Raw genomic sequence first — 197,328 nt, forward strand, 5'->3', positions numbered from 1 at the left:
AATATATGGTTTTGGACCATCACCTACAATATAGTATTTCATTTCTTTTAATACAACCATAGCCTGTTTTACCATTGGATGGTCTGTACCAGGAACACCTGTGGTTCTTCCAAGTGTAAATCCAGAAGATAAAAATACAGCATCATAATTATCTTTTAATTCTTCAAGGGTGACATCTACTCCAACTTTTGTATTTAGCTTAAATTCAACTCCTAATGATTCAATATATTTCCAATCTTTTTCAAAAGATTCTAAAGGTAATCTATATGTAGGACCTCCATAATTTAATACACCACCAGGTCTCTTTTCTGCTTCAAATACGGTAACTTTATATCCCATTAATATCAAATAATAGGCTGCGGATAAACCTGCAGGACCTCCTCCAACTATGGCCACTTTCTTATCTAACTTTTTAATTATTTGTTGTTCATGTTTTAAAACTTCATGATACTCTTCAGCTGGTATTTGATCAACTATATATCTTTTTAACCATCTAATAGAGACTGCTTCGCCTCTATGGCCTATTGTACAGGCAGTTTCGCATCTGTGAGTACACATTTTACCACAAACTAAAGGTAATGGATTTGTTTTATATAACCATCTTAGACCTTCTTCTACATTATCATCATATACAGTTTTAATATAGTCAGGAATATCCATGTGAGCTGGACATGTTTTGGTACATATGCCACAATCAACACATCTTGCAGCTTCTTCAATTGCTTGTTGTTTTGAAAACCCTTTTACAACTTCAAGAAATGTTTTCTTTCTTGTTTCTGCATCAAGAATTTCCATAGGAACTCTTTCTAAATCAAGTAATTCAGAATCATCTGTTCTTTGATAAGCTTTTTCAACTTTAATATGATGAATACCATCTTCTTTGGGTAAGAAGAAAAATGAATTTGGATCACTTGATAAATGAACATATTCTTTTGACATATTTAATGAACCTGTAGTACATATATCAACGCATAATCCACAAAAAGTACATCTTCCGTAATCAAATGCAGGTCTTTCAGGTTTAGACCCTTCCTCATCAGGAAGTTCTGAAATTTTTATCATATTTATTGCTTCTGCAGGACAAATTTTTGAACATGTACCACAACCAATGCACTTTTCCCAATCATTTGTATGAAATCCTCTATAATTATCTGCAGCTTCCCTTGGATTCTTTATTATATCATCTAAAGGAATAGTAACAGGTTTTTTTGTTAAATATTTCCAGGCTTTTGCTGGAGAAAAAAAACTTTTATTTATTTCAGACATGCACTCACCTCCGGTGGTAATTCGCTCTAAGCGATTATATTTTTAATCAATTTAACTATCTATCAATTTCAGGAGCACATACCCCCATAGTATCCAACCAAATAGCTACATCATCAATTCTTGTTCCAGGTAAATATTTTTCTATGCCAAGAAGTCCTTGAGGATAAGAAGCACCTCTTACAGCGATTCTGTAAGGTTTTTCTTTTCCATCAGATACAATATAATACCCATATTCACCACGAGCACATTCAATATGTGAAAAAACCTGACCTTTTGGAACCCTCCATCTCAAAGCACTACCTCTTGAAAAACTAACTCTTACTTTACCCTCTTTAGGCATTTTATCCAGTACCTGTCTTAAAATTTTAATGCTTTGTTGAATTTCCTTATATTTTATGGTTAATCTTGTATATGCATCAGAATATGTTGCTGTTGGAACTTCAAATTCAACTTCATTATATCTTGCATAAGGATCTATTTTTCTAATATCATATGGTTTTCCAGATGATGATCTTAGCCCTATACCAGTTACTCCAAGTTCCCAACATACTTCTTCTGTTAAAATAATATTATCTTTTGTCCTTGCCTGAACCATAGGATTTTTAAGCAATAAATCATCATATTCTGGTAATCTTTTTTCAAGATAATCAAGAAAATTTTCAATTTTCTTTTCAATTCCATTCGGCAAATCCTTTCTTACTCCACCGGGAACAATATACATATGATAAATTCTTGCACCGGTTATTTCTTCAAAAATATCAAGAATTAAATCTCTATCTGCTATAGCCCAATTTGGACCAGTATATAAACCAGTAGGGCCACCTATTCCACCCATTGCCATTAAATGATTTGCTATTCTTGCTAATTCTAAAATAATCATTCTTATCCAATGTGCTCTTTCTGGAACTTCAACATTTGCCAGCGTTTCTACACCCATAGCATAAACCATTTCATTAATATCAGGTTCTGGAACACAAATTCTTGGTATTAAAGCAAGGTTATTCATCCATAATCGTCTTTCCATTAATTTTTCAAATCCTCGATGAAGCATTCCAGGTACAGGACGTGCTTTTTCTACAATATCGCCGTCAACATAAAGATGAACGCTAAAATTTCCATGCATACCTGGATGATTTGGACCTAAAAATAGTTTTACCTGTCGTTTCATTTTGCTTCACCTTCTTTCGGAATAAAATCCACTTTATATTCTCTAACATCAAATTTTCTTTTAGAATATGCTAAAGGATCAAAATCTTTTCTTAATGGTGGTATATCATCCCATAATTCGAGGAATAAAGGTTTATCAGCATTTTTATTTCCTTCAAATTCAACACCAAAAAATTCATGTACATCTCTTTCATAGAATTCAGCACCAGGGTAAATATTTACAATTGTTCTAAATTTAGGATTATTTCTATCTATTTTTGTTCTTACTTGTAATGTGATAGAATTTTCCCAATTCATCAATATATATACCAATTGAAATTTACTTTCTTTTATCCAATCAATACATGTAAGTAAAGTTAATTGTTTCCACCCCAGTGATTTTAAATAGGCTAATACAGAGTGCAATTCTTCATTTTTTAAATCAATAACAATTTGATTTTTTTTAATTATTTCTACATTTTCTGGATTGAATTTTGATTTTATATTTTCAATAATATTATTCATGGAATTCATCTTTCACATACACCTCCCCAAGGGCGCGAATCTGGTTATTTTTGTACCAGTCATAATATTTTTGATACCTTTTCCAGCCCAATGCTTCACCTTTTTTAATCATATCCATTAATTTTTTAAATCCACTCATTACTGCTTCGGGTCTTGGCATACATCCTGCAATGTATAAATCAACTGGTAGGTAATAATCCAATCTTGAAATTACTGCATATGAATCATAATAAACTCCACCATTTAATGTACATGAACCAAAACCAACTAAATATTTTGGATTTTGCATTTGCTCATAAGTATATATAACCCTTCTTAAAGTTTTTACACTCAAATAACCAGTAACCAATAATACATCTGCCTGTCTTGGTGTGGCCATTGGCGCCATACCAATTCTTTCCATATCAAATCTTGATGTCATTGTTGGAGGTAATTCCATGGCGCCACAACCAGTACAGTAATGCAACATCCAAATAGATTTGCTTCTAAAAATATTTCCAAATTTTTCCCAGAAAGTTAAAGTATCTCTACAATCTAATTCATTCACATCTATTTCATTAATTTTTTCGTTATCATTTAAAGCCATATGCTCACCCCCAAACCGGTGAATATTATAATTGCCGTTTGAATAAAAGCTAAAGCAAGAGGTACTTTATAATAGAATACTACTAATTGATCTATTTTAAATCTTGCAACAACAGTAGAGATTATTGTTGCTAACATATAAACAATAAAATATTTTATTAAAAATGTTACTATTGTTCCGCCACCTAAAAATAAATTTACAAATAATCCTATTTCGACAAATGTTGCAAATTCATGTTGCAATATAAGCATACCTAAATGTTTTCCACCATATTCTACTAAAGGACCTGATGCAATTTCTGCAGGAGCTATAGGAGTATCAAAAGGTTTTTTTCCTAGCATTCCCATTAAAGTAATAAAACCTACAATAGTACCTAATGGCATTCTAAACATATTCCAGCTTAATATTCCCATACCTTGTTGTGCTACAGCTATTGCTGAAATGGATGCGGTTTTATTTGCATAAATTATTCCAAATACAGCCATAATATAAGGTAATTCATATCCTAACATTTGAGTTAAAGCTCTCATAACCCCTATGCTTGCCCAAGGGTTTCCTGAACCAACTGCACTCATTGCCATTCCAAGAGAACCAACAGCTAACAAATAGACTATAACAAAAAAGTTATCCAAATTTTTGAATACAACCAAATCACCAGCAGGAACAAAAATTAATGTAGCAATTGTGCCACCTAAAGCCATCAATACGCCAAAATCATATATAAACCCATGAGAAATTGAACTCTTACTCCATGCTTTAAATATATCTATAAAATTTTGATACCATGGAGATCCAACTCTTCTATGAATTCTTGCAACTACTTTTCTCTGGATACCAGATAAAGTAATTTGCCAGAAAAAGGCTAATAGTAATAAAGCTAAACCTAAGAAAAAAGTATTCATATTTTATCACCCCACATAAATATAACAGTAATTACAATAGAAATCCAAAACACCGTAAATGTAGGATTTTCATTAAAGAACCACGTTTTTATTAAATATCCAAATTCTCGTGTTCTTAAAGCGATAACATCATAGAATTTTTCAACTGAAGGATGATTTTTATATAATCTTTCAAATGGGGCATAATAATTTGACGAGTAATGATATTTATCAGGATCATATATAAATTCACCACTTGTATAAGTATCCATTAAACCAACTGATTTTGATTTTGGTAATATAAAATATAATATTGTTGCAATAATAAAACCAATAGTAAATACTAAAGTAACTGTCCATGAATCCCACATTCCATTAGGAGTAAATATTTTAAATCCTTCAACACCAATAGCTTTTAAACCAACTGTTTCTTGAATTTTAGCGATATATTTTAACATTAATCCTGGATATACACCATATAATATAGTTAAACCTGAAATTATTAACATTGGTAATTGCATTAAAAATGGAACTTCTTTTACCTCTTCATGTTTTGGAGATAATTGACCAAGAAATGCACCAGCTAACGGTCTAAAAACATACATAAAAGACCCAACACTTCCAAAGAATGTTGCAAATGCTATAAACATATTCCCTTTTCTAATTAATCCTTGATATATCAACCACTTTGATGCAAATCCACTCATTGGAGGTATTCCTGCTAAAGAAATAATAGCAATTAAATATACTGCAAATGTAACAGGCATCTTCTTTATTAATCCGCCTAATTCCGATATTTTTGTTGTCCCCGTCCTATAAGCTATTGCGGCAAAAGATAAAAACATAGCAGCTGATGCCATTGCATGATTAAATACATGCATCATTCCACCTGCAAATCCTGTTTGATCAACCATTGCTAAACCTATTAAAATATAACCACTATTACTTACAGTGGAGTAAGCAATAAGTTTTTTTGCATCATCCTGTTTTATTGCCATTAATGTTCCGATAATAATACTGATGGCACCAAGTATCATTAATATATAATTTTCGTACGGATTATTCAATATATTTAAATGATTTGCAAATACTTTTGATGTTGGTAATACTGCTGTCATCAAAAAGGCTATAAATCCACCCATTTTTACAAGACCGCCTGATAATACAGGTGAAAATGTATGTGGTGCATTACCATGGGCAATAGGCAACCATGTATGGAATGGAAATATACCTAATTTTGTTAAACCAGCAATTACAATCAAGAAGAAGAAGAAAATTGCAAAATTAGGATCTTCTGTCATTTTTCGAATAACTGTATTTATTTCAAATGTTCCATATTTTACATTCAACATTAAAATAGCATATAACATTGTAAATGATCCTACAGTACTTATTCCATAATAAACAACGGAAGCTTTTCTAGATTTTCCAAGTGGGATAATAAACATTGATGACCAAACTACTAATTCCCAGAAAATAAATAATGTTAAAAAGTCTTTTGCATAAAATACACCAATCGTTCCGCCCAAAGACAGTACATAGAATAAGTTGTATGCAGCAGGGTGTATTAGTTTTTCCATCCAATATGGGTTAAAGAAAGCTACCATTGAATAAACAATTACCATCACTATCGAGAAAAACCATGCATAATTTGATGTAACTAAGTTCAAAGAATACATACCATAGTCAAATAGATTAAATATTTCGCTATTAGAATCTTTTAACATGTATATACTAAATAATGCTATTAATGAAACAATAACAGTTAACCATGCACCAGCTTTATCATTAAATTTGCTGATAGCGTATGTAATAAATGCACCTAATAGTATGAATAGAATTAAAGTATTTAAAGCCATTTCACATCCCTCCCGGTATATTGGAAAGGTAATTGCTTATACCCTGTGTTATAAATTCTGGATTGAAACTAATGTAAATTATGAATAATCCAACTGCAATCGCTAAAGCAGCATAAGCAAATGAATTTTCCAAAGAAAGTTTTGTTGTATATACATCTTTTGATTCTTTTCCTTCTTCTCCTGGATTCCATAATTTAACTAACATTCTAATGAAATAAATACCTTCAATTAAACTTGCAAATAAGATTAATGCAGGAATCCAGAAATTATTTAATTTGAATAGATTTGTTAATGTAAATATTTTTACATAAAAACCATAGAATAATGGCAATCCAACCAAAGAAAGTGCTGCTATTGAAAAACCTAATCCTATTAATTTATGTTTTTTGAATAATCCCTGCAGTTTTTCAATATTATCAGTACCAGTGTATACATACATTGCACCAGCAATTGTAAACATTAATAATTTAGCAAAAGCATTATTTGCAACCTGCATCATTGCTCCACCAGTAATACCTGTTAAGAACAATGTTGTTATTAACCCGGCTTGTCCTATACTAGAAAATGCGAGAATACTTCTTATATTTTTTTGTGAAAAAGCTGCAATTTCTCCAAATACAAAAGTTAACGCTGTAATTGTTAGTAATAATGTTTTCAATGTTCCATCTACTACAAATATATTTGTAAACATTCTTCCAAACATCATAATAGCAGCTGTTGCATATGCAGAAGCAAAAATTCCACCATTTAAATCATTAACATTTCCATATACCATTTTTACCCATCCGTTGAACGGCATTATTTTAGTTTCTACTGCAAATCCAGCAAATATAAATGTTACTGCTAATAATAATACGTTACTATTTACAAAGCTAATTTTTGAAGCCATATCAGCCATGTTTAATGTTCCAGTCGTTGCATAAAGAATAATAATTCCCAATAAATAAAGATTTGAACCAAGAGCTCCTAAAATTATGTAGTTAAAGGTTCCTTTAAAACTTTTTGTCATCGTTGACATTATATATGCTGAAATTGATGCAATTTCTAAAAATACGAATAAATTAAACAAATCTCCAGTTAACATCATTCCATTTAACGAAGCCAGTGAAACCAATAATACAGTTGAATATTTTTTTACTGAAGCTAATGATGTAATAACAGATAAGGCAAAAGCAATATTTAATATCATTAATCCAAATATCGAATATTGATCAACAACAAGATTTATACCAAATGGAGGTTTCCAACCACCAATGATAATATTACCTTCCTGAATAACAAGAGCTCCAAAAACATTAAATGCAACTGCAGCTAATAAAAGAGTTTTATCAGCTTTTTTGAAAATAACAGATAAAAAGGCAAATAGTAATGGGATTACTATTAATAAAACAGGATTAATCATTGCTTTCACTCCCCATCTCGTCCAATTCTAATGTTTCATATTTTTCATAAATTTTTCTTACAACTGTTAGTGCTAACGCTGTAACTCCAACACCTATAACAATAGCTGTAAGAACAAGAGCTTGAGGTAAAGGATCAACAAACAAATTATTATTTGTTTTTACACCATTAAATAGAATAGGAGCAATTCCATCTTTAACATATCCAATAGATATAATAAATAAATTTACTCCAACTTCCAAAACATTTAATGCCACAACAATTTTAATTAAGTTCTTTTGAGTTAAAAGACCATATATACCTATTAATATTAAACCTATAAATAAATATTGTATCATTTATTTCCCCTCCTCTGAGAGAAAATCTGAGATCAAGTTTGAAAGCTCAGATCCTACTTTTAATCCCACAAAAATGTAAATAATTGGAACTATACCTGCGCTGAATAATTCTCCGACTGTACCTGTAGGTAAGAAATTGTATAAGAAATATCCACCCAATGATATTCCTAAAAGACCGAATATTAAATATAAACTTCCAGCTGTTCCTTCTAGTACTTTAAATGCTTTTACTTTTGTTTTAAATTCATCATCAGATATGTAGAACAATAATACTGCCGAAGCAATCATAGAACCACCTGGAAATCCTCCACCTGGAGTTAAATGACCATGAATGAATATATAAACACCTGTTATTAAAATGATTCCTGAAATTATTCTTACTGCAGCTTTTAAAATAAAGTTTGGTGGTGTTTTAAATTTCATTCTTGTGTTACCGCTTAATAACAATCCAACACCTAAAGCAGAAACAAATAACACTGTAACTTCACCTAATGTATCAAATGACCTGTAATTTACAACAATTGAAGTTACCATATTAGCCGAACCGCTTTCTGCATCTTTTGTTTCCTTAAATTTTATTTCACCTGAATTTTCACTAACATTTTTATTTACAAAACTATTTGATACTCTTTCAGTTAAATTTACTTCACCAAATTTTGGAAATAATTTACCTTCACCTGTTGAATAAAGATTTGTAAAAATAAAAATTCCTAAAACCAATACTATTAATGCAGCAATAACCTTTTTCATCATTTTTTATCACCAACCTTTTTTATAGAAAAAAGGGTAAATATGAATATAGCTGTTACTAAACCTGAACCTATTACTGCCTCTGTAATAGCAACATCTGGAGCTTTCATAAATATAAAAGATACTACTGATAACATACTTAATATTGATAAATAAATTACAGAGTTAATTATTTTTTTTGATTCTATAGCTAAAAAAGCAAAAATTAATAATGTAATACCTACTAAAATTTCAATTATTTGCATTTTTATCACCTCTACTTTTGTAGAGTTCATCTAAATCATTTTTTATTAATTTAAATGGTTTTGCGCCATAAATATAAGAAGCCTTAGCTAAAACAGAACTACCAACTGGATTAGTAATTGTTAAAAAAACTACGATTAATAATGTTTTTATAAACCATTGTGGTTGGGCAATTCCAACACCTAAAACTAAAGAAAATGTTCCTAACGTAGTAGCTTTAGTTGCTGCTTGAAGCCTGTTATAAACATCAGGCATTCTGTATAACCCTAAGCCACCCAAAACATAAAAAAGAGCACCTATTATCATAAATACATATCCAATTATAGTCATTTTTTCCCCTCCAAATAACGGGCGATAATAACAGTTTCAAGAAAAGATAATGCCCCATAAACTAAAGCAATATCAAGATATAATTCACTCTTGAAAATATAGGATAAAAACACAATAGAACCTGTTATTATAACGTTTAATGTATCAACAGCAACAACCCTATCTGGTGTTGTGGGGCCCTGAATTAATCTTAAAATAGAGAAAAATGCACCAATAGCAATTAAAATTCCTATTAAACTATTCATTTATAAATCCCTCCCAAAATTTTCTCAAATTTTCCTGAGACATATTTTTGATATTCTTCGGGAGATTCGCCTTTAACATCGATCCAATGAATATAAATATAATCTTTATCAGCATCAACCGAAAGAGTACCTGGAGTTAATGTAATAGAATTTGCCAGCGTTAATTTTCCAACATTACCTTTCAATTTAGTTGGTACCTTCACGAATCCTGGATTTAATGGTAAAGATGGATTCAATACTCTTGCAGCAACATCAAAATTCGCTTTTATCATTTCCATAATAAAAACAGGAACATAGATAAAAACAAATACGAATAATTTTGGTACAATGGAAAAATTAAAAGAGTAATCAACTATGTTTGCTATAATTCCAGATAATACCAGAGAAACTAATAAACCCGTAAGAATTTCTGGAAGCGAAAATCCTGTTAAGGCTATCCAGATTATCCACAGGGTTAAAAAAGTTGAAATATACTTTTTCAAAATACTCCCTCCTTTTTAAAATTTGTGAAAAAAATCTTTAAATTTGATAAATTATTTTTGTTCACAAAATAGCCAAATTATGCTTTCTTTATTATATTATTAGCTTCTTTAAGTTCTTGTGAAATTATTCTTTTTACATCGGATAAAAGTTCCAAAACCAAAGTATGTTTTAATTTACAAAAAACTATATTTCCTTTTTTTTCTTTTGAAATAATTCCTGACTCTTCCAGAATTTTAAGGTGTTGAGAAATACTTGATTGACTAGTTTGAAGTTTTTCGCTAATTTCTAAAACAGATAATTTTTTTACATTCAAAAGTTTGATTATCCTTAGCCTTACAGGGTGAGATAGAGATTTAAAAATATTAGAAATTAATTTACATTCGTCCAATAATATCATCTCCCGTATAAAAATTAAAAGAAAAAGAATATTAGAAAATTCTAATATTATTATAATACAAAAAAACTTATTATAAAAATAAAGATTATCGAATATAAATAACAATAATCCAATATAAAACATATTATCTAGCTATAATCAAGAAAAAATGAAAAGAGCGCAAAAAGCGCTCTTTAATGGTTTTTTTACAATACTTTAAATACAGATAATTTTTATCTGTATTGTTTTTGTTATAAATTCCTGAAAATTAAAGGCATGACTTGCTTTTTTCTTGATACTATTCCATTTAAAAAAGCTATTTTATTATCGAATTTAATTTTAAATATTTTTTCCGCTAATTTGTATTGTCCTGCGGAAAAAATATAAGACCCTTCTTTAAGCACATCTGTTAATAAAAATAAAAATAAAACATAGTTTTTTTCTTTTGCATATTTTTCCATTGATTTAAGAATTTTTTCTTTTTCTAAAAGAATTTGATGGGGATCTATAACTTCAATTTGAGATACTGCAATTTTACCTCTTGATATTCGTGTTTCTTTTAAATCTAGGGTTAAAATATCTTTTTCCGAAAAACCTTTTAAATTTGTTTTAGCTTTATACATATTGATTCCATATTCAATTGGATCTATATTTAACATCTTAGAAATTTCTTCAACTGTTTGTTTATCTTCATATGTTGTAGTAGGAGATTTTAATATCATAGTATCTGATAATATGGCAGATAACATTAAACCGGCAATTTCAGATGGAGGGGAAATTTTATTTTTTTTATATAAGTCCCATATTATCGTATTGGTACTACCTACAGGTCTAATATGGGCAGTAATTGGAAGACCTGTTTCCAATCCTCCTAATCTATGATGATCTATAATTTCTAAAATTTCTGCTTCTTTTATTCCTTCTACAGTTTGAGATTTTTCTGAATGATCAACAAGAATTACCTTTTTATTTTTGGGTTTAATTAAATCATGTCTTGTTATTATTCCTTTTACTGTATCCTCATTATCTATAACTATCGCAACACCTTTTTTATCCTGCATCAATTCTTCTTCAAAATCTTGTAGCAATTCGTCTGGAAGTACTGTAAGCGGGTTTTTTTCCATTATTCTCTCAACATGAGTACTTAATCTTAATAATCTTCCTGTAATATATGTGGGATGAGGTGAAACAACAATTGGAGTATTTTGTTTTTTTGCCAGTTCAACTATATCTGAATCTGGAAAAAAATTTCCTGTTATTATCAAACAGCTTACTTTTTTTTCAAGAGCAATTTTTTGTACATCTTTTCTATTTCCTGTAATCAATACATCATCTTTTTTTACATAACGTTGTACTTCTTCAGCTGTCATTGCACCAATTGTTGGACACCCTTTTAATTTTTTATTTTCATCTCCAGTAATTAATTTTCCATTCATTGTTTTTATAATATCCTTTACTTTTGGAGGATTTTTTTCAAGTGTGAAATTTTGTATTTCATGTAAAAAATTTTTTGCTAATTCTCTTTCTGTTAAAAGTCCAATTAGTTTATTTTCTTTATCAACAATTGGAATACTTTTTATCTGATTATCAAGCATTTTATTTCCAACTTCATAAATAGTAGATTCCTTATAGGCTGATATAACCTCCTTTATCATAACATCTTTTGCCTGTATATATACATGTTTTAAGATTTTTGGTGGTTCAACATTAAAAAAATTCAAGACATATTTGCTTTCCGGATTAAGATTTCCAAGTCTATAAGGTATATATATATATTTATTATCGATCTTATTTTTTAAATAAGCGTAAGAAATAGAAGCAACAATACTATCTGTATCAGGTTTTTTATGTCCTATAACATATATATTTTCTTTCATTGTATCCCTCCGAATTATTAAAAATAACGAAGATATTATAACATAAACAATTATATTTTCAAATAATAAACCGGTATCTTAAGATACCGGTTTATTATTATTTTGATTTAAACTTTTCAATTTCCTCTTCTACTTCTTTAGCACCCTCATTATAAAATTTTTCTTCTTCAGGATCCAACTCTTTTAATAATCTTAAAAATTCTCCTGCATGAACTCTTTCTTCATTAGCGATATCAACCAATACTTCTTTTGCTAATTCATTATTTGTAGACTCAGCTAATTGCATATATAATTGTATTGCTTCATATTCTGCAGCAACCATATAGCGAATAGCTCTGACTAATTCTTCATCCGTTAATTTTCTACCACTTTTTAATCCTGAAAATGGATTTGCAAATTCCGGCATATTTCCCCCCCTTAATCATTTTCACCAAAAAGAATGGTGATAATTGCATTATTCGTTAAATTAATATGTTTTATTGCATCTGGTGTGTTATTTAATAATGATTCTAAATCATTTTTATCAATATTATTATTGGCATCTGTATATACCTTTAAAATATAATTTCCTTCAAGAAGATTTTCTATTTTGAAGTAATCGTTTTTTGGTTCTTGATCATTAGCAATATCATAACCTTTTATTTTATTACTTGAATCTAAAGCAAGTATTACAAATTCTCCACTCCACGGATGTAATTGACCATCTCCCCAATCATCTTTAAAATACCCTTCAATATAATATGTTTTTTCATTGTTTAAATCCATGCAACCATAAAGCAAAAATACTAAGAAAAAAATACCTATAAAAAAAAATGCTTTTTTCATTCTATCCCTCCTTAAATTCAAAAAAAAATGAAACATATATTAATATTATATCTCAGATTTCAAGCTAAGTCAACTTTTGAAACTTTTTTCTAAAAAGCAAAATAAAAAAGATGGCAAAAGCCATCTTAGAATATATTAATCTTAAAATATATCAATTATTAATAAATATAAATTTTTTATTTGGTGATGATTTTTAATATTTTCAAATATTTTATAATTATCAATATGTTCAAAATCATTGCCATCATGAAATACCAGTTTCCATTCTTCAGGATAAGCATATTTCCCGTTTTCAAATCTTTTTAAATTATCTTTTAATTGATTTAAAATATAATCATCTTCAGGAACTTTTCCTTCAAATCTTTTTATCATATTTTCTGACGCTTCTTTTAAACTTTTATACATAGAAATTAAATCATTTACTGTGTCTTCGAATAATTTTTTTTCATTTAAATAGTTAATACATGAAGAAACATTATGATTTCCATATCTTCTTGCATATTTTGAAGCTAAATTGTAAGCTTCTTCTTCATTATTTGCAATTAATATCAATCCATATGTATACATTTTGCACCTCCTAAATACAATAGAAAATTTAAATTTTTATAATAAAAGCGGGGAAAATCCCCGCTTTTATTATATCATAACCATTCTCTTTCAAAATATTCAGTATGTAATAAATGATGTGCTTTTTCACTATTTGGTTTTCCTAAAAATTCGTCATAAATTTTCTTTATAGAAGGATTTTCATGTGATTTTCTTATAGGTTTATCCTTATCTATTTTGTTAATAGCTTCAATTCTTCTTTTTATAACATTGAAATCTCCGTGATGATAAGGTTGTCCTCCACCTCCAACACAACCACCAGGACATGCCATTACTTCAATCAAATGAACCTCGACTTTTCCTTCCCTTATATCTTCCAACAATTTCCTTACATTTCCTAAGCCATGTGCAACACCAACTCTAATTATCTTTCCTTTAATATCGATTTCTGCAATTCTTACACCTTCGTAACCTCTCAATCCAACAAAGTCTACATCTTTTAATTCTTCACCTGTAATAAATTCATAAGCTGTTCTTAAAGCAGCTTCTGCAACACCACCAGTTCTACCAAAGATATCAGCTGCACCGGTTGATTCACCTAAAGGATTATCATATTCGCCATCTGGTAAATTATTAAAGTTTATACCTGATTCCCTGATCATATCTGCTAATTCTCTTGTAGTTATTACAAAATCAACATCCTGATATCCTGAATCTCTTAATTCATCTCTATTTGCTTCATATTTTTTAGCCAAACATGGCATTATTGATACTACAACAATATCTTCTGGATTGATTCCTGCTTTTTGGGCATAATATGTTTTTGCAACTGCTCCAAACATCTGTTGAGGAGATTTAGCGGTTGATGGCATTTCCAATAATTCAGGGAATTGATGTTCTAAAAATTTAACCCAACCAGGACAACAGCTTGTTAACATTGGCATGTATCCGCCATTTTCTAATCTTTGAATAAATTCAGTAGCTTCTTCCATTATTGTTAAATCAGCAGAAAAATTAGTGTCAAATACTTTATCAAAACCTAAAACTCTTAAAGCAGAAACTAATTTTCCAGTAGATATTGTACCTGGTTCATGACCAAATTCCTCAGCAATAGCAACTCTAACTGCTGGGGCTGTTTGAACAACAACATGTTTCTTTGGATCTTCTAAAACATCCCATACCTGATCAATATATGATCTTTCAACTAAAGCACCTGTCGGACATACGGCTACACATTGACCGCAGAATGTACAAGCAGTATTTTCGAGATTCCAGTCAAAGGTTGGTTTAACAACAGCATCAAAACCTCTGTTTACAGCAGATAGAACGCCGACAGTCTGGAATTCATTACACATAGTTTCACATCGTCTACACATTACACATTTATTTGGATCTCTGATTATTGCTGCTGAAATATCCTTTTTATGTAAAGACATTTTACCCATATATGGATTATTATGAATATTTAATTCAGCTGCTAAATCCTGTAATTCACATTCGCCATTTTTTGGACATTTTAAACAGTCTTGTGGATGGTCAGATAATAATAGTTGAAGTGCAGTTCTTCTTGCTTGTATAGCTCTCCTTGAATGAGTTTTTACAATCATACCTTCTGCAACTGGAGTAGCACATGCTGGAGCTAAATTTCGTCTTCCTTCTACTTCAACCATACATACCCTACATGAAGCAGGTTTGTTTTCAATTCCTATATCATCTAATTTCATATAACATAATGTCGGAACATATCCACCAACAGATTTAACAGCATCTAAAACTGTATAATTTTCAGGTACTTCAACTTCCTTACAATTTATAGTAATTTTTGGCATATTTTTTCCTCCTTCCTATATCTTTTCTATAGCGCCAAATCTACATGTTGCATAACAAGCGCCACATTTGATACATTTTTCCTGATCTATTTCATGAGGATTTTTAATAGACCCACTAATAGCTTCAACAGGACAAACTCTTGCACAAGCAGTACAACCGACACATTTTTCTTTATCTATAACATATGTAATTAAGTTTTTACATACACCAGCTGGACAGGTTTTATCAAGAACATGAGCTTCATATTCATCTTTAAAGTAATGAAGTGTTGATAAAATTGGATTTGGTGATGTTTGTCCTAAACCGCAAAGGGCAGAATCTTTAATTGTTTCTCCAAGAATTCTCATTCTTTCAAGATCTTCCATAGTAGCTCTTCCAGATGTGATTTTATCTAATACTTCTAATAATCTGACATTTCCAATTCTACATGGAGTACATTTTCCACATGATTCTTCCACTGAAAATTCTAGATAAAATTTTGCAACATCAGGCATACATGTATTTTCGTCCATAACAATCATTCCGCCTGATCCCATCATTGAGCCTAATGCTGTTAATGTATCAAAATCTATAGGCGTATCTAAATATGCTGCTGGAATACATCCTCCTGATGGCCCACCAGTTTGAACAGCTTTAAACTTTTTATTTTCTCTAATTCCACCACCTATATCAAATATAACTTCTCTTAAAGTAGTTCCCATAGGAACTTCTACAAGTCCAACATTATTTATTTTACCAGCTAATGCAAATACTTTAGTTCCTGGAGATTTTTCTGTACCTAAACTTCTAAACCATTTTGCCCCTTTTAATAATATTGGAGCTATATTGGCAAATGTTTCAACATTATTTATAATTGTAGGTTTTCCCCATAATCCTTTATTTGCAGGAAAAGGAGGTTTTGTTCTTGGTTCTCCTCTATATCCTTCAATAGAAGCTAATAAAGCTGTTTCTTCTCCACAAACAAAAGCTCCAGCCCCAAGTCTTATTTCTAAATCAAATGAAAAGTTTGTCCCAAATATATTTTCTCCTAATAATCCATAGTCTTTTGCCTGCTTTATAGCATTTTCTAATCGTTTAACAGCTAACGGATATTCAGCTCTTATATAAACATATCCCTGATTGGCGCCTATAGCATAAGCTGCAATAGCCATACCTTCGATAACTGAATGCGGATCTCCTTCAAGAACGGATCTATCCATAAATGCTCCAGGATCCCCTTCGTCGGCATTACATACAACATATTTAATATCTCCTTTAGCTTTTTGAGCAAATCCCCATTTCAAACCTGTCGGAAATCCGCCGCCGCCTCTACCTCTTAATCCTGATTCTCTAACTTCTTCAACAACTTTTTCAGGTGACATAGATAAAGCTTTAGCCAATGCCTGATATCCATCATTAGCTATATATTCATCTATATCATCAGGATCGATTAATCCTGCATTTCTTAAAGCAACTCTTATTTGTTTTTTATAAAATGGCATTTTCTTTGATTCATCTATTCTTTCATGTTCTGTTGGTTCAACATATAATAATCTTTCAACCTTTCTACCTTTTATAATATGTTCATTTACTAATTCTTCAGCATCTTCTGGGGTAACTCTTACATAGAAAGTATTATCAGGTAAAAATTTCACTATTGGTCCCTGTTCACAGAATCCAAAACATCCAGTTCTAACTATTTGAACATCATTTTCCAAGCCTTTTTCTTTAACTAATTTTTCTAAATTATCTTTTATTAACTCACTTTTGGAAGAGGTACAGCCTGTACCACCACATATCAAAACGTGATATTTATATGATGACATTTTTATTCCCTCCTTATTCATTAATTGATTTGTGAGTTTCCCCTATGATTGAGTCCTGCAATAATTCACCATTTAAAATATGTTTTTCTATCAATTCTTTAGCTCTATCACCAGTAATTTTTCCATATAATATAGGTTCTTTTCCTGGTTCGTTAACTTCTACTGTAGGTTCAGCATGACAGTATCCCATACATCCTGTCTGTATAACTCTTATATTATCCAAATTTTTTTCTTCAATAGTTTCAAGTAATTTTTCAAATGTTGTTTTAGCTCCTGCTGCAATTCCACATGTTCCCATTGCAACTTTAAGAGTTATAATGTCATCTTTATCAGCTATTTTTCTTAAAGATAATTTACTTTTAGCTTCTTCTTTTTGCTTTAATAAATCTTCTAAGCTTTTTATTTTTGGCATAGGATCCCCTCCTTATTTATCTCTATTTCTATATTCCTTTATTAATCTTTTTACATCTTTTGTTGTTAATCTTCCATGAACCTCATCACCAATCATTACTACTGGAGCTAGTCCACACGCGCCTACACACCTAACTGCATGGATACTAAATATACCATCTTCTGTGGTTTCATTTTCTATTATGCCAAGTTGTTTTTTAAACTCTTCAAGAATGTCACCCGAACCTCTAACATAACATGCAGTACCTAAGCATACATTAATAGGATATTTGCCTTTTGGTTTCATACTGAAAAAATTATAAAATGTTACAACACCATATACATCAGATGCGTGAACATCCAGTTTTTTTGCTATTATTTTTTGAATTTCAATCGGAAGATAACCAATTATTTCCTGAGCTTTGTGCAAAACATGAATTAAATAACTTCTTTTTGTTACTTTATCTTTGTTCTCGAGGTTTAATGAATCAATATATTCTTCTACTTCTCTAAATTTGTTCTCAAGTTCTACAGACATTGCATTCCCTCCTCGTTATGGATTTATTCTTATATACAAAAATTATATATATTAAATAAATAGATATTTTTTTCACAAATTATATAAAATATTCAATTTAGACAAATATTATCCAAATAAGATATTTTTTTCACAATTTCACAAAAAGAAAAACAAAAAAATTTAATGAAGAAATCTTCACATAGATTATATAATATTATGATTTAATTTGATATGTGAAATATAACGGATAGGAAAAGAAAGGATTAATTTTGTGTAAAAAAAGCTCAACTATACTACTTTTAATTTAATAAAAGATTAATATAAAACATTAAAAATATAAATAATTCACAAACTTTAAAACAAAAAAATTGGTTCTGTTATATAACCCATCATTATAATATCGAAATATTTAGAATCAATATAAACAGCTTCTTTACGTCGTCCTTCTTCAATAAAACCTAATTTTTTATATAAAGATATAGCTTTTATGTTATTTGAAAAAACTTCTAATTCGAGTCTATGTATATCGGGATTTTCTATACACCATGTTATATGATTGTTAATTAATGTTGTGGCTATACCCATATTTCTAAAACTTTCAAGTACACTAATTCCTAATTTAGCAGTTTTTTTTAATCTTTGTCTTTGAATATTCCAATAAATATCAGCATTACCTATTATTTTATCAGTAAATTTTGTAACTAATATTCTCAATCCAAACAATTTTTTTGATAAGCTGATGATTTCCTCAAAGTCTTTAACTGTTTTATTAAATTCGTTCAGTTGAGTTGCCAGTGTAGTTGAATTTGAAAAAACTTTTTCATAAAAATTAATTATTTTTTTTGAATCATTTTTTTGAGGATTTGTAATATAGATACCATGCGAATTTAATTTATAAATATAAAAATTTCTTATATCAATAGTGTTTTTGTTTGATAATAAAATTTTAAAATTTTTTTGATTAGAATATACGTTTATAACGTATGAGTTATTGACAAAGTAAGAAATATCTTTTAAAGTTTGAGTAATTAAATTTATATTTTCATTTTCAAAAAAAACAAAATCTACAACATTGTTTTTTAATATGTAAAATGCCAGAATCTTATTATATTCCTTTAAATAGCGGATTTTATATCCATTTTTATAAAAATTTACCAAATCCCATATAGTAAATGGAATTAAGGATTTTTTTGATAATTTTAAAATTGAATATATAAGACTATTATCTGGAAAAAAATTTTTGAAAGTTTTTTCTTTGCTTTTTTCATTTTCTATTTCTAAAACATATAAAGTTCCTATATTATTCATATAATAAAAATCACTTTCTACTTCGGAAAAGAAGTAAACATCTCTTTTAGGTATTTTAATTATGGAATCGAGTATCTCTATAAATTCTAATTTATCTTTTATTTTGAAAAACATATCTCCATATGAATTTTTATAAATTTTAATCCCCCCTGAATTGAAAGGCCTCTGCTATATCTTCAATTTTTATTTTATTGCTTCCTTTCAAATCGGCTATTGTTCGAGCAACCTTTAATATTCTATTAATTCCTCTACCGGTCATTTTAAATTTTTTCGCGCCAGTTTTTAAAAAACTTTCAACACTTTCATCGAGCTTAATAATTTTTTTTACTTCCTTTTGGGTAAGTTTTCCATTTAGTTTTCCCTGTCTTTTTATTTGTATATAACTTGCTTTTCTTACTCTTTCGCGTATAGTTGCTGAACTTTCTTCATTTATATTGCTGAAAATATCATCTATTTTAACACGTTCGATCTTTATTCTGATATCGATTCTATCATAAACTGGACCTGATATTTTTCTATTATAATTATTAATTTGGTTTAATGTGCATGTGCATTCGTGCTCTGGGTCACCATAATATCCACAAGGACATGGATTTTGTGCTGCGATTAACATAAATTTTGCGGGATATGTAGCAATTAATTTTGCTCTGGAAATCGTAACAATTCCATCTTCCATAGGTTGTCTGAGAGCTTCAATTACATCAGTTCTGAATTCAGGAAATTCATCTAAGAATAAAACACCATTATTTGCCAGGCTAACCTCTCCGGGTTTTGAATCGGCACCACCACCAATTATTGAAACAGCAGATGCAGAATGGTGTGGAGAGCGGAAAGGACGTTTTTTTATTACCTTATTTAGATAACCATATATAGAATAGATTTTTGTTGATTCTATTATTTCATCTTTTGTCATTTCAGGTAAAATAGTAGGAATTCTTCGTGCAATCATTGTTTTACCAGATCCTGGGCTTCCCTTCATTAATAAGTTATGAAATCCAGCTGCGGCTATTTCAGCTCCTCTTTTTGCAAAAAATTGCCCTTTTATTTCTGAAAAATCAAGTTGTTCATCATTCTTTTCATAATATGTATTTTTAGGAGAAGCTTTATAATTTTCAGATTTTTCTGGATCGAATATATGAATTATATCAGTTAATTTATTAATTATATAAACTGTATTTTTTTCTATAAACAAAGATTCTTCTTCATTTTCTTTTGGAATTATAAACCGGGCATTTTTATTTTTATGGGATATATCCAGTAACAATAATGTTATTCCTGGTATTCCTCTGATTTCACCGTTTAACCCAATTTCACCAAATATATAATAATTATCAATATTAAAATTTAATTGTTTTGAAGCCAATAATATAGATATCGCTATTGGCAAATCAAAATGTGTTCCGTGTTTTTTAATATTACTTGGTGCAAGATTTACGGTTACATTCCCGTTTGGGAATTTAAATCCTGAATTTCTTATAGCACTATATACTCTTTTTTGACTTTCTAAAATTGCTGTATTTGGCATGCCGACTATCTTAAAGATTTGTTGTGTTGCTTTTGAATTTATATCAACTTCCACAATAATAGGTTTTACTTCAAAACCTGAAACATATGCGCTATTCACTTTTGAGTATTTCACCCCATATCCCCCTTATACAAAAACTATAGTTATTTACTATGATAAAAATATTTTTCTATATTTTTTATTGTTTTATCGATATCCTCTTTTTTTATCCAGTAATGAGTAACAAACCTGTATATGTTTTCTTCTGGTGGATTTATTTTTATACCATTGTCTTTCATATATAATATAAACTCATTATCATTAAAATTCTTATTTATTTTAAAAAACACCATATTAATATCAACATCTTCGACAATATCAATAAAACCAAGTTTAGAAAGTTTATGAGCCAAATATTTAGCCTTTTCATGGTCTTCATTTAATCTAAAACGCATTTTATTTAAAGCAATTATTCCTGCAGCTGCTAATATTCCTGCCTGTCTTAGTCCACCGCCCATAATTTTTCTATTTCTTTTAGCATTTTTTATAAAATCATAACTTCCAACAAGTAAAGAGCCAACAGGAGCGCACAACCCCTTTGAAAGGCAGATGTTAATAGAATCTGCATATGAAGCTATTTTTTGCGGTTCAACGTTTAATGATATAGCAGCATTGAATAATCTTGCACCATCTAAATGTATAGGAATATTATATTTATCAGCTATTGTTTTTATTTTTTCGAAATTTTCTAACTGTATGGCTCTTCCATTAGAATGAGCATTTTCTAATGCAATTAATCCGGTTTTAGGAAAATGTATATCTTCAACCTTTCTTATACTTCTTTCTATTTCTTCTGGAGGAAGCATGCCTTTATTTGATTTAATTGTACGTAATTGAACACCTGCGATGATTGCAGCAGCTCCAGCTTCATGTTGAACAATATGACAATCGTCACCTAATATTACCTCATCACCTTTATTACAATGTGTGAATAAAGCTAATTGATTTCCAAATGTTCCACTTGGAACAAAAAGAGCTGCTTCTTTTCCTAATATATCAGCCGCCAATTCCTCTAACTTTTTTATGGTCGGATCTTCTTCATAAACATCGTCTCCAACTTCAGCCTCACACATAGCTTTCCTCATTTCTTCGGTAGGTAATGTGACAGTATCGCTTCTCAAATCAATAAAATCCATAATTCCACTCCTTTTTATTAAGTGCAAATAACTAAAAATCAAGTATTAAATATTTATTAATGGCTTTTTTTATTTTTTCGAAACTCTTTTCATCTTTGACCTCAATTGTATGAATATGAACGCCATCTGATAATTCCAATAATGGTGTTGCTTGTGTGGTTTTTAATAAACTCATAAATCTTATAATATCTTCTTCGTTTTTTACATCGATTCTTCCTTTAATTTCACCATAAAGAGGGTGTTCAACAATAACATCTATAATCTTTCCTCCTGCCTGTACAATAGCAAATAGTTCATTTTCAATTTCATCTGTTGAATGCTTTACAGCTATCATCTTTCTAATTCCTACTTCTTTTTCCAGAATATATCCATCTCTTGTAGCAATAATTTTATGTCCATCTGATTTTAATCTGGATATATATTGTATAATCATCTGACGGCTTATACCAATTTTTTCTGCTAATATTTTGCCTTTTACAGGATTTTCTGAATTCTCTAAAATTTTTAAAATCCTTTGTTTTTTATCCATCATCCACCTCATAAACATATAATAATTCTTTTTGTAAACCTTTTATAAATGTTTCAACAATTTTGGATTTTTCTTCTGCCAATATTTTAGCGGTTTTTGTATTCATTAAATGTTTGAGTTTAAGTATTTTTTCGTAAAAGTGTTCGATTCTTTCTTTTAAATCTCCGCCATTTTTATGCATGAAAACTCTTGTTATTCCTACGTATCCTAAAGCATCTAATCTATCAGCATCTTGTATAATTTTTGCTTCTAATGTTTCTGGAATATTTTTCTTTCTAAATCTGTGATGTTCTATACAATATGAAACTTTTCTATATTTTGGATACTTAATTTTTCTTAAAAAAATTTCAGCTCTTCTTGCACCCTCGAGCGCATGATCTTCTATTTTTCCGGATAATTCATCGTTTCTTGCTATATCATGAAGTAAAGCTGAAATAATAACAACTTCTATATCGGCATTTTCGTTTTTTGCTATAAATTCAGCATTTTTTGTAACTCTTAGTATATGACCTAAATCGTGTGTAGAATCAAAATTTTCATTTATAACATAATCATACACAAGATTAATAAAATTCTTTTTCATAGTTTCCCACCTTTTTTAGCTTTGATTTAGTATAACATTTTTTTGTATTTTTTGTCAATATATTGAATATACGATATGATATAATAAAGATAAATTGAGAAAATAGATAAAAATTCACTAAAGATATTATAGGGGGTATTTAAGTTAGGAAAAAGAATAATATGATAAGGAGTGAATTTAATTTAGAGAGAGTCATTCCAGGAAAAAAGCAAAAAATAAATCAAAGGAAAGAAAAGATTTGAATTTGCACAATTTAAAAATACTATGAAAGGGGGGAGAAACTATGAAAGTTAATATAAAAGAACTTGTAGAAGAAATGGATGCGCAATTCTCAGAAACAACCAAATATTATAACAAAAAAACAGGTGAATTTGTTACGATTGAAAACGACTTTCTTTCAAAAGCTGAGTATGATGATTATGATTATATCTATTCAAAAGCTCAAGATTGGGAAAAAGAAGAGTTGAAATTAGCAGATGCTATATTAACTTATCCAGAAATCTATATTCCAATACCCTCGCAATATGATATTTATGAATATAAGATTATGAGAAACTTTTCTATTTATATGGTTGATGATGAAACTTCTGAAATTTTATTAAATGCACTTAATGGTAGAGGAGCGTTTAGATTTTTTAAATATGAAATCTCCAGGCTTGGTTTAAGAGATAAGTATTATGAATACAAAATGGAAAAATTGAAAGAAATTGCTATAGAGTGGTGTGAAGAACATGGATTAGAATATTATGAGGAATAGCAGGAGGAATAATATGAAAAAAATAGAGATTATTGATATAAAACGTAATCATTTTGAAGAGTTAGGGGAAATTATTCTTCCCTATTATAAAAAAGACCCGATGAATTTTTTGTTTATAGGTCCATCTGGTGATTATGTAAAGCAAATTGCTGAAAGTGTTGCGAGGAAAGTTGATAAAACTATTAATAGAGATGCTTTTAGGGTTATAAATCAATATGCTGTTGAAATATTTAGAAAATATGAACCTTCATCCCTGTTTATAGACAGGGATTTTTTAAAATCATATATAGCAAAAGAAATGGAAGATTTAATAGAAAAAGAAAAAAATAATCCACAATTCAAAAATTATGTAAAAACCCTTTCAAAATCAAAACGCTCAATTGATTATCTCCTTGAAATTTTTGAAAGAAAATGGGAGATTTCAAGAATAGACGATGAAAATATTATTTCTTCAAATGAATTATATTCAGAAATAGATAAAGATGTAGATGGTGATAGCAATCTGTATAAGCTATATAAGCATCTTGAAGAAAAGCTGGAAGAAATACTCAATACAAAATTCGACAATTCTAAAAGTATAGATAAAAATTATGACCAGATTAGTATATATAAATGGTTCTATAATGAACTGCCTAAACTTGAAAAAACCTTGGGAAATACATTGTTCATAAGCGGTTTTTTTGATATACCACCTATTTTGACTAAAGTATTAAAAACAATGTTTAATATGTTTGACAATGTTATATTTTTTGCTTGGAATCCGATAGATGAAGAATCATTCAAAAGTCTTGAAAGAATATTATACTTTTTAAAAAATGAAGGTTTTGAAATAAATTATCATAAATCAGAATTAAAAGAATTATTCAAAGGTATATACATACAAAAAACAGTATTTAAAAATACTGTATTAGAAATAGAAAATGTAGCAAAAGAAATAAAAAGAAAAATAATATATGAAAATAATCAACCTCAGGATTTTGGAATAATTGTTCCTGATACACAAACTGCGAATGCATTTGCTGAATTTTTTGAAGAATTAAACGTTCCATATAGATTGAAAAATGATATTCCATTATCAGAAAGCGTTATAGTTTCAAAATTATTATTACCATTAAAGGCGAAATACTCAGGATATGAAGTAGAAGATTTGCTTGCATTAATAGAAGCAGGATACGGAGGAGAACGTTCGTTATCAATTGATGAAATTGAATCGTTATTAAAAGCTATTAATCTCTATTATGACTATCCAAAGTCTACGCTTAAATCAAGAAAGGAAAAGTGGTTAAATACAATTTCAAAATATCTAAAAGAGATAAAAGCAGAATTAAATATATCTGATGAAAAGGAAAGATTAGAAAAACAGGAAGAACAATTTAACGAATTATTGGAGTTAATGCACACACTTTTTAACCTGTTAGAGAAAATAGATATAAATGATTTTGAAATTACATATTACAGAGAACTTTTAAATATCTGGATAAATGAAAGAATTATAAACATAAAAAATATAGAAAAAGTGGAAAGTGAATTAAATGCATTATATAAATTTCATGAATTATTACTCACTCTTGAAAAAAATCTGAGTCGTTTAATAGACGGTGAAATTAAGCTTTCCAAATTTTATAACATACTTTCCAGTTTAATAGAAACGGAAAAATTTAGAATTTCTGAAAGATATTCAAATACAGTAGAAATATTCACATTAAATGATTCAAGATTTGTACATAAAAAATACAAGATATTTGTATCTTTTACTGACAGAAATTATCCATCAATCGCTGTAAATCCGTTATTATCACAAATCACACAAACAAATAATTATTCAAAAATTTCCGAATTGCAATTCAGAGAAAACCTTTATATTTCCATGCTTTTTTCTGATAATGTAATATTTACCTATCCAAAAGCGACATTATCAGGAGAAGAAATACTCTCTTCTCCATATGAAAAAGATTTTGAAAAATTATTTAAGGTTAAAGATTGGGATTTAAAAATAAAAGGTGAAGAAATTATTCCCGTAGACACATATGAAATTTTTTCTTTAGAACAGGCTGCATTATACTTTGCATATAATAATTTAAAATCTGATATAAAAGAGATAAATAGTGTAATTACAGAAATAGAAGATTTAAAAGTAAAAAGAGATAATTATAACTGGATGTTGAATGATGAAATAAATACTGGCGATATTAGCCATAATAAGATTTCAACATATGTAGACTGTCCATTTAAATATTATCTGAAATATATAGCAAATATAAAAGGTAATAAAGATTTTTCCATTTTCTATACAGGAAACTTAAAACATCGTATAATGAAAAGATTATTCGATAAATATCCGGCATATAATTCTATTTTTAGTCTTATTCAGAATGAGAAAATGTTATATAACGAAATAAAAGAAATTGCTATGGAAGAATGGGATAATTCCGGCGTAGAAGAATTAAGATCATATAAAATAGTAAAGGAAATAGAAATAGAAGATATAGCCAGTGAGATGGTTATAGTTGTGAAAAAATTAGTTGAGTCATATATATTCTTTGGTAGTAGTAGAGTCAAAAATAACCAGGATAAAAAAACAATATTATACAATAAAGTTTTGAAAAGCGAATATTCGGTTTCCGGAAGATATAAAGATTATAATTTTTTTGCTCGTATTGATAGGATAGATTTGCTTGAGGAAGATATAAGGTTTGGCATGGATAAAAAGAAAGAAGAATTAAAACCTGTGGAAAAAATAGAAAAAGAAGCATTATCTATAATAGATTATAAAAATAGCAAAAGTTTTCAAAGTGAACAATTGTTGTTTTACTATTATATATTATTAAATAATCCAGATTGGAAATCAAAAATAAAAGGAAAATCCATATTTTTAAGTTTTCTTCCAATGAAGGAAAAAGAACTGGGGAAAAAAGATAGCTTAAAATGGATGAAAATTGAAGATAACAATATATATATAAAATATCCCGGTAATTCAACGTCATATAGTAAAACTCCTCTAAAAGAATTTGAAAAATGGTTTGATGATGTAATAAAAGCTATTAAAAGTGCAGAGTTTTATCCTGCATTCATTGATGATAAAAATAAATTAAAATATAGATTCTTAGATTATTTAAGGATGAAAGAATATAATGTTCAAAACTCCAGTGAGAAATATTATACATGTGATGGTGGATATAATTCAAATGGTAAAGATAATAAATGTGAATATTATAGATTATGTAGTGTTTTAGGCTGGGGAAAATATATTAACCTAAAAACAAGAGAACATGTAAAATCTAAAAAGAACTCTAAATAATGAGGTGAAAAAATGTCTAAAATTTTAAATATAGATAAAATGAAAAAAAATGTTGATAAGAATTATTTTATTTCTGCTTCTGCCGGAACAGGAAAAACATACACAATAACTCAATATTATATAGCTATACTGGAAAAATACGAAAAGGAAAATAATCCGGATATTGTTCAGAATATTCTTGCAGTAACATTTACCAACAAAGCGGCGGGGGAAATGAAAGAAAGAATCCTCGAAGAAGTAGAAAAAAAATTAAACATAGAAGAAAACTATAAATACTGGCGTGAAATAAAAACAAACCTAAATCGCTCATGGATAATGACAATAGATAGTTTTTGTTCGAGAATATTAAAAGAAAATAATATCGCAATAGGAGTAGATCCGAATTTCACTATAATTAATGAATTAAAGATGAATATAGAAATTGAAAAATCGGTATATAACACATTAAAAATATTATTTACCATCTATGAAAATATTATGGATAATAAAAGACTTGATATAGATGAAATTACATTTTTTATTTCTCCAGAAAGACGTGAAACAGTAAAAATAATAATAAATGAAATTCTTCAAGACAAAAAGCGATTTATAATAGCTTTGAAATATATATTAAAGGAATTAAAACTTGATACATTTAAAAAAGTACTTTTAGATACATTAAAAAATTGGAGAACAGAAATGAAAATGAGTTCAATCCCGACATTCGAATTGCCAAATCCTGATTTTAATAAAGTATTATGGTTGTTTAAAAATGCTGTATTAATTGCTCAGGAAATATATAATCTATATACAGCAGATCAATTTCAATATGATTTTAAAGGTATACTTGGCAAAACATTGGAAGTTTTAGAAGATAAAAGGATAAAGGTTAAATATCAAAATAAATTCAAATATATTATCGTTGATGAATATCAGGACACGAACTTCCTTCAAAAAGCATTATTTGATAATATTCATACAGAAGAAAATTATATATTCTATGTTGGTGACAGGAAGCAATCAATATATAGATTCAGAGGAGCAGATGTCTCTGTTTTTGCTGTTACAGAAAATGATTTTGATGAAAATAGTAAATTTCAATTAAGGATTAATAGACGTTCGAATTCAGAAATAGTAGAATTTGCAAATGAATTTTCTGAAAAGATATTATTTAGTGAAGAAACTATAAAAAGTTATGAAAGTGTAAAAAGAGTGTATAACGATGTATATAATAATCTTTTATTTAGTAATAATAAGGATTTTTCCGAATATGAAAAAAAAGACGAAAATGATATTATTCCATCCATTTCGAAGAACAAAAATGATAAGCACAGAATAAAATATGTAATAAACACAGAAGACGAATATGAAACAATTGCGAAAACAGTGCAATCATTAATTGGTAAAAAAATGAAATTCAGAAAAAGAGAAAATGGGAAAATTATATTTGAAAAAAGAGAAATAAAATACAACGATATAGCTATATTATTAAGGGAATTAAAAAATTCAGAAGAGAAAATCAGAAAGGCATTTAAAAAGTACAATATACCGTTTTATATAATTGGAAGTAAATCATTTTATGATAAAACAGAGGTTCAAACTGTATTTTCCGCATTAAATGCTATTCAAAATCCAAATAATGACTTGAATTTAAGTGGTTATATAATGTCTTTAATGGGTGGTATGACTTTTGAGAGATTAAATGAATTTATAAAAATAAAAAATGCAAAAAAATATAATTCATTATACAAAACTATACAGGAAAATAAAGATAAACTTTTAGAAAGTGAAAAAAGAGCGTTTGAAGTACTGGAAAAATATGTGGAGTTAAAATATTATTTAAAGCCAACACAAATATTAAAAGGTGTTATAACAGAAAATAATTACCTTTCAAAATTAACATTATATACAGATTCCTACTATGCTATAGCAAATGTAAAAAAATTGATTGATGAAGCAGAACAATATAACACACTTGCAATATCTTTTGCTGAATTGATGAGACTCTTAAAAAAATCATCAGAAATCTCAGAAAGTGAAGCTGCTATCCTTGATGAAAAAGAAAATGTTGTAAAAGTATTGACTATTCACAAATCAAAAGGTCTTGAATTTCCTATTGTAATACTTGGTGGATTAGGAGGAAAAATAAATTTGAATTCAAGTGAGGAAACTGGAGAAAAAGTAAATACTTCTGACGAAAAAACAGAATTTTCCTTACCAAAAGATAATGTGAGATATTTTGTCCTAAAAAAGCTATTCTTAAAAACAGTAAAAAATGCTGATATACCTTTAACAGATAAAGAAAAAATAAATATTGAACTTGGAAAAGAATTTCCTAAAATGTTCGATATAAATAAATTTCTTGAAGACACTGAAATTTTAAGATTAATGTATGTTGCAATAACAAGACCAAAAGAAATGTTAATACCTATAATCGCTGCTACTAAAGATAAAAAAGATAATAATGAAATAAAAAATATTTCGGATTTATTCATGAAATTGCCATATAAAACAAGAGATATAATTATGGCAGAAGAGCTTGACATTAGTGAAATAGAGATTTCGCACAATGAAAAACAGGAAAAAGAAATAAAAATAGAAAAAAAGCAATTAAAAAATCTTATGGATTTTGCATATAAAAAATACATAGCGCCAACGTATATTATAAATGAATTAAAAAAAGAAGAAATTGCAGACGACCTAACAGAAGAAGGTTATATAAAAATTGAAACGGATGATTTACTGTCAAATGAAGATAAATTATTAAAAGGTTCAGAATTACATAATTTAATGGAGAGTATAAACAACTTTAATCAAATACAATATTTAATAAAAAATGGAGATTTGCCAGAAGCATTAAATAATGATACAATAAAAAGATTATTTTCCATTAAAAGATTTAAAACAGAATGGAGATTGGTAAAAAGATTGGAAATTGAAAATAAAGAATATATGATCTTTGGAGTACCTGATAGAGTTATTTTTGATGAAAAAAACAACATAGAAGTGTTGGATTATAAATATTCTGAATTAAATAATTTAGAAAAAATAGAAGATTATAAATTTCAATTACAATTTTATATGTATCTCTTAAAAGATTTTGGAAATCCCAAAAAAGGATATATTATAAGTCTAAAAAATGGGAATATAATTGAAGTTGAATATGATAAAAATTTTGAAAAAGAATTAAAAAAACAAATAAGCATGTTATAATTAAGAGTGTATGTTTACAAATCTATACTCTATGGGTGATTTATATGAATATACTTGAAGAAATCTTATTTAATTACCCACAGGAAAATGTTGATTTTGGAACAATAAAAAAAGATTTTAAAAATTATACAGGAAAAGAGTTAAATGAAAACAAAATGCTAAATCTAAAAATTTTAAAAGAATATAATAAAAACCATTTTCTCACTATTGGTGGTGCATTGTTAATTGGAAAAAATGATGTTGAAAAAATTTTGAATGTAAGAGAAAGAAGAGCACGTAGTATTTTAAAAGACTATGTGGAAAAAGGATACCTTAAAAGATATGGAAAAGGTAGAAATACTTATTATAAGCTTTAAAAAGGAAGTGATGAAATGAAAATATTACACACATCTGACTGGCATCTTGGCAGAAGACCTGTTGGTGGAATAGGTGAATATACAAACAAAAGATATGAAGATTACTTTAATGCAGCTGAATATATAGTGGATAAAGCTATAGAATTATCTGTTGACATATTTTTGATAAGTGGTGATTTATTTGATAAAAGCACATTATTACCTGATATATTATATAGAACAGAAAAAATTTTGGAAAAATTAAAAAACAATAATATTATTACATTGATAATAGAAGGAAACCACGATAAAATATATAATTCAGATGATTCATGGATCAATTATCTTGAAAATAAAAACCTTGTAAAAGTTCCAAAAATTTTTATTAATGAAGAAAAAATAATTTTTGAACCAATTAAAATCAAGGATATAAATTTCTATGGACTTGGTTATCCAGGTGCATTTATTGATAAATATCTACTAGATTTAAATGATCAATTAAATCCTGATGAAAAAAATATAATTATGGTACATACAGCTTTAGCAGGAGAATTTCTTCCAGGATGTATTTCTTCTGAAAATATAGATATTTTAAAAGACAAAGTATTATATATAGCAGGTGGTCACATTCATACATTCAAAACATATCCAAAAGATAATCCTTTTTTCTTTATTCCTGGTTGCCCTGAATATTGGGATTTAAATGAAAAAGGTAAAAAAGGTTTTATTATTTTTGATACAGAAACAAAAGAATATGAATTTTATCATTCTCTAAAAAGAAAAATATTAAGACGTGAAATAGAATACAATAACAACTTTGAAATAATAGAAAAATTTATTGAAGAATTGGAATTTGAAAAAGATGAAGAAATTATCATATTAAAAATAAAGAATAGTTCAAAATTTTCATTAGATACGGAAAAAATAGAAAAATTACTAAAAGAAAAAGGAGCATTGAAAGCTGTTGTGCAGATTGACCATGTTTATGAAAAATCAAACGAAGAATATTATGAAATTACTGATAAAAATGCTATAGAACGTAAAGTTGTTGAGAGCTGGGATAATATATTTTCTGCTGACAGTAAAAAAACAGTTAAATTTTTAGATAAATTAAAGAGTATGGAGCATGAAGGAATTAAAGGTGAAGAATTATTTGATGTGTTTGATAATTTTTTGAGTTCTTTTATTATTGAAGGTGATATAAATGAAAATAAAAAAAATTGAATTAAAAAACTTTAGAAATCATGAAAGTTTAAAATTAGAATTTGAAGATGGAATTAATCTTTTACTTGGAAAAAACGGCAGTGGAAAAAGTTCGGTTTTTGAGGCTTTAGGAATAGTATTATTCAATGTTGAACCACGAAATGGACAATTAAAAGATGCTGTAAAAAAAGGTAGCAAAGTTGCAGAAATATTTGTTGAATTTGTTGGAAATGATGGTGTTGAATATATTGTAGAAAGAAAAATTGGAAATCAATCTAAACATCTATTGAAAGATAAATATGGAAAAGTAAATATAAACAAAAGAGTACCTGAAAAAATTGGGGGATTAGCAGGTATAACAGGAAAAAATATAAAAGAAATATTTAAAGGTGTGATTAGTGCATATCAAAATGATATAGTAAATATTTTCTTATTAAATCCTTCTGACAGGAAAAAGTATTTTAATAAAATATTTGATACAGAAGTATATGAAAGTATCTTTAAGGATTTAAACGAAGTCGAAAGAAGATATAATCAAAATATAGAAAACCTAAAAAGTAAAATAGAAGTTTATAACGGTAGTTTAAAAGAATTTGAAAATATAGAGATTGATATTGAAAAAAATAGAAAATTATTAAATGAAAAAATTAAAGAAGAAGAAAAAAATAAAAATGAATATGACTTACTTAAAAATAAAAAAATTGAAATACAGCAAGAAATTGATGCACTAAAAACATTAGAACAACAGATTAAATTATTGGAAAATAATTTAGAAAGTTATAACAGTCAGAAAGAAAGTTTAAATTTGCAAATAAGTGAATCGAAAAATGCAAAAAAAATAGTCGAAGAATCAAAAGATAATTATTATAAATATCTTGAAATAAAAAAAACTCTGGATGAAAAAACAAAAAAAGAAAATTTCTTGAGAAATCAAGAAAAGGAAAAAAATCAATTAGAAAAGGATATATATTCTTTTAAGAATAATTTAAACACATTGGAAGAAAGAATCAAGAATATTCAAGAAAATATAAAAGAATTAAATCAATATATCGTTGAGTATAGCAAGGACTATGATGAAATTAAAAGTACTATAGATTCAAAGAAAGAGAAATTTCAAAAGGTTTTAGATGAATATAATAAACTAGAAAATCAAAAACAATTGTATCTACAATTATTAGAACAGAAAAAAGAATTTATTAGAAAAATTGAAGATTATAATAAACATATAGATGAAGAAGATGATTTAAAAAAACGTTTAAGAGAAAATATTTTAAAAATTGAAGAGTTGAACAAAAAAAAGGATGAATTAGATAAAAAAATACAGGAAAAAGAAAAGTTAAAAGAAGAATTGTTATATATAAACAAGGATATTGAAAATACAGAGCAGTCAAAAAAACAATTATCTGGCGGATTATGCCCAATTCTAAATGAAAAATGTAAAAACCTTGAGGAAAAAGAAGGTGGAACTAATTACTTTGAAATAAGGCTTATAGAGTATAAAAAAAAGAAAGGTATATTGGAAGATAAATTAGAAAAACTAAATACAATTGAAAATGAAAAAAAAGAAATTGAAGAAAAATTGAAAACTCTTGAAGTGAATAAACAAATGATTTTAAAACAATTAGATGAATTGAAAGATATAAAAAACAAAAAAGTTGAAATAGAAAAAGCGCTTAATGTATTAACGAAAAAGCATGGCGATATAAATAAAAAATCAAACGAAATAGATATTAATTACAAAAAGTATTTAGAGGAAAAAAGTGTATTAATCAATGAAATACAAAATTTGGAAAAACAAAAAATTAAATTAGAAAAACAATTGAAAGACGCTGAAAACAAGCTTAAAAATTTAGAAAAAATTTTAAAGAAAAATATTGAGTCAATTGATGAATTAAAACTTAAAATAAAAATGAATAATGAAAAATTAAGTAAATATATGGATTTAGAAAATAAAATTGATAAAATACAAGTTGATATCAAAAATTTAAAAAGTGAAATTGAAAAATTAGAACCATTCTACAATAATTATATAATCAACAAAAAAATTGCAGACAAACTGAATATGCTGAAAGAAAAATTGAAAAATCTAAATAGTGAAATTGAAAGTGAAACCAAAAAATTATTAGAACTCAAAAAAAGAATTGAAAAATATGAAAATTTAGAAAAATTAAATAGCGAAATAAAAAAAATAGAAGAAAAAATCTCAGAAAAACAAAAAATAATAATTGATTTAAATACCGAAATAGGAAAATTGGAAAATGAATTAAATAATTTGAGAAAAACATTGGAAAAAAGAAATGCGATTTTAAAAGAAAAAGAAAAATTGGATAACGAAATAAAAATTTATTTAAAAAAATTAGAATTGACGAAAGAGTTTAGAGATAAAATAAAAACAATGGGAAATTATGTAAGTAAAGAATTTACCAAAACAGTCTCAATAAAAGCAACTGAAAACTATATAAAAATGTCTGGAAAGAATGAAAAAATAATCTGGGATTCTGAAGACAATTATCAGGTGAAAATTCATGATGATATAAAAGGAGAAAGAAATTTTAGTATATTATCCGGTGGAGAGCAAGTAAGTGTTGCGATTTCAATAAGAGTAGCTCTTGCTAATTTTTTATCAAAAGCTAATATTTATTTACTTGATGAACCTACCATAAATCTTGATGAAGAAAGAAGAAATATGCTTGCAGAAAATCTTAAAAATATGTTAAATGAAATAGAACAGGCATTTATTGTAACTCATGATGGAACATTTACGGAAATGGCACAAAAAGTTATAAATTTTGAAAGTCCATCGAAATTTTAATAAAAATCCCGGAATTTTCGAATATTTATATTAAAAAGTGTTGTAAATGAGATATATAGAAAATTATAATAGTTTTTATAAGAAAAAAGTAAAGTAATGGAAGTTTTGAATATTATGATTTTCATTGAATTGGAGTGATAAAATGAATTTTTATATAGATAAACATTTTCAAATAATTTTAATTGATGCTTTTCTTGAAGAATCATATGTAATATATAAAAAATTTGATAAAATTCTATCTCTTGATGAAATTTCAAAAAAGATATATGATAAAATCATTTATTATGAATATTATAAATTATTAAATGAAATAGAAAAAGATGAGAAAATAAACTATTGTGATGCTAAAGAAAAATATGATGATAGTTTTATGAAACTATATATTCCCATTAGAAAAATAAGTAAAAAACATTATGAATTTATGAAAAATTTTAAAAAAAAATATTCGGAAATAAAGTTAAATTATTGTTTTAATGATTTTTGGAATGTATCGATGTTTGATTTTTATATAATTATAAAAAAATCTGAGATTGACTTTTTCCTTGAAAAATTTGAAGAAAAATTTTTAAATGATTATACTTTAAAACATATTCCTGTATTTTCTCCATTATATAAAGGGAAATATCCGATAATATCATCGTATAGTTTTTACAGAGCGCTTAGTAGATTAATTATTATGTTTTTTGAAAGTCGGACTCAACCAATAACTTTTAATAATTTTTATAAATATTTAAATAAAAATTATTTTGAAAGCAATATAAAAAAAGTTTTTGATTATTTTTATTTTGCAAATATAGATATTCTTAATATACCAATTTCAGATTTTCAAGAACCAAAATTAGTTAAAAATTTAAAATATCTTGATACAAAGAATATAATTTTAGATATATTAAATATTGAATATAAAAGAAATGAAGAATATTTAGAGCAGAAAAGAGAAGCTGAAAGACTTCATAAAGAAAATAGAAAATTTATAAATAGACTTATAAGTGATATAGAAAAAATTTTATTAAAATGGTTGGATCAAAATAAAAATAATTATAAAAAAAGAGTATATGTTTTTGAAAAAGATTATAGAGGATCAAAATATTTTGAAGGATATATAAATAAAATGGATAGATTTGATATAGAAATAATTTTAGATGATATAGATATGTTTGGAGATAAATATTTAAATTTTAGAAGAAGTAGACCTTTATTTTATTCAGATAAGATTTTTTTACCTATAGAATTATTTGATGATGTTAAAAAATTAATAAAAGAAGATTTTGAAAAATTTTAATAATTAGGAGGATAAGATGAATATAGATATAAATGTTCAAAAAAGTTTAATTGAATATGAGATGAAGAATATTTATGAAACCGTATATCTTGAAAATAAATATATTTTTGAAAAAAATGAATTATCAAATATGATATATGAATCTCTTAATCGCGTAAATGAAAAAAATAAAACAATAGAATATATTAGTACTGAAAAATACAAAAATAAAAATTCAAAAATATGGCACAATGAAGATTACTATTGGTATTATTTTGGTTTTAATGACGCAATAAATGAAACACGAAACATTATAAAAATATATATTCCAGTAAGAAAAAGTAAATTAGAGTATCATACCTTCTTTCAAGAACTTTATCACAAAAATAAAGAATTAAAATTTTTATATAAAATATCTAAGTTTAAAAGAAGAGAAAATTTAATACTATGGTGTTATAAAAATGATATAGATTTTATTTTAAACCAATTTGAAAATGCATTTGAAAAAGATTACTCTCAATCAAACATATCATTATTTACGCCATTATATAAAGGTAAGTATGGTATAACAAGAGAATTTTATCCAAGTTTTAATAAAATATTATCTGACGCTTTATTGGAATTTTTCTATATAGAACCTGAAACTATATCGTTTTCCAATTTTTTGTCTTTTATTGATAAAAATTTTGAAAAGAATAATTTTTTAATGATCAACTTTAAAGATTTATTATCTAAAAATAAAGAATTTAATATATTAACTATAGATAGGAATGACTTTATTGTTGAAAAAAACAGAAGTTTAGAAAGATTAAAAAATAACAATCATAGAAAATCTGTTGATTATAAGAGGAAGCTAATAGATTTTTTTAATTATGAAAGGGAAGTTATAAAAGAAAGTAGTCAATTTGTAGAAAAATACGAGAGAAGAGTATATTATGCATATGAAAAAATATCTGAAGTTTTCGTTAAAATAGAAAGTATATTAGAAACCTGGTTTTCTAAAAAAGCGGCTATAGATGAAACAGTAATAATATTTAAAAAAGCTCGGAAAGATTTTGAATATAACTTTTATTATGGAAAAATAGTAGAATTAGATAAAAAACTAAAAAAAATAAAAATTGAAACAAATATTGAAAATAAAACTGAAGAAATTACCTTTGATCTTAGTATTTATAGAATAAACAAGGAATTTTTTTTCATTCCTGAAAAAGAAATACAAAATATTGATTTAATATTTTAAATATTTAGTCTAAATAGAATGCAAATGTCAAGTAACTTTCTAATTCTTCCATATATGTATTTAAAAATATATCAAGATTATATTGATATACTCCTTCGTATAATTTTTTCCTTTAAACATCTGTCCTCCACGTTTTTTATATACTCTATGTATTTCTTCATAAGTTCGTTTATTTTTAGTTTTCCATCTTTTGTAAAGTATTTTAATAAGTTTTCATAAAAATTTATTATATCATAAAATCGTGATATTCCATTTTTGAAAGTTAAGAATTAAAGTTTGAGCATTTTTGTTTTTTAGATGGTCTATAATTAATATTTGTTTTTTTAGTTTAAAATATGACGTTATAAGAAGTTACGGTTAATTAATTCGTAATACTAAGTAAAGATAATTTATTTTAAAGTTTTTATATATTAAGCTTTGTTGTATAATGTTAATGAAAGTTTTTTCACAGGGGGGGATAATTTGAGAATTCAAGAGCATCCAATTTTAGAATTTAAAAGGAGAAAAAAAATTAAGTTTTATTTTGAAGATCAGGAATTATATGGTTATGAAGGAGATACTATTGCTGCGGCGCTGCACGCTTTAGGAATTTGGGAATACAGAGAGGGTTTGAAAACAAAAAGACCAAGAGGTTTGTTTTGTGCAATAGGACATTGTTCTTCATGTTTAATGGTTGTTGATGGTGTTCCAAATACGAGAATTTGTATTACACCATTAAAAGAAGGAATGGTAGTAAAAAAACAAAAACCAAAGGGTGATTTAATTGAGAGAGTATGATATTTTAGTTATAGGGGGAGGTCCAGCTGGGATAAATGCTGCCTTGAGTGCAAGTAGAAAGGGATTAAGGGTATTACTTGCAGAAGAAAAGGAATTTTTAGGGGGACAATTGATTAAACAAACACATAAATTTTTTGGTTCAAAGGATGAATACGCAGGAACAAGGGGTATTCAAATAGTAAGAGAATTTATTGAAAAGATTAATAACGATAAAAATATAGATTTAATGTTGTCGGCGATGGTAATGGGATATTATGAAGATGGAGTAGTAACGATATTAAAAGATGAAAGAATGTTTAAGATAAAACCCAAAAAAGTAATTGTTGCAACAGGTGCGTTTGAGAGGTCATTGCCATTTGAAAATAATGATTTACCAGGAATTTTTGGAGCTGGTGCGGTCCAAACACTTATGAATGTATATGGAATTTTGCCTGGAAAAGAAGTATTGATGGTTGGTTCTGGAAATATTGGTTTGATTGTTTCGTATCAACTGACACAGGCTGGAGTTAAGGTTAAAGGAATAGTTGAAATTTCAGAAAAAATTGGTGGATATCTTGTTCATGCTTCTAAAATTAGAAGGTTAGGAATTCCTATATATACATCATATACGATAATAAAGGCACTGGGAGGAAGGAAAGTTGAAGGTGCAATAATTGAAAATGTAAAAACACATGAGAAAAAAGAGATAAAATGTGATGTTGTATGCCTTGCAACTGGATTAAGTCCTTTAGGAGATATTTTAAATCAGATGGGTTGTGAGATGATGTATATTCCTGAGCTTGGCGGATTTGTTCCAGTCAGAGACGATAATTTAAAAACAACAATTGATAATATATTTGTCGCTGGTGACGTTGCTGGAATTGAAGAGGCTACTGCTGCAATGCTCGAAGGAGAACTTGCAGGTTTGTATGCTTCATATGAATTGACCGGTGAATTTGACAAAAGGATAAATGAGATAAAAAATAGATTGGCTGAATTACGAAAAACTTCCACAAAGATAGTTAGTGGTTTAAAAAAGTTAAATTTAAATGTAGATTTTATAATTGAAGAGCAGGAAGAATTAGACGAATTGCATAGAAATGGAATTCCAGAAAAAGAAAGAATAGAAAGTGTTTCAAATACTGAAAAGGCAAAATTTGCTGTAATAGAATGTTTTCAAAAGATTCCTTGTAATCCATGTGTAGTAAGTTGTCCTACGAATGCTATAAAAATGGATACTTTAAATGGACTACCAAAATTGGAATATGATTTGTGTACAGGATGTGGTAACTGTATAGGTGTTTGTCCTGGTTTGGCAATATTTGTTGTTGATAAGAAAAAATCGTCTGTTTTCTTGCCATATGAGATGTTACCATTACCGGAAAAAGGTGAAAAAGTAGATTTATTAAATAGGAAAGGAGAAAAAATTGCAGATGGAAAGGTTTTGTCTATCAGAAAATTAAAAGACAAAACAAATATAGTAGAAGTAGAAGTTCCAGAAGAATTGATTATGGAAGTAAGAAACATCGAGGTGATGAGATAATGGATGAAGACAAAATTATTGTATGTAGATGCGAAGATATTACTCTTAGAGAAATTAAAGATTTAATAAAACAAGGATTCACTACTGTTGAAGAAATAAAAAGAGTTTCAAGAGCTGGAATGGGGCCATGTCAGGGTAAAACTTGTGGTCCAATTATTGCAAGAGAAATTTCTAAATTTACTGGAAAACCAATAGAAGAAGTTTATAATCCACATAACAGACCACCATTTGGAGGTATTTTCTTTAAAGAGATTGTAGGTGGGAAATATGAAAAATAAGGCTTCTGTTGTTATTATTGGCGGAGGAGTAATAGGGGTATCCATAGCATATAATCTTGCTAAAGCTGGTTTGAAAGATGTAGTTTTACTTGAAAAGAAATACCTTGCATATGGAGCTACGGGAAGATGTGGGGCAGGAGTTAGACAACAATGGGGGACAAAACAAAACTGTATTTTATCCCGTGAAAGTGTGAAAATATTTGAAAATATAAATGATATACTTGAAACAGATATAAATATAGAATTTAAACAAAAAGGATATTTGCTTTTAGCATATACAGAAAAAGAGTGGAATCAATTTAAGAAAAATGTGAAGTTACAGAATTCTCTTGGTATAAATTCAAAACTTTTAACTCCACAAGAAGCTAAAGAGATAGTTCCATTTTTGAATACTGAAAAGTTGCTTGGGGCTGCATTCCATGACAAAGATGGACATGCCAATCCGTTTTTAACAACCATAGCTTATGCGCAAGCTGCAGAAAGATTAGGAGTTGAAATTAATAAAGGTGTAGAAGTAAAGGATATATATGTAAAAAATGGAAGAATTAAAGGTGTTTATACAGATAAAGGATTTATTGAAACAGAAAAAGTTGTAAATGCAGCTGGAGGCTGGTCTGGCGAAATAGGTAAGATGGTAGGTGTTGATTTACCTGTATATTCTGAGAGGCATGAAATACTCGCTACAGAACCTGTAAATGAAATACTTGGACCAATGGTTATGTCTTTTTCTTACAATATATACTGCCAGCAAACACCGAATGGTTCATTTGTGATGGGTGAGGGGCCAGAAAAAAGTGTAGAAAAAAACATTAAGAGCACATGGCAGTTTCTTGAAAGCATGGCTGAAAAAGTAACATGGCTACTTCCACCAACAAAAAATTTAAGAGTTGTACGTCAATGGGCGGGTTATTATAATATATCACCTGATCATCAACCAATAGTTGGTGATTGCAAAGAAATTGAAGGATTTTATATGGCAATAGGTTTTAGCGGACATGGATTTATGCTAGCACCAGCGGTGGGAATTTTAATGAAAGATATTATTTTGAGTAATAAGTTAACATGGGAAGTTATTCTTGATATTGGTAGATTTGAACGTAATGAAATTATTACTGAACCATCAGTAGTTTAAAAGGAGGGATAGAGGAATGTTTAACAGTATTTTTGTTATGGAAAGACCAAAAAATGAACCTATTTTATCTTATGAGCCAGGAACAAAAGAAAGGGAAGAATTAAAAGAAAAATTAAAAGAATTATCTTCAAAAGAAATTGAAATTCCTTTAATAATCGGAGGAAAGGAAATAAAAACTGGTAATTTAGGAAAATGTATAATGCCTCATAATCACAAGCATATATTAGCTCATTATCATATTGCTGGAGAAAAAGAAATAAAAATGGCTATTGAAAGTGCATTAAAAGCAAAAGCAGAATGGGAAAGTTATTCGTATATTGATAGAATTTCAATATTTTTAAAAGCCGCTGAATTATTATCTACCACATGGAGAAACACATTGAATGCTGCAGTAATGTTGGATCTTGGGAAAAATGTTTTCCAGGCAGAAATTGATGCAGTGTGTGAATTGATTGATTTCTTCAGATTTAATTCATATTATGCAACAAAAATTTATACAGAACAACCCCAATCTTCCAAAGGTATTCTTAATAGAATGGAATATAGAGCTTTAGATGGATTTATTTTTGCAGTTCCGCCATTTAATTTTGCGTCAATTTCTGGGAATTTACCAACAGCACCTGCAATAATGGGTAATGTTGTATTATGGAAACCTGCTTCATCTGCAGTTTATACTGCCTATTACATAATGAAATTATTACAAGAAGCCGGTTTACCAGATGGAGTTATTAATTTTATTCCAGGCCCAGGTGCTAAAGTTGGAGAAATAATCTTTTCAAATCCAAATTTTGGAGGAGTACATTTCACAGGATCTGTTAATACATTTAATTCAATGTGGGAAATGATAGGCAAGAATATTAGAAACTACAAATCGTATCCAAGAATTGTAGGGGAAACTGGAGGAAAAGATTTTGTAATCGCTCATCATACCGCAAATAGAAAAGCATTGATAACTGCATTGATAAGAGGTGCTTTTGAATATCAAGGACAAAAATGTTCAGCAGCTTCAAGGGCATATATTTCAAAAAGTGTTTGGGATGACATAAAAGATGAGTTAATAGAAACTACGATGAATTTAAAAATGGGTTCCCCAACAGATTTTTCAAATTTTGTTAATGCAGTAATTGATAAAGCAGCATTCAAAAAAATAACTGGTTATATTGAATATGCGCGGGAAAATGCAGAAATATTAGTTGGTGGAAAATATGATGATTCTATTGGTTATTTTATAGATCCTACAATTGTTTTAACAGATGATCCGCACTTCAAAACAATGGAAGAAGAAATATTTGGACCTGTATTGACAGTATATATATATGATGATGATAAATATGAAGATATTTTAAAACTTTGTGATAAAACATCACCCTATGGTTTAACAGGTTCTATTTTTGCACAGGATAGAAAAGCAATTCAAATGGCTGAAAGAATATTGGTACATGCTGCGGGTAATTTTTATATAAATGATAAACCTACAGGTGCTGTTGTTGACCAGCAGCCATTTGGAGGTTCAAGAGGTTCCGGAACAAATGATAAAGCAGGCAGTTATCTCAATCTTTTGCGATGGACATCCGCCAGATCAATTAAAGAAAACTTTAATCCACCAACAAATTATACTTATCCATTTATGAAATAAAACAAACCAGGGGAAACCCTGGTTTATAATTTATTAACAAAAAATTTTTTAAAAACATTTTTTGTATTTAGTATATACTGTTTTCAATAGCAAAAATTGGGAGAAATTCCATTTTTCTACTTTGAAATAATTTTCTGTAATTTATTTGATATATGATAAACCTTTTTTAAAAGTTTATCTATATAAAGTTTATTATTAAATTCGTTATAAACATAATTTTCTATATATAATAATAACCGAATTAATTTATTTATATCTTTATTATTATAATTTTTTTTTAGATTATCGTATACATTATCTAAAGCAGAAATTATAATAGCATATTTTATTACTTCATTATTTGAAATTGTGCATATATCACTAATTAACTTAATTTCAGGTATTATATTTTCTTTTACGCTAATAATTTTCTTTGCTTTCTTAATAAGCAAATTCTCATTATTTTTAAATTGTTTCAAATATTCTATTATTTTTATATAATCATATTCTAAGTTTTTAAAAAAAATATCATAATTAGACATTTTTCACACCTTTTCCATTAGTATATCAAGTTTTCTTTCAAAAATAATCAAATTATTTTTGAAAGAAAATAAAAGTGGAAATATTTTTATACCTTTATTATATGCTTCGAATAATTTTTTTGAAAATTCTGGATCCGTTTCATAATTAGGTGAAAAATATACTGCTTTTGAAAAAACTAAAAAATAAATATGACTTTCATAACCTTTTTCTTTAAGTTCTATTAGTTCGTTTAAATGTTTTAATCCGCGTTTTGTAGGTGCATCAGGAAACTTAGCAATATTATTTTCAGATAAAGTGCATCCTTTTATCTCTATCCATATTTTTTCATTTGCTAAAAAATCTATTCGGCTATTATTATATTTGATTTCTGGTTTTAAATTTTTATATTTTTTTCTTAATATATTTTCAGCAATATATCTATGATACATTGAATTTACCAAAACAAATTCCTTAGATTTTTTTGCAGCAATTAAATCATATTTTGTTTTTCTTGTATTGCTATCTACCTTTTTAACTAAAACATTGTTATTTTTATAAAGAAGTTCTTTTAATCTGCCAGGATCATGAATATGAACATCTTCTATTTTATCATTTATTAGAATTTTAGCTAAATATCTGTTAACTCTCTTAATAAAAATACCTTTCTGAGTATTTTTTATTTCCAATATTTTCATGTTATCACCTGATATAATTATATCATATTATTATTTAACTTTGAAATTTTGAGAAAAGAATAATATGATATAATGTGAAAGGGAATAAAATTTAAGGAGGGATTTCATGGCTGATATTATCGATTATAAAATTATTGGAGATGATATGCAACTTGTGGAAATTGAACTTGATCCAGGCGAGGGAGTTAGAGCTGAAGCTGGAGCTATGATGTATATGGATGATGGAATTGAAATGCAGACCAACACAGGAGGTGGCTTTTTTAAAGGATTAAAAAGAATGTTCGTTGGTGAAAGCTTTTTTATTACAAATTTTATTAATGTCGCTTATGGAAAAAAACATGTGGCATTTGGAGCGCCATATCCTGGGAAAGTTATTCCAATAGATTTAAAAAGATTTAATGGTGAATTTATATGTCAAAAAGATAGTTACTTGTGTTCTGCAGCTGGTATAGAAATAGAAATAGCATTTACTAAAAAAATTGGTGCAGGATTATTTGGTGGTGAAGGTTTTATTTTAGAAAGATTAGTTGGGGATGGAATGGCTTTTATTCATGCAGGCGGCATGATAATTGAGAAAAATCTTATGCCTGGAGAATCGTTAAGAGTTGATACAGGGTGTATTGTCGGCTTTTCTAATACAGTAGATTATGATATTCAATTTGTTGGAGGTTTTAAAAATGCCCTTTTTGGTGGAGAAGGAATGTTTTTAACAAGAGTAACAGGACCTGGAATTGTTTATTTACAAAGCCTTCCATTTTCCAGACTTGCTGATAGAATCTATTCTGCTGCAAGGTTTTCTAATAAAGGTGAAACGCGTGGAATCGATGGAATAGGAAGTAATTTATTGGGAGGTCTATTTGGTGGCGACACGAGATTTTAATAATAAAAAATGGAAGCTACAAAAGCTTCCATTTTAGTTTTATAATGAAGTATTTCTAAAAAATAATATAAATAAGTTTGAATTTTTGGACATCCTTGTAAGTATTTAATTTTTCTAATTATTATTTTTGTAATAATTTATAACTTCATTACTAATTTTATCATCTACCATTCCATAAATACTGAGGTCTTTTTTTATTCTATCTCGTATTTCTGTTGAAGAAATTTCTATTAAAGGTGAATTTAAAAATATGTGAGGCAAATTATAGTTGTCAAATTTTAACTTTTCTGAGTATCTTTTATATACAACTAATGTTACTTCTTTTAATAAATCTTTCCATTTATACCAGGTATGGAAATTAACCAGCGAATCTTCTCCTATTAACAAAAAAATTTCACCGTTATATTTTTCTTTTAAATATGTGACTGTTTGATAGGTATAAGAAGGCTTGGGTAATATTTCTTCTATATTGGAAATTATAAATCTTTTCTGTGGAAAAGTTTTTTTACACCAGGAAAATCTGATTTTAAAATCAGCAATGTCATTATTTTTTAATTTATGTGGTGGAATTACAGCAGGTATAATTAAAAACTTGTCTGGTTTCAAATAATCGTATGCATATTCTGCAATGATTCTATGACCAATATGTGGTGGATTATAACTCCCCCCAAAAATAACTATCATAAAAATCACTCCATATATTCAAATGCGAAATTTCCTAAATAAACTGTGTCTCCTTCTTTTACACCGATATTTTTCAATGTTTTTTCTAAACCACTTTTCTCAAGTATCTCTAAAATCTTAATTCTCGCATCTTTTTGTTCTATTGGATATTTTTTTAAGAGAATTTCCACTTCTTTTCCTGTAACTTCATATATTCCTTCATCCCATTTTATGATTTCAAACCTTACTTTTTTGGGAATTTCAATATCTACAGGTTTAATGTCTAATTTTAATTTTTCTGGAGCATTTTTTAAAGATTTTAATATTTCTTTCTGTCTATCTATTCTCATTTCTTTGATATTATTCCATATTTCATTTAATAATTTATCTACATTCTTTTTTGTAGCTGCAGAAATAGGTATTATCTTCTTACTTATCTCATTTTCTAATTTTTTAATTCTTTTATTTAATTCTTCATCATCTAATAAATCAGATTTATTTACTACTATAATCTCTAATTTTTTTGCCAATTCAGGAGAAAATTTTTCCAATTCTTTTCTTATAGTATAATAATCATCTTGAACTTTTCTACCTTCACTTTCTGAAATGTCTAACATATGAACCAAACAATAGCATCTTTCCACATGTTTTAAAAATCTATCTCCAAGGCCAATGCCTTCATGTGCTCCGGGGACTAATCCAGGTATATCCGCAACAACAAATGTATTTCCGTCACCCATGTCAACTACACCTAAGTTTGGTATTAAAGTAGTAAAATGATAGTTGGCTATTTTTGGTTTAGCATTTGATATTACAGATATTAAAGTTGATTTCCCCACATTTGGATAACCTATGATTCCAACATCCGCTAAAACTTTTAATTCTAACTTTAATATTTTTACTTCGCCTTCAACTCCTTTTTCAGCTATTGTAGGAGCCTGAATTTTTGAATTCATAAAATGAACGTTTCCTTTTCCTCCCTTTCCACCCCGCGCTACGACAACATATTGATTTGGATATTTTAAATCTGCAATTAATTCATTTGTTTCATAATTATATACTAATGTACCAACAGGAACTTCAATAATTAAATTTTTCCCGTTTCTACCATGCATTTTTTTTCCCTGCCCATTTTTTCCATTTTCAGCTCTAAACTTCTTTTTGAATCTAAAATCTGTTAATGTATTTTTTTCTATTTTCGATACAATAATTACATTTCCGCCATCACCGCCATCTCCACCATCCGGACCACCTTTTGGAATAAATTTTTCTCGCCTAAAACTGACGATTCCATCACCGCCTTTTCCTCCGAATACAGTAATAATCGCTTCATCAATAAATATATTTTCACTCATTTTATCGCCTCCGTTTTGATTTTTTAATATTTTCGGTGTATAATATAATCTATGGAGGTGAAAATATGGCTATCATAAATGTAACAAAAAACTCTTTTTTAGTTGCGGAAAGGATACATTCTATTATACCAGAAAAATTCGCTCATTATAAGAGATTAAAAAAAGAACATCAAAATACAACAAGTTTGGTTGATTTAACTTATGGAAAAAGTGTAAGATCAATAATATTTACAGATAGTGGCCATATGTTTTTATTGGCTCTTCCAGTGGGAAAAATATTTGAAAAAATAAGGAAGGTGAATTCACAATGAGTATGCCAATACCAGTTGTAGTTGAATCTACAGGAAGATATGAAAGAGCTTATGATATTTATTCAAGATTGTTAAAAGATAGAATCATATTTTTAGGATCAGATGTTAATGATTATGTTTCAAATTTAGTTGTCGCACAATTGCTTTTTTTAGAAGCACAAGACCCTGAAAAAGACATATATTTATATATTAACAGTCCAGGTGGTTCTGTAACTGCTGGTTTAGCGATGTATGATACAATGCAATATATAAAACCAGATGTTGCTACAATATGTATAGGGCAGGCAGCATCAATGGGAGCTGTATTATTGGCAGCTGGAGCAAAAGGAAAAAGGTTTGCCTTGCCTAATTCAAGAATCATGATCCATCAACCATGGGGTGGTGCTCAGGGAACGGCTAAAGATGTTGAAATTCAGGTTCAAGAATTATTAAGAATTAAAAAAATGCTAAATAATATATTAAGCGAACATACAGGTCAGGATTTAAAAACAATAGAAAAAGATACAGATAGAGATTATTTCATGTCCGCTGAAGAAGCTTTGAAATACGGTTTGATCGATAAAGTTATTAAAAGCAGAAAAGAAATAAAATAAAGTATCAGGGCGCAAATGCGCCCTGATACAATAATTTCATAATGAAACATCATTAGGGTGCGAAAGCACCCTAATGTAATGGGAAGGTGATATTATCAACAATTTAACTCCAATGATGAAACAATATCTGGAAATAAAAAACGAATATAAAGATTGTATTTTATTGTTTCGATTAGGAGATTTTTATGAAACTTTTTTTGACGATGCTAAAATTACCAGCGAAATTCTTCAAATAACTTTAACTCAGAGGAATGGCCATCCAATGGCAGGAATACCTTATCATGCTCTTGATAATTATTTAAAAAAGCTTCTTGAAAGTGGCTTGAAAGTAGCTGTATGTGAGCAAGTTGAAGATCCAGCCACTGCAAAAGGAATTGTAAAAAGAGAAGTAACAAAAATTTTAACTCCTGGTACTGTAGTGGAAGAAAATATGATAGATGAAAACAATAGATATTCTCTTTTAATATATTCGTTAAAAGGCGAAGAATATATATTTGTTGTTTTCGATTTTAGTACTGGAGAGTTGTATATAGATACATTCAATTATTCAGAAAATGAAATTTTGGATTTTATTTCTTCATATTCTTTTGTCCAGATTCTAATTTCTAAAAATCTAAAAACATTGAGAAATAAAATAAAAAACATTCAATCAAATATTTATATTGAAGAATTAGATGAATGGTATTTCAATAAAAATTTTGAAGATATAATAAAAGAAAGTTATGAAATTGTGAATATTGATGTTTTAAATTTGAATAAAAATGAATTATTATCATTAGGTGCTGTGTTTAAATATCTTGAAATTACTCAAAAACAAAAAATAACCCACTTTTCTTTTCCGAAACGATTTAAAAATACAAACAATATGGTTTTGGATTCCACTACAATATTGAATTTAGGGTTACTTCCAAATAAAGAAAATAAAGGAAAAACTTTGTATGATATTATTAAGCTTACAAAAACATCTATGGGAGCAAGAATGCTTCAACAATGGATTTCAAAACCTTTAATTGATAAAAATTTAATTGAAGAGAGATTAGAAATTGTTGAATTATTTAGAAATGATAAATTAATCATGGAAGAAATGAAAGAATATTTAAGTTCAATTAGAGATATAGAAAGAATATCTTCAAGGATTGCACTGTTAAGGGCTACTCCGAGGGATTTGGTTGCATTAAAAACATCTCTTGATGCTTTGCCTTATATTAATGAATTATTAACTATATTGGGATTAGAGACATTAGATGAATTTCATAATTTGAAAGAGTTATTGAATAAGGCAATAGTTGATGAACCGACAACGCAGGTTGGAACTGGAAAGGTTATAAGAAAAGGGTATAATGATGAATTGGATCAATATAAAGAGATTTTTGAAAATTCAAATTTGTATTTAAAAGAAATAGAATCAAAAGAAAAACAAAAAACAGGAATATCAAATTTGAAAGTTTCAAGAAATAAAATATATGGTTTTTATATTGAAGTTACAAAAGCAAATATTGATAAAATTCCGCAGTATTATATAAGAAAACAAACGTTAGTTAATTCTGAAAGGTTTATTACACAAGAACTAAGAGAATTAGAAGAAAAATATGCAATTGCTGAGAAAAAAATAGATGAGTTAGAAAAGAAAATATTTAATAATTTAATAGTTGAACTTCAAAAATATATTAAAGATTTAAAAAAACTTTCCAATAAAATATCTAAAATAGATATTTTAAGGGGATTTGCAGAAGTTTCAATAAAAAATAAATATATCAGACCAAAATTTAATGAAGAAAATTTTATAATTATTGATGGAAGGCATCCAGTTGTAGAACAATTTACTGATAATTTTATTCCTAATACAATAAATCTTACTAAAGAAAATAGATTTGTAATACTTACAGGACCAAATATGAGTGGTAAATCCACATATTTAAGACAAATCGGTATTATTTCTATAATGGCTCAAATAGGTTCTTATGTACCTGCAAGAAAAGCAGAAATACCTGTTTTAAAAAATATATTTACCAGAATAGGGGCAAAAGATGATGTTGTAAGTGGTAAATCCACATTTTTAGTGGAAATGTCAGAAGTATCAACAATATTGAATAATGCTGATGAGAATAGTTTAATTTTACTCGATGAGGTTGGAAGAGGGACAGGTACTATTGATGGAATAAGTGTGGCTTGGGCTACATCTGAATATATATATCAGGTATTAAAATCATATACAATTTTTGCTACACATTATATGGAATTAACAATGTTAAATGATTTTTATGATGGTATTATTAATAAAAGAGTAAAAGTTTTAGAAACTGAATCTGGTATAATCTTTTTACATAAAATCGAGGATGGGATTAGCGATAAAAGTTATGGTATAGAAGTGGCAAAGTTAGCAGGCCTTCCTGGAGAAGTTGTGGATAGAGCTAAGGAAATAATGGAAGAAATTTCAAATAAAACAGAATTTGAAAACAAATTAAAAAGCATGAAAAAAATAAAGCAAAAAAGATTCAAACGAAATGAAAATCAATTAAAACTTTTTTAATTCTATGATATAATATGAATATATAAATTTTAGAAAGGGGATTTCAGCATGTTTGAAAATAGAATAAAAAAATTAAGAGAAAAAATGTTGGAAAAAGGATTGGATGCTTTTTTGATAATAAATATCGAAAATTCTTCAAAACCAACATCTTATTATTTAACAGGATTCACAGGATCTTTTTCAGTAATTTTTATTACACATAACGATATAAAGTTTTCAACTGATGGTAGATATACTGAACAAGCAGAAAAACAAACAGGAATTAAACCTACTCTTTTTAAAAGTAAATTGTCAGAGGAATTAAATACTATTATTACAATTCCAAAGGGTTCAAAAATAGGATTTGAGTCAAACAAGGTATCTTCAAATATTTATATAAATATTTTAAAAAAGTTCGAAAATTATGAATTTGTACCAGCAGAGGATATAATAAATGAAATGAGAAGAATTAAAACTCAACAGGAAATTTCTTTTATTAAAGAAGCAGCAGTTATTGCTGAAAAAGCTTTGGAGGAAACTCTTGATACTTTTAAAATAGGTATGACAGAAAAGGAATTTGCTGCAAAATTAGAATATAATATGAAATTATACGGAGCTGATAACTATGCATTTGAAACAATAGTTGCATCAGGTTATAGAGGTGCTCTTCCACATGGTATTGCAAGTGAAAAACAAATAGAAAATGGAGAATTAATAGTTATAGATTTTGGTGCATATGCAAATGGGTATAATTCTGATATAACAAGAACAATAGCTGTTGGGAATATTTCTGAAAAACAAAAAGAAATTTATGAACTTGTGTTAAAAGCGCAAAAAGCAGCTATTGCAGCAGCAAAATCAGGAATGAAATATTCTGAATTGGATAAAGTAGCAAGAAATATTATTTCTGAAGGAGGATATGGAGAATACTTTACTCATAGTCTTGGTCATGGTTTGGGAATTGAAGTTCACGAAAATCCAAGAGTATCAAAAAATTCTGAAACTATATCTCAAGTAGGTGATGTTATTACTATTGAGCCAGGTATATATCTACCAGGGAAATTTGGCGTGAGAATAGAAGATAATATTGTAATAACAGAAGAAGGTTGTGAAACATTAACTTCTTTCGATAAAAATTTAATTATTTTATAATTTTAAGGGAGGTTATAAGAGTTATGGTAGTTGTAGGTGATTTAAAAAAAGGAATGATTATTGTTATGGATGGTGAATTATATAGAGTTTTGGGTATGCAAAAACATTTTACCGGAAGAGGTAGTGGTATAATAAAAACAAAATTAAAAAATTTAAAAACAGGATATGTTGTAGATAAAAATTTTAATTCCGGTGAAAAAGTTGAAGAAGCTGCTTTAGATTATAGACCTGCCGAATATTTATATCATGATGGAGATAATTATGTTTTTATGGATTTGAATACATATGAACAATATTTATTATCAGAAGAAGATGTTTCAGAAGCAAAAGATTATTTGATTGATAATTTAGAAGTAACTTTAACATTTTATGATGAAAAGCCAGTTGGAATAGTCTTGCCTACTGTAGTAATTTTAGAAGTAGTTGAAACTGAACCAAACTTTAAAGGTGACACAGCATCCGGTGGAGGAAAACCTGCAAAATTAGAAACGGGTTTGAAGACAACAGTTCCTTTTTTTGTTGAAGTTGGACAAAAAGTAAAAATAGATACGAGAACAGGAGATTATATAGAAAGAGCCTGAGAGGAGGGGAAGTATGGCCATTAATGAAAATAACCAATTTGGAGAGCTTTCGTTTACTGATGGAGCTTTAAAAGAATTGGCCATGAAATCTTATCAGTTGTATTTTAAAGAAAATGTTCCAGAAATTGAATTAAATGAAAAAGATATTGCTAAAATGATAAAAATTGTTGAAAATGATGATGAGACAATATCTGTATATATTAAAACTAAAGCAAAATACGGTGTTAGTATTATAGAATTTGCAAAAAATTTACAAAAATTTTTGAAATCAGAAGTAGAAAAAATGACAGAAGTTCCTGTAAGAAATGTGGATATAATCTTAGATGGTTTGATAGTAAGTCAAAATGAAGAAACTTTCGAAGAAGTGGAAAAGTATCCAGAATTTGAAGATGAAATTACTTCAGAAAATGAATTTGAAGAGGATGAAAATAATGGGAGTGTTGAAAATTGATATCAAAAAGAAGAAGAATTAGAGAAGCAGTCTTAGAAAGTACATTTCAAATTGATTTTAATGAAGAAATATCTTATGAAACAATAAAAAATTTATTGAGGGACCTTTTGAAAGATAAAAAGGTCCCTCAAAGCCTTATAGAGGAAGCGGAAATTTATTTAGAAAATATAATTAATAACAAAAATGATTATGATGAATTGATAAAAAAATATTTAGTTAATTGGGAATTTGATAGAGTTGCTTATATTGAAAAAGCAATTTTAAGATTGGCAATTTTTGAATTAAATAATAGAAAAGATATACCTCCAAAAGTTATTTTAGATGAAGCTGTGGAGTTAGCAAAAAAATACTCTAATGAAAAGAGTGCGAAATTTATTAATGGAATATTAGATAGACTCGCTAAGGAAGAATTTAAGAGATTGTAGAGGTGATTATATGAAAGAAAAACCATTATATCATTCAATAAAAAAAATGAATTATGAACAGCTAAATTCTTTTGCAAAAAGAATAAGAGAATACATATATAATACAGTAATTAAAAATACGGGTCATTTGTCTTCTAATCTGGGAGTTGTTGAATTAACACTGGCTTTATATAGAGTTTTTGATCCGAAAAAAGATATTATAATATGGGATACAAGTCATCAGGCATATATACATAAATTATTAACAGGAAGATGGAATAATTTTAAAACATTGAGACAAAAAAATGGAATTAGTGGTTTTACAAACATTTTTGAAAGTGAATATGATTATTTTGGTGCAGGGCATGCGGGAACATCAATAGCTGCAGCATTGGGCTATGAAATAGGCTTTAGAAAACAGGGAATTGAAAAAAATATTATAGCCATTTTTGGCGATGGCGCTATGACAAGTGGTATGATACTCGAATCGCTAAATCAATTAAAATCAGTAAACTCAAAAATAAAATTAATTTTGTTAAACAATGAAATGTCTATTTCCCCTAATGTTGGAGCTTTAGCTAAAATGCTTAATAAAATTAGAATATCAAATGATTATTTTACTTTTAAAGAAAAGCTTAAGGGTTCTCTGGAAAGTACCGAAGTAGGAATTGACATTGAACATGCTTTGAAAAGACTAAGAGATGGAATAAAACATACAGTTTATAATAGTGCTATAGGTGTTTTTGAAGATATGGGAATAAAGTATTATGGACCAGTGGACGGGCATAACATTAAAGAATTAGAAAAAAATTTAAAATTTATAAAAAACTATAAAGATGGGCCATGTATTTTACATTTGAAGACTATTAAAGGTAAAGGAATGGATTTTGCAGAAAAGAATCCAACAAAATTTCATGGAGTTAGTAATAAAAAAACAGAAAAGATTTCTTACTCAAAAGTAGTTGGAAACACATTAAAATATATTGCTAAAAATTATGAATTTGTAGCTTTTACTGCTGCAATGGAAGAAGGTACAGGACTTAATATATTAAAAGAAATATATCCAGAAAGAGTTATAGATTTAGGTATTACAGAACCTTCTATTGTTACTGCAGCTGGTGGGGTAAGATTGGCAGGTACATTTGCTATTGTTGATATTTATTCAACATTTATGCAAAGAGCTTTTGATTCAATAATACACGATATAGCATTGCAAAAAATTCCTGTTTTATTTTTACTGGATAGAGCAGGAATAGTTGGTGAAGATGGTCCCACACATCACGGAGTATTTGATATTTCATATTTAAGATTGATTCCAGATATTGAGATACTAACACCTTTAAATGCTCAGGATTTAGCAAATATGATATATACATCTTTAGAGAAAGACTTGAATATTCCCACATTTATACGATTTCCTCGTGGAGGTGAATTGCTAAACATAAATGAAATATTTGATAATTTAAAAATTGTAGATTATAGCTGGAAAATAATAAAAAAAGGAAATGAGAAAAATGTCATATTTGTAGTTGGGCAACTGATAGAAGAATATAAAGATTTATGGAATGAATTAAATGCAACTGTAATTGGTGTAAGAAGTATAAAAACATTGGATAAACACATTTTAGATATTTACCTAAAAAATACATCTAATGTAATTACTGTTGAAGAAAATAATATAAAAGGTGGATTTAATGAAGAAATAAAAACGTATATATTAGAAAACAAAATAAAATGCAATTTCCATGCATTTGGAATAAAAGATGAATTTGTACCCCAGGGAACAAGAAAAGAACTTTTAGAAGAATATGTATTAAATCCTGAAAAATTGAAAAAGATAATTTTATCTACAGAAAGGGTAAATTAACCAATTGAAAGGGGAGGGTAAAATGGCAAAAAATAAAATCTTACTTCTATTCTTAATATTGTTTAGTTTCTTTGGATTTTCTTTTAACCTTTTTACAATAGGAACTTATGGAATAACCTCATCATCAACATCTTTAGATATAAACACATGGGATGAAAACTTCAAAGATTTTAATTATTATTCTTTTAAAATTGCTATAATGTATCCAGCTGAAGATTCTCCAGAAATGCTTTTTGGACCTTATTTTGGATATATAATTTATGATAATCTTGATAAAACACAGATGAAAGATTTAAATGCCATAATAGAAAGTGCCGGATATGAATTTGGTATTGCAACATTATACAATACAGAATTTTTGTTTAACTCAAAATTTAATGTGTTAGCATTTGGTGGAGTTCATACAGAGGATCAATTTCAATCATTATCAACTTCTATTAGCATAAATCTGGGCATTTCATATAAAATATCAAGTTTTAATTTATCATTGTTTGCAGGATATGAATCAAGATATTTTTCAACGGATAATAAGATGGTCACAATAAATTATTTTCCCGTTTCTTTAGGTATGGAGGTGCTCTTTTAATTAATGAATCAAAAATCATATAACGATTTAGAAATAAATAAAATATTGGAAAAGATTTCGAGATATTCTTTTTCAAAATATGGAAAGAAATATATTTTAGAAAAATTTGAATATATAAAAGATTATAAATTGTTAGAAAAAGAATATATGATATTAAAAGAATATCAGGAATTTATTCTAAAATATGGAGAATTTGATTTAAGGGGAATTCCTGCAATTTATTTAGAAATAGAAAAAATTGAAAATAATATGTATTTAACACCTGTTGAATATAAAAAAATATCTAATTTTTTATCTCAAATATTAAATGTCAGAGATGAAAATAAGAAACTATTAAAAAGTTACAATGAATTAGATAAAATATTTAATTCTATTCCTGATACGAACAAAGTTATAAAATTAGTGGATAAATCTATAGATGAAGACGGAAATATTAAAGACACGGCGAGTGATAGGTTAAGACAGTTAAGAAAAAAAATCGATATAATAAAAAAAAATCTAAGCGCTGCTCTAAAAAGAACCATATCAAAATATCATAAATATGTATCTTTAGAACAACCAACGTTAAAAAACAATAGATATTGTATAGTAGTAAGGAGTGAATATAAAAATAAAATAGGTGGTACGATAATTGCGTATTCTGATACAGGGATTTCTGTTTATATTGAACCATATGAGATAGGAAAATTAAATTCAGAACTTCAGGATTTAATAGCGTTGGAAAAATCTGAAATCTCAAGGATATTGGGGAATATTTTTTTAGAAATTACAAAAAATATATATTCAATAAATAAAACTATTGAAATAGTTGAGTATATTGATGGTTTAACAGCTAAAATCAGATATGCAAAAGAGTATAATTATGTATTTTCATTACCTGATTATAAAAATAATACAATAGTACTTGATGGTATTAGACATCCATTAATAAAAAAAGATGAAGTTGTTCCTGTAAATCTGAAATTATCGAAAGATAAATGTGGAATGATAATTACAGGGCCTAATACGGGAGGAAAAACAGTAGTCTTAAAATCAATTGGAATTAGTGTGATTTTTTCTCACGCAGTTTTCCCAATTCCAGCATATAATGCAAAAATTCCATATTTTAACAATGTATATACAGATATTGGGGATGAGCAAAGCATTGAACAAACATTGAGCACATTTTCTGCTCATTTGAAAAATATAAAATATATTTTGGATAATAGCGACGAAAATTCGTTGATACTAATAGACGAACTTGGAACAGGAACAGATCCTATAGAAGGTTCTGCATTAGCATTAGCGATAATTGAAAAATTGATAGAACTTAAATCTACATTTTTTATAACTTCCCATTTATCAGCAGTAAAAATATTTTCAATAGAAAACGAAAATTTAATGTCTGCTTCAATGGGGTTCGACAAAGAAAACTTAATGCCCACTTATAAATTATTAGTCGGTGTTCCAGGAGCATCTCATGCTATTGATATTGCAGAGCGATTGGGATTACCAAATGATGTATTATTAAAGGCAAATAATTTTTTAAGCAAAGAACAGGTCTTTGATGATAAAATTATAGAAAACTTAACTCAAATATATGAAGAATTAGAAAAAGAAAAGGAAAAACATGAATTAAAACATAAAGAAGTTATAGAATTAAAACAGAATTTAGAAGAAAAAATGAAAATATTAAAGAAAAAAGAAATTGAAAAGATAGATGAAGACATAAAAAAATATAGAAATTATCTGAGAGAATTGAAAAAAGAAATAGATTATTACATTAGTATACTAAAAAAAGAAAAAAATATAAACCAACTGAGAGAATTGGGTAAAATGGTTGAAAATAAAAAAAGAGAAATAGAAAAAATAAAAATTAATGATAAAAAAAGAAAAAAAACAAATATACAAATTGGGGATATAGTGAATATTTCAGGTGAAAAGGCAAAAGTTATAAAAATAAAGGGTGACAAAATTATAATAAAATTCTTTGATAAGCCTTTTGAATTAAGTGTTTCTATGGATGAAATTAATATTGAAAAAGATGAGATAAAAAAAGAAAAGAAAATTGAAAAGGTATATATTGTTCATAATAAAAAGAATGAAATAGATATAAGAGGTATGACTGTAGAAGAAGCTATACCGGAAATAGAAAAATTTATTTCCGATATGATTTTGTCAAACTCTAATAATGGATATATAATTCATGGTAAGGGAACTGGAAAATTAGCAATGGGTATATGGAATTTTTTAAGAAAAAATAAAAAAATAAAATCATTTAGACTTGGTAATGATAAAGAAGGCGGAACTGGAGTTACATATATAGAGATAAAATAACAAATCCTCATTGGAGGTGTATTATGTTTGCACTGGATATAGGCACAAGATTTATTGTTGGATTAATATCAGAAATGAATGAAGATTCAGAAATTATAATAAAAGATATTGCAATAAAAGAGCATGAGAACCGTGCTATGCTTGATGGGCAAATTCATGATGTTACTAAAGTGTCAAAAGGTGTTGAGAAAGTAATAAATAAGCTTAAAGAAAAAAATAACGAAATAAAACATGTTGCTGTAGCCTTAGCAGGTAGATTTTTAGTTACAACTGTTGGAGAATATGAAAAAAACATATCTGAAAACAAATATATTGATTATAATACAGTAAAGACTTTAGAATTAGAAGCGGTAAAAAATGCAGTTGAAAATTTAGAAATTGAGAAAAATTTTTATTGTGTGGGATATTCTGTATTATATTATGAAATTGACGGAGAGTGGATAAAAAAATTAGAAGGTCAAAAAGGGAATGTTGCAAAAGTAAAAGTAATAGCAGCTTTTTTGCCGAAAAATGTTGTAGATGCTATGTTGGCTGTATTAGAACTTAATAATTTAGAACCTGTTCATATTACGCTTGAACCTATAGCAGCTATGAATTTAATTGTACCAGAAGATTTAAGAACACTAAATATAGCCATGATAGATGTTGGAGCAGGTACCAGCGATATAGCAATATCCAAAGATGGAACAATAATCGGTTATGGAATGGTACCAATGGCTGGAGATGAAATTTCAGAAGCAATTTCTAAAGAATTACTTGTCGACTTTAAAACTGCTGAACGATTGAAAAGAGCTCTGAATTCTGGCGATGATACTATATTAAAATATAAAGACATTTTAGATTTTGAGCACGAAATAACAAAAGATGAAATTATGGAAATTATAAATCCAACAATTGAAGAAATTACAGGTAAAATAGCAGAAAAAATTTTAGAATTAAATGGAAAACCTCCAATAGCTGTAATGGTAGTTGGAGGTGGAGGTAAAGTTCCAGGATTTGTAGAAAAATTATCTTTAAAATTAAATTTGTCAAAAAATAGAATAACTTTAAAAGACGTAAAAAATATAGATTATGTGAAATTTGAAAATGAAGATAAAACAATTGAAGGTAGTGAATTTATCACGCCAGTTGGAATAGCATATGTTGCACATAAAAATGAAGGGAATGTATTTGCAAGAGTTTTGGTTAACAATAAGCCTATTAATATGATGCTGGTTGGTGGAAATATTTCTGTAATACAGGTATTATTACAGGCGGGATTTGGAATAAATGATCTTGTAGGCAAGCCAGCTCCAGCAATATCTTATGAGATAAATGGTGAATTGAAATTTATTCCTGGTGAAAAAGGAAAAGAGGCAGAAATAAAAATAAATGGGATGAAAGCCGATTTAAAATCACCTATAAAACCGGGAGATATAATCGAAGTTGGCAAGCCTGAAAATGGAAAAATAAAAAAGGTATACTTTAAAGATATTATAAAAGCGTATAAAATATATATCGATGGAAAATTATATGAAATATATCCCAAAATCTATAGAGAAGATAAAGAAACAGATATTTCAGAGGAATTAAATGATGGGGATAAAATAGAAATAAAAAATCCTTTTGTAAAAGATTTAAATATAAAAACTACAGTAATAAAATTCTCAATTAACGATAATTCTTATGAAATACCAGCAGGAAAAATCATTTTAAGAAATGGAAATATATTGAATGATTATGATGAAATAAAAGATGGTGACAGATTAAACACAAAATTCATTGATTTACCAAATATTGCAGATTTTATTGATATTAAACCAGAAAAGTTTATTACAGTGGTTTTGAATGGGAATAATATAGAAATACCGATAGAAGAAATTATAGTAAAAGATAAAAACAATAAAATAGATATAAATAATAAAGTTTATAACGGTATGCATATTAAGGTAGAAAAAGTGGAAAAAGATATAAAATTATTAGACCTATTTTTACATATAGATTTAGATATAAGCAGTTTCACCAAATATAGAATATTTATAAATGATAAAGAAATATTCAGCTTTAATGAGAAAATAAACAATGGAGATAATATAAGGATGGAATTTGAATGATAAAGGGAATAGGCATAGATATAGTTGAGATTGATAGAATAACAGATGGTATTGAAAATAAGATATTAAGCGAAAAAGAATTAAAAATATTAAAGAAGTTTCAAGGCAGAAAAAGAAAAAAAGAGTTTATTGCAGGAAGATTTTCTATAAAAGAATCATTAATAAAAGCATGTGGGATTTTTATACCTTTTAAAAAAATAAGCATTCTTAATAATGAAAATGGAAAACCTTATATAGATAAAGAAACATTAAGATATATAGAAGAAATATTCGGTGAAATAAAAATACATATTTCAATATCTCACGAAAACAATTACGCAGTTTCAATGGTGATAATCGAAGAGGTGGAACGATGACATATTATGAAATAATAATAAAAATAATATTATCTTCAATATCTGGGGCCTTAATTGGATATAATAGAGAAAAAATAAATAGACCAGCTGGAATCAGAACTCATGCGCTGTTGTCTTTAGGTGCGAGCATATTGACAATTATATCGATAACATCATTTTATGACCCTATAGCAAAAGTTGGAGACCCAGGAAGAATTGCAGCTCAGATTGTTTCAGGAATAGGATTTTTAGGTGCAGGTACAATATTAAAGAATGGTAATAAAGTTAAAGGATTAACCACCGCTGCAACATTATGGGTATCTGCATCAATAGGTATGACATTTGGTGCAGGCGCATATTTCGTAGGGATTAGCGCTTTAATAATAACGCTAATTATTTTATATATAAACAAATTTTCAAAACATTTAAATATGGAAAGAACTATTGAAATAACTTTAAAAGATAAAAAAGATATTAAAGAAATATTGGATATATTCTCAAAACATAATAATATAATATTAAAAAATATCGACTTTTCACAAAAAGATGATGGGATATTATATTTTGTTCTGGAAAAACCAGGTTATATGGAAATATCCAAAATCCAAAAAGAATTGATGTATATAGAGAATATTGAAAATATAAATATAATTGATGATAATTAATGAAAGGTGGAAATAATTATTATGATATCAGAAGATATAAAAAAAGAGTATGAAGAACTAAAAAATAATATAGAAAAATATAATTATTACTACTATGTATTAAATAATCCTTTAATTTCTGATACCGATTATGATAAATTATTTAAAAAACTAATAACATTAGAAAAAAAATATCCGGAATTAAAAACACCAGATTCTCCAAGTTTTAGAGTTGGAGGTAAAATATTAAAACAATTTAACACTGTGCCACATACTGTTCCTATGCTGAGTTTGGATAACACATATAATGAAAAAGAAGTTATAGAATTTGATGAAAGAATAAAAAAACTTCTTAATCTTAAAAATGTTGAATATACATGCGAATTAAAAATAGATGGAATTTCAATATCGCTAAGGTATGAAAATGGAATCTTAATTCAGGGAATAACAAGGGGAAATGGAATAAATGGAGACGATGTAACAGAAAATATTAAAACAATTAGGAGCATACCTCTAAAATTAAAAGAACCCGTGACCATTGAGGTTCGCGGAGAGGTTTTTATGCCTAAAAAGGAGTTTTTAAGAATAAATGAAGAAAGAGAAAATGAAGGGCTGAACGTGTTTGCAAATCCGAGAAATGCAACTGCAGGTACTATTAAACTTCTTGATACATCTGAAGTTTCTAAACGACATCTTGATTCTTTTATTTATTATATATTAGAACCTGAAAAACATAATATAAAAACACAGATAGATGCCTTAACGTACTTAGAAAAATTGGGATTTAAAGTGAACAAAGAAACTAAGCTATCTAAAAATATATATGGAGTAATTGAATATTGGAAATACTGGACAGAAAATAAAAACAAATTAGAGTATGATGTGGATGGAACTGTTATAAAGGTTAACAATTTTGAATATCAAAAAAAATTAGGAAATACCGCACGTAGTCCAAGATGGGCAATAGCCTTTAAATTTCCAGCTGAACAGGCAATTACAAAAATCAAAGATATTATATTTCAAGTTGGAAGTACTGGCATAATTACTCCTGTGGCTATTTTTGAACCAGTATTTTTAGAAGGAACTACTGTTCAAAGAGCTAGTTTACACAATTTTGATTATATAAAAGAAAGAGATATTAGAATTAATGATTATGTAAAAATAGAAAAAGCTGGAGGAATAATTCCGCAAATAGTTACAGTTTTAACAACAAAAAGAACTGGAGAGGAAAAAGAGATTAAAATTCCTGAAAAATGTCCTGTTTGTGGTGGAAAAGTTGGGAAGATGAATTCTCAAGAAATAGCAGTAAGATGTTTAAACCCATTATGCAAAGCGAAATTAAAAAGAAATTTAGAAGTTTGGGTATCAAGAGATGCAATGAACATACAGGGTTTAGGACCAAAGTTAATTGATAGAATTGTTGAAGCAAAATTAGTAGAAAAGGTATCTGATTTATATAAGCTAGATCATTTTAAACTCGCCACATTGGGGCACGGTATAGGTCCAAAAATGATAAGCAAAATTTTACAACAAATTGAAAAATCTAAAAATAGAGGATTAGAGAAAGTTTTATATGCATTGGGGATTCCAAATGTTGGAAAGAAAATAGCCAAAGATCTTGCAATAAAATTCAAAAGTATTGATAATCTCATAAATGCTGAATACGATGAATTAATATCCATAGAGGGAATTGGGGAAGATATTGCTCAGCAAATATATGATTTTTTCAGAAACAAAAGAATAAAAGATATAATCGATGAATTAAAAGAATATGGGATTAAATTAACTCAAGAAAATGAGGGAATAGGTGATATTTTTAAAAATATGAATATTTGTGTAACTGGAGAATTAGAAAGAATGTCACGTAGAGAACTAAAAGAAGTTATTGAAAAGAATGGTGGTATATTTAAAGATACAGTAACCAAAAAACTTGATTTATTGGTAGTAGGAAAAAATGCAGGTAGCAAATTGGAAAAAGCAAAAAAATATGGTATTCGAATATTAACTGAAAAGGAATTTTTTGAACAATTTAAGATATAGGCATTAATAATAAAAGGAGCACAAGGTGCTCCTTTTATTAAAAAAATTCCAAAAGGGGAAGTTAATTTTTTGCTGCTAATATTTCAACAATATCTCCAACTGTCTTTATTTTCTCAAGTTCTGAATCTTCTATGGATATACCTAATTCATTTTCAAAGTCCATAGTTAAATCAACGAGTTCTAAAGAATCAAGATCGAGATCATCTGTTAAATTAGCATCTTCGGTTATTTTTTCTTTTTCGATGCTTAAACTTTCAGCCATAATATCAACAACTTTTTCAAATAATTCTTTCTTATCCATATTCTTTCCTCCTTAATTTTCAAATAATTCTTCTATAATATCTTTAACCTTTTGCATTTTATTGATTTTCGAAACGGAACCTCCACTAAAAACAAATCCATCATTGATATTTCCTATAGCTGCATTATACAAAGCTTTTGCAATACAATAAGGAGCATTTTTAAAATCACATGTTTTTATACAATGATATCTGCACTCATAAGGTTTCCTTTCTCCTTTTTCAACAGATTCAATAAACTCATTTCTAATAGCTCTGCCAGGCAATCCAACAGGGCTTTCAATAATAGCGATATCATTAGATTTTGCATTTATTATAGTTTCTTTGAATTTAATATCAGCGTCACACTCTTCTGTTGCTATAAATCTTGTACCCATTTGAATACCATCAGCTCCTAAATCTAACACTCTATTAACATCACTTTTTGAAAATAAACCACCTCCTGCTATTAAAGGAATATGTTTTCCAAACTTTTGTTCTATAGTTAATAAATAGTCTTTAATAATAGGGATATTTCTTTCAAGTTTGGAATCTTTCGAAAATATTTTTTCTTTTTTATAGCCAAGATGACCACCTGCTAATGGACCTTCTAAGACAAAAGCATCAGGCAAATAGTTATATCTAGACATCCACTTTTTTACTATTATTTGAGCTGCTTTTAAAGAAGATATAATAGGAACTAATTTAGTCTTACTATTATTCAAAAAAGATGGCAAATTTAAAGGTAGTCCCGCACCAGAAAAAATGATATCAATACCTTCATCGATAGCAGTTTTAACCATATCAGAATAATTAGTAAGTGCAACCATTATATTAACCCCAATAATGCCTTTTGTTTTTTTCTTAGCACTTCTAATATAATTTCTAAGACTTTCTATACTCGCTTCTTTATAGTTTTTTATATTAGAAAAAAAGCCTATTCCAGCAGTACCTATAACTCCAATTCCTCCAGCATTTGCAACTGCAGAAGCTAATCCATCAAGCGATATTCCAACAGCCATTCCTCCTTGAACAATTGGATATTTAGGTATAATATTTCCTATTTTCAACTTTCTTATAATAATATCACCTCGCTCATTTAAAATGACTCATGGTCATTAAAAGATAAAATAAAAAATATTATTCATCATTTTTTAAACTTTTTTCAATAAACATTACGTAATAATCCAGTATTTCTTCGGCTGGAAAATCTTCATCCCAATTTTCATATAACTTTTTTCTTAAATTGAACTGTTGAACAATACCGACAGTCTGTAACCACAATAACATAGATAATTTGTTTACATCAATATCTTTTCTTATAGAACCATCATCAATACCTTTTAGAATCAATAATTTTAAAATATCATAAATCTCTTCGCTTTTTTCATAAGTATTTATTATAATTATTTCGGAAGGGTCCAGAATAGCCTTTTCAGACTCATACTTGATAACAAAACTATAGTAATCAGGATATTCTCTATAAAACTGAATATATGCACGCCCCATATTTAAAATTTTATCCAATCCTGTATTTACAGCATTTATTTTATTTTTTATTAAATCTTCTAATATTAAAAGCCCTTCATATACTAAGGAAAAAAACAAATCTTTTTTACTGGAGAAATATAAATACAACGTACCTTTTGCCATTTTTGAATTTCTGGCAATTTCATTCATAGTTGTATTTTCATAACCTTTATTATAAAAAATCTCTTTAGCAGTTTGCATTATAATTCTTTTCTTCTCAAGAATTTTATCCTCATTATATTTTTTTCGTGTCATACAATTCTCCTGACTATTGGTCATTTTCTCTCGATGATTATAACATTTTTTTTTATTTTTGTCAATATTAAAAATATGCTAATTTATTTCTGTTGATATTAAATAAATATATATACGTTGTCCAAAAAGTAAAGCCGCTCAAACCTTAATTGCTAATCTTCAAAAATAGCATATTTTCGCCGGTCGTATCAGACTCACATCCATGTTCGGCTTCACTCAATTTTGCATCCGTGCAAAATTGTCCGGCTTCATATGCTATTTTTTCAGGCAATTTTCGAGTTTTCGCTTACTTTACTAATTGGACACCCTATAAATATATATACAGTTTTTCATAAAATAACCCTCTAAATTTCAAATATTTTTATTGAACTTTAAATTATATATGGTATAATATATGAAAATTGAAAGGAGTGTGAAGGTATGGAATTAATTAACAAATTAAATAATGATATAAAAAAATTCATGAAAGAAAAAAATTCTAAAGCTTTAAACGCTATAAAAATACTTAAAACAGAAATAAAAAAAGCTGAAGTTGAAAAACAAAGAGAGTTAAACGAAGAAGAAATTTTAACAATAATAAGAAAACAAATAAAAATGAGAAGAGACTCTATTGAACAATATAGCAATGCAGGTAGAAATGATTTAGTTGAAGAAGAGAAATATGAATTAGAAATTTTGCAACAATATCTTCCACCTGAAATGTCAGATGAAGAAATTGAGAATATAGTAAAAGATATTATTAATGAAATTGGAGAAAATGCAAAATTCGGGCAAATAATGGGATTGGCTATGAAAAAATTAAAAGGAAAAGTTGATGGAAATAGGGTTAATTCAATAGTAAAAAAGTTGTTGAGTTAAAATGAAAAAAATACTATTATTCTTGTTTTTATCCATAATTATTATCAATTTTTCTCAAATAAAAATAAAAAAAGAAAATATATTATTAATTCAAAACTCAAATTCATGGATTATGAACGAGATTGTCGATGAATTTGAGTCTAAGCTTTCGTATTCATATAATGTATATAAAGAAGATAAGAATGAAGATTATAATTTAAAGATAGTGTTTTCAGAAGATGCTTCTAAAAACAATGTTCGAATTTTGGCTTCATTTGATGGAACTGTTTTGGATTTGTCTGAGAAAATAAAGGATAATGAAGAATGGGTGAAAAAATTTACTATTAAAGTACTTGAAAAAATATCTTTTAATCGATTTTTTTACAGTAAGCAATGGAATTTTTTACAATTAACTTACTGGGATGGTGTGGATGAATATCCATCAATGTCACCAGATGGAAACAAAATAATTTTTATTTCTGATAGATATATAGGTAATAGAAATATATGGGGATACGATTTTATGGAAAATAAATATATAAGTATTCCTTTAAATTTTTCTTCTGAGTATTTTCCAAATATAACAGAAGATGGTTCTTTTGTATTTCAGAGTTCGCTGTATGGAAAATGGGACGTTTTAATTTATAATCCTGAATTAGAAAGTATAAAGAGGATATCTGACGATTCTTATAATGCATATACTCCGTATTATCATAAAGGGAATATATATTTTTCGGCAGAAGAGAGAAATGGGAAAAGTTGGACAGAAATTTATAAATATAATATAATAGAAGACAATATTGAAAAGATTACTTCATTAAAAGATACATTTAAGTTTAGACCAGTAGTATTTAAAAACAAAATAATATTTCAGATGATAAATCCAACAAATGGACAAAATAATATATATATGCTTGAAAAAAATAAAATTATACCTTTGATATTTTCAGATCAAAATGAAGTTGATCCATATGTTTATAAAAATTATATAGTATATTCTAAATTAGAAAAAGGTTATTATAAAATATCATTATATGATATAAAAAATAAGAAAGAATTTTGTTTAACATCAGATATTTATGATGATGCATTTTACCCTTATGCATATAATAATATCGTATTATTTTCATTATATTATAAAAATGGGGAGCCTGATATTTTTGCTGTCAGACTCCCATAATATTATGATTTAATAACCTTATCTAATTCAATTTTTTCTTCTGTTGATAATATTTTTTCAACATCTATTAAGAAAATCATATCCTCTTCAGTTTTAATAATACCGCTTATATAATCGGCTTTTGTTCCTCCTACTGATGGCGTTTCTTCAATCTGTTCCTGCTTTATATTCATAACCTCTTTTACTTCGTCAACCATCAAGCCGAATTTTTTTTCTCCTGTTTTTACAACTAAAACTTTAGCTTTATATTTGTCTTGAAATTGAGGATAATTGAATTTCAATCTTAAATTTATTATAGGTAAGACACCATCTCTAAAATTAACAATTCCTTCAATAAAATCAGATGCTTCAGGTACTTTTGTAGTTTTTTGATATTCAATAACTGTATCAACATGATTAATGTCAATGGCAAATTTTTCATCATCAATTTCAAAACTTACAGCTTTCAATTCAACAGACATAATTATCCCTCCTTATACTTTTGTTTATATTATACCATAAATAAAAGTATTTTTGAATAATTATACATACATAGTATTTTTGTTGTACAATACATAAAAAGCAAAAATTCATAGATTGCAAAAACATCTGCTACGAAAAAGCACATTTAAGATGGCCATTCTGTATAAATATGTGTTTGAAAAAACAAAAATGTATGATATAATTTTTTAATAAATATAAAGAAAGGGTGGTTTAATGAAATTGAAAAGTAAATTACTCACTATTTTTATTTTAACATTATTTGTTCCTTTTTTTGTTTTAGGATATTTTTCACTAAATAGTTCAAAAAAAGCTCTTGAACACGAGATTGTATCAAATTTTTCGAATATTATGGATTCCAAAACTTTTGAATTATCTTTGATTCTTGATAATTATAAAGGAGATTTGGAAAATATCGCACATTTTCAATATATACCATTAATGTTAAAATCTATGAATTCGTATTTTAAAGATTTTCAGAATATAAAAAATTTAAAAGAAGTATATGTGGAGAAAAATCCTAATTCTCCTGAAGAAAGATATAAATTATATAAGATTGATGATGAAAATTTAGAAAAATATGGAGATGATGAATTTGCAATTTCAGATTATGATTTATTACACAGAAAGTATCATCCTAATCTTGTAAGTTATGCTTTATCTCAAAATTTAGAAGATGTGTATTTAATAAATAACAAAGGTGATATTATTTACACCTTAAATAAAGGAGAAGAATTCACTGAAAATATTGAAAATTCAGAATTAAAAAATACATCTTTAGGTAAATTGTATGATAAACTTAAAAAGCAAGAAGATGACAAGATTAATATCGAATTTTCCAGTATTGAAATATATAAATTTAAAAATAATAAACCCATATTATTTATAGGAACACCTTTTGTATATAGGTATTCAAGGTATGGATATATAATAATAGCAATTGATTTTCAAAAGATAGGAAAAACAATATTTGATAATATAAACAAAAAAGACTTTACAAATATATATGTTTTAAACTCAAAAAATATCTTGATTACAAAATTGAAAAGTGTAAAATCCGGAAAAAAAATAGAAGAAATACCATCAATTTTAAATAATATTATGGAATATTCAAATTTTGAAAACAATGATGTATTGGGAATATCTTCTGAACTTTCTTTAAATAATGAGAAATTGAAAATAATATTGGAAGAGGATAAACATATAGCGTATATGCCAATAAATAATTTGAGAAATGCATTAATTATTATAATTGCTATTACATTAATAATTGCTGTGATTATTGCAATAGCATTTTCTAATAGCTTAACAAAACCAATAAAAGTAATAGAAAATAATGCATTATTGGTATCTAAAGGTGATTTGACAAAAAATATTTCTATAAAAAGAAAAGATGAAATAGGGTTAATAGCAAATATTTTTAATTTATTAAAAGACACTATTAAAAATATATCGATTTCGTTTAATAAATATTCGAATACATTGAATAATGTAGAAGAAAAATTAAATCTAACTTCAGAAGAATTAATAGATATTACAAATAAAACATTTGAATCATTTGAGGAAATTAAAGAAAATTTAGAAGTTGTTGCATCGTCGGCTGAAGAAACTACCGCTAATATTGAAGAAATTACTTCAGGAGCCGATTTGTTATCTAAATCAGCAAATGATTTAAATTTAAAAACAAAAGAAATTTCAACTAATGCATCTTCAGGAAAATCAAATATTCAAAGTATGATAAATGATGTATCTAATATAGAAAAATTAGTTGAAAAAAGCAATTCTATGATTTCTAAATTATTTGAAAAAACTAAAGCCATTGAAGCAATAGTAGATCAAATAACCGAAATATCAAAACAAACAAATTTATTAGCGTTGAATGCTGCAATAGAAGCAGCAAGGGCTGGAGAAGCAGGAAAAGGGTTTGCTGTAGTTGCCGATGAAATAAGAAAGCTTGCTGACGAGTCAAGTAGATCAGCTGCTAATATTACAGAAAATTTAAATTCGCTTGTAGAGGATGCCAGTGATGCCTTGAAAGAAAGTTCTAATATAACAAATAACGTTAATCAAATAGTAGAATCAATAAAAGAAATAGGAAAACAGATGGAGATTATACTTTCTGAAATTGATACTATTGGAGAAATGGTTGAATATACCTCTAATATATCAGAACAGCAGAAAATTTCAACTTCGGAAATAACAAAAGCAATAGAGGCTATTTCCGTTTCAATTCAACAAGTAACTGAAAAAGTAGAAAACATTGCAAAAATGATGAATACACAAAAATATAAGTTGGAGAACTTTGATAACTTGATTGAGGATTTGGAAAGCATGACAAAGGAAATGATGAAATTTTCCAGTAAATTTAAAATTTAAAAAAGTTTTTTGATATAAATAAAATAATTACAATCTTTTATTTAATAGGGTCATAAAGAACCTCAGGAAAATTCCTGGGGTTTTTGTTATTATTGTTATATAAAAAAACAAATAATATGTTATAATTATATTAGGTGATAGTATGAAAATGTTTAAATATAGATTAAAAATAACCCATATGCTATTTATATTATTTTTATCAATTTATATAATAACTTACTTATTAAACAATCCATGGATTGAAATTTTTGAGTTAAAAACATTAGATTTAAGATATAGAATTCGTGGAGAAAATCAAATTAAAACTGATGTGATTATTATTGCAATAGATGAAAACTCTTTAATAAATATGTCTACTAAATTTAATGATGAGTGGCCGTGGAATAGAGAACATTATGCCAGAATGGTTGCCAAATTATTCAAGCTTGGAATTAAAGCAGTAGGTTTTGATGTTTCGTTTACAACACCTTCGGAAAGTAATATAATGAGTAATGGGAAATCAAAAGACGATGTATTATTATCTGCTATATTAAGGAAATACAATAAAGTTGTATTGGGAACATATTTAACTGTTGAAAAAAAGAATTTTGATGAATATAATCCTGAGTTTCGCAAAGAATTGGAAAAAAATAAATATTACCTAAAATATTCATTTAAACTTAAAAACCCTGAATATTTACCATTATTTTATCCTTTAACTGCATATAAAATAATTCCGCCAATTCCCGAATTTTCTTCTCTTGTGCCAGCTTCAACATATGAAATTGGACAGCTTGATCCTGATGGTGTAGCCAGAAGTTTGCCACTCATATTTAAAGAAGAGTGGGCGGCAGAAAAAGGATATAGTACCGGGTTATTTCCACATATGGATATTATGTTGTATGCATTTTATAAAAATTATAATATTACTAACTTTATTTTTGATCCTAAAAATTACCAAATTCAAATTGGAAATGAAAATATTAAAACTGATAAAAATGGTTCTTATTTGTTGAATTTTTATGGAAAAGGAAAAAATATATTTGATACCATCTCTTTTTATGATCTGGTTTATAGTAACAAATACGACAATTATGATTTTAAAGGTAAAATTGCAATATTAGGATATTCTGCAACTGCTAAAGGGTTATATGATTTAAGAATTACACCTTTTTCAAATAATGAACCTGGTGTTTATTTGCATGCAACAGCAGTTCAAAATTTAATAAACAAGGATAAAATCTCGAGAATAAACTTTTTTTATACAATTATTATTTTGGTATTTATACTCTTGTTGTCTTTATTATTTACGTCTTTCAAAAAAATATATATTAAACTCATATCTTTTTTAATTCCTATAACATATATTTTTGTTTCTTACATATTATTCAAAAATAACATATGGATTGATACTTTTTATCCTTTATTATCTACCCTTAGTATATCTACAATAGATACAGTTCAATCAGTTTTAAATGAATCAAAAGAAAAAAAGAAAATAAAATCTTTCTTTTTTAAATATGTTCCTGATTTTGTAGCTCAAAAACTCCTTGAACAAGGTAAAACAGAATTAGGTGGCGAGAAAAAAAACGTTGTTTTAATAATGTCTGATATTGTGGGTTTCACAGAAAAATCTGAAAAGTTATCTCCAGAAGATGTTGTGCGTTTTTTAAATTATTATCTCTCTCAAATGGCCGATATAATAAGAAATAAATATTATGGAACTATTGATAAGTTTATAGGGGATTTAATTATGGCAATTTTTGGAGCTCCAATAGAATTTGGTGATGAAGTAGATAGGGCAATATCCTGCGCTTTAGATATGCGTAAAAAATTAAAAGATATAAATATAGAACTAAAAAATATGGGATTTGATTTTGAAGTGAATGCTGGAATAGGAATGCATTATGGCGAAGTAATTATTGGAAATATTGGTGCAGATTTCAGAATGGATTATACATGTATAGGGGATACAGTTAATACTACCTCCAGGATTGAACATTTAACAAGAGAATTAAATGAGTGGCTTATTGTTACCGAAGAAATTGTAAAAAGATCTAGTAAATATAAGTTCGAATATATTGGTGATTTTAAAGTAAAAGGTAAAGAATTACCATTAAAGTTATATAAGATTAAGGAAGGAGATAAGGATGAATAAAGATTATAACTTAATTTTGGAAAACATAAATTTTTTGAGAAAAAATAATATAGAATATTATATATCCATAAATAATAAAAAGTTTGTTAATACAAAAGAACAAAAAAAAGAAATAATAAAAGTGGAATATAAAAAAGAAAATAATGTAGAGATAATTTTTTTTGATAATATTGACGAGGATTATTTATTAAGTTTTGACAACGTGATTAGAAATTTCTGTAAAATTGAAAAAAAAGAGTATATAAATAATAAAATATTTGATATTCTTTCACAATTAAAACCCAATATAACTTTTGAAAAGACTATAGAAAATATTAAAAAAACTTTAAAAAATTTATTAAATCTTGATAATATGGATTTTTATATATATGAAACATCATCTTTTTTTCAAACAAATGATTTTAAACATTCTAAATTAGAAAAGAATAAATTTATATATTGTAATATTGATAAGTTGTATTTTCCCATTTTTTTTGAGGGTGAAATTTTTGGACATTTTATTCTAAAAAAAAATATGGGATTTGATTTATACGATTATACAATATTATATAAATTAAATGATTATATAAAAAAAACAATTGAAAATTCGTTTTTGGAAAATAAATTTGAAATAATACTTGATAAATCGTTAAATGTATTAACAAGCATTCTTGAAACACGTGTTCCTGGAGCTGAAAAACATTGTCATAATATTGCAAAATCAGCAATAAAAATAGGAGAATATTTAAATTTAGAAAAAAAAGATATTCAAAATCTCAAACTTGGAAGCATGATATTTGATATTGGTAAAATTGGCATTCCAGAGTATATACTTACAAAAAAAGAAGAATTAACTAAAGAAGAAAATCAATTAATAAAAAAGCATGTTTTATATGGATATGAATTGGTATCAAAAATTCCAACAATTCCAGATAAGGTAAAAAAAATAGTATTATATCATCATGAAAAATGGAATGGCGAAGGATATCCAGAGGGGCTCGAAAAAAATAAAATTCCTTTATTGGCTCAAATTATTGGACTCCTGGATACTTATTATTCTTTATTAGAAGATAGACCGTATAGAAATAAATTACCAAAAACAAAAGTTTTAGAATTAATAGATAGTTATAGCGATATATTTTTTAATCCTGAATTGGTAAATGCTTTAAAAGAGGTGGTTGACAGTGATTGAAAATATCTTTTTTTATTTTTTATTATCCCATTTAATTGGAGATTATGTCTTTCAAACATCTTATATAGCTCGCTATAAAAATTCTAAAGTTAAAGTGCTGATTCTGCATATTTTTATAATTTTTATTTCAATGTTTATTTTGTTCTTACCCTCTTCTTTAAACTTATATAATTTTATTATATTACTTTTTTTAACAGGAATACATTTATCAATTGATACTTTAAAGTTCAAAAATAGAGCAAAAAAGGCCTTCAATTCACATACCTATTATATACTGGATCAAGTAATGCATTTTTCTTCATTAATATTAGTAAGTATAATGTATAATCAAAATGAATTTCTCCTTAAACCTGAATTTACAAAAATATTATCTATAGGATTATTTAATGCGTATTTTATAAGTCTTTTATTTTATATGATAGATAATTCTTCGATGCCATATAAAAGAGATTATTTAGGCTATATATTCAGAATTACATTACCTTTTATAAAGTATTATAGTAATATATTATTTTTAATACTCTCTTTTTTGTTTGTAATGTTTTCAATTTTAATATTATTTAAAAAGAATGAAATAACTACCAGATCTGAATTAGGACCATTGTCTCTTAGTATTATAATTACTTATTTAACCATATGGAGGTGAAACTATGTTTAAAAAATTAGGGGTAATTTTCTTTTTTGTGATTTTTACATCTATACTTTTTGGAAATGTTGTTATTAATGTTGAAAATACAACTGTTTATGCAGGAGAATCTGTATTAATTGAAGTTTCAACGGATCAGTCAACATTAACGCATTTGTATGTTGATGTGACTAGTGGAGGTTTTGATGACCCATTTATACTATTTGATGGATTTGATTTAGTTGATGGAAAAGCAAATCTTACTTTCTTAGCACCATTGATTCCTGCAGAAACAACTATTACTTTTTTTAATGAAGATAAAACTTTTGAAAAAATGCTTAAACTAAAAGTTGTTGAAGAAAAAATAGATATACCAGAAACGAAATTAGTTATTTTAGAAAAGAAAGGTAATGTATTATATAAAAAACCAAATAATGATGTTTGGGATTCTCTTGCAACAAAAACTGTAATCCAGGAAAAATCAGAACTATTAACATTAGAAAATGGTTTTGTGCATTTAAAAGAACCTAATTTAAATATAGAAATTAAAGTAGCTGCTGATACACAATTATATATAAAACGTTTAAGAGTTTCAGAAAGTGGAGATATAGATATTGAATATGAATTAAAAAAAGGTGCTACTATTAATAGGATTAAAGAAATTTTAGCTCCAGGGTCAAAATATCTGGTTGGTTCTGGCTCTGTAGTTGCAGGAGTTAGAGGTACAGAATTCGGTTTTGAAAATATCAGTGGCGATACTAAAATCAGGACATTTGAAGGTACTGTATACACTATGGTTAATAATCAATTATTTCCTGTAACTGCAGGTAATATGTTTAGTTACTCACCCCAGCAGCCAAAACCTGATATACAAAAATTGGATAAACCATTAGAAGATTATGAAAAAGATCTTTCACCTAAAACTGAAGAGCAGCCTTCAGAACAACAACCAGAAAAAAAATCTGAAGAAAAAACAAAGCAGGATGAAAATCAGCAGACAACTAAAGCGAATATAGGAAATATTTCTTTTGGTAAACAACAAAAAGGAGTTAATAGTTATTTAGTATATTCTTTTGCCCCAAATTTCGATTTTGGTCCGTTTGGAATAGGAATTGGTTTTAATGCTTATCAAGAAGATATAGATAGCCCATTATATTATGGTCTTCCAACTGAAAATTCATCTCCTTCAGAGAATATTTTAAGCGCTTTATCTATTAATTATTTAAAATTTGATTTTCCTGCATTTTATATTAGATATGGTATAAGTCAGTCTTATACAAAAGGATTAGGGCTTTTTATGAATAATTATACTATACCTTACTCCAGAGTAATTGATACTGAACTTAGATTCGGAAATATTAAGATTGGAGGACATGTTCCTTATGAAATAACATCACTAATACCGTTTAATTATCAACAAACATCAAATGTATTTTTTGCGTATCTCGATGCAGATTTAAGTATATTCAACATAGAAGTTACTGCTATAATGAATCTTAATAAAGAAAAACCGGAAAATGAATTTAACCAGGCATATTTAACAACAATATATAAAGATATTCTATTTTTTAGGCTTGGAGTAGAAGGTGATGTAGTTTTAACCAATGATGGAACAATAGTATATGGTCTTCTTGCTGGGCCTATTATAAACTTCCCTCCTTATTTTCAATTTATGCTTGGAATAAATTATTTGTCAGATGGTTTTAATATGGAATATCTTAATCCGTATTATGAATACAATTCTGCAAATGGTATATATATGAATTTAAATAACAAATCATCTTTTGGCATAGTTGGAAAATCCGTTTTTTCAATTTCTCCATATTTAAATATATTAATTAATTATAATAAACTATTTAGCGAGAATAGAGATAGCTTATTAACAGGCCAGATGACTTTAAATATACCATCATTAGGTGGAATTCCACAACTTACAGCAGGATTTAGTTATATGCAATATAATTTTTTAGAAGATAGCACAGTTGAAAATGTCTTTTTGAATAATAATACAAATTTACAGGGCTTTATTTATTACCCGATTTTAGAAAATTCTGGTGTAATATATTCTATAACCTATAATATGAAAAAACAAAAATTTGAATATACGCTTAATTTTGAAACAAAGGAGTTCTAAAAATGGTAGATATTGCAATACAAAAGTTTGAGTTAAAAGGTTTAAAAATTAATGATAAGCTTTATGGGGAAATAACAGATTTTTCTATAGAAATTGATGAGAATGTAGAAATTTATGCAGAAAGGGAATTAACACAACTTGAAATAATAACATTAAAAAATTTTTTTAATGGTTTTGATTATACAGATGCTATAAATATGAAATTTAAAGGCAGGCATATTTTAGAAACTTTAAAATTAATTAGTAGTAATTTTAAGTTAGAAACTGTATTAAAATACACAGAAGAGGCCTTAAGAGAATTGTTATCTTCAGATGGCGCATCAATATTGCTTTATAATGAAAATAAAAAAATGTTAAACTTCTATATTACTTCTGGTGGTGCCAGTGGAAATATAGAAACAATAGATGTGCCAATTGAAGGTTCTATTGCTGGAGAATGTTTCAAAAAAAAGGAAACTATAATAATAAATGATGCGCAAAATAATCCTTTACATTTTAAAAAAACAGATAAAAAGGCTAAATATAAAACAAAAAATTTAATTGCTACTCCGTTGTTTTTTGAAAACGAGGTTATAGGTGTTTTAGAAGCTGTCAATAAAAAAACTGTCAATAAAAAAGAAGATAATTATACCTTAGAAGATAAACATATAATAGAACTTTTTTCTTCATTGATATCAAATAAATTGATGAATTCAAAAATATATGATGATTTAAGTAGTACAATTAAAGGTATTATTCTTGCAGTTGCAACGGCAATAGATTTGAGAGATAATTATACCCATACTCATTCAAAAAATGTATCGGATCTTGCAATTAAAATCGGGAAAAAATTGGGATTTAATGATTCTCTATTAGAAGAGTTGGAAATTGCAGCACTTTTACATGATGTTGGAAAAATCGGGATACCTGATGAAATATTGAATAAACCATCTAAACTTACTGAAGAAGAATTTAAAATAATTCAATCTCATACAATTATTGGAGCAAAATTATTATCAGAAATAGATTTTATATCCAAAAATATACCTTTAGGTGCTCTTGAACATCATGAAAAATTGGATGGAAGCGGATATCCTTATAATAAAACAGAAGATAAAATATCATTATTTGGTAAAATTTTAGCTGTTGCGGATATTTATGATGCATTAACTGCAAAAAGAGTATATAAAGAGCCATGGCCAAAAGACAGGGTTTTAAAAATGTTGAAAGATAATTGTCCCAAAAAATTTGATTGTGAAATAGTCTTAGCTCTTGAAAAGTGTGTCAATACTTAAAAAGGGGAGGATTCCCCTTTTTATTTTTGAAATAATATGATATAATTTAACTGACAATTTATCAGGAGGAGATTGAATGATTACTTTATATAGAAAATACAGACCTTCAACCTTTGAAGAACTAATTGGACAGGAACATATCAAAAAATACTTTGAAAAATCTATAGAAAAAAATGAAATTTCACATGCATATATATTTTCTGGTCCTAGAGGAACCGGCAAAACGACAACTGCACGTATTTTAAGTAAAGTATTAAATTGTGAAAATCCAAATGGTCATAATCCATGTAATTCATGTGAAAATTGTATAGCAATAAATAATGGTAGCTTTATGGATGTTATTGAACTCGATGCGGCTTCTAACAGGGGAATAGATGAAATTAGAAAAATTAGAGATGCAGCTAATTTTAGGCCGGTTTCGGGTAAGTATAAAGTATATATAATTGATGAATTTCATATGTTAACAAAAGAGGCATTTAATGCTCTTTTGAAAACTTTAGAAGAGCCACCAGAACATGTAATATTTATATTAGCTACAACAAATCTTGAAAAGGTACCAGAAACAATAATATCAAGAGCTCAGGTTTTACAATTTAAAAATATATCTGAAGCAGAAATTGCAAAGCATATTATAAATATTTCCAGAAAAGAGAATAGAAATATTACCGAAGATGCAGCTAATTTAATTGCCAAAAAAGCAAAAGGTGGAGCAAGAGATGCATTATCTCTTTTAGAACAACTTTTGAAATTCTCAAATACTGATATTACTCAGAATGATGTAATAAAAATATTGGGTTTATTTGATGAAAAAATAGTAAAGGATTTTTTAAATGCAATATATAAAAAAGATAATGAAAAATTATTGAATATATCTTCTATGATTTTTAATGAAGGAAAAGAAATTGAAGTTTTTCTGGAAGAAATTTTAGAGTATATATTAAATAATATTCGTAATAATGAAACATTAGAGAAAAACTTATACATAGCAAAAAAATTATCAGAATTACTGAAAGAAATAAAATATTCTGAAAATAAAAAAATACTATTTGATGTAAATGTATTATTATTATCTTCTGGAATCTATCATGAAAAGGATGAAGAAATAAATCTTTCTAATATAAAAACTTACAAAGAAAATATTAATAATACCACAGAAAAATTGACTTCTAAAGTGCTTGATATATTGTTAAATAAAAAAGAAAAAATGAATTTAGGTTTATATTTTGCATTAAAAAATGCCAAAATAAATGAAAAAGATGATTATATAAAAATTTTATATGAAAAAGAAAATCTATTGGAATATCAAATAGTTAAAAACAGTTCTACAATTCTTGAATTATTATATTCTACTTTAACAAATCATCTGATTAAAATTGATATAATTTACGAAGATAACTCAGATGAAAAAACGAGAAAAAATAATATATTAAAATTGTTTTGAATGGGGGATTTTTCATGAAAAAAGGTTTGATAAGCGCATGTATAATGGCAAAAAATGAAGAACAGAATATAGAAAGATGCTTGAACAGTATAAAAGATTTTTGTGATGAAATAATTTTTGTTGATACAGGATCAACAGATAATACAGTTGAAATTGCAAAAAAATATACAGATAAAATATATTTCTTTCCATGGAATGGAAATTTTTCAGATGCAAGAAATGAAACGTTGAAATATGCAACATCTGAATGGGTATTTATAATTGATGCTGATGAAGAAGCTTCAGAAAATTTGAAAAATAATATCAGAAAATACTTAAAATCATTAGAAAATGATATAGTAGCAGTTTATATACCTACTGTAAATTTTTTAGATTTTGAAAAAAAGAATTATGAACTTGCAAGCACAGCAAGATTTTTTAGAAATGGTAAGGTGAAATATGAAAATATTGTTCATAATCAACCTGTATATAAAGGGAAAAATGTAAAAGTAGATCTTGAATTATTACATTACGGATATATCTGGACAAGATTAAGAAGAAAACAAAAAACTGAAAGGACATTAGCGCTTATTGAAAAGTATTTAGAAAAGAAACCGAATGATTTATACTATTTAATTCAATACATGAAAACATTATCAATTGCTCAAAAACACATTGAAAAAATGGAAATTGGATACAAAATAGCAAAGAAACTATTAAAAGATGTACAGAAAAAAGATTATAAACCAATACCTATGACTGTTGAATTTATGTTTTTGTGGGGAATAGAATTGATGAATAAAGGATATTGGGATGATGCCGAAAAATGGTTTAAAATAGGTTCAAGATGGAATTTAGATGCTTATTATGGTTTAATGAATGTTTATTTTAATAAAAGAGATTGGGAAAATTTAAAGAGAGCTTCTCTGGATTTCTTAAAATATTTAAATATTTTCGAAAATAGACGTGGTGAAATTACATGGTCAATGCAATCATTATTTAGAAAAAATGAAGGATTGGTTTTTTTAACTATGGCAAAGGTTAAAATGAGAGATTTAAAAGATATAGATAAGATTATAAAAGAATTAAATTATAAAAAAAATAACGAAAAAATTATAAAGTTATATGATTTAATTTTTGATGAGTTTGCTAAAGAAACAAATTACAATAATAAGCAAAAATTATTAAAAGTACTAAAAGAAATTCATATTAATATAATTAATAATTCTGAATTTTTTCTTCAATCTACGAACAAAGCGATAAAAAAATATGACATAATATTTGAAAAAACAAAAGACAAAAACCCATATTTATTTTTAGAATATTTTGTTGATAGATTGAAAGATGAAAAAAATATTATAGGTTTTTTGTTGACATTTATAGATGATATATTTGATAAAGATTTTGAACAACTACTTGAATTATTATTAAAAATAAGAAGATTGAGAAAAGATATTAGCTCTGACAAAGAAAAAGCTGTAATAGAATTATTAATTGCAGATATTCTTACAAAAAACGGAAGATTTAATGAAGCAAAATCGAGATATAAAAAAGTGGTAAGTTTAGAGAAATCACTTGCCAGATTTGTTCAGGTATTAATAGAAGATATATTAACTCATATGGAACCTGAAGAACTTATTCCAGCTTACGTTGAATTAAAAGAAGAAATGAGCAAAAAAACCGAATTATTCTTTAATATAGATATCTTTGATTATCGAGAAATTGCTTTATTTGATTATTATTTTGGAGATATATTTCCTGAATTAAAATTCATATACGGATTAAAAATAAAAAATGAAAATAAGGAATTGTTTGAATCATTATTATTAAAAGTTTTTGAAATAACAAAAAATAAATATTTTAAAGCTTTTGTAAGTTTGAGATTATATAATTACTATAAGGAATGTAAAGAATTTGAAAAAGCTAAATTATATTTGGAGAAAGCGCTAAATTTAAACCCTATTTTAGCAGATTTGACTGGTGGGAATTATAATTATACAGGTTTTTATTTTGAAGAAAAAATAGAAAATAAATATGATAAAATAGTTAATGTATTAAATATAGGTGAAATAATTTCTGTTCTTCCGGTAATAAATCCTATAAAAATCTGGTATGAATCTAAAATAACAGGTTTATATTATGTTTCTCCACGTCCAACATATAATGCAATGAAAAATTTAGATAATTATTTAAAGAGATATTCTAAGTATTTTAATTTAATATATCCAGACCCTTTAAAAAATCATAAATTAAAATATATTCTTTCTGAATTACTACAAAAAGATAATTTGTTAGAGATTAACTCAATAAATCCGTTTTTCAATAAGGAACACATTACAATATCTAATTTAGAGTATATCGAAGATAGGAATTTTAAAAAATCATATGATACAGTTGTTTTTTTCAATCCGGAATTTTCCAGAGACTTGATAAAAGACTTAAAATATTTAAAAACAATAACAGAAAATTTATTTGTAATATTTAATTTAGATGATAATATAATAAACAAAGATCCAAGAGCTTTTTGGTATTTAGAACCTAAGAATATAAAAGTTTTTTTTGATTATATGAAACCTAAATATTTTGAATTTATAAATGATACAATGCTTTTTGTACATTATAAATAATATTATTTAAAATTATTAATATAAATACAAATATGGAGGTGGATATTGTGTCATTAAAGGATCCCGTTTTAAAGGAAGCAAAATCAAAAATGGATAAAACAGTTAAGCATCTTGAAGATGAATATAAAAAACTCAGAACTGGAAGACCTTCTCCAGCCATGTTTGAAGAAGTTTTAGTTGATTATTATGGAACACCTACACCAATTAATCAAACAGCAACTTTAAGTGTTGGAGAAGACCGAACTGTTGTTATTACTCCGTGGGATAAAAGTTTGTGTTCAAAAATCGAAAAAGCAATTAATGCTGCAAATTTGGGTATGATGGCATCAACTGATGGTATAGTTGTAAGAGTGAAATTTCCAAATCCAACTGTTGAAGATAGAAAAAAATGGGTAAAACATGCAAAAGAGTTAGCTGAAGAGTTTAAAATTGCTTTAAGAAATATCAGAAGAGAAGATATGAAGGTTATAAAGGAAAAACAAAAAAACGGTGAAATACCGGAAGATGATGCAAGAAAATTGGAAGATGAGATTCAAAAAATATTAAAAGATCATGAACACAAAATTGACGAAGTGTTCCACAAAAAAGAAAAGGAGATAATGGAATCTTGAGAATCCCAAAACATATTGGAATTATAATGGATGGTAATGGTAGATGGGCTAAGCAAAGAGGTTTAAAAAGAACTGTTGGTCACGAACGTGGAGCAAAAGTGGCGGAAGATGTAATACAATGGGCTTCTGATATGGGTATAAGGTATTTAACCTTATACTCTTTTTCTACTGAAAATTGGAAGAGACCGAAAGAAGAGGTAAATTTTCTTTTTTCACTTATGGTAAGATATCTGGAATCAAGACTAAATAAAATAATAAAAGAAAATGTAAGAGTTAGATTCACAGGAAGAATTGAGGAACTTCCGGATAAAGTATATGATGTATGCAAAAGAATAGAAGAAAAAAGTAAAAATAATACAAAAATAGACGTCATTTTAGCTGTAAATTATGGTGGAAGGCGTGAAATTGTTGATGCGGTAAATAAACTAATTTTAAAAAAAGCAGAAAAGATCTCAATTGAAGATATATCAAATAATCTTTATTTACCGGATATTCCGGATCCTGAATTAATAATTAGAACATCTGGAGAAGTCAGAATAAGCAATTTTTTATTATGGCAAATTGCTTATTCTGAGTTATATTTTACAGATGTATTATGGCCCGATTTTACCAAAGAAGATTTAGAAAAGGCTATAAAAGATTTTTCAAGCAGAGATAGAAGATTTGGTGGTATTCAATCAGATGAAAGAAGGGATTATAATGGCAGTAAATAAAAAAAATTTATTTATTAGAACATTATCTGGAATAATTCTCGGGCCAGCTGTTGTTTTTTCATTTTTTTCTTTACCTACAACTATCGGGTTAGCGACATCAATAATATTAATAACATCATTAGAATATTTTGAAATGACATTAAAAGAATTCAAATATGAATATAAAGTATTTCTATCTATAATAGTGGCATTAACAAGTGCTGTATATGGTTTCGCATTAAGGGCTTATTATTCTGGATTATTTATTTTTGATCCCATTACAATTTATATTATAACGATAATTGCAATTTCAGGACTAAGTTTAATATATCTAAAAGATACCAAAAAATATAAAATAGCCATAGAAAATTTTGTTTTCGCTCTTATTTCAATATCGTTATTTTTATCATATTTTTACCATATAAATTTAAACTATGGTGCGACTACAAGTATATTAATATTAACTTCTGTTTGGATATATGACGCAGGAGCTTTTTTTGTTGGTTTGAATTTTGGTAAACACAAATTATCTCCAAATTATTCACCGAAAAAAAGTATTGAAGGTTTAATTGGTGGGATTATATTAACTTACTTATATATAATTTTGTATGAATATATAAGGTCTTATTTTAACTTGAATTTAATAGGTCCAATTCAGGCCATATTTTTCGCATTACTGGTTGGAATAATAGATACAATAGGTGATCTTACAGAATCATCATACAAAAGAAGTTATAATTTAAAAGATTCTGGCGAGACATTACCCGGTCATGGTGGTATGTATGATAGAATAGATGGTTTATTATATTTAACACCAGCATTTTATTTTTTAATGAAAATATTTGGTATATAATGGAGGGATTATATGAATTCAAAAGAAATCAGGGAATCATTTTTGAAATACTTTGAAGAAAAGGGTCATAAAATAATGAAAAGTTTTCCATTAATTCCATCTGACCCTCAATTATTGTTTACCGTTGCAGGGATGGTTCCGTTTAAACCCATATTTTGGGGAAAAATGGAACCTACATATACAAAAATTGCAACATGTCAAAAATGTATAAGAACAAATGATATTGAAAATGTTGGTAGAACTGCAAGACATCAAACCTTTTTTGAAATGTTGGGTAATTTTTCTTTTGGTGAATATTTTAAGGAAGGTGCAATTAAATTTGCCTGGGAATATCTTACAGAAGTTTTGAAATTATCCCCAGAAAAATTATGGGTATCAGTTTATTATGATGATAACGAAGCATATAATATATGGAAAGATATAATTGGAATACCAGAAAGCAAAATTATGAGATTTGGAAAAGAAGACAATTGGTGGGGGCCGGTAGGTCCAACAGGACCATGTGGTCCAAGTTCAGAAATATATTATGATACAGGACGTAAAGATTTATGTCCTGATCCAGAAAAATGTACCCCTGAAGATGATTGTGGAAGATATGTTGAAATATGGAATTTAGTTTTCACAGAGTATTATCAAGATGAAAATGGGAATTTACAACCCCTACCAAGAAAAAATATTGATACTGGAGCAGGATTGGAAAGAATAACTGCAGCTGTACAGGGAGTTTATGATAATTTTGAAACAGATTTATTTACACCAATCATAAATAAAATAGAAAATATATTTGGCATAAAATTTAAAAATGATAAAAAAACAGATGTATCAATAAAGGTTATAGCCGATCATTCAAGAGCTGTAACATTTTTAGTATCAGAAGGAATTTTACCCTCAAATGAAGGAAGAGGTTATGTTTTAAGAAGAATTTTAAGACGAGCATTGAGACATGGTGCATTATTAGGAAAAAAAGAACCATTTATGAATGAAATTATAGATGTAGTTATTGAGTATTATGGTGATGTATATCCAGAAATTTCTGAAAAAGCGTCTTTCATAAAAAATATAGTGGAAGCTGAAGAAAAAAGATTTTTGGAAACTCTTGATAAAGGTACTGAGAAATTGATGGATTATATAAAGAATTCTAAAAATAATATAATAGATGGCGGTTTTGCTTTTGAACTTTATGACACATATGGATTTCCTTTAGATATAACCAGAGAAATTGCTGAAGAAAATAATTTTTCTGTGGACGAGGAAGAATTTAATAGATATATGGAATTACAGCGTCAAAGAGCCAGAGATGCTGCTGGTGAAAAAGAATATACAAAAATAAACAAAGCTTTTAAATATATTGGTGATGAATTAAAAACAACAGAGTTTACAGGATATGAAAATTTAAAAGATGAGAGCGAAATATTATATATAGTAAAAAACGAAGAAATATTGGAAAATGCGAAAAAAGGTGAGGAAATAGTAGTAATTACCTTAAAAACTCCATTTTATGCAGAAAAAGGTGGGCAAATAGGGGACACTGGTGTAATAAAGAATGAACGGTTTAAATTTGAGGTTGTAGATACTAAAATTATAAACAATGAAGTTATAGGACATTATGGTAAAATATTAAATGGAGAAATAAAAGTTGGAGAAAAAGCAATCCTTGAAGTAGATAAAAAAAGAAGAAATGCAATAAAGAAAAATCATACAGCGACACATTTATTACATAAAGCATTGAGAGAAGTTCTTGGGACTCATGTAAAACAGGCTGGTTCGTTAGTTACTGATGAAAAGCTAAGATTTGATTTTACGCATTATGAATCAGTGTCAAAAAAAGATATTAGAAAAATTGAAGAGTTAATAAATGAAAAAATATTAGAAAATATAAAGGTAATTACAGAAATAAAAGCTCTTGAAGATGCAAAAAATGAAAATGCAATGGCATTATTTGAAGAAAAATATGGTGACAAAGTTAGAGTGGTAAAAATAGCTGATTTTAGTTCAGAATTATGTGGTGGTACACATGTTTCATACACCGGAGAAATAGGTTTATTTAAGATATTATCTGAAACAGCAGTATCAGCTGGAGTTAGAAGAATTGAAGCGATAACTGGAATGAAAACATTGGAATATGTAAATGATCTTGAGAACAAAATCAATACTATTTCAGAACATCTTGAAGCAGCTCAAGAAATAATCGTTCCAAGAATTTTAAACCTGTTAGAAAAAATTAAAGAGCAGGAAAAAGAGATAAAAAGATTACAGGAAAAGCTTACTTCCCAATCTTTGGATGTTTTCACCATAAAAAAATATGATGATATTGAGATTTATATGAAAATATTTGAAGGTGTTGCTTCTGACGTTTTAAGAAATGTAACTGATATTGCTGAAAATAAAATTAAAAGCGGAATAATTATATTATTTAATAAAAAAGATAAAAAGGTTAATTTTATAGTAAAAGTAACAAAGGATCTATCAGGAAAGTATCATGCTGGAAATATCGCCAGAAAAATCGCAAAAGAATTAGGTGGTGGAGGTGGCGGAAGACCAGACTTTGCCCAGGCAGGGGGGAAAGATCCATCTAAAATAAATGATATAATTACTAATATTAAAGATTATATAGGGGGATGATTTTACGGAACGCATTATTACATTATTTATTTTTCTTTTTTCTTATACATTATTAATTACAGAAAAAGTTAATAGGACAATTGTCGCAATACTTGGCGCCACTATTATGATGATATTGGGTATTTTTGAAAATCATATAGAAGCTATAAAGAACTATGTTGATGTAAACACAATATATTTATTAATGGGTATGATGATTTTTGTTTCTGTTATAAAGAAAAGTGGACTTTTTGAGTATCTTGGAATAATAACTTTAAAAGCATTTCATCAAAATGGGTATATACTTTATTTCGGTTTAACATTTACAGTTGCCCTCATGTCTGCTATAATAGATAATGTTACAACTGTTCTGGTTTTCATTCCTGTAACTCTGGCAATAACAGATTCGCTGGATGTTGACCCATTACCCTTTATTTTTGGTGAAATTATGGCATCAAATATTGGAGGAACTGCAACAATCATCGGAGATCCACCGAATATAATGATTGCAAGTGCTGCAGGACTACGTTTTACAGAGTTTTTTATAAATAATGGTCCAATATCTTTTTTAAATCTTTTTGTAATGCAAATTCTTACAATACTTTTTTTTAAGAAAAAATTGGGTTTTAAAATTGACGTTGAAAAAATAAAATCATTTGATCCTAAATCTGCAATAAAGAATAAAAAAGGTTTTTATATTTCATGGTTTTTATTGATATTAACCTTATTTCTGTTTATTTTTCAGCATCAGCTTGAAATGGAAAGTTCTACAATAGCTTTATTTATAGGATTTTTAGCTTTGTTATTACTTGATAGAAATGAAGTTGAAGAGATTTTGAAAGAAGTTGAATGGGGTACAATTCTATTCTTCTTTGGATTATTTATTATGACTGGTGGTTTAGTTCAAACAGGAATTTTAAAGGATTTTACTTATTTTTTGGTTGATATTGCCGGTAATTCCATGAGAAGTTTTGCTATGATGCTTATAGGAATTGCGGGAGTCATTTCAGGTTTTGTTGATAATATTCCTTTTACTGCAACATTAATTCCTGTTATAAAAAATTTGCAATATATAAATCCAGCAATTTTTTCTAACTTAGATCCATTATGGTATTCTTTATCACTGGGGGCATGTTTAGGTGGAAATTTCACCCCCATTGGTGCATCAGCTAATATAGTAGCTTTAGCAATGTTGAAACAATTTAAAAATGAGGAAATAAAATTCCTGGAGTTTTTCAAATATGCTTTCCTTATAGTAATATCCAATCTTATACTTTCTGCAATTTATGTGGAATTAATTTTAATTTAGGAGGAATTAAAATGATTGATGTCAATGATGAATTAATAAAAAAATTAGAAAAATTATCGATGATTGAGTTATCTGATGATGAAAAAGAAATAATTAAAAGAGATTTAAATGAAATTCTAAAATATATGGAAATGATAGATGAAGTGAATATAAAAAATGTTGAGCCTCTATTTTCTCCAATTGAAAAAATATTAAAAAATATTTTTCATGAAGATATTGAAAAAACATCGGAATTTATTAAAAATATAGTAAATGAATTTCCCGAAAAAAAAGATAATTTATTAAAAGTACCAGGTATTCAAAGTTAATATGAACGATAAAGGGAAAAAATATGAATTAGCAGCTATAAAATATTTACAGAAAAAAGGATTTAAAATATTAAAAAAAAATTTCACCACAAGAATTGGTGAGATTGATATAATAGCACTTGATGGAAAATGTTTAGTATTTATTGAAGTTAAAGGTGGAAAAGATTATTTAGAAAATCCAGCATATAGAGTAAATTATAAAAAATTAAAAAAAATTATAGCTGTTGCTAATATTTTTATTAAACATACTTCTGTTGATTTCGATGAAACAAGAATAGACGTAATAGGTGTAAATGAAAAATTTGAAATTTCTTATTTTCCCGATCAAAAATTATTTTAAATTTTAAAGACAACAAGCAGCCTTTGGCTGCTTGTTGCAATTTTAATTTACCTTAAAATTTTGATGAAAACTAAATATAATAAATTTGTGTTATAATATCATTGTAAATAGAATAACAAGGAGGAGGAATTATGAAAAGCATAGAGGATATAGCAGCTGAAAAGTTTGAATTATGGTTTAAATATGCTGATTCTTCTTTAAAATTAGAGATGGAAAAAATGAAAAATAATAAAGATTTAGTTTTAGATAGTTTCTTTAAAGATTTAGAATTTGGAACTGGTGGTTTGAGAGGAAAAATTGGTGTAGGAACAAATAGAATGAATATACATACTGTTGCCAGAGCAACACAAGGCTTTGCAAACTATTTAAAAAAAGTATGTAGATTCCCATCCGTAGTGATTGCATATGATACAAGAAAATATTCATTAGATTTTGCAAAGATGGCAGCGTCAGTTTTAGCTGCAAACGGCATTAACGTATATATATTTAAAGAAGTTACCGCAACTCCTATACTCTCATTTGCTGTAAGATATTTGAAAGCTACAGGGGGTATAATAATTACTGCAAGTCATAATCCACCAGAATATAATGGTTATAAGATATACACTTCCGATGGAACTCAAGCTGTTCCAGATGTTGCAAATAGTGTAATAAAAGAAATAAATAAACTTGACTACTTTGAAGATATAAAAACAATAGAATTTAAACAGGGATTACATGATGGTAGTATTAATTGGGTATCTGAAGAGGTATTTGATGAATATTTAAATACTCTTGAAAGTTATTTGAGATTTTTAGAACCTCATTTAAAAAATAATATAAAAATTGTATATACTCCTTTACATGGTACCGGATTAAAACCTGTAAAAGAATTACTTGGTAGATTAGGTTTTGACTTAAAAGTAGTTGAAAAACAAGCTATACCAGATCCAGACTTTTCTACAGTAAGAGTTCCAAACCCTGAAGAGAAAGATGCATTTAAATTAGCATTGGAATATGCAAAAAAAGAAAATGCCGATTTAGTAATGGCAACTGATCCTGATTCAGATAGGCTTGGTATATATATTAAAGAAAATTCAGAATATATTGATTTTACCGGAAATCAAATAGGTATTATGTTATCTCACTATATATTAACAAGAATGCAATCTTTAAATATATTACCAGAAAATGGAGTTATTATAAAAACAATAGTAACTACAGATATGATTAAATCAATAGCGAAAGATTTTAACGTGGATGTTGAAGAAACATTAACAGGATTTAAGTTCATAGGTGAAAAATTAGAAAAGCATGCGAGTTTAGGAGATAAAAAATTTATTTTTGGATTTGAGGAAAGCTATGGATATTTAGCAAATGACCATGCAAGAGATAAAGATGCGATAATTGCAGCGGGATTAGTTGCATTAATGGTTTCTCGTAATATTAATGAAGGTAAAACATTGAATAATTATTTAGAAGAATTGAGAAGAAAATATGGATATTATTTCGAAGAAAACATATCCTTCACATTTGAAGGATTAGAAGGATTAAAAAAGATAAATAACATAATGCAAAGGTTAAGAGATTTACCTCCAGCAGAAATAGGGGATTTAAAATTATTAGAGCTAAAAGACTATTTAAAAGAAAATAACGAATTTCCAAAATCTAACGTTGTTGAATTAAACTATAGTAATAAATTAAAAATTATTGGAAGGCCATCAGGTACAGAACCAAAAATAAAATTTTATTTATTGGTTAAAGGTAAGAATGAGAATGAAGTAAAAGAAATCATATATTCTGCAAAGGAAGCAATTAAGATAATGATAGAATTTTGAGGTGGAAATATGGAACCTAATCTGTTATTAATTACAAATAATGGAGATTTTTATGTTCCCAAAAAATGTGAATTCATAGATCATAAAACTATTAAAATAATATTGTATGGCGATGAAGACCTGAATAATATAAAAAATTTTAATAATGGTATTTTAGGTTATTTCATTTTAAAAGAAAAAAGAGGTAATTTAGTAGGATTAAAAAGATTTTTAAAGATTGATAAAAGAATTGCTTCATATTTAAAAGTTTCATTTGTAGATTTTCTTTCTGAGGAAATTAGAGAATTATATGGTGATTATATAGAGGTAATATCAGAATTTATCGGGCTTTATGAAACAATACATGAGTTTAATGCGCTTATAAAAACAAAAAAAGTAAGAGAAAACTATGAAGATTGGCTTGAAACATTTGTTAAAGATATAGATGACACACATAAAGAAACTTTGAAAATGTACATTTCTAAATTTGCTAATTTATATCTAATTAGAATATATGAAAAATTATTTTCAAAAAATATAGAATTATTGGAAAAACAGGAAAAAGAAATAGCTTATAAATTATTAGAAACAGGTGTTTTAAAAGAAAGAGGTGTATTATAATGGAGGTAAAAAATGCGAAGAGTTGCTGCAGTAGTTGCATATGATGGTACAAAATTTAACGGGTTTCAAGGACAACCTAAGGTAAGAACAGTTCAGGGAGAATTTGAAAAAACACTAAAAAGGATATTTAAGCAAAAAATTATTTCCTGGGGAGCCGGAAGAACGGATACTGGCGTTCATGGCTATGGTCAGATTATAGCTTTTGATGTTCCAAACGAAAGAATGACTTTGAAAAATATAAAAGATGCATTGAATGCCAATTTACCAGAAGATATATATGTTCGTAGTGTATTTGATGTTCGCAAAAAATTTTCTCCACGGCACGAAGCAAAAAAAAGGATTTATCATTATTATATTTATCAAAATAACGAGCCAAACATATTTTTAAGAGATAGGGTATGGTGGTTTCCATACAATTTAAATATTAATAAAATGAGAGAAGCTGCAAAACATTTAGAAGGAGAACATGATTTTACGACTTTTAAAACAGGCAATGATGAAAGAAACCCTGTAAGAACCATATATAGAATCAGAATTTTAAAAATGAAAAATAATATAATATTAATAAGAGTAGAGGGACAGTCATTTTTGAGAAGAATGGTAAGAAATATTGTAGGTGCTTTGGTAAAGGTGGGAACAGAAAGTTGGAATCCAGAATATATAAAAGAAATATTGGAGGCGAAAAGCCGATCAAAAGCGCCAGCATCAGCACCACCGCAAGGTTTGTATTTTTACTCGGTGTTGTTTTAATTTCAATTATAATATTTTCGAAAGAAAAAATAGGGCTAATATACAAAGGCCCTACTTCTTTGTTTTCCAACATATTTTATGAAGTTTATAAATATGCTGACATTGAAACTCCTCCATCAACAAGTTCAAAAAAGTTTGAAATAACCGTTCAAGCCTCAAATATTATTATTGAATATAATAATAAACAATATAATGGATATTTAGATGAATATAAAAAAATAATAAAAGAAATTTTTAAAAATGAATTCATAAGAAGAATTTATCTAATAGCAAATGATTGCCAGATATTTGATGAGACAGGTAATATTGTTTCTTCTGCTTTTTTTAATTGGTCAGAACAATTTAAAGTGAAAATATTAAAAGATAATTTTGAAATTGAAGTACCGATTAGATTATCTATAGGTAATACCTTTCAAAAAGTTCCTGAAAGATGGATAAAAGTTAATTTTATAGGTTATACAGGAGATGCGACATTAAATGGAAAACATATAGAAATAAATAATAGAATATCTTTACCTCCTAATATTTATACTTTAGAAACACCATATGAAACATTAAAATTTAATCTTGAAAATATTTATAATGAATACACAGTATATCTAACTTCTGAAACAATAACAAAAAAAATAGAGTTTGAAAAAATAGTAGGAATTTTTGATTTAAAAAGCGGAGTAGAAATAACTGGAAAAAATAAAAGTGTATGGATATCTAAAAGTGATGATAATATTATAGTAAAAGAAAATAGCTTATTTGTTTCGCCATATGGAATTTTAGAAAAAAATAAAGGGATTCAGTTTCATGGGATGCCGATATATGCATATGAAGATAATTACACAATATATATAATAACCTCATATGGTGAAATTCTAACGATGGGTTTAAGAAATATAATTAAAGATATGGGAAGATCTCCAGCTTCTATAACAAATGAAAATAATAAATTATTTGTAAGTACATTTGGTGGGAAAAGATATATAATTGATTTAAAAACGGGTGGATTATATAATGATAATCAAAATCTGGAAATAAAAAATACTATAAAAATTTATACAGAGAAAACTATATATCTGAAAAATAAAAGTATTATTATACAGAATAACAAAATAAAAGTAGTAAAAAAAGTAAGTGAGGAATAATGATGGAAATCAGACTAGACCAATTTTTAGTAAAAAACAATTATACAGAGTCAAGAGAAAAAGCACACAGATTAATAAAAGATGGAAAAGTAAAAGTAAATGATAAAATAATATTAAAACCATCAAAAAAAGTAAAAATAGAAGATAGAGTGGAATTAATTGAATCGGAAAAATATGTAAGTAGAGCTGCTTATAAATTATTAAAAGCAATTGATGAATTTAAAATCAATGTAAATCAAAAAATATGTATGGATATTGGCTCTTCAACAGGTGGGTTTACACAGGTATTACTGGAAAATAAGGCAAAAAAAATATATGCAATCGATTCTGGTACTAATCAATTGCACAAAAAGTTAAGAAATAATTCAAAAATTATATTAATGGAAAATACAAATGCAAGATATTTAAAAAAAGATGATTTTGAACCAATTGATTTTTTTACATGTGATGTATCCTTTATATCTATAACAAAAATTATTGATTCTATAAAAAAAATAATAAAAGATAACGCAGAAGGAGTAGTATTAATAAAACCACAATTTGAATTGGAACCATCAAAATTAATTAAAGGTGTTGTAAAAGAAAATAAATTCAGAAAAGAAGCTATAAATAATGTTATAAAAGTATTTGAGGAAAAAGGATTTTTAATTTTAGGGATAGTTGAATCCCCAATAAAAGGTAAAGAAGGAAATATAGAATATTTAATGTATGTTAGAAATACTATGTAATATTCTGATTAACCTTTTTTTAACCATAAAGAAAAGTAATCAACGTTTTTTGTTGTTATAATACATAAAAATTAATACTATGAAAAACTTTTCCTATATAATTCCAGTAATATGGACTGGAAGTTTCTACCGAATGGCCGTAAACCATTCGACTATAGGAAAAGGGGTAGGTGTATAATATACGCTCCTCTTTTCTTATAGAGGAGCGTTTTTTATTAGGAGGTGTATATGAAAAAAGTACTTATTATTGATTATGGTTCTCAATATACACAATTATTAGCGCGTAGAGTGAGAGAATTGGGTATATATTCTGAAGTTATACAGCATGATGAAAAAGCAGAAGGAGATATCGGAGCAATAATTTTATCCGGTGGTCCAATGAGTGTAAATGATGAAAATGCTATTTTACTATCTGAATGGATTTTAAAATCTAATAAACCTATATTAGGGATATGTTATGGATTCCAGTTATTAAGCAAAAAATTCGGGGGGAAAGTTGAAAAAACAGAAATTTCAGAATATGGTAAAACAGAAATAGGAAATTTAAAAGGCGCATTATTTGACGGAATGAAATCTAAAATAACAACATGGATGAGTCATGGTGATTCCGTTACCGAATTACCTGAAAATAGCGAAGTCATAGCTAAAACAAAAAATAATATAAATGCGGCTATAAAATTTTCAGAATATATATATGGACTTCAATTTCATCCAGAAGTTAAACACACTGAATATGGGAATAAAATTATAGAAAATTTTCTTTTTAAAATTGCAAAATTAGAAAAGAATTGGTCTTTGAATTATTTTGTTGATGAGAAAATAAAGGAAATAAAAAATGAAATAAAAAACAAAAAAGCAATAATAGCACTTTCTGGAGGAGTTGATTCTTCTGTAGCAGCGGTACTTGTTCACAAAGCAATAGGAACTAATTTAAAAGCTGTTTTTGTAAATCATGGTTTATTAAGGCTTAATGAAGAAACAGATGTGAAAAATATATTCAAAGAATTAATGGGAATAAATTTAAACATAATTGATGCTAAAAAAAGATTTTTAGAAAAACTAAGTGGAATAACCGATCCTGAAAAGAAAAGAAAGATAATTGGAGAAGAGTTTATAAGGGTTTTTGAAGTAGAGGCAAAAGGAAAATTTGAATATCTAATTCAGGGAACAATATACTCTGATGTTATAGAAAGTGCTGCTTCAGGGAAAAATACAGCAAAAATAAAAAGTCATCATAATGTTGGCGGATTACCAGAAAATATAGATTTAAAAATAATAGAACCACTAAGAAATTTATTTAAAGATGAAGTAAGAGAACTTGGTAAAATATTGGGAATACCGGATCACATATTAAATAGACATCCATTTCCAGGTCCTGGATTGGCAATTAGGATAATAGGAGAAATTACAGATGAAAAATTGAATATATTAAAAAAAGCAGATTCTATATTTATAGAAACATTAAAAAAATATAATTGGTATGACAATGTGTGGCAGGCATTTACTGTATTAACTCCGATAAGAACAGTTGGGGTAGTTGGAGATGAAAGAAATTATGATTATGTTCTTGCCATAAGAAGTGTTGATAGCGTTGAAGGAATGACAGCAAATTGGTCAAAAATTCCATATGAAATATTAGAAAAGGTTTCTAATAGAATTACAAATGAAGTAAAAGGAATAGGTAGAGTTGTTTATGATATAACTTCAAAACCACCCGCAACAATTGAATGGGAATGAAAGGAGATATATTATGTTTAGAGAAACATTAACTTTTGATGATGTATTATTACTCCCCAAGTATAGTGAAATTACTCCATCACAGGTGAATACAAAATCATTGCTAACAAAAGATATATATTTAAAAACTCCATTTTTATCCGCAGCAATGGATACTGTTACTGAAAGCCAAATGGCAAAATCAATGGCTCATGTAGGCGGAATTGGTATAATTCATAAAAATATGTCAATAGAAGAACAGGTGCATGAAATTGAAAAAGTTAAAAAATCGGAAAATGGTATAATATATGATCCAATAACAATATATCCTGATACCCCTATTTGTGAAGCAGAAAATTTAATGCATGAGTATAAAATTGGAGGTCTTCCTGTTGTTGATAAAAAAAATAAATTATTGGGTATATTAACCAATAGAGATATGCGTTTTGAAACAAATTTATCAAAAAAAGCTAAAGAATTGATGACTCCATTTAAGGAGTTAATAGTAGCCGGACCACATATAACAATAAAAGAAGCTAAAAAAATATTACATCAAAATAAAATAGAAAAATTACCGATAATAAATGAAAAAAATGAACTAATAGGATTAATAACAATAAAAGATATACTATCAATTATAGAACATCCTGATGCATCTCGAGATGAAAAGGGGAGATTATTAGTTGGCGGGGCAATAGGGATTTCTGATGCTTTAGAAAGAGCCAATGCATTAATAAAAGCCAATGTTGATGTATTGGTGCTGGATTCAGCACACGGACATTCAAAAAATATTATTGATACATTAAAAATGTTAAAAAAAGAATTTCCAAAGATACCAATTATTGCTGGTAATATTGCAACAAAAGAGGGAGCGTATGATTTGATAAAAGCTGGAGCTGATGCTTTAAAAGTAGGAATAGGTCCTGGGTCAATATGTACAACTCGAATTGTTGCTGGTATTGGAGTTCCACAATTAACTGCAATTTTAGATGTAGTATCTATTGCAAAAAAATATAATATTCCTGTAATTGCTGATGGAGGAATAAGATATTCAGGTGACATTGTGAAAGCATTAGCTGCGGGTGCAAATACTGTAATGTTAGGTAGTCTTTTTGCCGGAACAGATGAAGCACCAGGAGAAACTATATTATATCAAGGGAGAAAATATAAAACATATAGAGGTATGGGATCAATTAGTGCAATGAAAAAAGGCAGTAAAGATAGATATTTTCAGGAGAATATAACTAATACGGATAAACTTGTTCCAGAAGGTGTTGAAGGAATGGTTCCTTATAAGGGTAAAGTGAAAGAAGTTGTATATCAACTATTAGGTGGGCTAAAATCGGGAATGGGGTATATTGGCGCAAAAGATATTGATGATTTACATGAGAAAGCCGAATTTATAAAAATAACCTCTTCAAGTATTAAAGAAAGTCATCCTCATGATATTTCAATTACAAAAGAGGCTCCTAATTATTCTATAAAATGAATATTCATTTATAAAAGGCATCCTACAAATATTGAGGATGCCTTTTGTTTAATGTATTATTTAATTGGTGGTTTGTATGGGTTATAATATGGGGTTGGAAAATATCTATTCGATTGATTAAACCCAGGTCGTTTAAATTTATAATTGTAATTATAAGGATATGGATATTGTTGCATATGTGGATAAGGTGTTCTATATTCCATTAGTTTTCTGTGATAAATCATATCTTGATATTGTTTTCTTTGGTATAACCTTTTAGCGATTTCTTTTCTTAAATCTACTGTTTTGTTTTTATAATCGATTTTCACTGGAATAAAATATTTATCAGTTTTTAATTCTACATAATACCCATAAAGAGTTATATTTGTGTTGTTTTCAAACCACTTTTCTAATATTGGTGCGTTTGGAAAAATCGCTTTGAAATCTACTTTATCTTTTAATGTTAAAAATATAAATCTACTGTTTTCATGAGTATTTATTTCGTCTATAGTACCCTTCACTTCAAACAATTTATTAGCATCTAAAATCGGAATATTAACCCAGGAAAATATGGAAATACTTAATAACATTAATAATAAAACTCCTAAAATCTTTTTCATATTATCACCCCCAAAATTCTAAGCTTTCTATTTTTATAATACAGCACAGACCTTAAAATTTCCTTAGAAACAACTTAGAATTTTAGTATATTTATTTAGCTTTCAAATTTTTCTTTAATCTCTTCAAATTTTCTATCTATTTTTTCTTTTTCTTCCTTTGTAATTGACAACTTTTCCTTGGCAATTAATAATAAATCCAAATCTTTTTTATATATTTCTAAGGCATATTCAATATCTAAATCGTTACTGTTTTTTTGAAATGTTTGAGATATTAATTCAAGCATTTCTGTTATTTCTTTAAATGTTTTTTTCTTTAATTCTGTTTTTGTCTTTTGGATTTTTTAGAGAATACACCTTATTATTAAATATAAGAAATAAAAAATTTACTCAGATGTAATTTTTTTTTTGCTAAAATAATCGTAAACTGAATAAATGAAAATAAAAATTTTAAATCATATATAATATAAAAATAAATAAGTCAAAAAATTTTGCAGGGTTTTTAGTTAAAAAAATCACATTATTATTAAAAATAGTCTTAATTAAGGAAACAGGAGAATAATCATCTTTACTAACACCAGAAGCATTGCTTGGTAAATGCTAAGGAAAAAGTTATAAATTAAATAAAATCATTCTGCTTATGCAGCATGATTTGAAAATTCAGAAATAATAGACCAATCAATATGATAAAAAATAATAAGGATATAAATATTATATTTATTATAAGCAAAATTAAGATAAAAGTGAATAGTTTTATTTTACCGAATTAAATAAATGTTTAATTCAATTATATTATAAGCTATGGAGGAAAACCTCTTTTCGAGACAATATGAAAGTATTGTAAACAATATAATTTTAGAATTTTTGAAGATACTATATTAAATCATGAAAGGAGGTGGATTAAATTGTTAAAAGGATATTATTCGATATCAAAAACTCCTATTATTGCATCTGAATGTTATTTCTGCCAGGAAGCTATAGTTGTTTGTGCAATAACTTGGTAAAAATTTGAAAGGGGGAAAGATTAATGTTAAAAGGGTATTATCTAGTTAATAAAAGTCAAGATCCTATATTAGCCTGTGAATTTTGCCAATGTGTTAAGAAATATACAAATTAGTATAGACACATGGGATCATCAAAAATGGTCACAGTTAACAGGCTTAAAGAAAGAAGAATTTAATAAAGTAATAGAAGCATTTTATTGGTGTAATGTATTTAATATAAAAACACGTGGAAGAATTACATTAACCAAAAAAAATTTATATGATTTAGAAATTTTATTTCAAAAACTTCCATTTTTAGGAGTTGAAGAAATAAGGGTTGTTCCTTTATTGCCTGTTGGAAGAGGAAATATCTCTAACACTTTGAATGAAGAAGAATTAAATTATGCTTTATCTTTAAAGATGAAATATGAAAAAATATATAAAGGAAATATTAAAATTGTTTATGGACTGCAAAAATATACTGGTGATATAACTTTCGGCGGTGCGAAAGTCGCCATGCAAGTCTGTTCTGATGGCGAAGTTATATTATGCGATATTGTTGAAGGTATAGATAAATTAGCGTTTAGTTATGGTAATGTATTTAAAAAATCTGTAAAAGAAATATGGTTTTCTAAAGAAGCGAATAAATTTAGGTACAATTTAGAAATAAAGGAATGTATTAATTGTAATAAATTTAGTATATGTAATGGTGGTTGTAGAGCGGTAGCATATAAATATTATAGAAATTTTTATAAACACGATCCAAGATGTTTAAAATTTTCTGATAATAAAGAAGGTGATTTATTTATATGGGAGAAAAAGGAAACATTGAAAAATTAGAAAAAAAAGAAATTTATTATTTTTTATTTACCTTATTTAAAAGATATTGGAAAAGACAGATAATAGCAATACTTTTTATAAGTTTGATGGCAGTGTCTATATTAGTCTTTCCGGTATTAATAAAATATATGATAGATACAGTAATTCCAGCAAAAAACTTTCAAATATTGTTTAAATATATATTGGTGATGATTTCAGCTCTTTTAGGAATATCAATAATAACATATTTTGGAGAAGTAATATTTGAAATTAATGCATTGAAAGCAAAAAGAGATATAAGAAAGGAAATAACAATAAAATTAACAAAACTACCTTATGAATTTTTTGTGAAAATAAACTCTGGTGAATTGATTTCAAAATTAATGTCTGATCTTGAAATGGTTGGCGTTGTTGTTTCACAGGTATTTCCAGTATTTGTATTATCAGTATTACAAATATCAGGAATAATTATTATGATGTTTTATCTAAATTGGAAACTTACAATGGTACCAATATTCTTGACTTTATGTTCATTATTATTTTTGAAAATAGTAAATACAAAAGCAGAAAAGGTCTCTATTATTGAAAGAAAAAACTTCGGCGAAATATCAAGTGTATTAATAGATATTATAAATAATATTAAAACTATAAAGGTAATGTCATCATATAAATGGATAGAGAATATGATAAATAAATATCTTGATAGTCATTATAAAATAGGGAAAAAATTTGCAAAATTGATAAAATTAACCGGGGCAATAGGTAATTCTATAAATGGAGTAATAACTGTAGGTGTATTTAGTTATGGAGGATATTTAATAATAAAAGATGAGATAACTTTGGGAACATTAATAGCATTCTGGACATATATACAAACATTAATGACACCTTTGCAATTATTAATGAAAGTGAATATGGTGCTGAGAAGTTCATGGGGAGGAATAAAAAGAGTTATTGAAATAACAAAATATAAAGAAGAAACTGTTGTAGAATCAAAAGAAGAAAAAGATATAAATTCTATTAGGCTTGAAAAAATTGAGTTTAGTTTTGATAGTGAAAAAATTTTAAATTCAATAAATTTGGATTTGATAAATGGGAAAATTACATGTATAACAGGTGAAAATGGCGCAGGGAAAACAACACTGTTCAATGTATTAATGGGCTTATATAAGACTAAAAATGGAAAGGTTATGTTGAATAACACTGAAGAAATAGATAATAATATTTTAAGAGGAAATATAGGTTTTGTTGAACAGGAACCAGTTTTATTTAAAAATTGTACAATAAGAGAAAACATATTAATGGGTAGAGAAATTTCAGAAAAGAGATTAAAAGAAATCTTGAAAATAACAGGTATAGAAAAAATGGTGTCAAAATTTGAAAAAGGTATAGATGAAAAAATTCAAAATATAAGTTTATCTGGAGGACAGAAACAATTAATTGCAATAGCAAGAGCATTAATAACTAATCCTCAAATCATATTACTTGATGAATTTACATCTGCAATGGATTCAAAAAATGAAAAATTAATGCACGATATTTTGATAAAATTAAAAAAAGAAAGAAAAATAATAGTAATAATAACACATCGTGATTCTACATTAAAAATATGTGATGAAGTATATAAAATAAAAAAAGGAAATCTAATAAAAGTTTAAAAACTTCAAATGAGGCGAAAGCCTCATTTGATTTTTATGTCTAATAACATGTCCAAAAAGTAAGAGAAGCGATAACTCGCAAATTACCTTTTTTCCTTTAGATTTTTATTCATAAAAATCTAAAGTGTAAAATGAAGTCGGTCAATTTTACACGAAGGGGTGATTTCAAAGCTAATTTTCAAATTTCATTTTAATTTCTTCGAATCTCTTATCAATTTTTTCCTTTTCCTCTTTTGCTATTATCAACTTTTCTTTTGCCAATAATAACAAATCTAATCCTTTTTTATAAATTTCCAGAGCATATTCAATATCCAATTCATTGCCATTTTTTTGAAATATTTGAGAAATTGATTCAAGCATTTCTGTTATTTCTTTAAATGTTTTTTTCTTTAATTCTGTTTTTGTCATTTTCAAAATTTCATCAATATTCATTTTAGATCCTCCCTATAGTATTTAATTTCTTTTATATCACTTTTGACTTCCCCATCCTTTAGTTTAATCTCTAATTCTTTATTTTTATCCAGATCATATACGCTTGAAATTATTCGGGATTTCTGAATAATAACGCCTCCTCCACTTAAAAAAGAGCTAAAAGGACTATTTTTAGTTATTTCAACATAGTAATCATTAATTTTTTTCAAATTATAAGATTCAAGTAAATCAAAATCTTTTTTTATATTTTTTTCAAAAGCAATATTTTCATTATATAGAACATTTATTTTATTATTTATATGTTCTGATACATAATTAATAAAATCTAATTCTCTGTACAACCAAGTTTCAAATGAAGATAATATATTTTGAAAATTAGTTAGTGAATTAATATAAAAGTTCATTTTATTTTTTTCTTTTTCAAACAGATGATTAATAGTTGAATCTATATTGTTTAGTACATTTTTTGAAAAAAATTCAGCATGTAAAAATATATTATTAACCATATAATAAATTTTTTGAAAATTTTCATTTATTTTATTATTAAAATTTTCTATTTGATTAACGATAGCTCTCGCTACTTCGGTAGGTGTAGAAAAATTTATATAAGAAACATAATCGGGTATAGTTATATCCTGTTCATGACCAATACCAGTTAAAACAGGAATTGTATTATTTACAATAGCGATTTTTTCTGCTAATTCATAATCATTAAAATACATTAAATCAGATTGAGCACCACCGCCCCTTATAATTACAATAATATCATAATCTATTTTAGAATTCAGGATTAAATCTAATGATTTATTAATACCTGTAGGGACTTCTACTCCCTGCATTGGTGATGGATAAAGATGAATCAAAGGTGGTGAAGAAAGTTTATTGATGTTTTTTATAAAATCGCCATATCCAGCAGCGGTTTGAGATGAAATAATAGCAATTTTTCTTATAGGAGGTAAATCATCTAATTTATTTTTTCTTTCCCTTAATAAACCATTTATTTTTAATTTATTTATAATAGCTTTTTTTCTTTTTTCCAGCTTAGATTCTCCAATGGGGACCAGAGATTGTAATCTTATGGCTAAAGAAGCTGAAGTAGGCCAGAAAGAAAGTTTTCCATAAAATTTCCAGTTTTTATTTTCTAATTCTCCGATATTTTTCAAACCAAGACTATTTAAAAGTGTTTTTATATGATATCTTGATAAAAATACACTTATTTTAAAAGTTTTTCCTTTGTCATTTCTTTGAGAAACTTCTATAAATAAATCACCAGCACTGCTTGTTTTTGCCTTTGAAATATCTCCATTAAATATTATAATAGAATTAAAAAGTTCTGTTTCATTCAATTCCATCTGAATCCAATTAAACAAATCTATTAAATTTTCAAAAATTTTTTTATTTTCAGATATTTTCACTTTCTCCCTCTTTTCCGGATAACACAATTGTTATTTCACCTTTAATATTTCTTTCTGAAAAATGAGCAATAGCTTCTTTAATAGTTCCTCTGAATAATTCTTGATGAATTTTTGTCATTTCTCTTGCTATAAAAATATCTCTATTACCAACTATTTCTAATATTTCTTTTAAAGTGTTATTTAGCCTTTGTGGTGATTCAAAAAAAACAAAAAGAATTCCAAGATCTTTAATTTTTCTAAGAAGACGTCTTTTGTTTTTACCACGAGGCAAAAACCCCTGAAACATATATTTCGAACCAGGGAATCCACTTAAAGCAATTGCAGCAGAAGGTGCATTTGGACCTGGTATGATATCTATTTCCACATTATCTTCCCAGCATTTATTTATTAATTGATAACCAGGATCAGATATTACAGGCATGCCTGCATCACTTACAAGAGAACAAATATTTTTTTCCTTAATAATTTCCAGAGCTTTTTTAAGAACTTTATTAGCGTTATATTCGCTAAAAGTAAATAATTCTTTTTTCCCAATATCAAGATTATTTAATAATTTTATAGTTACTCTTTTATCTTCTACAAAAATAATATCTGATTTCTTTAATATTTCCACTGCTCTTAAAGAAATATCTTTCAGATTTCCTATAGGTGTTCCTATTATATACAATTTTCCCATATTACCACCTTCCTTATTAAAAAAACCCGCATAAGCGGGCTATTTGGTGTCGGGGACGGGACTTGAACCCGCATGGATGAATATCCATATGATTCTGAGTCATACGCGTCTGCCAATTCCGCCACCCCGACATATTATTCCTGTAATTCATATATATTCTTATTATTAGAAACTATATCATATGTTAATGCTTTTAAAGAAATGGTGAAATCTACGTTTTCAACAGCAATATTTTTTGGCAAACTTAAGGAAGTAGGTGCAAAATTTAATATCCCTTTTATACCTGTTTCTACTAATTGTTCAGCAACTTTTTGAGCAACTTCTGCCGGTACTGTTAAAATAGCAATTTCTATCCCTTTTTCAGCACATATTTTTTTCATATCTTTCATATCATAGACTAATATCCCAGCTGATATTTGTTTCCCGATTTTTGTTTTATCTTTATCAAAAGCAACTTTTATAAAAAAACCATTTTTTTCCAAACCAGTATAATTAGCAATAGCTGATCCCAGGTTTCCAACTCCAACAATAGCAACACTCCATTTTTTATTAAGCCCTAAAATAGATTTAATTGAATTCATTAGTTTATCAATATCATACCCTACACCACGTTTTCCGAATTCTCCAAAATAAGACAAATCTTTTCTAATTTGACTTGCTTTAATATGTAACGATTCTGCTAATTCTTTAGATGAAGTTCTTTGAACTCCCGCTGATTTTTTATTTTCCAAACATCGATAATACATCGCGAGTCTTTTAATAGTTGGTTTTGGAATTTTTGGATTTTTCATAATTTACCTCCAATCACTTTTTAATCACTATATTAAGCAATTTACCTTTTACAAGAATTACCTTTTTTATCTCTGCATTTTCAATGTATTTTTTCACTTTTTCATCTTCAAATGCTTTATTTTTAATAATTTCTTCAGTTGAATTTGCATCAACTATTATTTTTGATCTTACTTTACCATTTATCTGAACAACAATTTCTAATTCATCAACTTCTAGAGCTTTTTCATCAACATCTGGCCATTTCGCATTGACAACAAATGTATTATGGCCCATCATATGCCATAATTCTTCTGATAAATGAGGTGCAAAAGGAGATAAAAGAATAATAAAATCTTCCGCAACTTCTTTTAATAATTCTTTATTCCAGTCTTTTTTCGAGATATTATTCATATATGAATTAAGTTCATTAATTAATTCCATCATACCACTAATTGCAGTATTAAATTGAAAATTCTTTTCTATATCATTTGTTATTTTTCCAATCATTTGATGTAATTTTCTTCTTAAAGATTTTTCTTCTTTTGTAATTAGTTTCATATTTTTTGTGTCAACATTTTTTGTTACTTCTATTATTTTAGACATTGCAATCCATACTTTATTCATAAATCTGGCAATACCTTCTAAACCTGCATCATTCCATTCTGCATCTTTTTCTGGTGGTCCCATAAATAGCATATATAATCTTAGTGTATCTGCTCCATACTTTTCAACCATTTCATCTGGAGAAACAACATTACCTTTTGATTTAGACATTTTTGCTCCATCTTTATATATCATTCCCTGAGTAAATAGATTGGAGAATGGCTCAACAAAATTAATATAACCAAGATCATATAACACTTTTGTTATAAATCTCGAATATAACAAATGTAATATTGCATGTTCAACACCACCAATGTACTGGTCAACTGGAAGCCAGTAATTTACATCATCAGAATCAAAAGGCTTATCTTCCATCTTAGGATTAATATATCTTAAATAATACCAACTACTATCAACAAATGTATCCATTGTATCAACTTCTCTTTTTGCAGGTCTTCCGCATTTTGGACATGTGGTATTAATAAATTCATCAGTATAAGTTAAAGGGCTTTTTCCTGTTGGTTCAAAGGTAACATTTGTAGGAAGTTTTACGGGTAAATCTTTTTCTGGTACAGGAACAGTTCCACATTTTTCACAATAAATTATAGGTATTGGTGCTCCCCAATATCTTTGCCTTGAGATTAACCAATCCCTTAATTTATATTGAATGCTTTTATTTCCTATATTATTTTCTTCAAGCCAGTCAATAATTTTTGGCAAAGCCTCTCTATTTTTCATACCATCAAATTTATCTGAGTTAACCATTATACCATCTTCAGTAAATGCTTCTGATAAATCTTCTTCCGTTAAATCAGAACCTTCAGGTTTAATAACAACTCTAATTGGTAAATTAAATTCTTTAGCAAATTCAAAATCTCTCTGATCATGTGCTGGAACAGCCATTATAGCACCTGTTCCATATTCGAATAAAATATAGTTTGCAACATAGATAGGTATTTTTTCACCATTCACAGGATTAATAGCGTAACTTCCAGTAAATGCTCCATCTTTTTTTGCACCTTGAGCAATTCTTTTGAATTTATCTTCTTTAGTTACTCTGTTTAAAAATTTTTCGACCTCACTCTTTTGTTCTTTAGTTGTTAATTCTTCAACAAGAGGAGATTCAGGAGCTAAAGCCATAAAGGTTACACCCCAGAGAGTATCCGGCCTTGTGGTGAAAACAGTTAATTCTTTTTCTGTACCATCAATTTTAAACTTAACTTCAGCGCCTTCACTTTTTCCAATCCAATTCTTTTGCATAATTTTAACATTTTCAGGCCAGCCCTCGAGTTTTTCAAGGTCATTTAATAATTTTTCAGAATAATCTGTTATTTTAAAATACCATTGTTCTAACTTTTTCATTTCTATTTCTGTACCACATCTTTCACATTTTCCATTAACGACCTGTTCATTGGCTAAAACAGTTTTACAGCTTGGACACCAATTAACAGCAGCATGTTTTTTATAAGCTAAACCTTTTTCATATAATTTCAAAAATATCCATTGAGTCCATTTATAATAATCTTCTGTACATGTTGCAATTTCTCTATCCCAATCATAACTAATTCCAATCTTTTTAATTTGTTTTTTTATAATTTCAATATTTTTAAAAGTCCAATCTCCTGGATTTACATTATTTTTTATAGCTGCATTTTCTGCCGGTAATCCAAAAGCATCGTATCCAAAAGGATGTAAAACATTAAATCCCTGCATTTTTTTATATCTGGCAACAACATCGCCAATTACATAATTTTTTACATGACCAACATGGATGGTTCCAGATGGATATGGGAACATTGTTAAAACATAATATTTTTTCTTATCGTTTCTTTGTGAGGTTTTAAAAATATTTTTTTCTGCCCATTCTTTTTGCCATTTCTCTTCTATTTTTTTATGATCGAATTCCATTTTATAACCTCCTATATCCAAGTGATAACTTTCTCATATATTATACCAGAATTTTATTAAAATTTAAAGTCCTTAAATTATTTACCTCTAATTGTTGGGATATATAAATTTAAATCTTCAGAAATATTTTCAAGCTTTGCTGATGGCATCTTTTTAAGTCTTCTTTGACCAGGTTCCTGTATTAAAAAAAAGATATTATCAGGATTTGCTGTTTGAACTTTTGCATTATAAGGAATATTTATCGTATAAGATGTTCTTATAGAAGGATCCTTAAAAAAATAAAATTTATATGGGGCCAATCCCGGTTTTAACATTCCCTGAAATATATACTTGCCTTTTTCATCTTTTATACCAATCCATATTTCTCTTGAGCCTATAATATATAGCTGGAAATAACCTACATTCTGATCTTCTTGAGCAAGGGTTAATAATTTCTCTAAATCTTTTAAATGTTTTTCTAAATTGCTTTTGTAATTTATAAATTTTTCAACAATTCCATTGGGTTCAAAATATTTATTTAAATCTTCTAATTTTGTATTTAATTGGGATATACTATCATTAACTTTAGTGTTTTGTCTGTTAAATAAACTCTCCATATAATTTTGAAATTTTGAAAGTTTTATTTCACTTCCTATTGACATTATTATTGAAATAATAGATAAAATAATAGCAATATATAACAATATTCTTGTTATTTTCATTATTTACCTCCTATATCTATAGTAGCATTAACGAATTTCATTACCCTATTTGCAATTTTTTTAAACTTCTGAATAGTATTGTCTACTTTCTTTTTTGCAACATTGAGCTTATCAGAAATTTCATCATATGAATTGTTATCCAACCACATCTTTACAATATTTTTTTCCAGATCCTTCATTTGTTCAATAGACCTTTCAAAGATATAATTATAGACTACAGATTGATATAAATCTGTTTCAGATGGAACTTCAAAATAATAATCAGAATCTTCAGAATAGTCTTCGAACATAGATTCTATACTAACAGCGTCCGATAATACTTTATTTTTTAATCTATTTAAATAGGTTAAAAATGATTTTATTTCAGATGATATATTAAGATAGGCAAAGGTTGAAAATTTTGTTTTATTATTTTCATCAAATGAATAAACTCCCTGTATTAAACCAACAAATCCTATTTGAACCAGATCTTGAAATTCAGCCCATGCACCATAATATTTTGAAGCAATAGATTTAATCATGGGTTCAAATTTTACCATGATCATATTCATTGCTTCTTTATCGCCTGATTGAGCTAATTTAATTAGAGATTCTACACGTAAAGTTCTTAATTTATATTTACTCATTATTTCACGACCATATACATTAAATGTTCTGCTGTATCATATAAAACTTTCGAAAATTTCAGTTCCAATTCAAATACATCGGCCCAATATTTGGAAAATTCTAATTCATTTTCCCATGGAAAAGCCATAATTCCATATATAGATATTTTACTAAAATAGTTCGATAACAATTTTTCTAAATCATTTTTCGTATATAAAGTTGAATTAAAAGACATAAATTTTGAAATTCCAATATTTACTTTTTTTTGTTTTTTCATTACTTCTATTATATCAAAATCTTTTGAAAAAAAAGCATCGATAATAAATTTATTTAAATTATCAACAGTTCCAATTAAAATTCCACCTTTTTTTAATAGTCTATTTATTTCATATAGGAATTTTTCATCGTTTTCTGAATAACTTAAAACATCCCCCATAGCGAGAATTATATCAAATGATTCATTTTCAAATTTTAAATTTTCAGCAAAATCATTAATTATATTTATACTATTTTTAAATTTGCTTTTTAAGATAGAACACATTTTTGAAGATGGTTCTACAGCATATATATCAAACCCTTTATTTAAAAAGATATTAGTCCAATATCCAGTTCCAGCACCAATATCAAGAACTTTTCCGCTGGAAAATTTCAAATTTTCAAAAATTATCTTTTCGGATAATAAATTATGCATTTCCCAATATGGGTCTTCATACATTTTTTCATAATTATCGGCAATTTTATCATAATATTCCCAGGATTTCATAAAGTATCCCCCTAATATAAAATAAAATCCCCGATAATTCGGGGAGTTACTGGAGCAGGTGATGGGACTCGAACCCACAACCTCTGCCTTACCAAGGCAGCGCTCTAACCTGTTGAAGCTACACCTGCAAACCCAATATATTATACAATAAAATATTAGTTTAGTCAAGTTTAAAAAATTTATTCAATTTTTTTAATATTATAAAAATCCCTCTAAAAGAGGGATTTTAAAATTCTTCAACTATGAATACTTCATCTCCTGTTTTTATTAAAGCAGCATTCGCTTCATCAGTATCAACATGAAATTCCAGAGCATATTTTGGACTTACTCTTATTAACACGTCACCAAATATTAATTTTCTATCGCCTTTTTCAATAGCAACATATACTAAATCTTTATCTTTGACATTATATTTTTCAGCATCTTCAGGAAGCATATGAATATGTCTTTTAGCTAAAATTAAACCTTTTTTCGTTTCAACTTCACCTTTTGGACCAACAATTTTTATTCCAGGAGTTCCATCTAAATCGCCTGAATCTCTAACAGGAGGTTTCACGCCTAATTTAAATGCATCTGTTTGAGAAATCTCTATTTGAGTTTCCTTTCTAACAGGTCCTAAAACTCTAACTCTTTCTATTTTTCCTTTTGGACCAACTAAAGTAACAACTTCTTCTGCTGCATATTGACCTGGTTGTTTTAAATCTTTTATAGGATGCAACTCATAACCTTCACCAAATAATACCTCTAAATCTTCTTTTGATAGATGAACATGTCTGTTTGAAACACCCACTATAATTCCTGTTTTTTTTAATTTCATACCAACACCTCCGACTATATAATATTACCTCTTTTTGGTGTAATTAAAGGTTTTCTAATTATTAATTCAATATTTTTAGGTTTAACAACCTCTATATTCAAAGGGCCTCTTCTTACAGAAATCCAACCTAACCCAGGTATAGCTAATTCTTCATTTTCTTCAATTGAAATAATTTCTTTTTCATAATCAATATTTTTTAATGGATAGTCTTTTTCATATGGAGGATAAATAATTTCCCCAATATGATTTTTTAATAAATCATCTACTCTTTCCTCTTTGGTTTGATGAAAAGATATTCTTTCTGGGGCAAATATCAAGAAAATAGGTTTCAAACTATTTTTAGCTAAAGATAAAATTTTAAATCTGAAAAGTGCACTTACAAATATAACTTTACCGATATCTGGTTTAAAGGTTTTTCTACTAATAGTTTTATGAGGTATCATTTCCACTTGCGTATATATGTCAAAAAAGTCTGTAAATCTTTGTTTAGTCTCTATTCCTGGAGTATCATATAAGTATATATTATGTTTAATAATTTTTCTTTTAACAATTCCTAATGTAGTTCCAGGAAATGAACTTGTTGTAATTTTTAAATCAGTCATGTTATTTAAAAGTGATGATTTACCAACATTTGTAGTACCAACTACAAGAGCCTTTTCTATCTTTTGTTCTTTTAGTAACTTTATTAATCTATTTATACCAAAATTCCTTTTCGCACTTATTAAGCGAATATTATCTTTTTTAATATTAACATTGTCTTTAACTCTGTTGTAAATCCAGTCTTTTAATTCAGTAAAAGCTACACTTTTTGGCAATAGATCAACTTTGTTAATTATTAAAAATAGATTTTTATTTTTTACTAAATTTAATATATCTTTATCAAAAGTGCCTTCAAAATCAATAATATCGATAACCCATAAAACTGTATCAAATTCATGGATAATACTTTTTAATTGATTGTAAAAATTTTTGTTTATGGAAACAGGAATTAGTTCACCATAATGTTTTAATTTAAAACACCTTTGACATAAAGCTTTTTCTTCATTACCTATGAACTTTTCATAAACATGTTCCGGTAAGAAACCAGGAATTTCCGGATTTTCTGTTTGTATTTCAACCCCACATCCATGACATTTCATAAAATCACCTCCAATTTAGCGAATCTATTTTAAGATTACGATGTCTAAAAAGTCAAATTCACTCAGGCAGCTTGATTGCTAATCCTTAAAATTATTCATTCTCAGCCGTCGTTCAGATTTTTCATCCATGAAAAAGCTTCACTCAAAAAAACGTCCTGTTTTTTTGACGGCTTTCATTCATAATTTTAAGGGCAATCTTCGAGCCTTCGTTTCATTTGAGACTTTTTAGACAGCCTATTTTAAGATAGAAAAAAATATTAATCCCAGATATTCATGTATTGCCATAGCATTTGCTCGTAAAGAATCTATATCAGGTTTAAAATCTATCCATGTAATTTTATCCCGGGTTATTAGATAATTTGAAGGAACTGGAACTATTTCGATATTACTATTAATAAAGTTTTTAAAAATTTTGTATGATCTTGGTAAATGAATAGCAGAAGTAACTAAAAATATTCTATTTATTTTCATATTATCAATTAAAGATTTCACATATTTTGCATTTTCCTCGGTTGTTTGTGCATCTGGTTCGATAAAAATATTTGAGGGATTAACACCAAATCTAACAAGATAGTCTCTCATTACTAAAGCCTCTGGAATATAATTTGTATTTGGTGGTTTTCCACCAGAAATAACAATAGGGTAATTTGTTTTTTTATATAATTCATAGCCTGCAAAAATTCGTTTAAAGGTTTGATCTGACATTTCACCTAAAGAAGGTGAAATAGGTGTTTTAGGTATAGCCCCTCCACCTAAAATTACAATAATAGAAGGGATATTAAGTTTGTTTTCTTTATACGGCTCAAACGCATTTTCTAAAGGATAAACTAAGATTCTTGAGGTTATTTGAATAGAAAAAAGATAAATTAATATAGAAGTAAATATAATCATTTTATTTAATTTTTTCGATTTTTTTATTCTGAAATTTAATAAAATAATTAAAGTAATAAACAGGCCTGGCAATTCGATAAATGATTGAATGATTTTTCTAATCCATAACATATTATCCCTCCATTAAAAATCAAGTATCATCTCGTAAAATCCTTTTATATCAAAATATTTTTTCCATAATAGTGGGATTTTATGAAATTTGACAGTTTTAAAACCTAATTTTTCATAAAGTCGTTTTGCTCTTATATTCTCTTTTATAACAAATAATTTAACTCCTTTTAATTTTTTCTTTTTAGCGTAATCAAACAAATAATATATGATTTTTGTCCCGATACCCAAACCTCTTTTATATGGAATAACAACAATATCATCTAATAATAAATACTCTCCACATTTTTGTGTATTAAGTAAACAAATACCTCTAAAAATGACTTTTAAAGTTTCAAATTTATATTCTTTTAAAATATCAATAAATTCTAAATTCAACCATGAAAAACCTTTATATTTTATAGCAGCTATTCCCGATATGTTATTATTGATATCTCTGGAAACAATAATATTATCAAAAATAATATAATTTTTGAGTAATTTTAAAGATTTTGTTTTAGTTAAAAAAACAGGTTTGAATTTTTCATAAAAGGTATTATATAGTAAAGTTACTATATAATTCTTTTCCTCTTCATTATGAATACCAAAGGATATTTTTACTTCTTTCATGATTTCACCTCACGGTAAAAAGAAATATACCATCATATATTAATTATATCATTATTATGTTTATTTATTTTAAAATTTTGTGTTCAAAAATCCAATATAATCAGAAAAGAATAAAATCAATTTGTGGTATAATATAGATGAATTTCAAATTAAAAATTTGGAGGGGATATGAATGAAAAAGGGATTTGTATTGGTTTTGGCCGTTTTTATGTTTTTTCTAACTTCTTGTAGTATAATGAATTCAACCCCTTTTTCTCAACCTGAAAATCAAAAAGGGGCCGCTTACCATGATTTTAAAGGATTTGGGATTATAGATTATAAAGCTTTTCCTCAGGTTGCACAAGCTAAATTAGCTGCTCTTGAAGCTGCAAGGCAAGATGCTTATTCTAAAGCTGTAGAATATATTTATGGAGTTTATATTGATTCAAAAACAACAGTTAAAGATTTTGTTTTAAAAGAAAAAAATATTGAATCATCGTTATGGGGAGTAATTAGAGGAGCCCAACAAATAGATGAAGGTTTTAATATGACAGAAGGGATGGCATATGTAACTATTAGAATATTTAGAAAAGATATTGAAGAACTATTAGGTAAAAAATTAAAAAATTTCTAATATGGGAGTGAGTTTTTTTGAAATTCTTATTTTTACACAAATTTAATTCATATTGGGATAAAAAATTAAATGAATTAAAGTTAGATTATCCTGATATTGAGATTATTTTTCCAGAAAAAGAAAAATTATCAAAAGAAGAATTATTAAAAGATGTGGATGCAATAATCGGCGGATTTATTACAAAAAAAGAACTTGAATTTGCTAAGAAATTAAAAATTATTTTTGTCCCTTTTGCTGGTGTTGAACAATTACCATTAGATGATTTAAAAGAACGAAATATTATTATTTCAAATGCTCATGGAAATGGAAAGTATGTTGCAGAAAGGGCTGTTGCTTTAGCATTAGCTTTGCTTGGAAAAATTATTTATTTTCATAATGATTTAAAAAAAGGAATTTGGCATGGTTTTACTGTTGGTGAATCTATTTTCGAATCATGGAATTCAATTCAAGGAAAGAAAATTGGAATTTTGGGATTTGGGGCTATAGGTCAAAATATAGCTGAATTTTTAAAACCGTTTAATACAAAAATTTATATTTTAAAAAATCATAAAATTAACAAATTACCGAAAAACGTAGATGAAATTTATTATAATGTTGATAAAATTATTGAAGATAGTGAAATATTATTTTTAACGCTTCCTTTAACAGAGAAAACTTATGAGATTATTAACGAGGAACGATTGATGAAAATGAAGGATAAATTTTTAATAAATGTAGGTAGAGGAAAATTAATTCATGAGGAAGGTTTATACAACGCTTTAAAAAATAGAATTTTAAAAGGCGTTGCTTTGGACGTATGGTTTAATTATCCAACTTCAAAAAGCAAAAATGTAATGCCTTCAAACTATCCTATTTGGGAGTTTGATAATGTAATTCTTTCACCTCATGTTGGTGGATATTCATATCATGCTACTACCGCAGGAATTAATTATACGATAGATAGTATAAAAAAATATTTAAAAGAGGGTATGCCGCTTTCAATTGTTGATTATAATAAAAAATATTGATAAATTAAGAGGTGATTTTTATTAAAGAATATATACCTGTCCCAAAAGATATTGAATTAATTGAAATATTCGGTACGCATGATAGCAGAATTAAATATTTGAAAAATAAATTTGATGTAAAAATATCTTATGTGGAGAATAAAATCGTTCTTAATAGTGAAAAAAAGAAAAATATAAATAAGGTAAAAAAAATTTTAAAAGAGGTTGTTGATATTACTTCAAATGGTCATTTGCTTGATTGGACAGAATTTCAATATATTGTTTCTTTATACGAAACTGAAAATGATTTGAAAAAATCACAAAAAACAAATTACAATCAGGTTGTTAATACAACTGTGAGTGGTGTGCGAGTGCAGGCGAAAACTCATGGACAATCAGATTATATAAAAATCATGAAAGAAAACGATATAGTTTTTTGTATTGGTCCAGCTGGAACTGGAAAAACCTATTTGGCAGTTGCAATGGCAGTAGAATTTTTAAATACTGGAAGAGTTCAAAGAATAATATTAACAAGACCGGCTGTTGAAGCAGGAGAAAAACTCGGATTTTTACCGGGAACATTATATGACAAAGTTGATCCTTACTTAAGACCTTTATATGATTCACTTATGGATTTTATAAATGCAGATAAAATTATAGAATATAAGGAAAAAGGTATTATTGAGGTTGTGCCCCTGGCTTATATGCGGGGAAGAACTTTAAATAATGCGTTTATTATACTTGATGAAGCTCAAAATAGTACATATTACCAGATGAAGATGTTTTTAACAAGAATAGGTTTTAATTCAAGAACGGTTATTACCGGGGATATTACTCAAATTGACCTTGAAAATAAAAAAGATTCTGGATTGCTAATTGTTCAAAAGGTATTAAAAAATATTAAAGGGATCTCTTTTATAGAACTAACTGAAAATGATGTTGTAAGAAATCCTTTAGTTAAAGAAATAATAAAAGCTTACGATAAATATGAGAAAACTAAAGGTGAAGAATATGGAAAAAAATAAAATATATCAAAATTTTTTCTTTTTTGCCAATTTTATGTTTTTATTTTTGATTACGGAAATTTTATTATGGCGTGATTTTACATGGAGTTTTTTATTTAACTTCATAATAATTTTTTTTCCTTTTTGGTATTTAATAATTATGTATTTAATAAGAAAAGATAGAGCCTTTAATTTACACCCGTTAAATTATTGGTTTGCATTTATTATAATCCTGGATTCAGGTATAATTTTAAACCTATTTTCATTAAAATATTTTTCCGATCCTGCAGTAACACCTTTATTTACCGTTGTAACAATTACACTTATGATGAATTTTTATATAGGCTTTTTATCTTCTTTAGTTTTTTCTTTTTATTTTTCATTTTTGTTTGGGTTTCCTTTAAAAACATTTATTACACTTTTTGTTATAGGAATAATAAGTGCATATTTAAGTAAGAATTTATATTCAAGAGTAAGAATGGTAATCCCTTTTTTGGGCGCAACTATTTCACAGATTATAATATATTTAATTTATAATAATTTTGATTTTGAAGCTATTCCACAAATTTTTATATCAAATTTGATACAGATGCTTTTTCTTTTAGGTGTATTGCCGTATCTTGAATATATTACACGTGTTTATTCGGATATAGGTCTCCTGGAATTAGGAAATTTGAATCACCCATTATTACGAAAATTATCTTTGAATGCATCTGGTACGTATTATCACAGTTTAATTATTGCGAATCTAGTTGAAAGTGCATCTGAAGCAATAAAGGCTAATCCTATACTATTGAGAGTAGGTGCATATTTTCATGATATAGGTAAATCATTAAGACCTTTATTTTTTACAGAAAATCAAAAAGGATTTAATCCACATGATAGAATAAATCCAAAACTAAGCGCTTTAATTCTCAATCTTCATGTAATAAAAGGTAAAGAATTAGCAAGAAAATATAAATTACCAATTTTGATTGAAGATCTGATTGTTCAGCATCATGGAACAAGAATAAAACGCTATTTTTTTCATAAAAGTATAGAATTAAAAGAAAACCTTTCAACCGATTTATTTAAGTATCCCGGTCCTATACCTCAATTTAAAGAAGCAGCAATATTAATGATTGCAGATAATATTGAAGCAATGACCAGGAGTATGCAAAAAATAAATAAAAAAAATATTGAAGAAAAAATCGATAATTTGATACAGGATTTATATTTTGAAGGACAATTGGATGATTGCGGACTAACTTTAAAAGAAATCAAAAAAATTAAAAATGCTATGATTAATACAATATTAAACATGAACCATTCAAGAATTAGTTATCCAGAAATTCCAAAAGAACTTCTAAAAGAGGTGTCAAAAAATGAAAATTAATATTTTTGATAATCAGGAAATTGAAAATATTGATATAAAAAAAGTAGAAAATATTACAAAAAAGGTTTTATTATCTGAAATTGGCGATGAAGATTATGAGTTAAATATAGTTATTACAGATAACGAAACTATAAAAGAATATAATGAAAAATATAGAAATAAAATTGGGCCAACAGACGTTTTATCTTTTGAATACGGTGTAAATGAAGACATAATAGGTGAAATTATTATCTCAGTTGAAAAAATAAAAGAACAGGCTCCAGAATTTAATAATACATTTGAAGAAGAATTTTTTTATATATTAATTCATGGAATATTGCATATCTGTGGTTATGACCATTTAAAAGAAGAAGAAAAGAAAAAAATGTTTAAAATACAGGATGAATATTATAAAAATTTATTTAAAACCATATAAAAAATAATGAAAAATTTTCAATATACGCTGTTTAAAAAGTCAAATTCACTCAGGCAGCTTGATTACTTATCCTTAAAATTATTCATTCTCAGCCGTCGCTCAGATTTTTCATCCATGAAAAAGTTTCACTCAAAAAAACATCCTGTTTTTTTGACGGCTTTCATTTACGCTTAGATTTTTTAGGTATAAAAAATCTAAGGGAAAAGGATTTATAATTATATAATAAAAATTATTTTTTCCAATTACCCGCTGTAAGAGAGCAATAGCTCGAAGGTTTTTTTATTAAAATCCAATTTTTAATCCAATAACCCACCGTAGGTGCGTTAAGGGCAATCTTCGAGCCTTCATTTCATTTTAGACTTTTTAGACAGCGTATTTTAATATATTACATGAAAAGAATGATGATTTTTTTACTTAATTGAAGTTATTTAACTGCTAATACCTTAGTTTTGAAAAGAATATATTTGATGATTGACAAACTAATTGTTATAATAAACTCAGAAATAGAAAAAGGAGGTAAAAAAATGTCGTTAATAAGACCATTTAAAGGGTTGAGACCAAAAAAAGAATTAGTTGAAGAATTTTCATGCCCTCCATATGATGTTCTTGAAGAGGAAGAGGTTAAAGAAATTGTTACTAAACATCCTAATAACTTTTTAAAAGTAACAAGAGCTGAAGTTGAATTTGATGAAAATATCGATCCACATAGTGAAATTGTTTATAAAAAAGCTAAAGAAAATTTAGAAAATTTTAAAAAAGAAGGTATTTTAATAGAAGAAGAAAAACCAGCTCTTTATTTATATCGAGAGACATGGAATGGTCATTCTCAAACAGGGATTTTTGCAACTTTTTCGGTTGATGAATATCAAAAGGGTTTAATTAAAAAACATGAGTTAACAAGGCAAGATAAAGAAGACGATAGAACTAAACATATAATGATTTTAGAAGCTCAGACAGGTCCTGTATTTTTAACCTTTAAATCAAAAGAAAATATAAAAGAGTTAATAAATACAGGAATTGATAAAGCAGAAAAAATTTATGATTTTAAAGATGAAAAAAATGTTTATCATGAATTGTGGGTTTTAAGTGATGAAAATTTAATTAAAGAATTAGAAAAAGCATTTAGTGAGGTTGAAGCATTATATATTGCAGATGGACATCATAGGGCTGCAGCAGCTTCAAGAACAAAGGAAATTTTGAAATCAAGAAACCCACAGCACACAGGAAATGAAGAATATAATTTCTTTATGGCTGTTGTTTTTCCACATGATGAATTGAAAATTCTTGATTACAACAGAGTTGTGAAGGATTTAAATGGATTAACAGATGAAGAATTTATGGAAAAGTTATCTGAAAATTTTGAAATTTTTGAAGTTAAAGAAACACCATATAAACCAAAATCAAGACACGAATTTGGAATGTATATAAATAAAAAATGGTATTCACTAAAAGCCAAAGATTCTATTATAGAAGAAAATGATCCTGTAAAACAATTAGATGTATATATTCTGCAAAATTATTTATTATCTCCTATATTAGGCATAGAAAATCCAAGAAAAGATCCAAGGATACATTTTATTGGAGGTATTAGAGGAGTAAAGGCTCTGGAGGAATGGATAGATGGCAAAAATTGGAAAGTGGCATTTTCAATGTATCCGACATCAATAGAAGAATTAATGGCTGTTGCAGATGTAAACAAAACGATGCCTCCAAAGTCAACGTGGTTTGAACCAAAATTAAGATCAGGATTGTTAATACATGAAATATAAAATAACCCCTATCAGGGGTTATTTTATATTTAAGTATATATTTTTGGAATTTATATGGGAAATATTTTTCTCAGGCATTTTGTTATTGGAGTAAAACAATTTTTCTATTTTTGATTTATGATAAGAGGCACTAAAAGAAAATAATTTCTTTGCAAAATGTTTGTTTTTTATATTGGAGGTTTCAAGTATGTCTAATATATTTTTTATTGAATAGTCTATTATAAAGTTTATAAATTCTTTATTTTCTTTGTCTAAAACGTTTAATTTGTCTATATGAAACACTCTTTTAAAAGGATTAAAGTTCTTTTTTTTAATATCTTTTTCAAGATCATATATGGCGTCGAAAAGATAAATTAATGTTCCTATATAAGTACTAAAGTCATCTGAAAAAAATATTTGATGTTTATTTAAAATCATCTGGATAATTTTTATTGATGGAATAAAATACTCTTCAAATTCTAATGTTTTATTCTCTATTTTAAATTGTTCATTTAATATGTTTTCATACGTTTCAATAAAATCTTTTCCATAATAATATATAAGTTTTCTTTTTAAAAATTTTATAAAAACAACCAATTTATTTAAATTACTATCATGCAATTTATCATATATTTTACCATATATAATCAAAGCATTTAAAAATGAAAATTCATCGAATATTTCAATATTTTTATAAATATACCGTTTTTTAAAACCTACCCATGGGCACGTAATTTCTTCAATATTTTTTTCATTAAATTCTACTTTTAATAAAGAAAAAAATGAAACTTCTCTTATAATAAACATCCTGTAAAAATTGCCAAAATTTCTTTTTAAAGAATGACAAATCGAACAATAATGACTTATATAGTTTAGTCTTTCTATTTTAGTTGGCTTAAAATAAAGTGATATATATCCATACAATTTTATTACCTTCCTTATTTTGAAATTCCAACATATAAATCCATACTTCTTTCAATTGTATTTTCGTTGGATTTGACAGCAAATATTAACCTGTAATTACCAGGAATCGATAGTTTGACTGGTGGATTAGATGAAATAAAATGGATAATAGATTTTCCACCAGCATTTATATAAACTCTTTTTTTCTCATTATTTTCATAGTTAAAAACTATGACATTATTTTCTAGATTAATCAATCTAATAGTATATCCTTCAATTTCTAAAAATTTTTCTTTTTTAAAATTAAGATTGTTTATATAAAAATATCCTTCAAATAAATGATTTACCGGATAAAAAAGGTAAGTATCTACAGATAAATTTATATTTTTCAATCTTTTTTCAATATTATCAGTTATCGCTAAAGGAATATATACTACTTGATTAAGTTTATCATTAACAAAATATAATTCATATATACCTTTTTCTATGGGAGGAATATTTATTTCATATGATTTAGCTTCTAAAGTTTTTAATAATGTATAACCAAAGTTTATTGGAATCTCTTTTTTTAATTTTCTATTTTTTGTATAAATTTTTAATTTTCCAATAATATTAACGTTTTTTGTTTCTGCAGAATAATTTTTAACTTCAATATATAATTTTGGATATTCATTTGTTAAATAAAAAGCTTTATCCAGATAAATATTATATTTGATAGTATGTATATATTCAATCTCTTTTTTTAATTTAATTATTCTTCCATTATAATTAAATTGTGTTTCTATGATATAATTCCCGTTTGGTATTTTTGATATGGGATTGATAGAATTTAAATCGAAAATTTTTTTATTTTCTAAAGGTTGTAATTTATAAGAAATTATATTGTTATATTCAAATTTATAAAAAGTCGTACTTGCAGAATTTGTCATTTTGTATATAATAAATTTAAATGAATCTATTTTTATATCTTTTACTGCACTACCGGTGTTAAACATATTAACAGTAATTTCTAAATTATCCGGAAAAGTGTATTTATTCGATGCTAAAATTGAAAAAGAAATACTATTTATCATTACTGAATCTCCAAAATTATATCTTGGAAAGTAATACTTAGAGGAAATTATTACAATAATAGCAAATAAGGATATAAAAATTATAATTAAGTTGTTAATTCGTTGTCGCTTTTTTTGAATTTTTCTTAAATTATCCTTTTTTTCTTTTTCTTCATCATATTTTTTCCAATCTTCAGGTGTTTTACTATAATATTTCATAAAACTCACCTCTAATTTGTGTTCATATAGGATTTAAATTCTTTTTGAGATATTAATCCTTTAACAAGTAGATTATTCAACTCACTTTCATAGGAAGTATAAAAAGTTGTATTTTTGATTTTTGAGATATCATCTCCTCTGAAGAATTCTTTAATAAATTCATTGATTTCAAGAATTTCAAAAATTGGTTTTATTGATTTATAACCAGTATAATGACATTTTTGACATCCTTTATTATTTTCATCAATATAGCAGTCACACAATAACCTTACAAAATTCTGATTAAATATTATTTTTACAGAATCAAGAATATCATTTAATGCTATACCCTTTTCAGTAAGACGATTTATTACGTTAAAAACATTGTTAGAATGGATGGTTGAAAATACCAGATGGCCAGTCATTGCAGCTTCAATAGTTAATTTTGCCATTTCTTCGGTTCTAATTTCTCCAGTCATTAAAATATCAGGATCATGTCTTAGTATATTTTTTAATATACTGGTTTTTTCAGAATCATCTTTTATTTCAATTTGTTGGGCCCCAGGAATATTGTATTCAAGTGGATTTTCAATAGTTATAATTTTCTTTTGAGAGTCTTTTAATAAATTAATTAAAATATAAGCTAGTGCTGTAGATTTTCCACTTCCGGTTGGACCAGAAAACAATACAAGACCATTTTTTAATAATTTAATTTTTTCCACATAAGAAATAAAAATTTCTGGATAATTTAAATTTTCTTTGATTAAATCAGAAATATCTTTAAGCTTTCTAATTACACAGTTTATGCCATTTATATTTTTTATTAAAGAAACTCTAAAGCGATGATTATAAAAAGTAAAGGACCCATCTGACGGATCCCTGTCGTTAATAATATCTATTCCTGATAGTATTTGAATCTTGGTTAGTATATTTTCATAGGTTTTTTTAGAAATTTTATCAAATTCAATTAATGAAGTATTGAAGCGATAGGATACAAGAGAAAAATCTTTATATGCTAAAAAATGTAAATCCGTAATCTTCTCCTGAAGAAGAAGATTTAAATAATTTTCTAATAAAATTTCCTTGTTATATTCAGTCGATATAAATTGTCTGTTTATCTTTTTATTAGAATAAAGCTGTTGAATAGCAATTTTTTCTAAATTATTCTTCATAATCTCCCTGCTGTGCTTCTAAATATTTTTCTAATTTTATTCGTTCTTCATTTAATACATTATTTCCAAATAATCTATAAATTGCAGGTATTTCATATATATTTTCCCCATCAAAATCATTTAATATTTTATTATATCCCGCAGCAACAATGGTTACTTTTAATTCATCGGGTTGCATATCATCTACTTCCGTAATACCATATTTCAAATTAACTTCATCAGTTGAATAAGAATGAAGTATAGATGTGACGGTTTTTAAATCCTTTAATGTTGGATTCTTACCAGAAACATTTACCAAAGCTGCAGTAGCATTTTGTACAGAATTTTCCAAAAATTTTGAATTTAATGCATTTTTGGCGGCCTCTTCTGCTTTGTTTGGACCTTTTCCCCAGCCAATTCCTAACATAGCAGAACCACGTCTTTTTAATACAGATTCAACATCAGCAAAGTCGGTATTTACCAACCCTTTTTTAGTAATTAAATCAGAGATTCCTGTAATTCCCTGATACAATATATCATCAGCTTTTGCAAAGGCTTGTCTAATAGGAATATCATCATTATCTTCTAATAATTTATCATTAGAGATTTTTATTAAGGTATCAACATATGGCTTTAATTTATTTAATCCACTGTTTGCAATCTTTTGTTTTGTTGAACCTTCAAAATGAAAAGGAATAGTTACAACAGCAACTGTTAATATGCCTAATTCGCGTGCTATTCTGGCAATTACAGGAGAAGCCCCAGTTCCAGTTCCACCACCAAAACCAGCGGTAATAAAAAGCAGGTCTGTCCCCTGAATTGTTTCTCTAATTTCATCTACACTTTCTTCAGCAGCTTTTTCACCCTTCTCTGGATTACCTCCAGCTCCTAACCCTCTTGTTAATTCTTTGCCAAGTTGTAGTTTGAATTTTGCACTACTTGCTTCTAATACCTGAACATCTGTATTAGCAGCAATTAAATCAACATCAGATACTCCTAATCTTATCATTCTTTCAATTGCATTATTTCCGGCGCCGCCAACACCTATAACCTTAATAACATATTTTGGTCTTTTATGAAATATTTCTTTCGGTTCATTTTCAATAGGTAAATTAAATGGCATCTTCATTACCTCCTAAAAGGATTCTTCCCAATCTTGAAAAGAAACCACCCTTTTTCTCAACTTTTTCTTCTGTATAAGTATTCTCATTATATGTTTTTGCATCTTCTATGTATAATTTTGGTATATTTGTTCCACTGAAATATAAATTTATAGTTCCTATAATTGGTGAATATAACGGATCTTTATATAACTCATCAGCATTATCAATGTAAAAATTATTGATATTATTTGAAGCAACACCTAATCGAGCTTGGCTTCCCATAAAGTCGGAAATAGTTTTTTCAATATTCTTAATTCTTGCCCCGCCACCTGTATGAATAATTCCGGCTTGAAGACCTCCTGCTATTTCAAGAGTATTTTCATATTCCAATTTTGCAAGATCGCTATTTAATTTATTGATTATTTCTCTCGTTCTTGCAAAAACAATCTTATTAAGTAAATTCTGTGTGGTATATTCATAATGATCTCCTACCAAGCTTAAATAATCTACTTTTTTTACTATTTTTGTGTCCTGCAAACATACTGCATGTTCTTCTAATAATCTTAAGGCTTCATTTTCTGAAGTTTTTAATACATGCATAATATCTTTTAAAACATATTCTAATCCGACTTCAAAGTCTAAATAAAATTTTGGAATACCATCTTTAAAAATAAGCATTCTTGCTTTAGAATGACCAAGGTCTATAATTCCAACTCCAAGATTTCTATCTGACGTGTTTGTAACGCCGTAAGCTGAAGCAAGTGTTGAGTCGTATATTGGAATTTCTCCTTCAATTAAATTTTTTATTGTATTTCTAATTGGAGCAAAAGAATTTTCTGGAACCCATACAACATTTATAACTGCATTTAAACTATAATTTGATACAAATGCAACAGGATTTTTTACCTTTTTGTCATCAACTTCAAAATTCACAAATTTAATATCTAAAACTTCCTTATTTAATTCTGAATATTTTTGTTGAATGTTGGATTTTATTTTTTCTAAATCGCTTTCTGTAATTTCTTTAGGTTCAGAAAATTCCAATGTATAACTTTCTCTTGAAATTTTTAATTCATTGGTAGCATATGATAAAACTATATCTATTTCTTTAGCTTTGCTATTTTCCCCTTCTAATGTAAATATTACATTTTCAATTTTCCTTCTTAATGCTTTAACATCCTGAATTTGTCCTTTTATAATTCCTTCTGCTCTTTCTAATGCTTTTGATATAAGTTGATATTTCCCTTTATTTTCTTCTAATGCTATTCCTTTGATGAAGTAATTCCCAACATCAATTGCATAAATAACCTTTTTGGCCATTTTATCCCTCCTAATAAATGCTAATTAAACTACCTCCAGAGAGAAGAAAATAATTCCCCGGTTCTTTTTTTATTAATTTTGTTATCGTATTATCAAAATGATTCAAAACATCTTTCCATGAATTAAAGAATAGTTTATAACCGATATTAATATAAATAATTTTTTTTTCAAAGTTAATTTTTGAAATATAACTTAATTGTTCTATAGATAATTTTGCAAGATCATCTTTATAAATAAAATAATCATTGAAATCTATAATTGGATAACCAACAATTGGTACATCTGAAATTTTAAAAATTATTTCATCTTTATTTAAAAGAAGATATCTGCTATTAAATTCTACCACACATATAGGCTGTTGTATTACGAATAAGTTTCTAATATCTTTGTTTTTTGTAACGAAAAATTGGAAAATCATATAAAAAATTATGAATATATACATCATAATTAGTACAAATAATACGTTACGAGCTGTGTTCATATTAAATATCTAACTCCTTGATTTTTAAAGCGTGTTCTTCTATAAACTCTCTTCTGGCTGATGGATCATTTCCCATTAATATCTCTAAAATTTCTTCTGTTTCAATAAGATCATCTATATTTATTTTTATTAATTTTCTTTTTTGAGGATCCATTGTTGTGTCCCATAATTGATCAGAATTCATTTCTCCAAGACCTTTATATCTTTGAAGTAAATATTTTGGATATTCATTTTTTAACTTTTCTAATTCTTCATCGCTATACAAATATGTTTCAAATTTTCCTGCTTTGAATTTATATAGAGGAGGTTGTGCAGCATATATTCTACCTTCTTTAATAAGTTCAGGCATAAATCTAAAAAATAAAGCTAATAAGAGAGTTCTTATATGCGCTCCATCAACATCAGCATCAGTCATAATAATGATTTTACCATATCTTAATTTTTTAATGTTGAAATTGTCGCCAATTCCTGTCCCTATAGCTGATATTATATTTGAAACCTGTTCATTTTTCATTAATCTTTCAATATCATGTTTCTCAACATTGATAATCTTTCCTCTTAATGGAAGAATTGCCTGGAAATTTCTATCTCTTGCCGTTTTAGCATTTCCACCAGCAGAATTACCTTCTACGATGAATAACTCCGTTTCGTCCAGATTAGTTGAAGTACAATCCGCTAATTTTCCTGGTAAAGGTGAGTTTTCAAAGATAGATTTTCTTTTAACCTTATCTCTAGCCTTTTTCGCATTTATACGTGCTCTTGCAGCTTCTTTAATACGTTCAAAAATCATTTTTGTATCTTTAGGATGTGAATCCAAAAACTTTATTAAATATTCGGATAAAATTTCATTTACTGCAATTCTCACTTCTTTACTACCTAATTTAGCTTTTGTCTGACCTTCAAATATAGGATCTGGTAATTTAATACTTAATATAGCAATTAAACCTTCCCTTACATCTTCTCCGGTAAAGTTGTCTTCTTTTTCTTTTAAAAAACCATTTTTTCTGGCATATTCATTTATCAATCTGGTTAAAGTAGCCTTAAATGCTGACTCATGTTCTCCGCCTTCAATTGTTCTGATATTGTTTACGTAACTATATATATGTGGAAAATCATTACGTGTGTACATCATTGAAAACTCAACAATGATATCGGAGAAACCTTTACCTCTCGGATTTTTAACACTCCCTGTTCCAAAAATAGGGTTTTCGTGAATAGGTGTTTTTTTATTTTTTTTAACTAAAAATTCTAAAAATTCAGATATACCTCTTTCATATTTGAAGATACTTTTTTTATTTCTTTTTTCATCAATAAATTCAATTTCAAGTCCTGGATTCAAAAACGCCAATTCCCTTAATCTATTTTCAACAATTTGCCCTTCTACTTCAATATCGCCATTTTCAAATATTTCAGAATCGGGCTTAAATTTAATATGAGTTCCTGTTTTATTAGTTTCACTTAATATTTCTACCTCAGTTACCTTATTTCCTCTTGAATATTTTTGATAATAAATTTTTCCATTTCTATGAACCCAAACCTCAAGAAATTCAGATAAAGCATTTACTACAGAGGCACCAACTCCGTGCAATCCACCACTTATTTTATAGGTTGCATTATCGAATTTTCCTCCAGCGTGTAAAGTTGTAAATACAACTTCAAGAGTATCTTTTTTTTCTGTAGGATGAGGCCCGACCGGAATACCTCTTCCATTATCAATAACTTCTATTGTATTATCATCATTTATTTTTACGATTATTTTTGTACAAAATCCGCTCATATATTCATCGACACTATTATCAACAATTTCATATACTAAATGGTTTAATCCAGGTTTTCCAATGGAACCTATATACATACCAGGTCTTTTTCTTACTGGTTCTAAACCTTTTAAAACTTTTATATTATCTTGAGAATATTTATTCATTGATTAACACCTCCGGAAAATTTCAAATTTTTTATTTTATCCTGTTCAAGTATATTATTAATATCTTCTAAAATTTTTTTCTTTTTAAAGATAATTTCCTGTTTAATATAATTATTATCAACATACAAAAAAAGTGTGGAGGTTTTTAGATCCACATTAACTACCTCCACTGAGGTTAAACCATGTTTTTCAAAAACTTTTTGTACGATAAGTTTTAAATCTTTTATTAATAAAACTTTTTTTAGTATATTGTTTTTTTTACTTAATTCTTTAAATAATTCATTGAAATCTTTCATTTTCATTCCCAATAATTATTATTACTGATAATAAAATCATTCCAATAATTAATAAGTGTTTCGGTAGTTATTCCAGGAGCGTTAAAAGTAAAATTAGGAACAATTCTTCTAACAGGAATAATACCTACACTTGTATGAGTTAAAAAAACTTCATCAGCTGATAGTAATTCCCATACTTCAATATTTCTTTCTTCAAAATCCATATTAAAGCTTTCTATTAAATCTAAAACTATCTTTCTTGTTACACCCGGCAATATTCCAGAAGATATTGGGGGAGTGGTTATAACTCCGGCGGTAACTATAAAAATATTTGATTTTGTTCCTTCAGTTACATATCCAAATTCATTCAATACAATGGAATCATAATATGCATTATATTTTTGCCTTAGATAAAGACTATAACCATTTAAGTTTGTTTTAACATAATAAGGAATAACAGGGTTTTTTGGTTTTCTTTCACGAGAAATAGTTAATACAACACCACTTTCTCTTAAATCATCTATTTCAATTATAGGTTCTATGAATGCATAAAAAGATTTTTTCCGTGATGTATATTTATTTACTAATACTTTTATTCGAACATCACTTTTGCAATTTATTTTTTTTATACCATCATTTAATATATTTTTTAATTTATCATATTCAGGAATTTCCAGACCAAGAAACATAGCAGATTTTTTCAATCTTTCAAAATGGAATTTAAGAGCAAATGTATTTTTATTGTAAGTTCGTAATGTTTCATATGTTGAATACCCGTTAAAAAGTTCGAAATCCTCATTCATATAATTTTCTTTTTCAATCCATTTTTCTGAATCATAAAACATGAGAAATCACTCCAGTATTATTAATATTTTTTATTTTAACATCGTAAAATTCATTATTATTTAAAATATTATTTATTTTATGATAAACATAAAATTCATCATATCCATAACTAAAACTATTTTTTTTATCAACTTTTTCAATTAACACAGTTACTTTTCTATTTTTTAAATGCTCCAGATATTTTTTAGATGAATTTTGTATATACTTTTGTAATATTTTCATTCGCTCTTTTTTTATATTTCCAGGAATTTGTTCCTTCATTCGAGCAGCTTTTGTATTAGGTCTATTTGAATACCTAAAAGCATGAATGCGAGAAAAATTATATTTTTCTAAAAAATTAATTAACCTTTGAAAATCATTATCACTTTCTCCAGGAAACCCTACTATTAAATCTGCAGATATCGAAAAAAATGAATTTATAGAATATATTTTATCAAATAACATATGTAAATATTTTTCATTATATTTTCTACCCATATTTTTTAGAATATTATCAGAAATGTGTTGAAGTGATAGATGAATATGTTTTTCGAAAATACTGCTATCATTCAGTAATCTAATAATCTCTTCATCAATAAAATCAGGATATAAAGAACTTATTCTAAATCTAATATTTTTTTCTCTATATTTTTTATTTATATCAAAAATTAATTTTTTTAAATTATAATCTGTACTATAACCAAAATAAGATAAATTAATGCCTGTAAATATAATTTCCTTTATATTTTGAGATAATATATTATCAATACTTTCAAAAATTTGCTCTTTTTCTACACTTCTTATTTTATTTCCTCTGGCAAATATAATTCTACAATATGAACAAAATTCAAGACACCCTTCTTCAATTGGAAGAAAATATCTCGAATATGAATTATAAGGTTTAGAAGGTATAAATACTTCTTCCTTTTTCTTATTCCAATAATTTTTATCGACAAAAACACCTTCTTTATCAATATACTGCTCAATATATTTTTTTTCTAAGTTGCCAAGGATTAAATCTGCTCCAGCTTTTTTTAATTCTTCGACATTAGTATGAGCATAACATCCAACCACAATTATTTTTTTAGACATATCTTTCCTTTTTATGCTTCTAATTAACTGTTTTATTTTTCGTTCAGCTTCTGATGTAACAGTACATGAATTTATTAAAATATAATCACAATTATCCTTTTTATTATCGTAAATTACTTTGAAATTTAATTGTTTTAGCTTTTCACCGATAAATTCACTTTCAGCTTGATTTAATTTACATCCATAAGTAATAATATCTATTTTTTTCATTTCCACGATTCTTCCAAAATCCCCTTTGCTGCAAGACTTAATAATTTTATTCTTCTGACTATTCCAACTAATCTATTATCATAATCAACAACAGGAACTATTTTTAAGCTATTTTTTATTATTACATCTGCAACATGTAAAGCTGTATCATCGTAATAGACTTTTGTTGGACTTTTATCCATAATTTCCGATACAGGTTTATGCAAAATATTACTTAAACCTTTAATAAATTGTTGTGAATCAGGTATAAATGATGTGGACTGCATTAAAGACAGATATCCTGGAATAGATGCTTTTATTACCATGGATTCACTTAATAGTCCCACAAGATGAAATTCTTCATCTACAACAGGTAAAGCGGAATAACCATGTCTTTCGCATAATGTTATAAATCTTTCAATAGTCACATCTATCATTAAAGATGTCACATCTTTTAACATTATATCTTCTACCCTCATCATTTCACCTTCTTTGTTTCAAAATAATTAAAGTATCTATGTATTTCATCTATATTTTCAATATATTTTTCCACATGATGTACCTTTGCAATAGCCGTTGCCATACCAAACTTTGCAGATTCAAGAAAGTTTTTTCCATTTTTTAGAATATAATATATTATTCCAGTCATAAATGAATCACCAACGCCGAATAAATGAGATCTATCAATTGTTTCATTTACTTTAAAAAGCCATATTCCATCATTTGTTGCTATGATATCTCCTTCAACATGATAGCTTAAAACAGCTAATTTAGCTCCATGTTTAATTATATCTTCTGCTGCATAAATATAATCTTCTATATCCTTTAACTCATTATCAAAATATTTTTTTTCCTTTCTTAAATCAATCCTTACAACTTCAGGACATGCATTTTTAACAGCAATATTAAAATGCCTACCATTTGCTTCCATGTAAGTTGTTATATTTCTTTCGTGAGCTAAAGAGAACATTTTTGCATATATATCGTCTGGTGTATTTGGTGGAACGCTACCAGAAATCAAAACGTGATCTACCAGAGATAAAGAATTTATGTATCTTTGCATAAAATGTTCAATGTCTGCATCAGTTAATTTTGGTCCACTGGAATTAATTTGAGTAATTGTATGATTTTTTAAATCCAAAATCGCTATATTTTCACGAGTTTCTTCCTCTACAAAAATGAAATTAGCTGTAATATTTCTGTCTTCCAAAAGTTTTTCTAAAAAAACTCTTCCAACAAAACCACCTAAAAAACCTAAAGCCATATTTTCAATTCCTAATTTACTAAGCATTTTTGATACATTTACACCTTTTCCGCCAGGTTCCATGAGAGCATTTGAAGGATTTGAAATTCTAAACATTTCTCCACTTTTAAAATTTTCTATTATAATTTCTCTATCAAGAGATGGGTTTAAGGTTACTGTCATTACATCCATATTCGAGCCCCCTAATAATAAATTATTTTTCACTATAATTATACCACAAATCATTTAATTATATATAAATTTCAATTTAATTCGTTTCTCTAAATAATTACCGTGTCCGAAAATAAAGTATGGAAACTTGAAAATTGCATAGACGAAGAATTGGATGAATCTGCTTATAGCGCATTTTGGATGGTTAAATCCTTCATTTTATTTTTGTATAAATTGAATAATGGCTTTTAAATATTTTATTTTGAAAATATATGAGGAAATAAAGTAAATAAGAACTCCAGCAAAAACTAAAAAAATTGTATATAAATTAGAAGAGTGAATATTTTTTAGAATAAATAAACTTAAAATCATAATAATTGTCGAAATAATAATTTTAAAAATTTCTATATAATCAATTTTATTAAAATGAATAAAAAATTCCCAACCTAAAATCAGCATACCAACAAATCCTGAAATACTCGTAGCCAGTCCGATACCAGCAACACCCATATATTTTGCTAGAATAATATCTAGAATAATATTTATAAAAACCATAATAAATGAAATTCTGGTAGGTTTTTTTGTATTTAATTTTGAATAATAATTTCTAACTAAAATTCCGTGGATAGAATAAAATATTATTCCTATTGAATATGTTATTAGTGTAAAAGCAGTTATTATAGTATCTTTTTCTGTGAATGTACCACGCTGATAAATTAATTTTATAATATCGTTGCTTAAAAAAATCAAACCAAATGAAGCAGGAATAGTTAAAAACAGAGAAATTAATATGGCTTCTTTAAATTCAAATATGAATTTTTCTTTTTGTTTATTATGCGATAATTTGGACAATCTGGGTAAAATTACATTTGCGATACTAACCGAAAAAATTGCCAGAGGTAATTGGTATAATCTTAAAGCGTATTGTATAGTTGCAACACTTCCCTCGCCTGTCCATGTTGCTATGTTAGTATCAACAATACTGTTGATATGGGATATTGCAACTCCAAAAAAAGCAGGAATAAACATATTCATAATTTCATTAACATAATCTTTTTTTAAAGCAAAATAATAGTGAAAGAGCTTTTTCTTTTTTATATAAATAAATAAAAAAAGCAGTTGAAAAAACCCGCCTAAAAAAAAGCCAATAGTTGGTCCATAAATCTTTACTGAAAAATACGAAGAAAAAATTATACCCAATATGGTAAAAATATTTGTAATAGCTGGTGAAACAGCAGAAATAAAAAAATTATTTTCATTATACAATATTCCAGAAAATATTGACCATATAGAAATGAAAGTAATAAAAGGAAAAGTTATTTTTATAAGATTTGAAGATAATGATATATATTCAACATTCATACCGCTACCAAGAATTTTTACAAAAGATTGTGAGAAAAAAAGAACGAGAATATACAATGATACTGTAATAATAAGTAAAAGATTAATAGCAGTACTTGCAAAGATGTCTGCGTCTTTTCCTTTTTTTCTTGAATATAAAGGAATGAATACAGTTGAAAATGCTCCTTCTGCAAAAATTCTTCTTAAGAAAAATGGTAATAAAATAGCAATTATATAGGCATCATATTCGCCACTTCTACCAAAATAATATGCAAACAACATATCTCTAAATAATCCTAAAAATCTGCTAACCATAGTAGCCGAAGCAAATATCGCAGTAAATTTCATTATATCAGACATAATTCATCCTCCAATATTAAAAAAGCCCATACGGGCTTTTAGATAGTTTCAACCATTATACACTTATAAAATAAATATTCCACTTCAGAATCATTTAATGACTCAAGATATTTTTTTATTTCTTCTGATTCAGCTCCAGGTTGATACCAAAATTTTTTAAACCCGTGTTTATATGCTTCTTTTGTGATTTCTAAACCAATTTTTGGGGGAACTACAAAATTCAAAATGTCTACATTTGGTAAATCTTTTACACTTTTATAAGTTTTAATACCCTCGATTTGTTCATAATTTGGTGTTACTGGTAAAACCTCATATCCTTTTGAAATTAAATCTTTTAAAATTTTATAGCCATATTTAGATTTATTTGTGGTTGCACCAATCAAAGCAACTTTCCTAATTTTTTTCATATCAAACATTTTATCCCTCCATTCTAAATCATATTAATGAAATAATATAATAATGGTACAGTCAATATTGATAATAATGTGCTCACAAAAACCAGCAAATTACCAAGTGCAGGATTTATTTTTAATTCTTCTGTTATAAAAGAAACATTCATACCAACAGGCATTCCAACTTCAATAACAAAAACACCAGCTAATATGGGATCCAAATTCATAAATTTAACCAGAAAAACAGCGATTGTTGGAAAAATAACTAATTTGAAAATAGTAGTTAATATAGTATCATATAAATCATAAATTTTAATCTTAATTCTTGATAAAGAAACACCAATATTAATCAGAATAATAACAATACTGGCATCTTTTATCATTTCTATAGGCCGTGATAAAAAAAATGGTAAATTATTCCAATACAAACCATTTGCTCCCAAAACCCATCCTATTAAAAACCCCCATAACATAGGAAGTTTTAGCATATTTGTTAAACCTTTGCGAATATTTCCTGTTAATATTATTATACCAATAGAAAAAGATAGTAAGGTCATAACTATAACATAAATAACAGCTTTAGATATATATTCTTCACCAAATAAAGCTTCAACTACAGGGTATCCTAAATATCCACCATTAGAAAACATTAATGCAAAAGAAATGATACCTTTTTCAGCTTTTATTAAATTAAATTTTTTTAAAATAAAAGGAATTAAAATTGATAAAACAAATATTACTAAATATCCCATAAAATATGATTTTAATTCTTTAAATAAAGGGGGATGAGAGTTAATCGCGGTAAATGCCAGCACATTTCCAGCAATCCATATAGTTATTTTATTTAATATAGTATTATCCAGATCAAAAAAAGCCTTTCCAAAAATATATCCCAATAAAATTATTAAAAACAAAGGCAAAATTTTAAATAGGGTTAAAAGAAAAAGCAAACTAAATCACCTCGCAGATTTTAAAGCATAAACCTCTGTTCCAATTCCGGTTAAAAAGTCTAATAGTTCAACATCTTGATTAAAAAGTCTGATACAACCATGAGATATTCTTTTTCCAATTTCCCATGGTTTAGTAGTTCCGTGAATTCCATATTGTTCTTTGGACAATTGCAACCAACGGCTACCAACTCCATTAATGATTGAGCCAGGTTTTATGTATTCTCCATACCAGTATAAAGCGGGTTCTTTTTCTTTATACATTATTCTATAATAGCCTGGAGGTGTAGCATCACTTCTTCCAACTGCAGCCGGAAAAGTTAAAACTTTTTTTCCTAAATAATATAGATTAAGAATAGATTTATCAAGGTCTATAGTAATAATTAAAGGGCTTTCTCCAAATTTTAATTTTCCTATTTTTAGTAATTGTCCCGGATATATGGTTTTTGGATCAGAAATGTTATTATATAATATAATTTCACCAGGTTTAACATTAAATTTTCTGGCAATTTTATATATTGAATCTCCCTTTTTTACTAAATAATTATCAATAAATCGAACTTTATACGAGGCACCCTTTATATTTGAAGATGCATAAAACCATCCTTTTTTAAAAAATCTAATTGTTTTTTTTCTTTCAATCATATATTTATTTAAATAAGTAATATTAATTTCATGAAATCCATCTTCAAGTTTTTCTGGAAGATAATATAAATTATTTTCGCTATTATAAATTTTTATTTTCCTATCAATAAAAACATTTTTTATTTTAAAGTTTCTATTAGAATTGTTTACTAAAACACCTTTCCAACCATCAAGTGTTTCAATAGTAGAAACTTCTAAATTTATTTCTTCGAAAAATTCTCTTAAATCAAGGAAATTATTAATAATAATCTTTTTCCTTCCTGACAAAGAATCATATTCTATTTCTAAAGTTAAAATATCATTTTTACTAAAATCATTAATATTTACTCTTATATCGATATACGTTGGACTATAATTATAATCTGGTCTTACTCTAAACCCAGTATCAAACAAAAAGATTTTAGGATTTATTATCCTTTCTTCTGTAATTAATCTAAAATAAATAATATTATTCTGAAATTTTAAAAAAGTTATATTAGCTTTTGCCATTATAATTATCGGAAATATAATCAATAATCCTAAAAGCAATATATTTTTTAGAATTTTTTTCAACATGGGTAACATCTCCCATTTTATTTATTATGTAAATTTCATTTAATTCAGAATCAAATCCTATCTCTTTTTTTGAAATATCATTGGCTACGATTAAGTCACAATTTTTCTCTATTAATTTTTTCTTTGCATAATCAATTAAATTATTTGATTCAGCAGCAAAACCTACTAAAAACTGATTTTTGTTTTTTATCTTCCCCAATTCTTTTAAAATATCCGGATTTTTGATTAACTCAAGAGAAAAATTGGAAAGGTCTTTTTTTATTTTTTCTTTAGAATAATTCATCACTTTAAAATCAGAAACTGCTGCTGCCATGATAATAATATCAAAATCTTTATACAATTTCATAACTTCATTTTTCATTTCAAAAGCTGTATTTACTTTAATAAATTTTTTCAATATATATGGTGGTTTAATATGTGTTGGACCAGAAATTAATGTGACTTCAGCACCTCTATACGAAAAAGCTCTTGCTAACTCATATCCCATTTTCCCGCTGGATTTGTTGGTAATATTTCGAACAGGATCTATAGATTCAATTGTTGGTCCCGCCGTTATTAATACATTTTTTCCCTTCATATCTTTTTTTGTTAATGAATATTCTAAAAATTCTAATATCATATTATTTTCCGGATATCTCCCTTTTCCAATTTCTCCACAGGCCAGATGTCCAACTTCTGGTTCAACAATCAACCATCCATCGTTTTTTAAAGTTTCTAAATTTCTTTTTAATGCTGGGGATTCATACATTCTTGTATTCATTGTTGGAACAAGTATTTTAGCTTTTTTTCTAAAAGCCAGAGCTATCAAAGATAAAAGATCATCTGCAAAACCATTGGCAATTTTGGCTATTATATTAGCAGTAGCTGGAGCAATGATTAATGCATCAGCATTCATTGAAAGTTGAGTATGAGGTATCCAGCCATTATTTACATCATTCAAATCTGTATAAACGGGACAGTTTCCAACAGCTGAAAATACAACAGGAGATACTAATTTTTTTGCATTTTCTGTTAAAACAACACTCAGATTAGCGTTTGATTTTCTCAATTTAGAAGATAAATCTACAGCTTTATAAATTGCAATTCCGCTACTAACACCTAAAATAATATTTTTATTTTCTAAAATGTTCATATATAAACACCTCTGCTTTTTTAAAACGCGATAAAGTTTTTTCTTTACCTAAAATTGCTATAGATTCAAATAAGCCTGGTGTGACTAACTTTCCTAAAACAATGCCTCGTATAGTTTGAAATGTATTCTTTTTAGAAGTTATTTTTAAATCTGCAATATTTCTGATAACATTTTCAACATTTTCAACTGTATACTCTTCTAAATTTTCAAATTTTTCCTGTGATATTTTTATTAAATCAATTGCCCAATCTTTTTTCAAAAACTTATCGAGAAACTTATCTTCATAATAAAAATCATCAATAAAGAAATTATATGAAAAATCTTTTAACTGCTTTAAAGTATTAACTTTCTCCCTGCAAATCGATAAAACATTTAAAGAATATTCTTTATCTTCTTCGATTTTATTCTTTAAAGAAAAATCTTTTTGATAATCTAGCCATTCAATAAATTCAAAGTATAGACTTTCAATTTTTTTCATTCGCAAATGTTTTCCACACATCCATTCTAACTTTTCATAATCAAATACTACACCTTTATTTGAAATTTTTTGTGGAGTAAATAATGAAACTTTATCTTTAAAATTAAAAATTTCTTCTTCTACAGTCCATCCTAACAAAGCGAGATAATTCATTAAAGCATCACTTAATATACCTTCATTTCTGAAGTATTCAACAGTAGTACCGCCATGTCTTTTGCTTAAAGGTTTTTTATCATTACCAAGAATCAAAGGAATATGCATAAATTCTGGTACTTTCCATCCAAAAGCTTTATATAACATTATTTGTTTTTGAGTATTAGAGATATGATCCTCACCTCTAATAACATGGGTAATATTCATAAAGTGATCATCTATTACAACAGTGAAATTGTATACAGGAATACCATTAGAACGCAAAATTATAAAATCATCTAATAAATCATTTCTGAACTTTATATTCCCTTTCAATAAATCATTGAATTCAGTAAAACCTTTCTTATTAACTTTAAATTTAACAACAATACTATATTCTTTATAATTTTCCGGATAGGTATTTGAAACAAAAAATTCTTCATTATCATTATTATAAACAGCATAGTATGCCATATTTTTTTCAATTAATAAATTAATATATTTTCTGTATAATTCTAATCTTTCACTCTGCCTATACGGACCATAATTTCCATTAATATCCGGACCTTCATCCCAGTTTAAGTTACACCATTTTAAGGCCTCTATTATATTATCTTCAAACTCTTTTTTTGATCTTTCAGTATCTGTATCTTCTATTCTTAAAACAAACTTACCGTTATTTTTTCTAGCAAAAAGCCAGTTAAACAAAGCAGTTCTAACACCACCAACATGTAAATTCCCGGTGGGGCTTGGTGCAAATCTCAATCTAATCATAATATTCCTCCTGTAATTTTTTTAATAGTTCTTCCAGTTTGTTTAAATCATTAACAATATAAACTTCTGACAATCTTCTATTATCAAGATATTTTCCATCAATAAGAATTTTTTGAATTCTATCAGTCCATCCACCAGTACCACTTAATAAAATTACAGGTTTTCTATTTGCATATGCTCCTAAAATCTTTATACCAGTTCCAATTTCACCACCAATACTAATAATAACATCAACACTTTTAACCAACACATAAGACCTCATAGAAAAGTCAAGGCCTGTTTTTATTGAAATATCAAGATAATCATTTCCATTAATTTCCCAAGGTAATATTCCAACAGTTTTTCCTCCATGCTCCTTAACAGATTTGGAAATTAATTCCATAACACCATCTCTGCCACCGCTAAATAATGTCCAATTATTTTTAGATATAATTTTACCTAATTCAAATATAATGTTTTGAAGTGCTTTAATTGGTTCTTTTTCTGGATCTCCAGAATAACCTATAACGCCTATATTCATAAATTCACCAGCCTAAGTAATTTTCTATTACAAGTTTATTATTTAAAACAGTTTCTGGTTCTCCAAAAGCTATAACATTACCTTTATGCAAAACATATAAAATATCAACGACTTCAGCAATTTCGTCAACATTATGATCTGTCACTATAACTCCGAGATTTTTTTTAGATAAAGATTTTATAATTTTTTGTATATCTTTTACAGTTATTGGATCAATTCCTACAAATGGTTCATCAAGCAAAATAAATTTTGGATTTGTTAAAAGCGTTCTGGCAAATTCTAATCTTCTTTTTTCTCCACCAGAAAGTGAATCAGCGATTTGATTTTTTAAGTCAAAAATACCAAATTCCATTAAAATATTTTCAATAATCATATGTTTGTTTTCTATATTTAGCATTGTTGCTATTAATTCCATATTATCCCAAACGGTTAAATTTCTAAAAACAGAAGGTTCCTGTGGAAGATATGCTATCCCTTTTTTAGCTCTAACATGAACTGGCAAATGAGTAATCTTTTCATTGTCGAGAAAAATATCTCCGCTTTTAGGAACCACTATTCCCAAAATTGATTTAAATAATGTCGACTTGCCAGCACCGTTAGGACCTAAAATCCCAACTATTTTTCCAGTGCTGGCTTCAAAATCGACATTATTTAATACAATCTTTCTTCCATATTTTTTTGTAATCTTTTTACATATCAAATTATACATATTATTTTTTTAACATTTCGATTATTTGTTGCGTAATGTCTACTAATTCATCTGCATATAAAACCGATGGTTCATAAAGTACCAGATTATAGCCATTATCTTTGGCATAACTGATAATTTTTGTTTTTATTTCATCCAGAATTTCATTTGTTTTTTTGGTATATTCGTCCTGAATAGCTTTTTGATATTCTGAAACTCTTGTTTGTAATTCTTTTTGTTTTTGAACTAAAGTTTCCTGTGAAGCTCCAGAATTTTTGAGATTTTCAAAATCCTGTTGCAATTTGTTTATTTTGTTCTGATAATATTGAAGATCGTTTTTATATTTTTCCTGTAGGTCAACCCATTTATAATAATTTTGTGTAACCTTTTCCATTTGAACAAATGCAATCTTTAAGTTTTTCCCTGTTTCCTTTGAACCTTCAGATATCCCTATTTTAGGAATAAATAAAAATGCCATTAAAACAATTACTACAATAAAATATTTTGAAAAATGCTTCACCAAAAAACACCTCCTGAAATGTATTCTTGTTATATTATATCATTAATTTCTATTTTTTTAAAAAATTTTTCATAACTATTTTGTTTTGCTTTTCTTAATTTATAATACATATTTTTGAATAATTAATGGATTTTTATTTAACATAATAGTGGTATTATAATAATACCCCTATCCTCCTTAAAATAAACTAAGGAATTTGCGGAGCTATAAGCTCCGTTTTTTTTATTCTTAACCTTTCCGAATATATTTAAAAATTTTTATTAAAATAATATCTAAAGATAACTTAATTTTTTCAACAAGAAAAAAGAATCATAAAAAAGCCCCTTTTGGGGCTTTTTTATGATTTTAAAATATTTTTCCTTTATATAAAGGGAATTTTTCACATAATTCTTTAACTTTGAATTTAATCGATTCTTTAAATTCATCATCCAGACTACCATCTTCGTCTTTTATATTTATAATAACCTCATTGATTAATTGAGCAATAATTTTCATTTCACTTTCTTTCATTCCTCTTGTTGTAACAGCAGGGGTTCCTATTCTGATTCCACTTGTAACAAATGGTGATCTTGTTTCTTTTGGTATAGTATTTTTATTAACAGTAATACCAGAAGCTTCTAAAGCTTTTTCAGCAGCTTTACCCGTTACATTTTTTTCTGTTAAATCAACTAAGAAAAGGTGTGAATCTGTGCCCCCAGAAACTATTCTGAACCCTAACTTTTCCATTTCTTCTGCTAATTTTTTTGCATTTTTAACAACTTGAGCTTGATATTCTTTAAATTCTGGAGATAGAGCTTCTTTGAAAGCTACAGCTTTTGCAGCAATAACATGCATTAAAGGTCCACCTTGAATCCCTGGAAATATGCTTTTATTGATTAATTTATATATTTCTTTATCATTAGTTAAAATCATACCTCCACGAGGACCTCTTAATGTTTTGTGTGTAGTAGTAGTAACAACGTGTGCATATTCCAAAGGATTGGGATATAAACCAGCAGCAACTAAACCTGCAAAATGTGACATATCAACAACTAAATAAGCTCCTACTTTATTTGCAATATCTCTAAATCTCTTAAAATCAATAATCCTCGCATACGCACTTCCACCAGCTACTATAATTTTCGGATTATGTTCAATAGCTAGCTTTTCAACCTCATCATAATCGATAACCTCTGTTTCTTCGTTAACTCCATACTGTACTACATTGAATATTTTACCAGAAAAGTTAACAGAAGCTCCATGTGTCAAATGACCACCATGACTTAACGACATTCCCATTAATGTTTCTCCTGTTTCCATTAACGCTAAATAAACACCCATATTTGCCTGAGAACCTGAATGTGGTTGAACATTAGCATATTTTGCCCCAAATAATTCTTTAGCCCTTTTTCTTGCTAAAGATTCAGCTTCGTCAACAAATTCACAACCACCATAATATCTTTTTTTAGGATAACCTTCTGCATATTTATTTGTTAATACACTCCCCATTGCTTCCATTACAGCCTGAGATGCAAAATTTTCTGAAGCTATTAATTCTAATCCGAACTCCTGTCTTTTTAATTCTTTCATAACAATATCATAAATTTCAGGATCAACGGTTTTTAAGTTTTCCCACATTTTTATTCCTCCTCTTAAATAAAAATTTCTATACCAATTATACAATATATTATAATGAAAAGCCAACAGCATTATTGAAAAAAATTTCGTGAAAAATTTTTCACACAGCATATAATCACATATAATTCTATATAACCCGATATATACCTCTGTAATCAACTTTGTAAAAATATATTTAAAAGTGTAAAATAAAAATGAGAAAAAAACTAAATTCGGAGGGGTGAAATGTATGAAATTTGAAAGTAAATATTCTGTAACAGTAAACAGAATTAAATCAAACATCATTAGAGAACTGTTGAAAACTGCAACGGCAAAAGGAATTATTTCATTTGGTGGCGGTATTCCAGATCCTGAAACATTTCCAATAGAAAAATTATCTAAAATAGCAAATGATGTAATAATGAATGAATACAAGGTTGCGTTGCAATATGGTTCAACCGAAGGTGATCCTGAATTAATAAAACAGTATATCAGATTATTAAAAAAATACGAAGACATACATTGCTTAAATGAAGAAAATATAATGATTACAACAGGTTCTCAGCAGGCATTGTTTATATTGGGAACAGTATTTTTAGATGAAGATAGTTATTGTGCAGTAAGTAAACCAATTTATTTAGGCGCGGGAAGTGCATTTAATCAGAGAAATCCTAATTATATAAGTATTCCATTAGAAAAAGATGGTATGAATTTAGATATTTTAGAAAGTGAGTTAAAAAAACTTGAAAAAGAAGGAAAGATTGATAAATTTAAATTTGTATATACTGTAAGTAATTTTCACAATCCTGCAGGAATAACCTTGTCATTAGAAAAAAGAAAGAAATTAATAGAATTAGCAGAAAAATATGACTTCATAATTATTGAAGATGATCCATATGGCGCACTAAGATTTGAAGGAGAAAAACTTCCAAGTATTTTTAAATTAAATGAAGGAAAAAGGGTAATATTATTAAATACCTTTAGTAAGGTTTTATCTCCTGGTTTAAGGATTGGTGTAATAATTGCAAATGAAGAATTAATTAAAAAAATGGTCCTTGCAAAACAGGGAATGGATCTTTGTTCATCGACATTAACCCAGAGAATAGCTGCAAGATTTATGGAAAAACACGATTTATTCGAGGAAATTCAACCAACGATAAAATTATATAAAGAAAAGAAGGATAAATTTATGGAAGCATTGGAAAAATATCTGGGTAATATCGAAGGTGTCGAATGGATACATCCTGAAGGTGGATTATTTTCCTGGATAATATTGCCAGAAGGTTTTGATACAATGGAAATGTTTGAGATTGCAAAAGAAAAGAAAATAATATATATTCCTGGGGAAACATTCTATGTAGAAGAACCAGAAAGAAATACAATGAGAGTTTCCTTCTGTCTTCCTTCATTTGAAGAACTTGAAGAAGGAACAAAAAGATTAAGGGAAACTATTGAAGAATATGCAAAGAAAAAAGGAATTACTTTAAAAATAAAATAATTCTATGCGAGGTGGAAAAATGTATCGAATATTAGTAATTAATCCTGGCTCCACATCAACAAAAATAGCTGTATTTGAAGAAAATAAAATAATTGTTTCAGAAGAAGTTACACATTCTACTGAAGAATTAGATAAATATAATAGATTAATGGATCAAATAGAATTAAGAAAAAGTGAAATCGTAGAATTTATAGAAAAGTATGGATATAAAATGACTGATTTTGATGCTATTGCTGCTAGAGGAGGTGTTTTGCCACCACTTGAAAGTGGTACATATAAAGTTAATGAAGAAATGGTTGATTATTTAAAAGATAAAACAAAAATAGAACATGCATCAAATTTAGCCGCAGTAATCGGGTGGGAATTGGCAAATAATGAAATTCCTGTTTTTATAACAGACCCAGTATCAGTAGATGAATTCATACCAGAGTCAAGAATATCTGGTATACCAGAAATAGAAAGAAAAAGTTTATTTCATGCATTAAATATGAAAAGTGTAGCTCGCAAAGCAGCAAATGAATTGAAAAAAAATTATGAAGAATGCAATTTTATTATAGTACATCTTGGTGGAGGTATATCTATAGGTGCTCAAAGAAAAGGTAAAATGATAGATGTTAATAATGCAAATGATGAAGGCCCATTTAGTCCAGAAAGAACTGGAGAATTACCAGTTGGCGATCTAGTTAAAATAGCTTTTTCCAAAAAGTATGATAAAAGAGAATTGAAAAAAAGATATATTGGTAAAGGTGGTTTGGTTGCATATTTAGGTACTAATGATTTGAGAGTAGCAATGAAAAAAGCCGAACATGATGATTATGCTAAAAAAGTGGTTGAAGCTATGGCATATCAAATTTCAAAAGAAATAGGTGGAATGGCAGCAGTCTTAAAAGGGGATGTTGATGCGATAATTATTACCGGCGGAATGGCAAGAAATGAGATTTTTATTGACATGATAAAACAAAGAGTTTCAAAAATAGCTTTAATAATGTTATACCCAGGGTCATTTGAAATGGAAGCTTTAGCTGAAGGTGCTTTAAGAATTTTAAAGTCTGAAGAAAAAGCTAAAGAATGGAAAATGTGAGGTGATAATATGAGAATCAATAAAATAATACAATTAGCACAGAATCTTGAAAATAAAAAAACGGTTGGTGTTGCTGCTGCAGAAGATGACGTTGTATTAAAAGCAGTAAGTAGAGCTGTTAAGGAAAATATATGTAATGTAGTATTATATGGAGATGAAGAGAAAATAAAGGAGATTGCAGAAAATAATGATATAGATATTTCAGAAATGAAAATCATTCATTGCAATACAAACAAAGAAGCAATAGTAAAAACAATAGAGGATGTTTCATCAGGGAAAATTGATTTACCAATGAAAGGTCATATAACTACAGGAGAATTACTATCTGTTTATTTAAAAGAAGAATATGATTTAAGAATAAAAGGAACAATTAATTTAGTTAGCGTATTTGATATTGAGAATTACCATAAATTATTAATTGTAACTGATGCTGGTATGGTAATCGCACCAACATTAGAACAAAAAGTTGATTCTATAAACAATGCAGTAAAGGTCGCAAATGCCCTGAAAATAGAAAATCCTAAAGTTGCTATTGTAGGTGCTCTTGAAAAGGTAAATACAAAAATGCCGGCTACTGTAGATGCTGCTATTATAACTCAGATGAATAGAAGAGGGCAAATTAAAGGTTGTATTGTTGATGGTCCTTTTGCAATGGACAATGCTATATCAAAAGAAGCCGCAGAGCATAAAGGTATAAAAAGCGTGGTTGCAGGAGACGCAGATATTATAATAATGCCAGATATTGAAGCAGGAAATATTTTTTATAAATCTATGGTATTTCTTTCCAAAGCAGGAGTTGCGAGTACGATTTTAGGTGGGAAAAAACCTGTAGTATTGACTTCAAGAGCAGATTCTGATGATGCAAAATTATTATCAATTGCATTATCTGTACTCTTGGCATAGGAGGTAATAATATGTACAAAATATTGGTTATAAATCCTGGCTCCACATCAACTAAATTAGCAATATATGAAGATGAAAATTTAGTTTCCAAAGAAACTGTACGACACACATCTGAAGAATTGTCTCCTTTTAATCATATAGCAGAACAATATGAATTCAGAAAAGAAGTTATAAAAAAGTTTTTAGAAAAAGAAGGTCATCAAATATCTTCATTTTCAGCTATTATAGGTAGAGGTGGTCTTTTAAGGCCTATTCCTGGTGGTGTGTACAAAGTAAATGAACTAATGAAAGAGGAATTAAGAGAAGGAAAGTACGGAGAACACGCTTCCAATTTAGGTGCTTTAATAGCTCATGAATTAGCATCAGAATATGATATTCCATCATATATTGCGGATCCAGTAGTTGTTGATGAAATGGATGAAATTGCAAAATTTTCAGGGCATCCTGATTTTGAAAGAAAATCTATTTTTCACGCTTTGAATCAAAAAGCTGTAGCAAGACTTATAGCTGAAAAAATGAATAAAAAATATGAAGAAATTAATTTAATAGTGGTTCACATGGGTGGTGGAATTTCAATTGGTGCCCATAAAAAAGGGAAAGTTGTTGATGTAAATAATGCACTGGATGGCGACGGCCCTTTTACCCCTGAAAGGTCTGGAACATTACCTATGACACAGATAATCGATTTAGCCTATTCAGATAGTATTACTTTAGATAAAATGAAAAAAAGAATAAAAGGTAAAGGCGGATTGGTAGCTTATTTAGATACAAATGATGCTCTTGAAGTTCAAAAAAGAGTAGAAGATGGTGAAGAATACGCAACATTAATTTATAAAGCTATGGCTTTACAAATTGCAAAATGGATTGGAAAAATGGCAACGGCTTTAAATTTTGAAGTCGATGGAATTATTTTAACTGGCGGATTAGCTTACGATAAAAATAATATGGTTAAGTGGCTTACTGAACACACAGAATTCATAGCTCCTATTTATGTTGTTCCAGGTGGAGATGAAGAAAAGGCTTTAGCTGAGGCTGCATTAAGGGCTTTAAAAGGAATAGAAAAAGTTAAGAGTTATCCTCCAACGGAGGGAAAATATGCTTAATACAGAATATAAATGTCACGTAATTATTGGAATGTTTGGATCTGGAAAAACAGAAATTGCCTTAAATTCTTCTATATATTTAAAAGAAAAATATGAAAATGTTGCAATTGCGGATATTGATGTAATAAGTCCATATTTCAGAACACGAGATGAAATTGACATTTTAGAAAATATGGGAATAAAGGTTATAACTCCTCCGAGAAAATTTATGCATGCTGATTTACCTATAATTCCTCCGCAGGTTGGTGGTTATATAGTAAATCCTGAATTTCAAACAATAATTGATGCCGGTGGAAATGAAGATGGTTCAACGGTAGTTGGATCTTTAAAAAATTTTCTTGATCAAACTAAAACAGCTACATATTTTGTTGTTAATACAAAACGACCTTTTATGAATAACGTTGATGACATTATATATTATATTGAAAGGCTAAGTGTTAAGGCTAGAAGAAAAATAGATTATCTTATTTCAAACTCTAATTTACAGAATGAAACAACAGAAAAAATAATATTAGAAGGGGAAAAACTTTTAGAATCAGTATCTGAAAAGACTGGAATACCTGTAGCATTTACAGTTGTTCCAGAATATTTAAAAGAATTGAATACAAAATATACAAAATTTATATTAAAAAGATTTTTAGATAAAGTATATCAATTATAGTTAAATAGAAGGAGGGATACGATGGAATACAAGAACAAAGTTGAAATTGATCAGGAAAGATGTAAAGGATGTGGTCTTTGTATAGATGCATGTCCAACTGGAACTTTAGGTTTCTCTGAAGGATTTAATGCTAAAGGATATCATCCTGCTGCAGTTTTAAATCCGGAAAAATGTATAGGATGTGGATTCTGTTATCAGATGTGTCCCGATGTATGTATAACAGTTTCAACATTGGAAAAAGCAAAGGCTTAAGGAGGGATATTGAATGGCTGAAAAAGTAATGGTTAAAGGTACAGAAGCAATTGGTGAAGCTGCCATAAGAGCTGGATGTAGATTATACTTTGGATATCCAATAACACCACAAAGTGAATTAACTGAATATATGTCAAGAAGGATGCCGCAGGTAGATGGAGTATTTTTACAAGCCGAAAGTGAAGTTGCTGCAGTGAATATGTTATATGGTGCAGCTGCTACTGGTCATAGAGTTATGACATCAACTTCTTCACCTGGTTACAGTTTAATGCAAGAAGGTGTATCATATATTGCAGGTGCAGAATTACCTGTTGTATTTGTTAATGTTGTTAGAGGAGGGCCTGGTTTAGGAGACATACAACCTGCTCAAAGTGATTACTTCCAGGCAACAAAAGGTGGCGGTCATGGTGATTATAGATTAGTTGTGTATGGACCAGAATCTTTGCAAGAAGCTGTAGAACTAACAGCAAAAGCTTTTGATGTTGCTGATAAATATAGGAATCCAGCCTTAATACTTGCTGATGGTATGTTAGGGCAAATGATGGAACCTGTTGAATTTCCAGATTTCAGAGATTTAAACACATTACCAGATCATAGTTCCTGGGCAATGCAGGGAGCAAAGGGTCGCGAACCTCATAAAATTACATCATTTGATATAAATGAATATGTATTAGAAAAAATGAATTTAAGATATCAAGAAAAATATAAGAAAATCATAGAAAACGAACAAATGTGGGAAGAATATAAAACAGAAGATGCTGAAATAGTAATAGTTGCTTATGGTACAATGGGAAGAATAGCAAAAACAATAGTTGATATGGCAAGAGAAAAAGGTGTAAAAGCTGGATTATTCAGACCTATAACCTTATGGCCTTATCCATATGATGCTTTAGCAAAATTGGCGGATTCAGCAAAATTATTCTTCACAGTAGAAATGAGTATGGGACAAATGGTTGAAGATGTAAAATTAGCAGTTAATGGAAAAAAACCTGTTGAATTTTATGGTAGAACCGGAGGGGTTGTTCCAACACCAAATGAAGTATTAGCAAAATTAATGGAATTGATATAAGAAAGGAGGAAAATTATGTCTTATAAAATAAAGTTTAAAGGTCCTGAATCATTGAGTGGAAAAGAATTCACATATTGTCCAGGTTGTCATCATGGAATAGTTCATAGATTAGTTGCTGAAATTATAGATGAATTAGGAATAAGAGAAAAAACTTTGATGGTAGCTCCTGTTGGTTGTTCGGTTTTCGCATATGAATTTTTTGATGTTGATGGAACAGTTGCACCTCATGGAAGAGCTCCAGCAGTTGCAACTGGAATGAAAAGAGCTATGCCAGAAAATGTTGTCTTTACATATCAAGGTGATGGTGATTTAGCTGCTATAGGTACAGCTGAAATATTACATGCAGCAAACAGAGGAGAAAAAATCACAACAATATTTATTAACAATGCTATTTATGGAATGACTGGTGGTCAAATGGCTCCAACTACATTATTAGGAATGAAAACCACAACTTCGCCATACGGAAGAAGTGCTGAAAATGAAGGTTATCCTTTACATATGGCTGAAATTTTATCAAATTTGCCAGGTGTAGCTTATTTAGCAAGAACAAAAGTTAACAAACCTCAAGATGTTTTAAAAACGAAAAAGATGATAAAAAAAGCATTTTTAGCTCAAATTCAGGGAAAAGGTTTTGGAATGGTTGAAGTGTTATCAACATGTCCAACAAACTGGGGAATTCCTCCAGTTGAATCAAATAAATGGTTAGAAGAAAATTTAGTACCTGAATTTCCATTAGGCGTTTATGTAGATAAGGTGGGTGATGAAAAATGAAACATCATGCATTCATAGCTGCAGGTTTTGGTGGCCAAGGTGTAATGTTATTTGGAAAAATATTATCTTTAGCTGCAATGTATGAAAATTTATATACAACATGGTTACCCTCATATGGTCCGGAAATGAGGGGTGGAACGGCTAATTGTACAGTAGTAGTTTCTGAAAAATACATTGCTTCACCTGTAGTTGATCAACCAACTGAAGTTATTGCATTTAATATTCCTTCAATGTATAAATTCGAAAAATTATTGCCTGAAAATGGTATATTATTGTTAAATTCCTCAGTTATTGATAGAGAACCTGAAAGAAAAGATGTTCAAATATATAAAATCCCTGCTAATGATATCGCTGATGAATTAGGAAATATAAAAGTTCAGAATATGGTTATGTTAGGTGCATATTTAAAAGCAACTAATGCTGTTTCCTTTGAATCTGTAAAAGCTGCATTGGAAAAATCACTAAAAGGAAAAAAAGCAGATTTATTGGATATAAATTTAAAAGCTATAGAAGCAGGCATGAATGCTTTAGTGAAATAACAACAACCCCCGGAAACTTACCGGGGGTTGTTATATAATATCACCTTATTTTTTCCTTTTTCCTTTGCTTCATAAAGAGCTAAATCTGCTTCCTTTATCAATTGATCAATATTTTTATTTCCATTAAACATTGACACTCCCTGACTTACCGTAATTTTAATTTTATGACCATTTATATATACAATATTCTCTTCAATGGCTTTTCGTATTCTCTCACTAACCTTTAAGGAATTTTCTATTGAAATGTTAGATAAAATAATTAAAAATTCTTCTCCACCAAGTCTCCCTATTAAATCATAATATCTGATTTTTTGTCTAATTAATTCAACAGTTTTTCTTAATACCTCGTCACCAGCATCATGACCATATTTATCATTAACACTTTTAAAGTTATCAAAATCCAGCATAATAACAGAAAAAAATTTATTTTCTCTTTTTGATCTTTCTATTTCTTTCTTTAATAAATCTGTAATTGCTCTTCTATTATATACACCTGTTAGATAATCAATTAGAGATAATCTCTCCAGTTCTTTAATTCTTTTAACCTTTTTTAATCCTAATTCTATTCTATAATTTAATTCTTCAATATCAAAAGGTTTCAAAATAAAATCATCAGCTTTTAATATTTTATTACTTAAATTATCCGTAATCAATATTGTATAATGATTGTTTTGTATAGTTGAAGAAACAAAAATATCTACAGAATCAATTTCTGTATTTTCATCAAAAATTATATATTTATGTTTAAGTTTTTTTAATTCAGGCATATTTAAAATATTTTTTTCAATTGCAATCATATTACTATTATACCATAAAAATCCACATCTGACGATGTGGATTAAGAATTTTTAATCATATTATGTGCAGCGTTTAATTCTTCATAAAGAATCTTTTTTGCATCATCAAACAGTTTAAATATGCTTTTATATTTAATTTCGCAAAAAACAACATTTCCTTCTTTTTCCTTTTTTATGATTCCAGAATTTTCTAAAATTTTAAGGTGTTGAGAAACACTTGACTGAGTTAGTGATAATTCTTCAGAAATATCAATAACATTACATTTTTTTTCATTTAATAATTTTAATATTCTTAACCGTGTAGGGTGTGATAATGCCTTAAATATTTCAGCGACCAATACGCAATCGTCCATAATATTCCTCTCCATCGTTTATAAATTTTTGTTTATACCATAATAAGTATAAAGTATTAACTTTACGATAGTTTCAAAACAAAATTAAAAAATTAGTTTTATTTGATTTCTCTTGCCTCTATAATTCCATGGGCTGTTGCATGTACAATACTTCTCGTATGACCTGAACAATCCCCTATAAATTTAAGATTTTCAAATAAATTGTTATTTAATTTTTTTCCATAAAATTTTACTTCAACACCATATAAAAGATTTTCTTCATCAGCGATACCTGGTATAATTTGATTTAAATTATCTATAAATTCTATTAAAGATATAGATGTTTTACTTGGAAATACTAGGTTCAAATCTCCTAAAACATATTCGTTATTACTTAATGTTGGAAAAACTTTCCATAATTTTTTTGTTCTTTTTCCCTTTTTAAAATCTCCATATGTTTGAAGTATAACTTTATTACCTCCAGCTAAAATATTAGAAAGCTTAGCAATATATGATCCATAACCATTTGGGTCGTTAAATGGTTTAGTAAAAGAGTGCGTTACCAAAATTGCAAAATTAGTATTTGTAGATTTTTGATCGTGTATTGCATGTCCATTCACAGTTATAAAATCTGCATATTTTTCTGTCACAACATACCCAGACGGATTATTACAAAATGTTCTTACTAATTGACCGTTAGATGACTTAAATTTAACTTTAAATTCATATAAAGTTTCATTTAATTCTTTAACTACAATATCTGGTAATTCAAATCTTACACCTAAATCCACTTTTGTGTTAGATAATATTATGTCAGGATATTTTTTCGTTAATGTATCAATTAATTTAAAACCACTACGACCTACTGCAACATAAACCTTATCATAATAGTCTTTTAGTTCAGCTCTAGTTTTTCTATCCATATATTCAATTAATATTTTCTCTTGTACATCAATATTTTTCACAAAAGAATTAAATTTAAAAATAACCCCTTTTTTTATAAATTCATTATGTGCATTTTTAAGAAATGTTTTTAATTTATCTGTACCAATATGGAAAAATTCCGACTCAACTAACTTAAAACCATTAATAAAAAATCTTTTTTGTAATTCTTCGATATTCTCTCTTGATCCAACTTCTGGTTCTGTCTCAGATAACTCAGAATAATAATTCACTATTTCTTTTTGCAACTTTTTATCAAAAAGTATTTCCTCTAAATCTCCTCCCATTTCCGAAGAAACGAACAGTTTTCCATCTGCTCTTATACCGCTGATTGAAGATGAAAAAATGTCTTTATTCATTTCAAAAACTATTACCTCATTTTTGGTTGTATCTACTTCCTTCAAAAAACCTACAGTTGCAGCACCAAAACCAATTACAGCAATTCTCATATATTTCTCTCCTTTCTATTTAAGTTATCAAAAAAAAATAGACTGAAACCTTAAGGTTTCAGCCTACACTCATTTCTTTATAGTATAGTAACATCTTTTTGGAGATTCAATTTTCTCCTCTTTTTTTAATTTTTTTATTGCTTTATCTACTTCTTTTTTATCAATCCCAGCTTTTTCTGCTATTTCTCCAGCTTTTAACGGCTCTTTTGATTCTGATAATACTTTAACAACTAATTCGATTGTATCCACAAAAATCCCTCCTCTTACGAAATTAATTATATATTAAAAATTTTATTTTGTCAATAAAATAAAAATCCTACTTTATATACATTATCTAATTTCTTTAATCCATGTGGCGACAGCTTTGTTATTTCATATGTCAAATCATTTCCAGCTTCATGTTTTCCTTTATGTTCTCCATTTTTCCACAATTTAGAGTGAGATACATCATACACTATTCCATTAACTGCTACATATGCCTTATTTCCGTCTTTTCCATTGAATCTCTTTAATTCATCAAAACTATATATTAATATACCAATTGGAAAAACATTATCTAATTTCTTTAATCCATGTGGCGACAGCTTTGTTATTTCATATGTTAAATCATTTCCTGCCTTATGTTTTCCTTTATGTTCTCCGTTTTTCCACAATTTAGAGTGAGATACATCATACACTATTCCATTAACTGCTACATATGCTTTATTCCCATTTTTTCCGTTGAATTTTTTTAATTCATTATAAGTAAAAGCTAAAATTCCAATATGATGAATATTTTTTAATTTACTCACACCATGAGGTGAAAGTTTTAAAATTTCAAATGTTAGTTCTGATCCAGCGTTATAGCCTTCATGATATCCTTTTTCCCATGGTTTTTCATAGGTAACATCATACACAATTCCGCTAATTGCAACAAAAGACTCTTTGCTATTTTTCCCATTATTTTCTATTAATTTATTATAAGGAATTATTTTATATTTCACTCCAAATTCATCATAATTTAAATCTACTATATTCACATATTCAGCGTATACAACTAAACTTAAAATAACCATCAATACTAATAATACCTTTTTCATTTTATCTCCTCCTATAATAGCCATGGATCAACCAAATGAATAATTAATAAAATAATTAAAGCAATCCCTATATATCTATGCCATTTAATCCATGTATTTTTAAAAATATTTATTTTACCCAATGTATAAATTAAAAACATAAAAATTATACCTATCCATAAAATCAATCCTGTATGTAAATATAAATTTCCATTTAAAGCCAAATAGCCATGCGTTATTCCAACAACAATTAATAATATTCCGGAGATTTTATGATATTTTTTTAATATTTTCATTATAAATAAAATTAATTTTGCTATTTTTGATTGTTTTTCAGTTATAAAATATTTATATATTCTTCTGACAAAAAATAAAGATAAATTAAACCCTAAAAAAAATATATTTAATGTTCCTAAAATTTCTACAAATTCTTCCATAGAATCCTCCTATTTAATCAATCCTAGTCCTTTTAAGAAATTTTTTGCAACTATTTCAGGTTCGTAGCCTTTTACATCAACAAGATAATTGAGTCTAATAATTATATTTTCATTTAAGTATAAAGTTAAAGGTTTTAATATTTCTTTTATTTCAGGGTATTTATTTAAAACTTCTTCCCTGACTAAGATAGCAGGATTATATAATGGGAAAAAGTTTTTATCATCCTTTAATACTACTAAATTATATTTTAATAATTTTGCGTCCGTTGAATAAACCATAGCAACATCGATTTTTTTATTTGCTAATGCCTCATAAGTCAAACCTGCTTCCATTGTTTTTACATACTTTTTTGGGACGTTCATATTATAGGACTTTGCCATTGCAAAAAAGCCATCAGCCCGTTCGTAAAATTCTGGATTTACACCAAAAATAACTTTATTACCTGCATTAACAAACTTTGATAAATCTGATAATGTTCTTATATTATTTTCTTCAGCAAATTTACTTTTCACAGCCATCGCATAAGTATCATTAAAAGGTATCATATTTATCCAAACAATTTTATTTTTTTCATAATCTTCTTTTCCTACTGCTTTAAATAATTCATAAGGATCATAAATGTTCTCTGTATGTTTGAAATATGCCGCCCATGCTGTACCGGTATACTCAGAATAAATATCTATTTGCCCATTTTCAATTGCTGCTCTCAAGGGAAAAGAAGTTAACCCAAATTGTTCATCTACTTTAAATCCTGCATTTTTTAAAAGCAACGAAACCATATTAGCTATTAAATAGCCTTCAGTAAACATCTTTGAACCAACAACAATTGTTTTTGCTGCAAATAAATTAAAGCTTAAAACTAAAATTAACAATACGATAAAAATTTTTTTCATAACAATTCCCCCTTAAAATTCATTTATTAATCCTTTAGAAACAAATTTTTTCTCAAAAAAACCTAAAATTATATCTACGCCTATGGCTAAAATTGAAACTGGTAAAACACCTGCGAAAATCATTGGCGCATTATAATGTGAAAGACCAGTAAAAATAACAACCCCCAAACCTCCACCGCCAATTACTGAAGCAACTGTAGCAGTTGCAATATTTATAACAGCAGAGTTTCTTAATCCTGAAAAGATTGCAGGCAAGGCTATTGGTATCTCCACCTTTTTTAAGGTTTCTTTTTCATCCATTCCCATACCTTTTGCAACTTCAATAATTTTATGATTAATACTTATTAAACCAGACGTAGTGTTAAAAATTATAGGAACCAAACCATACAAAAATAATGCTGTAATAGCTGTTAATTTGCCAATTCCCATAAATAAAAAAATAAGAGCTATAACCGCCACACTCGGTATTGATTGTGTTACTCCTGTTATAGTTAAAGCTAAATTGGTATATTTTTTTCTATTTTGCCTTGTTATAAAAATTCCTATATAAACACCAATAATAGCTGATAATAGCCAAGATAATAGAAATATAATTATATGTTCAAAGGTTCTTTGTACAATAACATCCAGATTATATATTAAATATGAAAATATATACATTTTATTCCTCCGAAAAAATAGAATCGTAATTCAGTACTCCAATTATTTTTCCGTCTTTTAAAACAGGCAGGCAATGGATATTATTTTTAAACATTATATTTAACCCTTCCAATACATTTGAATTATAATCAATGAATTCACACCTTAATTTTTTCTTTTTATTTCTCAAGTCATTTTTTGTTAAAAATCCTTCATATTTATCATTAAATAAAACATAGCAATCTTTATTTAAATCATCTATTTCATTAATATTTCTTATTGTTTTAAAATTATTGTCTATCATTTTATAAGCTTTTACAAATTCTAAAAAATTAAGCTCAGCATTTGAACCAAGTAAATTTTTAACAAAATCATTTTTCGGTTTTTTTATTATATTTATAGTTTTATCGTATTGAACTAAAGCACCATTATTGAGAATGGCTATTTTATCTCCTAATTTAATAGCTTCCCTAATATCATGTGTGACAAAAACAATGGTTTTTTTCAACTTATTTTGAATATTCAAAAAAACATCTTGAAGAATTTCTCTATTTATAGGATCTATAGCCCCAAAAGGTTCATCCATTAAAAGTATTTTTGGATTAGCAGCTAAAGCCCTTGCAACACCAACTCTCTGTCTTTGACCACCTGATAATTCTAATGGATACTTATTAATTACAGACTCATAATCTAAATTTACCAATTCAAGTAATTCTTCGACTCTTTCGTTGATCTTTTCCTTATTCCAATTTAATAATTTAGGAACTACAGCAATATTTTCATAAACTGTATAATGTGGAAATAAACCTATTTCTTGTATCACGTAACCAATACTTCGCCTTAATTGGATTTTATCAATATTATCAATAGATTTTCCGTCAAATAAAATATCTCCAGTTGTTCTTTCAATTAATCTATTAATAAGTTTTAATGTTGTAGTTTTTCCACAACCTGATGGTCCTATTAAAATGGTGATTTCACCATCTTCAACTTTCAAGCTTAAATCTTTAACAACATACTTATTACTATATTTTTTAGAAACATTAATTAATTCTATTGACATTTTATTCCCCCATAAATTACTTTATTTCTAGTTTCAACCCTCTTGGTGTAAGTAAATTTTCAATTTTCAGGAGTAAATAATTTAATCCAATTCCTAAAATAGCCAATAGCATTACTCCAGTAATTATCATTTCATATCTTCCTCTACTTAAACCTGCAAAAATAAAATATCCTAAACCTCCAGCTGCTATATAATAACCAATTGTAGCAACACCTACACCCATAACCACAGAATTTCTAATGCCAGACATTATTATTGGAAGGGATAAGGGGATTTTGATTTTAAATAGAATTTGTAGTTCTGTCATACCCATTCCACGGGCAGATTCAATAATACCTTTATCTAAAGTATGAATTGCAACTAAAGTATTTCTAATCATTGGAAGAAGTGAATAAATTACTAAAGCAATAATAGCAGGAGGTCTTCCTAAGCCTAACTTAAAAGGTGCGAGAAGTATAACCATTATTCCAAATAACGCAGGACTAGGTATTGTCATTAAGATACCTGCAATATACAATACTATTTTAGAAATTTTCTTATGTTTTGAAATAAGTAACCCCAATCCGACCCCAATAAATATTGCAAAAGGCAATGCGGTTCCTATAATTTCCAGATGATTTATCAATTCTTTTATGATTTTTTCATAATTATAAGACAAATAAGTTAAATATGACATTGTTCCACCAACTTTTCTGATATCATACTTATTATATCAGAAAATTATAATAATTTCAATTTTATATTCATATAACAAAATCATAATTGTGATTAATTTCATATATATTATTTTGACTATATTCAAAAGTTTTTACTTTAGCCGGAATACCTGCAACAAGGCAATTAGAAGGAACATTCTCTAAAACAACAGAATTTGCAGCTACAACAGCATTATTTCCAACAACAATATCACCCAAAATTTTTGCACCGGTACCCAAAATAACGTTTTTTCCAATATCTGGATGTCTTTTTCCTTTTTTTATGTGTTTTGCTCCTAAAGTTACCTGATGATATATGAGAGTCCCTTCGCCAACAGTTGCAGTAGAACCTATTACAATTCCCAATCCATGATCTATAACTATTCCTGGTTCCAATTTAGCTGCCGGATGTATGTCCATTGAATATAAAATTTTACTTATCATATATAAAAAATAAGATAAAGGATATATTTTATATTTATAAAAATAATGATAAATTCTATAAAATATCAATCCATGAAAAGCAGTATTAAAAAGTATTACACCTAATTTATACTTTGAAGCAGGATCTTTCTTTAAATATTCATTTAAATCTTGATTTAAGTAAATAAATATATTTAAAAAATCTAAAATAGCATTTATTATTATTTTCATTATCTCTCCCTCCAAATACGAGTAGTTTTGTCATAATTATTATAACACAAAATAAGATAATTTTTATCTATTTTCATGTTAAAAAAATATAAAAATAAAAACCCATACGGGTTTTTATTTTAGAATACCTTTAATTATTAGTTCTGTCGCTTCATCTTCCGTTAGTCCTTTTGCCATTAATGTTTCTAATTGCTGTGGATTAACCCTTCCTACAGAAGCTTCATGAGTTAATTCTGCTAAATCATTATTTACTCTCAAAATTGGAATGGTACTTACATGAACATTTGAACCTTTGCTAATTTCCGTACATTCAATATGTCCTTTTGAATAAGGCGCATTACCATAAGCTTCATTGATAACTTCTGCATTTGTTGAGTCTTGAGCAAAAACATACGTTTTTGCAATTCCAGAAGATTTTTCACCATTTAAATTTACTATTTCTTTTATTTCAATTTTATCATCATTTTTTCCCCAGACCTTTGATTCTAATAGCGCTTTTGCATCTTCATCTAAATCAACCGTCATGTGAATTTTCAAATTACCTGCTCTTGATTTTGTTAATTTAAATCTACTATCAAAAACAGAGTTTTTTGAAACTTTCGTATAATAATATGTTTCTAAGAATATTCCATCTTTTTCATTATGAAAATGTTCATCTTCCATAAATACAACTGAATTTTCATCAATATACATTTCTGATTCCATTTTATGATGAATTTTACCAAACGGAAATGAACAATGTGATAAAAATTTTATGTCGCAATTTTTGCCAATTTTATATGTGGATTTTATATATTGTTCTCCCTGCTTTTTTAGAAAACCAACACACATGTGTATGGGTTTATCAAGTTTTAAATTATCTTCTATTATCATTTCATATTCAACTTTTCCATTTTCTGCACTTTTAACATTTATAGTTATACCATCAACTGTATTTTTACCAAGTATTCTATCTCCGCTTATAATTATAGATACTATGTCTTTGCTTAATAAATTGCTAATATCACCACCAGCTTGCTCATATGCTTTTTCAATCATTTCAAATTCTTTTGCATAGTTTTTTTCTATATTCATAATTTCACCTCGTCTTCTGTGAATTCAACTGGAACATTTATATGAGCGCAGTTATCACATGTGGATTTGTAAACTTCAGAAACTTTTTTAGGATCACCTTCAGCTTTTATTTTTCCAGAACAAATAAGGAAAGCTTCATCAGCAATTTCAGCTATTTCTTCTCTATGAGTTATACTCAAAACAGTTCCACCATTTGCAGTTATTATTTTAAATATCCTTTCAATCATAATATTTGACATCATATCAATACCAGAATCTGGTTCATCAAAAATTGCAAATTTAGGTTTTAAAATAATTAATGAAGCCAATTCAATTCTTTTTCTTTCTCCACCTGAGAGAGTTTTATCTACTTTTCTATGTAAATAAAAGGGATTTAATCCTACTAAATTCAATATTTCAATTAGTTCAGAATCACTTAAGTTTATTCTCTTACCTAAAGTTAAATATTCTCTGACTCCTAATCCTTCATATCTTACAGGTTCTTGCCATGCCATTGTTATTCCACGCTTTGCTCTTTCTGTTATATTAAGATTTGTGATATCTTCACCGTTAAAAATTATTAAACCACCATGTTTCCTAATATATCCATCCAATCCCATGATTATTCTCGCTAATGTTGATTTGCCAACTCCATTATTTCCTAAAACAGCATAAATTTTACCTTTTTCGAACTTATAAGAAATGTCTTCAAGTATCTTTCTCGAGCCAGTTTTAAAACTTATGTTTTTTAATTCAAGCATTTTACTTCCTCCTCAAATATCAATATAATACTTATTATAATTTTATCAAATCATTGTAAAATTTCTGGATATAAAATGCATTAGAAATAAGAGTTTGTAAAAAAAGTATTAATATGTTATAATTCTCACTGAATATATATTAGAGGTGGCTCTTATGAAAAATCAATATATATTGAAAACGGAATATTTTGATATAGATTATAAAATAATTAAATCAAAAAGAAAAACGCTCTCAATCATAATTGATGAAACTGGAGAAGTTTTAGTTAAAGCACCTAAATGGTTATCAGATTTCGAAGTGAAAAAATTTGTTTTTGATAAAAGAAGTTGGATCATTTCAAAAATAATGCAATTTAAAGAAAACCCAATAACAAAAAGAAATTATGAAACAGGTGAAGAATTTTTATTTCTGGGAAAAAATTATAAATTAATGATTTTTGAAGGTAATTATGGTGTTGGTATTCAAGATAATTTTATATACATATCTTTAAAAAAAGATTTTTTTGATAATTATGAATTAAAGAGAAACATGATTATTAAATGGTATAAAAAGCAGGCAAAGAAAATAATAAATGAAAGATTAAAATATTATTCTAAATTGATGAGTTTAAATTATGGAAAAGTATATATAAGAGATCAAAAAACACGTTGGGGTAGTTGCTCTGGAAAAAATAATTTGAGTTTTAATTATAAAATAATTATGGCGCCAAAAAGAAAATTTGACTACATAATAGTTCATGAATTAGCACATATTATATATAAACATCATCAAAAATCTTTTTGGAATTATGTTGAAAAATATTGTGATGATTATATTGAAAGCCGAAAATGGTTTAGAGAAAATGGAAAAAAATTGATATTATAAGGGGGTATTTTTAAATGATAAAGATTACAGAAATAGTTGAAGAAAAAAAGAAAATATATGCAATTTCTGAAGAATCTCCATTTTACCCTGATGGAAAAGGCGGACAGCTTGGTGATAGAGGAAAAATTGGAAACGCAAATATTTTATTTGTTGAATTTAAAAATGGAAAATACTACCATTTAATTGATAAAAAGATTGAAGTGGGGGAATATAATTTTGAAATTGATGAAAAAAGAAGAAAAGATATATCTCAGCAACACACAGCACAACATATACTTTCAGCAGCTTTTGAACAAATAGCGGATTTAGATACGGTCGGTTTTAGAATGGCAGAAGAGTATACAACTATAGATTTAGAAATTCCAAACTTACCAGAAAATATTGAAAAAGAAGCTGAAAATTTATCAAATGAAATAATTCAAAAATGTTTAAATGTTGAAGAAATATTTACTACAAAAGATGAAATCTCAAAATATAATTTAAGAAAAGGTTTAAGTGATAAAGTACAGGGAGATATAAGATTAATTAAAATAGGTGATTTTGACATTAACCCATGTGGAGGTTTTCATGTTAAAAATACAGGAGAAATAGGTTTAGTAAAAATTATTTCGAAAGAAAAGGTAAAAGGAAATTTGACAAGATTATATTTTTTAGCTGGTTTTAGAGCTATAAATGATTATGATGAAAAAATAAAAATTACAAAGAATATCTCGAATTTATTAACGGCAAAAGTTGAAGATACTCCACTAAGAGTAGAAGAAACTCTAAAAAAAATGAAAGAATACAAATCAAAATATGAAAAAATTAATGAAAAATATGCTGAATTAATAGCTAAAGATATTTTTTCAAAAGCAGAAAAAATAAATAATATAAAGTTTATTTATTTAGAAACTAAAGAAGATTTTGTAAATTTTTTACCAAAATTTTTGCCCATGGATGAAGTTTTATATATAGTAAAAAAAGATAATCGTCTGGAAATTTCTTCTGGCAAAATTGATTGTAAGGAATTAATAAACAATATAAGAAAAGATTACCCACAATTAAAAGGTGGCGGAGGAAAAAATAGAGGAAGTTTAATTGGAAATATAGACATAAAAGATATTAAAAAATATATATAAGTCTAAGTAGAATCTCAAAAGAGATTCTACTTAAATTTTAATTAATATAAAAATTATTTAAGATAATTCTTTTAGATACAAAATATTCAGTAATCAATATTTTCACAAAAAAGTGATTATAATTTCCCTATTTATCAACACTTTTTTTTACCAGATACCATAAATATAAATCCAATTTTCCAATTGGTTCATTAAAATGCTCTTCTAAAATCTTTAGTCTTTTTTCGTATTCTAAATATTTATTTTTTGTCCATCCTTTTGGAATAGAATCTATCAATTCATTTTCTAACATAAGTCGGAGAATATGTTTATCTAATATAGCAACTTCACCATAACCAACATTTCTTAAAAAATGACTGGATTCTTTCCAGCCAATTCCCTTAATATTTTTCACCAAAAATTCTCTTATTTGATAATAAGGCAAAACAAATAAATGTCTTATGGTTCCAATAATCCATCTATTAGAAATTATATACTGAGCTCTTGCTTTTGGAAAACGATGTCCAACTTTTCGCAATGCATATTCCAATTCATCTGTTTCTAGTTCGGTAAAACCATTTATTCCAATTTCTTTTTGTGCTTTTATTCCACCTTTTGCACTCCAATTAGCAGTTAAAACACAAAAAGAGAGTTCAGAAAATAACTCTTCTTCACTTCCATTTTTTCCTAAAGAAACAAATTCATCCCATCTTTTTTCGACCAACGGTTTTGCTTCATCATAAATGTTTTCTATATCTTTAATTAACTTCATTTTTTCACCTCTCATTCTATTAAAAAAATGAAACTATCCAAACCAAAATAGGTGCGATAATCAATGCAGGTAAAAAATTACCAACTTTAGTATCTTTTATTTCAAGAATTTTTAATCCTATTCCTAATACCATTATACCACCAACTGCAACTAAATCATTTAAATATATTTTATCTGTTAAAAAAGATAATTGTGAGGCCAATAAAACTATGCTTCCCTGAATCACAAGAACTGAACCAGCAGAAATCATCACTCCTAATCCGTATATTGATGATAATACTGTGGAAGAAATTCCATCTAACAATGATTTTGTATAAATTAAAGTTCCATCATTTGTTAATCCAGCATTAATGGATCCAATAATAGTTAAAGGACCAACCAAAAACAAAATCGAAGACATAACAAATCCGGTAGAAAAATCTCCTTCTTGCATTGAATCTCCAATTCTTTTTAAAAAACCTTCAATATTTAATAACTCTCCAGTTAACCCACCTAATGCCATAGAACCTAAAACAATTAAAAAATTATTTGCTGACATTGACATATTTATGCCAATTCCTAAAGTAGTTAGCCCCACAGCATAAAAAAGAATGGTTTTTAGTCTATCGGGTATCCCTTTTTTAGCAGCAAGTCCTAATAAACTTCCTATTATAACGGCTAATGCATTTACAAAAGTTGGAACCATTTTATTCACCTCCAAAAACATTTAATACTTTTTTTAAAATTATAAATTTAAATGGCGAATGACCTAAACTCTCTCCATCTACTTCTAAATAAATTTTTTCCTTAGACTTTATTTCAACTTTTTTAGCTTTAAATTGTTTTACCCATTTTAATTTTACAAAGCTTCCATCAAAAATTTTCTTAATATTTTTAATAACTAATAATTTCGGAACATCCTTAACCAGTGTAATATCAAAAAATCCGTCATCTGGTATTGCGTGTGGAAGGATTTTCATTCCACCACCACTATATTTACAAATACCAACAGCCATAGTGAAAATCATTTCTTTGAAAGAATAATTATCAATTGTTATTTCAGCACTTTGAGAATTATATTTAAATAATGTTGTAAGAAGGTTTAATAAATAAGAAAATGAACCTCCTTTATTTTTCTCCTTTGACTTATTGGCATTTCTTGTAACTTCAGCATCAAAAAACATACCTGCAATATTGACAAAAAATCTTTCCAGTTTTTCATCATTTCTATAATACTCAACTCTTCCAACGTCCTGCACAAAAATACGTTTTCTTTTTAAAACATCAATTGCTTGAATATAGTTATCAGGTATTCCCACGGTTTTCCCCCAATCATTTCCTGTACCAGATGGAATAATTCCAACAACAATGTCTTCTGGATTTTTAAAATTCTGGGAAAAAACACCATTTACAATTTCATTGAATGTTCCATCTCCACCGACACAAATAATATTGCAAAACCCTTCTTTTATAGCCTCAATAGTTAAATCTTTTGCGTGCATTTTACCTTTAGTAAATGCATATTTGAAACTAAACTCTGCTTTTTTAAGATATGCTTTGATATCCGGCCATATTTCTTTTGTATTAGAACCTGCTGAATTGGGATTAACTATCACAAAAATCTTTTCCATATTATTCCTCCAGAATATGATTTATTATATTTTACCATAAAAAATAAAAAAAGTCCGCATAGCGGACCTTATCTTAAAATTGATTTTTTTAATTCGATTTTCTTATTGTTTTTAATTTTAAAAATCTCTGTTGAATTTGCTATTGTTACATATCCCTTTTCATCTTCTTTTAAGAGCTCTTCAAAAAATTCTATATCTTCTTCTGTTGAAAGATTTGGAACATATGTCATTCTAAATTCATAATCTATATTTGAGCTTCTCAGTATATTTATCGTTCTGGAAATTGTATTCCAATAATTTTCTTGAACGTTTATCAATTTACAATAATTCTCTAATTTAGCTTTTACATCCATGGCAACATAATCAATTAGATTTTTACTTATTAATTCTTCTACAATTTCAGGATCTGTTCCATTAGTATCTAATTTTACTAAATAACCAAGATCCTTTATTTTAGTAATAAAATTTGGCAAATCATTATGTATTGTTGGCTCTCCACCAGTAACGCACACAGCATTTAATCTCTTTCTTAACATGGATAATTTTTCAATAATCTTTCCTTCAGAAATTGAATTATAATCATTTGAATATGCTATTTTCCAATTATGACACCATTTGCATCTGAAATTGCAACCGCCAGTATATACTACTGCCGATATATGTTTAGGATAATCAACAAAACTAAATGTTCTTATTCCAGCTAATACCATAATATTATCAGCTCCTCAAAACCTCACTATTAATTCTAAATTGAATTCTATCTATATACTCCTGCTGCTTTCCATCATTCCAATTTTGAACTGGTCTGTAATATCCTACAACCCTTGAATATACTTCTGTATCCTTTCCGCAATGCGGACATTTAAAATGCTCTCCTGCTATATATCCATGTTCAGGACAAATAGAAAATGTCGGTGTTATGCTCATATATGGTAAAGAATAATTTTCAAAACTAAATTTAATAAATTCTTTTAAAGCTTCTGTATCTGTAATTTTTTCTCCTACAAAAATATGAACTACTGTACCACCTGTCCATTTGTTCTGTAATCCTTCTTGATGTTCTAATAAATCAAACGGATCTTCAAAATAATTTACTGGCGGGTGAACTGAATTTGTATAATATGGTTTTTCATTTGAACCAGATTGTTTTATATCTTCACCAAACTCATTTTTATCTATTCTTGCTAATCTATATGTGGTCCCTTCAGCTGGCGATGCTTCTAAGTTATATAAATTTCCAGTTTCCTTATTAAACTTATTTAATTTTTTAAGCATATAATCCATTACTTCTTGAGCAAACTCTTTACCTTCTGTACTCGCAATGCCATTTTCAATACCAAAATTCAATAACCCTTCATGCATTCCAACAAATCCAATAGTCGAAAAATGATTTGCCCAGTATTGACCTGTTAGTTTATAAACACTATCTAAATAAACCTTTGTATATGGATACAATCCTTGTTTTGTCCATTCTTCAACATATATTCTTTTTATTTCCAGACTCTCTTTTGCTAAATCCATCACTTCATCTAACATTGAGTAAAATTTATTTTTATTACCATTTGACAAATACATTAATCTCGGCATATTAATAGTAACTACTCCTACAGAACCTGTTAATGGATTAGAACCAAATAACCCGCCTCTTCTTTTTATTTCTGTATTTTCATTCTCTTTTTTATCTTCATTAACAAAACCAAATGAGAGCTGTTGCATGTGTTCTAATACCTGTCTGTTATCTAATTTTAACCTGCAACACATTGAACGAGCATCTTCGGGATTCATATCGGAATTTACATAATTTGCAAAATATGGTGTTCCGTATTTCATTGTCATAGTCATAATCATTGTCGCCACTTCGCTGTCCCAGTTAAAATCCTTTGTTATATTATATGTAGGAATTGGAAATGAAAATGGCCTTCCATCATAATCTCCTTCTAGCATTACTTCTATAAACGCTTTATTTAATATATCCATTTCTTTTTGAAATTCACTATACGTCTCTTCTTTTTCTTTACCGCCAATAATAACATGTTTATCTTTATGTGTTGAAGGCACAGTTAAATCCATAGTAATATTACTAAATGGTGATTGAAACCCTACTCTTGTTGGAACATTCATATTAAATATGAATTCCTGTATTGCTTGTTTAACTTGTTCATAATTTAAATTATCATATCTTATAAACGGAGCTAAAAGTGTATCAAAATTTGAAAATGCTACAGCACCAGCCGCCTCACCTTGCATTGTATATAAGAAGTTAACTATTTGCCCTAATGCTGTCCTAAAATGTCTTGCTGGTCCAGAAGCAACTTTTCCAGAAACACCATTAAATCCTTTTCTTAATAATTCTTCTAAATCCCATCCGACACAATATGCAGATAAAGCACCAAGATCATGTATATGCATAAATCCATTATTATGGTATTCACTTATCTTCTTATTATGCTTATCATAAACTTCATTTAACCAAAATTGTTTTGTAATTTCCTGATGAATATGATTGTTTAAACCCTGTAAAGAGTACTGCATATTTGAATTTTCTCTAACTTTCCAATCGCTGTTATTAATATAATTATAAATCAAATTCACAAAACCCCACCTCCAAAAATCAAATTTAACACGATATATTGTATCATATAATATAAATAAATACAATATGTATGTATATGTGACAAATTAAGTAGAGAAATTCCAAAATCAATATTAGAAAAACTTAGATGAAAATGTTAAGATTTTGTATAAATTTAATTTGCTTTACGAATCATTTTATGATATAATTTAAATAATAAAAATTCAAACAGGAGGGGATCATATGAAAATTCTTTTTAAAAGTGCTAATATTTATCCAATTACATCAAAACCATTTAAGGGTGATTTATTAATTGAAGATGGGAAAATAAAAGAGCTTGGTGAAAATATAAAAACACAGGCAGATAAAATAATAGATATTGAAGGGAAGTATATATTTCCAGGATTTGTAGATGCACATTCTCACATTGGTGTATTTGAAGAAGGCGTTGGTATGAGCTATCAAGATGGTAATGAAATGACAGATCCAAATACTGCACAAGTTAGAGTAATAGATGCTTTTTATCCTGAAGATGCTGCGATAAAAAGAGCATTAGAAGGTGGAGTTACTACAGTAATGGTTGTTCCTGGCAGTGCTAATCCAATAGGAGGACAGGGAGCAATTTTAAAATTTAAATCAAAAATAGTAGACGAAATGGTTATAAAAGAACCAGCAGGTTTAAAAATGGCAATGGGTGAAAATCCAAAAAGAGTATATGGTTCCCAAAACAAATTGCCAGCAACGAGATTAGGGAGTGTGGCAGTAATAAGAGAATACTTCTTAAAAGTAAAAAATTATATGAAAAAGAAAGAAAAAGAAGATTTTAACGAATTTGATTTAAAAATGGAGATTGGCGAAAAAGTGTTAAAAAGAGAAATTCCAGCTAGAATTCACGCGCACAGAGCAGATGACATATTAACAGCCATAAGATTATCTGAAGAATTTGGATTTGACCTTGTAATAGAACATGCAACTGAAGCGTATAAAATAGCGGATTACATAAAAGAAAAAAACATTCCTCTTGTATTGGGACCATTATTTGGGTTCAGAACGAAATTAGAATTAAAGGATATGTCTTTTGAAGCGTTAAGAATAATAAATGAAAAGGGAATCCTTGCAGGATTAATGTGTGATCATCCCGTATTGCATTTAGAACACGCAAATGTTCAGGCTGCATTAGGAATGAGATACGGAGCAAAAGAAGAAGACTTATTAAAAATGCTTACAATAAATCCGGCAAAAATATTGAGAATTGACAATAGAGTAGGATCATTAGAACCAGGAAAAGACGCAGATATTGTAATCTGGAATTATCACCCGTTTGACATAAAAGCAAAAGCAGAAAGTGTTTATATAGAAGGGAAAAAAGTGTTATAAAACTTTTAAAAATAGCCTGAAAAAATTCCAGGCTATTTTATTTATTATTTTTCCACACTACAATTTTATCAAAAAATCAAAAAAAACATGCTTTATTCTTTATTAGCAGATAAAAATTCTGGATTTTGATAAGCAGGATTTGGATACTTATAAAATCCTTCTCCGGTTTTAATTCCCTTTTTACCTTTATCAATATAATTTTTTTTACAGTATTCAGCCATTTTCAGTGACTCTTCATCATTATTAATTTTACCATTTCTTAAAGCGATATTATATACAGTATCCATACCAACCATATCAATAATACCAAAAGGTCCTATTTTTGCTCCAGTACTAATCATCCATGTTTTATCAATACTATATGGATCTGATATACCTCTAAAAAGAAGAGTTCTTGCTGCTTTTAATAAAGGAACTAATTTAAAAAATGTTTATATTATCAGCAGCGGATTTTGCTGAAGATAAAGCCCATTGAATATTATAACCGCCACTATCCCCATCGACATCAAGAACTTCTCCGATAAAATAAAGATTTCTTATAAGTTTTGATTCCATTGTTTTTGAATTTATTTCTTTTGTATCAACACCACCAGCAGTCACCATCGCAACATCAAAACCACCCAGCTTTTCAATAAAAAATTCATGATTATATAAATAATTTATTATTTTATTTCGTTCATTTTTATTTATAGAATTGCATTTTTTACTTTTATCAAACTTCAAAGTTTTAAACATAATTGCTACAAATCTTTTTGTCAAATTATATTTTTGTCTTAAAATATCATAAAGACTTTTATTTTTATTATTATCCAAAACATTTAAAAAGTCAATTCTAAAAAGATCTTCGTTTTTAAAGTCGACAAAAGATATTTTTATTTTTTTTCCATTTTTCAAATATCTTGAAGAATTTAAAATTACAGGCCCTGAAAAACCTTTATGTGTAAACAATAGTGTTCCTTTAAAAAGTTTTTTATTTATCTTAAGCATGATTTCCATAGAACTTCCAGATAAATCAGAAAATAAATAGTCTTTTATTATTATAGGTGTTAATGCGGGTTTTGGAGTTATTATATTGTGTCCAAATCGTTTTGCAAAATTAAAACCGTCTCCTGTTGTGCCTAGTGCTGGATAAGATTTTCCACCAGTTGAAATAACCAGAATTTTAGATAAAAAAGTCCCTTTATTTGTTTTAATATAAAATTTATCTTCTCTTCTTTCGATATTTATTACTTTCAAATTTCTTTTTACTTCAATTTTACCTTTATCTTTTATTTTTTTCAAAATCCAGTTTAAAACCGTTCGAGAATTCATTGTTTTTGGAAAGACTTTACCTTCATCCGTAATTATATATTCAAAATCGACCTCTTTAAGTAAATCTTCATTTGAATAATTGTACAGAGTTTTTTTTACAAAATTTTTTTTATCTCCATAATGAGATATCAATTCATTAACAGGATTGATATTGGTAAAATTACATTTTCCTCCGCCGGATACCAATAATTTTTTTGCAACTTTTTCATTTTTCTCTAAAATAAGAACATCTTTATCATTTATATTTGCTGCACAAAATAATCCTGCCGGTCCTCCGCCAATAATTATCACATCATGCACTTTCATTCCTCCAATTAAAAATGGACAGCCAATGACTGTCCAATATAATTATCTATAATAATTATTCATCATCAAAAATCTCATCTATTATATTTTTATAAAATTCTATAATAGTATTATACCCGGATAAAAAAATATCAATTGAAATTTTTTTATTTTTAAGATTATTAAATGTGGAGTTATTATATTTAATACTTGAAATTAATACATCCTGTCTGGTTATTGTAATATCATCGCTGTATAAATAATAGTTAATGTTATATCTGTTGTAAAAATGGATCAAAAGATTATTCATATCTATAATTTTAATTTTAGAATCTTTTGCGATTTTTGAAACGTAGTCAGACAGTTCAACTAACTTTTGAGTAAAACGTAATAAATTATCTCTATATTTAATAGCATTTTTCGGATCTAAACTTTCCATCTTTTTCTCTATTTTATAAGCTATAACAACTGTATACAATGGGTCTGACCATAAAAAAGGATTTTTTTGATAAGGATAATATAATACACCTTCAGATAAAACAATTTTATTGGAATCATTTTTAAAAGATATTTCATTATTTAAAAGTATAATTAAATCCATATTACTATATATATTTTCATCAAAAGTTGCATTTTTAAAATCTTCAGATGAATTGAATAGGTTTATTATATTAGCTTCTGGAGAAATTTCTCTAACAATAAGTTCTAAAGGTTTTATAGAAGTAAGTATGTTTAATGCAAAAAAACGACTGTTGATAATTAAAATAATAAGTATAGTAAAGAAAATGTTTAGATTTTTCATATTTGCCCTCCAATGATTAGTCAAAAAGTATTATAACACAAAATATAAAAAAAGAAAAACCGAAAAATAAATATTCTATTTTATAAAATATAAAAGTAAAATATAAAATAATATATATAATATATGAGAAAATATAAAATAATACTTGACAAAATATAAAAAATATTTTATAATATCATATATGAGGAGGTGATTTGTATGGTGGGAGCCATTATCTTATTATTTTATGGAGTAGTATTGATTTTTCTGGGAGCGAAATATTTTTGGGCATTCTTTTTTATTGGTTTAGGTACATATATACTTTATACTTATTATTCTGCTTTTAAACGGAAAAAAATGCAGAAAAAAATTTTAGAAAAATCAATTATTAAATTAATAAAAGAAAATGCCCCTGAAACAGCAGCACATATAATTGCAGAAAAAATAAAATATCCCATAGGAACAAAATTTGTAATTAATGTAAATTCTGTTGATACAAACGTTAAATTGGTTTTTCCGTTAGGAATCTTAATTTCTATGAAACCGATATTATATACTCTAAAACCATTTTTAAAAGAAGCTTTAAAATCGAATTTTTCAAAAAAAGGAATAAAAATAGATTTTGATTTTAATATAATCATAAACATGATTATTGAAGCGATTGATTATCTTTCGGAATTTTATGGTGAATTTATAGATGTAGAAACAGATGAAGGAAAAACAAAGATAAAAATATACGTTGCTTAAAAAAGTAAAATATATTATTTTTAAAATCAAGTGATAATTATAATAGTTTGTTAAAGAGGTGATAATATGTATAAAGCACTTACAATTTGCCCAATTTGTGGAGAAAAAATGCATATAGAAGTTTTACGATGTTCAAAATGCAACTCTAAATTAGAAGGTATTTTTGAGATGAATGAATTTGCCTCTTTGAGTAGTGAAAATGTTGAATTTTTGAGGCTTTATTTGTTAAATAGAGGAAACTTATCAAAAGTTTCGGAAGTATTAAAAATATCTTATCCAACTACTTTAAACAAATTTAATAAGCTCTTATCTGACTTAGGATATGTTTCAACTGAAGAAATAAATACAGATATAAAGCAGGATAATACAAATCTTGAAAAAAAGAAGATTATCGATGATTTAGAAAAAGGATTAATAAGTCCAAAAGATGCAATTGAAAAATTAAAATTATTAAAGGGGGTAAAATAATGAAAGAAGAATTGATAAGAATTTTAAACATGGTTAAAAACGGAACTGTAGAAATTGAAGAAGCAGCAGAACTAATAGAAACATTTTATGACACCAAAAACACAAAAAGCAATTCAACTCAAAAAAGAAAATTAGTGATTAAAGTTAACTCTTCAAACGGAGATAAGGTCAATGTCAAAATTCCGTTGGGATTAATAAAAATGGCAAAAGCAATGATACCATTAAGTCTTGCTCAGCAAGGAGCCAATATGAGTAAGGAACAAATTGACCAGATTATGGAAGCATTGGAGAATATTAACTTTGATGAATTTGAAGGTGAAAATATAATTGATGTTAATTCTGAAGACGGAGATATTGTTAAAATTTATATTGAATAATAATTAAATTTCAAAAAATCTCTTGACTAATTTAAATTTTAATGGTATAATAATTCTGGTTTTGCCGAGATGGCGGAATTGGCAGACGCGGTGGACTCAAAATCCACTGAGGGTGAAACCTCGTGTGGGTTCAAGTCCCACTCTCGGCACCATTATACCGGCTTTAAAAAAGGCCGGTTTTTTTGTTATAATTACATAGGAATAAAAAAAAATCTGGAGGTGAATTTATGGCAAAAATCGCTTTTACTTATGAAATTCCTGAAATAGCAGAAAAAAAATTAATTAACGCAGGATTTGAAGTATGGATTAACAGAAAAAACGAAACGTTATCTCATGAAGAAATTGTTAATCTGGCAAAAGAATATGATGCTTTAATAACTTTATTAAGCGATAGAATAGATGAAGAAGTAATTCGCACTGGAAAAAATGGTAATTTAAAAATTATTTCCAATTATGCTGTTGGATATAATAATATTGATGTTGAATCTGCTAAAAAAGCTGGAATTTATGTAACAAACACACCAGGTGTTTTAAGTGATGCTACTGCTGATTTAGCCTGGGCATTATTATTTGCCGTTGCAAGAAAAATTGTTGAAAGTGATAAGTTTGTTAGAAATGGGGAATTTGTAGGTTGGAGACCTAAATTATTTTTGGGTTATGATATTAAAGGAAAAACTCTTGGTATAATTGGGATGGGGAGAATTGGAAAAGAAATGGCAAAAAGGGCTAAAGGGTTTGAAATGAATATCTTATATTACAAAAGAAATAAATTAAATGAATTAGAAGAAAAAGAATTAGGTGTTAAATTTGCTCCTTTAGAAGAATTGATGAAAAAATCTGATTTCATATCATTACATACACCATTAACCGATGAAACTCATCATTTACTTGATGAAAAAGAATTTTCACTAATGAAGCCCAATGCAATTATTATAAATACTGCAAGAGGTCCTGTTATAAATGAAAAAGTTTTAATAAAATACTTAAAAGAAAGAAAAATCGCCGGTGCTGGATTAGATGTATATGAAGAAGAACCACATATTCCACAAGAACTTTTAGATTTGGATAATGTTGTATTAACGCCTCATACTGGTAGTGCAACATTCGAAACACGAAATAAAATGGCTGAAATGGTTGCAGAAAATGTTATAGCTGCATTAAAAGGAGATGTTCCACCGAACAATGTATATTGATTTAATAAATATATATAATAAACTATCAGAAATATATATTATACCAGATGGTTGGTGGCCAGGAGAGAATAAATTTGAAATTATGATTGGAGCGCTATTAACACAAAATACAAACTGGAATAATGTAGAAAAATCATTAAAAAATATTAAATCACAAAATTTATTATCACCAGAAAAACTATATTACTTAAATATTGAAAAATTAGAAGAATTAATAAAGCCATCTGGCTTTTACAAAGTTAAGGCAAAATATCTAAAAAACCTATTAGAATGGTTCAAAATTTATAATTTTTCATTTGAATTGTTGAGTAAAAAAAATGTGAAAATATTAAGAAAAGAGCTTCTTTCTGTTAAAGGTATAGGAAATGAAACTGCAGATTCCATTTTACTATATTCTTTAAACAAATTGAGTTTTGTAATTGATGCATATACTATAAGAATGTTTTCGAGATTTGGTATTGAAATAAAGAAAAATTATATTGTATACAAAAATTTTTTTGAGAAAAATTTACCTGAAGATTTGATAATATACAAAAATTTTCACGGTTTAATAGTTGAACATTCTAAAAATATATGCAAAAAAAAGCCCTTGTGTGATATGTGTGTCTTTAGATTAAAATGTAAAAAATTTCATAACAATAAAAATAATATTGATTTTATGTAAAAAATATATTATAATAATGTTATACGAAAATTTAAAAGTTTGTCTAAAAAATAATGTTAGGGGGAATTTTTATGAAAAAAAGTAGTCTTTATGTGAAGTTAGGTATACCAATAGTTCTGTTTGTTTTATTATCTCTCATTACATATATTTCAACTTTTACCATCACTAAAATGCAAAAAGATGATGGTTTAGTTGTAAATCTTGCAGGAAGACAGAGAATGTTAACTCAAAGGATGTCGAAAGAAGCTTTAACTTATTATATATATAATGATCAAAAAACAAAAGATAGTTTATTAAATACAATAAAGGTCTTTGATACTACTTTAAACGCATTAAAAGATGGTGGAAAAGCTCCTTTTGATCTCGCATGGGAAAAAATGGTAAACGTTCCACCAGCACAACCTGAGGCTAAGGCTCAGCTTGAAAAAATAAAATCATTATGGGATGAATTTTATGCGCATATGGATAAATTTCTAGAAAATGATGATGAAAATTCTTTAAAATATATATTAGAAAATAATATTCCATTGCTTGTTGAGATGAATAAAGGAGTAACTTTATTCCAAAAAGAATCGGAAAAAAAGGTTTCTTTGATGAAACAAATTCAATTAACTTTATTTATTATTAATCTTTTAATAGGTATTTATGCATTTTATGCTTTGAAAAAATCGCTTACCCCTTTAAAAGATCTTGAAAAAATTGCAGAAGGTGATTTAACAGTTTCGGCAAATATCACATCAAACGATGAAATTGGCATTATAGCAAAAAAAATGTACCATCTTGTTGGAGAAAAATTAAGGCCAACATTTGATTTTATAAAGCGAAGTATGGAAGGTATTAAAATTTCTTCAGATAATGTTTCGGGTAGTGCTCAGGAAGCAAACGCAATTATAGAAGAATTCAAAGCTGGTTTTGATATGATGGCGGAAGAATCTAAAATAATGGAGAGAGAAACTGATAGAACAGCCGATTCTATTAAAGAGATATCTCGTTCAACTGATGAAGTCGCAAATGCTGCAATTGACCTTGCAAATGTTGCAGGTGTTTTAGAACAAGCAACAAATGAAGGTAAAAATGTAATGTTTTCTTTAGAAGAAGCTATAACAAATGCTTCTAAAGAAACATTAAAAACCATTGAAGAAATAAAAGAACTTGAAAATTATGCAGGAAAAATTACAGAAGTTATAGATCAAGTTTCAAATATTGCAGAACAAACAAATTTATTAGCATTAAATGCAGCAATTGAAGCTGCAAGGGCTGGTGAAGCTGGAAAAGGTTTTGCTGTTGTTGCAGATGAAATACGAAAATTAGCTGAAGAGACAAGAAAAGCCACTGATGAAATTTCCAGTATTTTAGGGTCTATAAAAACAAATGTTGAAAAATCAACGAAACAAATTTTTTCAGTAAAAGATACCGTTGAAAAAGTTACAAAAAATTCTTCAGTATTAAATGACGAACTAAACAAAATTTTAGGACAAACATCTATTCTCTCAGAAAGGGCTCAAACATTAGCTGCTTCAGCAGAAGAACAAAATGCATCATCTCAAACAATTGCAGAAGCTTTCGCCAATGTAAATGAATCGCTTAATAGATATTTTGAAAACGTTCAAAACATGAAAGAATCCAGCAATGAAATACAGGCAATGTCTGATAATTTAGCAGAAATAGCTTCTGATTTGCAAACAAGTGTTGATTTATTAAATAATGCTCTATCTGAATTTAAATTCTAAAATTATATAAAAACTTATATAAAAAATCCCCTTTGTAATACAAAGGGGATTTTTTTAGTTTTATAGGTTGTCTAAAAAGTTTCAAATGAAATGAAGACTCGAAGATTGCCCTTACACGCTACTGCGGGTATTGATTTAAATATTTTTGATTTTATAAAAAACTTTTGAGCTACCGCTCACCTACGGTGGGTTATTGGATTAAAAAATTGGATTTTAATAAAAAAACCTTTGAGCTATTGCTCTCTTACAGCAGGTAATTGGAAAAAATAATTTTTATTATATAATTATAAATCCTTTTTCCTTAGATTTTTTATACCTAAAAAATCTAAGCGTAAATGTAAGCCGTCAAAATTATATGGACATAATTTTGAGCGAAACAATACACGATGTATTGTTTGAGCGACGGCTGAGAATGAATAATTTTAAGGATTAGCAATCGAGCTGTCTGAGTGAATTTGACTTTTTAGACAATCTTAAAAATTATTTAAATAAAACCAGAAACATTATATTAATATAATAATGATATAATTATAACATCTTATTAAAAAAAGGGGTGAAAGTATGAAGAATTTAATATTTATATCAATATCTATTATTATTTTTAGCATTGTATCATTTGGTTTTGAAGTATCTGGATCATATTTTATGGAATTATCTGGATATGAAAGAACTTTTTACGGACTAAAAGTCACATTTGCCGATAAAAATATAATTGGTTTAGAACTAGGTGTATTTTCTCCTACAGATATAATTGAAACTGGGGAAATAACTTATTTACAACCAACAACATTTATATTGTTGCAAATACCATTAAAATATTTAAAAATATATGGTGGAATAAGTCCTATTATTCAGTTTTATGACAACAAATTTTCGCTATATTCTTATACGATGTATTTGACAAAAGCTGGTATTGCATTATATTTAGGTCCTTTTGTAATTTCAGGTGGAATGAATACTGTATTTGATTTATCTTTTCAACAAACTTTTGGTATTTATGGCATTTTTGCAAATTTAGGTTTTAGATTTTAAGGGGGGAGAATATGAGAAAAAATTTTTATACAATTATCCTTTTATTATTTTCGATATTTTTAATTTCATCGTGTCAAAAAATAGACCCTTTACTGGGAAATAGTAATATTGGCGGAGTTGCGGAATTAAGTAATAGCGAAAATCATGAGAATATAAAAGTTTCTATAGATGGATTAGAAAGTTCTGGTGAGGGATTTAGCCCTATTAATACTATATCTGAAATCGGGAAAAGTATTACTAATTCTAATGGTAATTTTAAAATAGAAAATATACCTGCAGGAAATTATATCATTAAAGCAGAACATGAAGGATATTTTCCAACTAAACAATTCATTGAAGTAAAAGAAGAATCTGAGATTACTCTTGATTCATCTTTAATTCTTTATCCATTAGGAGATTATGGTATGCTTGAAGGTAATGTTAAATTCATCGATAAGAGTATTCATAGTGGGATTTTATTAGAAATTAGAACTCCAGAAGGAGAACCATTACCAGGAATGTTTACTTTTTCTAATGAAGAAGGTAACTATTATTTCGATTTTATTCCTATTGGTAATTATGTTATATATGCTCGTGATCCTTCCGAGAATTCCAATTATTCGTCAGATGCTGCTCCTATAATTATTGAAAATACAAAAACTACTAATGCTCCTGATTTAATATTAAGGAAAGCTGCTGAACATGTTGTTATTTTTAGAGATTTAGCACCTTGGAGTTCTCCAGATGCAATTCCGAATATTTTAATTGATATAGGGTTTACAGAAGGTTTGGGTATAAATCAATATGAAATCAAAAATTCTAATGATATAAATAATATTGATTCATTTGATCCAACTTGGGCAATTATTATCGAGGGAGATCAGTCTACAAGTTTTTACGATATATATAAAGCCAATTCTGAAAAATTCGATTCTTTTGTTAATAATGGTGGAACATTGTTCTGGGTTGCTTGTGATAATGGTTGGAATGGTGGGAATTTTACCGGAACACTTCCAGGAGGTGTGACTTGGAGAGATTATTATGATAATTACAATGAAATTATAAATAAAACACATCCTTTATTATATGAATTTCCAAATGAACGTTATTTATATGGAAATTATGCAAGTCACGGAGGATTTGATAATTTAGAAGATAGTGATATAGAAAATCCTGTAGTATTTATTAAAGAATCAACATCATATGAACAATATTCAACATATATTGAATATAGATATGGAAATGGTAGAGTTATAGCTTCAACCACTCCACTTGAATATTATGTGGAAAATCCTAACAATGATAGTGAATGGTTTGTTTTATTACTTAGAAGATCTATAGAATATGTATTTAATATGAATTTAAGTCCATCAAATATTGTTGAATAATATATTTTCCAAACCTCAGTCTAAAGACTGAGGTTTTCTTTTTTATATGATATATGTTATAATTATTTTGAATATTTTATTGGAGGCGATAATGTGAAAATAACAGGTATTGTTGACAATTTTAAAATTCATCCTTTATTAAAACGTGATTGGGGACTTTCAATATTTATTGAAAATAACAATAAAACACTGCTTTTTGATACAGGAAACGATTACAGAATTTTAGAACATAATATTAAACATTTAGGGTTAGAAAATAAATTTAAAAAAATAAACTATTTATTTTTAAGCCATTATCATAATGACCATACAGGAGGTTTGGAATATATATTATCAAATTCTATAATTGACAAGGTTTTTATTCCTGCTAAATTTCCAGACAATCTGATAAAAAAAATAAAAGAAAAATCCGAAATTGTAATTTGTAATACTATCACAAAAATAGATGAAAATATTTATTCTACAGGAACATTCGACGCAGATATTCCAGAACATTCTATTGTGTTAAAAACAAAAAAAGGGATAATAGTAATTGCAGGGTGTGCTCATCCAAAAATAGAAAATATTTTAACCTTTTCAAAAGAACATTTTGATGAAAAACTTCATGCTGTTATAGGTGGATTTCATTTTTATAAATTGTATGAAGAAAAATTATTTATTCGCCTGGATAGGATTAAAAAGACTGGCGTGGAATTTTTATTACCTTCACATTGTACAGGAATTGAAGCTATTAATGTTATGAATGTTGAATTTAAAGGTAGAATTATTAAATTTGGTGCAGGAACTGTATTGGAAATATGAATAGGAGGGGAAATTTTGAACATCTTAGATAATAAAGTGCTTGAAAAACGAAAAGGTTTAAATGATATAATAGAAGACCTTAAATTCATTTTAAAAACAATAAAAAAAGACCATGCTCTTGAAGAAATAAAGAAACGTTTAAATGAACCTTATACATTTATGATTGTTGGGGAAGTAAACTCAGGAAAAAGCAGCTTTGTTAATGCATTGCTTAAAAGTAAAGAATTGGCAAAAGTTTCTCCCCAAACATGTACAGATAAAATAAATATTATAGAATATTCTAACAAACCATATGAAAAAGAATTACCAGATAAATACACTAAATATATTGGAAGACCTTTTGAAATATTAAAAAATATTAGAATTGTAGATACTCCAGGAACAAATAGTATGGTTACTGAACATGAAAAAATTACCGAATCATTTATACCAAATGCTGACCTTATTATATTTGTTTTTCCTGCGAATAACATTGAAGCAGGTAGTGCCTGGAATTTTTTTGAAAAAATTGTAAAAAAATATAATAAAAATATTATAATAGTTCTCACAATGAAAGATATTGCAAAAGATGAACAAATCAAAATTAATTATGAAAATGCTAAAATACGCGCCAAAGATAAAGGAAAAGAAGTTCCGGTATTTATAACTTCTTCAGATTTGGAATTTGAAGGTATTAGTGATTCTGGATTTGAAGAAATAAGGAATTTTATATTAAATACAGTAACAGGTAGTAAAAGAGAATTTGGAAAATTAGAATCTTTAGCCAATCAAATAAGAACATTGATAAATTCTATAAAAGAAGACATATATGATAGAAAAAATAATTTATCAAATCAGGAAAATATATTAAACACAATAGAAAAAAATATAGAAATATCAAAAAAGAATTCTTTGAATGAGGTTGAATTATGGATAAAAATAATATTAGAAAATTATAGAAATACGGCAAAAAAAATAAAAAGGAAATTAGAAGAAGAAATAACACTCTGGAATCTATTAAAAAGAGCATTTTCAAAAACTCAAAATCTAAAAATTCTGGAAGATGAAATAAAAGATATATTTATTAATAACCTTTTAGAATCTACCAAACAAATATCTGCAGAAAGATCTTCAAAATTTATCGAAAATATAAAAAATATGTTGAATAGAAATTTAGAAGAATTAAAAAATATAGAAAAAAATATAGACTTAAAAGATATGTTTTATGATTTTGGAGAACAAAGAAAAAAATTAATAGAAAATACTATAGAAAAAATCGATTCATATATAAAAGAAGAAAAATTCTTAGAACTAATAAAAGAAGAAAAATTAAAATCAATTAATACTACAGTATTTAGCGGAACTGGATTGTCTGTATTAGGGATTATAATAATGATATCAACACAGATTTCTATATTTGATATAAGTGGTGGAATTATAACAGGTATAGGAGTTATGACAGGAACGCTTTTTGCTGCTTTTAAAAAGAAAAAAATACTAAGAAAGATTGGAAAAAAGTTTGATGAAGGTGAAGAAATAATTAAAAACAATTTAGAATCGAATTTATATGGAATAGTCGATTTAATTTACAATGATATTGATATTCTATTTTCAGATTTTAAATCTAATATATTAAAGGAAAAGGAAACAGTTGAAGAATTAGAAAAAACACTAAATAGATATATAAAAAAAATTGATGATTATATTAATTCTTTGGAGGGGTAAAACATGATATTTACTTTAACTATGAATCCATCATTAGACAGATATATTTATATTGATGAATTAGTACCGGATGATACAATTCGGGCTAAAAAATTAGTAGATTATCCTGCTGGTAAAGGAATTGATGTATCGAGAGTAATAAAAGAATTAGGGGGAGTTTCTGTAGCTATTTCTTTGTTAGGAGGACATAACGGTAGAAGAATTGAAGAAATGCTGGATGAAGAAGGGGTTATATATTCTTCAATAAGAATAGACCATGAAACGAGAATGAATATAATATTAGAAGAAAAGACACAGTATAGAATGAGTATGCCTGGTGAAAAAGTTAAAAAAGAAAAGTTACAGAAAGTTTTTGATATTTTGCATTCATTGGTAAGAAATGGAGATACTATTATAATATCTGGAAGTTTACCAAAAGGAGTAGATCCGGATTATTATACAGGATTGATTTTTTCATTAAAACAATGGGATGCAACTGTATTTTTTGATTCTGATGGAAAAAATTTAAAAGCAGGGCTGGAAGCTGAACCATATTGTATTAAACCAAACACTCATGAATTATCAAGATTATTAGAAGAAGAAATAGATGAAAGAGACAAAAATATAATTGCAAAATATGCAAAAAAAACACTGGAAAAATATAATTTAACAGAAATATTGGTTTCAATGGGAAAATATGGAAGTGTCTATGCCAATTGGGATAAAGCATATTATGCATATCCAGTAGATTTAGAAGTTAAAAGTGCTGTTGGTGCAGGAGATTCATTTCTTGCAGGATATATACTAAAATATGAAGAGGATACATTAGAAGCATTTAAATTAGCAAATGCCGCTGGAAATGCGGCTGTTTTAACACCCGGTACAGAATTATGCAAAAAACAAGATGTCCTTTCATTATTACCAAAAATAAAAATAGAAAAATTATAATTGGAGGTGAAATTATGAAATATTTCAAATATAAAATTGGAGATATTCTAGATTTTGAAATTATTGAAACAAATGGAAATATTATTAAAAATGAGGATTTAAAAGGAAAATGGATAGTATTATATTTTTATCCTAAAGATAATACGCCCGGATGTACTGCTGAAGCAAAAGATTTTTCTAGTTTAATTGATGAATTTAAAAATTTAAATGCTGAGATTATTGGAATAAGTCCAGATGATGTTGAAAAACATAAAAAATTTATTTTAAAACATGATTTAAAGATTAAATTGGGATCAGATGAAAATAAGAAATTATTAGAAAGAATTGGAGTATGGCAAAAGAAAAAAATGTTTGGAAAAGAGTATTATGGAGTTATTAGAACTACAGTTTTAATAGATCCTGAAGGAAAAATCGTTTATGTATGGGAAAAAGTAAAAGTAAAAGGTCATGCGGAAGAAGTTTTAAGCAAAATAAAAGAACTACAAAATTAAATGGAGGTTTTTTAATGTCTGATATTTGCAATGTATTTGGAAAATGCGGAGGTTGTGTTTATTTAAATATTGAATATGAAAAACAATTATCAAAAAAAACAGAAGATATTCTCAAAATATTTGACAATAGTAATATAATGATTAAAAATTATGAAGGAATTCTATCATCACCAGATATTTATCATTATAGGAACAAAATGGAATATTCTTTTGGTAATGAATATAAAGATGGACCTTTAACAATAGGATTAAGAGGGAAAGGAAAATTTTATGATGTATATTCTGCCAAAACCTGTAAAATTGCACCAGAAGATTTTGGGAAAATTATCGAATTTTCAGAAAATTATTTCAAAGATATCCCCTTTAGAAATTATAGAAAACATACTGGATATTTAAGACACTTGGTTATGAGAAAGGGATTTAAAACCAATGAAATTTTATTAAATATCTCAACATCTTCAGAGCCTTTCCATTCATATGTTGAAAATTGGGCTAAAGAAATTTTAAATTTAGAATTAGAAGGAAATATTGTTAGTATTTATCATACAATTACTGATGCTAAATCCACTGTTGTTAAAGCAGATAAATTAATAAAATTATATGGAAAAGATTATTTTGAAGAAGAGATTTTGGGAATAAAATTTAAGGTTGGGCCCTTTTCTTTTTTACAAACAAACACATTGGGTTCTGAAGTTTTATACAACAAAGTTTTAGAATATCTTGATAGCAATGCTAAAACAGGATTGGATTTATATTGTGGTGCCGGAACAATAACATTATTAATGGCAAAAGAATTAGAAAAAGTAATAGGTGTTGAAATAATTAAAGAAGCAATTGATGCTGCCAAACAAAATGCAAAAGACAATAATGTAAAAAATGTTGAATTTTATTTGGGAGACGCAAAAGATATAGTTAAACAAATAGAAGATAAATTAGATACGATTGTCGTAGACCCTCCAAGAGCGGGATTACATAAAAATGTTATTAATTTCATTATGGAAAATAAATTTGATAACGTAATATACGTTTCATGCAATCCTTCAAATTTTGCAAGAGATATGATTTATTTAAAAGAACTTTATGAAATAGAAAAATTTGTTTTTGTTGATATGTTTCCACACACAAAACACCTTGAATCAGTAGCATTAATTAAAAGGAAAAGTACGGAGAATTAAATGTATATAATTATCTAGTGTTCTGATATCAATTTAATTTGTACGATGTAATTAAAATTTGGAGGTAGAAAATGTTTCCATTACGAGATATTAATCCTAGTAGTAAAAAACCAATAGTTACTATAAGTATAATAATTATCAATATAATTATTTTTTTATTTGAGTTGATATTACCTTCTAATATTAGAGAAGCTTTTATCCAATATTATGGTTTCATACCAAAGGAACTAACAAATGCCATAGTTTATAGATCTATTAGCTATATAGGATTAAACATAATATCTATTTTCACAAGTATGTTTTTACACGGTAGTTTTATGCATATCATTGGTAATATGTGGTCATTATGGCTATTTGGAGATAATGTAGAAGATAAATTGGGGCATTTTAAATTTTTATTAGTATATATTATCAGTGGTTATATCGCATCATTTACTCATTATATTTTTAATATAAATTCTCCTATAGTAGCTATAGGTGCATCTGGAGCAATAGCTGGCGTTATTGGTATATACTTTGTTTTATTTCCCTTTGCAAAGATTCAAACTTTATTTTTATTATTATGGTTTCCATTTTTTGTAAACATTCCAGCATTTATTTTCATTGGTTTATGGTTTTTAACCCAAGTCTTTAATGGATTATTATCTTTAGTAGGTCCATATTATGGTTCAGGCGTAGCTTGGTGGGCGCATATAGGCGGGTTTATATATGGTACTTATTTAGCAAAAAAATATAAGAAAAAAAATTATTATACTTACCTTTATTAAAAAATAACGGCTAACACATTGTTTAGCCGTTATTTTTATTATATTATATGTTATAATATAATAGTTTCTGATGCTAATTAAATTTATAAGTGATTGGAGTGATTTTGTGGATTTTTCAATAATGGATAAAGCAATTTTATTTCCTTTAATATTTCTTGCTGGCTTTATAGATTCAATAGCAGGTGGTGGCGGTTTAATATCTTTACCCGCATATTTATTTATCGGAATTCCAAGTCACAATGCTTTAGCTACTAATAAACTTTCATCTTCAATTGGAACAATTGTAAGTACTTTAAGATTTGCAAAAGGAAAAGCTATAATTTTTGAAGTTGGAATTTTTTCTGTTATTTTTTCTTTTATAGGATCATTTATAGGTGCGAAAATTGCTTTGTTTATTCCTGATAATATTTTAAAAATAATATTAACTATATTAATTCCAATTGCTGCTTTTTTTATTTTTATTAAAAGACCTAAAGAAGAAAATAACTCTTTAAAAAATTTATCCAATTTAAAAATTTCTATTTTATCAAGTCTCATTGGATTTATCATTGGAATGTACGATGGTTTTTTTGGCCCTGGAACAGGAACGTTTTTGATAATTCTATATATTTCATTTCTTTCCATGGATCATGTAAAAGCATCAGGTACAGCAAAAATTGTTAATTTATCTTCCAATATCAGTGCATTAATTACTTTTATAATAGGTGGAAAAGTTTTATTTTCAATAGGTCTTACTGCTGCTTTTTTTGGAATAGCTGGACATTGGTTGGGATCAGGTTTAGCTTTAAGTAAAGGGACAAAAATAATAAAACCTCTAATAATAGCAGTATTAATTCTTTTATTTATAAAAATCATTTTTGATATAGTATAATAAAAATTTATTACATGCTACTTATTTTCTATTATTATTATGGTATAATTATGTTTGAAAAGTATCCATAAGGGGAGGGTTATTTATGATTAAAATAATAACTGATAGTGCTGCTGATCTTCCTGAACAATATATAAAAAAATATGATATTACTGTTATTCCATTAAATGTTGAAATAGATGATTGTTTATATCAAGATGGTTATACAATTTCTCCTGATGAATTCCAAAATAAAATGTTATCCAGTAAAAAATTGCCAAAAACTTCTCAACCATCTCCAGAGTTATTTAAAAACGCTTTTGAAAAATATGTTTCTAAAGGATATGAGATTTTATGTTTAACAATTTCTTCCAAATTAAGCGGAACAATACATGCTGCTACCTTAGCTAAAAATATGATAAAAAACAATTCTAAAATAAAAATTTTTGACACATTAGGCGCATCATCTGGAGAAGGAATTCAGGTAATAAAAGCTGCTGAAATGGCTCAAAATAATTTCTCAATAGATTACATTACTAATTCTTTGGAAAAATATAGAGAAAAAATTAACATTCTTATTTTATTAGATACTCTGGAAAACATAGTAAAAGGTGGAAGACTTAGTAAATTTAAAGGAACTATTGCTAAAATACTTAATTTTAAACTAATTTTACATAATAATAAAGGAGAAGTTGAGTTCTTAGAACGAGTTAGAGGAAAAAAAAGATTTCATTCAAAAGTTTTAGAAATAATTGATGAAAATAAAATAAATATTTCAAATCAAATTGTTGGTATTACACATGTTAATAATGAGGAAGAAGCCAATTATTTTAAAAACATAATTAAAGAAAAATATAATCCAAAAGAAGTTTATGTTAATTATATGGGTTCTACTCTGGCAACATATGCTGGAAATAAAGGTATTATAATTTCTTTCTAATCCCTCCTGAAAATTTTTGTTGACAATCCAAGTTAAATTTAATATAATTAATGTAATTAGCTTAACGAATTTTTAGGAGGGGAAATTTATGTTATATATACTAGTTTATTTAGCAGGATTATTTAGTGGATTTATTAATGTTATAGCTGGTGGTGGATCATTAATCACATTGCCTGTTTTAAATCTATTAGGATTACCTATTGATATTGCAAATGGAACAAATAGAATAGGTATAATTTTTCAAAACATAACAGCTACAACAAAGTTTAGAAAAAGCGATGTTTTAGATCTAAAAAGAGCAATATTTTTGTCTATTCCTGCAACTCTGGGAGCACTGGTAGGTGCGAATATTGTTGTTAACATAGATAGAGCTTTATTAAAAAGTATTGTAGGATTTATTTTAATTATTATGAGTATATTTTTAATATGGAAACCAGATATTTGGACCAAAGAAAGAAAAGTTAAGAAAAATAATATTTTAAGTTTTATCGTTTTCTTTTTAATAGGTATATATGGAGGTTTTATTCAAGCTGGTGTAGGTTTTTTCCTAATGTCTGCCCTGGTGTTATTAGAAGGATATGATCTTGTAAAAACTAATGCCATTAAAGTTTTCCTTGTACTTATATATACTTTATTTGCCTTTATAGTATTTGCATTAAATAATCAGGTGAATTATTTAGCTGGTTTTGTATTGGCTTTAGGAAGTATTTCAGGAGGTTATTTAGGAAGTTCTTTTTCAATAAAAAAGGGTTCAAAATGGATTCAACGAATTTTATTTGTAATATTGATTATAATAGGAATATATTATATTTTTAATGCATTAAATAAATAGGGGGAGTTATATGAATTTTGATTATCTAGAATATCCTTATTCTTCAAAAAGAACATGTGTATTTTCAAAAAATGGTGTTGTTGCAACAAGTGAGCCGTTAGCTGCACAAGCAGGAATAGACATATTAAGAAAAGGCGGAAACGCTATAGATGCTGCTATAGCTACAGCAGCTACTCTAACTGTAGTAGAACCAACTTCTAATGGTATAGGTTCAGATAATTTTGCTATAATTTGGTATAATGGTAAATTATATGGAATGAATTCAAGTGGTTACTCTCCTAAAAATCTATCAATAAAAGAATTACATAAAAGAGGCATTAATGAAATAAAACCTCATAGTTGGGAAGCCGTTACTGTACCCGGAACTCCATCAGGTTGGAATTTGATTTGGAAAAACTTTGGTAAATTGGATTTTAAAAAACTTTTTGAACCTGCAATTAAATATGCTAATGAAGGTTATCCTGTTTCAGCTATTGTATCATATTATTGGAAAAGAGCTAATAAAATTTATAAACAAAAATTAAAAGGAGAGATTTTTAAATATTGGTTTGAAACCTTTGGTGAAAAAGCTCCAAATCCAGGCGAAATAATAAGGTTACCTTATCATGCTGAAACACTAAAAAAAATATCTGAATCTAACGCAAAAGAATTTTATAATGGTAATTTAACAGAAAAAATTATTCAATTTTCGAAAAAATATAATGGATATTTTGATTATTCTGACTTTGAAAATTTTAAAAGTGAATTAATTGAGCCAGTAAGTATAAATTATATGGGATATGATATCTGGGAACTTCCTCCAAATGTTCAGGGGATTATTACCTTAATGGCTTTAAATATTTTAAAAAATACCACATATAACAATGAATATGAGCTATTTCATAATTCTATTGAAGCGTTGAAACTAGCATTTATTGATGGGAAAGAATATATTACAGATATTTCAAAAATGGAAGTTAAGATCGAAGAAATGCTCTCAGAAAATTATGCTAAAACAAGATCAAAATTAATTTCAAATTATGCACTTGAACCAACACCTGGCAAAATTCCTTCTTCAAATACTGTATATTTAGCCACAGCTGATAAGTGGGGAAATATGGTTTCATTTATTCAAAGTAATTATATGGGTTTTGGATCAGGAATAGTGGTTCCCAAAACAGGAATTGCTCTTCAAAATAGAGGTCATAGTTTTTCGCTCAATAAAAATCATGTCAATTATTTAGAACCATTAAAAAAGCCTTATCATACAATTATCCCAGGATTTATTACCAAAAATAATAATCCAATAGGACCTTTTGGTGTTATGGGTGGATATATGCAACCTCAAGGTCATTTGCAGGTTATTTTAAATATGATAGATAAAAACTTAAATCCACAAGCTGCTTTAGATGCTCCTAGGTGGCAATGGTTAGAGAAAAAAACTATTTTAATAGAAAAAGATTTTCCTTCTCATATTGCTGAAAAATTAGAAAGAATGGGTCATGAAATAAAGTTTTCTCTTAGTTCAGGACCTTTTGGACGGGGACAAATAATAATCAAAGAAAAAGATGTTTATGTTGCTGGTACAGAAAAAAGAGCTGATGGATATATAGCAGTATATTAAATTAAAAAAGGATTGGCAGTTTGCCAATCCTTTTTTAATTTAATCATTGATCTAATTGTATATTTAAATATACGATAATTTCTTATATTTAATGTTTATGATATAATATTTTTAATAGAAATATCTGTTGTATATATATCAAATATGGAGATGATTTAATGATAAAAAATAAAAATGAATTAATTCAGGGTATCATTGTAGCTGTTAATAGAGGAGATTTGGATTTTGATAAACAAATTGAAGAACTTAAAATTTTATGTAAAAACATTGGCATAAATATAGTAACAGAGGTTATACAAAAAAGAAAGAATATAGATAAAAAAACTTATATAGGAAAAGGAAAAATAAATGAATTGACAGAAATAATCTCTGCATTTAAAGCTGAAATTTTAATATTTAATGATTCAATATCACTTTCCCAAAGAAAAAATATTCAGGAACGCATAATTGATGTTGAGATATTAGATAGAAATGAAGTGATTCTGGAAATCTTCAAAAGAAACGCCAAAACAGCTGAAAGTAAATTACAAGTTGAATTAGCTACTTTGAAATATGAATTACCAAAAATAATAGGATTAGGAAAAGAAATGTCAAGAATTGGCGGCGGTGCTAGTGGGACAGGAACTGGAACCAGAGGTTCTGGTGAAACATTTTTGGAATACAAAAGAAGGAATATAAGAGATAGAATAAATTATTTAAAAAAACAATTAAAAGAACTAGAAAATGTTAGAAAAATCAAAAACAAAAAAAGAAATGAATCATATATTCCACAAATATCTATATTAGGTTATACAAGTGCTGGTAAATCAACATTGTTAAAAGCGTTATCAGAAGATAAAGATATTTTTACATCAGAAAAATTGTTTTCTACTCTTTCAACTTTATCTAGAAAGGTTCAATTCCCCTCTGGATTACCTGCTATTTTTTCTGATACTGTTGGATTTATCAGAAAATTACCTGTTGAATTAATAGAATCGTTTAAATCAACATTGGATGAAATAAATTATTCTGATGCAATTATAGAATTGATTGATATTAGTGAAAATAATTTTGAAAATAAACTAAAAATAGTAGATAATATTATAAATGATATACTAAAAGAAAATATTCCAAAAATAATAGTATTTAATAAAATAGATCTTTTAAATTTTGAAAAAATTAAACACATAAAAATATTATATCCAGATGCTATTTTTGTTAGTTCAAAATCCAAAGAAAGTGTTTATGAATTTTTGTTAAAACTGGAAAATAAATTAATATCATTCGGAGTTATACAATCAACCAAAATATTTGTTGACTTCAACAAAATATGGAAGATTGAAAAATTAAAAAAAGATATCGGTATAAAACAACAAAAAGAGATGAAAAATGGTTTTGAAATAGAAATATTAGCAAAAGGTAGTTTTTTAAATAAAATAATAAAAAACAATCTTTTAATTAGATAAAAAGCATAAAATCAACTTGAAATTTTTAAATCATTTATACCCCTTAACTTTTTCTTAAAAAAATGGTATAATATTAGTGTAAAAAAATTCAGGGAGGGATATATGTGGCTAAATATATTGCTGATAGAGTTGATTTAGATTTGATATTATTAAAACCGGTAGAAGATTTAAGAGTTGAGAAAATAACTTTAGAAGAATTAAAACACGGTATTAGAAATGGTTTTGAAAGTCATATTAGATGTGAAGAACAAGCGAAAAAAATAAGTGAAATTCTGGGTATTGATATTAAAGTAAATGAAAATCCTTATAAATTAAATAAAGAAGACACTTTATATGTTATAAGCGGAGATAATTTTTATAGATTAAAATATATATATTAAAAAAGTTTCGGGATCCCCCGAAACTTTTTTAATTATTTATTATTTTCTTCCACCTCTATACCCTTTACCCATGTGAGAAGAATTACCTGAATTATATTGAGTACTTGAATTTTCCATACTTGAATTATTCATATTTGACTTATTTAATATTTCATTTAGCTCTTCAGAAGATATATATTGTGCTGAATATGTTGAATTATATCTTTCTAATGTACCGACAAACGCTCTCATATGATTTTCTGATCCTTGTTTTAAATTATTATATACAAGAGTTATATCCTGATTGTCTGTTTCATTTAGCAATTTTTCTAAATCATAAATATCTAAATCTTCAATAGTTGCTCCAACTTTTAATGCCTCAACTGCAGATTTTTTTCCTTCTTCTACCAAATCATAATATAATTTTTGTAATTCTGCATTTTTGAAAACTCCAACTGTATAGTCTGTGATAGGATCTTCTATTTCATATTTATCCAGAATTGTCTTTACAGCATTCATATGAGTTTGTTCCGCTTGAGCTATATTATAAAATGTTTGTAACCCCCATGTGTCGTATAAGGTTAAATATACATCCCTTGCCAGTTTTTCTTCTTCTCTCATTTGTAATAATCCGTTTATTTCATTCGATGTTAATGATTCAACGGGTAAGCTCTCAACTGCTACTGATGGATTATTGAAAAATCCTCCAGCAAACGATACAGCAATCAACAATAACGCCATTAAACCTATTAAAATACTTTTTTTCATAAAAATCGCCTCCTGATTTAATTTATTTTTTTAATTCTTTCGACACTTATATAATATACTTCATTACTTAGAATAACCTTAATCTTTTCTTAGAAAAAACTTAGAAATAAAAAAACTCTATATTTTTCTTAAAGAAAAATATAGAGTTTAATTTGAATATGTTTAATATTTTCTAGAACAGAAACTGATTTAATCTAATCTTTGATTTCAGCTATATAATTTCCAAATAAAACCAATGTAGCTCCAATAATCGTATATATATTTGGATAATTTTTTAACATAATCGAATCAGCAATAACTGTAACTATAGGTATAAAAAATATTCCATTTGTTGTAGTTTTTGCACCTGCTAATCTTATAGCTTTATTCCACCATATATATCCAAGCGCTGTACAAAAAACACCTAAATAAATAAAGGCAATTAATATTTTTGGCTGTATCCACAACTGAAAATTTGGACATGTCCCAGCATTTTTTAATTCAAAAAAAGCAAATGGTAAAAAGAATATCATTCCATAAAAATTCAAATCTTTTGTTATTATTAAATTATCATGATGATGTAGCTTTTCTATAAAAATAGTATAAAAAATCCAGCTAAAAGACGCTCCAAACATTAATAAATCACCTAAAGGGTTTAACTTTAACACAAATCGTCCATTTAAAACAATTATTGAAACTCCTGAAAAAGCCAAAAAAGTTCCTAAATAACGTATTTTATGAGAAAAAGATTTTCTTAAAATATCTGAAAATAATAAATACATTACGGGAGTTGCTGATATTATTAAAGAACCATTAGATGGTGTTGTAAATTGTAACGCTGTATTTTCAAATAAGAAATATGCTGTTACCCCAAAGAAACCAGCAAGCATCATATAAAAAAATTCTTTTTTTTCATATTTTATATCTTTTCTTATAAAAATAATAAGAATTAAACTCGATAAAAAAAACCTTAGAAACGCAGCTGTAATTGGTGGAACAGAATGAACTATAATTTTTGTAGCTACAAAAGAAATGCCCCAAAATATTATGGTAATCCACATGTAAATTATACCTATAGTTTTATTTTTCAAATTACCACCACCATTAAGACTAATATATAAACATTGAGTCTCCAAATGAAAAAAATCTATATTTTTCTTCAACCGCTGTTTTATAAGCTTTCATAATAAAATCATATCCTCCAAACGATGAAACAAGCATTAAAAGTGTCGATTTCGGTAAATGAAAATTCGTTATCAACGCATCTATTAACTTAAATTCATATGGTGGATAAATAAAAATATCTGTAGTTCCCATATACGCTTTTTGTTTAGGTAATAACGCAATTGTTTCAAGAGTTCTGACAACAGTTGTTCCTACACTTATAATTCTTCCATTATTTTTTTTATACTCTTCAATTTTTTTTACGGTATTTTCAGGAACTTCATAATATTCTTCATGCATTTCATGTTCTTCAATTCTTTCAACTTTTACTGGTCTGAAAGTTCCAAGCCCTACATGTAATGTAACTTCTGCAAACTCTATTCCCTTATTTTTAATCTTTTCCAATAACTCTTTTGTAAAATGAAGCCCCGCAGTTGGTGCGGCAACCGCACCTTGTATTTTAGCATATTCCGTTTGATATCTGTCTTTTGGAACATCCTGGTTTTTTATATATGGCGGTAATGGCATATTTCCAATTTTTTCAATTTCTTCCCATACAACTTTATCTGAAATAAAATTAATTATCCTTGAACCATCAGAATTATGTTCAATGATTTTCGCATATAAATCGTCAGAAAACCTTATTTCTGCACCCTTTTTTAGCTTTGACCCAGGTCTTACTAGAGCTTTCCAAGTATTGTCTTCATGTGTTTTTTCCAATAGCAAAACTTCTACTTTTGCACCTGTTGTTTTCTGACCATATAATCTTGCCGGAATAACTTTTGTATTATTTATAACCATTAAATCACCTGGTTTTAAGTAATCAATAATATCTCTAAAAATTTTATGTTCGATACTTTGTTTTTTTCTGTTTAAAACCATTAATCTGGATGAATCTCTGGGGTTAGCTGGTTTTTGTGCAATATATTCTTCGGGTAAATAATATTCAAAATCATTTACTTCATACAACGGCTTTTTCATTTTAACCTCCATTTTTTAAGCGTTCGCTCTAATTGTTAAGATTTCTCCATCTTTTACTATTTCTTCTTTACCGGCTAATCTCCATAATCCAGCCTTTTTAACCTCATCTTCACTGCCTAAATTAATTAAATCTTCATAATGCATAACTTCCGCTTTAACAAATCCTTTTTCTAAATCAGTATGGATTTTTCCTGCAGCTTTTTTCATAGTAGTCCCTTGGTTTATAGTCCATGCTCTTACTTCATCTTCCCCAACAGTAAAGAAAGTTATTAAGCCTAAATGATCATAAACTATTTTTGATAGTCTATCGATTCCGGGTCTTTCAATTCCAAGTTCTTTCATAAATTCTTCTCTTTCATCATCATCAAGTTCTACTAAATCGGCTTCAGTCTTACCACAAATCTCAATATATGCAAAATTTTCATCTTTACATGCGTTTACCAATTCTTCTTTTTCTGGATATTCTTCTTCCATTAATTGGTCTTCATCAACATTTACCACAACTATTATTGGTTTTAATGTAAATAAAGCTAAAGAACTTATTAGTTTTTTATCTTCATCACTTAATTCAATTTTAGAAGCAAATTTTCCATCTTCTAATATCGGTTTTATTTCTTCTAAAATTTTCACCTGTCTTTCTTCTTCTTTTGTAGGTTTCTTTTTTTTATTTTGTTCAATGAGTCTTGATAATCTGTTTTCAACAACTTCTAAATCTCTAATAATCATTTCAGTTTTTAAAGTATCAAGCTGATCTACAGGGCTTTCTGCACCTTCTGGAAATGGTACTGAATCATTTTCAAATGCCCTAACAACAAGAATTATTGCATCAACAGTTTGAATCATCTGTAAAATCCTATTCTTTTCTTTTCTATCGGCTGCAGGATTATAACTTGGAATATCAATAAAATTTAATGTAGCATATACAGTTTTTTTAGGATTATACATTTCAGCTAACTTTTCAATTCTTTCATCTCTAACATTTGCCACTCTTTCTTCCGCATCTTTCTTATAACTACCATCATATGGCTTATTAGTCAATAACGAAAAAATTGTAGTCTTTCCTGTTAAAGGTAAACCTAAAATTCCTATCTTCATCCTAATTCCTCCTTTAATTTTTCGAATATATCTATATATCTTTTTCCAACTGGTATTATATCAATATCTCTATATTCCATATTATCACTGTTATAAAACAAATGTATTTGAAGATATTCCTCAGGCAAATAATATTCAAGCCGTTCTGGCCATTCAATTAAATATATTCCATCATTATCTTCAAACAATCCAACATATGGGATTTCTTCAGGATCTGATAGTCTGTATAAATCAGCATGATAAATTCTAACAGAATTATCATAAACCCTGACTAGAGCAAATGTTGGAGAAGTAACAGTTAAATTTTCATCCTTTAACAAATTTTTTATAAATCCTTTTGTAAAAGTAGTTTTCCCTGTTCCTAAATCACCATATAATAATATTTTCATTCCTGGAAATGAATGTTTTGATATTATTTTGGCAATTTCTAATAACTTATGTTCGTTGATTTTATCCAGCCTTTTGATCTTAATACTGCCTCCCTCCAGATATAATAGTCCTTTTCTAATTTTTCATTGTCTTTTGGCATTATCTTTATACCTGAAAATTGCAAATTTTTTATTTCATTAATAGAAAGATTTTTTGAACCAATAGCGGCCATAAAAGCTGCACCTAAAGCTGTGATTTCTTGAAATTCAGGAACAAAAATTTCTGCGTTTAATAAGTCGCTTTGTATTTCCATTAAAAGTTTATTTTTTGTAGCACCCCCATCAACATTCATTTTTCTTATCTTTGTCCAAACTGCTTCTTGCATGGAATCTATAACTTCTCTTACACTAAAGGCAACAGATTCTAAAGCAGCTCTAATAATATTTTCTTTTTTTGTTGCCCTTGTTAATCCTATAATCAAACCCCTTGCATCTGAATCCCAATAAGGTGTTCCAAGTCCGCTTAAAGCTGGAACAATGTAAACTCCTCCATTTTCAATATTCCTCGAATATTTTTCTAAATCTGTATACTCTTTAATCATTTCTATATCTTTTAACCATTTAAAAAACGCACCAACGGTAAAAATACTACCTTCAAGTGAATATATAATTTCATCGTCTATTTTCCATCCAATTGAGGTTAGTAATCCGGGATGGGGTTTTGGTGGCATGGCTCCAGAATTCATCAAAACAAAAGCACCTGTACCATAAGTACACTTTGCATCTCCTATTTCAAATGCTCTTTGACCAAATAACGCAGATTGTTGATCACCAATCATTCCATAAATCTTTGGTCCAAATTTTGTTTCAAAACCTTTATCAATGGCAGTACCAACAACTTCAGGTAAAATATCTTTTGAAAGTCCAAATGTCTTTAAAATTTCATCATCCCAATCAAGAGCATGTATGTTCAATAATTGTGTTCTTGATGCATTTGAAAGATCAGTAACATGTTTTCCAGATAATTTAAATGTCAACCAGGATTCAATAGTTCCAACCTTTAAATTTCCGTTTTTATAGGCTTCTTTTACTGCTGGTACATTTTCTATCATCCATACGATTTTAGAACCTGAGAAATAAGGGTCTTTTACCAATCCGGTTTTTCTTTTTACCTCCCTCCAGAATTCGGCTGGATATCTATTAATTAATTCATCAGTTCTTCTACATTGCCATACTATAGCATTTGTTAATGGATTTCCAGTATTTTTATCCCATGCAACAATAGTTTCTCTTTGATTTGTAATTCCTATTCCAATAATATCATTCCAGCTGAGATTATTCCTTTCAACCACTTCAACCATAGTTTCTTCTGTTTTATGATATAATTCTTCCGCATCTTGTTCAACCCATCCTGGTTTTGGATAAATCATATTTATTTCTTTTTGCGATAAATCAATTAATTTAAAATTCTCATCAAATAACAAAGTTCTTGTACTGCTTGTTCCTTCATCGATAGCTAAATAATAATTCATAAAATTCCCCCCTATCAATTAGTACTATTTAATATATTATAGCATAAATAAAATATATCTGTATTATAAAATTTGATAATAAAACTTGATTTTTTATATCGTATTTGATATAATAAAAATATAATTCAGATAAAAATTATCCTATTTTGTGATAAATTTCATTAGGGAGGGAGAAATATGATTGATAGAGGAATTGGCGGAACACCAATAATAATGCTCTCGAAAATTGTAAAACCAAACAAAATATTTGTTAAACTTGAAAAAAACAATATAACAGGTAGCGTAAAAGATAGAGCAGCTTATTTTATGATTAGAAAAGCAGAAGTAGATGGAGCATTAAAGAAAAAAATAATAGTTGAACCAACAAGCGGAAATACAGGAATTGCTCTGGCGGCAATTGGAAAAAGTAGAGGATATACTGTAATTTTAACAATGCCTGAAAGTATGAGTGTTGAAAGAAGAAAAATCTTGGAAAAATATGGTGCTGAGTTGATATTAACTCCTGCAGACAAAGGTATGAAAGGTTCAATAGAAAAAGCATTGGAAATAGTGAAAGAAAGAGATGCTTTTATGCCAAATCAATTTGAAAATCCTGCAAATGTATTAGCTCATGAATTGACCACAGGTCCAGAAATATTAAAACAAATGGATTTCAATTTAGATATTTTTGTAGCAGGTGTTGGTACTGGCGGAACAATAACTGGAGTTGGAAAGGTTTTAAAAAAATTTTTTAAAGATAAAATAAAAATAGTTGCAGTTGAACCAGAAAATTCAGCTGTTATTTCAGGTAAAAAACCTGGGAAACATAAAATCCAAGGAATTGGAGCAGGATTTATTCCAAAGAATTTAGATGTAACAATTTTAGATGAAGTTATAACCATAAAAGATGAAGAAGCATTTGAAATGCAAGATATTTTAGCTAAGAAAGAAGGTTTATTTGTAGGGATTTCAGCTGCTGCAAACATTTTGGCAGCAATTAAATTAACACAAAAATATCCTGAAAAAAAGATAGTAACAATTGCACCAGATTCTGGAGATAAATATTTGAGTTTGATTTAAAAACTTTCAAACAAACACCGGGTTCTAAAATCCGGTGTTTTTATTTGTATGAAAATTTTCAATATTGTATTTTTTAAGAATTCTTAAATTAATATATTTTCTAAAAAGTTAGATTTAGATTTAGATTTGTTTTATTTTGCTTTTGAAGGACTTTCAAAATTGGTTTTTATAAACCAAATATGTAATTTTATTCCATTTTCTCCTTCTGTTATATATTCAAAATCTTTTATTGTATTTGAATATATTATTAACCATCCTTCTTTTAGTCCTTTTCTTTTTATATATTCTTTTATTTGTCTTTTGGCTATTTCGTATTCATATTTTATTATGTTTGCTTTTATTTCTATTAAATATTCTTTTCTGTTATACATTACCATTAAATCTATTCTTCCTCCGCCTATTTGTGTTTCTGGATATACTTTTCCTCCAAGTAATTCTATGTATGCACTTAAGAATTGGTCAAGATTATATTGATACACCCCTTCATAATAGTTTCTGCCTTTGAACATTACTGCTCCTCTACTTTTTATGTATTCTGTATATCTTTTTAGCAGTTCATTTAGTTTTAAATTTTTATTCTCATCTATATATTTATTTAAATCTTCTTCAAATTTTAGCATTTTATTTCTTTCTCCATTAGTTTGTGGTTTGAATCTTGCATACAATGCTTTGTAATACAACGGCACTTTTACACAGCATATGCCTTCACAATTGTCTATTACTCCGTTTATATATAAGAATTTTATGTTTTCATCATATATATTAAATTCTATATTATTTGGTTCAAATAATATTTTCATCGTTAATTTTTTTTCTTTTTTCGCTTTGTTTATTATATTAGATATATTTTTATCAATATATACTCTCATATAATCATATAATGTTTTTTCAAAATGTTTTTCTGTTATTATTTTTTCTCCTTTTGCTTTTTTCATTACTAAATCATATGCAAGTCCATTGGTTAGTCCCGGTTGTCCTGCTGCGTTATGCCATATTAATTCTTTTACTTTTTCATCAAAAATTTGTCCTGTTTCTGTTTCGTGTTGTGAAAGTAAATCATATACTTGTTCTTTGGTAAAGTATGGCACTTCTAAGTGTTCTGCTATGTTGAATGGACTGGCATTGTCTTCTAATATTCCACTTAGATATCCTACGCTTATTAATATTACACTTCTGAGTTTGTATATTTGTTTTTTGTGATATGTTTTTCTTATTACATGAAGAAATGTATTCATTATTTCTTCATTATTCAATTTTTCAAATTCGTCTATCATTAATACTACTTCTTTTCCAGTTTTTTCATATATCTTTTCAAATATTTTCTTTATTTCTCTTATATTATTCAATACTTCTTTTACAGTATAATTATATCTTTTTAATTCATCTATGATTTCTTCATAAAATATTTTTATAAATTCTTCTTCTGTTTTTATATTTTTATAATCTTCAAAGGATAAAAATATAGTAATATATTTATCCTTTATTTTTTCAACTATATCTTTTAACAATGTTGTTTTTCCTGCTTGTCTTGGCGCTGATACTGTAAAGTATCTCCAATTTTCTATATGGTCAAGTGCTTCTTTCATTATATCTGGTCTTTCTACATAATAACAGGTCTTTTTATCAACGGGTCCACTTGTGCAGAATCTTCTCATTATCTCACCTCCGGTGCTACACGCCTACGGCGGGTTGTAGGATTAAAATTTTTAGATTTAAATATAAAAAACATTTCTATATTTGCTCCGCAAATATACACGCTGCCGTGGTAATAGGATTAAAAATTATATTTTAAAAATAACTCTAAAAAATTTTTTAAAAACATGTAAATATTTGCAGGGCGAATATTTAACCTCTGGTGAGAATTTAGACTTTTTTATGTAATTGAATTATACCACATTGATTTTTGAATCCATATAATATTATGTTAAAATCAAATATTTGTATATTATATAATAATAGGAGTTCAAAATAATAAAAAAAATCCTTAAAATTTTTTATATTCTTAAACAACTCAGTGATGAGTTTTTTCTTGCAATGTAAAATAAATAGCCATCGCTAGAAAACATACCTTCGGTAGAATATGGAAGATTATTATACAAATTATTTATCAGAATTTTTCTGAAAAATCTGCTAACATCAAATAAAAAAAATACATCTAATAGCGAGAATATAAAATTGCATCAATATATTAAACAAAAATTTAACCATAAAAATATATCAGGTGATAAAATAATTATGTAAATTTATTAAATTTAAGAAAAGAAAAGTTGATTATAAATTTACTCAAAATTTACTTTATATCGTTGACTATTTTTTTTTTTTGCTAAAATTATTGTGAATTGAATAAGTGGAAATAATATCTTTTAATTATTCAGTAACATAATATAAAAATTATACATTCATAAAATTTTATTATGAATTATTAAGTTATAAAATTCGCAATATTTGATCATAATATTATTAAATAAATCATATATACTAAGTGAGAAAAATTTTAAAAAAAATTTTAATTACACACTAATCATTAGAAAACATTAATTAAATGCATCTAATCAGATATTATATCAAAAAAATTTTCATTTATCAGACGACTGAGTGATTTTGATATCAGGATTTTAGGAAAAATTATAAAATCAAAAAAGTTTAAAGGGCGGGGAGAGAATGAAAAAAACGGTAAAAGTGTATATTTTAATAATTTTTATCAGTATTTTTTTTATATCATGTACTAAGATAGAAAAACAGGAAAAAAATATTGAAAATAATAAAGTGCCAGAAAACTTTTTAAAAGAAGATATTAATATTAAAACCTCCGAGTATTATACTAAAGATGGTATTTTGGTATTTAAAAATTATTTTGAAAATGGTGAGTTAACAAAACAGGAAATATTCGATAATAAAGGTAATATAGATT

The 197,328-nt window shown here is 27.2% G+C and carries 193 protein-coding genes, 3 tRNA genes and 1 riboswitch (1 of these 197 cut by a window edge); of the genes, 95 read left to right on the top strand and 101 right to left on the bottom strand.

The features are described 5' to 3' along the window. The 27 genes from X274_RS00280 to X274_RS00410 form a co-directional block, all read right to left on the bottom strand. Positions 1-1,266, bottom strand: partial view of an FAD-dependent oxidoreductase gene (locus X274_RS00280; RefSeq protein WP_047264788.1) — the 5' portion only. The gene continues 582 nt to the left of window position 1, outside the view; only the first 1,266 of its 1,848 coding nucleotides appear in the window; the start codon lies at positions 1,264-1,266; its stop codon lies off the left edge, out of view. Positions 1,267-1,321: 55 nt separating this feature from the next. Beyond that, positions 1,322-2,434 carry an NADH-quinone oxidoreductase subunit D gene (locus X274_RS00285; protein WP_047264789.1) on the bottom strand — a complete coding sequence of 371 codons (1,113 nt, stop codon included), beginning with the start codon at positions 2,432-2,434 and terminating at the stop codon, positions 1,322-1,324. Beyond that, entirely contained in the window at positions 2,431-2,946 is a 516-nt protein-coding gene (locus tag X274_RS00290; protein WP_047264790.1) for an NADH-quinone oxidoreductase subunit C, read from the bottom strand. The genes X274_RS00285 and X274_RS00290 overlap by 4 nt, the downstream gene beginning before the upstream one ends. Continuing rightward, entirely contained in the window at positions 2,930-3,523 is a 594-nt protein-coding gene (nuoB, locus tag X274_RS00295; RefSeq protein WP_197073297.1) for an NADH-quinone oxidoreductase subunit NuoB, read from the bottom strand. Before nuoB ends, X274_RS00290 begins: the two co-directional genes overlap by 17 nt. Next, positions 3,514-4,425, bottom strand: a complete 912-nt coding sequence (locus X274_RS00300; protein WP_047264791.1) for a respiratory chain complex I subunit 1 family protein — start codon at positions 4,423-4,425, stop codon at positions 3,514-3,516. The genes nuoB and X274_RS00300 overlap by 10 nt, the downstream gene beginning before the upstream one ends. Then, complete coding sequence (locus tag X274_RS00305) at positions 4,422-6,263, bottom strand: proton-conducting transporter transmembrane domain-containing protein (RefSeq protein ID WP_047264792.1); 1,842 nt, start codon at positions 6,261-6,263, stop codon at positions 4,422-4,424. Before X274_RS00305 ends, X274_RS00300 begins: the two co-directional genes overlap by 4 nt. A 1-nt stretch (position 6,264) precedes the next feature. Continuing rightward, the gene (locus X274_RS00310; protein WP_047264793.1) at positions 6,265-7,665 is read right to left on the bottom strand and encodes a complex I subunit 5 family protein; all 1,401 of its coding nucleotides are present in this window, start codon (positions 7,663-7,665) and stop codon (positions 6,265-6,267) included. Then, positions 7,658-8,002: a sodium:proton antiporter gene (locus X274_RS00315; RefSeq protein ID WP_047264794.1), complete on the bottom strand. Its 345-nt coding sequence runs from the start codon at positions 8,000-8,002 to the stop codon at positions 7,658-7,660. Before X274_RS00315 ends, X274_RS00310 begins: the two co-directional genes overlap by 8 nt. Further along, positions 8,003-8,752, bottom strand: coding sequence for a Na(+)/H(+) antiporter subunit B (locus tag X274_RS00320; protein ID WP_047264967.1), 750 nt, complete (start codon positions 8,750-8,752; stop codon positions 8,003-8,005). Continuing rightward, positions 8,752-8,997: a Na(+)/H(+) antiporter subunit B gene (locus X274_RS00325; RefSeq protein ID WP_047264795.1), complete on the bottom strand. Its 246-nt coding sequence runs from the start codon at positions 8,995-8,997 to the stop codon at positions 8,752-8,754. The genes X274_RS00320 and X274_RS00325 overlap by 1 nt, the downstream gene beginning before the upstream one ends. Beyond that, on the bottom strand, positions 8,984-9,325 hold the full coding sequence (mnhG, locus tag X274_RS00330; RefSeq protein WP_047264796.1) for a monovalent cation/H(+) antiporter subunit G: 342 nt from the start codon (positions 9,323-9,325) through the stop codon (positions 8,984-8,986). The genes X274_RS00325 and mnhG overlap by 14 nt, the downstream gene beginning before the upstream one ends. Beyond that, entirely contained in the window at positions 9,322-9,570 is a 249-nt protein-coding gene (locus X274_RS00335) for a cation:proton antiporter (RefSeq protein WP_047264797.1), read from the bottom strand. The genes mnhG and X274_RS00335 overlap by 4 nt, the downstream gene beginning before the upstream one ends. Next, a complete protein-coding gene (locus X274_RS00340; RefSeq protein ID WP_052913092.1) occupies positions 9,567-10,052 on the bottom strand; it encodes a Na+/H+ antiporter subunit E in 486 nt (161 codons plus the stop codon). The genes X274_RS00335 and X274_RS00340 overlap by 4 nt, the downstream gene beginning before the upstream one ends. Positions 10,053-10,129: 77 nt before the next feature. Further along, entirely contained in the window at positions 10,130-10,441 is a 312-nt protein-coding gene (locus X274_RS00345) for an ArsR/SmtB family transcription factor (RefSeq protein WP_052913093.1), read from the bottom strand. Between the two features lie 239 nt (positions 10,442-10,680). Continuing rightward, positions 10,681-12,306, bottom strand: coding sequence for a putative manganese-dependent inorganic diphosphatase (locus tag X274_RS00350; RefSeq protein WP_047264798.1), 1,626 nt, complete (start codon positions 12,304-12,306; stop codon positions 10,681-10,683). A gap of 97 nt (positions 12,307-12,403) precedes the next feature. Continuing rightward, positions 12,404-12,712, bottom strand: a complete 309-nt coding sequence (locus X274_RS00355; protein WP_047264799.1) for a ferritin family protein — start codon at positions 12,710-12,712, stop codon at positions 12,404-12,406. A gap of 11 nt (positions 12,713-12,723) precedes the next feature. Further along, positions 12,724-13,131 carry a hypothetical protein gene (locus X274_RS00360; protein ID WP_047264800.1) on the bottom strand — a complete coding sequence of 136 codons (408 nt, stop codon included), beginning with the start codon at positions 13,129-13,131 and terminating at the stop codon, positions 12,724-12,726. A gap of 141 nt (positions 13,132-13,272) precedes the next feature. Continuing rightward, entirely contained in the window at positions 13,273-13,698 is a 426-nt protein-coding gene (locus X274_RS00365; protein WP_047264801.1) for a hypothetical protein, read from the bottom strand. A 74-nt stretch (positions 13,699-13,772) separates the two neighbouring features. Next, positions 13,773-15,506 (bottom strand): NADH-dependent [FeFe] hydrogenase, group A6, encoded by a 1,734-nt coding sequence (locus X274_RS00370; protein ID WP_047264802.1) that lies wholly within the window; start codon positions 15,504-15,506, stop codon positions 13,773-13,775. Positions 15,507-15,521: 15 nt separating this feature from the next. Then, a complete protein-coding gene (gene nuoF / locus X274_RS00375; protein ID WP_047264803.1) occupies positions 15,522-17,312 on the bottom strand; it encodes an NADH-quinone oxidoreductase subunit NuoF in 1,791 nt (596 codons plus the stop codon). A 13-nt stretch (positions 17,313-17,325) separates the two neighbouring features. Beyond that, on the bottom strand, positions 17,326-17,724 hold the full coding sequence (locus X274_RS00380; protein ID WP_047264804.1) for a (2Fe-2S) ferredoxin domain-containing protein: 399 nt from the start codon (positions 17,722-17,724) through the stop codon (positions 17,326-17,328). 12 nt (positions 17,725-17,736) lie between these two features. Beyond that, positions 17,737-18,240 (bottom strand): NADH-quinone oxidoreductase subunit NuoE family protein, encoded by a 504-nt coding sequence (locus X274_RS00385; protein WP_047264805.1) that lies wholly within the window; start codon positions 18,238-18,240, stop codon positions 17,737-17,739. 336 nt (positions 18,241-18,576) lie between these two features. Beyond that, positions 18,577-19,644: a GNAT family N-acetyltransferase gene (locus X274_RS00390; protein ID WP_047264806.1), complete on the bottom strand. Its 1,068-nt coding sequence runs from the start codon at positions 19,642-19,644 to the stop codon at positions 18,577-18,579. A 25-nt stretch (positions 19,645-19,669) separates the two neighbouring features. Then, entirely contained in the window at positions 19,670-21,169 is a 1,500-nt protein-coding gene (locus X274_RS00395) for a YifB family Mg chelatase-like AAA ATPase (protein ID WP_047264807.1), read from the bottom strand. A gap of 29 nt (positions 21,170-21,198) precedes the next feature. Next, entirely contained in the window at positions 21,199-22,230 is a 1,032-nt protein-coding gene (ltaE, locus tag X274_RS00400; protein WP_047264808.1) for a low-specificity L-threonine aldolase, read from the bottom strand. Between the two features lie 31 nt (positions 22,231-22,261). Next, on the bottom strand, positions 22,262-22,759 hold the full coding sequence (locus tag X274_RS00405; RefSeq protein ID WP_197073299.1) for a transcription repressor NadR: 498 nt from the start codon (positions 22,757-22,759) through the stop codon (positions 22,262-22,264). Next, positions 22,752-23,342, bottom strand: coding sequence for an HD domain-containing protein (locus X274_RS00410; RefSeq protein ID WP_047264810.1), 591 nt, complete (start codon positions 23,340-23,342; stop codon positions 22,752-22,754). Before X274_RS00410 ends, X274_RS00405 begins: the two co-directional genes overlap by 8 nt. Positions 23,343-23,625: 283 nt before the next feature. Between X274_RS00410 and X274_RS00415 the strand changes: the two genes are divergently transcribed. From X274_RS00415 to pruA, 13 genes are all read left to right on the top strand, one after another. Further along, positions 23,626-24,099: a UPF0158 family protein gene (locus X274_RS00415; protein WP_047264811.1), complete on the top strand. Its 474-nt coding sequence runs from the start codon at positions 23,626-23,628 to the stop codon at positions 24,097-24,099. A 13-nt stretch (positions 24,100-24,112) separates the two neighbouring features. Next, positions 24,113-27,397: a PD-(D/E)XK nuclease family protein gene (locus X274_RS00420; RefSeq protein WP_047264812.1), complete on the top strand. Its 3,285-nt coding sequence runs from the start codon at positions 24,113-24,115 to the stop codon at positions 27,395-27,397. A gap of 12 nt (positions 27,398-27,409) precedes the next feature. Continuing rightward, positions 27,410-30,589, top strand: coding sequence for a UvrD-helicase domain-containing protein (locus tag X274_RS00425; protein ID WP_047264813.1), 3,180 nt, complete (start codon positions 27,410-27,412; stop codon positions 30,587-30,589). A gap of 44 nt (positions 30,590-30,633) precedes the next feature. Continuing rightward, the gene (locus X274_RS00430; protein ID WP_047264814.1) at positions 30,634-30,945 is read left to right on the top strand and encodes a hypothetical protein; all 312 of its coding nucleotides are present in this window, start codon (positions 30,634-30,636) and stop codon (positions 30,943-30,945) included. A gap of 15 nt (positions 30,946-30,960) precedes the next feature. Next, positions 30,961-32,148: a metallophosphoesterase family protein gene (locus X274_RS00435; RefSeq protein ID WP_047264815.1), complete on the top strand. Its 1,188-nt coding sequence runs from the start codon at positions 30,961-30,963 to the stop codon at positions 32,146-32,148. Beyond that, positions 32,129-34,939 carry an AAA family ATPase gene (locus X274_RS00440; RefSeq protein ID WP_047264816.1) on the top strand — a complete coding sequence of 937 codons (2,811 nt, stop codon included), beginning with the start codon at positions 32,129-32,131 and terminating at the stop codon, positions 34,937-34,939. The genes X274_RS00435 and X274_RS00440 overlap by 20 nt, the downstream gene beginning before the upstream one ends. A gap of 142 nt (positions 34,940-35,081) precedes the next feature. Next, positions 35,082-36,221: a hypothetical protein gene (locus tag X274_RS00445; protein ID WP_047264817.1), complete on the top strand. Its 1,140-nt coding sequence runs from the start codon at positions 35,082-35,084 to the stop codon at positions 36,219-36,221. 16 nt (positions 36,222-36,237) lie between these two features. After that, positions 36,238-37,440: a hypothetical protein gene (locus X274_RS00450; RefSeq protein ID WP_047264818.1), complete on the top strand. Its 1,203-nt coding sequence runs from the start codon at positions 36,238-36,240 to the stop codon at positions 37,438-37,440. A 462-nt stretch (positions 37,441-37,902) separates the two neighbouring features. Further along, complete coding sequence (locus tag X274_RS00455) at positions 37,903-38,217, top strand: (2Fe-2S)-binding protein (RefSeq protein ID WP_047264819.1); 315 nt, start codon at positions 37,903-37,905, stop codon at positions 38,215-38,217. After that, positions 38,204-39,739, top strand: coding sequence for an FAD-dependent oxidoreductase (locus tag X274_RS00460; RefSeq protein WP_047264820.1), 1,536 nt, complete (start codon positions 38,204-38,206; stop codon positions 39,737-39,739). Before X274_RS00455 ends, X274_RS00460 begins: the two co-directional genes overlap by 14 nt. Continuing rightward, a complete protein-coding gene (locus tag X274_RS00465; RefSeq protein ID WP_047264821.1) occupies positions 39,739-40,017 on the top strand; it encodes a (2Fe-2S)-binding protein in 279 nt (92 codons plus the stop codon). The genes X274_RS00460 and X274_RS00465 overlap by 1 nt, the downstream gene beginning before the upstream one ends. Beyond that, complete coding sequence (locus X274_RS00470) at positions 40,007-41,149, top strand: NAD(P)/FAD-dependent oxidoreductase (RefSeq protein WP_047264822.1); 1,143 nt, start codon at positions 40,007-40,009, stop codon at positions 41,147-41,149. The genes X274_RS00465 and X274_RS00470 overlap by 11 nt, the downstream gene beginning before the upstream one ends. A 16-nt stretch (positions 41,150-41,165) precedes the next feature. Continuing rightward, positions 41,166-42,785 carry an L-glutamate gamma-semialdehyde dehydrogenase gene (gene pruA / locus X274_RS00475; RefSeq protein WP_047264823.1) on the top strand — a complete coding sequence of 540 codons (1,620 nt, stop codon included), beginning with the start codon at positions 41,166-41,168 and terminating at the stop codon, positions 42,783-42,785. A gap of 116 nt (positions 42,786-42,901) precedes the next feature. On the opposite strand, the gene X274_RS00480 is transcribed toward pruA, so the two are convergent. Continuing rightward, a complete protein-coding gene (locus X274_RS00480; protein ID WP_047264824.1) occupies positions 42,902-43,306 on the bottom strand; it encodes a hypothetical protein in 405 nt (134 codons plus the stop codon). Positions 43,307-43,309: 3 nt separating this feature from the next. Beyond that, the gene (gene sfsA, locus X274_RS00485; protein ID WP_047264825.1) at positions 43,310-43,981 is read right to left on the bottom strand and encodes a DNA/RNA nuclease SfsA; all 672 of its coding nucleotides are present in this window, start codon (positions 43,979-43,981) and stop codon (positions 43,310-43,312) included. A gap of 106 nt (positions 43,982-44,087) precedes the next feature. Between sfsA and X274_RS00490 the strand changes: the two genes are divergently transcribed. After that, complete coding sequence (locus X274_RS00490) at positions 44,088-44,861, top strand: TIGR00266 family protein (protein WP_047264826.1); 774 nt, start codon at positions 44,088-44,090, stop codon at positions 44,859-44,861. A 114-nt stretch (positions 44,862-44,975) separates the two neighbouring features. Here X274_RS00490 and nadD read toward each other — a convergent pair whose 3' ends face one another. Continuing rightward, entirely contained in the window at positions 44,976-45,545 is a 570-nt protein-coding gene (gene nadD / locus X274_RS00495; protein WP_047264827.1) for a nicotinate (nicotinamide) nucleotide adenylyltransferase, read from the bottom strand. A gap of 5 nt (positions 45,546-45,550) precedes the next feature. After that, entirely contained in the window at positions 45,551-46,879 is a 1,329-nt protein-coding gene (obgE, locus tag X274_RS00500) for a GTPase ObgE (RefSeq protein WP_047264828.1), read from the bottom strand. A gap of 65 nt (positions 46,880-46,944) precedes the next feature. Here obgE and X274_RS00505 point away from each other — a divergent pair, with 65 nt between their 5' ends. From X274_RS00505 to ligA, 14 genes are all read left to right on the top strand, one after another. Beyond that, positions 46,945-47,190, top strand: a complete 246-nt coding sequence (locus X274_RS00505) for a DUF370 domain-containing protein (RefSeq protein WP_047264829.1) — start codon at positions 46,945-46,947, stop codon at positions 47,188-47,190. Further along, complete coding sequence (clpP, locus tag X274_RS00510; protein ID WP_047264830.1) at positions 47,187-47,783, top strand: ATP-dependent Clp endopeptidase proteolytic subunit ClpP; 597 nt, start codon at positions 47,187-47,189, stop codon at positions 47,781-47,783. Before X274_RS00505 ends, clpP begins: the two co-directional genes overlap by 4 nt. Positions 47,784-47,898: 115 nt before the next feature. Beyond that, positions 47,899-50,313 carry a DNA mismatch repair protein MutS gene (mutS, locus tag X274_RS00515; protein ID WP_047264831.1) on the top strand — a complete coding sequence of 805 codons (2,415 nt, stop codon included), beginning with the start codon at positions 47,899-47,901 and terminating at the stop codon, positions 50,311-50,313. A gap of 48 nt (positions 50,314-50,361) precedes the next feature. Continuing rightward, positions 50,362-51,444 carry a M24 family metallopeptidase gene (locus X274_RS00520; protein ID WP_047264832.1) on the top strand — a complete coding sequence of 361 codons (1,083 nt, stop codon included), beginning with the start codon at positions 50,362-50,364 and terminating at the stop codon, positions 51,442-51,444. Between the two features lie 23 nt (positions 51,445-51,467). Further along, a complete protein-coding gene (gene efp, locus X274_RS00525) occupies positions 51,468-52,025 on the top strand; it encodes an elongation factor P (RefSeq protein WP_047264833.1) in 558 nt (185 codons plus the stop codon). A 13-nt stretch (positions 52,026-52,038) separates the two neighbouring features. Beyond that, a complete protein-coding gene (locus tag X274_RS00530) occupies positions 52,039-52,476 on the top strand; it encodes an Asp23/Gls24 family envelope stress response protein (protein ID WP_047264834.1) in 438 nt (145 codons plus the stop codon). Then, on the top strand, positions 52,473-52,901 hold the full coding sequence (gene nusB, locus X274_RS00535; protein ID WP_047264835.1) for a transcription antitermination factor NusB: 429 nt from the start codon (positions 52,473-52,475) through the stop codon (positions 52,899-52,901). The genes X274_RS00530 and nusB overlap by 4 nt, the downstream gene beginning before the upstream one ends. A gap of 10 nt (positions 52,902-52,911) precedes the next feature. Beyond that, on the top strand, positions 52,912-54,747 hold the full coding sequence (dxs, locus tag X274_RS00540) for a 1-deoxy-D-xylulose-5-phosphate synthase (RefSeq protein ID WP_047264836.1): 1,836 nt from the start codon (positions 52,912-52,914) through the stop codon (positions 54,745-54,747). A 22-nt stretch (positions 54,748-54,769) separates the two neighbouring features. After that, entirely contained in the window at positions 54,770-55,333 is a 564-nt protein-coding gene (locus X274_RS00545) for a hypothetical protein (RefSeq protein ID WP_047264837.1), read from the top strand. A gap of 3 nt (positions 55,334-55,336) precedes the next feature. Beyond that, positions 55,337-57,649, top strand: a complete 2,313-nt coding sequence (locus tag X274_RS00550) for an endonuclease MutS2 (RefSeq protein ID WP_047264838.1) — start codon at positions 55,337-55,339, stop codon at positions 57,647-57,649. 23 nt (positions 57,650-57,672) lie between these two features. Next, positions 57,673-59,742 (top strand): cell division protein FtsA, encoded by a 2,070-nt coding sequence (locus X274_RS00555; protein ID WP_052913094.1) that lies wholly within the window; start codon positions 57,673-57,675, stop codon positions 59,740-59,742. Then, the gene (acpS, locus tag X274_RS00560) at positions 59,739-60,098 is read left to right on the top strand and encodes a holo-ACP synthase (protein WP_047264840.1); all 360 of its coding nucleotides are present in this window, start codon (positions 59,739-59,741) and stop codon (positions 60,096-60,098) included. The genes X274_RS00555 and acpS overlap by 4 nt, the downstream gene beginning before the upstream one ends. Then, positions 60,095-60,742: an MgtC/SapB family protein gene (locus tag X274_RS00565; protein ID WP_047264841.1), complete on the top strand. Its 648-nt coding sequence runs from the start codon at positions 60,095-60,097 to the stop codon at positions 60,740-60,742. The genes acpS and X274_RS00565 overlap by 4 nt, the downstream gene beginning before the upstream one ends. 21 nt (positions 60,743-60,763) lie before the next feature. Continuing rightward, positions 60,764-62,761, top strand: a complete 1,998-nt coding sequence (ligA, locus tag X274_RS00570; RefSeq protein WP_047264842.1) for an NAD-dependent DNA ligase LigA — start codon at positions 60,764-60,766, stop codon at positions 62,759-62,761. Positions 62,762-62,822: 61 nt separating this feature from the next. Here the strand turns inward: ligA and X274_RS00575 are convergent, their stop codons facing one another. The 3 genes from X274_RS00575 to X274_RS00585 form a co-directional block, all read right to left on the bottom strand. Beyond that, a complete protein-coding gene (locus X274_RS00575; protein ID WP_047264843.1) occupies positions 62,823-63,062 on the bottom strand; it encodes an acyl carrier protein in 240 nt (79 codons plus the stop codon). A 12-nt stretch (positions 63,063-63,074) separates the two neighbouring features. Continuing rightward, positions 63,075-64,109: an NAD(P)H-dependent flavin oxidoreductase gene (locus X274_RS00580; RefSeq protein ID WP_231580358.1), complete on the bottom strand. Its 1,035-nt coding sequence runs from the start codon at positions 64,107-64,109 to the stop codon at positions 63,075-63,077. Between the two features lie 70 nt (positions 64,110-64,179). Further along, complete coding sequence (locus X274_RS00585; protein ID WP_047264844.1) at positions 64,180-64,824, bottom strand: TetR/AcrR family transcriptional regulator; 645 nt, start codon at positions 64,822-64,824, stop codon at positions 64,180-64,182. Between the two features lie 420 nt (positions 64,825-65,244). Here X274_RS00585 and X274_RS00590 point away from each other — a divergent pair, with 420 nt between their 5' ends. Both X274_RS00590 and X274_RS00595 read left to right on the top strand, forming a co-directional pair. Further along, positions 65,245-65,682 carry a GatB/YqeY domain-containing protein gene (locus X274_RS00590; protein WP_047264845.1) on the top strand — a complete coding sequence of 146 codons (438 nt, stop codon included), beginning with the start codon at positions 65,245-65,247 and terminating at the stop codon, positions 65,680-65,682. A 1-nt stretch (position 65,683) separates the two neighbouring features. Then, positions 65,684-66,841: a TolB family protein gene (locus tag X274_RS00595; protein ID WP_047264846.1), complete on the top strand. Its 1,158-nt coding sequence runs from the start codon at positions 65,684-65,686 to the stop codon at positions 66,839-66,841. A 2-nt stretch (positions 66,842-66,843) separates the two neighbouring features. Here the strand turns inward: X274_RS00595 and X274_RS00600 are convergent, their stop codons facing one another. Further along, positions 66,844-67,302: a chemotaxis protein CheW gene (locus X274_RS00600; protein WP_047264847.1), complete on the bottom strand. Its 459-nt coding sequence runs from the start codon at positions 67,300-67,302 to the stop codon at positions 66,844-66,846. Positions 67,303-67,537: 235 nt separating this feature from the next. Here X274_RS00600 and X274_RS00605 point away from each other — a divergent pair, with 235 nt between their 5' ends. From X274_RS00605 to guaB, 22 genes are all read left to right on the top strand, one after another. After that, on the top strand, positions 67,538-69,697 hold the full coding sequence (locus tag X274_RS00605) for a methyl-accepting chemotaxis protein (protein ID WP_047264848.1): 2,160 nt from the start codon (positions 67,538-67,540) through the stop codon (positions 69,695-69,697). 142 nt (positions 69,698-69,839) lie between these two features. Next, positions 69,840-71,834, top strand: coding sequence for a CHASE2 domain-containing protein (locus X274_RS00610; RefSeq protein WP_231580359.1), 1,995 nt, complete (start codon positions 69,840-69,842; stop codon positions 71,832-71,834). Continuing rightward, complete coding sequence (locus X274_RS00615) at positions 71,827-73,005, top strand: HD-GYP domain-containing protein (protein ID WP_047264849.1); 1,179 nt, start codon at positions 71,827-71,829, stop codon at positions 73,003-73,005. Before X274_RS00610 ends, X274_RS00615 begins: the two co-directional genes overlap by 8 nt. Continuing rightward, positions 72,998-73,651 (top strand): DUF3307 domain-containing protein, encoded by a 654-nt coding sequence (locus X274_RS00620; protein ID WP_047264850.1) that lies wholly within the window; start codon positions 72,998-73,000, stop codon positions 73,649-73,651. Before X274_RS00615 ends, X274_RS00620 begins: the two co-directional genes overlap by 8 nt. A gap of 4 nt (positions 73,652-73,655) precedes the next feature. After that, entirely contained in the window at positions 73,656-75,764 is a 2,109-nt protein-coding gene (locus tag X274_RS00625; RefSeq protein WP_047264851.1) for a hypothetical protein, read from the top strand. A gap of 2 nt (positions 75,765-75,766) precedes the next feature. Continuing rightward, positions 75,767-77,038, top strand: a complete 1,272-nt coding sequence (locus tag X274_RS00630) for an HD-GYP domain-containing protein (protein ID WP_047264852.1) — start codon at positions 75,767-75,769, stop codon at positions 77,036-77,038. A 76-nt stretch (positions 77,039-77,114) separates the two neighbouring features. After that, positions 77,115-78,479 carry a DNA polymerase III subunit gamma/tau gene (dnaX, locus tag X274_RS00635; protein WP_047264853.1) on the top strand — a complete coding sequence of 455 codons (1,365 nt, stop codon included), beginning with the start codon at positions 77,115-77,117 and terminating at the stop codon, positions 78,477-78,479. Positions 78,480-78,493: 14 nt separating this feature from the next. Then, the gene (locus tag X274_RS00640) at positions 78,494-81,085 is read left to right on the top strand and encodes a tetratricopeptide repeat-containing glycosyltransferase family 2 protein (protein ID WP_047264854.1); all 2,592 of its coding nucleotides are present in this window, start codon (positions 78,494-78,496) and stop codon (positions 81,083-81,085) included. A gap of 32 nt (positions 81,086-81,117) precedes the next feature. Next, positions 81,118-81,696, top strand: coding sequence for a ribosome recycling factor (frr, locus tag X274_RS00645; protein ID WP_047264855.1), 579 nt, complete (start codon positions 81,118-81,120; stop codon positions 81,694-81,696). After that, positions 81,693-82,409, top strand: coding sequence for an isoprenyl transferase (locus X274_RS00650; RefSeq protein ID WP_084822577.1), 717 nt, complete (start codon positions 81,693-81,695; stop codon positions 82,407-82,409). The genes frr and X274_RS00650 overlap by 4 nt, the downstream gene beginning before the upstream one ends. Next, entirely contained in the window at positions 82,378-83,241 is an 864-nt protein-coding gene (locus tag X274_RS00655) for a phosphatidate cytidylyltransferase (RefSeq protein WP_052913095.1), read from the top strand. The genes X274_RS00650 and X274_RS00655 overlap by 32 nt, the downstream gene beginning before the upstream one ends. 12 nt (positions 83,242-83,253) lie before the next feature. Next, positions 83,254-85,863, top strand: a complete 2,610-nt coding sequence (gene alaS, locus X274_RS00660; protein ID WP_047264856.1) for an alanine--tRNA ligase — start codon at positions 83,254-83,256, stop codon at positions 85,861-85,863. A 28-nt stretch (positions 85,864-85,891) separates the two neighbouring features. Continuing rightward, complete coding sequence (locus X274_RS00665) at positions 85,892-87,151, top strand: SLC13 family permease (RefSeq protein WP_255350142.1); 1,260 nt, start codon at positions 85,892-85,894, stop codon at positions 87,149-87,151. Between the two features lie 11 nt (positions 87,152-87,162). Further along, positions 87,163-87,459 carry an Asp-tRNA(Asn)/Glu-tRNA(Gln) amidotransferase subunit GatC gene (gene gatC / locus X274_RS00670; RefSeq protein WP_047264858.1) on the top strand — a complete coding sequence of 99 codons (297 nt, stop codon included), beginning with the start codon at positions 87,163-87,165 and terminating at the stop codon, positions 87,457-87,459. Between the two features lies 1 nt (position 87,460). After that, a complete protein-coding gene (locus X274_RS00675; RefSeq protein WP_047264859.1) occupies positions 87,461-87,799 on the top strand; it encodes a YraN family protein in 339 nt (112 codons plus the stop codon). 131 nt (positions 87,800-87,930) lie between these two features. Continuing rightward, positions 87,931-89,616, top strand: coding sequence for a phospho-sugar mutase (locus tag X274_RS00680; RefSeq protein ID WP_047264860.1), 1,686 nt, complete (start codon positions 87,931-87,933; stop codon positions 89,614-89,616). A 9-nt stretch (positions 89,617-89,625) separates the two neighbouring features. Beyond that, entirely contained in the window at positions 89,626-90,216 is a 591-nt protein-coding gene (locus X274_RS00685; RefSeq protein ID WP_047264861.1) for a hypothetical protein, read from the top strand. Between the two features lie 12 nt (positions 90,217-90,228). Beyond that, positions 90,229-90,966, top strand: coding sequence for a tRNA pseudouridine(38-40) synthase TruA (truA, locus tag X274_RS00690; RefSeq protein WP_047264862.1), 738 nt, complete (start codon positions 90,229-90,231; stop codon positions 90,964-90,966). Beyond that, positions 90,861-92,102: a hypothetical protein gene (locus tag X274_RS00695; protein WP_156166104.1), complete on the top strand. Its 1,242-nt coding sequence runs from the start codon at positions 90,861-90,863 to the stop codon at positions 92,100-92,102. Before truA ends, X274_RS00695 begins: the two co-directional genes overlap by 106 nt. A 2-nt stretch (positions 92,103-92,104) precedes the next feature. Next, positions 92,105-92,830: a TlyA family RNA methyltransferase gene (locus X274_RS00700; RefSeq protein ID WP_047264864.1), complete on the top strand. Its 726-nt coding sequence runs from the start codon at positions 92,105-92,107 to the stop codon at positions 92,828-92,830. A gap of 73 nt (positions 92,831-92,903) precedes the next feature. Continuing rightward, positions 92,904-93,005: riboswitch (purine riboswitch) on the top strand. A 53-nt stretch (positions 93,006-93,058) separates the two neighbouring features. Continuing rightward, positions 93,059-94,567 (top strand): glutamine-hydrolyzing GMP synthase, encoded by a 1,509-nt coding sequence (gene guaA / locus X274_RS00705; RefSeq protein ID WP_047264865.1) that lies wholly within the window; start codon positions 93,059-93,061, stop codon positions 94,565-94,567. 13 nt (positions 94,568-94,580) lie between these two features. Continuing rightward, a complete protein-coding gene (gene guaB, locus X274_RS00710; protein ID WP_047264866.1) occupies positions 94,581-96,035 on the top strand; it encodes an IMP dehydrogenase in 1,455 nt (484 codons plus the stop codon). Between the two features lie 56 nt (positions 96,036-96,091). On the opposite strand, the gene X274_RS00715 is transcribed toward guaB, so the two are convergent. Next, positions 96,092-96,634, bottom strand: a complete 543-nt coding sequence (locus X274_RS00715; protein ID WP_047264867.1) for a hypothetical protein — start codon at positions 96,632-96,634, stop codon at positions 96,092-96,094. A gap of 95 nt (positions 96,635-96,729) precedes the next feature. Continuing rightward, entirely contained in the window at positions 96,730-96,918 is a 189-nt protein-coding gene (locus X274_RS00720) for a hypothetical protein (protein WP_217683605.1), read from the bottom strand. Positions 96,919-97,725: 807 nt separating this feature from the next. Here X274_RS00720 and X274_RS00725 point away from each other — a divergent pair. Further along, on the top strand, positions 97,726-98,454 hold the full coding sequence (locus X274_RS00725) for a radical SAM protein (RefSeq protein WP_052913097.1): 729 nt from the start codon (positions 97,726-97,728) through the stop codon (positions 98,452-98,454). Further along, positions 98,424-100,091, top strand: a complete 1,668-nt coding sequence (locus X274_RS00730; RefSeq protein ID WP_052913098.1) for an ABC transporter ATP-binding protein — start codon at positions 98,424-98,426, stop codon at positions 100,089-100,091. The genes X274_RS00725 and X274_RS00730 overlap by 31 nt, the downstream gene beginning before the upstream one ends. A 171-nt stretch (positions 100,092-100,262) precedes the next feature. Here the strand turns inward: X274_RS00730 and X274_RS00735 are convergent, their stop codons facing one another. The 14 genes from X274_RS00735 to X274_RS11360 form a co-directional block, all read right to left on the bottom strand. Continuing rightward, on the bottom strand, positions 100,263-100,523 hold the full coding sequence (locus tag X274_RS00735; protein ID WP_047264869.1) for a hypothetical protein: 261 nt from the start codon (positions 100,521-100,523) through the stop codon (positions 100,263-100,265). Beyond that, entirely contained in the window at positions 100,520-101,938 is a 1,419-nt protein-coding gene (gene xseA, locus X274_RS00740) for an exodeoxyribonuclease VII large subunit (protein ID WP_052913099.1), read from the bottom strand. Before xseA ends, X274_RS00735 begins: the two co-directional genes overlap by 4 nt. Further along, positions 101,925-102,614, bottom strand: coding sequence for a 16S rRNA (cytidine(1402)-2'-O)-methyltransferase (rsmI, locus tag X274_RS00745; RefSeq protein ID WP_047264870.1), 690 nt, complete (start codon positions 102,612-102,614; stop codon positions 101,925-101,927). The genes xseA and rsmI overlap by 14 nt, the downstream gene beginning before the upstream one ends. A 44-nt stretch (positions 102,615-102,658) precedes the next feature. After that, positions 102,659-102,745, bottom strand: a tRNA-Leu gene (locus tag X274_RS00750). Between the two features lie 3 nt (positions 102,746-102,748). Then, positions 102,749-103,405: a redox-sensing transcriptional repressor Rex gene (locus X274_RS00755; RefSeq protein ID WP_047264871.1), complete on the bottom strand. Its 657-nt coding sequence runs from the start codon at positions 103,403-103,405 to the stop codon at positions 102,749-102,751. Between the two features lie 13 nt (positions 103,406-103,418). Next, complete coding sequence (gene leuS, locus X274_RS00760; RefSeq protein ID WP_047264872.1) at positions 103,419-105,896, bottom strand: leucine--tRNA ligase; 2,478 nt, start codon at positions 105,894-105,896, stop codon at positions 103,419-103,421. A gap of 77 nt (positions 105,897-105,973) precedes the next feature. Further along, positions 105,974-106,597: a hypothetical protein gene (locus tag X274_RS00765; RefSeq protein WP_047264873.1), complete on the bottom strand. Its 624-nt coding sequence runs from the start codon at positions 106,595-106,597 to the stop codon at positions 105,974-105,976. Further along, a complete protein-coding gene (locus tag X274_RS00770) occupies positions 106,597-107,223 on the bottom strand; it encodes a sigma-70 family RNA polymerase sigma factor (protein WP_047264874.1) in 627 nt (208 codons plus the stop codon). Before X274_RS00770 ends, X274_RS00765 begins: the two co-directional genes overlap by 1 nt. After that, a complete protein-coding gene (locus X274_RS00775) occupies positions 107,223-107,966 on the bottom strand; it encodes a class I SAM-dependent methyltransferase (protein WP_052913100.1) in 744 nt (247 codons plus the stop codon). The genes X274_RS00770 and X274_RS00775 overlap by 1 nt, the downstream gene beginning before the upstream one ends. A gap of 50 nt (positions 107,967-108,016) precedes the next feature. After that, a tRNA-Thr gene (locus tag X274_RS00780) sits at positions 108,017-108,094 on the bottom strand. A 98-nt stretch (positions 108,095-108,192) separates the two neighbouring features. Then, on the bottom strand, positions 108,193-108,783 hold the full coding sequence (gene pduL, locus X274_RS00785) for a phosphate propanoyltransferase (protein WP_047264875.1): 591 nt from the start codon (positions 108,781-108,783) through the stop codon (positions 108,193-108,195). 14 nt (positions 108,784-108,797) lie between these two features. Next, complete coding sequence (yqeH, locus tag X274_RS00790; protein ID WP_047264876.1) at positions 108,798-109,922, bottom strand: ribosome biogenesis GTPase YqeH; 1,125 nt, start codon at positions 109,920-109,922, stop codon at positions 108,798-108,800. Between the two features lie 234 nt (positions 109,923-110,156). Then, positions 110,157-110,924, bottom strand: coding sequence for a YdcF family protein (locus tag X274_RS00795; protein WP_047264877.1), 768 nt, complete (start codon positions 110,922-110,924; stop codon positions 110,157-110,159). Between the two features lie 12 nt (positions 110,925-110,936). Continuing rightward, positions 110,937-111,530, bottom strand: a complete 594-nt coding sequence (locus tag X274_RS11360) for a GNAT family N-acetyltransferase (RefSeq protein WP_052913101.1) — start codon at positions 111,528-111,530, stop codon at positions 110,937-110,939. Between the two features lie 172 nt (positions 111,531-111,702). On the opposite strand from X274_RS11360, the gene X274_RS11365 reads away from it, so the two are divergent. The 6 genes from X274_RS11365 (at position 111,703) to X274_RS00830 (ending at position 117,692) form a co-directional block, all read left to right on the top strand. Further along, positions 111,703-112,143 (top strand): LPP20 family lipoprotein, encoded by a 441-nt coding sequence (locus X274_RS11365; protein WP_052913102.1) that lies wholly within the window; start codon positions 111,703-111,705, stop codon positions 112,141-112,143. 17 nt (positions 112,144-112,160) lie between these two features. Then, positions 112,161-113,150, top strand: a complete 990-nt coding sequence (locus tag X274_RS00810; protein WP_047264878.1) for a 2-hydroxyacid dehydrogenase — start codon at positions 112,161-112,163, stop codon at positions 113,148-113,150. Positions 113,151-113,170: 20 nt separating this feature from the next. Then, positions 113,171-114,154 carry a PhoH family protein gene (locus X274_RS00815; protein WP_047264979.1) on the top strand — a complete coding sequence of 328 codons (984 nt, stop codon included), beginning with the start codon at positions 113,171-113,173 and terminating at the stop codon, positions 114,152-114,154. Positions 114,155-114,188: 34 nt separating this feature from the next. Then, positions 114,189-115,508 carry an HDIG domain-containing metalloprotein gene (locus X274_RS00820; protein ID WP_255350141.1) on the top strand — a complete coding sequence of 440 codons (1,320 nt, stop codon included), beginning with the start codon at positions 114,189-114,191 and terminating at the stop codon, positions 115,506-115,508. After that, positions 115,498-115,923, top strand: a complete 426-nt coding sequence (ybeY, locus tag X274_RS00825; protein ID WP_047264880.1) for an rRNA maturation RNase YbeY — start codon at positions 115,498-115,500, stop codon at positions 115,921-115,923. The genes X274_RS00820 and ybeY overlap by 11 nt, the downstream gene beginning before the upstream one ends. Positions 115,924-116,447: 524 nt before the next feature. Next, positions 116,448-117,692 (top strand): DUF1015 domain-containing protein, encoded by a 1,245-nt coding sequence (locus X274_RS00830; RefSeq protein WP_047264881.1) that lies wholly within the window; start codon positions 116,448-116,450, stop codon positions 117,690-117,692. A gap of 18 nt (positions 117,693-117,710) precedes the next feature. Here the strand turns inward: X274_RS00830 and X274_RS00835 are convergent, their stop codons facing one another. From X274_RS00835 to glyA, 22 genes are all read right to left on the bottom strand, one after another. Continuing rightward, positions 117,711-118,595 (bottom strand): DUF5685 family protein, encoded by an 885-nt coding sequence (locus X274_RS00835; RefSeq protein WP_047264882.1) that lies wholly within the window; start codon positions 118,593-118,595, stop codon positions 117,711-117,713. Positions 118,596-118,609: 14 nt separating this feature from the next. Then, a complete protein-coding gene (locus X274_RS00840; protein ID WP_047264883.1) occupies positions 118,610-119,845 on the bottom strand; it encodes a hypothetical protein in 1,236 nt (411 codons plus the stop codon). Positions 119,846-119,856: 11 nt separating this feature from the next. Then, the gene (locus X274_RS00845) at positions 119,857-120,996 is read right to left on the bottom strand and encodes a GspE/PulE family protein (RefSeq protein ID WP_047264884.1); all 1,140 of its coding nucleotides are present in this window, start codon (positions 120,994-120,996) and stop codon (positions 119,857-119,859) included. Continuing rightward, positions 120,986-122,098 (bottom strand): cell division protein FtsZ, encoded by a 1,113-nt coding sequence (gene ftsZ, locus X274_RS00850; protein ID WP_047264885.1) that lies wholly within the window; start codon positions 122,096-122,098, stop codon positions 120,986-120,988. Before ftsZ ends, X274_RS00845 begins: the two co-directional genes overlap by 11 nt. After that, positions 122,088-123,398, bottom strand: a complete 1,311-nt coding sequence (locus X274_RS00855; protein ID WP_047264886.1) for a cell division FtsA domain-containing protein — start codon at positions 123,396-123,398, stop codon at positions 122,088-122,090. The genes ftsZ and X274_RS00855 overlap by 11 nt, the downstream gene beginning before the upstream one ends. A 10-nt stretch (positions 123,399-123,408) precedes the next feature. Next, on the bottom strand, positions 123,409-123,879 hold the full coding sequence (locus X274_RS00860; protein ID WP_047264887.1) for a DUF4894 domain-containing protein: 471 nt from the start codon (positions 123,877-123,879) through the stop codon (positions 123,409-123,411). Position 123,880: 1 nt separating this feature from the next. After that, complete coding sequence (locus X274_RS00865; RefSeq protein ID WP_047264888.1) at positions 123,881-125,803, bottom strand: DNA gyrase/topoisomerase IV subunit B; 1,923 nt, start codon at positions 125,801-125,803, stop codon at positions 123,881-123,883. Next, the gene (locus X274_RS00870; RefSeq protein WP_084822578.1) at positions 125,800-126,105 is read right to left on the bottom strand and encodes a DciA family protein; all 306 of its coding nucleotides are present in this window, start codon (positions 126,103-126,105) and stop codon (positions 125,800-125,802) included. Before X274_RS00870 ends, X274_RS00865 begins: the two co-directional genes overlap by 4 nt. Next, complete coding sequence (locus X274_RS00875) at positions 126,102-126,923, bottom strand: aminotransferase class IV (RefSeq protein ID WP_047264890.1); 822 nt, start codon at positions 126,921-126,923, stop codon at positions 126,102-126,104. The genes X274_RS00870 and X274_RS00875 overlap by 4 nt, the downstream gene beginning before the upstream one ends. Then, positions 126,913-128,205, bottom strand: a complete 1,293-nt coding sequence (gene mtaB, locus X274_RS00880; protein WP_047264891.1) for a tRNA (N(6)-L-threonylcarbamoyladenosine(37)-C(2))-methylthiotransferase MtaB — start codon at positions 128,203-128,205, stop codon at positions 126,913-126,915. Before mtaB ends, X274_RS00875 begins: the two co-directional genes overlap by 11 nt. Continuing rightward, positions 128,202-128,663, bottom strand: coding sequence for a CBS domain-containing protein (locus X274_RS00885; protein WP_047264892.1), 462 nt, complete (start codon positions 128,661-128,663; stop codon positions 128,202-128,204). The genes mtaB and X274_RS00885 overlap by 4 nt, the downstream gene beginning before the upstream one ends. Then, complete coding sequence (locus tag X274_RS00890) at positions 128,663-129,619, bottom strand: 1-phosphofructokinase family hexose kinase (RefSeq protein WP_047264893.1); 957 nt, start codon at positions 129,617-129,619, stop codon at positions 128,663-128,665. Before X274_RS00890 ends, X274_RS00885 begins: the two co-directional genes overlap by 1 nt. A gap of 198 nt (positions 129,620-129,817) precedes the next feature. Beyond that, entirely contained in the window at positions 129,818-131,299 is a 1,482-nt protein-coding gene (murJ, locus tag X274_RS00895; protein ID WP_047264894.1) for a murein biosynthesis integral membrane protein MurJ, read from the bottom strand. A 38-nt stretch (positions 131,300-131,337) separates the two neighbouring features. Continuing rightward, positions 131,338-131,715: a CoA-binding protein gene (locus tag X274_RS00900; RefSeq protein ID WP_047264895.1), complete on the bottom strand. Its 378-nt coding sequence runs from the start codon at positions 131,713-131,715 to the stop codon at positions 131,338-131,340. Positions 131,716-131,729: 14 nt separating this feature from the next. Next, positions 131,730-132,605: an AEC family transporter gene (locus X274_RS00905; protein ID WP_175419513.1), complete on the bottom strand. Its 876-nt coding sequence runs from the start codon at positions 132,603-132,605 to the stop codon at positions 131,730-131,732. 42 nt (positions 132,606-132,647) lie between these two features. After that, positions 132,648-133,838 (bottom strand): L,D-transpeptidase family protein, encoded by a 1,191-nt coding sequence (locus tag X274_RS11370; RefSeq protein ID WP_052913103.1) that lies wholly within the window; start codon positions 133,836-133,838, stop codon positions 132,648-132,650. Continuing rightward, positions 133,759-134,970, bottom strand: a complete 1,212-nt coding sequence (gene coaBC / locus X274_RS00915) for a bifunctional phosphopantothenoylcysteine decarboxylase/phosphopantothenate--cysteine ligase CoaBC (RefSeq protein WP_047264897.1) — start codon at positions 134,968-134,970, stop codon at positions 133,759-133,761. Before coaBC ends, X274_RS11370 begins: the two co-directional genes overlap by 80 nt. Then, entirely contained in the window at positions 134,951-136,354 is a 1,404-nt protein-coding gene (gltX, locus tag X274_RS00920; RefSeq protein ID WP_047264898.1) for a glutamate--tRNA ligase, read from the bottom strand. The genes coaBC and gltX overlap by 20 nt, the downstream gene beginning before the upstream one ends. Next, positions 136,347-136,874: a TIGR00725 family protein gene (locus tag X274_RS00925; protein WP_047264899.1), complete on the bottom strand. Its 528-nt coding sequence runs from the start codon at positions 136,872-136,874 to the stop codon at positions 136,347-136,349. Before X274_RS00925 ends, gltX begins: the two co-directional genes overlap by 8 nt. A 4-nt stretch (positions 136,875-136,878) precedes the next feature. Continuing rightward, positions 136,879-137,583, bottom strand: coding sequence for an LPS export ABC transporter ATP-binding protein (gene lptB, locus X274_RS00930; RefSeq protein ID WP_047264900.1), 705 nt, complete (start codon positions 137,581-137,583; stop codon positions 136,879-136,881). A gap of 1 nt (position 137,584) precedes the next feature. After that, positions 137,585-138,082, bottom strand: a complete 498-nt coding sequence (locus tag X274_RS00935; protein WP_052913104.1) for an OmpH family outer membrane protein — start codon at positions 138,080-138,082, stop codon at positions 137,585-137,587. Positions 138,083-138,427: 345 nt separating this feature from the next. Then, positions 138,428-139,699 carry a serine hydroxymethyltransferase gene (glyA, locus tag X274_RS00940; RefSeq protein ID WP_047264982.1) on the bottom strand — a complete coding sequence of 424 codons (1,272 nt, stop codon included), beginning with the start codon at positions 139,697-139,699 and terminating at the stop codon, positions 138,428-138,430. A 229-nt stretch (positions 139,700-139,928) separates the two neighbouring features. Here glyA and X274_RS00945 point away from each other — a divergent pair, with 229 nt between their 5' ends. From X274_RS00945 to X274_RS00985, 9 genes are read left to right on the top strand one after another with little or no spacing between them, the layout of a single operon-like run. Further along, the gene (locus X274_RS00945) at positions 139,929-141,176 is read left to right on the top strand and encodes an aminotransferase-like domain-containing protein (RefSeq protein ID WP_047264901.1); all 1,248 of its coding nucleotides are present in this window, start codon (positions 139,929-139,931) and stop codon (positions 141,174-141,176) included. A 19-nt stretch (positions 141,177-141,195) separates the two neighbouring features. Then, a complete protein-coding gene (buk, locus tag X274_RS00950; protein WP_047264902.1) occupies positions 141,196-142,257 on the top strand; it encodes a butyrate kinase in 1,062 nt (353 codons plus the stop codon). 9 nt (positions 142,258-142,266) lie between these two features. Then, entirely contained in the window at positions 142,267-143,160 is an 894-nt protein-coding gene (locus X274_RS00955) for a bifunctional enoyl-CoA hydratase/phosphate acetyltransferase (RefSeq protein WP_047264903.1), read from the top strand. Between the two features lie 11 nt (positions 143,161-143,171). Beyond that, positions 143,172-144,263: a butyrate kinase gene (gene buk / locus X274_RS00960; protein ID WP_047264904.1), complete on the top strand. Its 1,092-nt coding sequence runs from the start codon at positions 143,172-143,174 to the stop codon at positions 144,261-144,263. Next, entirely contained in the window at positions 144,256-144,924 is a 669-nt protein-coding gene (locus X274_RS00965) for a hypothetical protein (RefSeq protein WP_047264905.1), read from the top strand. Before buk (X274_RS00960) ends, X274_RS00965 begins: the two co-directional genes overlap by 8 nt. Positions 144,925-144,945: 21 nt before the next feature. After that, positions 144,946-145,176, top strand: a complete 231-nt coding sequence (locus X274_RS00970; RefSeq protein ID WP_047264906.1) for a 4Fe-4S dicluster domain-containing protein — start codon at positions 144,946-144,948, stop codon at positions 145,174-145,176. 13 nt (positions 145,177-145,189) lie between these two features. Further along, complete coding sequence (locus tag X274_RS00975; RefSeq protein WP_047264907.1) at positions 145,190-146,245, top strand: 3-methyl-2-oxobutanoate dehydrogenase subunit VorB; 1,056 nt, start codon at positions 145,190-145,192, stop codon at positions 146,243-146,245. A gap of 15 nt (positions 146,246-146,260) precedes the next feature. Continuing rightward, complete coding sequence (locus X274_RS00980; RefSeq protein WP_047264908.1) at positions 146,261-147,016, top strand: thiamine pyrophosphate-dependent enzyme; 756 nt, start codon at positions 146,261-146,263, stop codon at positions 147,014-147,016. After that, positions 147,013-147,555 (top strand): 2-oxoacid:acceptor oxidoreductase family protein, encoded by a 543-nt coding sequence (locus X274_RS00985; protein WP_047264909.1) that lies wholly within the window; start codon positions 147,013-147,015, stop codon positions 147,553-147,555. The genes X274_RS00980 and X274_RS00985 overlap by 4 nt, the downstream gene beginning before the upstream one ends. Before the next feature lie 17 nt (positions 147,556-147,572). On the opposite strand, the gene X274_RS00990 is transcribed toward X274_RS00985, so the two are convergent. The 13 genes from X274_RS00990 to X274_RS01050 all read right to left on the bottom strand — a co-directional run bounded on the left by X274_RS00990 (position 147,573) and on the right by X274_RS01050 (position 157,329). Continuing rightward, entirely contained in the window at positions 147,573-148,352 is a 780-nt protein-coding gene (locus X274_RS00990) for a GGDEF domain-containing protein (protein WP_052913105.1), read from the bottom strand. A gap of 41 nt (positions 148,353-148,393) precedes the next feature. Beyond that, the gene (locus tag X274_RS00995) at positions 148,394-148,705 is read right to left on the bottom strand and encodes an ArsR/SmtB family transcription factor (RefSeq protein ID WP_052913106.1); all 312 of its coding nucleotides are present in this window, start codon (positions 148,703-148,705) and stop codon (positions 148,394-148,396) included. A gap of 98 nt (positions 148,706-148,803) precedes the next feature. Beyond that, on the bottom strand, positions 148,804-150,075 hold the full coding sequence (locus tag X274_RS01000; RefSeq protein ID WP_047264911.1) for an NAD(P)/FAD-dependent oxidoreductase: 1,272 nt from the start codon (positions 150,073-150,075) through the stop codon (positions 148,804-148,806). Positions 150,076-150,144: 69 nt separating this feature from the next. Next, positions 150,145-150,324, bottom strand: coding sequence for an HTH domain-containing protein (locus X274_RS01005; protein ID WP_047264912.1), 180 nt, complete (start codon positions 150,322-150,324; stop codon positions 150,145-150,147). A gap of 50 nt (positions 150,325-150,374) precedes the next feature. Continuing rightward, positions 150,375-151,154, bottom strand: coding sequence for a cytochrome b5 domain-containing protein (locus tag X274_RS11740; protein ID WP_197073300.1), 780 nt, complete (start codon positions 151,152-151,154; stop codon positions 150,375-150,377). Positions 151,155-151,165: 11 nt separating this feature from the next. Beyond that, complete coding sequence (locus X274_RS01015) at positions 151,166-151,570, bottom strand: hypothetical protein (RefSeq protein ID WP_047264913.1); 405 nt, start codon at positions 151,568-151,570, stop codon at positions 151,166-151,168. A gap of 9 nt (positions 151,571-151,579) precedes the next feature. Next, positions 151,580-152,464: an ABC transporter substrate-binding protein gene (locus tag X274_RS01020; RefSeq protein ID WP_047264914.1), complete on the bottom strand. Its 885-nt coding sequence runs from the start codon at positions 152,462-152,464 to the stop codon at positions 151,580-151,582. Positions 152,465-152,476: 12 nt separating this feature from the next. Beyond that, a complete protein-coding gene (locus tag X274_RS01025; protein WP_047264915.1) occupies positions 152,477-153,124 on the bottom strand; it encodes an ABC transporter permease in 648 nt (215 codons plus the stop codon). Position 153,125: 1 nt separating this feature from the next. After that, positions 153,126-154,166: an ABC transporter ATP-binding protein gene (locus X274_RS01030; protein WP_047264916.1), complete on the bottom strand. Its 1,041-nt coding sequence runs from the start codon at positions 154,164-154,166 to the stop codon at positions 153,126-153,128. 16 nt (positions 154,167-154,182) lie between these two features. Further along, entirely contained in the window at positions 154,183-154,842 is a 660-nt protein-coding gene (locus X274_RS01035; protein ID WP_047264917.1) for an ABC transporter permease, read from the bottom strand. Between the two features lie 67 nt (positions 154,843-154,909). Beyond that, on the bottom strand, positions 154,910-155,515 hold the full coding sequence (gene epsC, locus X274_RS01040) for a serine O-acetyltransferase EpsC (protein WP_047264918.1): 606 nt from the start codon (positions 155,513-155,515) through the stop codon (positions 154,910-154,912). 114 nt (positions 155,516-155,629) lie between these two features. Further along, positions 155,630-156,589: a SufB/SufD family protein gene (locus tag X274_RS01045; RefSeq protein WP_047264919.1), complete on the bottom strand. Its 960-nt coding sequence runs from the start codon at positions 156,587-156,589 to the stop codon at positions 155,630-155,632. Continuing rightward, positions 156,586-157,329 (bottom strand): ATP-binding cassette domain-containing protein, encoded by a 744-nt coding sequence (locus X274_RS01050; RefSeq protein WP_047264920.1) that lies wholly within the window; start codon positions 157,327-157,329, stop codon positions 156,586-156,588. Before X274_RS01050 ends, X274_RS01045 begins: the two co-directional genes overlap by 4 nt. A gap of 154 nt (positions 157,330-157,483) precedes the next feature. Between X274_RS01050 and X274_RS01055 the strand changes: the two genes are divergently transcribed. Together X274_RS01055 and X274_RS01060 are read left to right on the top strand one after the other, a co-directional pair. Further along, positions 157,484-158,194, top strand: coding sequence for a M48 family metallopeptidase (locus X274_RS01055; RefSeq protein ID WP_047264921.1), 711 nt, complete (start codon positions 157,484-157,486; stop codon positions 158,192-158,194). Between the two features lie 14 nt (positions 158,195-158,208). Continuing rightward, the gene (locus X274_RS01060; protein WP_047264922.1) at positions 158,209-159,312 is read left to right on the top strand and encodes an alanyl-tRNA editing protein; all 1,104 of its coding nucleotides are present in this window, start codon (positions 158,209-158,211) and stop codon (positions 159,310-159,312) included. A gap of 127 nt (positions 159,313-159,439) precedes the next feature. On the opposite strand, the gene X274_RS01065 is transcribed toward X274_RS01060, so the two are convergent. The 5 genes from X274_RS01065 to X274_RS01085 form a co-directional block, all read right to left on the bottom strand. Next, positions 159,440-160,063: an N-glycosylase/DNA lyase gene (locus tag X274_RS01065; RefSeq protein WP_047264923.1), complete on the bottom strand. Its 624-nt coding sequence runs from the start codon at positions 160,061-160,063 to the stop codon at positions 159,440-159,442. A 19-nt stretch (positions 160,064-160,082) separates the two neighbouring features. After that, complete coding sequence (locus X274_RS01070; RefSeq protein ID WP_047264924.1) at positions 160,083-160,748, bottom strand: DUF554 domain-containing protein; 666 nt, start codon at positions 160,746-160,748, stop codon at positions 160,083-160,085. A gap of 1 nt (position 160,749) precedes the next feature. Continuing rightward, positions 160,750-161,673 (bottom strand): diacylglycerol/lipid kinase family protein, encoded by a 924-nt coding sequence (locus tag X274_RS01075; RefSeq protein WP_052913107.1) that lies wholly within the window; start codon positions 161,671-161,673, stop codon positions 160,750-160,752. A gap of 68 nt (positions 161,674-161,741) precedes the next feature. After that, positions 161,742-162,383 (bottom strand): anaerobic ribonucleoside-triphosphate reductase activating protein, encoded by a 642-nt coding sequence (locus tag X274_RS01080; RefSeq protein ID WP_047264925.1) that lies wholly within the window; start codon positions 162,381-162,383, stop codon positions 161,742-161,744. 7 nt (positions 162,384-162,390) lie between these two features. Further along, positions 162,391-164,265, bottom strand: a complete 1,875-nt coding sequence (locus X274_RS01085) for a ribonucleoside triphosphate reductase (RefSeq protein ID WP_047264926.1) — start codon at positions 164,263-164,265, stop codon at positions 162,391-162,393. Between the two features lie 223 nt (positions 164,266-164,488). Between X274_RS01085 and X274_RS01090 the strand changes: the two genes are divergently transcribed. Continuing rightward, positions 164,489-165,622 carry an amidohydrolase gene (locus tag X274_RS01090; RefSeq protein WP_047264927.1) on the top strand — a complete coding sequence of 378 codons (1,134 nt, stop codon included), beginning with the start codon at positions 164,489-164,491 and terminating at the stop codon, positions 165,620-165,622. Positions 165,623-165,714: 92 nt separating this feature from the next. On the opposite strand, the gene X274_RS01095 is transcribed toward X274_RS01090, so the two are convergent. The 3 genes from X274_RS01095 to X274_RS01105 all read right to left on the bottom strand — a co-directional run bounded on the left by X274_RS01095 (position 165,715) and on the right by X274_RS01105 (position 168,020). Further along, on the bottom strand, positions 165,715-165,996 hold the full coding sequence (locus X274_RS01095; protein ID WP_084822580.1) for a 3-hydroxyacyl-CoA dehydrogenase family protein: 282 nt from the start codon (positions 165,994-165,996) through the stop codon (positions 165,715-165,717). A gap of 46 nt (positions 165,997-166,042) precedes the next feature. After that, positions 166,043-167,233: an NAD(P)/FAD-dependent oxidoreductase gene (locus X274_RS01100; RefSeq protein WP_052913108.1), complete on the bottom strand. Its 1,191-nt coding sequence runs from the start codon at positions 167,231-167,233 to the stop codon at positions 166,043-166,045. Between the two features lie 61 nt (positions 167,234-167,294). Continuing rightward, on the bottom strand, positions 167,295-168,020 hold the full coding sequence (locus tag X274_RS01105) for a metal ABC transporter solute-binding protein, Zn/Mn family (RefSeq protein ID WP_047264930.1): 726 nt from the start codon (positions 168,018-168,020) through the stop codon (positions 167,295-167,297). Positions 168,021-168,218: 198 nt separating this feature from the next. Here X274_RS01105 and X274_RS01110 point away from each other — a divergent pair, with 198 nt between their 5' ends. The 21 genes from X274_RS01110 (at position 168,219) to X274_RS01210 (ending at position 187,492) form a co-directional block, all read left to right on the top strand. Then, entirely contained in the window at positions 168,219-168,746 is a 528-nt protein-coding gene (locus X274_RS01110; protein ID WP_047264931.1) for a hypothetical protein, read from the top strand. A gap of 66 nt (positions 168,747-168,812) precedes the next feature. Next, positions 168,813-169,214, top strand: a complete 402-nt coding sequence (locus X274_RS01115; protein WP_047264932.1) for a DUF2089 domain-containing protein — start codon at positions 168,813-168,815, stop codon at positions 169,212-169,214. Next, entirely contained in the window at positions 169,214-169,591 is a 378-nt protein-coding gene (locus tag X274_RS01120; RefSeq protein ID WP_047264933.1) for an SHOCT-like domain-containing protein, read from the top strand. The genes X274_RS01115 and X274_RS01120 overlap by 1 nt, the downstream gene beginning before the upstream one ends. 63 nt (positions 169,592-169,654) lie before the next feature. Continuing rightward, a tRNA-Leu gene (locus X274_RS01125) sits at positions 169,655-169,743 on the top strand. A gap of 75 nt (positions 169,744-169,818) precedes the next feature. Then, a complete protein-coding gene (locus X274_RS01130; RefSeq protein WP_047264934.1) occupies positions 169,819-170,784 on the top strand; it encodes a 2-hydroxyacid dehydrogenase in 966 nt (321 codons plus the stop codon). Continuing rightward, complete coding sequence (locus X274_RS01135) at positions 170,774-171,448, top strand: endonuclease III domain-containing protein (protein WP_084822581.1); 675 nt, start codon at positions 170,774-170,776, stop codon at positions 171,446-171,448. Before X274_RS01130 ends, X274_RS01135 begins: the two co-directional genes overlap by 11 nt. A gap of 71 nt (positions 171,449-171,519) precedes the next feature. After that, the gene (locus tag X274_RS01140) at positions 171,520-173,178 is read left to right on the top strand and encodes a methyl-accepting chemotaxis protein (protein ID WP_047264935.1); all 1,659 of its coding nucleotides are present in this window, start codon (positions 171,520-171,522) and stop codon (positions 173,176-173,178) included. Between the two features lie 561 nt (positions 173,179-173,739). Next, positions 173,740-174,210: a hypothetical protein gene (locus X274_RS01145; protein WP_047264936.1), complete on the top strand. Its 471-nt coding sequence runs from the start codon at positions 173,740-173,742 to the stop codon at positions 174,208-174,210. 11 nt (positions 174,211-174,221) lie between these two features. Further along, positions 174,222-175,577 (top strand): hypothetical protein, encoded by a 1,356-nt coding sequence (locus X274_RS01150; protein WP_052913109.1) that lies wholly within the window; start codon positions 174,222-174,224, stop codon positions 175,575-175,577. Positions 175,578-175,670: 93 nt separating this feature from the next. Next, positions 175,671-176,378 carry an MBL fold metallo-hydrolase gene (locus X274_RS01155; RefSeq protein ID WP_047264937.1) on the top strand — a complete coding sequence of 236 codons (708 nt, stop codon included), beginning with the start codon at positions 175,671-175,673 and terminating at the stop codon, positions 176,376-176,378. Positions 176,379-176,393: 15 nt separating this feature from the next. Continuing rightward, entirely contained in the window at positions 176,394-178,082 is a 1,689-nt protein-coding gene (locus X274_RS01160; RefSeq protein WP_047264938.1) for a dynamin family protein, read from the top strand. A 3-nt stretch (positions 178,083-178,085) separates the two neighbouring features. Next, positions 178,086-179,009 (top strand): 1-phosphofructokinase family hexose kinase, encoded by a 924-nt coding sequence (locus X274_RS01165; RefSeq protein ID WP_047264939.1) that lies wholly within the window; start codon positions 178,086-178,088, stop codon positions 179,007-179,009. A gap of 14 nt (positions 179,010-179,023) precedes the next feature. Further along, positions 179,024-179,500 carry a peroxiredoxin gene (locus X274_RS01170; RefSeq protein WP_047264940.1) on the top strand — a complete coding sequence of 159 codons (477 nt, stop codon included), beginning with the start codon at positions 179,024-179,026 and terminating at the stop codon, positions 179,498-179,500. Positions 179,501-179,514: 14 nt separating this feature from the next. Continuing rightward, entirely contained in the window at positions 179,515-180,675 is a 1,161-nt protein-coding gene (gene rlmD / locus X274_RS01175; RefSeq protein ID WP_047264941.1) for a 23S rRNA (uracil(1939)-C(5))-methyltransferase RlmD, read from the top strand. Positions 180,676-180,746: 71 nt separating this feature from the next. Then, on the top strand, positions 180,747-181,442 hold the full coding sequence (locus X274_RS01180; RefSeq protein ID WP_047264942.1) for a rhomboid family intramembrane serine protease: 696 nt from the start codon (positions 180,747-180,749) through the stop codon (positions 181,440-181,442). A 106-nt stretch (positions 181,443-181,548) separates the two neighbouring features. Beyond that, complete coding sequence (locus X274_RS01185; protein ID WP_197073301.1) at positions 181,549-182,313, top strand: TSUP family transporter; 765 nt, start codon at positions 181,549-181,551, stop codon at positions 182,311-182,313. Between the two features lie 85 nt (positions 182,314-182,398). Further along, positions 182,399-183,232: a DegV family protein gene (locus X274_RS01190; protein WP_047264943.1), complete on the top strand. Its 834-nt coding sequence runs from the start codon at positions 182,399-182,401 to the stop codon at positions 183,230-183,232. Positions 183,233-183,320: 88 nt separating this feature from the next. Next, a complete protein-coding gene (locus X274_RS01195; RefSeq protein WP_047264944.1) occupies positions 183,321-184,064 on the top strand; it encodes a sulfite exporter TauE/SafE family protein in 744 nt (247 codons plus the stop codon). A gap of 10 nt (positions 184,065-184,074) precedes the next feature. Further along, on the top strand, positions 184,075-185,667 hold the full coding sequence (locus X274_RS01200; RefSeq protein ID WP_047264945.1) for a gamma-glutamyltransferase family protein: 1,593 nt from the start codon (positions 184,075-184,077) through the stop codon (positions 185,665-185,667). A 158-nt stretch (positions 185,668-185,825) separates the two neighbouring features. Next, positions 185,826-187,112, top strand: coding sequence for a GTPase HflX (hflX, locus tag X274_RS01205; protein WP_052913110.1), 1,287 nt, complete (start codon positions 185,826-185,828; stop codon positions 187,110-187,112). 104 nt (positions 187,113-187,216) lie between these two features. Further along, a complete protein-coding gene (locus tag X274_RS01210) occupies positions 187,217-187,492 on the top strand; it encodes a DUF1874 domain-containing protein (protein WP_047264946.1) in 276 nt (91 codons plus the stop codon). 39 nt (positions 187,493-187,531) lie between these two features. Here X274_RS01210 and X274_RS01215 read toward each other — a convergent pair whose 3' ends face one another. The 6 genes from X274_RS01215 to X274_RS01240 form a co-directional block, all read right to left on the bottom strand. Further along, positions 187,532-188,239 (bottom strand): DUF2202 domain-containing protein, encoded by a 708-nt coding sequence (locus X274_RS01215; RefSeq protein WP_047264947.1) that lies wholly within the window; start codon positions 188,237-188,239, stop codon positions 187,532-187,534. Positions 188,240-188,433: 194 nt separating this feature from the next. Then, a complete protein-coding gene (locus X274_RS01220) occupies positions 188,434-189,309 on the bottom strand; it encodes a DMT family transporter (RefSeq protein ID WP_047264990.1) in 876 nt (291 codons plus the stop codon). 19 nt (positions 189,310-189,328) lie between these two features. Further along, complete coding sequence (queA, locus tag X274_RS01225) at positions 189,329-190,363, bottom strand: tRNA preQ1(34) S-adenosylmethionine ribosyltransferase-isomerase QueA (protein ID WP_047264948.1); 1,035 nt, start codon at positions 190,361-190,363, stop codon at positions 189,329-189,331. Positions 190,364-190,378: 15 nt separating this feature from the next. Next, positions 190,379-191,458, bottom strand: coding sequence for a redox-regulated ATPase YchF (ychF, locus tag X274_RS01230; RefSeq protein ID WP_047264949.1), 1,080 nt, complete (start codon positions 191,456-191,458; stop codon positions 190,379-190,381). Beyond that, positions 191,455-191,847, bottom strand: coding sequence for a tRNA (adenosine(37)-N6)-threonylcarbamoyltransferase complex ATPase subunit type 1 TsaE (gene tsaE, locus X274_RS01235; protein WP_052913111.1), 393 nt, complete (start codon positions 191,845-191,847; stop codon positions 191,455-191,457). Before tsaE ends, ychF begins: the two co-directional genes overlap by 4 nt. 38 nt (positions 191,848-191,885) lie before the next feature. Then, a complete protein-coding gene (locus X274_RS01240; protein ID WP_047264951.1) occupies positions 191,886-193,358 on the bottom strand; it encodes an FGGY family carbohydrate kinase in 1,473 nt (490 codons plus the stop codon). Between the two features lie 177 nt (positions 193,359-193,535). Here X274_RS01240 and cysK point away from each other — a divergent pair, with 177 nt between their 5' ends. Continuing rightward, positions 193,536-194,417 carry a cysteine synthase A gene (cysK, locus tag X274_RS01245; protein WP_047264952.1) on the top strand — a complete coding sequence of 294 codons (882 nt, stop codon included), beginning with the start codon at positions 193,536-193,538 and terminating at the stop codon, positions 194,415-194,417. 131 nt (positions 194,418-194,548) lie between these two features. Here cysK and X274_RS01250 read toward each other — a convergent pair whose 3' ends face one another. After that, a complete protein-coding gene (locus X274_RS01250) occupies positions 194,549-196,072 on the bottom strand; it encodes an AAA-like domain-containing protein (RefSeq protein WP_047264953.1) in 1,524 nt (507 codons plus the stop codon). 1,006 nt (positions 196,073-197,078) lie between these two features. On the opposite strand from X274_RS01250, the gene X274_RS01255 reads away from it, so the two are divergent. Further along, positions 197,079-197,328, top strand: a 250-nt coding sequence (locus tag X274_RS01255) for a hypothetical protein (protein WP_047264954.1), incomplete at its 3' end; no start/stop codon positions are given.

Source organism: Marinitoga sp. 1155, from assembly GCF_001021175.1.
In the GTDB taxonomy this organism is placed as follows: Bacteria; Thermotogota; Thermotogae; order Petrotogales; family Petrotogaceae; genus Marinitoga.

Coding starts and splice junctions, on each gene's coding strand:
- X274_RS00530 (WP_047264834.1), top strand. CDS start 52,039: ATGGCCATTAATGAAAATAACCAATTTGGAGAGCTTTCGTTTACTGAT.
- X274_RS00430 (WP_047264814.1), top strand. CDS start 30,634: ATGAATATACTTGAAGAAATCTTATTTAATTACCCACAGGAAAATGTT.
- X274_RS00820 (WP_255350141.1), top strand. CDS start 114,189: ATGTTTTTATTTTTGATTACGGAAATTTTATTATGGCGTGATTTTACA.
- X274_RS00715 (WP_047264867.1), bottom strand. CDS start 96,634: ATGAAAAAGATTTTAGGAGTTTTATTATTAATGTTATTAAGTATTTCC.
- alaS (WP_047264856.1), top strand. CDS start 83,254: ATGAATTCAAAAGAAATCAGGGAATCATTTTTGAAATACTTTGAAGAA.
- X274_RS00545 (WP_047264837.1), top strand. CDS start 54,770: ATGGCAAAAAATAAAATCTTACTTCTATTCTTAATATTGTTTAGTTTC.
- X274_RS01055 (WP_047264921.1), top strand. CDS start 157,484: ATGAAAAATCAATATATATTGAAAACGGAATATTTTGATATAGATTAT.
- rlmD (WP_047264941.1), top strand. CDS start 179,515: ATGTCTGATATTTGCAATGTATTTGGAAAATGCGGAGGTTGTGTTTAT.
- obgE (WP_047264828.1), bottom strand. CDS start 46,879: ATGAGTGAAAATATATTTATTGATGAAGCGATTATTACTGTATTCGGA.
- X274_RS00390 (WP_047264806.1), bottom strand. CDS start 19,644: ATGTTTTTCAAAATAAAAGATAAATTAGAATTTATAGAGATACTCGAT.
- efp (WP_047264833.1), top strand. CDS start 51,468: ATGGTAGTTGTAGGTGATTTAAAAAAAGGAATGATTATTGTTATGGAT.
- X274_RS00875 (WP_047264890.1), bottom strand. CDS start 126,923: ATGTTTTATGATTCAGAAAAATGGATTGAAAAAGAAAATTATATGAAT.
- X274_RS01130 (WP_047264934.1), top strand. CDS start 169,819: ATGGCAAAAATCGCTTTTACTTATGAAATTCCTGAAATAGCAGAAAAA.
- X274_RS00965 (WP_047264905.1), top strand. CDS start 144,256: ATGCTTAATACAGAATATAAATGTCACGTAATTATTGGAATGTTTGGA.
- mtaB (WP_047264891.1), bottom strand. CDS start 128,205: ATGAAAAAAATAGATATTATTACTTATGGATGTAAATTAAATCAAGCT.
- mnhG (WP_047264796.1), bottom strand. CDS start 9,325: ATGACTATAATTGGATATGTATTTATGATAATAGGTGCTCTTTTTTAT.
- X274_RS00555 (WP_052913094.1), top strand. CDS start 57,673: ATGTTTGCACTGGATATAGGCACAAGATTTATTGTTGGATTAATATCA.
- X274_RS01150 (WP_052913109.1), top strand. CDS start 174,222: ATGAGAAAAAATTTTTATACAATTATCCTTTTATTATTTTCGATATTT.
- X274_RS00945 (WP_047264901.1), top strand. CDS start 139,929: ATGAAATTTGAAAGTAAATATTCTGTAACAGTAAACAGAATTAAATCA.
- clpP (WP_047264830.1), top strand. CDS start 47,187: ATGAGTATGCCAATACCAGTTGTAGTTGAATCTACAGGAAGATATGAA.
- hflX (WP_052913110.1), top strand. CDS start 185,826: ATGATAAAAAATAAAAATGAATTAATTCAGGGTATCATTGTAGCTGTT.
- X274_RS00310 (WP_047264793.1), bottom strand. CDS start 7,665: ATGATTAATCCTGTTTTATTAATAGTAATCCCATTACTATTTGCCTTT.
- X274_RS01030 (WP_047264916.1), bottom strand. CDS start 154,166: ATGTCAATAGAATTAATTAATGTTTCTAAAAAATATAGTAATAAGTAT.
- X274_RS00655 (WP_052913095.1), top strand. CDS start 82,378: ATGAAAGAAGGGATTATAATGGCAGTAAATAAAAAAAATTTATTTATT.
- X274_RS01145 (WP_047264936.1), top strand. CDS start 173,740: ATGAAGAATTTAATATTTATATCAATATCTATTATTATTTTTAGCATT.
- X274_RS00355 (WP_047264799.1), bottom strand. CDS start 12,712: ATGCCGGAATTTGCAAATCCATTTTCAGGATTAAAAAGTGGTAGAAAA.
- X274_RS01105 (WP_047264930.1), bottom strand. CDS start 168,020: ATGAAAAATCTAAACATTTTCTTTACTATACTTATTATTTTAATTATC.
- X274_RS00445 (WP_047264817.1), top strand. CDS start 35,082: ATGAATTTTTATATAGATAAACATTTTCAAATAATTTTAATTGATGCT.
- X274_RS00900 (WP_047264895.1), bottom strand. CDS start 131,715: ATGTTTGATATGAAAAAAATTAGGAAAGTTGCTTTGATTGGTGCAACC.
- X274_RS00435 (WP_047264815.1), top strand. CDS start 30,961: ATGAAAATATTACACACATCTGACTGGCATCTTGGCAGAAGACCTGTT.
- X274_RS00285 (WP_047264789.1), bottom strand. CDS start 2,434: ATGAAACGACAGGTAAAACTATTTTTAGGTCCAAATCATCCAGGTATG.
- X274_RS01090 (WP_047264927.1), top strand. CDS start 164,489: ATGAAAATTCTTTTTAAAAGTGCTAATATTTATCCAATTACATCAAAA.
- X274_RS00735 (WP_047264869.1), bottom strand. CDS start 100,523: ATGAATATTGATGAAATTTTGAAAATGACAAAAACAGAATTAAAGAAA.
- X274_RS01240 (WP_047264951.1), bottom strand. CDS start 193,358: ATGAATTATTATTTAGCTATCGATGAAGGAACAAGCAGTACAAGAACT.
- X274_RS01250 (WP_047264953.1), bottom strand. CDS start 196,072: ATGAGAAGATTCTGCACAAGTGGACCCGTTGATAAAAAGACCTGTTAT.
- tsaE (WP_052913111.1), bottom strand. CDS start 191,847: ATGAAAATATTATTATATGGTGATTTAGGAACAGGGAAAACTACTTTT.
- X274_RS00405 (WP_197073299.1), bottom strand. CDS start 22,759: ATGGATAAAAAACAAAGGATTTTAAAAATTTTAGAGAATTCAGAAAAT.
- X274_RS00450 (WP_047264818.1), top strand. CDS start 36,238: ATGAATATAGATATAAATGTTCAAAAAAGTTTAATTGAATATGAGATG.
- queA (WP_047264948.1), bottom strand. CDS start 190,363: ATGAAAAAGCCGTTGTATGAAGTAAATGATTTTGAATATTATTTACCC.
- X274_RS11740 (WP_197073300.1), bottom strand. CDS start 151,154: ATGAAAAAGGTATTATTAGTATTGATGGTTATTTTAAGTTTAGTTGTA.
- glyA (WP_047264982.1), bottom strand. CDS start 139,699: ATGTGGGAAAACTTAAAAACCGTTGATCCTGAAATTTATGATATTGTT.
- sfsA (WP_047264825.1), bottom strand. CDS start 43,981: ATGAAAATATTGGAAATAAAAAATACTCAGAAAGGTATTTTTATTAAG.
- X274_RS00770 (WP_047264874.1), bottom strand. CDS start 107,223: ATGAGTAAATATAAATTAAGAACTTTACGTGTAGAATCTCTAATTAAA.
- X274_RS00860 (WP_047264887.1), bottom strand. CDS start 123,879: ATGAACACAGCTCGTAACGTATTATTTGTACTAATTATGATGTATATA.
- X274_RS01170 (WP_047264940.1), top strand. CDS start 179,024: ATGAAATATTTCAAATATAAAATTGGAGATATTCTAGATTTTGAAATT.
- X274_RS11360 (WP_052913101.1), bottom strand. CDS start 111,530: ATGAAAGAAGTAAAAATATCCTTTGGTATTCATAATGAAGAGGAAAAG.
- X274_RS00615 (WP_047264849.1), top strand. CDS start 71,827: ATGAATAAAGATTATAACTTAATTTTGGAAAACATAAATTTTTTGAGA.
- ychF (WP_047264949.1), bottom strand. CDS start 191,458: ATGAAGATAGGAATTTTAGGTTTACCTTTAACAGGAAAGACTACAATT.
- X274_RS00520 (WP_047264832.1), top strand. CDS start 50,362: ATGTTTGAAAATAGAATAAAAAAATTAAGAGAAAAAATGTTGGAAAAA.
- ligA (WP_047264842.1), top strand. CDS start 60,764: ATGATATCAGAAGATATAAAAAAAGAGTATGAAGAACTAAAAAATAAT.
- X274_RS00565 (WP_047264841.1), top strand. CDS start 60,095: ATGACATATTATGAAATAATAATAAAAATAATATTATCTTCAATATCT.
- ltaE (WP_047264808.1), bottom strand. CDS start 22,230: ATGGATTTTATTGATTTGAGAAGCGATACTGTCACATTACCTACCGAA.
- X274_RS00795 (WP_047264877.1), bottom strand. CDS start 110,924: ATGTTATGGATTAGAAAAATCATTCAATCATTTATCGAATTGCCAGGC.
- X274_RS00640 (WP_047264854.1), top strand. CDS start 78,494: ATGAAAAAAGGTTTGATAAGCGCATGTATAATGGCAAAAAATGAAGAA.
- X274_RS00370 (WP_047264802.1), bottom strand. CDS start 15,506: ATGCCAAAAATTACTATAAATTGTAAGGAAGTTGAAGTACCTGAAAAT.
- X274_RS00425 (WP_047264813.1), top strand. CDS start 27,410: ATGTCTAAAATTTTAAATATAGATAAAATGAAAAAAAATGTTGATAAG.
- X274_RS00415 (WP_047264811.1), top strand. CDS start 23,626: ATGAAAGTTAATATAAAAGAACTTGTAGAAGAAATGGATGCGCAATTC.
- lptB (WP_047264900.1), bottom strand. CDS start 137,583: ATGTATAATTTGATATGTAAAAAGATTACAAAAAAATATGGAAGAAAG.
- X274_RS00385 (WP_047264805.1), bottom strand. CDS start 18,240: ATGTCTGTAGAACTTGAGAACAAATTTAGAGAAGTAGAAGAATATATT.
- X274_RS00865 (WP_047264888.1), bottom strand. CDS start 125,803: ATGAATAAATATTCTCAAGATAATATAAAAGTTTTAAAAGGTTTAGAA.
- X274_RS00305 (WP_047264792.1), bottom strand. CDS start 6,263: ATGGCTTTAAATACTTTAATTCTATTCATACTATTAGGTGCATTTATT.
- X274_RS00325 (WP_047264795.1), bottom strand. CDS start 8,997: ATGCAAATAATTGAAATTTTAGTAGGTATTACATTATTAATTTTTGCT.
- acpS (WP_047264840.1), top strand. CDS start 59,739: ATGATAAAGGGAATAGGCATAGATATAGTTGAGATTGATAGAATAACA.
- X274_RS00605 (WP_047264848.1), top strand. CDS start 67,538: ATGAAATTGAAAAGTAAATTACTCACTATTTTTATTTTAACATTATTT.
- gatC (WP_047264858.1), top strand. CDS start 87,163: ATGATTGATGTCAATGATGAATTAATAAAAAAATTAGAAAAATTATCG.
- X274_RS01065 (WP_047264923.1), bottom strand. CDS start 160,063: ATGAAGTTAATTAAAGATATAGAAAACATTTATGATGAAGCAAAACCG.
- X274_RS00380 (WP_047264804.1), bottom strand. CDS start 17,724: ATGCCAAAAATAAAAAGCTTAGAAGATTTATTAAAGCAAAAAGAAGAA.
- X274_RS00995 (WP_052913106.1), bottom strand. CDS start 148,705: ATGGACGATTGCGTATTGGTCGCTGAAATATTTAAGGCATTATCACAC.
- X274_RS00885 (WP_047264892.1), bottom strand. CDS start 128,663: ATGAGGGTAGAAGATATAATGTTAAAAGATGTGACATCTTTAATGATA.
- X274_RS00465 (WP_047264821.1), top strand. CDS start 39,739: ATGGATGAAGACAAAATTATTGTATGTAGATGCGAAGATATTACTCTT.
- X274_RS00610 (WP_231580359.1), top strand. CDS start 69,840: ATGAAAATGTTTAAATATAGATTAAAAATAACCCATATGCTATTTATA.
- X274_RS01135 (WP_084822581.1), top strand. CDS start 170,774: ATGTATATTGATTTAATAAATATATATAATAAACTATCAGAAATATAT.
- X274_RS00680 (WP_047264860.1), top strand. CDS start 87,931: ATGAAAAGCATAGAGGATATAGCAGCTGAAAAGTTTGAATTATGGTTT.
- X274_RS01115 (WP_047264932.1), top strand. CDS start 168,813: ATGTATAAAGCACTTACAATTTGCCCAATTTGTGGAGAAAAAATGCAT.
- pduL (WP_047264875.1), bottom strand. CDS start 108,783: ATGAAATTAAAAAAAACAGGAATTATAGTGGGTGTTTCAAACAGACAT.
- X274_RS01000 (WP_047264911.1), bottom strand. CDS start 150,075: ATGAGAATTGCTGTAATTGGTTTTGGTGCTGCAACTGTAGGTTTTTTG.
- X274_RS00315 (WP_047264794.1), bottom strand. CDS start 8,002: ATGATACAATATTTATTTATAGGTTTAATATTAATAGGTATATATGGT.
- X274_RS00970 (WP_047264906.1), top strand. CDS start 144,946: ATGGAATACAAGAACAAAGTTGAAATTGATCAGGAAAGATGTAAAGGA.
- pruA (WP_047264823.1), top strand. CDS start 41,166: ATGTTTAACAGTATTTTTGTTATGGAAAGACCAAAAAATGAACCTATT.
- X274_RS01045 (WP_047264919.1), bottom strand. CDS start 156,589: ATGAATATAGAAAAAAACTATGCAAAAGAATTTGAAATGATTGAAAAA.
- X274_RS00700 (WP_047264864.1), top strand. CDS start 92,105: ATGGAAATCAGACTAGACCAATTTTTAGTAAAAAACAATTATACAGAG.
- X274_RS00470 (WP_047264822.1), top strand. CDS start 40,007: ATGAAAAATAAGGCTTCTGTTGTTATTATTGGCGGAGGAGTAATAGGG.
- ftsZ (WP_047264885.1), bottom strand. CDS start 122,098: ATGCCATTTAATTTACCTATTGAAAATGAACCGAAAGAAATATTTCAT.
- gltX (WP_047264898.1), bottom strand. CDS start 136,354: ATGATTAGATTGAGATTTGCACCAAGCCCCACCGGGAATTTACATGTT.
- yqeH (WP_047264876.1), bottom strand. CDS start 109,922: ATGAAATGTCATGGATGTGGGGTTGAAATACAAACAGAAAATCCGGAA.
- X274_RS01070 (WP_047264924.1), bottom strand. CDS start 160,748: ATGGTTCCAACTTTTGTAAATGCATTAGCCGTTATAATAGGAAGTTTA.
- X274_RS00480 (WP_047264824.1), bottom strand. CDS start 43,306: ATGTCTAATTATGATATTTTTTTTAAAAACTTAGAATATGATTATATA.
- X274_RS00505 (WP_047264829.1), top strand. CDS start 46,945: ATGGCTATCATAAATGTAACAAAAAACTCTTTTTTAGTTGCGGAAAGG.
- rsmI (WP_047264870.1), bottom strand. CDS start 102,614: ATGGGAAAATTGTATATAATAGGAACACCTATAGGAAATCTGAAAGAT.
- X274_RS01025 (WP_047264915.1), bottom strand. CDS start 153,124: ATGTATATATTTTCATATTTAATATATAATCTGGATGTTATTGTACAA.
- X274_RS00290 (WP_047264790.1), bottom strand. CDS start 2,946: ATGAATTCCATGAATAATATTATTGAAAATATAAAATCAAAATTCAAT.
- X274_RS00955 (WP_047264903.1), top strand. CDS start 142,267: ATGAGAATCAATAAAATAATACAATTAGCACAGAATCTTGAAAATAAA.
- X274_RS11365 (WP_052913102.1), top strand. CDS start 111,703: ATGAAAAAGGGATTTGTATTGGTTTTGGCCGTTTTTATGTTTTTTCTA.
- X274_RS00335 (WP_047264797.1), bottom strand. CDS start 9,570: ATGAATAGTTTAATAGGAATTTTAATTGCTATTGGTGCATTTTTCTCT.
- X274_RS00600 (WP_047264847.1), bottom strand. CDS start 67,302: ATGTCTGTTGAATTGAAAGCTGTAAGTTTTGAAATTGATGATGAAAAA.
- X274_RS01200 (WP_047264945.1), top strand. CDS start 184,075: ATGAATTTTGATTATCTAGAATATCCTTATTCTTCAAAAAGAACATGT.
- X274_RS00320 (WP_047264967.1), bottom strand. CDS start 8,752: ATGAAAAAGGTTATTGCTGCATTAATAGTATTGGTTTTAGGAATTTTT.
- X274_RS01120 (WP_047264933.1), top strand. CDS start 169,214: ATGAAAGAAGAATTGATAAGAATTTTAAACATGGTTAAAAACGGAACT.
- X274_RS01180 (WP_047264942.1), top strand. CDS start 180,747: ATGTTTCCATTACGAGATATTAATCCTAGTAGTAAAAAACCAATAGTT.
- mutS (WP_047264831.1), top strand. CDS start 47,899: ATGAAACAATATCTGGAAATAAAAAACGAATATAAAGATTGTATTTTA.
- X274_RS00730 (WP_052913098.1), top strand. CDS start 98,424: ATGGGAGAAAAAGGAAACATTGAAAAATTAGAAAAAAAAGAAATTTAT.
- guaA (WP_047264865.1), top strand. CDS start 93,059: ATGAAAAAAGTACTTATTATTGATTATGGTTCTCAATATACACAATTA.
- X274_RS00830 (WP_047264881.1), top strand. CDS start 116,448: ATGTCGTTAATAAGACCATTTAAAGGGTTGAGACCAAAAAAAGAATTA.
- X274_RS00775 (WP_052913100.1), bottom strand. CDS start 107,966: ATGAAATCCTGGGAATATTATGATAAAATTGCCGATAATTATGAAAAA.
- X274_RS01215 (WP_047264947.1), bottom strand. CDS start 188,239: ATGAAAAAAAGTATTTTAATAGGTTTAATGGCGTTATTGTTGATTGCT.
- X274_RS01080 (WP_047264925.1), bottom strand. CDS start 162,383: ATGGTATTAGCTGGAATAAGAACATTTAGTTTTGTTGATTATCCTAAA.
- X274_RS00890 (WP_047264893.1), bottom strand. CDS start 129,619: ATGGATGTAATGACAGTAACCTTAAACCCATCTCTTGATAGAGAAATT.
- X274_RS00300 (WP_047264791.1), bottom strand. CDS start 4,425: ATGAATACTTTTTTCTTAGGTTTAGCTTTATTACTATTAGCCTTTTTC.
- frr (WP_047264855.1), top strand. CDS start 81,118: ATGGAGGTGGATATTGTGTCATTAAAGGATCCCGTTTTAAAGGAAGCA.
- X274_RS00685 (WP_047264861.1), top strand. CDS start 89,626: ATGGAACCTAATCTGTTATTAATTACAAATAATGGAGATTTTTATGTT.
- X274_RS00765 (WP_047264873.1), bottom strand. CDS start 106,597: ATGAAAATAACAAGAATATTGTTATATATTGCTATTATTTTATCTATT.
- epsC (WP_047264918.1), bottom strand. CDS start 155,515: ATGAAAATAATAATAAATGCTATTTTAGATTTTTTAAATATATTTATT.
- X274_RS01060 (WP_047264922.1), top strand. CDS start 158,209: ATGATAAAGATTACAGAAATAGTTGAAGAAAAAAAGAAAATATATGCA.
- cysK (WP_047264952.1), top strand. CDS start 193,536: ATGATTGATAGAGGAATTGGCGGAACACCAATAATAATGCTCTCGAAA.
- X274_RS00590 (WP_047264845.1), top strand. CDS start 65,245: ATGGAATTAATTAACAAATTAAATAATGATATAAAAAAATTCATGAAA.
- nadD (WP_047264827.1), bottom strand. CDS start 45,545: ATGATAGTTATTTTTGGGGGGAGTTATAATCCACCACATATTGGTCAT.
- X274_RS00985 (WP_047264909.1), top strand. CDS start 147,013: ATGAAACATCATGCATTCATAGCTGCAGGTTTTGGTGGCCAAGGTGTA.
- X274_RS01110 (WP_047264931.1), top strand. CDS start 168,219: ATGGTGGGAGCCATTATCTTATTATTTTATGGAGTAGTATTGATTTTT.
- X274_RS00870 (WP_084822578.1), bottom strand. CDS start 126,105: ATGAAAATGAAAGATTTCAATGAATTATTTAAAGAATTAAGTAAAAAA.
- X274_RS00990 (WP_052913105.1), bottom strand. CDS start 148,352: ATGATTGCAATTGAAAAAAATATTTTAAATATGCCTGAATTAAAAAAA.
- X274_RS00350 (WP_047264798.1), bottom strand. CDS start 12,306: ATGAAAGAAAATATATATGTTATAGGACATAAAAAACCTGATACAGAT.
- ybeY (WP_047264880.1), top strand. CDS start 115,498: ATGAAAATTAATATTTTTGATAATCAGGAAATTGAAAATATTGATATA.
- buk (WP_047264902.1), top strand. CDS start 141,196: ATGTATCGAATATTAGTAATTAATCCTGGCTCCACATCAACAAAAATA.
- murJ (WP_047264894.1), bottom strand. CDS start 131,299: ATGTCTGATATAATGAAATTTACTGCGATATTTGCTTCGGCTACTATG.
- X274_RS00420 (WP_047264812.1), top strand. CDS start 24,113: ATGAAAAAAATAGAGATTATTGATATAAAACGTAATCATTTTGAAGAG.
- X274_RS00840 (WP_047264883.1), bottom strand. CDS start 119,845: ATGAAATATTATAGTAAAACACCTGAAGATTGGAAAAAATATGATGAA.
- X274_RS00410 (WP_047264810.1), bottom strand. CDS start 23,342: ATGAAAAAGAATTTTATTAATCTTGTGTATGATTATGTTATAAATGAA.
- X274_RS00855 (WP_047264886.1), bottom strand. CDS start 123,398: ATGGCCAAAAAGGTTATTTATGCAATTGATGTTGGGAATTACTTCATC.
- X274_RS01020 (WP_047264914.1), bottom strand. CDS start 152,464: ATGAAAAAAATTTTTATCGTATTGTTAATTTTAGTTTTAAGCTTTAAT.
- X274_RS00625 (WP_047264851.1), top strand. CDS start 73,656: ATGTTTAAAAAATTAGGGGTAATTTTCTTTTTTGTGATTTTTACATCT.
- X274_RS01015 (WP_047264913.1), bottom strand. CDS start 151,570: ATGGAAGAATTTGTAGAAATTTTAGGAACATTAAATATATTTTTTTTA.
- X274_RS00440 (WP_047264816.1), top strand. CDS start 32,129: ATGAAAATAAAAAAAATTGAATTAAAAAACTTTAGAAATCATGAAAGT.
- X274_RS00595 (WP_047264846.1), top strand. CDS start 65,684: ATGAAAAAAATACTATTATTCTTGTTTTTATCCATAATTATTATCAAT.
- X274_RS00575 (WP_047264843.1), bottom strand. CDS start 63,062: ATGGATAAGAAAGAATTATTTGAAAAAGTTGTTGATATTATGGCTGAA.
- X274_RS01195 (WP_047264944.1), top strand. CDS start 183,321: ATGTTATATATACTAGTTTATTTAGCAGGATTATTTAGTGGATTTATT.
- dxs (WP_047264836.1), top strand. CDS start 52,912: ATGAAAGAAAAACCATTATATCATTCAATAAAAAAAATGAATTATGAA.
- guaB (WP_047264866.1), top strand. CDS start 94,581: ATGTTTAGAGAAACATTAACTTTTGATGATGTATTATTACTCCCCAAG.
- X274_RS00720 (WP_217683605.1), bottom strand. CDS start 96,918: ATGCTTGAATTAATATCTCAAACATTTCAAAAAAACAGTAACGATTTA.
- X274_RS00365 (WP_047264801.1), bottom strand. CDS start 13,698: ATGTATACATATGGATTGATATTAATTGCAAATAATGAAGAAGAAGCT.
- leuS (WP_047264872.1), bottom strand. CDS start 105,896: ATGGAATTCGATCATAAAAAAATAGAAGAGAAATGGCAAAAAGAATGG.
- nuoF (WP_047264803.1), bottom strand. CDS start 17,312: ATGTCATCATATAAATATCACGTTTTGATATGTGGTGGTACAGGCTGT.
- X274_RS01050 (WP_047264920.1), bottom strand. CDS start 157,329: ATGCTTGAATTAAAAAACATAAGTTTTAAAACTGGCTCGAGAAAGATA.
- dnaX (WP_047264853.1), top strand. CDS start 77,115: ATGATTACTTTATATAGAAAATACAGACCTTCAACCTTTGAAGAACTA.
- coaBC (WP_047264897.1), bottom strand. CDS start 134,970: ATGAACATTTTAGAAAATAAAAATATTATTTTAGGTGTTAGTAGCGGA.
- X274_RS01165 (WP_047264939.1), top strand. CDS start 178,086: ATGATATTTACTTTAACTATGAATCCATCATTAGACAGATATATTTAT.
- buk (WP_047264904.1), top strand. CDS start 143,172: ATGTACAAAATATTGGTTATAAATCCTGGCTCCACATCAACTAAATTA.
- X274_RS01075 (WP_052913107.1), bottom strand. CDS start 161,673: ATGGAAAAGATTTTTGTGATAGTTAATCCCAATTCAGCAGGTTCTAAT.
- X274_RS00675 (WP_047264859.1), top strand. CDS start 87,461: ATGAACGATAAAGGGAAAAAATATGAATTAGCAGCTATAAAATATTTA.
- X274_RS00845 (WP_047264884.1), bottom strand. CDS start 120,996: ATGAAGAATAATTTAGAAAAAATTGCTATTCAACAGCTTTATTCTAAT.
- truA (WP_047264862.1), top strand. CDS start 90,229: ATGCGAAGAGTTGCTGCAGTAGTTGCATATGATGGTACAAAATTTAAC.
- X274_RS00630 (WP_047264852.1), top strand. CDS start 75,767: ATGGTAGATATTGCAATACAAAAGTTTGAGTTAAAAGGTTTAAAAATT.
- X274_RS00925 (WP_047264899.1), bottom strand. CDS start 136,874: ATGAATATAGGCGTTATAGGTTATTCTGGAGATCCAGAAAAAGAACCA.
- X274_RS00360 (WP_047264800.1), bottom strand. CDS start 13,131: ATGAAAAAAGCATTTTTTTTTATAGGTATTTTTTTCTTAGTATTTTTG.
- X274_RS01035 (WP_047264917.1), bottom strand. CDS start 154,842: ATGTCATATTTAACTTATTTGTCTTATAATTATGAAAAAATCATAAAA.
- X274_RS00490 (WP_047264826.1), top strand. CDS start 44,088: ATGGCTGATATTATCGATTATAAAATTATTGGAGATGATATGCAACTT.
- nuoB (WP_197073297.1), bottom strand. CDS start 3,523: ATGGCTTTAAATGATAACGAAAAAATTAATGAAATAGATGTGAATGAA.
- X274_RS00980 (WP_047264908.1), top strand. CDS start 146,261: ATGTCTTATAAAATAAAGTTTAAAGGTCCTGAATCATTGAGTGGAAAA.
- X274_RS00755 (WP_047264871.1), bottom strand. CDS start 103,405: ATGAAAAATCCAAAAATTCCAAAACCAACTATTAAAAGACTCGCGATG.
- X274_RS11370 (WP_052913103.1), bottom strand. CDS start 133,838: ATGTTGAAAAAAATTCTAAAAAATATATTGCTTTTAGGATTATTGATT.
- X274_RS00550 (WP_047264838.1), top strand. CDS start 55,337: ATGAATCAAAAATCATATAACGATTTAGAAATAAATAAAATATTGGAA.
- X274_RS01140 (WP_047264935.1), top strand. CDS start 171,520: ATGAAAAAAAGTAGTCTTTATGTGAAGTTAGGTATACCAATAGTTCTG.
- X274_RS01190 (WP_047264943.1), top strand. CDS start 182,399: ATGATTAAAATAATAACTGATAGTGCTGCTGATCTTCCTGAACAATAT.
- X274_RS00585 (WP_047264844.1), bottom strand. CDS start 64,824: ATGACACGAAAAAAATATAATGAGGATAAAATTCTTGAGAAGAAAAGA.
- X274_RS00975 (WP_047264907.1), top strand. CDS start 145,190: ATGGCTGAAAAAGTAATGGTTAAAGGTACAGAAGCAATTGGTGAAGCT.